The organism is Sphingobacterium sp. ML3W, from assembly GCF_000747525.1.
In the GTDB taxonomy this organism is placed as follows: domain Bacteria; phylum Bacteroidota; class Bacteroidia; order Sphingobacteriales; family Sphingobacteriaceae; genus Sphingobacterium.
Map to the genome: position 1 here is coordinate 1,440,263 of NZ_CP009278.1, position 230,686 is coordinate 1,670,948.

The 230,686-nt window shown below is 36.7% G+C and carries 190 protein-coding genes, 6 tRNA genes and 1 other RNA gene (2 of these 197 cut by a window edge); 117 read left to right on the forward strand and 80 right to left on the reverse strand.

All coding sequences use genetic code 11. The features are described from left to right. Positions 1 to 1,357, forward strand: partial view of a RagB/SusD family nutrient uptake outer membrane protein gene (locus KO02_RS06225; protein ID WP_038696763.1) — the 3' portion only. The gene continues 392 nt to the left of window position 1, outside the view; 1,357 of the gene's 1,749 nt are visible here — the last part of the coding sequence; its start codon lies beyond the left edge, outside the window; it ends in the stop codon at positions 1,355 to 1,357. Between the two features lie 386 nt (positions 1,358 to 1,743). On the opposite strand, the gene KO02_RS06230 is transcribed toward KO02_RS06225, so the two are convergent. From KO02_RS06230 to KO02_RS06240, 3 genes are all read right to left on the reverse strand, one after another. Then, positions 1,744 to 1,828, reverse strand: a tRNA-Leu gene (locus KO02_RS06230). Between the two features lie 14 nt (positions 1,829 to 1,842). Beyond that, positions 1,843 to 1,918: transfer RNA gene (locus tag KO02_RS06235), tRNA-Gly, on the reverse strand. Positions 1,919 to 2,016: 98 nt separating this feature from the next. Next, positions 2,017 to 2,505, reverse strand: a complete 489-nt coding sequence (locus KO02_RS06240; protein WP_038696765.1) for a regulatory protein RecX — start codon at positions 2,503 to 2,505, stop codon at positions 2,017 to 2,019. Between the two features lie 72 nt (positions 2,506 to 2,577). Between KO02_RS06240 and KO02_RS06245 the strand changes: the two genes are divergently transcribed. The 4 genes from KO02_RS06245 (at position 2,578) to KO02_RS06260 (ending at position 6,752) form a co-directional block, all read left to right on the forward strand. Next, the gene (locus tag KO02_RS06245; RefSeq protein WP_038696767.1) at positions 2,578 to 5,019 is read left to right on the forward strand and encodes a bifunctional UDP-N-acetylmuramoyl-tripeptide:D-alanyl-D-alanine ligase/alanine racemase; all 2,442 of its coding nucleotides are present in this window, start codon (positions 2,578 to 2,580) and stop codon (positions 5,017 to 5,019) included. A 47-nt stretch (positions 5,020 to 5,066) separates the two neighbouring features. Next, the gene (locus tag KO02_RS06250) at positions 5,067 to 5,663 is read left to right on the forward strand and encodes a DUF502 domain-containing protein (protein ID WP_038696768.1); all 597 of its coding nucleotides are present in this window, start codon (positions 5,067 to 5,069) and stop codon (positions 5,661 to 5,663) included. Positions 5,664 to 5,760: 97 nt separating this feature from the next. Then, positions 5,761 to 6,123, forward strand: a complete 363-nt coding sequence (locus KO02_RS06255; protein WP_038696770.1) for an iron chaperone — start codon at positions 5,761 to 5,763, stop codon at positions 6,121 to 6,123. 5 nt (positions 6,124 to 6,128) lie between these two features. Next, positions 6,129 to 6,752 carry a hypothetical protein gene (locus KO02_RS06260; RefSeq protein WP_038696772.1) on the forward strand — a complete coding sequence of 208 codons (624 nt, stop codon included), beginning with the start codon at positions 6,129 to 6,131 and terminating at the stop codon, positions 6,750 to 6,752. Here KO02_RS06260 and KO02_RS06265 read toward each other — a convergent pair. From KO02_RS06265 to KO02_RS06295, 7 genes are all read right to left on the reverse strand, one after another. Beyond that, positions 6,749 to 7,525 (reverse strand): Cof-type HAD-IIB family hydrolase, encoded by a 777-nt coding sequence (locus tag KO02_RS06265; protein ID WP_038696774.1) that lies wholly within the window; start codon positions 7,523 to 7,525, stop codon positions 6,749 to 6,751. The genes KO02_RS06260 and KO02_RS06265 overlap by 4 nt on opposite strands. Positions 7,526 to 7,625: 100 nt before the next feature. Further along, a complete protein-coding gene (locus tag KO02_RS06270) occupies positions 7,626 to 8,489 on the reverse strand; it encodes an alpha/beta hydrolase (protein WP_038696776.1) in 864 nt (287 codons plus the stop codon). A gap of 169 nt (positions 8,490 to 8,658) precedes the next feature. Next, positions 8,659 to 12,012 (reverse strand): DEAD/DEAH box helicase, encoded by a 3,354-nt coding sequence (locus KO02_RS06275; protein WP_038696778.1) that lies wholly within the window; start codon positions 12,010 to 12,012, stop codon positions 8,659 to 8,661. A 161-nt stretch (positions 12,013 to 12,173) separates the two neighbouring features. Then, positions 12,174 to 12,773 (reverse strand): hypothetical protein, encoded by a 600-nt coding sequence (locus tag KO02_RS06280; protein WP_038696780.1) that lies wholly within the window; start codon positions 12,771 to 12,773, stop codon positions 12,174 to 12,176. 86 nt (positions 12,774 to 12,859) lie between these two features. After that, entirely contained in the window at positions 12,860 to 13,423 is a 564-nt protein-coding gene (locus tag KO02_RS06285; RefSeq protein ID WP_038696782.1) for a GNAT family N-acetyltransferase, read from the reverse strand. A gap of 1 nt (position 13,424) precedes the next feature. Next, entirely contained in the window at positions 13,425 to 15,503 is a 2,079-nt protein-coding gene (locus tag KO02_RS06290; protein ID WP_038696784.1) for a TonB-dependent receptor, read from the reverse strand. A 62-nt stretch (positions 15,504 to 15,565) separates the two neighbouring features. Then, positions 15,566 to 16,894, reverse strand: coding sequence for a BamA/TamA family outer membrane protein (locus KO02_RS06295; RefSeq protein WP_051959781.1), 1,329 nt, complete (start codon positions 16,892 to 16,894; stop codon positions 15,566 to 15,568). 182 nt (positions 16,895 to 17,076) lie between these two features. Here KO02_RS06295 and KO02_RS06300 point away from each other — a divergent pair, with 182 nt between their 5' ends. Beyond that, a complete protein-coding gene (locus KO02_RS06300; RefSeq protein ID WP_038696786.1) occupies positions 17,077 to 18,948 on the forward strand; it encodes a M1 family metallopeptidase in 1,872 nt (623 codons plus the stop codon). A 129-nt stretch (positions 18,949 to 19,077) separates the two neighbouring features. On the opposite strand, the gene KO02_RS06305 is transcribed toward KO02_RS06300, so the two are convergent. Then, positions 19,078 to 19,533 (reverse strand): hypothetical protein, encoded by a 456-nt coding sequence (locus tag KO02_RS06305; protein WP_038696788.1) that lies wholly within the window; start codon positions 19,531 to 19,533, stop codon positions 19,078 to 19,080. Further along, positions 19,533 to 20,102 carry a hypothetical protein gene (locus KO02_RS06310; protein WP_038696790.1) on the reverse strand — a complete coding sequence of 190 codons (570 nt, stop codon included), beginning with the start codon at positions 20,100 to 20,102 and terminating at the stop codon, positions 19,533 to 19,535. The genes KO02_RS06305 and KO02_RS06310 overlap by 1 nt, the downstream gene beginning before the upstream one ends. 182 nt (positions 20,103 to 20,284) lie before the next feature. Here KO02_RS06310 and KO02_RS06315 point away from each other — a divergent pair, with 182 nt between their 5' ends. Next, positions 20,285 to 21,976: a sodium/sugar symporter gene (locus tag KO02_RS06315; protein ID WP_038696792.1), complete on the forward strand. Its 1,692-nt coding sequence runs from the start codon at positions 20,285 to 20,287 to the stop codon at positions 21,974 to 21,976. A gap of 133 nt (positions 21,977 to 22,109) precedes the next feature. On the opposite strand, the gene KO02_RS06320 is transcribed toward KO02_RS06315, so the two are convergent. Continuing rightward, positions 22,110 to 22,364 carry a helix-turn-helix domain-containing protein gene (locus tag KO02_RS06320; RefSeq protein WP_038696794.1) on the reverse strand — a complete coding sequence of 85 codons (255 nt, stop codon included), beginning with the start codon at positions 22,362 to 22,364 and terminating at the stop codon, positions 22,110 to 22,112. A 798-nt stretch (positions 22,365 to 23,162) separates the two neighbouring features. Between KO02_RS06320 and KO02_RS06325 the strand changes: the two genes are divergently transcribed. Beyond that, complete coding sequence (locus tag KO02_RS06325; protein WP_038696796.1) at positions 23,163 to 23,741, forward strand: hypothetical protein; 579 nt, start codon at positions 23,163 to 23,165, stop codon at positions 23,739 to 23,741. A 147-nt stretch (positions 23,742 to 23,888) separates the two neighbouring features. On the opposite strand, the gene KO02_RS06330 is transcribed toward KO02_RS06325, so the two are convergent. Both KO02_RS06330 and KO02_RS06335 read right to left on the reverse strand, forming a co-directional pair. After that, positions 23,889 to 24,467, reverse strand: a complete 579-nt coding sequence (locus tag KO02_RS06330; protein WP_038696798.1) for a hypothetical protein — start codon at positions 24,465 to 24,467, stop codon at positions 23,889 to 23,891. A 250-nt stretch (positions 24,468 to 24,717) separates the two neighbouring features. Then, positions 24,718 to 25,467 carry a DUF1080 domain-containing protein gene (locus KO02_RS06335; RefSeq protein ID WP_081918313.1) on the reverse strand — a complete coding sequence of 250 codons (750 nt, stop codon included), beginning with the start codon at positions 25,465 to 25,467 and terminating at the stop codon, positions 24,718 to 24,720. 572 nt (positions 25,468 to 26,039) lie between these two features. On the opposite strand from KO02_RS06335, the gene prpB reads away from it, so the two are divergent. Genes prpB through KO02_RS06350 form a run of 3 tightly spaced genes read left to right on the forward strand, consistent with a single transcriptional unit; the run spans position 26,040 to position 29,581 of the window. Beyond that, positions 26,040 to 26,936: a methylisocitrate lyase gene (gene prpB, locus KO02_RS06340; protein WP_038696800.1), complete on the forward strand. Its 897-nt coding sequence runs from the start codon at positions 26,040 to 26,042 to the stop codon at positions 26,934 to 26,936. Beyond that, entirely contained in the window at positions 26,920 to 28,071 is a 1,152-nt protein-coding gene (prpC, locus tag KO02_RS06345) for a 2-methylcitrate synthase (RefSeq protein WP_410528209.1), read from the forward strand. Before prpB ends, prpC begins: the two co-directional genes overlap by 17 nt. Before the next feature lie 58 nt (positions 28,072 to 28,129). Continuing rightward, positions 28,130 to 29,581, forward strand: coding sequence for a bifunctional 2-methylcitrate dehydratase/aconitate hydratase (locus tag KO02_RS06350; protein WP_038696804.1), 1,452 nt, complete (start codon positions 28,130 to 28,132; stop codon positions 29,579 to 29,581). Positions 29,582 to 29,651: 70 nt separating this feature from the next. Here the strand turns inward: KO02_RS06350 and KO02_RS06355 are convergent, their stop codons facing one another. Both KO02_RS06355 and KO02_RS06360 read right to left on the reverse strand, forming a co-directional pair. Further along, positions 29,652 to 31,766 (reverse strand): 3-hydroxyacyl-CoA dehydrogenase NAD-binding domain-containing protein, encoded by a 2,115-nt coding sequence (locus KO02_RS06355; RefSeq protein ID WP_038696806.1) that lies wholly within the window; start codon positions 31,764 to 31,766, stop codon positions 29,652 to 29,654. Between the two features lie 39 nt (positions 31,767 to 31,805). After that, on the reverse strand, positions 31,806 to 32,999 hold the full coding sequence (locus tag KO02_RS06360) for an acyl-CoA dehydrogenase family protein (RefSeq protein ID WP_038696808.1): 1,194 nt from the start codon (positions 32,997 to 32,999) through the stop codon (positions 31,806 to 31,808). A gap of 363 nt (positions 33,000 to 33,362) precedes the next feature. On the opposite strand from KO02_RS06360, the gene KO02_RS06365 reads away from it, so the two are divergent. The 5 genes from KO02_RS06365 (at position 33,363) to KO02_RS06385 (ending at position 37,737) form a co-directional block, all read left to right on the forward strand. After that, on the forward strand, positions 33,363 to 34,544 hold the full coding sequence (locus KO02_RS06365) for a thiolase family protein (protein ID WP_038696813.1): 1,182 nt from the start codon (positions 33,363 to 33,365) through the stop codon (positions 34,542 to 34,544). Positions 34,545 to 34,868: 324 nt separating this feature from the next. Continuing rightward, positions 34,869 to 35,720, forward strand: a complete 852-nt coding sequence (locus KO02_RS06370) for an ATP-binding cassette domain-containing protein (RefSeq protein ID WP_038696815.1) — start codon at positions 34,869 to 34,871, stop codon at positions 35,718 to 35,720. After that, a complete protein-coding gene (locus KO02_RS06375; protein WP_144243267.1) occupies positions 35,704 to 36,522 on the forward strand; it encodes a hypothetical protein in 819 nt (272 codons plus the stop codon). The genes KO02_RS06370 and KO02_RS06375 overlap by 17 nt, the downstream gene beginning before the upstream one ends. A 1-nt stretch (position 36,523) precedes the next feature. Continuing rightward, positions 36,524 to 36,907, forward strand: coding sequence for a GntR family transcriptional regulator (locus KO02_RS06380; RefSeq protein ID WP_038696819.1), 384 nt, complete (start codon positions 36,524 to 36,526; stop codon positions 36,905 to 36,907). Beyond that, entirely contained in the window at positions 36,904 to 37,737 is an 834-nt protein-coding gene (locus KO02_RS06385) for a hypothetical protein (protein WP_038696821.1), read from the forward strand. Before KO02_RS06380 ends, KO02_RS06385 begins: the two co-directional genes overlap by 4 nt. Positions 37,738 to 37,856: 119 nt before the next feature. On the opposite strand, the gene KO02_RS06390 is transcribed toward KO02_RS06385, so the two are convergent. Further along, positions 37,857 to 38,363 (reverse strand): ecotin family protein, encoded by a 507-nt coding sequence (locus tag KO02_RS06390; protein ID WP_038702224.1) that lies wholly within the window; start codon positions 38,361 to 38,363, stop codon positions 37,857 to 37,859. A gap of 208 nt (positions 38,364 to 38,571) precedes the next feature. Further along, the gene (locus KO02_RS06395) at positions 38,572 to 39,306 is read right to left on the reverse strand and encodes an SIMPL domain-containing protein (protein WP_038696823.1); all 735 of its coding nucleotides are present in this window, start codon (positions 39,304 to 39,306) and stop codon (positions 38,572 to 38,574) included. 141 nt (positions 39,307 to 39,447) lie between these two features. On the opposite strand from KO02_RS06395, the gene KO02_RS06400 reads away from it, so the two are divergent. The 3 genes from KO02_RS06400 to KO02_RS06410 all read left to right on the forward strand — a co-directional run bounded on the left by KO02_RS06400 (position 39,448) and on the right by KO02_RS06410 (position 45,204). Beyond that, positions 39,448 to 42,243 (forward strand): prolyl oligopeptidase family serine peptidase, encoded by a 2,796-nt coding sequence (locus KO02_RS06400; RefSeq protein WP_038696825.1) that lies wholly within the window; start codon positions 39,448 to 39,450, stop codon positions 42,241 to 42,243. A gap of 186 nt (positions 42,244 to 42,429) precedes the next feature. Then, positions 42,430 to 44,616: a glutamine synthetase III gene (locus KO02_RS06405; RefSeq protein ID WP_038696827.1), complete on the forward strand. Its 2,187-nt coding sequence runs from the start codon at positions 42,430 to 42,432 to the stop codon at positions 44,614 to 44,616. 159 nt (positions 44,617 to 44,775) lie between these two features. Next, entirely contained in the window at positions 44,776 to 45,204 is a 429-nt protein-coding gene (locus KO02_RS06410) for a c-type cytochrome (protein ID WP_235212358.1), read from the forward strand. Between the two features lie 190 nt (positions 45,205 to 45,394). On the opposite strand, the gene KO02_RS06415 is transcribed toward KO02_RS06410, so the two are convergent. Beyond that, positions 45,395 to 46,348: an aldo/keto reductase gene (locus KO02_RS06415; RefSeq protein WP_038696829.1), complete on the reverse strand. Its 954-nt coding sequence runs from the start codon at positions 46,346 to 46,348 to the stop codon at positions 45,395 to 45,397. A 229-nt stretch (positions 46,349 to 46,577) separates the two neighbouring features. Between KO02_RS06415 and KO02_RS06420 the strand changes: the two genes are divergently transcribed. Together KO02_RS06420 and KO02_RS06425 are read left to right on the forward strand one after the other, a co-directional pair. Beyond that, a tRNA-Leu gene (locus tag KO02_RS06420) sits at positions 46,578 to 46,657 on the forward strand. Positions 46,658 to 46,803: 146 nt separating this feature from the next. Beyond that, positions 46,804 to 48,045 carry a site-specific integrase gene (locus tag KO02_RS06425; RefSeq protein ID WP_038696831.1) on the forward strand — a complete coding sequence of 414 codons (1,242 nt, stop codon included), beginning with the start codon at positions 46,804 to 46,806 and terminating at the stop codon, positions 48,043 to 48,045. 68 nt (positions 48,046 to 48,113) lie between these two features. On the opposite strand, the gene KO02_RS06430 is transcribed toward KO02_RS06425, so the two are convergent. The 3 genes from KO02_RS06430 to KO02_RS06440 form a co-directional block, all read right to left on the reverse strand. Continuing rightward, positions 48,114 to 49,100, reverse strand: coding sequence for a hypothetical protein (locus KO02_RS06430; RefSeq protein WP_038696833.1), 987 nt, complete (start codon positions 49,098 to 49,100; stop codon positions 48,114 to 48,116). 138 nt (positions 49,101 to 49,238) lie between these two features. Beyond that, a complete protein-coding gene (locus KO02_RS06435) occupies positions 49,239 to 49,529 on the reverse strand; it encodes a hypothetical protein (RefSeq protein WP_038696835.1) in 291 nt (96 codons plus the stop codon). Between the two features lie 734 nt (positions 49,530 to 50,263). Next, positions 50,264 to 50,593: a hypothetical protein gene (locus KO02_RS06440; RefSeq protein ID WP_144243268.1), complete on the reverse strand. Its 330-nt coding sequence runs from the start codon at positions 50,591 to 50,593 to the stop codon at positions 50,264 to 50,266. A 177-nt stretch (positions 50,594 to 50,770) separates the two neighbouring features. Between KO02_RS06440 and KO02_RS06445 the strand changes: the two genes are divergently transcribed. The 5 genes from KO02_RS06445 to KO02_RS06465 all read left to right on the forward strand — a co-directional run bounded on the left by KO02_RS06445 (position 50,771) and on the right by KO02_RS06465 (position 58,350). Continuing rightward, entirely contained in the window at positions 50,771 to 51,451 is a 681-nt protein-coding gene (locus tag KO02_RS06445; RefSeq protein ID WP_038696839.1) for a response regulator transcription factor, read from the forward strand. Then, positions 51,448 to 52,782 carry a sensor histidine kinase gene (locus KO02_RS06450; protein ID WP_038696842.1) on the forward strand — a complete coding sequence of 445 codons (1,335 nt, stop codon included), beginning with the start codon at positions 51,448 to 51,450 and terminating at the stop codon, positions 52,780 to 52,782. Before KO02_RS06445 ends, KO02_RS06450 begins: the two co-directional genes overlap by 4 nt. Before the next feature lie 68 nt (positions 52,783 to 52,850). Then, positions 52,851 to 54,104 carry a TolC family protein gene (locus KO02_RS06455; protein WP_038696844.1) on the forward strand — a complete coding sequence of 418 codons (1,254 nt, stop codon included), beginning with the start codon at positions 52,851 to 52,853 and terminating at the stop codon, positions 54,102 to 54,104. 49 nt (positions 54,105 to 54,153) lie between these two features. Then, positions 54,154 to 55,254, forward strand: coding sequence for an efflux RND transporter periplasmic adaptor subunit (locus KO02_RS06460; RefSeq protein WP_158500268.1), 1,101 nt, complete (start codon positions 54,154 to 54,156; stop codon positions 55,252 to 55,254). A gap of 3 nt (positions 55,255 to 55,257) precedes the next feature. Beyond that, the gene (locus KO02_RS06465) at positions 55,258 to 58,350 is read left to right on the forward strand and encodes an efflux RND transporter permease subunit (protein WP_038696846.1); all 3,093 of its coding nucleotides are present in this window, start codon (positions 55,258 to 55,260) and stop codon (positions 58,348 to 58,350) included. A gap of 185 nt (positions 58,351 to 58,535) precedes the next feature. On the opposite strand, the gene KO02_RS24225 is transcribed toward KO02_RS06465, so the two are convergent. Beyond that, on the reverse strand, positions 58,536 to 59,111 hold the full coding sequence (locus KO02_RS24225) for a substrate-binding domain-containing protein (protein ID WP_262506687.1): 576 nt from the start codon (positions 59,109 to 59,111) through the stop codon (positions 58,536 to 58,538). Between the two features lie 17 nt (positions 59,112 to 59,128). Continuing rightward, a complete protein-coding gene (locus tag KO02_RS24230; RefSeq protein ID WP_262506688.1) occupies positions 59,129 to 59,641 on the reverse strand; it encodes a LacI family DNA-binding transcriptional regulator in 513 nt (170 codons plus the stop codon). Between the two features lie 60 nt (positions 59,642 to 59,701). Here KO02_RS24230 and KO02_RS06475 point away from each other — a divergent pair, with 60 nt between their 5' ends. The 3 genes from KO02_RS06475 to KO02_RS06485 all read left to right on the forward strand — a co-directional run bounded on the left by KO02_RS06475 (position 59,702) and on the right by KO02_RS06485 (position 63,578). Further along, entirely contained in the window at positions 59,702 to 61,138 is a 1,437-nt protein-coding gene (locus KO02_RS06475; protein WP_038696847.1) for a mannitol dehydrogenase family protein, read from the forward strand. Between the two features lie 33 nt (positions 61,139 to 61,171). Continuing rightward, on the forward strand, positions 61,172 to 62,491 hold the full coding sequence (locus KO02_RS06480; protein WP_038696848.1) for an MFS transporter: 1,320 nt from the start codon (positions 61,172 to 61,174) through the stop codon (positions 62,489 to 62,491). A gap of 163 nt (positions 62,492 to 62,654) precedes the next feature. Next, positions 62,655 to 63,578 carry a carbohydrate kinase family protein gene (locus KO02_RS06485; protein ID WP_038696849.1) on the forward strand — a complete coding sequence of 308 codons (924 nt, stop codon included), beginning with the start codon at positions 62,655 to 62,657 and terminating at the stop codon, positions 63,576 to 63,578. Between the two features lie 71 nt (positions 63,579 to 63,649). Here KO02_RS06485 and KO02_RS06490 read toward each other — a convergent pair whose 3' ends face one another. After that, positions 63,650 to 64,324: a hypothetical protein gene (locus KO02_RS06490; protein ID WP_144243269.1), complete on the reverse strand. Its 675-nt coding sequence runs from the start codon at positions 64,322 to 64,324 to the stop codon at positions 63,650 to 63,652. Positions 64,325 to 64,638: 314 nt separating this feature from the next. On the opposite strand from KO02_RS06490, the gene KO02_RS06495 reads away from it, so the two are divergent. Beyond that, a complete protein-coding gene (locus KO02_RS06495) occupies positions 64,639 to 65,328 on the forward strand; it encodes a TetR/AcrR family transcriptional regulator (protein WP_051960251.1) in 690 nt (229 codons plus the stop codon). Positions 65,329 to 65,341: 13 nt separating this feature from the next. Here the strand turns inward: KO02_RS06495 and KO02_RS06500 are convergent, their stop codons facing one another. Further along, positions 65,342 to 65,584 carry a hypothetical protein gene (locus KO02_RS06500; protein ID WP_038696851.1) on the reverse strand — a complete coding sequence of 81 codons (243 nt, stop codon included), beginning with the start codon at positions 65,582 to 65,584 and terminating at the stop codon, positions 65,342 to 65,344. 48 nt (positions 65,585 to 65,632) lie between these two features. Beyond that, positions 65,633 to 66,508 carry a helix-turn-helix transcriptional regulator gene (locus tag KO02_RS06505; protein ID WP_038696852.1) on the reverse strand — a complete coding sequence of 292 codons (876 nt, stop codon included), beginning with the start codon at positions 66,506 to 66,508 and terminating at the stop codon, positions 65,633 to 65,635. A 137-nt stretch (positions 66,509 to 66,645) separates the two neighbouring features. Between KO02_RS06505 and KO02_RS06510 the strand changes: the two genes are divergently transcribed. The 5 genes from KO02_RS06510 to KO02_RS06530 all read left to right on the forward strand — a co-directional run bounded on the left by KO02_RS06510 (position 66,646) and on the right by KO02_RS06530 (position 76,855). Continuing rightward, positions 66,646 to 67,461, forward strand: a complete 816-nt coding sequence (locus KO02_RS06510; protein ID WP_038696854.1) for a phytanoyl-CoA dioxygenase family protein — start codon at positions 66,646 to 66,648, stop codon at positions 67,459 to 67,461. A 4-nt stretch (positions 67,462 to 67,465) separates the two neighbouring features. After that, entirely contained in the window at positions 67,466 to 68,314 is an 849-nt protein-coding gene (locus tag KO02_RS06515) for a hypothetical protein (protein ID WP_038696856.1), read from the forward strand. 341 nt (positions 68,315 to 68,655) lie between these two features. Beyond that, on the forward strand, positions 68,656 to 71,802 hold the full coding sequence (locus KO02_RS06520) for a SusC/RagA family TonB-linked outer membrane protein (protein WP_051959783.1): 3,147 nt from the start codon (positions 68,656 to 68,658) through the stop codon (positions 71,800 to 71,802). Positions 71,803 to 71,824: 22 nt separating this feature from the next. Beyond that, positions 71,825 to 73,453 carry a RagB/SusD family nutrient uptake outer membrane protein gene (locus tag KO02_RS06525; protein WP_038702232.1) on the forward strand — a complete coding sequence of 543 codons (1,629 nt, stop codon included), beginning with the start codon at positions 71,825 to 71,827 and terminating at the stop codon, positions 73,451 to 73,453. 114 nt (positions 73,454 to 73,567) lie between these two features. Further along, on the forward strand, positions 73,568 to 76,855 hold the full coding sequence (locus KO02_RS06530; RefSeq protein WP_038696862.1) for a glycosyl hydrolase: 3,288 nt from the start codon (positions 73,568 to 73,570) through the stop codon (positions 76,853 to 76,855). A 253-nt stretch (positions 76,856 to 77,108) separates the two neighbouring features. Here KO02_RS06530 and KO02_RS06535 read toward each other — a convergent pair whose 3' ends face one another. Further along, positions 77,109 to 78,275, reverse strand: a complete 1,167-nt coding sequence (locus KO02_RS06535) for a homing endonuclease associated repeat-containing protein (protein ID WP_038696864.1) — start codon at positions 78,273 to 78,275, stop codon at positions 77,109 to 77,111. Between the two features lie 91 nt (positions 78,276 to 78,366). Between KO02_RS06535 and KO02_RS06540 the strand changes: the two genes are divergently transcribed. Then, positions 78,367 to 79,167, forward strand: a complete 801-nt coding sequence (locus tag KO02_RS06540) for a type ISP restriction/modification enzyme (protein WP_038696866.1) — start codon at positions 78,367 to 78,369, stop codon at positions 79,165 to 79,167. Here KO02_RS06540 and folK read toward each other — a convergent pair. From folK to KO02_RS06565, 5 genes are read right to left on the reverse strand one after another with little or no spacing between them, the layout of a single operon-like run. After that, positions 79,139 to 79,918 (reverse strand): 2-amino-4-hydroxy-6-hydroxymethyldihydropteridine diphosphokinase, encoded by a 780-nt coding sequence (folK, locus tag KO02_RS22700; RefSeq protein ID WP_158500269.1) that lies wholly within the window; start codon positions 79,916 to 79,918, stop codon positions 79,139 to 79,141. The two genes, KO02_RS06540 and folK, sit on opposite strands and share 29 nt — an antisense overlap. A 19-nt stretch (positions 79,919 to 79,937) precedes the next feature. Next, entirely contained in the window at positions 79,938 to 80,681 is a 744-nt protein-coding gene (locus KO02_RS06550) for an SDR family oxidoreductase (protein ID WP_038696868.1), read from the reverse strand. Next, positions 80,668 to 81,336: a flavodoxin reductase gene (locus KO02_RS06555; RefSeq protein WP_038696870.1), complete on the reverse strand. Its 669-nt coding sequence runs from the start codon at positions 81,334 to 81,336 to the stop codon at positions 80,668 to 80,670. The genes KO02_RS06550 and KO02_RS06555 overlap by 14 nt, the downstream gene beginning before the upstream one ends. Positions 81,337 to 81,347: 11 nt before the next feature. Next, positions 81,348 to 81,989: a GTP cyclohydrolase I FolE gene (gene folE / locus KO02_RS06560; protein WP_051959785.1), complete on the reverse strand. Its 642-nt coding sequence runs from the start codon at positions 81,987 to 81,989 to the stop codon at positions 81,348 to 81,350. Positions 81,990 to 81,999: 10 nt separating this feature from the next. Continuing rightward, positions 82,000 to 82,656, reverse strand: a complete 657-nt coding sequence (locus KO02_RS06565) for a sigma-70 family RNA polymerase sigma factor (protein WP_038696875.1) — start codon at positions 82,654 to 82,656, stop codon at positions 82,000 to 82,002. Positions 82,657 to 82,933: 277 nt separating this feature from the next. Here KO02_RS06565 and KO02_RS06570 point away from each other — a divergent pair, with 277 nt between their 5' ends. Next, a complete protein-coding gene (locus KO02_RS06570) occupies positions 82,934 to 83,155 on the forward strand; it encodes an MnmC family methyltransferase (protein ID WP_051959786.1) in 222 nt (73 codons plus the stop codon). 954 nt (positions 83,156 to 84,109) lie between these two features. On the opposite strand, the gene KO02_RS06575 is transcribed toward KO02_RS06570, so the two are convergent. Next, entirely contained in the window at positions 84,110 to 84,682 is a 573-nt protein-coding gene (locus KO02_RS06575; protein ID WP_038696877.1) for a dihydrofolate reductase family protein, read from the reverse strand. Between the two features lie 56 nt (positions 84,683 to 84,738). After that, positions 84,739 to 85,227: a GNAT family N-acetyltransferase gene (locus KO02_RS06580; RefSeq protein WP_038696879.1), complete on the reverse strand. Its 489-nt coding sequence runs from the start codon at positions 85,225 to 85,227 to the stop codon at positions 84,739 to 84,741. A 506-nt stretch (positions 85,228 to 85,733) separates the two neighbouring features. Here KO02_RS06580 and nagB point away from each other — a divergent pair. The 5 genes from nagB to KO02_RS06600 all read left to right on the forward strand — a co-directional run bounded on the left by nagB (position 85,734) and on the right by KO02_RS06600 (position 90,001). Beyond that, a complete protein-coding gene (gene nagB / locus KO02_RS06585) occupies positions 85,734 to 86,516 on the forward strand; it encodes a glucosamine-6-phosphate deaminase (RefSeq protein WP_038696881.1) in 783 nt (260 codons plus the stop codon). Between the two features lie 463 nt (positions 86,517 to 86,979). Next, entirely contained in the window at positions 86,980 to 87,561 is a 582-nt protein-coding gene (locus KO02_RS06590) for a hypothetical protein (protein ID WP_200878606.1), read from the forward strand. Positions 87,562 to 88,272: 711 nt separating this feature from the next. Next, positions 88,273 to 89,109, forward strand: a complete 837-nt coding sequence (locus KO02_RS06595; protein WP_038696885.1) for a Spi family protease inhibitor — start codon at positions 88,273 to 88,275, stop codon at positions 89,107 to 89,109. A 45-nt stretch (positions 89,110 to 89,154) separates the two neighbouring features. Then, the gene (locus tag KO02_RS23180) at positions 89,155 to 89,526 is read left to right on the forward strand and encodes a C10 family peptidase (protein ID WP_235212391.1); all 372 of its coding nucleotides are present in this window, start codon (positions 89,155 to 89,157) and stop codon (positions 89,524 to 89,526) included. A 7-nt stretch (positions 89,527 to 89,533) separates the two neighbouring features. Then, the gene (locus tag KO02_RS06600; protein ID WP_081918315.1) at positions 89,534 to 90,001 is read left to right on the forward strand and encodes a hypothetical protein; all 468 of its coding nucleotides are present in this window, start codon (positions 89,534 to 89,536) and stop codon (positions 89,999 to 90,001) included. A 260-nt stretch (positions 90,002 to 90,261) separates the two neighbouring features. Here the strand turns inward: KO02_RS06600 and KO02_RS06605 are convergent. The 6 genes from KO02_RS06605 to KO02_RS06630 form a co-directional block, all read right to left on the reverse strand. Next, positions 90,262 to 90,334 (reverse strand) — tRNA-Lys (locus KO02_RS06605). 239 nt (positions 90,335 to 90,573) lie between these two features. Continuing rightward, positions 90,574 to 91,875: a TolC family protein gene (locus tag KO02_RS06610; RefSeq protein ID WP_038702238.1), complete on the reverse strand. Its 1,302-nt coding sequence runs from the start codon at positions 91,873 to 91,875 to the stop codon at positions 90,574 to 90,576. 22 nt (positions 91,876 to 91,897) lie between these two features. Continuing rightward, complete coding sequence (locus KO02_RS06615; protein ID WP_038696889.1) at positions 91,898 to 94,984, reverse strand: efflux RND transporter permease subunit; 3,087 nt, start codon at positions 94,982 to 94,984, stop codon at positions 91,898 to 91,900. A gap of 107 nt (positions 94,985 to 95,091) precedes the next feature. Then, complete coding sequence (locus KO02_RS06620) at positions 95,092 to 96,219, reverse strand: efflux RND transporter periplasmic adaptor subunit (protein WP_158500270.1); 1,128 nt, start codon at positions 96,217 to 96,219, stop codon at positions 95,092 to 95,094. 297 nt (positions 96,220 to 96,516) lie between these two features. Then, positions 96,517 to 97,884: a sensor histidine kinase gene (locus KO02_RS06625; RefSeq protein ID WP_038696891.1), complete on the reverse strand. Its 1,368-nt coding sequence runs from the start codon at positions 97,882 to 97,884 to the stop codon at positions 96,517 to 96,519. Next, entirely contained in the window at positions 97,881 to 98,564 is a 684-nt protein-coding gene (locus KO02_RS06630) for a response regulator transcription factor (protein ID WP_038696893.1), read from the reverse strand. Before KO02_RS06630 ends, KO02_RS06625 begins: the two co-directional genes overlap by 4 nt. A 579-nt stretch (positions 98,565 to 99,143) precedes the next feature. Here KO02_RS06630 and KO02_RS06635 point away from each other — a divergent pair. The 5 genes from KO02_RS06635 (at position 99,144) to KO02_RS06655 (ending at position 105,708) form a co-directional block, all read left to right on the forward strand. Continuing rightward, positions 99,144 to 100,184 carry a linear amide C-N hydrolase gene (locus KO02_RS06635; protein ID WP_038696895.1) on the forward strand — a complete coding sequence of 347 codons (1,041 nt, stop codon included), beginning with the start codon at positions 99,144 to 99,146 and terminating at the stop codon, positions 100,182 to 100,184. A 255-nt stretch (positions 100,185 to 100,439) separates the two neighbouring features. Continuing rightward, on the forward strand, positions 100,440 to 101,252 hold the full coding sequence (locus tag KO02_RS06640) for a hypothetical protein (protein WP_038696896.1): 813 nt from the start codon (positions 100,440 to 100,442) through the stop codon (positions 101,250 to 101,252). Between the two features lie 20 nt (positions 101,253 to 101,272). Continuing rightward, positions 101,273 to 102,361, forward strand: a complete 1,089-nt coding sequence (locus KO02_RS06645) for a ThiF family adenylyltransferase (protein WP_038696898.1) — start codon at positions 101,273 to 101,275, stop codon at positions 102,359 to 102,361. Continuing rightward, on the forward strand, positions 102,274 to 104,544 hold the full coding sequence (locus tag KO02_RS06650; protein ID WP_081918316.1) for a 7TM diverse intracellular signaling domain-containing protein: 2,271 nt from the start codon (positions 102,274 to 102,276) through the stop codon (positions 104,542 to 104,544). Before KO02_RS06645 ends, KO02_RS06650 begins: the two co-directional genes overlap by 88 nt. Positions 104,545 to 104,622: 78 nt before the next feature. After that, on the forward strand, positions 104,623 to 105,708 hold the full coding sequence (locus KO02_RS06655) for a sensor histidine kinase (protein ID WP_038696902.1): 1,086 nt from the start codon (positions 104,623 to 104,625) through the stop codon (positions 105,706 to 105,708). A 13-nt stretch (positions 105,709 to 105,721) separates the two neighbouring features. On the opposite strand, the gene KO02_RS06660 is transcribed toward KO02_RS06655, so the two are convergent. The 4 genes from KO02_RS06660 to KO02_RS06675 all read right to left on the reverse strand — a co-directional run bounded on the left by KO02_RS06660 (position 105,722) and on the right by KO02_RS06675 (position 108,877). Continuing rightward, on the reverse strand, positions 105,722 to 106,192 hold the full coding sequence (locus tag KO02_RS06660) for a response regulator (protein WP_200878607.1): 471 nt from the start codon (positions 106,190 to 106,192) through the stop codon (positions 105,722 to 105,724). A 344-nt stretch (positions 106,193 to 106,536) separates the two neighbouring features. Then, positions 106,537 to 106,609, reverse strand: a tRNA-Lys gene (locus tag KO02_RS06665). Positions 106,610 to 106,698: 89 nt separating this feature from the next. Then, the gene (locus KO02_RS06670) at positions 106,699 to 107,388 is read right to left on the reverse strand and encodes an SMUG2 DNA glycosylase family protein (protein WP_038696910.1); all 690 of its coding nucleotides are present in this window, start codon (positions 107,386 to 107,388) and stop codon (positions 106,699 to 106,701) included. 412 nt (positions 107,389 to 107,800) lie between these two features. Further along, positions 107,801 to 108,877, reverse strand: coding sequence for an agmatinase family protein (locus KO02_RS06675; protein ID WP_038696912.1), 1,077 nt, complete (start codon positions 108,875 to 108,877; stop codon positions 107,801 to 107,803). A 149-nt stretch (positions 108,878 to 109,026) separates the two neighbouring features. Between KO02_RS06675 and KO02_RS06680 the strand changes: the two genes are divergently transcribed. After that, on the forward strand, positions 109,027 to 109,461 hold the full coding sequence (locus KO02_RS06680; protein WP_038696914.1) for an immunity 22 family protein: 435 nt from the start codon (positions 109,027 to 109,029) through the stop codon (positions 109,459 to 109,461). 200 nt (positions 109,462 to 109,661) lie between these two features. Here KO02_RS06680 and KO02_RS06685 read toward each other — a convergent pair. After that, positions 109,662 to 109,734: transfer RNA gene (locus KO02_RS06685), tRNA-Lys, on the reverse strand. Between the two features lie 140 nt (positions 109,735 to 109,874). Further along, a complete protein-coding gene (gene prmC / locus KO02_RS06690; RefSeq protein ID WP_038696916.1) occupies positions 109,875 to 110,729 on the reverse strand; it encodes a peptide chain release factor N(5)-glutamine methyltransferase in 855 nt (284 codons plus the stop codon). A 205-nt stretch (positions 110,730 to 110,934) separates the two neighbouring features. Here prmC and ribD point away from each other — a divergent pair, with 205 nt between their 5' ends. Both ribD and KO02_RS06700 read left to right on the forward strand, forming a co-directional pair. Further along, a complete protein-coding gene (gene ribD / locus KO02_RS06695; protein ID WP_038696918.1) occupies positions 110,935 to 111,981 on the forward strand; it encodes a bifunctional diaminohydroxyphosphoribosylaminopyrimidine deaminase/5-amino-6-(5-phosphoribosylamino)uracil reductase RibD in 1,047 nt (348 codons plus the stop codon). 38 nt (positions 111,982 to 112,019) lie between these two features. Beyond that, complete coding sequence (locus tag KO02_RS06700) at positions 112,020 to 113,300, forward strand: DUF2851 family protein (RefSeq protein WP_038696920.1); 1,281 nt, start codon at positions 112,020 to 112,022, stop codon at positions 113,298 to 113,300. A 1-nt stretch (position 113,301) separates the two neighbouring features. On the opposite strand, the gene KO02_RS06705 is transcribed toward KO02_RS06700, so the two are convergent. Then, positions 113,302 to 113,955: an ankyrin repeat domain-containing protein gene (locus tag KO02_RS06705; protein ID WP_038696922.1), complete on the reverse strand. Its 654-nt coding sequence runs from the start codon at positions 113,953 to 113,955 to the stop codon at positions 113,302 to 113,304. Between the two features lie 355 nt (positions 113,956 to 114,310). Here KO02_RS06705 and KO02_RS06710 point away from each other — a divergent pair, with 355 nt between their 5' ends. From KO02_RS06710 to KO02_RS23515, 9 genes are all read left to right on the forward strand, one after another. Then, positions 114,311 to 114,874 (forward strand): UbiX family flavin prenyltransferase, encoded by a 564-nt coding sequence (locus KO02_RS06710; RefSeq protein ID WP_038696924.1) that lies wholly within the window; start codon positions 114,311 to 114,313, stop codon positions 114,872 to 114,874. A 235-nt stretch (positions 114,875 to 115,109) separates the two neighbouring features. Beyond that, positions 115,110 to 116,378 carry a dihydroorotase gene (locus tag KO02_RS06720; protein WP_038696928.1) on the forward strand — a complete coding sequence of 423 codons (1,269 nt, stop codon included), beginning with the start codon at positions 115,110 to 115,112 and terminating at the stop codon, positions 116,376 to 116,378. 2 nt (positions 116,379 to 116,380) lie between these two features. Further along, positions 116,381 to 117,055 carry a hypothetical protein gene (locus KO02_RS06725; protein WP_038696930.1) on the forward strand — a complete coding sequence of 225 codons (675 nt, stop codon included), beginning with the start codon at positions 116,381 to 116,383 and terminating at the stop codon, positions 117,053 to 117,055. Next, positions 117,055 to 117,651: a DUF4199 domain-containing protein gene (locus KO02_RS06730; protein ID WP_038696932.1), complete on the forward strand. Its 597-nt coding sequence runs from the start codon at positions 117,055 to 117,057 to the stop codon at positions 117,649 to 117,651. The genes KO02_RS06725 and KO02_RS06730 overlap by 1 nt, the downstream gene beginning before the upstream one ends. Positions 117,652 to 117,753: 102 nt before the next feature. After that, the gene (locus tag KO02_RS06735; protein WP_038702244.1) at positions 117,754 to 118,704 is read left to right on the forward strand and encodes a glycosyltransferase family 2 protein; all 951 of its coding nucleotides are present in this window, start codon (positions 117,754 to 117,756) and stop codon (positions 118,702 to 118,704) included. Positions 118,705 to 118,713: 9 nt separating this feature from the next. Then, positions 118,714 to 119,841 (forward strand): glycosyltransferase, encoded by a 1,128-nt coding sequence (locus tag KO02_RS06740; protein ID WP_038696934.1) that lies wholly within the window; start codon positions 118,714 to 118,716, stop codon positions 119,839 to 119,841. A 196-nt stretch (positions 119,842 to 120,037) separates the two neighbouring features. Continuing rightward, positions 120,038 to 120,310 carry a hypothetical protein gene (locus KO02_RS06745; protein ID WP_038696936.1) on the forward strand — a complete coding sequence of 91 codons (273 nt, stop codon included), beginning with the start codon at positions 120,038 to 120,040 and terminating at the stop codon, positions 120,308 to 120,310. Then, the gene (locus tag KO02_RS06750; protein WP_038696938.1) at positions 120,307 to 121,071 is read left to right on the forward strand and encodes an MBL fold metallo-hydrolase; all 765 of its coding nucleotides are present in this window, start codon (positions 120,307 to 120,309) and stop codon (positions 121,069 to 121,071) included. Before KO02_RS06745 ends, KO02_RS06750 begins: the two co-directional genes overlap by 4 nt. A gap of 83 nt (positions 121,072 to 121,154) precedes the next feature. Beyond that, a complete protein-coding gene (locus tag KO02_RS23515) occupies positions 121,155 to 121,307 on the forward strand; it encodes a lmo0937 family membrane protein (RefSeq protein ID WP_144243270.1) in 153 nt (50 codons plus the stop codon). Between the two features lie 4 nt (positions 121,308 to 121,311). Here the strand turns inward: KO02_RS23515 and KO02_RS06755 are convergent, their stop codons facing one another. Then, the gene (locus KO02_RS06755; RefSeq protein ID WP_038696940.1) at positions 121,312 to 122,001 is read right to left on the reverse strand and encodes a 2-C-methyl-D-erythritol 4-phosphate cytidylyltransferase; all 690 of its coding nucleotides are present in this window, start codon (positions 121,999 to 122,001) and stop codon (positions 121,312 to 121,314) included. Positions 122,002 to 122,086: 85 nt separating this feature from the next. After that, positions 122,087 to 123,136 carry a tRNA preQ1(34) S-adenosylmethionine ribosyltransferase-isomerase QueA gene (gene queA, locus KO02_RS06760; protein ID WP_038696942.1) on the reverse strand — a complete coding sequence of 350 codons (1,050 nt, stop codon included), beginning with the start codon at positions 123,134 to 123,136 and terminating at the stop codon, positions 122,087 to 122,089. A 191-nt stretch (positions 123,137 to 123,327) separates the two neighbouring features. Between queA and KO02_RS06765 the strand changes: the two genes are divergently transcribed. The 11 genes from KO02_RS06765 (at position 123,328) to KO02_RS06805 (ending at position 136,004) form a co-directional block, all read left to right on the forward strand. Then, positions 123,328 to 124,572 carry an ABC transporter permease gene (locus KO02_RS06765; protein WP_038696944.1) on the forward strand — a complete coding sequence of 415 codons (1,245 nt, stop codon included), beginning with the start codon at positions 123,328 to 123,330 and terminating at the stop codon, positions 124,570 to 124,572. Between the two features lie 231 nt (positions 124,573 to 124,803). Next, positions 124,804 to 126,141, forward strand: a complete 1,338-nt coding sequence (locus KO02_RS06770) for a sigma-54-dependent transcriptional regulator (protein WP_038702246.1) — start codon at positions 124,804 to 124,806, stop codon at positions 126,139 to 126,141. 491 nt (positions 126,142 to 126,632) lie between these two features. Continuing rightward, a complete protein-coding gene (locus tag KO02_RS23735) occupies positions 126,633 to 126,773 on the forward strand; it encodes a hypothetical protein (RefSeq protein WP_158500271.1) in 141 nt (46 codons plus the stop codon). Positions 126,774 to 126,912: 139 nt separating this feature from the next. Next, entirely contained in the window at positions 126,913 to 127,272 is a 360-nt protein-coding gene (locus tag KO02_RS06775) for a hypothetical protein (RefSeq protein WP_038696946.1), read from the forward strand. Positions 127,273 to 127,286: 14 nt separating this feature from the next. Next, positions 127,287 to 127,364: a potassium-transporting ATPase subunit F gene (locus tag KO02_RS24330; protein WP_144243399.1), complete on the forward strand. Its 78-nt coding sequence runs from the start codon at positions 127,287 to 127,289 to the stop codon at positions 127,362 to 127,364. A 38-nt stretch (positions 127,365 to 127,402) separates the two neighbouring features. Beyond that, positions 127,403 to 129,091, forward strand: coding sequence for a potassium-transporting ATPase subunit KdpA (gene kdpA / locus KO02_RS06780; RefSeq protein ID WP_038696948.1), 1,689 nt, complete (start codon positions 127,403 to 127,405; stop codon positions 129,089 to 129,091). A 79-nt stretch (positions 129,092 to 129,170) separates the two neighbouring features. Then, positions 129,171 to 131,180: a potassium-transporting ATPase subunit KdpB gene (gene kdpB / locus KO02_RS06785; RefSeq protein ID WP_038696950.1), complete on the forward strand. Its 2,010-nt coding sequence runs from the start codon at positions 129,171 to 129,173 to the stop codon at positions 131,178 to 131,180. 11 nt (positions 131,181 to 131,191) lie between these two features. Next, the gene (locus KO02_RS06790; RefSeq protein ID WP_038696952.1) at positions 131,192 to 131,758 is read left to right on the forward strand and encodes a K(+)-transporting ATPase subunit C; all 567 of its coding nucleotides are present in this window, start codon (positions 131,192 to 131,194) and stop codon (positions 131,756 to 131,758) included. 207 nt (positions 131,759 to 131,965) lie between these two features. Continuing rightward, complete coding sequence (locus KO02_RS06795) at positions 131,966 to 133,054, forward strand: porin (protein WP_038696955.1); 1,089 nt, start codon at positions 131,966 to 131,968, stop codon at positions 133,052 to 133,054. A gap of 80 nt (positions 133,055 to 133,134) precedes the next feature. After that, positions 133,135 to 134,256, forward strand: coding sequence for a histidine kinase (locus KO02_RS06800; RefSeq protein WP_038702248.1), 1,122 nt, complete (start codon positions 133,135 to 133,137; stop codon positions 134,254 to 134,256). Next, the gene (locus KO02_RS06805) at positions 134,256 to 136,004 is read left to right on the forward strand and encodes an ATP-binding protein (RefSeq protein ID WP_038696957.1); all 1,749 of its coding nucleotides are present in this window, start codon (positions 134,256 to 134,258) and stop codon (positions 136,002 to 136,004) included. Before KO02_RS06800 ends, KO02_RS06805 begins: the two co-directional genes overlap by 1 nt. 110 nt (positions 136,005 to 136,114) lie before the next feature. Here the strand turns inward: KO02_RS06805 and KO02_RS06810 are convergent, their stop codons facing one another. Next, on the reverse strand, positions 136,115 to 137,320 hold the full coding sequence (locus KO02_RS06810; protein ID WP_235212359.1) for a pyridoxal phosphate-dependent aminotransferase: 1,206 nt from the start codon (positions 137,318 to 137,320) through the stop codon (positions 136,115 to 136,117). A 175-nt stretch (positions 137,321 to 137,495) separates the two neighbouring features. On the opposite strand from KO02_RS06810, the gene KO02_RS06815 reads away from it, so the two are divergent. The 5 genes from KO02_RS06815 to KO02_RS22705 all read left to right on the forward strand — a co-directional run bounded on the left by KO02_RS06815 (position 137,496) and on the right by KO02_RS22705 (position 142,889). Beyond that, a complete protein-coding gene (locus KO02_RS06815; protein ID WP_038696959.1) occupies positions 137,496 to 138,470 on the forward strand; it encodes a bile acid:sodium symporter family protein in 975 nt (324 codons plus the stop codon). 56 nt (positions 138,471 to 138,526) lie between these two features. Then, positions 138,527 to 139,504: a cation diffusion facilitator family transporter gene (locus KO02_RS06820; protein WP_038696961.1), complete on the forward strand. Its 978-nt coding sequence runs from the start codon at positions 138,527 to 138,529 to the stop codon at positions 139,502 to 139,504. A gap of 106 nt (positions 139,505 to 139,610) precedes the next feature. After that, a complete protein-coding gene (gene lepA / locus KO02_RS06825; protein ID WP_038696963.1) occupies positions 139,611 to 141,401 on the forward strand; it encodes a translation elongation factor 4 in 1,791 nt (596 codons plus the stop codon). A gap of 29 nt (positions 141,402 to 141,430) precedes the next feature. Continuing rightward, positions 141,431 to 142,318, forward strand: coding sequence for a bifunctional 5,10-methylenetetrahydrofolate dehydrogenase/5,10-methenyltetrahydrofolate cyclohydrolase (locus KO02_RS06830; protein ID WP_038696965.1), 888 nt, complete (start codon positions 141,431 to 141,433; stop codon positions 142,316 to 142,318). A gap of 49 nt (positions 142,319 to 142,367) precedes the next feature. Continuing rightward, positions 142,368 to 142,889: a hypothetical protein gene (locus tag KO02_RS22705; protein ID WP_051959789.1), complete on the forward strand. Its 522-nt coding sequence runs from the start codon at positions 142,368 to 142,370 to the stop codon at positions 142,887 to 142,889. Between the two features lie 72 nt (positions 142,890 to 142,961). Here KO02_RS22705 and hisD read toward each other — a convergent pair whose 3' ends face one another. Together hisD and hisG are read right to left on the reverse strand one after the other, a co-directional pair. Further along, on the reverse strand, positions 142,962 to 144,251 hold the full coding sequence (gene hisD / locus KO02_RS06840) for a histidinol dehydrogenase (protein WP_038702254.1): 1,290 nt from the start codon (positions 144,249 to 144,251) through the stop codon (positions 142,962 to 142,964). 34 nt (positions 144,252 to 144,285) lie between these two features. After that, positions 144,286 to 145,137, reverse strand: coding sequence for an ATP phosphoribosyltransferase (gene hisG / locus KO02_RS06845; protein ID WP_038696967.1), 852 nt, complete (start codon positions 145,135 to 145,137; stop codon positions 144,286 to 144,288). Between the two features lie 458 nt (positions 145,138 to 145,595). Here hisG and KO02_RS06850 point away from each other — a divergent pair, with 458 nt between their 5' ends. From KO02_RS06850 to KO02_RS06860, 3 genes are all read left to right on the forward strand, one after another. Then, a complete protein-coding gene (locus tag KO02_RS06850; RefSeq protein ID WP_038696969.1) occupies positions 145,596 to 146,885 on the forward strand; it encodes a Gfo/Idh/MocA family protein in 1,290 nt (429 codons plus the stop codon). A 4-nt stretch (positions 146,886 to 146,889) separates the two neighbouring features. Continuing rightward, positions 146,890 to 147,975: a Gfo/Idh/MocA family protein gene (locus KO02_RS06855; RefSeq protein WP_038696971.1), complete on the forward strand. Its 1,086-nt coding sequence runs from the start codon at positions 146,890 to 146,892 to the stop codon at positions 147,973 to 147,975. 128 nt (positions 147,976 to 148,103) lie between these two features. Then, positions 148,104 to 149,351 carry a hypothetical protein gene (locus KO02_RS06860; protein ID WP_038696973.1) on the forward strand — a complete coding sequence of 416 codons (1,248 nt, stop codon included), beginning with the start codon at positions 148,104 to 148,106 and terminating at the stop codon, positions 149,349 to 149,351. Positions 149,352 to 149,523: 172 nt separating this feature from the next. Here KO02_RS06860 and KO02_RS06865 read toward each other — a convergent pair whose 3' ends face one another. After that, entirely contained in the window at positions 149,524 to 150,147 is a 624-nt protein-coding gene (locus tag KO02_RS06865; protein WP_038696975.1) for a 7-carboxy-7-deazaguanine synthase QueE, read from the reverse strand. A gap of 434 nt (positions 150,148 to 150,581) precedes the next feature. On the opposite strand from KO02_RS06865, the gene thrS reads away from it, so the two are divergent. The 8 genes from thrS (at position 150,582) to KO02_RS06905 (ending at position 164,308) form a co-directional block, all read left to right on the forward strand. Further along, positions 150,582 to 152,507 carry a threonine--tRNA ligase gene (gene thrS, locus KO02_RS06870; protein WP_038696977.1) on the forward strand — a complete coding sequence of 642 codons (1,926 nt, stop codon included), beginning with the start codon at positions 150,582 to 150,584 and terminating at the stop codon, positions 152,505 to 152,507. 12 nt (positions 152,508 to 152,519) lie between these two features. Further along, positions 152,520 to 153,083, forward strand: coding sequence for a translation initiation factor IF-3 (infC, locus tag KO02_RS06875; protein ID WP_081918319.1), 564 nt, complete (start codon positions 152,520 to 152,522; stop codon positions 153,081 to 153,083). 40 nt (positions 153,084 to 153,123) lie between these two features. Further along, positions 153,124 to 153,324, forward strand: coding sequence for a 50S ribosomal protein L35 (rpmI, locus tag KO02_RS06880; RefSeq protein WP_021191519.1), 201 nt, complete (start codon positions 153,124 to 153,126; stop codon positions 153,322 to 153,324). Positions 153,325 to 153,421: 97 nt separating this feature from the next. Further along, a complete protein-coding gene (rplT, locus tag KO02_RS06885) occupies positions 153,422 to 153,766 on the forward strand; it encodes a 50S ribosomal protein L20 (RefSeq protein ID WP_038696982.1) in 345 nt (114 codons plus the stop codon). A 187-nt stretch (positions 153,767 to 153,953) separates the two neighbouring features. Beyond that, on the forward strand, positions 153,954 to 156,239 hold the full coding sequence (locus KO02_RS06890) for a tetratricopeptide repeat protein (protein ID WP_038696984.1): 2,286 nt from the start codon (positions 153,954 to 153,956) through the stop codon (positions 156,237 to 156,239). 709 nt (positions 156,240 to 156,948) lie between these two features. Continuing rightward, positions 156,949 to 158,124, forward strand: coding sequence for a Na+/H+ antiporter NhaA (gene nhaA / locus KO02_RS06895; RefSeq protein ID WP_038696986.1), 1,176 nt, complete (start codon positions 156,949 to 156,951; stop codon positions 158,122 to 158,124). A gap of 1,155 nt (positions 158,125 to 159,279) precedes the next feature. After that, positions 159,280 to 162,555 (forward strand): SusC/RagA family TonB-linked outer membrane protein, encoded by a 3,276-nt coding sequence (locus KO02_RS06900; RefSeq protein ID WP_038696988.1) that lies wholly within the window; start codon positions 159,280 to 159,282, stop codon positions 162,553 to 162,555. A gap of 22 nt (positions 162,556 to 162,577) precedes the next feature. Further along, positions 162,578 to 164,308 carry a RagB/SusD family nutrient uptake outer membrane protein gene (locus KO02_RS06905; protein WP_038696990.1) on the forward strand — a complete coding sequence of 577 codons (1,731 nt, stop codon included), beginning with the start codon at positions 162,578 to 162,580 and terminating at the stop codon, positions 164,306 to 164,308. Between the two features lie 143 nt (positions 164,309 to 164,451). Here the strand turns inward: KO02_RS06905 and KO02_RS06910 are convergent, their stop codons facing one another. Next, complete coding sequence (locus KO02_RS06910) at positions 164,452 to 165,477, reverse strand: threonine aldolase family protein (RefSeq protein WP_038696997.1); 1,026 nt, start codon at positions 165,475 to 165,477, stop codon at positions 164,452 to 164,454. Between the two features lie 227 nt (positions 165,478 to 165,704). Beyond that, on the reverse strand, positions 165,705 to 166,994 hold the full coding sequence (locus KO02_RS06915; protein ID WP_038697006.1) for a DEAD/DEAH box helicase: 1,290 nt from the start codon (positions 166,992 to 166,994) through the stop codon (positions 165,705 to 165,707). A 519-nt stretch (positions 166,995 to 167,513) separates the two neighbouring features. Between KO02_RS06915 and KO02_RS06920 the strand changes: the two genes are divergently transcribed. The 3 genes from KO02_RS06920 (at position 167,514) to KO02_RS06930 (ending at position 175,939) form a co-directional block, all read left to right on the forward strand. Beyond that, a complete protein-coding gene (locus tag KO02_RS06920) occupies positions 167,514 to 168,092 on the forward strand; it encodes a 2'-5' RNA ligase family protein (protein ID WP_051959791.1) in 579 nt (192 codons plus the stop codon). Positions 168,093 to 168,174: 82 nt separating this feature from the next. Beyond that, positions 168,175 to 170,055 (forward strand): Nramp family divalent metal transporter, encoded by a 1,881-nt coding sequence (locus KO02_RS06925; protein ID WP_038697008.1) that lies wholly within the window; start codon positions 168,175 to 168,177, stop codon positions 170,053 to 170,055. A gap of 82 nt (positions 170,056 to 170,137) precedes the next feature. After that, positions 170,138 to 175,939 carry a DUF4011 domain-containing protein gene (locus tag KO02_RS06930; protein ID WP_051959792.1) on the forward strand — a complete coding sequence of 1,934 codons (5,802 nt, stop codon included), beginning with the start codon at positions 170,138 to 170,140 and terminating at the stop codon, positions 175,937 to 175,939. A 249-nt stretch (positions 175,940 to 176,188) separates the two neighbouring features. Here KO02_RS06930 and rplI read toward each other — a convergent pair whose 3' ends face one another. The 7 genes from rplI to KO02_RS06965 form a co-directional block, all read right to left on the reverse strand. After that, the gene (rplI, locus tag KO02_RS06935) at positions 176,189 to 176,632 is read right to left on the reverse strand and encodes a 50S ribosomal protein L9 (RefSeq protein ID WP_038697010.1); all 444 of its coding nucleotides are present in this window, start codon (positions 176,630 to 176,632) and stop codon (positions 176,189 to 176,191) included. A 15-nt stretch (positions 176,633 to 176,647) separates the two neighbouring features. Then, the gene (rpsR, locus tag KO02_RS06940; protein WP_021191490.1) at positions 176,648 to 176,911 is read right to left on the reverse strand and encodes a 30S ribosomal protein S18; all 264 of its coding nucleotides are present in this window, start codon (positions 176,909 to 176,911) and stop codon (positions 176,648 to 176,650) included. Further along, a complete protein-coding gene (gene rpsF, locus KO02_RS06945) occupies positions 176,911 to 177,279 on the reverse strand; it encodes a 30S ribosomal protein S6 (protein ID WP_038697013.1) in 369 nt (122 codons plus the stop codon). The genes rpsR and rpsF overlap by 1 nt, the downstream gene beginning before the upstream one ends. 97 nt (positions 177,280 to 177,376) lie before the next feature. After that, the gene (dapA, locus tag KO02_RS06950) at positions 177,377 to 178,255 is read right to left on the reverse strand and encodes a 4-hydroxy-tetrahydrodipicolinate synthase (RefSeq protein ID WP_038697015.1); all 879 of its coding nucleotides are present in this window, start codon (positions 178,253 to 178,255) and stop codon (positions 177,377 to 177,379) included. A gap of 29 nt (positions 178,256 to 178,284) precedes the next feature. Further along, on the reverse strand, positions 178,285 to 180,318 hold the full coding sequence (gene ligA, locus KO02_RS06955; protein WP_038697017.1) for an NAD-dependent DNA ligase LigA: 2,034 nt from the start codon (positions 180,316 to 180,318) through the stop codon (positions 178,285 to 178,287). A 119-nt stretch (positions 180,319 to 180,437) separates the two neighbouring features. Continuing rightward, entirely contained in the window at positions 180,438 to 181,469 is a 1,032-nt protein-coding gene (locus KO02_RS06960) for a glycosyltransferase family 2 protein (RefSeq protein WP_038697019.1), read from the reverse strand. Then, positions 181,466 to 182,332 (reverse strand): lysophospholipid acyltransferase family protein, encoded by an 867-nt coding sequence (locus tag KO02_RS06965; RefSeq protein WP_038697021.1) that lies wholly within the window; start codon positions 182,330 to 182,332, stop codon positions 181,466 to 181,468. The genes KO02_RS06960 and KO02_RS06965 overlap by 4 nt, the downstream gene beginning before the upstream one ends. 90 nt (positions 182,333 to 182,422) lie before the next feature. On the opposite strand from KO02_RS06965, the gene KO02_RS06970 reads away from it, so the two are divergent. Together KO02_RS06970 and KO02_RS06975 are read left to right on the forward strand one after the other, a co-directional pair. Then, positions 182,423 to 183,034 carry a WbqC family protein gene (locus KO02_RS06970; RefSeq protein ID WP_038697023.1) on the forward strand — a complete coding sequence of 204 codons (612 nt, stop codon included), beginning with the start codon at positions 182,423 to 182,425 and terminating at the stop codon, positions 183,032 to 183,034. A gap of 68 nt (positions 183,035 to 183,102) precedes the next feature. Then, positions 183,103 to 183,780: an outer membrane beta-barrel protein gene (locus KO02_RS06975; protein ID WP_038697025.1), complete on the forward strand. Its 678-nt coding sequence runs from the start codon at positions 183,103 to 183,105 to the stop codon at positions 183,778 to 183,780. Between the two features lie 27 nt (positions 183,781 to 183,807). Here the strand turns inward: KO02_RS06975 and ppk2 are convergent, their stop codons facing one another. Then, positions 183,808 to 184,617 carry a polyphosphate kinase 2 gene (ppk2, locus tag KO02_RS06980; protein WP_038702260.1) on the reverse strand — a complete coding sequence of 270 codons (810 nt, stop codon included), beginning with the start codon at positions 184,615 to 184,617 and terminating at the stop codon, positions 183,808 to 183,810. A gap of 419 nt (positions 184,618 to 185,036) precedes the next feature. Here ppk2 and KO02_RS06985 point away from each other — a divergent pair, with 419 nt between their 5' ends. The 5 genes from KO02_RS06985 to KO02_RS07005 all read left to right on the forward strand — a co-directional run bounded on the left by KO02_RS06985 (position 185,037) and on the right by KO02_RS07005 (position 190,190). Further along, positions 185,037 to 185,801 carry a DUF3050 domain-containing protein gene (locus KO02_RS06985; RefSeq protein ID WP_038697027.1) on the forward strand — a complete coding sequence of 255 codons (765 nt, stop codon included), beginning with the start codon at positions 185,037 to 185,039 and terminating at the stop codon, positions 185,799 to 185,801. A 95-nt stretch (positions 185,802 to 185,896) separates the two neighbouring features. Further along, positions 185,897 to 186,805, forward strand: a complete 909-nt coding sequence (locus KO02_RS06990) for an endonuclease/exonuclease/phosphatase family protein (RefSeq protein WP_051959793.1) — start codon at positions 185,897 to 185,899, stop codon at positions 186,803 to 186,805. A 167-nt stretch (positions 186,806 to 186,972) separates the two neighbouring features. Beyond that, positions 186,973 to 187,407, forward strand: coding sequence for an FKBP-type peptidyl-prolyl cis-trans isomerase (locus tag KO02_RS06995; protein WP_051959794.1), 435 nt, complete (start codon positions 186,973 to 186,975; stop codon positions 187,405 to 187,407). 161 nt (positions 187,408 to 187,568) lie between these two features. Then, the gene (folB, locus tag KO02_RS07000) at positions 187,569 to 187,952 is read left to right on the forward strand and encodes a dihydroneopterin aldolase (protein WP_038697028.1); all 384 of its coding nucleotides are present in this window, start codon (positions 187,569 to 187,571) and stop codon (positions 187,950 to 187,952) included. Between the two features lie 1,599 nt (positions 187,953 to 189,551). Continuing rightward, positions 189,552 to 190,190: a peptidylprolyl isomerase gene (locus KO02_RS07005; protein ID WP_038697030.1), complete on the forward strand. Its 639-nt coding sequence runs from the start codon at positions 189,552 to 189,554 to the stop codon at positions 190,188 to 190,190. A 179-nt stretch (positions 190,191 to 190,369) separates the two neighbouring features. Here KO02_RS07005 and KO02_RS07010 read toward each other — a convergent pair whose 3' ends face one another. Next, positions 190,370 to 191,098: a metallophosphoesterase family protein gene (locus KO02_RS07010; protein ID WP_038697033.1), complete on the reverse strand. Its 729-nt coding sequence runs from the start codon at positions 191,096 to 191,098 to the stop codon at positions 190,370 to 190,372. A gap of 282 nt (positions 191,099 to 191,380) precedes the next feature. Here KO02_RS07010 and KO02_RS07015 point away from each other — a divergent pair, with 282 nt between their 5' ends. Then, positions 191,381 to 192,241: a pirin family protein gene (locus KO02_RS07015; protein WP_038697036.1), complete on the forward strand. Its 861-nt coding sequence runs from the start codon at positions 191,381 to 191,383 to the stop codon at positions 192,239 to 192,241. Between the two features lie 44 nt (positions 192,242 to 192,285). On the opposite strand, the gene KO02_RS07020 is transcribed toward KO02_RS07015, so the two are convergent. Next, positions 192,286 to 193,137 carry an aminoglycoside 6-adenylyltransferase gene (locus KO02_RS07020; protein WP_038697038.1) on the reverse strand — a complete coding sequence of 284 codons (852 nt, stop codon included), beginning with the start codon at positions 193,135 to 193,137 and terminating at the stop codon, positions 192,286 to 192,288. A 165-nt stretch (positions 193,138 to 193,302) separates the two neighbouring features. On the opposite strand from KO02_RS07020, the gene KO02_RS07025 reads away from it, so the two are divergent. Together KO02_RS07025 and KO02_RS07030 are read left to right on the forward strand one after the other, a co-directional pair. After that, positions 193,303 to 194,163: a DUF808 domain-containing protein gene (locus KO02_RS07025; RefSeq protein ID WP_038697040.1), complete on the forward strand. Its 861-nt coding sequence runs from the start codon at positions 193,303 to 193,305 to the stop codon at positions 194,161 to 194,163. 303 nt (positions 194,164 to 194,466) lie between these two features. After that, the gene (locus KO02_RS07030) at positions 194,467 to 194,700 is read left to right on the forward strand and encodes a hypothetical protein (protein ID WP_038697042.1); all 234 of its coding nucleotides are present in this window, start codon (positions 194,467 to 194,469) and stop codon (positions 194,698 to 194,700) included. Positions 194,701 to 194,959: 259 nt separating this feature from the next. Here KO02_RS07030 and ssrA read toward each other — a convergent pair. Further along, positions 194,960 to 195,327: a transfer-messenger RNA gene (gene ssrA, locus KO02_RS23195) on the reverse strand. A gap of 162 nt (positions 195,328 to 195,489) precedes the next feature. Here ssrA and KO02_RS22710 point away from each other — a divergent pair. Then, the gene (locus KO02_RS22710) at positions 195,490 to 196,776 is read left to right on the forward strand and encodes a hypothetical protein (protein ID WP_051959795.1); all 1,287 of its coding nucleotides are present in this window, start codon (positions 195,490 to 195,492) and stop codon (positions 196,774 to 196,776) included. Positions 196,777 to 196,856: 80 nt separating this feature from the next. Here the strand turns inward: KO02_RS22710 and KO02_RS07040 are convergent, their stop codons facing one another. Then, positions 196,857 to 198,887, reverse strand: coding sequence for a M3 family metallopeptidase (locus KO02_RS07040; protein WP_038697045.1), 2,031 nt, complete (start codon positions 198,885 to 198,887; stop codon positions 196,857 to 196,859). Positions 198,888 to 199,005: 118 nt separating this feature from the next. Next, a complete protein-coding gene (locus KO02_RS07045) occupies positions 199,006 to 199,899 on the reverse strand; it encodes a serine hydrolase (RefSeq protein WP_038697047.1) in 894 nt (297 codons plus the stop codon). A gap of 63 nt (positions 199,900 to 199,962) precedes the next feature. Between KO02_RS07045 and KO02_RS07050 the strand changes: the two genes are divergently transcribed. Then, complete coding sequence (locus tag KO02_RS07050) at positions 199,963 to 200,505, forward strand: DUF1543 domain-containing protein (protein WP_038697049.1); 543 nt, start codon at positions 199,963 to 199,965, stop codon at positions 200,503 to 200,505. Between the two features lie 554 nt (positions 200,506 to 201,059). Then, positions 201,060 to 201,503: a KTSC domain-containing protein gene (locus KO02_RS07055; protein WP_038697051.1), complete on the forward strand. Its 444-nt coding sequence runs from the start codon at positions 201,060 to 201,062 to the stop codon at positions 201,501 to 201,503. A gap of 70 nt (positions 201,504 to 201,573) precedes the next feature. On the opposite strand, the gene KO02_RS07060 is transcribed toward KO02_RS07055, so the two are convergent. The 5 genes from KO02_RS07060 to KO02_RS07080 all read right to left on the reverse strand — a co-directional run bounded on the left by KO02_RS07060 (position 201,574) and on the right by KO02_RS07080 (position 206,411). Continuing rightward, positions 201,574 to 202,938 (reverse strand): pyridoxal-phosphate dependent enzyme, encoded by a 1,365-nt coding sequence (locus tag KO02_RS07060; protein WP_038697053.1) that lies wholly within the window; start codon positions 202,936 to 202,938, stop codon positions 201,574 to 201,576. Between the two features lie 46 nt (positions 202,939 to 202,984). Continuing rightward, a complete protein-coding gene (locus KO02_RS07065) occupies positions 202,985 to 203,803 on the reverse strand; it encodes an AMP nucleosidase (RefSeq protein WP_038697054.1) in 819 nt (272 codons plus the stop codon). A gap of 98 nt (positions 203,804 to 203,901) precedes the next feature. Further along, positions 203,902 to 205,152 (reverse strand): ATP-dependent Clp protease ATP-binding subunit ClpX, encoded by a 1,251-nt coding sequence (gene clpX, locus KO02_RS07070; RefSeq protein ID WP_038697056.1) that lies wholly within the window; start codon positions 205,150 to 205,152, stop codon positions 203,902 to 203,904. A 2-nt stretch (positions 205,153 to 205,154) separates the two neighbouring features. Then, complete coding sequence (gene clpP, locus KO02_RS07075; protein ID WP_038697057.1) at positions 205,155 to 205,856, reverse strand: ATP-dependent Clp endopeptidase proteolytic subunit ClpP; 702 nt, start codon at positions 205,854 to 205,856, stop codon at positions 205,155 to 205,157. A gap of 96 nt (positions 205,857 to 205,952) precedes the next feature. After that, on the reverse strand, positions 205,953 to 206,411 hold the full coding sequence (locus KO02_RS07080; protein WP_038697059.1) for a type I restriction enzyme HsdR N-terminal domain-containing protein: 459 nt from the start codon (positions 206,409 to 206,411) through the stop codon (positions 205,953 to 205,955). A 102-nt stretch (positions 206,412 to 206,513) separates the two neighbouring features. On the opposite strand from KO02_RS07080, the gene holA reads away from it, so the two are divergent. The 6 genes from holA (at position 206,514) to KO02_RS07110 (ending at position 212,984) form a co-directional block, all read left to right on the forward strand. Continuing rightward, a complete protein-coding gene (gene holA, locus KO02_RS07085; RefSeq protein ID WP_038697061.1) occupies positions 206,514 to 207,515 on the forward strand; it encodes a DNA polymerase III subunit delta in 1,002 nt (333 codons plus the stop codon). Positions 207,516 to 207,738: 223 nt separating this feature from the next. Further along, positions 207,739 to 208,356, forward strand: a complete 618-nt coding sequence (locus KO02_RS07090; protein ID WP_038697063.1) for a TetR family transcriptional regulator — start codon at positions 207,739 to 207,741, stop codon at positions 208,354 to 208,356. After that, the gene (locus KO02_RS07095) at positions 208,346 to 209,650 is read left to right on the forward strand and encodes a TolC family protein (protein WP_038697065.1); all 1,305 of its coding nucleotides are present in this window, start codon (positions 208,346 to 208,348) and stop codon (positions 209,648 to 209,650) included. Before KO02_RS07090 ends, KO02_RS07095 begins: the two co-directional genes overlap by 11 nt. 11 nt (positions 209,651 to 209,661) lie before the next feature. After that, positions 209,662 to 210,753 carry an HlyD family secretion protein gene (locus tag KO02_RS07100; protein ID WP_038697068.1) on the forward strand — a complete coding sequence of 364 codons (1,092 nt, stop codon included), beginning with the start codon at positions 209,662 to 209,664 and terminating at the stop codon, positions 210,751 to 210,753. Between the two features lie 4 nt (positions 210,754 to 210,757). Then, positions 210,758 to 212,341: an MDR family MFS transporter gene (locus KO02_RS07105; RefSeq protein ID WP_038697070.1), complete on the forward strand. Its 1,584-nt coding sequence runs from the start codon at positions 210,758 to 210,760 to the stop codon at positions 212,339 to 212,341. Between the two features lie 184 nt (positions 212,342 to 212,525). After that, positions 212,526 to 212,984 (forward strand): membrane protein, encoded by a 459-nt coding sequence (locus KO02_RS07110; RefSeq protein WP_038697072.1) that lies wholly within the window; start codon positions 212,526 to 212,528, stop codon positions 212,982 to 212,984. A 75-nt stretch (positions 212,985 to 213,059) separates the two neighbouring features. Here the strand turns inward: KO02_RS07110 and KO02_RS07115 are convergent, their stop codons facing one another. Further along, entirely contained in the window at positions 213,060 to 215,948 is a 2,889-nt protein-coding gene (locus KO02_RS07115; protein WP_038697074.1) for a TonB-dependent receptor, read from the reverse strand. A gap of 487 nt (positions 215,949 to 216,435) precedes the next feature. Between KO02_RS07115 and KO02_RS07120 the strand changes: the two genes are divergently transcribed. Continuing rightward, positions 216,436 to 218,031 (forward strand): discoidin domain-containing protein, encoded by a 1,596-nt coding sequence (locus KO02_RS07120; protein ID WP_038697076.1) that lies wholly within the window; start codon positions 216,436 to 216,438, stop codon positions 218,029 to 218,031. 74 nt (positions 218,032 to 218,105) lie between these two features. On the opposite strand, the gene KO02_RS07125 is transcribed toward KO02_RS07120, so the two are convergent. Further along, complete coding sequence (locus KO02_RS07125; protein ID WP_038697078.1) at positions 218,106 to 219,731, reverse strand: ABC-F family ATP-binding cassette domain-containing protein; 1,626 nt, start codon at positions 219,729 to 219,731, stop codon at positions 218,106 to 218,108. A 487-nt stretch (positions 219,732 to 220,218) separates the two neighbouring features. Here KO02_RS07125 and KO02_RS07130 point away from each other — a divergent pair, with 487 nt between their 5' ends. The 6 genes from KO02_RS07130 to KO02_RS07155 all read left to right on the forward strand — a co-directional run bounded on the left by KO02_RS07130 (position 220,219) and on the right by KO02_RS07155 (position 226,975). Continuing rightward, the gene (locus KO02_RS07130) at positions 220,219 to 221,394 is read left to right on the forward strand and encodes an IS4 family transposase (protein WP_038694773.1); all 1,176 of its coding nucleotides are present in this window, start codon (positions 220,219 to 220,221) and stop codon (positions 221,392 to 221,394) included. Positions 221,395 to 221,486: 92 nt separating this feature from the next. Then, on the forward strand, positions 221,487 to 221,852 hold the full coding sequence (locus KO02_RS07135; protein ID WP_051959796.1) for a PEGA domain-containing protein: 366 nt from the start codon (positions 221,487 to 221,489) through the stop codon (positions 221,850 to 221,852). Positions 221,853 to 222,330: 478 nt separating this feature from the next. Further along, positions 222,331 to 222,645, forward strand: coding sequence for a zf-TFIIB domain-containing protein (locus KO02_RS07140; protein WP_038697080.1), 315 nt, complete (start codon positions 222,331 to 222,333; stop codon positions 222,643 to 222,645). 393 nt (positions 222,646 to 223,038) lie between these two features. Beyond that, positions 223,039 to 224,337, forward strand: a complete 1,299-nt coding sequence (locus KO02_RS07145; protein ID WP_038697082.1) for a TolC family protein — start codon at positions 223,039 to 223,041, stop codon at positions 224,335 to 224,337. Further along, positions 224,337 to 225,398: an HlyD family secretion protein gene (locus KO02_RS07150; protein ID WP_038697084.1), complete on the forward strand. Its 1,062-nt coding sequence runs from the start codon at positions 224,337 to 224,339 to the stop codon at positions 225,396 to 225,398. Before KO02_RS07145 ends, KO02_RS07150 begins: the two co-directional genes overlap by 1 nt. Continuing rightward, positions 225,398 to 226,975, forward strand: a complete 1,578-nt coding sequence (locus KO02_RS07155) for a beta-carotene 15,15'-monooxygenase (protein ID WP_144243271.1) — start codon at positions 225,398 to 225,400, stop codon at positions 226,973 to 226,975. The genes KO02_RS07150 and KO02_RS07155 overlap by 1 nt, the downstream gene beginning before the upstream one ends. Before the next feature lie 50 nt (positions 226,976 to 227,025). On the opposite strand, the gene KO02_RS07160 is transcribed toward KO02_RS07155, so the two are convergent. Beyond that, positions 227,026 to 227,484 carry a MaoC family dehydratase gene (locus KO02_RS07160; RefSeq protein ID WP_038697088.1) on the reverse strand — a complete coding sequence of 153 codons (459 nt, stop codon included), beginning with the start codon at positions 227,482 to 227,484 and terminating at the stop codon, positions 227,026 to 227,028. A 235-nt stretch (positions 227,485 to 227,719) separates the two neighbouring features. Here KO02_RS07160 and KO02_RS07165 point away from each other — a divergent pair, with 235 nt between their 5' ends. Beyond that, a complete protein-coding gene (locus tag KO02_RS07165) occupies positions 227,720 to 228,238 on the forward strand; it encodes a TlpA family protein disulfide reductase (protein ID WP_051959798.1) in 519 nt (172 codons plus the stop codon). A 49-nt stretch (positions 228,239 to 228,287) separates the two neighbouring features. On the opposite strand, the gene KO02_RS07170 is transcribed toward KO02_RS07165, so the two are convergent. Together KO02_RS07170 and KO02_RS07175 are read right to left on the reverse strand one after the other, a co-directional pair. Further along, positions 228,288 to 229,037 (reverse strand): isocitrate lyase/phosphoenolpyruvate mutase family protein, encoded by a 750-nt coding sequence (locus tag KO02_RS07170; protein WP_038697090.1) that lies wholly within the window; start codon positions 229,035 to 229,037, stop codon positions 228,288 to 228,290. Positions 229,038 to 229,124: 87 nt separating this feature from the next. After that, positions 229,125 to 230,042, reverse strand: a complete 918-nt coding sequence (locus KO02_RS07175) for a DUF4377 domain-containing protein (protein ID WP_038697092.1) — start codon at positions 230,040 to 230,042, stop codon at positions 229,125 to 229,127. A 58-nt stretch (positions 230,043 to 230,100) separates the two neighbouring features. On the opposite strand from KO02_RS07175, the gene KO02_RS07180 reads away from it, so the two are divergent. Next, positions 230,101 to 230,686, forward strand: the 5' portion of a protein-coding gene (locus tag KO02_RS07180; RefSeq protein WP_081918320.1) for a hypothetical protein. Its footprint extends 296 nt past the window's final position; only the first 586 of its 882 coding nucleotides appear in the window; the start codon lies at positions 230,101 to 230,103; its stop codon lies off the right edge, out of view.

The following is a 230,686-nucleotide window of genomic DNA, read 5'->3' on the forward strand; positions in this document are numbered from 1 at the left end:
TTTTTATTATGAGATGGTCAAAGATTTTGGTGATGTGCCTTGGTATTCAAAAACCTTGACAACTACAGATGAAGACCTCTATAAGCCGCGTGATCCGAGAGCAATGGTGATGGATTCAGTATTAGCAGATCTGGATTTCGCAGTTGCAAATATTCGTCCTGCAAAGGACAATAGTGCTTCGATGATAACCAAATGGGTAGCCTTAGGTCTGAAATCTCGTATTTGCCTCTTTGAAGGAACTTTTAGGAAATACCATGAGGATTTAAAGCTAAAGACTACAGCGAACCAATGGTTAACAGCATCAGCTGCAGCTTCAGAGGAAATTATGAAGGGAAGCCAATATGCGTTGTATTCAACGGGGAATCCATCTAGTGACTATAGAACACTGTTTACAAGTGAAAATCCAGTTAGTGCAGAAATCATGTGGGCTAATGTCTTTAATAATTCGATAAAGAGATGGCATGAGATTACCTGGAAGTTTAATTCAGCAACTTATGGAGCGCGGTGGGGTTTAAATAAACAATTTGTAAATACGTATTTAAATATCGATGGAACACGTTTTACGGATAAGGTCAATTATGATCAAATACTATTTGTAGATGAAATGAAAGACCGTGATCCACGGTTAGAACAGACTGTCCGCTCAATAGGATATAAGCGTTCTGATGGTTCTGCTGCCCCACCAAATTTTGGTTATACATTCACGGGTTATCATATCCATAAATTTAGTTTAGATGATAAACGTCTTGATGGAGTTGCAGAAGGGTATAATTCCATTACGATGATGCGTTATGCTGAAATTTTATTGAATTATGCAGAGGCGAAAGCCGAGTTAGGGCCGATGGATCCAGAGATATGGAAACAGACAATTGGTGCTTTACGTACACGTGCAGGTATCAATGCACAAGAACCAGCTGTAGCGGATCAGTATCTGAAAACGGTTTATTTTCCAGAGATATCAGATAAATACTTATTGGAAGTACGTAGAGAACGTGGTATTGAGTTAGTATATGAGGGTTTACGTTATGATGATTTATTGCGTTGGAAAAAGGGTAAATTATTGGAGATGGATTGGAAAGGGATTTATGTTCCAGCACTTGATCTCGAAATGGATTTAGATGGTAATAAAACTCCTGATGTGTGTTTTGTAAAGACTATTCCTGCAAAAACAACGGCAGGAGTCGTTTATTATGTCGTAGATGGTTCTGCAGCAAAATTATCGGAAGGAACCAAAGGTCATATCATTTGGCGATCTGATGAAGAACGGGAATTTAGTGATAAAAAATATTATAAACCAATATCGAATAATGATATCGTGTTAAATGATAATTTAGTACAAAACCCTGGTTGGAAATAAAAAATAGGAATGAAACATAAAGAAAATGGGAAATTAAGTTCTCGTTTTCTTTATGTCTATTTGCTAAAAAAGGAAAGAGTGGTAAGTGAAGAAAATTTCACCAAGCACGGTTGGCTTTTCTAAAGTAATAAGAAGTGATTGATACAGAGTAGAAGCCAAGTTCGAAATTTAGTTGGGTATTCTATATTTGTAATAGAGGGTTTATATAGGATTTATAGAGTTTTACCTCTACGAACCCTCTATGAACCCTTTATAAAACCACTATAATATACCTGTTAAGTTATAAGTTAGTAACACTTAAGTATGATGTTGAATAGCCTATTGTAGATTTTAAAAAAATATAGGATATCAACAAGAAAAGCTCATCTTTTGGATGAGCTTTCTTGTACCTAGGGCGGGAATCGAACCCGCACTTCCTTAACGGAAACAGGATTTTAAGTCCTGCGTGTCTACCAGTTCCACCACCTAGGCAGGTGATATTCATGTGGAGCGAAAGACGAGATTCGAACTCGCGACCCCAACCTTGGCAAGGTTGTGCTCTACCAACTGAGCTACTTTCGCATTACTAACAGTCAACTGTTGTTTTCTGTTTTGGTGATGCAAATATAGAGCTAATAATTATAAAAACAAATTTTAATGCAAGCTTTAGTGTCTTTTTTTTATAAGCCCTTTTCTTTCAGGAGAGAAGAAATGATATCGCTCTCAAAACCTCGTGACAATGCATATTGAAATAGCTTATTTTTTAGGATATAGGGATCTTTGTCTTTCAAAGATAGTTGCTTTTTATCAATCAGGTCGCTCAGTTTACTTTCGTATTCATCCAGATCTATCTTAGAAAAAGCAAGTCTAATCAAGGGATCTGATACCTTTTTGAATTTTAAGGATTGTTTGATCTTGATTCTACCCCAACTCTTCATTCGCAATTTCCCTAAAGTATAAGCAATGGCAAACCTTTCCTCATTGAGGAAATTTTCCGTTATCAATTGCGAGATGATCTGCTCTACATCTTCTTGGTGCAAACCCCAGTCGTACAATTTATCTCTTACTTCCTGTTGCGCTCTTTCCTGATAGGCACAATAACTTTCAGCCTTTAGCAATGCCTGCTTAGGGCTATAGCTTTTCTTTCTCGTTTTCTCTTCGTCAAACATCTTTACAAATTTCAAAAATATATTGAACTTACTGAAAAAATGTTGAGCTTTGATTGAATAAAACTTTATATAATGTATACCATAGCGGATATTTCGGAGATTGTAGCACCTCAAAGATCGATTATTGTAGCCCATGAATCCATCATTCAAAATTTGATTTATGATACGCGTAAGATCATGAATGCAGAAACAGGTTTGTTTTTTGCATTGGTCAACCGTAGGGATGGGCATGATTTCATCATGGATGCTTACAGAAAAGGTGTCCGAAACTTTGTCTTGCAAAATGATCTACAACAGGAGCTTGTATTGACTGATGCCAATATCTTATGGGTGCCAGATACATTTTTGGCCTTACAAGCGATAGCTGCTTTTCAAAGAAAGAAATTCAAATCTCCAGTCTTGGGAATAACGGGGAGCAATGGTAAAACCATTGTCAAAGAATGGTTATTCCAATTATTGTCTCCTGAATACAAGATCTACCGTAGTCCCAAAAGCTACAACTCACAATTAGGGGTTGCATTATCACTTTGGGAGTTAAATGAGCAGTATAACTTTGCCATCATAGAAGCGGGTATCAGTGAAGTAGGCGAAATGGCTAGGTTGGAAAAAATGATTAAACCCACGCATGGTGTATTGACCAATATTGGTGTTGCGCATAGAGAGGGCTTCCAATCCAAAGAGGAAAAAATTGATGAAAAATTAAAACTCTTTACAGATGCGGAAGTATTGGTCTATCCGCAGAAATATTTGGAACATGTCTATATGCCTTCTCAGATTTATAAATTTGCTTGGGGTGATGAGGAGTCCTGCCAATTGGAAGTGTATTCCCTAAAAAAGGAAGACAATCAATCGACCTTGGTCAGTTTATGTTTTTCACGTCAGATCTTTACTGTAAAAATTCCTTTTGTCGATCAAGCTTCCATTGAAAATGCCATTTCTTGCATTGGGGTGATGATTACCTTTGGATATGATGTAAAGGTAATTGCTGAACGTATCGCAACTTTACAACCAATGGAGATGCGTTTGGAGTTGAAGAAAGGGAAACAGAACAGTTCCATTATCGATGATTCTTATAGTAATGATTTAGTGGCGTTGCAAATCGCATTGGATTTTTTAAAGCAACAGAAGCAACACTTGCGTAAGATCCTGATTCTATCGGATATTCCAGGTGTTCAGGTAAAGGATGAAAAGACATTTGGTAAATTGAAACGCTTGATTTCGGAGAGTGGATTGACCGAGTTGATTTTTATAGGACCGGTCTTAGGTCAATTGGTTTCTCAGTTTACATTGCCGATAACAAATTATGCAGACACAAAATCATTTCTTGAAGACCTCAAGCATATCAATTATAGCGATGCTACGATTCTGATTAAAGGTGCTCGGGATTACCACTTCGAGCAGATCAGTAAGCGGTTGGTAGCAAAATCGCACGATACGACCTTAGAAATTAATCTCAATGCGCTCGAGCATAACCTCAATGTATATCGCGGATTATTGCCTCCAGGTGTTAAATTAATGGCTATGGTGAAGGCTTTTTCCTATGGTAGTGGAAGTTTTGAAATCGCTAATTTATTGCAGTTTAATCATGTGGATTACTTAACAGTTGCGTTTACGGATGAGGGGGTGGATCTAAGGAATGGAGGCATTACCTTGCCTATCGTGGTGATGAGCCCAGATGAGAATGCTTTTGACGCGATAGTGCAGCACAGATTGGAACCCGAAATCTATAGTTTTAGAATTTTGAACTCTTTTATTCGTTATCTAAAGCAACATGATTTGAAGGGATTTCCTGTTCATATCAAAGTAGATACCGGAATGCACCGATTGGGATTTATGCCCGAGGAAATAGAGGCATTGCTAGCTGTTTTAAAAAATCAAGAAGTGATTAGGGTGCAGTCCGTATTCTCACATCTTGCTTCTGCAGGAAATGTTGTCGATGATAAGTTTACTGGAAATCAGATTCAGTTGTTGGACGAGTTTACGGCTCAGTTAAAACAGGAATTAGGCTATTCATTTATTCGTCATATAGCCGCAACTTCTGGAATTGCTTTATGGCCTTCGGCTTATTTTGACATGGTCCGCCTGGGAATTGGTCTTTATGGAATAGACTTGGAAAGAGAAGACTTGCCCGTGAAGGAAGTGAGTGTGCTGAAAACGAACGTTACACAGATAAAACAATTGTCGGCTACGGAGACCATAGGGTACAATCGAGCAGGAGTAATACATCGACCTAGTCGTATTGCAACGATTAAGATTGGTTATGCCGATGGTTATGATCGTCGTTTTGGAAATGGGGTAGGGAAGATGTCCATTAATGGACAAATTGTAGCTACAGTAGGCAATATCTGTATGGATATGTGCATGTTGGATGTCACAGATATTGAAGTCAACGAAGAAGATGAAGTTATTGTATATCCTGATATAAAAGAGGCAGCTTTGGCCATTGGGACCATACCGTATGAATTGTTGGTCAATATCTCGCAACGGGTGAAAAGAGTTTATTTTTACGAGTAATTCAACGCATATTTTGCATATTTGTAGGGTCTATAGGAACAAGTAATATGTTGTCAAAATTAGTAAGATCTTTTTTAAATTATCTCATAAAAGGAACCTTGGTGGTCGTTCCTTTAGCTGGTGCTGTTTTTCTAATTGTTTGGATCGTTGCTTCGGTGGATTCGGCATTGAACCTAACCGGTTTATTTCTGGAGGATGAAACTGGACATCCGGTATATATTCCAGGGATCGGTATCTTAACTGTCATATTGATTCTGGTATTGGCAGGAATCGTCTTTACAAACTTTGTAACAGACCCCATTAAAGGGTGGTTAAATCACCAGATCAAACGTATTCCGTTATTGAATACACTGTATTCTTCCATTAAAGATTTTACCGAAGCATTTGTTGGCGATGCCAAAAAATTCAATGTACCTGTATTGGTAAAAGTGAATGAAATAGGGGTGAGTAAAATTGGCTTCTTGACACAGTCCGATTTATCAAAAATTAAGCTGACAGATGAAGTGGTCGTTTATTTCCCATATTCTTACTCATTTGCGGGGCAGGTTGTTGTTGTAAAATCTTCTTTAGTAACAAAATTAGATATGTCCGCTACAGACGCGATGAAACTGGTGGTATCTGGTGGTGTCAGTGGTTTAGAATAAGATACAAACAGAAATTTTTATAAAAACAAAAGGGAATCATTGGTAAAATGGTTCCCTTTTGTTTACATTTAACTTGTATTTTAAATCGTAATCCGTGATGAATGTTGAATTTAAAACAGTGGAAGCGTATATCGCTTCTTTCCCAATAGAAGTGCAGCCTATCTTGTTGCAGGTACGCAAAACCATTTTACAGCACGCCCATGAGGCTACAGAGGGAATTGCCTATGGTATGCCTGCTTACAAATTAAAAGGAAAACCGCTTGTTTACTTCGGTGGATTTCAGAAACATATTGGCTTTTATGCAACTCCAACCGGTCATTCGAAATTTGAAGCCGAACTTGCTTCTTATAAGCAAGGTAAAGGTTCGGTTCAATTTCCACTAAAGCACCCGATACCTTATGAATTGATTGGGAAAATTGTTGATTTTAGGGTTTCAGAGACTTTGGAGAAATTTAAATAGCTATCATGAAAATAGGGATGGATCGATTATGGAATCGTTTATGGAGCAGTAAGGTTCCTGAAAACTTACAGGAACAGTGGAAGGATAAAGCAGCGCTATCTTATATAAACAGCCAGATGGATGTTGAGCTCATGCGTCTTTGTCTGGATAAAGTTAAGGGTGATTCAAAGGATGATACTTTTTTACAAGCTTTTCTAGATTTTCAGCATATTGCTTTGCAACCAACTAAAATAGTTTCTGCTAGTCTAGAGATCGACTTCATGGAAAGGTATGTGTCTTTATTTAGTCAAGTTTCTGCTGTAGATATATCCATAGGATGGACTAAAAAAGTAGAAAATCCGCATTTGTCAGTACCTCGATTTATTTTACTGCCATTGGTTCAAAATGCATTATGGCAAGGGTACCATGAAGCGGAAAGATATCCAATGAAAATCAAGATTTCAGTATTTGAAAAAATCATTTCATTGGATATTACAAATCATGTCAATCATCATATTGTCGATCAAAAAATCAGTGATGCCATGGATAACTATCAGGCACGTTTACAGTATGAATTTGGCGATCAAAATACACTTATTATGAATAGTAATGCACATACATTTCGCTCAAATCTAACGTTGCGGTTTTAGATAACCCCAAAGTGTGCTAAAGCATTGTATATACCATCATTATCGACATCATCTGTTATGTAGTCTGCTATTGCTTTTACTTCAGGGTTAGCATTGCCCATGGCGATACCATATGCGGTATGTTTTAACATCGTGATATCATTTCCACCATCACCAAAAGACATTGTTTCTTTCAAGTCGATATCAAAATGTTTGATAAAGATATCGATTCCTACTTGTTTACTTTGTCCTAAGGGATTGACATCTGCAAATAGGGGTGTCCAACGTGATGCAATAGAGTTCGGCATGATGGTGTCCATAAAAACCTCTTGTTCTTCAGGTTGAATAAAGATATTGGTTTGGAGTACAGATGACATATCAAAGTCTGCATAAGATCTTTGAGGTGGAACCGGTAAGTTTAAAAGTGCATACATAGAAGCGATTTCGGGAGTGACCTGAAATATCGAAATTTCCTCTTCAGACATCAATGAAAAACTAATATCATTTTCTGCAGCATGGTCGATCAAAGATAAAATATCTGCAGCATCAATACCTTTTCTAAAAAGTACATCTCCTTCTTTGGTTATGCAATAGCCTCCGTTAAATGTAATAAATCCGTCAAAGTCCAAGTATTTGATATGATCTAGACTATTGATAGATCTTCCTGTGGAAACAATTACTTTTATTCCTTTTGATTTTAATTCTTGAATGGCTTTTTCAGTTGAGGCTGGAACTTGATGTGTATCGAAACTAAGTAGGGTACCGTCGATATCAAAAAATACTGCTTTAATCATGCTTTAATATAAATGTGTGTATTACAAAGGTAATAATTAGAAAAATGTTTTGTGACCTATTGCTGTCATAATCAAAATAACGGTGCTATAGAGCCAGTTTTTAATCCTGTATCGTTTGAATCTTTTCCAATATAACTTGTACTGCTTCTTCTGATTTTAATATCCTTTCATGACCAACACCATTAAAATCAATGGCATCAGTTAAGGGATGGTTTTCGAAAAATGATTGTAAATAGGGGAAAGGAGCAATCTTGTCTTCCTGATCGTAAAGAACAAGATGATGTTGGTCTTCAGGAAAATGGTACAAACTATTTAAATGGAAGTAGGTCGTTTTCATGTTGAATCTTTTTTCAAAACCCTCAAAAAAATGCTGTTGTACTGTATGTGGAATGTTAACAAAATCCATACTTGCCGCAAAGTTCGCTTTTAGATCTACCAAAGGCGTGAGACTAATGATACGAGCAGGTGATAGCTTGAGGTTGGATAGCGCAGCGATGTTGGCCATAGCTCCAAGGGAATGCCCTATTGCTATGTAAGGTGCTCCATATGCCGTGATAATAGCTTTTACAGCTTCGATATACAAAATTAGATTAGAAAGTTCTCCCGCTGCCTCCCCATTACCAGGTGCATCAAAGGCAATTATCTTGAAATCACCGTTATTTAATAGTTTTTCAATGTAGAAGGCAAAATCTGCAGCCTTGGATCCCCAGCCATGCGTTAGCAGGATAATTTTATCTCCAGATCCCCAAGTGTAAACCGGGAACGACAACAATTCTCCTGTGAAAAACTCGTCTTTCACAGCATGTTGACTTTTAGAAGCTAGTTGTAATAATTGTTCTTGGTTATGTCTCAATGGCATCTTTGGAGAGTAGCAGATATAGGACCAAATCTGATCCATATATGCTGCTGCAGAAAGCTGTTCTGGAGATTTCAACTGTTCAATACTTTGTCTTAATTTTTTCATTGGAATATACGATTATGCATGACCGATTCGTTTTTTATAGGCTTACAAACTGCTTTTGGCAGTTTTAATGGTGTTGAACCTCATGGAGCAGAAGCTATTGTTTTCCATTTGAGATTCCTTTTGAACCCTATTGTTCTTGATCCTATCCGTTTAGATAGGGTCTCGATAGTTAATTGAACAAGGCCAGTAAGCGTTCTTTATTCATGAAATCTGCTATAGGATTATGCGTGTCGGCAAAGATGTTCTCTGCTATAGCTGTTTTATTTGCCTGCAATTTCATGATTTTATCTTCCACAGTATCCGGGCAGATCAAGCGTATCGCTGTAACATCTTTAGATTGCCCGATCCGGAAAGCACGATCGATGGCTTGAGTTTCCACTGCTGGATTCCACCACGGATCGACCAGATAGACTAAGCTTGCCGCGGTTAGATTTAAACCTGTACCTCCTGCTTTTAAGCTAATCAAAATAACCCTTTCTGCGTCGTTTTCTTGAAATTGCGTCACGATATGTTGCCTATCTCTCGATTGTCCTGTCAACTTTAGTGCCGATATTTCGTGTTTGGCCAATGCAACTTCAATGAGATTCAGCATACTGACAAATTGTGAGAAAATAATGATTTTTTGATAAGGGCACTTATCGCGTACCTGCTCCACAAGCATTTCAATTTTACAGGAGTCTTGCTCTACAGTAAGGTCTTCTGTTTTTAATAATTTTGTCGAATTACATATTTGACGCAATTTAGTGAGCCCTTTCAGTACGTGCATGGGACTTTTGCGGATTTCATCACCATCTTTCGCCGAGATAAATTCACGAAACTCTTTCTCGTAAGTATCGTAAATATGTCGTTGTGCAGGTTTCATTTCGCAGTAAAGTACCAGTTCATTTTTAAGCGGTAACTCTTTTGCGACCTCAGCTTTTGTGCGACGTAGGATAAAGGGTTTCACTTTGCGCTGGAGTTCCTCGAGTCTTTTTTTATTGCTAAATCCATCAATAGGGGTCGTATATACATCTTTAAAGTATTTTTTTGAACCTAATAACCCTGGATTGACAAACGATAATTGTGCAAATAAATCGAGGGTACTGTTCTCAATAGGAGTCCCCGTTATCACGATACGATTACGTGATTTTAGTTTAGTGACAGCTTGATACCGTTGCGAGTTTGGGTTTTTTATTTGCTGAGACTCATCTAAGAAGATATAGTTGAAGGACTGTTTTTTTAAATGATTGATATCGGTCAATAAGTTGTGATAGGATATCAATATCAATTCGTACTGCTCAAAATTTAGACAATCCTTTTGACGGTCAGGTCCCTGTAGCTCCAATATTCGGATGGATGGAGCGAATTTTTTCAATTCATTTTTCCAGTTGAAAATCAGCGTTGTCGGAAGTACCAATAAATTACAGTTGTGTTCTACTTTATTTCGTTGATCTAAGATAAAAGCAATGATCTGTATGGTTTTTCCGAGGCCCATATCATCAGCTAAACACCCTCCAAAATTAAATTCGTCTAAAAAATTGAGCCAATTTAGGCCATCCTGCTGATAACTTCGGAGTGTTCCCTTAAAATCTTTGGACAGGACGACAGGTTGTACTTGATCGATCTGTTGGATTTTATTTTTTATTTCGTTCAACCGCTCTTTTGCAGCTTGGGATAGCCATTGTTCTTCAAAGTACCGGTCTAGGGCTGTGTAGTTGGTTTCTGCTATCTGTAGAAGGGTATCATCGATAATTTCGCCTGCTAGAAAAAACTGCTCAAACTTATTTATCCATTCTTCGGGTAGTATACCTACAGTTCCATCATCTAAGGTGATGAATTTTGATTTATTGCGAATGGCCTTTTGTAGGTTTTTAAGAGAACCTTTATTTTTACCAAACTGTATATTCACGTTTACATTGAACCAATTCTGTCCACTGAGTACATGAATCGTTATTTTACCTTTAAAGGAATTGAATTTATTGTTTTTTATTTCATTAAAGCCGATGATGGAAATCTGATGGTTGCGCCAATCTTCAAAAACATTTAAAAACCAGTCTTGTTCAAGGAAATGTTTACGATGTAAATAGAAGTGCTGAAAATCCTCGTCGAGTTGTTCCTTAAAATAAGGATGTTGTTTCACAATTAAACTCACGATTCGAAGTTCTGCTTCAGCATCCCGTTTTACTAAGAATTTCTGTCCATGATGATCAAATCCGAAAATAGATCTCCTACTTCTTACCGGAACTTCCACATCTGCATAGCGCATGGTTGGGATTAGATTGATATAATCTCCCGATTCTTCCAGGTATATAATGGCTTCTGTATCGGTATAGAATTGTTGTTCCTTAATCTGTTTGGAGCTGGCTTTGGGAATGTGATGATAATTTACTTCTACAACTTCTTCCATAGCCATTAGAAAATCCTTTTTAAAATCCTCAAATTTGGATTGATGTACTTTGAGATGATCCGCTGTCGTGGCGAATACTTGGAAAAGTGTTAGAATTTGGGGAATCTCGATAAAATAAAAATGCTGTTGCACCTGTATGAAATGATCGAACACAAGGGGTAAGTTTTGCAGGGTATGCTCTTGACCTGCAATTTCAATATAACTTCGTATGGTGAAAAATGGTGCTTCCTGATCAACATCGATACGAATTGTTTTTGGCAATGGTCTCAGCGTGATCTGGATTAAACTATTCGCTCCAATATTTTGTGATAGCGTTTTATCATGCCTATAAATTTCTAATCCTAGCGGGTTTTTGATCAACATTTTAAATGCTACGACTTGTTGATTATCTTCCGCAATCGTATTTTGTCCTAAAAAATGTAGGGCAGTGAAAAACTGACTTTCGGTAATATCTTTGCTTTTCCAGATCATCTCTTCGCAGGAAATCTCTTGCAAGGGATTTTTTAACGTACCATTTTTTGTTCGATCTGATCGATAGAGTAATACTTGGGGGTGTTTGTAGTATTTATGTTCCTTGAGTACTAATATGTTCGTTTGCTGTTCTACTGCATTGTTCTCTTTAGGGAAAACCATTTCCTGTGGGAGAACTGCGCGCGATAGCTCCAGTAAATTATCGTCCTTTTTATGTATGTGTACTTGGTCATTGACCCATTGGATCTCGAAATAATCTTCCAATTGCTGTTCATCCTCTAGGCCATATTTTACGGCTATTTTAGTCAAATAGGACTGATAGGCAGCTACAGAGAAAAACAAGTGTAATTGTTCGTTTTTGATGAGCTGATTTAAAGCAATTTTTTGATGTACACAAAATGCTTCTGTTTCTGAACAATTACAACATAAGGAAAGTGTCGGATGATCATAGATAACGATAACCGTATAGGTGATTCCTAAAGATTGGATGAAAAATTGGGCTTCATTTTTTTGAATAGCATATACTTGTGTAGGATAGTTGATTTCTACCAAACCGGACATCCACGAAAAATAACGGTAACGGATGGTTTCATCGAAGATGATATCGGTCAATCTGTATTGGTGAAAATCGTCTAAATTTTCTAAAGAAACGGATTTTGTGTGCATGCTAGTCAAACTTAAAAAAAATTGTTTTATTTACAATTTTAATTCCGTCATGATCTTGTTTTTTATAGAGCGGTTGGTGAAATTATATCAGTTGAACCGTTTGATTAAAGGATTGTAAGGGGAAATAGAGCGTATATCCAGTATATGCTCCATTTGTTTTTTTATCCTCTTTCGCGTTCGAGCAAGATCATCATCATGAAACAGAGGATAAGCCTTGTTTCATCTTCGGGATTGATATCAGCTAATTTTTCCAATGTAAATTTGCGACCGAAGAAAGATGGCTTTTTGTGGAGCTGTAATAGCACATTCTCACGTTTGTCATACAAACTATAAGAAGGATTGAATATATACCCGGTGAGTATGTTCAGAATGGGGATTTCACCTAGGAGATTATCACCAACCTTTACCCACGCATTATCTTCTTTGATGAGATAATCTTCTATACCAGCACTATCAAAAGCGTTATAGTTCGCTTTCCATAGTGATTTCATTCCTTTTCGGCCTATTTTTCCGATGGTTTCGTTGGTCCTTGCATCTGTAATGGTATAGTTTGCATTGAAATCTAACCAACGATCAGCCTTTATGCCGTACAGTTGTTCTGAACGACTTTCGTCCGCAAATATCATGATTTCTTCTTTCAGTTTATAGAGCTTCTGACGGACATAAAAAAGCGTGCGGTTTTCACTATCCTTGATGGTGAAATCGTTGTGGAAGGTCGAAATCTTGAATTGAAAGTATAACGGAAAATTGAAATTACTCATATTTTTTTCATGCTTATATTAAAGCATATTAATTTTAAAGTTAGATAAAATTGTTTGGACTGAAAGGTCTGATTTATTTTTTGTCTTTACAATTGATATTGAAATACCAACATGTGTTTCATTTGTAATCCATTCTCTATGAGTGGTACAGGATAATTGTTTAGAAAGAAATTTTTGCGGATATGGTCCATTTCAAATTCATTTCGCATATAGAATTGATGCTGGCGATAGCCCACATCGGCAGTCCCAACCCATATTTTTTGAAAATGATGATCTCTTGCATAGCTTTTTAAATAGGAAAGCATGTCCGACCCAAACCCTTGTGATTGTTCATGGGGAGCAATAGCCATATTTTTAAGTTCGAGCGTATCGGTATCCAACTTCATAATAGCCATAACACCAATTGCTACAATGGATTTTTCATCAAGAGATGATTTGTTTTTATCGGTGATGGAGCTATTATGATCCAAACATCCAACTTGATTTTTGAGTGAATCTAAGGATATGTTGGTTTCTTTTGTTAGCATAAAGATCGAGCAATCATAAATATAGCTATCAATTATCTCTTTAGTTTCGTCCGCGAGCAATAATAGATCATAAGGTATGGGAGCATCATCTGCTAATGGCACTATGTTAACATGTTGTTTCATACTAATAGCTTAATTTTAATCCGCCGAAAAAGTTTCGAGTAGGAGCTGCATTATAGTACCTTCCTCCAAATGCATTGATATCATTACCCAAGCTGTATTTTTCATTCAATAGATTGTCAACACCTAGATAGACTTGCGCCTGTAGTTGAGTTGAAAATTTGAATCCCCAGTGCAGTTTTGCTTGAACCAGATGATAGGCTTCTGAAAATGCTGTATTTGCATCGTTCAAGGGAATTTTGGAGGTATAGTTATGCTGTATATTAAAACCGATGCGATGGGCGAGATCTAAGTTTGCCGCATGGACAATGACCCAGTCAGGCACTGCAGTGAGTTTGTTGTTGTCGTAATTTTCATCCTCCACTTGATAATTTCCAAAACGATAGTGATTATAGGTTACGCTAGAATTGATATATAATCCCTGAATAAAATTTTCCGTATTGGGTGTGATGATGTACCCCATGATGGAACTTTCAAATCCTTTTTGCTTCACCTTTCCAGCATTCTGATAATATTCTATTCCATCTGTATTTAATTGACGAATAATGGCATTATCCATTTGATATTGGTAATAAGAAAAGTCCGTGATGAAGCGTCGATTCATCCATTCCCATCGTAATCCAACCTCATGGTTATAACCAGATTCTGGTTTCAATTCCGTGTTGATTAGGTTGTCCGAAGAGCGTACTTCTGCAATGGTGGGCGTGGAGAATCCCGAAGAGATGGAACCTCGGAGCGCAAGGTTTGGTGCTAACAGATAAGATGTCGCAATCTTGGGCATCCAATTTGTTCCAAAGTTGATCTGTTCCTTTTGCGACGATGCGGTTGGATATAATTGTTTATAGGCAATTTGATTCTGATTTAATCCTATGGCACCTTCTAGGGTCCATCTGTTAGCTAGCGTCATTTTTGTTCTTGCAAAATAGAAATTCTGCCAGTTTTCCAATTTATCCGATGCCTGTTTGTCAGCAGCTATTCCTCCATTATTATCGTAGTTAGCGATATCATACCAACCCTTTTGTCCTTCTGTACCGACTTGTATTTGCCAGTCTATACTATTTTTTGATTCGTAAGAGAAGTAGCTGCGATAACCTAGGTTCTGCTCATCTCTAAATTCATAGTTCGTGATAAAGGGATTTTCTATTTTTGACGAAGAACCAAAGACGGTAGTGGTGTTGCTGATCTTATTGCTGATCTGTATCTGATGTGATATACCACCGTAGAAAGTTTTATTATCTATAGCCGCTTTTTGTTGTTTTGCGGATGGTGTGGTTGCTGTAGCAGGGCGAGCAGCTCTTGGATTTTCTTGATATTGAGCAAGCGTAAGTCCTCCAGGAGTCTGATAGTTCAGGTCGCTATAGAGCGCGAAAAGTTTTAAACTTGCTTTAGGTTTATAATTCCATTCATGCGCCGTTTGGAAAGTCTTTTTATTCAAAGCAGAATTTTCGCGATAACCATCTGATCTTGTAAAACTTTGATCGAAGGAGAAGCGATATTTTGCATTTACCTGATGTTGGGTAGAAAACTGTTGTTGTGCAAAACCAAATGAACCTCCAGCTAGATTGAGGGAGGTTTTAGATTCAATTTCTCGTTGAAAACCATTGGGTTTTATCACTAAAACTCCTCCAGAGTTTGGTCCGAAAATAGAACCATCAGGTCCTTTTAGCACTTCGATTTGAGCGATGGAAGCTGGATCGATGAGGTTCAGGTAAGTGTTTCCTCCCGCATCTGTCATCGGAAATTCATCGATATAGACCTTAACATTTCGAATACCAAAAGGTGAGCGAATTAAACTTCCACGAAGAGCCAAACGGTAGCTTCCTGGTGAGCGTTCTTCCATTCGTAAACCAGGGACTGTATTTAGGCCCGGTAAAAGGCTGGCGCTATGTTGACTGAGTAAGGTGTTTTGTCCTACTACGGAGACAGAACCCGCCGTTGTCAATAAGGCCTGCTTTGTAAGATAGCCCGATACTTGAGCAGTTTCTAATTGATAAGCAGTAAGGGAATCCTTTTTTGCTTCTTGAGCATATAGGGATGATGTAATGAATAATAAACAGTATAATGGTGACTTAATAACAGACATATCGTATAGTGGGTCAAAATATTTTGCCCTAAAATAACGAAAAACTCTAATTATGCCATCTTTTAAAATGTTTCATTGAGTCCTAAGAATAATCCACGTTGATGGTAGCCTCCGATCGCATAGTCTATACATAGGTTGGTGCGTGTCGCCTTGTTGAATAAAATACGAATGCCTGCTCCGCCTGCTGCTCGCCAAGATTCAAACAACTTGCTGTCCATATCATTATTGGTCGATTGGATATTAAAAAATGTTGCCCCGCTAATGAATTTGTTTCGGAATATGGGGAATCGATATTCTGCCTCATTATAAAAGTAAGAAAGGCCTTTGAAAAAACCCATGGTATAGCCACGTCCTGATCTTACAGAAGCATCTTTTGCTGTTCCAGGAAGATCTAAATAGGGAAGTCTTCCGGAGATTCTGTAAGAACCATAATTCCAAAATGCCAGTACATGTTCTGGATTCTCTTCCGATAAACTGAAATACTTTCTAAAATCTGTGGTGAGTTGTATCGCATTTTTACTACTCCCCATCCACTCTTGGTTCATCCGGATGCCGATGTCCGAATAAATCCCTTTATAAGCACGGTTTGGATTATCACGGGTCATGTATTGGACATTGAACAAAAGCCCATTCGAATTGAATTTCTCAGGGTCAAAGCCATAACGCTTGCTATAGACGTAATTGGGGTTGTCATTATTATCTGTCGAAGCTTTGATATTCCGACGAATATCAAAGGCAAACCCGGCTCCTAAAAAGAGATTGTCAGAAACTCTTTTGTACAGTTTTTCATTGATGCTGAAGGATGTATATTTATAGATATACATATTTTTATCGGGGTCGGTTAAGATATCATCTTCGTGTTTTCCCGTAAATGTTTTGGTCATGCCTAATCCGGCATCTGGATTGACCATTTTGACAATGGACCACCCACCCTGTATATTCCATTTATTCTCTTTTGTATAGATATTATGGCTGACATAGAAGACCATAATGCCTTTAGTTGTTACCGATGCTGTCGAAGCGGCGGTGGACATCGTTGTATTTGATTTATCACCAAGCACAATCCCCGCGACACCTTTGATACCGATTTGTGCACCGATAGTGGGGTTTAGGGCGACACCAGGCATCAGCGTAATTCCCGAACGTTTTTTATAGGGGTTTCGTTCCCTTTTGGGATGTAATATGTTGCGAAACAAATCGGAGATATCATACTGATAAATCGCATTTGAATCGATTTTGTGCTGATTAAAGGTTGATTTAGATTCAATTCTTGATGAATCTGATACGATATTGACCTGGGCTTGAGTAGTCGAAATAAAAGTTATAAACAGAAGCGATATACAGGCTAAAGTTAAGGGGTATGCATTTAAATTAGGTAGCGGTTTTTTCATTTATCAAGTTTAAACTGCAAATTTTTAATCGTTTATAGCGTTGTTTGTGTACGCTTGTATACTTACAAATATAGTTAAAAGAAAGACTTAAGATATTTCTTGAGACTAATTTTTAATTAATATCGTTTGATGGTTTGTACCTCGTTTTGTAACTACCTATCTTTATCAAAAAAATAGATAATATGAAATTAAAGGTTCTATTCAGTCTGGTATATGTTCTCACCTTTAGCATGTTGGTACATGCACAGGAACTTTATACACCTCGACATATCAAACAAGCTTACCAAAATGAAACACGTAGTTTAACAGGGGCACCTGGAGCAAAATACTGGCAAAATAAAGGTCGCTATGATATGCAGATCACGGTTGATCCTGTAACAAAAGTCGTATCGGGTAAAGAGCGTATTCTATATGAGAATAATAGCCCTAATAGATTAAATGAACTTGTCATAAGTTTTGTTAACAATGTTCACAAGCCAACGGCAGCAAGGGCTTTGGGGGTAAGTGCAGATTTTATTACGTCTGGACTGAAGTTGAGATCCTTGAAAGTAAACGATAAAATATACGAAATAGATAGTCAGGACTGGACAACGGTAAACCGAGTAAAGCTTAAAGAGGACATCAGCTCGCTGGCTGTCGCTACAGTTGAAATGGATTGGGAATACCCATTGTCTCTAGCGAGTGACCGTGAAGGGCAGATCGATTCTGGAACATATTATTGCGCTTATGCATATCCGCGGATTGCTGTTTATGACGATTATAATGGCTGGGATATGTTAGAGCATAATGGACGTCAAGAGTTTTATCATGACTTTAATGATTATCAAGTTGATATTCGTGTCCCTAAAAATTATGTGGTATGGGGTACTGGGAAATTACTCAATCCAGAAGAAGTTTTGCAAACTGAAGTATTGGGTCGTTTTAACAAATCATTGATTTCGGATGAGGTGATACCAGTGGCTACTTTACACGATATGCAAGAACAGAAAGTCACCAAACAACAGGAATGGAATACCTGGAGCTTTAATGCTGGGCATATTACCGATTTTTGTTTTGCATTGAGTAACCATTACGTCTGGGATGCCTCTAGTGTACAGCTGGCTACGAAGCGCGTAAGTGTTCAAGCCGCCTATTTGAGTGGGACCAAAGATTTTGAACAGTATGTTGGCTGGGAACGCTATTGTATTGATTGGTTTTCTAAAAATTGGCCAGGAGTAGAATATCCATTCCCAACGATGACAGCAGTACAAGGTTTTGCGGATATGGAATACCCGATGATGGTCAATGATAGCAGCGTACCTGATAATTTTATGGATGCAAGGCAAACAGTAGATCATGAGATAGCACATACTTATTTTCCTTTTTATATGGGCACTAATGAAACGCGCTATGCATTTATGGATGAAGGATGGGCAACGGCCTTTGAATTGCTCATTGGTATGGATGAAAATGGTGAGGAAGCCGCAAAGAAGCTATTCAAAGAGTTTAGAGTAGAAGGGTGGATTAAAGAACCCTCGACGGAACAGGACCAACCTTTAATTTCATTGTCTTCGCAATTGAGTGGTAAAGGTTATGGAAACAATGCCTATATCAAGTCAGCATTATCCTATCTGGCCCTAAAAGATTATCTCGGAGATGTGCCATTCAAAAAAGCGCTGCATCATTACATGGATAATTGGCATGGTAAACACCCAATGCCTTGGGATTATTTTTATTCTTTTAATGCCGGTACTGGGCTAAACCTGAATTGGTTTTGGAAGAATTGGTATTTCAGCAATCATTATATCGATTTGAAATTGGCAAAAGTAGAACAGAAAAATAAAACAATTACGCTGGAAATTGAAAATATAGGTGGATTTGCTATTCCTTTTGATGTGATATTGACTTATGTGGATGGTAAAAAAGAAAAAATCCATTTTACACCTCAAATTTGGGAAAAGAATGAAGCTTCAACAGTACTGAAATTAAAAAGTAAAGCTCAGGTAAAAGAAGTGTTTCTCGATAATGATATTTTTATGGATTATACAAGCGATGATAATCGGATGATATTATAAAATTGTATGGAGATACTAATTTCTTGTATTAGGACTATGCCTTCAAGCTGTATGTGCCATGTGATAGGGCATATACAGCTTGAAGGCATTTTTTTTGATTAAGATCTTACAAGATGAAGGATGCAATCCTTATTTTTTACTTTTTTTGATGTTTTTAAACATCATTTTTCGAAGTTGAAAATAACCAAGTGTTAGTTTTTGATTTGAACGGAGGTAGGGGATACTCATAATTACGAGTAGCGAGATACAAGCCGACGTGCCTAAAGCTCCTCCAAACCCATCAAAAAATTGGCTGGTATTGATGTAGATCAGACTATACACTAGACCAGAAAGGGATACGCCTATAAATGTAGACAATTGATGGCTCGAAACCATACCGACAAAAGAGGAACCAATAAAGATTAATGGGATATGATTGGCCAATTGTTCGGGTATGTATGTTGGGAAAAAATGAATAAATCCAGCAACAATACATGTTAGTAAGGAAGAAGATAAAACACCACCTAGTTTCAACTTATTGTTGAAATAATACGTGAGTAAACTTCCAAATACACCCGTGAATATGAGAATAACTGTATGAATCATTATCTAGAGAATAAAAATAAAATCAGGTAGGTGATGGCTACACCTGCAAACGCTAATGTTCCTAATTTTCCCCCTATGCCATTTAAGAGACTTTTAGAAATAATCAATAATACAGCTGTACATATACTGGCAGCAAGAATAAAATAAATATCTCCTGCGACCTTCGGACCCGACATACCGACAAATGAACCACAATAAATAGCTGGAGGTATATGCGATAGATAATTGGACTTCTTATTTAAATAGGGGATTAATGCACCTGCTAATCCAACGATACTTGCAGCGAAAACAGAACCTAATCCAAAATGATTGTGGAGGAAATAGCAACCAACAGCGCCTATAGGCACCCATACAGCGATGTAAATTTTTTCAAATGTTAACTTGTTATGATGAATGGGTGATCTGAAAAATGAATACAGTAATAGAAAGGAAATAATAACAATAAAAAATGATAAACCGATGGTGGAGTTGTTTTCCTTGAATATTGCTAATAAGAACAATAATTGTATTACAAAAAGCAGTAATAGGGAAGTATAGCGAATGACTCTATTTTGGGATGTTTTTGACATTATTTTGCAAAAGTACGAAGTTAATTGACATTGAAACAATCGAATATCAATTTTTTTATACTTTATGAGAATTGGTCTCAAGTCTATTTTGTGTCAAATTTTAGCATATTCTGAAATAAATATTTCTATATTTAGCCTCATATTTGAAAAATTTCAAAACTAAATCTATTAATCTTATCTAAATGAATACTATTTTAAGTACGAAGGATTATATTGTATTTTTTGTATACTTTATAATTGTTGCTTCTTATGGTTTGTGGATATACTACAAAAAGAAGTCTGCTTCCGAGGGAGCGAAGGATTATTTTCTTGCTGAAGGGTCATTGACATGGTGGGCTATTGGAGCCTCGTTGATCGCTTCAAATATCTCGGCAGAACAATTTATCGGGATGAGTGGGTCAGGCTTTAAAATGGGACTTGCAATTGCAGCCTATGAGTGGATGGCTTCCATAACACTAATCGTAGTGGCTGTATTTTTTATGCCTGTTTATCTTAAAAATAAGATATTCACGATGCCCCAATTCTTGAATCAGCGTTATAATGGTACAGTAGCCATGATCATGGCCGTTTTTTGGCTGATGCTTTATATCGTGGTCAATTTGATGTCTATTCTCTATTTAGGAGCAGTTGCCATTAGTGGGATTTCAGGTTTAGATCTGACCTTGTGTATTATGTTATTGGCTGTTTTTGCTATCATTATTACCTTAGGAGGGATGAAGGTAATCGGCTATACCGATGTTATTCAAGTATTCTTCTTGATTTTAGGTGGTTTAGTAGCTACTTATATTGCGCTTAATATCATATCCGATGGTAATGGTGTGCTAGCAGGTTTCACAACTTTACATAACGATGCTCCCGAGCATTTTGATATGATATTTAAGACCGATAATCCTAACTATATGGACCTTCCGGGTATCAGTGTATTGATTGGAGGGATGTGGATCGCAAACTTAAGTTACTGGGGATGTAATCAGTACATCACGCAACGCGCTTTAGGAGCATCTTTGCCTACAGCTAGAAACGGTCTTTTGTTTGCTGCGTTCTTGAAAATGTTAATGCCTGTAATTGTGGTTATTCCTGGTATTGCAGTTTATTATATTGTCAATAAAGATTTGGGCGCTATTGATGCATCGAGCTTATTGACCTCTACAGGAGCTCAGGATCCGAATAAAGCTTATCCAGCATTGTTAACACTGCTTCCTGTAGGATTGAAAGGTTTATCATTTGCGGCATTAACGGCAGCTATTGTGGCTTCTTTAGCGGGTAAGGCAAATAGTATTGCCACTATTTTTACATTAGATATCTATCAAAAAGCATTTAATAAAGATGCTTCAGATACAAGATTGGTAAATGTCGGTAAAATTGCTGTAGTGGTATCCATGCTTATGGGAACTGGATTGGCACTTATTTTGGGTGAGTCGTTGATGGGAGAAGGTAAACAAGGATTCCAATATATTCAAGAATATACCGGATTTGTTTCACCAGGAATTTTTGCGATGTTTATTTTAGGTTTCTTCTGGAAGAAAACGACATCAAATGCCGCGATGTTTGCAACGATCGGTGGATTTATCTTATCCGTTGTCTTCAAAAAACTACCTGATTTGATGGATTTATCTTTTTTATCAAGTACAGGTTTCTCTGTTTTAAACCCATCTTCTGGACTTTATGAAATTCCATTTATTGATCGTATGGGATTCGTCTTTATCATCTGTGTTATTTTCATGGTCATCATTAGTTTAATTGATAATAAGCGTGGTATTGTTCCGAAAGGATTGGAAATCGACGCGAAAATGTTCAAGGTGCATAATGGATTCCTCGTTGGATCACTCATTGTATTTTTAATAGTTATCGCTTTGTATTCAATTTATTGGTAATAGATGAAATGAAGCATTTTAAATAAGAAAAGGCATCCAATTGGATGCCTTTTCTTATTTAAAAATGGGAAGATTACCCATGTTTCCTTGAAACTTACTGATAGCCTCTCTTTGACAAACTGTTGTTATTGGTTCAGCAATTTGAATCACTGTTTTCTTCAATTGGATTTTCAGGGATAAATTCTTTTGGGCTACAGTTAAAAAATGAAGCTAGCTTATTCAGCTGGTCATAAGAATACATGCTGGCAGAATTTTTCATTTCTATTTGACCGATGTAGCCCGCCGATACATTAAAAAGATGCGCAATTTTAGCTTGACTCACGTGGAGATCTTTTCTTTTTTTTCGTACGAGATTGACTATTTCAAATTCTATAAGTGATTTAGGCATAATATTTTAAAAAATAGTTGCTTAGTTAATACTAAGTTTTTATATTTGTTTTAACTTAGCTTTAGCTAAGTGTATTGTGAGCTTTGTTAATGGTTTGGTAATCATAAAATGTATACTGAAATCTATATCGATAATGCGAGCTCTATAAGGCTCACCATCATAGATAGGCATACATGTAGTGTTTATTAGCAATATGATATTACTACTATAATAGTAGTAAGTGCAAATAGGAACTATCTGATTGATCAAAAGTGCTATATTAACGAGTTGCCAATACAATTGAACATCCAGTTATCGCATAATTAAGTTCAAAAACCAATTTCTAAACGATGATATTTATAACCAACAGTAAGCAGCAGTCCCACACTAAAGATCGGATTCATTTATTTTTCCATGCACTATTTATAAAGAACATTCAGTTTTATCGAGAGTAAAATTGGATTGTCTTTTAAAAAAAAACAATACGGGTTTAGACCATCCTTGTGGTATGTTTTCGCCTTCATATTGCACCCTCTTAATAAAATTTTAGGGAGGATGGTAATGACTTGTGATTTTTTCCGACCTGCTTTTCTTTCAAAATCTGCGATGATAGGAAAATTAACTTCTTTATTCTTGATACAATAAATATAGTGATTTTTTCTTAGTAAGCAAATGATGACATTAGGACTTTTTCATTTTGTTCAATGCAATGGAAGGTGGGTCGGTTTTTTTGTAACAACGCTCAACGAATCAGAATACTTGGTTTGTTCAGTCAAATCGTAATATAAACATGACAAGCAATTAATAAAACAAAAATTGATGAAAATAGTATTACAGGACCGCTTTAAAATTCGTCCCATGAAAGAATTTCAATACCATAATCGTGAACAGCCGCTTAAGAGTATTTTAAAAACAAAACCTAAAGAACGATATTATGCGCGATTTACCTTACTAATGGAAGAGTTTGATTCTTATAGTTGTGTCGTGCGCGACGAAAATGCAGATATATTAAGGATCTCGCTAGTGAATATGGCGATTTACGAATTTTATTTGTTCGCCTATGGCTTATCAGCTAACTTTTCTGCTTCTCGTATATATGTTTATAATGGTGATCGTTGTCATTATGTACATAGTATAGAATGTGGAGATGTTGAGTTGTGGAAGGAAACTCATTTGTATTGCTATGAAATAACGTTGCCTGCTGCTACCGAAAGAGAGGAGTATCAACAGCGAATATTAAATGATTTGGAAGAGATGTTTAAATTGGATGTACATTTAGAAAAAGAACAGGTTGTCTCGGATATCTATTTTAATGAACAACTGGGTTGCTTAGAACCAACGAGTTGGCATGAACAGACCGTGATGACCATTAGACCTCGGCCAGGTGTATGTTACTAAACAGTTTTGTATTATTTGCGTTTTATGCTCCAAAAATAGCTCGTTAATAATCAATAGTAGGGAGAAACTGCTATTGGTTTGATTGAACTTAATAAAAAAGGCAGGTGTTTTCGCATCTGCCTTTTTTATTTGTTTGACATGAGGTTCTTATCTTTGACCAGGTAAGTAAATTTGGAACCCAAGTCCTACGCCTAATCCCGATGCTTTGTCTCCCAAATTAACATTTGATTTGGTGTAGTTGTATCCCACGGTTGCTTCAAGTGCGACTGTTCTTGTAATGAAGTGCGCATAACCAAGATTTGCTCCTAAAGCTAATGATGCACCCTTACCGATAGAACTACCTGCTATCCCAATATCACCTTGTCCAAAAAAGCGACCTGATGAAGATGACCCTTCTGGAAAATAGTATCTCACAAATGGGGCGATACCATAGTTCCATTCATTATCATGACCTTTAGCAGCGGTTAAACCTAAGTTCGCTTGAGCACCAATGGCTATACCATCAGCAACAAAATATCCAGCTCTTGGCTGCAGATTGACATTGAACGCTTTGCCCTCGAAACTATAACCTAGATTGGCTAAAGAACCTCCGACCATCCAATTCCCCTGTTTTATTGGAGCACTGCCAACATCTGCGGTGCTCTGTGGTGTAGTTTCTATTCTTTGTGCGTTCGCACTGAAAGCGATTCCACCCATGATTGTAAGTAGTAATGCTAGTTTTTTCATGTGTCTTAAGTTTTCTATATATTTAACGATATGTTGTTTTATTATATAACAGTAAACGAAAGCAATAGTTTTTATTTTCTTTAATTAAAACTTACATATTTTCTAATCAATTGCCTATTTGTAGGTTTATAATCTTGTTTTTTTGGTTGTTAAGAGCCGATTATTTCGAGATTATCAGAATAGCTTAATTATTATTCTTATGCGAATTTTCAACAGTAAACGAGTCGCTTTAATGTTGAAAGTAAACCTATTATTCCAAGTTTTTTACAATTTGAGCTGAGCCCGTAACACCTGGTTCTAATGCTATTAACTTAAAATTTCGGAAGTGGATCTCCGAACCTTCGGACTCCAAACATAGATATCCTTTTTTGATTGTAGATTGACGAATTCCATTGACAAATTTGCCATTTACCGCCAATTTTATTGTTCCATCAACACAAATAACCGTGTACTTATTCCATTCTCCTTTACCTTTAGCACGATTTTCAATAGACTTACTGCGCGTACCACGTGGATTATCGGGTATCGTTTCTACTCCGCCTACACCAAATAATTCACCGTGAACATAGGCTATTGGAGGTTTGATGCCATCTTTCTCATTTTGATTTACCCAATCCAATTCTAACATTTGGACTTCAACGCCTCCTGGAAGACGACCTATGGAATCGGGAATAGCATCAGACCATACGAAGATACCTGAATTACCTCCAGCATTGATATGATTCCATTCTACATGAATGATGAAATTTTCATATTGTTTTTCGGAACGCATAACGCCAATTGGAAGTCCAGTGCAGATCAATGATTCTTCCTTTAATCGCCACGTATCGGATGCAGTATTGACGTTGATCCAATTGATCGGGTTTTTAGTAGGTTTAGCTTCGAGAAGCAGATCATCGAGTTGTACTTCCTCTCCAAAGGATAAAGTCACTTGTTGTGAAAAGCTGCTTTTACATAAAAAGAATATGATGAAAAATAAACCAATTGCTTTAGTATTCATATTGCTTTGAAAAAATGGTTATAACTGGATTTAAATAAACGTTGTAGACTAATGTCTATAAACAAACTTAGATAAATTTGTTTACAATTATTATTGCATCATTATATAAAACAAATTTATTCGTTCGAGTTGTTTTATTTGGGATACAGGTTTACTACGCAATTATTGAATTCCGTTAAGAATCACTTTAATAACGGAAATAGAGAAAACAATTCATCGGATTAAATTTATTTTGTTTGCTGCTTATTTTTTTATAAAATAGCATACATAATTATACTTGTGCAACTGTTGCGACCTAGAAGGTGTTATTTTCCTTTTTACATTTTTTTTTTAATTGGAGTTCTTGTAAATCAAGGTATTGCTGATGATGCATTAGAGCAGTTATATGTGCGCGATTTATACGGAATCACGTTCTGATTTTGTAATTGGGCTATTTTTTTTTCTTATCTTTAGCAGTAAGGTGCACGAGGGCGATTGGAGTAAGTGAGTTGAAAATTACCCTGAAAAATTATCCTTTAGAGGTTTGATACCGCAAAGCTCGGCCATCATGCTAATTTCTAATATCCAATTATATGATAAAAACCGCAGGTCTTCTGTTTAGAGAAGCAATCAAGAATGAAAAACCATTGCAGGTAGTAGGGGCTATCCACGCCAATCATGCATTATTGGCTCAACAGGCAGGTTTTCAAGCCATTTATTTATCTGGGGGAGGTGTTGCAGCAGGTTCTTTGGGAATACCAGATTTAGGTATTACAACGCTTGAGGATGTATTGGTGGATGTACAACGTATCACCAATGTCTGTTCGGTTCCGCTATTGGTTGATATTGATACTGGATTTGGTCCATCAGCTTTTAATGTCGCACGTACGATTAAGTCTTTGATAAAAGCTGGAGCTGCTGCGGTGCATATGGAAGATCAGGTTGGAGCGAAACGTTGTGGTCATCGGCCGGGTAAAGAATTAGTATCAAAAGCAGAGATGGTCGACCGTATAAAAGCTGCTGTAGATGCGCGGACTGATCATACTTTTGTTATCGGTGCACGTACAGATGCCCTTGCTTCTGAAGGTTTGGATGCAGCACTAGAGCGAGCGGTTGCTTACAAAGAAGCTGGCGCAGATTTTATTTTTGCAGAGGCCGTACATAAACTGGAACAATACAAAAGTTTCAGTGAGGCCACTCAATTGCCAATTTTAGCAAATATCACTGAATTTGGTGAAACCCCTTTGTTTACTCGAGAAGAACTGTCTCAAGCTGATGTCTCCATTATCTTGTACCCATTGTCTGCTTTTAGAGCTGCAAATAAAGCGGCTGAAAATGTATATCAACACATTAGAAAAGACGGTACACAATCTGCGGTAGTAGACAGTATGCAGACTCGAGAAGAACTGTATCGTAGCATAGATTATTACGCATATGAAAATAGATTAGATCAATTGTTCAATACCAAGCATGATGACAGAAACCAATGAAACGGGTTTTAAACCCAAGAAAAGCGTAGCGCTATCTGGTGTTACCGCTGGCAATACAGCTTTAAGTACAGTAGGGAAAAGTGGAAATGACTTGCACTATCGAGGGTATGATATCTTGGAGCTTGCAGAGCAAGCTTGTTTTGAGGAAGTAGCCTATTTATTGATTTATGGGAGCTTACCAACCAAAGCGCAACTCACAACCTATCAAGCGCAATTGATCAGTCAACGTGGATTACCGATTGCGATACAAAAGGTCTTAAAACAATTACCGACTACGGCTCATGCCATGGATGTCCTTCGGACCTATGTTTCTGTGTTTGGAAGCATCCAACCAGAAAAGGAAAGTCATCCGAGTGCTGGAGCTCGTGATATTGCTAATCGGCTGATGGCGTCCATGGCGTCGGCTTTATTATACTGGTACCACTTCAGTCAGCATGGTCGTGAAATTAAGGTAGAGACCAATGACGGAACTTTAGGAGCCCATTTTTTGCATCTTTTACATGGTACTGAACCACCACCTTCTTGGGTAAGAGCAATGCAGGTATCACTTAACTTATATGCAGAGCATGAGTTCAACGCTTCTACGTTTGCTGCACGGGTTATTGCAGGTACGGGCTCTGATCTGTATTCTTGCATTGCAGGTGCTATTGGTGCATTGCGTGGACCAAAACATGGCGGAGCTAATGAGGTCGCTTTTGAGATTCAGAGCAGATATGCAGATGCGGATGAGGCGGAAGCTGATATTCGTAAAAGATTGGCGAACAAAGAGGTCATCATCGGTTTTGGACATCCAGTATATACGATTTCAGATCCACGGAATCAGGTGATCAAGCGAATTGCTAAAGAGCTTTCAGAAGAAGCGGGCGATATGACGCTCTATTCCATAGCTGAACGATTGGAGTCGGTCATGTGGGAAGAAAAGAAAATGTTTCCTAATCTGGATTGGTATTCGGCTGTTTCTTATCATCTGATGGGAATTCCTACTGAAATGTTTACCCCTTTATTTGTTTTATCGCGGATTACAGGATGGTCTGCACATGTATTTGAACAGCGACAAGATGGAAAAATTATTCGTCCCAGTGCCCATTATATAGGTCCGGATAACCGACCTTATGTTCCAATTTCCGAGCGGTAATAGGGGACAACAATCAATTAATCACGATAATATATACTTATAGTTTTAGGAAATCAATATGGCATCACTAATTTCGAATGAGAGACCACAAGCAGATCGCGTACTAACGGATATCGCCGATTATGTACTCCATTACAAAGTGGAGAGTACAGTTGCCTGGAAGACGGCATTTTATTGTTTTTTGGATACGCTAGGCTGTGGTTTTGAAGCATTGACCTATCCAGCTTGTACAAAACTCCTGGGTCCAGTTGTTGCGGGTACTATGGTGCCTAACGGTGCTAAAATACCCGGTACTGCTTACCAATTAGATCCCATTCAAGCTGCATTTAATATTGGGACAATCATTAGATGGTTGGACTTTAATGATACTTGGTTGGCCGCGGAGTGGGGGCATCCTTCAGATAATTTGGGCGGAATCTTAGCAACTGCCGATTGGTTGAGTAGAACCCGAAGTGCTAATGGCGAAAAACCATTGAAAGCGAAAGAAGTATTGGAAGCGATGGTCATGGCTCATGAAATACAAGGGATATTGGCATTGGAAAATTCTTTTAATAAAGTAGGTTTGGACCATGTTATCTTAGTGAAAGTTGCTTCAACAGCAGTTGTTGGTAAATTGCTAGGACTTAGCCGGGATGAATTGATCAATGCTATTTCATTAGCTTTCGTAGATGGGCAGGCACTTAGGACATACCGTCATGCACCAAATACAGGAAGCCGAAAATCCTGGGCGGCCGGAGATGCAACCTCACGTGCGGTCCGTTTAGCTTTGATAGCGCAAACAGGTGAGATGGGATACCCATCTGTATTGTCTGCACCTGTATGGGGTTTTTATGATGTGTCCTTTAAAGGACAAACATTCAAATTTCAGCGACCATATGGTTCGTACGTGATGGAAAATGTATTGTTCAAAATTTCATTTCCAGCAGAATTTCACGCACAAACTGCCGTAGAGGCTGCCATGCAGCTCCATGAACAACTTCTTGCAATTGGTAAAACAGCTGAAGATATTGCACATATTTACATTCGTACCCATGACGCTGCTATACGAATCATCGATAAGCGGGGACCTTTGCATAATCCTGCAGATCGTGATCATTGTCTCCAATACATGGTTGCTGTTCCCCTAATATTCGGAAGGTTGACCGCTGAAGATTATGAAGATCAGGTCGCAAAAGATCCGCGTATTGATGTATTGCGCAATAAAATTAAATGTGTTGAGGATCTAAAATTTACCGAAGATTACCATAATCCAGAAAAGAGAGCTATTGCAAATGGGCTGACGGTAACACTTAATGATGGAACTGTATTGGCCGAAGTATTGGTTGAATACCCTATCGGTCATCCTCGTCGTCGGGAAGAGGGAATTCCTAAATTAATTGAAAAATATCGGATAAATCTGGCTCGAATATTTACCGAAAGCCAACAAAAACAAATTCTAAATACGACATTGGATTACGATACATTTGTTGCTATGGATGTCAATAAATTGGTTGATCTGATGACCTTATAGTGTGAATTCGTAATTGAGGGAAAACAAGGCTGCTCTATATTAAACCATAGAACAGCCTTGTTAATTTCCTTTAAGTTACGGATGGCCAATTCGACTCGAATCCATTGTAAAAAGTAAAGTGCTCTTGTGCACGTTGAGATAGTGATGCTGGAATGATCCATTGTTCTCCGAAATTAGCAAAGGACTCGCATTCTTGTACAAATTTTTGAAGTCCAACTTGATCCATGTGTGCAAATACACCACCGGTATGTATCGGGTACCCGATACCTAAAGTAGCTCCTATATCGCCATCGATGGGACGGTCTAACACTCCCTCAGCTAGACAGCGGTAGCTGTCCAATGCCATCACATGTAATAGTCTGTTTTGAATATGTTCTTTATCGGGTATGGTCGATAAAGTTCCTAAACTTCCATCTTGCCAAACCGTTTTACTCCTAGATAAGGTGTCGTAATCATAAAAACCTCGACCCGACTTTCGTCCCTGGCGACCCGCATCTACCAGCTTCTTTATATATCTGTAACAACGTTGTTGACTACTGTGCTGACTGGGCAATTGGTCGTAGACATGTAGCATAAGAGGAAGAGAAATTTCATCAAGTACAGTCAATGGTCCCACAGCAAATCCAATATGTCGTGCCTGTTCATCTATTACTGAAGCAGGAATACCTTCCAATAACATCGTTACTGCTTCCAATAAATAATTAAAGAATATGCGGGAAGTGAAAAATGCGGGACCATCGTGAACAACAATAGGAATTTTACCCAGTTGTCTGGTGACTTGTAGCGCTTTGGATAAGGTTAGTTCGCTGGTTTGCTTCCCTCTGATTATTTCTACCAATGCCATCCTATCTACTGGTGAAAAAAAATGCATACCGATGAAGTTCTCGGGTTTAGCACTTACTTCTGCAAGTTCGCTTATAGGTAGGGAAGTCGTATTGGAAGCGAAAAAACCTTCCTTTGTAAGAAAAGGTAACGTTTCGGTACTGACTATTTCTTTTAGCTTCTTATCTTCAAAAACCGCCTCAATAATGAGGTCTACTGCGCCAATATCGTTCAGTTGATCTGTCGGGTGAATATGGGAAAGGAGTATTTGTCTTTTTTTTTCGTTCATTTTTCCCTGTTCCACCAATTTTGAGCTGACCTTTTCTGCATATGCTTTTCCTTGTTCTGCTTGTTGTATCGTCACATCTTTTAAGATAACATCTACTCCCGAACGCGCTGCTTCAAAAGCAATTCCAGCACCCATCATGCCGGCCCCTAATACCGCTAATCGATTTAGTTGGTATGTGTTTTCATCTTGAACTTGCGATGGGTTACTTGCTTCTTGTATACCATAAAACTGTGTACGTACCATACTCCAAGTTTTTGGGTTATTAAGAATCTCCACATAGTATTCCACCTCCCTTTCCAAGATTTCCATTTTTGAATGTCTCGCACTTTCATAAATTAAATCAAGACATGCGTTGATTCCTGGTGTGAGTCCACCGTATCGCTTTCTAACTGTTTCAGATTCCTTTTTCCACGTGTTTTCATCCCAAGTAACAGCTTGTCTGGATGCTGTATTATTGCGGTTTTTTACGATCCATTCTTTCGCTAGAAAGATGGCGTCGTTTGTATTCGGAGCGAGCTGATGAATAAGACCTAGGGCTTTTGCCTTTTCAGCGGAAATTAGTTTCCCCTGTATGAGTAAGGGAAGGGCGTCTTCTAATTTAAGTGATGTTGCTATTTGTGTCGTTGCTCCAAATCCTGGGAAAATCCCGTATTTGGACTCTGGGAATCCCAATTTCACTTGATTTAACCCAACACGATAATGTGCCCAGAGCATCATAGAAAGTGATATACTGAAACAATCTTCGTCTATAAGGCCTACGATTTGCTTTTGTTGTTGTTGTAATGACTGGAATTGACGGAGTATGGCTGTAAGACGTTGTTTGAATCTCTTTTCCTGCTTTGCTTGATAAAGAAATGTTTTGTATTCAATTGTTTGTTTAGTAAAAGGGCTTTTGAATATTATTCCTATGACCTCGGACTGTGCAATTTGTTCTTTAACTAGCGCCACAAATTCCTCTAAATGGTCAAGACAATCGCTGTTTTCGTTATCGGGCTTAGGGCTAATCAATACAATGCCTCTTTCATCCTGCTCGTGTAGGAAATGAGTTAAATTTGCATTTTTTGCTATATCCATTGTAACTATTTTATAAAAAAGTTGAGCATTAAATATTTATCATATTTCCTTTGAAGGAATAGTGGTGTCGGATTTTGGTTGATAATTGACCTTATCAATGGTCATTTTGGCAATTATTTCCAACATAATTTCTGATGTACCTCCAATTATGGTGCCTACTCGAACATCACGGTATAAACGCGCAATTTTAAAGTCCTCTGTAAAACCATAACCGCCAAAGAGTTGGAAACATTGATGGACCACGCTTATGGCCAGCTCACTTGCTTGTAATTTGGCAATCGAACATTCCTGCACAGCATATTGCCCCCATTGTTGTAGATCACAACAGGAATAGACAAAGGCTTTTGTGGTGGCGATATTAGCGACCATTTGGGCTACGCGATGCCGGATTACTTGAAAATCTTGAATCTTTTGCTTAAAAGCTTCTCGTTTATTGATATACTCCATGGTATATTGTAGCGCCGAATCTGCCGTTGCTATACCTTGTATAGCTGCGGTCAATCGTTCCAACTGCAAGCCGCCCATTAAATAAGCAAAACCAGCCCCTTCTTTACCAATTAAATGAGAAACGGGCACTTTCACCTGATCAAAGCCTAATTCTGCGGTGTCTGAGGCATGCCAACCCATTTTATTGATTTTTGTTGCACTCACGCCTATGGCATGTCGGTCAATCAGAAGAAGACTGATGCCTTTACTACCCTTGGTGGGGTCAGTTTTAACTGCGGTAATAAAGAAATCACCATAATATCCATTTGTAATGAAGGTTTTAGAACCATTGACGATGTAATGATCACCTTCGCGGATCGCTGAAGTTTTGATATGCTGAATATCCGAACCGGCACCAGGTTCAGTGATGGCAACGGCACTGATTAAATCACCAGCAATAACGCCGCTTAAGTAATGCCGTTTCAATTCTTCAGATGCATGTTTCAATAGATACGGAGCAGACATGTACTGAATGACCAAGGCTGTAATGGTAAATCCTCCAGAGAAACAGTGGGAGAGTTCTTCACAAAAGATCATGGAGTAATAAAAGTCCAGATCTAGTCCACCGTAAGTTTCAGGGTAGTTGAGCCCCATAAAGCCCATATCACCCATCTTTTTCCAAATAGAACGATCGATTTGTCCTTCTTCCTCCCAACGGTCGATATTCGGTAGAATTTCTCTACGGATGAATGCTCTTAAACTTTCGCGAAATACGTGATGCTCAACTGTAAGTTGTGTTGCTTGCATATGCTATCATTTATATTGGTTATAATTTCCTATTCGCTTTTGGTGAAAGGATAGGATTGAGACGAAATTAAATTAAAAAGCTGATTTTTTCACCTATTTAAAGGTTAAAATTATGTGAAAGTGTTTTTAAATCAAGTAGTTTGCTGTATTTAGCGTTTAAAACTACTTTTTTTACTTAATCTAAAATAAGTACATAAGCAATTGATTTACTGTTTGCTAATTTTTGTACCTTTAATCTGAATTCATGATAACGCTATTACCTTCATGCTGGATACAGGAGTCTAAAGAGATTTAAATTCTGTATACCGTAACTAATTTTAAGTTGAAAGGGGACTAGTAGCATAAATAACCAAATTATAAACGATGAATAAACAAGTATTTATTGTCGCGGCGCAACGAACCGCCATAGGAAGCTTTGGTGGGGGATTGTCCACATTGAGCGCAACGAAATTGGGCGCTGAAGTTGTTTCTGCTCTTTTGAAAGAAGTTAGTTTTGATGCAGCAGAAGTGGACGAAGTGTTGATGGGGTGTGTTTTGCAGGCAGACCTTGGGCAGGCCCCTGCTCGTCAGGTATGTAAATTTGCAGGTTTACCGGACCATGTAGTGGCAACAACTATTAATAAGGTCTGTGCCAGTGGTATGAAAGCGGTAGCATGGGCAGCTCAGGCTATCTTATTGGGCGATGCTGAGGTCGTCATTGCTGGCGGTATGGAGAGTATGAGCAATGTACCTTATTATGTACCTGCTGCACGCTGGGGGACGAAGTATGGCCATCAGACCTTGGTGGATGGTGTACAAAAAGATGGACTCTCTGATGCCTATTCACAGGAAGCTATGGGAGTTTTTGCGGAGCTCTGTGCTACGAAGTACGGCGTAAGTCGCGAAGAGCAAGATGCATATGCTGTGTCTTCATATACACGAAGTCGTGATGCTTGGGAGCAAGGGAAGTTTGATAAAGAGGTGACTGCTGCAACCATTTCGACCCGTAAAGGTGAACAAATTGTCAAGCAAGATGAAGAATTTGCGCAGGTAAATTTTGATAAGATATACGGTTTAAAACCAGCCTTCCAAGTAGGAGGTACCATTACAGCCGCAAACGCTTCTACATTAAGTGATGGGGCTGCTGCATTATTGTTGATGTCTGGTGAAAAAATGGAAGCATTAGGTCTAAAGCCTTTAGCCGAAATTGTAGCTTATGCAGATGCGGAGCAGGAACCCAAATGGTTCACAACAACACCTAGTATTGCGGTGGAAAAAGTATTGAAGAAAGCTAACCTTTCTATTTCAGATATTGATTTTTTTGAATTTAATGAAGCATTTTCTGTCGTAGCCCTGGCCAATGCACGTATATTGGATATTCCCTTAGAAAAATTAAATGTATATGGTGGAGCCGTCTCTTTAGGACATCCACTTGGGTGTTCAGGGGCTCGTATTCTTGTTACTTTAACCAGTGTGCTGGAACAAGAAGCAGGGCAGTATGGATTAGCAGCGATATGTAATGGCGGGGGAGGTGCCTCAGCGATGATTATAAAAAAATGTAGTTAATAAACCATCCTTTCTTTCGATATCGTGTCAGGTTTTTTTTAATTAGGAAACCGCAAATGACAAACTATAAAACATATAATCGTGTATCTCGAATGGATTTTATGATTGATTAATCGAAGTTTTAGCATAAATATCTACTTGTAAATAAGGATAAAACGGCCGTACTCATATTTTGAGATACGGTCGTTTCTTTTAGGTATGAGCGACCATTCCTATTCCTGAATTTCTTTTGTTTAGGTATAGCTCAAAATAAAAAAATATAAAATAATTTGCTTTCTCAGTTTTCCTTTCTATATTAGTGTATTAATTAAATAATACAGTAGTATGATAACTATTAAAAACCTAAATTTCAGCTACAGTAAGAAGCGACCATTATTTAAAAATATGAACCTTGAATTAAAGGAGGGACATATTTATGGTTTACTGGGGAAAAATGGTGCAGGCAAATCAACCTTACTGAAGAATATGGCCGGCTTGGTCTATCCTGTAAGTGGTACGATTGAAGTATTGCATTTCGATCCTTGCAATCGCGAACCTGCTTTGCTTCAGGAAATAAGTTTTATTCCTGAGGAATTTCATTTACCAGCGGTGAAATCCGCATCTTTTGTCAAATCGAATGCGAGCTTTTATCCAAAGTTTGATCATCAGTATTTCAGCGAATTGATTCATGAGTTTGAGATTCCAATTGAACAGAAGCTGGCGGATATGAGCTACGGACAAAAGAAGAAGTATATCATCTCATTCGGTTTGGCTTCAAATACGAAGATCATGATTATGGATGAGCCCACTAATGGTCTCGATATCCCTTCCAAGGTTCAGTTCCGTAAGATTATGGCTTCCGCTATTTCAGACGAACGTTGTGTGGTTATATCGACACATCAGGTGCGTGATTTAGATAACCTGATCGATGCTGTCATTCTACTGGATGAGCACAGAGTGGTATTAAATGCCGATGTCAATACCATAACGGATCGCATATGCTTTAAAAAAATGCATGCACTTGATGATCAAGTGCTCTATGCTGAACCAGCATTAGGTGGCTTTAATACGATACAGTTGAATACATTGGGCGAAGACTCTAAATTAGATTTAGAAATCTTGTTTAATGCAGTTTTGCAGAAGAAAGAATTGATTACAAACCTTTTAAATGTTACAGAAGATGTCGAACGTATTTAATTTTAATCGCTTATGCGCATTGATTCGCCGACAATGGATCTCTGTGGGACGTATCTACCTGATGTCTTTGGTTATTTTAGCTGGTATTTTTATCGCATTTTATGGATTTAATTGCTATAAATATTTTGTAGAATTAAAAGTTGGTAACAATATAGGGGAAAATCTCTTTAGTTTTCGTACACCCTTATTTTGTATTCTAGGCTTGTTTTTCATTACGGTTATTTCGGGTAGTTATTTTTCTAATCTAGGACAAAAAACAAAGGCTATTTTTGAATTGATGATTCCTGCCTCCCGTTTGGAAAAATTCCTTACCTCTATTTTTTATACTGTCATTGTTAGCTTGTCGGCTTATTTCTTGTTATTCTTCTTAGTTGATCTTGCTTTCGTTTCCCATCTAAGAAGTACGGGATCTTCTATTACCACCATTATGGACGATTCTGGAGGTAAGTTGATGAACGACAATTGGATTTACTTCTTTCAATTGGAGAAATCGGAATTCTTGCCTTATTTTTATTTTCTACCGTTTTTATTAAATGCCCTATTTTTATTGGGTTCAATTGCTTATCAAAATTATCAATACATTAAAACAGCCATTACTATGATTGTATATATAGCCATTTGGGGACTTACATTTGCTTATGTAATGAAATTAAGAACAGATAATACTATTGGCTTGGGTAATAGCACTGGTTATTTTCATGACAAGAACAATGTTTTGGAAATTCTCCTTGTGATTGGAATAGTGTTAACATTGATTTTTTGGGGATTAGCATTCTTGAGATTGAAGGAAAAGGAGGTTTAAAATGGATTTTAGCGCAAATAAAGCCATTTATCTACAGATTGCAGCATATGTATGTGATCATATATTATTGGGAAAATGGAAGGTAGATGATAAGATTCCCTCAGTACGTGAACTAGCAGTACAATTGGAAGTTAATCCAAATACGGTGATGCGAACTTATGACCTACTGCAACAGAAGGAAATTGTCGTCAATAAACGTGGGGTAGGTTTTTTTGTGACCGAAGCCTCTGTGAAAAACGTAAAGGAATATCGGAAAGCCGTCTTCCTTGAAGAGGATCTTTTTCCATTTTTTAGAAATATTTATTTATTAGAAATTAGTTTGGACGAACTAAAACAACGTTATCAAGCTTTTATCGAACAAAATTTTAAAAATAACGAATCATGAAATTGAGTAGTAAAATACTGATAGGCTTGGGAATAACATTCTTTGTTATTCCAATAGTCATGACTTCATATATCGCAGGTGATAATAGGGTCGATTCAAAAGTGTATGAGGAGATTCTTCGCAAAGAGGGAAATGACCCCAAAAGTGAGGATACTTATCTGAAAACGTATCATACCAATAGCTTTCGCAATTTGAAAATTAATGGAAACCAAAAAGGAGCAATCGCTTTGTTTATTGTGAAAAGTGATCAATATGCGGTTAAAGTGGATAAAAATAGTGAGCGTGAAGTACTTGTCGTTGTTGATGGCAACGGTCAGTTGAACATTGAACTGACGGATAATGCGAAATCCTATTATAAACGGATATATATATTTACCCCAGATATTAAACAAATAGAACTATCTGAAGTTCGTGTCAATAATTTTTCAGGTCAGTGCGACCAATTGGAAATATTCGGGAATAAGATTGAAGATTTTACTTTTGATTCAAATGTGCAGATAAATGCTCTTTCCTTACGATTGAAAAATTCGCTTATCAGTGGCGATCGGCAACAATCATTTAATCTTGATCAGTTGACATTGGATCTAGATAGTAGCGATGTGAATATAGCCAAGCAAAATTATGAAGACGTATTCATTCAAGCCAAAGACTCTAAGGTAAATTTTTCAGGGGAAAATCCAGATGCCAAATTGAAGTTTTTGAATTTGAAAACTGTCGGAAATACTTCGATAGGTTTGGGTAATCTTCAAGTGGAAAATATAGAAGGGCAACTGTCTCAAGAAACGAAAACAGATCTCCCTGTTTCACTATTACGTAAGATAATAAAATAATGGACTACTCAGTCTATATGTAATATATTATGCTTGTAAACATAGGTTTACAGTATTCCTAAAAAAAATCGCTCTACAAATTTAATTGAAGAGCGATTTTTAGTTTATATAGCGTCGCGTTATTTAGCCTTTTTTACTGTAACCTGCGCAGCTTGATAAGTTTCTGGTTCGGCTTTATAGATTTTAAATTTTACTTCATAGCCCTCTGGAGCATAAATTACAATAGGCATTCTGCCATTGTAGTCCGATACAATAGATTTAGCTTGTACAAATGTGTTCTTCTTTTCACCTTCACATAGCATTTGGGTCATTCCAACATTTCCATTTGTTTTGAAAACATAATAATTATAGCCCCAACCTTCTAAATTTTTCTCTTCAAATTCCCCAGAAAGGAAATACGTATTACAGGCATCTGTTTCCATATATTTACCTGCAAAGAATTCAATTTTCTTGTTGTTGTCAGCTGCTATTCCAGCATGAGGAACTTCAATGACATATTTTACCATGCCTTTTTCTGGCGCTGGAAATACATTTACATCTTGTTTAAGTAAAGTTTGTGCCATGGCAGATATGGAGAATAATAAAGTAGCAACGATCATTCCTGTTTGTAACATCAACTTTTTCATATATTTTGTTTTTATCATGTATATATGATTAGAGCGATATTCAAGCGATAGGTTTAGTCAACAATCTATTTTTTTGTCCTAAAAAATTGGTTCTGATGTTAGAAATAGTGTTATTGGTTTGGTAAATAAGCTGTTGCATTTTGTTTTTTGTTGAATTATGAAGCTCTAGTTTCTATTTTTTATAGCTTTAATCAATCATTTGTTTAGATTATTTAGGTAAAAAGCTCGCTTTTACAGTAATGTTCGCTGTTTTTTTTCTAGAAGTGGTATTAAAAGCGCCGCCATAAGAATATTCCTCATTATCATTTTGACCAGTAATCTGGAAAACTCCTAAATCAGCTTTGACCAGTGGGCCCAAAGAGGAGCTTGATTCATTAGCAATGTTTTCTGCTCTTTGGTGTGCATTTTTAGAAGCTTGTGAAATGAGCTCCAGCTTTAAATCTTCTAATTTGGAGTAATAGTAATTTGGTGTACTCGAGCTTAATTCTAATCCTTGAGATATCAATGTGGAGATTTCGCGAGATGCATCGTCCACTTTATTGAGGTCTCGAGATTCTACTCCTACACTTTGTGACAGTGTATAACCTGAAAATGTATTGTAGCTACTTCCTTTTTCATCGGTATGGTATTCAAAATCTTTGTTGATATTCACGGCTTCAAATCTAATTTCTTCCGATTTCAAACCTTGTGAAATTAAAAACTTACGAACCAGTTCACGATCTTCAGCTAACTGGTCGGAGGCGCCTTTTAAATCGAAATTCTTACGACTGTAGGTCGCATTCCACTTCACTAAATCAGATTCAAAATCTTTTTTAGCATTTCCATTAACAGTAATCGTTTGCGATGATTTAAATTTATACCGATATGCATTACTAAAAAGACTTGTAGAAATAATAATAACTAAACCAGCAATTAGGGCTATTATGATTGGATTATATTTCATGATTATTTTATAAAAAGGTTATCTAAATGTATAATACAGTCTACAATGTAGCAATCATGATACCAAAAAACAATCCTTTTTTGGATATAAATGGATAATTTGCATTTTTTTTGAATCAGATTGTTGATATATTGATAAATAATGAATAAAAGGATCATTTTTATAGGATTATTTGCATTGCAGGGAACGGTGTTGTTTGCTCAAAAACAACCGCTTAACCACACTGTTTATGATGGTTGGCAAAGTTTAAATGCAAGTGAAATAAGTGCGAGTGGAAAATACATCTCTTATCAGATCTTGCCTCAAGAGGGTGATGGTGTATTTTATTTAAAGGATAATATAAATAAAGCGCTATTGTCACTGCCTAGAGGGTATAATGCAAGCATGACAAATGATGAAACACATGTTGTTTCTTTAATAAAACCAAAATTTGACGATACGCGTCAAGCCAAGATCAAGAAGAAGAAAGCAGATGATATGCCGAAGGATTCTCTTGCCATCTATACCATTGCTACAGGGCATCTTTTGAAGTTTGCGGATGTCAAGTCATATAAAATGGCAGAAGAAGGATCAGCTCATTTTAGTTTTTTGACGGATAGCAAAACTACCCCATCCGATACCACAGCTGGTAAAAGTAAGAAAATAAGCAAAATCAGTACATTACATCTTTTTGACTTCGTAACAGGGGATACGGTTAACTTCCAACATGTGGATCAATATGCCTTCAATAGATTGGGTAGCAAATTGGTGTTTACTAAAAAAGCAGAAGCAAAAGATTCGACTTCGACTATTGCGGGTGTTTATTTGTATGATTTAACAAATAAAGCCCTTAAGAAGATTACGAATGGTCGGGGAACTTATAAGAACTTTACATTTGATGATCAGGGAAATCAGTTGGTTTATTTAGCAGATAAGAGTGCGGAAAAGTCTTTGTTAAAGGATTTTAATCTTTACTATTATACCTCCCAGCTTGATTCTGCACAGCTTGTGGTTCAAAAAAATACGGCAGGCATGCCTGCTAATTGGGCTGTAAGCGGTGACGGAGATTTGAAATTCAGTAAAAATGGTCAAAAGCTATTTTTAGGATTGGCACCAATACCACGTGTTAGGGATACTACCTTGGTGGATTTTGAACATGCAAAAGTAGATGTATGGCATTGGCAAGATGATTATTTGCAACCACAGCAATTGGTGAATTTGAAAAAGGATCTTGCTCAAAGCTATTTAAGTGTTTATTACCCACAACAAGTGAATCGCGTGATCCCTTTGGTTGATGAAAAATTCAATCCGGTGCGAACAACTATTGAAGCCGATCAAGAGTATGTATTGGCGACGACCGACTTTGGTAGAAGAATAGCGACACAATGGGACTATCAAAGTAAACAAGATGTCTATGTGGTATCCACGGTAACAGGGGCTCGTCAAATGGTGGTTGAGAATTTAGCTGGACAAGCGGTGTTATCGCCAGATGGTCAATTTGTTCTTTATTTTAATCAAGAAAATGGCAATTGGTACTCGTATCGTATCGCTTCGAAAAAAGTAACCTTATTGAATGAAGGGTTACCAGTATCCTTTGTCGATGAAGATAACGATATGCCAGCTAAGCCGAGTGGCTATGGTATGGCAGCTTGGGGATCCGATAATAAGGGGGTATATGTATATGACAAGTACGATATTTGGTATTTTGCTTTAGACGGATCTGATAAATATATTGCTACGAACGGTTATGGTCGCGCATCAAGCATAGTGTTACGTTATAAAAATCTGCTTCATGTACACAACAGCTATAGAAAATCAAATACACTGGATAATCGTTTGCAGAATATTTTGACGGCATTTAATGAGGCGACAAAAGAAAATGGGTTTTATGAATTAAGAGGAAAGCGAAAAGATCCTAAGGTAATTATAATGGCTCCTCATGTTTTTAAAAATCTGCAAGCTTCGGGAGATCAGAAAAATGTAATCTATACAAAGGAAGATTATGGCAATAGTCCTGACTTATACCTCAATAATAATACGTTTAAAAAGGAAGAGCAGCTGACTGCATTGAATCCGCAACAGGCAGATTATAATTGGGGCACGGCCGAGTTGATGCAATGGACAACCCCAGGGGGACATCAAGCGGAAGGGATCTTGTATAAACCTGAAGATTTTGATGCTAATAAGAAATATCCGGTTATTGCTTATTTCTATGAGAAATTGACGGAGGGCTTATATAGTTATCAAGCACCAGCACCTACGCCATCTCGGTTGAACATTCCATACTTTGTTAGTAATGGCTATATTGTTTTCGCTCCGGATATATCTTATGTAACTGGTGAGCCGGGTAAATCTGCTGAGGAGTATATCAATTCGGGTATGAAAAAATTAACAGAGTACCCTTGGGTAGATGCAGCTAAGTTGGGAATCCAAGGTCAAAGTTGGGGTGGATATCAAGTGGCGCACTTGATAACAGCAACAGATATGTATGCAGCAGCATGGGCAGGTGCGCCTGTTGTGAATATGACTTCAGCTTATGGAGGTATTCGCTGGCAGACAGGTATGTCACGACAGTTCCAATATGAAAATACGCAAAGTAGAATTGGAAAGACTTTGTGGGAGGGGCAAGAGGCTTATCTTGCAAACTCACCTTTATTCCATTTAGATAAAGTTACCACTCCAGTGGTCATTATGGCCAATGATAATGATGGTGCAGTGCCATGGTATCAAGGTATAGAAATGTTTACGGCATTGCGTCGTCTACAGAAACCTGTTTGGATGTTAAACTATAATGGCGATGCACACAATTTGTTATTAAGACAGAATAGAAAAGATATCCAAATACGGGAACAGCAATTTTTCGACCATTATCTAAAAGGAGCACCTGCTCCCAAATGGTTAAAATCTGGAGTTTTAGCAAAAGAAAAAGGAATAGATTGGGGTTTTTCCATAGATTAGTTATAAAAAAGAGCTTATTTGTTACAAATAAGCTCTTTTTTATGCTGTTGATTCTAATTATTTAAACTTTTTCAATAAAAAATGAAAAAAAATTTCAATTTTTATTGAAAACAATATACTTTTACAAAGTAATTTGATGGAAAGTCAAATAGCGGGGTGTTTAAAACTTAAAATTTCAATCATATAATGTCTAACTTAAGATTTCAATCTGTTGAAGCGGCGATATCTCGCCAAAATGCTTCTCTAAAAGTAGAAACTAAAAAAGCAACCGAAATTTACGGAAAAAACGTTTTTTCAATTGCGAAGATGAAAGATTACCTTCCTAAAAACTCATATAAAGAGTTGGCTCAGGCTATAGAAGAAGGTTCGGCTATCTCTCGTGATCTGGCAGAGCATATTTCGCAGGCAATGAAAAGTTGGGCACTATCAAATGGTGCCTCGCATTATACACATTGGTTTCAACCTTTGACAGGTTCTACTGCTGAGAAACATGATGCATTCTTTGAACCTGATGATAATGGTGATGCAATTGAAAAGTTTACAGCAGATGCATTGGTCCAACAAGAACCGGATGCGTCCAGTTTTCCTAACGGCGGTATACGTAATACATTCGAAGCTCGTGGTTACACTGCTTGGGATACTTCATCCCCTGCTTTCCTTTACGAAACAGGATCAGGCAAGACTTTATGTATTCCTACTGTTTTTGTATCGTATACAGGGGAAGCATTGGATTATAAAGCACCGTTGCTAAAAGCAATCAGTGCTATTGATAAGGCTTCAACAGAAGTAGCACAATATTTTGATAAACAGATTACGAAAGTAAATGTCTCTTTAGGTATTGAACAAGAATATTTTTTAGTTGACATTTCTTTATATAATGCACGTCCCGATTTACAATTGACAGGACGTACGTTATTTGGCCATATGTCTGCAAAAGGACAACAGTTGGACGATCATTATTTCGGAGCTATCCCAGAGCGTGTTTTAGCGTTTATGGTTGATTTGGAAAATGAGGCTTTAAAATTAGGTATTCCATTAAAGACACGTCACAATGAGGTAGCACCTTCTCAATTTGAATGTGCACCTATGTACGAAGAAATGAACTTAGCGATTGATCATAACCAATTGTTGCAAAACCTAATGGACCAAGTTGCATTGCGTCACCACTTTAAGATATTATTACATGAAAAACCTTATAGTGGAGTAAATGGTTCGGGTAAGCACAATAACTGGTCTTTGATTACCAACACAGGTGTAAATTTATTGTCTCCAGGGAAGACTCCAAAAAACAACCTGATGTTCTTGACTTTCTTTGTCAATACCATTAAAGCGGTTCATGAATATGCTGACCTTTTGCGTGCGTCTATTGCGAGTGCAAGTAATGACCATCGCTTAGGCGCTAATGAAGCTCCTCCGGCAATTATTTCGATATTCTTAGGGTCGCAACTGGATGATCTTTTAGAAGAAGTAGAGTCGGCTCGTGTTGCTAAAAAGGTGAAATCTGAAGCTAATTTATGGCATGGAATACCTAAAGTTCCCGAGTTGAGATTGGATAATACAGATCGTAACCGTACCTCTCCATTTGCATTCACAGGTAATAAATTTGAGTTCAGAGCAGTAGGCTCTTCTGCTAACTCTGCATTGCCAATGACCGTGTTAAATGTTATTGTTGCCAATCAATTGAATGAATTTAAGATAGAGGTTGACAAACAAATCAAAAAAGGTATTAAGAAAGACTTAGCAATACTTAATGTAATCCGCAAGTATATCAAAGATTCTAAAGCAATCCGTTTTGAAGGAAATGGCTATAGTGAAGAGTGGGAGAAAGAAGCGGAAGCAAGAGGCTTATCCAATATCAAATCTACACCTAAAGCTTTAGATGTTTATGTGAAAGAAGAAGCATTAGCTTTATTTGAAAAATTAGGAATCTATACCAGACGCGAAAGTGAAGCTCGTCATGAAATATTGTTAGAGAACTTTTACAAAAAACTTCAGATTGAAGCACGTGTTATTGAAGAAATCGTTAATAATCAAATTGCTCCAGCATGTTTGGTCTATCAAAATGAGTTGATCAAAAATGTACAAGGCTTGAAGGATCTTGGTTTAGGAAAAGAAGCTTATAGCTCGCAGTTGAATTTCTTAGAACGTATATCACTACATGTAAATACCGTTCTTGAAAAGGCTGAGGAGATGCGTAAAGAACGTAAAAAAGCAAATCAGATTGAGGATATGCGTGAAAAATCTATTGCTTATGATGAGCTAGTCAAGCCATATTTTGATGATATTCGCTACCATGTTAATAAATTAGAGAAAATTGTAGATGACCAAAAATGGCCATTGCCTAAATTGCGTGAATTATTATTCATGGGTTAGACGACACATGAGCATACATACTAGAAGCTACTCAACTTGAGTAGCTTCTAGTATGTACAGGCTTATTGTAACAATATGTTGTATTGTCATATTAATTTCATATTGTCGTTGTTTCTTATTTCCTCAATCCTTAAATTTAGTACTTAAAAGGAAGAAGAAATGAAGATGTTTGCAATTAAATACAGGAAACTATCTATAGTCACAGCAGTTATTGCGACGGTGATGACTATGAGTGCTTTTATTCCGCATCAGGAGAAGCAAAAAGAGGAAAAATTCACGAATCTGAAAGTATTACCAAAAAATACCACTCCAGATGAGTTAAAGGTAATTATGCGCGAGTTTAATGCCTCTTTGGGAGTGAAGTGTGGGTTCTGCCATGCGCCATCGCAAGAGAATCCTAAAGAATTGGATTTTGCAAGTGATGGCAACAAGCATAAAAATATAGCCAGAGATATGATTAAGATGACGGCTAAGATCAATAAAAAATATTTTCATCGAACAAATAAGGAAGGACAGATTAAGGCAATTTCATGTAAAACTTGCCATAATGGAAATGAACATCCGGAAATGAAAATAGCAGGTTTGTAAGTCACGAGAAGATGGATTAAAAGTCTTTCTTGGTTTTCCAATAAAGGAAAGTAAGCATGAGAGAGACCAGATTTTTTTTTAAAATCTGGTCTCTCTTTAATTAAACTCGGATTGCCAAACTCAAATTGTGTTTTTAATACATCCAACTTAATTGTGGACCAAATTTTTGAGGTACATTATTCCATGCTCATCATAAAGTGCTGGCAACATTTAATTTTTCGATATCTTGTACGGTCAATTGAATATGTGTCGCAGCTGTAAAATCTTCCAACTGCTGTAATTTAGTAACGCTTACAATCGGAGCAGTGATACTAGGACGTGCAATAATCCAAGCAAGCGCTATACTTGATACCGAAGTCTGGTGTTGGTCAGAAACTTCATCCAATGCTTTTAAGATACGTAAACCACGATCGTCTAGCATCTCTTTGACAGAACCTCCACGTACAGATTTCGACAAATCGTCTAAATTGCGGTATTTACCCGTTAAAAATCCACTTGCCAATGAATAATAAGTAATGACTCCTAAATTATTGTCTTGGACTATTTTTTCATACTGCTGTTCATATTTTTGTCTGTGATATAAGTTATATTCGGGTTGAAGAGACTCGTACCTAGGGAGATGAAGTAGTTTGCTTTTTTCCAATGATTCCTCTAAGCGAGTAGGACTTAAATTAGAGGCGCCTATCCATTTTACTTTTCCTTCTTTTATTAATTGTTGATATGCTTCCAATGTTTCTTCTACAGGAATAGATTCATTATCGAAATGTGTTTGATACAAATCAATGGTATCAATCTGTAACCTTTTAAGTGAAAACTCAACTTCTTTAATGATATAGTCTTTTGCGGTGTTGGGGGTAGGGGTATCTTTCTTTGTACCTCCAACTTTTGTTGCAATTAAAACCTGGTCGCGCTTCCCTGATTTTTTTAACCAGTTACCAATAATTTGCTCAGATTCACCACCGCTATTTCCTGGTACCCAGTACGAATACTGATTAGCAGTATCGATTAAACTAAAACCTCGATCTACAAATCCATCTAATATGGCAAAGGATTGTTTCTCATCGATTGTCCAACCAAATACATTTCCTCCAAAAACTATAGGTTCAAATGTTAAGTCCGTATTTCCCAATTTTACTTTACTCATAATACCGTGTTTTAGTTTATATAAAATTAGCGAATAATAAGACAGGTGCTGTTATGAAATATAAATAGTGAAATTGAGATTACATTTTATAGCCGGATAATATTTATATAAAATAATCTCCTTCATTATCAGTTGTTTTATGCTGTGGATGAATTTTTATTTTGCATATGTAAAATAAATATCTACCTTTGCATCACTCCAAACAACGAAATACTTGTTGAAACGGGATGCCCAGTTGGCGGAATTGGTAGACGCGCTAGTCTCAAACACTAGTGGGAAACCGTGCCGGTTCGATTCCGGCACTGGGTACTATAAGGGTATCAAGATGCAAATCTTGATACCCTTTATTTTGGAAAAGTGATTTTAAACGCACTAGACCACACTCCTTGACACGGGTGGATTTACTAACAGCCGATATATTTGTAGACATTTTGTATACATAGATATTTTCGGAAATGATTAACTCTACACCATCCGTACAGATGTTCAAATTTTCTTTAAAACTATTCTACTTTAAAAGTAGAATTCAACAAAATGGCAATGCCGCTCTTTATCTTGAATGTTATATTTCAGGATTCGGATCTGGAGGAGATCGAAAACGTCATCCTCTAAATTTAGATTGGCCCGCAAAAAAAATTAATCTGGAGAAGGGGATACTATTGCCCCGGCACAAGGATGATTTGGATGTGAATGATTATCATATGATAATAAGTGATGTCAAGGCTAAGATCAACGAGATTGCTATTCGCTTTCGACTGCAGAACCGGGTATTGACGAACGATATGATTATTCGTGAGATATTATATTACGATTCTTCTAAGTCATTAGTAGCTTTCATGCAATTGGTCCGGAAAGATCGATTCAAAAATGGGTTAATCGCCCGACAGACTTATAAAAACATTCTCAGTACCATCAATTCTTTGATTGAATTCAGACCCTTAGCGACATTTTCAGAAATTGATAAGACTTGGATGGCCCAGTATAAAAAGTTTTTGCTAGGTAAGGGTGTCGCCATTAATACCGTCTGGACTCGCATGAAAGATGTTAAAGCGCATTTGGATATGGCTATCGAGCAACACAATATTTATGTACCTAAAGACGGCCTAGACTTCCCTAATCCCTACAAAGAAGAAGAATCAGTCTATTTACGAAAGGAAGAAGTAATTAGGTTAATAAACCAACTTGACGATAAAGCACTATGTGCTGCCGATTACCAAGTTTTGAAGGCTTTTCTTTTTTGCTGCTTTACAGGCTTTAGAATATCGGATTTGTATAATTCCGAATATTCGTGGATGGTTTCTGAAAATTTCTTGAAATTTATGATGGTGAAGAATCAGGCTCGTAAGCCCCGGGTTCTTACGATACCCCTGATACCGATCGCTAAAAAGTTTATCTCGAGCAATTCGGGAAAGTTTTTTGAATTGCCGACAACACAAGAATATAACCGGACTTTGAAACAATTAATGAAGTTGGCTAAAATCGATAAGCAGATATCCAGCCATGCTGCCCGTCATACTTTCGGTCACTTATTTATGAAATTTGGAGGAAACTTGCTTACACTGCAGAAGATATTAGGTCACGCAAAAATTGAAACGACTTTAAAATATGCTCATCTGGATGACGATGATAACCTGGATCTGGTACTGAAGATTAATGATGAGTTTGAAGATGTAGGGAAGTTGAAAAATATGGCTTAAAATAAAAGCAGACTGATTTTGGTCTGCTTTTATTTTAAGCCATATATAATAAGTTTACAAATTTGTAATTAATCAAATCCTACATCTAGGATCTCATTTTCAAATATATTGTTTATACTAATTGTAAATCCACTGTTACTTTTAGGCGTTGGCTCTGGGTCAGGTGGTATTGAGGTGATTAAATCGAATATTGGTCCTGTTAGTCTTGTTCTGTAGTTAGATTTGATTAATACGTCAGTAATATCCTTTGAACCAATAAGAACTCTATTTTTATCCAAAAGAGAAAGCTTAATATTAAAATTAGAACCATTTATAACTGATTTTGGGAACAAATTGGTAGTATATATTGTATTAGTTTTTCCCACACTATCTTTTAAGTCATAGGTAGAAGACGCGTACATATAATTCTCCTCTTCTCCTAAGTAAAGTTGATCTATAAAGGGATTAATAAGAGCATACTGAAGGGAAGTTATTCTCAAATACCCAGCCTCAGCTTTAACAGCATCTGACAATTGAACCATTAATTGACCATTTAATCGTTTTAATTCTAAAGGCGCATACGTTGAATCTCCTTCAACAATAAACTCTGAAAATCGCTTTGCAAAAACATCCCTAGTATTCTCTAAAGTTAAAGAATGATCGCCATTTAATGTGTTTTTAATACTTATCAGATAGTCATCTTCATCATAATACATGACAACACCTAGTTTATAATTTCCTTTTGGAAGTTGAAATTTAAAGTTCCAAAAATTTTCAACATTCTCTTCATTAAGGTACGGGATAATAGAACGATTAGAATTTATTATAATATTTTCATTAGAATCGAATATCACAAATCTAATTCTAGTTGGTCTGCCAAAATGCTCATTTTCCGCAAGAGTTGTTTGAGATTTTTTATTAGCACCTTTCAAAGATATCGGTTCAGTAGTCACTTTAAAACTTTTAGCAGTGAAAGCTACATTATATAACTTTTTATCTATCGGATTAGGACCATCCTTTTTACTACATCCCAAAAGAAACATGGCTAATAAAATAAAAAATAAGATCTTTTTCATAATCATATGGTTTGATTTACATAAATTTAACTATTTTTTCTTAATTTCAGCTATTTAATATTTTGAGCCACCACTTCCCGAATTACAGGTAACACTAAAAAAAATAGCTGTCACGGAACTTGGGACATTAACATCTCCTTAGGATTCTAATGACTCAAGTGTTTTCCTCTTTGTAACATCTATTTTTATAGTTCTTGGAGTCGCATAATTAGTGAAATCAACGACCAATATTTTATCTTTTTCCCAGTCATATTCCCCTTTTATTTCCTGTTCATAAACAAATGCCTGCTCAAGATTATATTTGTTTTTAAATAGATTTACACCATCCTGATAAAACAATTCATCCCCTTTGTTTACTCTTGTAACAACGTCTAGTAAATTTTGATACAGTTTTAATGTTTTGCCACGAGCGACTGGAGATGTTGACAATAAACCAGTTTTTTGACCTAATCCCTAACTAATATTTATCCAAATAGATGATACAAGTTGATATCCAGTATCCATCACATAAAATGTATCAAAGTCAGGATATTCAGATTTTGCTCCATACGACCTACCTTCTGGTGATTAGGATTTACATTCCAATTCTCAATTAGAGTATATGCACTTTTAGGGAAGGAAATATGTCTCAGCGCTACCCCAAGTTGCATCTGTAAGGAATAGATTGTTTTGAAATCAACATACTCTCTTACAGGTTGTAACCTTGCTTTTAAGGATAGCTGATTATTTGAAAACTCAGACTCCTGGATCTCATTAAAATCAACTATTCGTACAACCGGGTCAATGTAAAAACAATCAACATTATAAACCTCATTAACAATTCAAATGTTTATTTTTTCCGCATCAATTCTATTTCCTAAACTCAATTTCTTTCCATCTACACATACTTCATAGCTAATGGTCTTGCTTGTCTCTTATTTATAATATGGTGGGACTGAAGCAGGAGGTTCTGGTGCTCCGTAATTACCACCCACAAAGTCATTAGTATTTATTACTTCAATTACTAATCGGTAAGGGCCAATACCGTCACTGGCATTCCATTGTAAAAAGACTTTCAACAATTACAGAGTCAAATAGGTCCTCAATGAACTCTTCTGCATAAACCGTCCTTGAAGAGTCTGGTAAAAATGTTTTGTTATTACCAGACATCTTGTGGATAGTCTTTAGAAACACACCTTATCAAAATCGCTTATTATAATCAATTCATCAATGTTTATATATTTTACCCGCGTTTTTACCGAGGACGGAGTGGGATTTGTTCCACCCTCAGCTTGAAAAGAATAACTTACACCATCAATAATTATAGCTTTTGCAGTTGCTTTTTTATACGGTATATATGCTTTATGTGCTGGTATGTCTCCAGCACTGGGTACGGAAAAGGTATCAAGATGTAAATCTTGATACCCTTTATTTTTTAATAGTGCCTTCAAAAGCTCGAGACTGCATTCCTTGACATGGGTGAGTTTCCTAACTCGACTAGATATTGTAGACATTTTGTAGACCTGATTTAGAAATGAATTATTTAACTTCCTCACCCTGACAAATGTTTAAAATTTCTTCAAACCCTTAAAATATTTTTCAAACGGATACATTAGAATTTCATTAGATATTCCTGAAGCTATTCATTTTACTCCTATATTTTTTTAATTTTGTGATTAAAGCAATTTACGATGCAGATTTTAGTGATAGAGGACGATAAACGGATCAGTGATTTTCTAATTAAAGGATTGGAAGAGAACGGCTATTTGGTTACTTTGTGCCGTTCTGCAGAGGAGGTGCTTGCTAACTATTTGAATATCGCTTGGGATCTATTGATTGTAGACATTATGCTTCCCAGTATGGATGGGCGACAATTGGTTAGTACATTGCGATATAAGAAGTGTCATGCTCCCGTTTTGATGCTCAGTGCATTGAATACCGTGCAAGATAAAGTTGATTCATTGGACCTTGGAGCGGATGACTATTTAACGAAACCCTTTCATTTTGATGAATTGTTGTCACGAATCAAGGCACTCACACGTCGGAGTCAGCAGGGCTTTGAAATTCCAAAAAATCAGTTTATCCAAGTAGGAGCATTAAAGATTGATAAAGATCAATACAAAGTATTTGATTCCGATCAAGAAATTGAATTATCACCACGTGAATTCAAACTGCTGATGTATCTGGTGGAGAACCAAAATAAAGCCGTTAGCAGAATCCAAATCTTAAATGCAGTTTGGGGCATTAATTTTGACAACCAAACGAATGTAGTAGATGTTTATATTTCTTATGTGCGTAATAAAATCGAAAAGCATCAAAAATATATTTTCACGGTAAAAGGGGTAGGGTATCTATTTAAACTAGCGAAATGAATTTAAAGAATCGCCTTTCTGTTTATGCTGCCTTTATTTTTGGGGTTATCATTTTGATTGCATCGACGATTATTTATGTCTCCTTTTATACCAAAATGGAAAGCCAGGAGTTTCGGAATTTGGAAAATAAAACCTTATTATCCGCTTTATTTTATCTGGAGAAAGACGAAGTATCCTTTATCGAGCATGAATCAATTAAAAATCAACTTCAAAAAAACATTTCTAAAAGTAACATATTAGTTGTTGATTCGCTCAACAGACGCTACGATGGATTAATGGAAGACGAGGCACCTATGTCATCCGATTTTTTTGATTTAGTTCGTAAACAAAATATCGCACAGCTCAAGACCGATTCATTTTTTTACAATGGACTTTTCTACCATGATAATGAAGGCGATTTTGTCATCGTAACTCGGGCATCAACCGCTGAGTTTCACGATCAAATGCAACTGTTGCTCCATATTCTATTAGCAGTCTCGTTAATTGGATTGATTTTGATATTGATCTTCTCTCAATTTTTAGGAAATATCGCTTATGATCCTATACTCAAAATGATCAGTGAAATTAAGAAAAGAGATAATCAAAACTTTAATGAACCCATCGTTTTAAATAAATCTTACCAAGAAGTACAAGAATTGGTCGACACGTACAATCATTTTGTTGAAAAGCTAAGCCAAACCTTTTCCATTCAAAAGAATTTCATCGATTATGTGTCTCATGAGTTGCGGACACCTCTTGCTGCAATTTTAGGAACTTTGGAGGTAAGTAAACAGAAACCTCGAACTGTTGCTGAGCATGAGTTGATCAGTTTGCAGTTGAAACGCTACACGGAAGATTTGCGTGATACGATTGATCATATGATGATCCTATCTGGGGCAAAGACTAATTTTGAGACCAAGAAGATCCGTATCGACGAGGTGCTATGGGAAATCATAGAGCAAGTGACTTTGGTGCACCACGCACAAATCAATGTTGATATTCAGGTTGCAGACACCGACCTGTTGAAAGTGGAGGCAAATGATAAACTGTTACAGCTTGCTATTCAGAATATTGTGTTGAATGCGGTTAAATATTCCGATAATCAACCCGTTGAAATCCGTCTGAAGTCGCAAGGAGGTAAATTGCTTGTTGAAATCGTGGATCAAGGTATAGGTATCCTTCCAGCAGAGCTTATTCGTGTCACAGATAATTTTTATAGAGGTGAAAATGCGCAAGAATATAATGGTAAAGGAATTGGTTTATCACTGGCTAATGTGATTTTTACACTGCACCATATTCACATGCATATCCGTTCTGGTTCACAAGGAACAATCGTATCCCTTCAATTCTAATCAAATTCTAATCTACTTCAAAATTCCTGTTAATCTATCAACCATAGCTTTGCTAAAAATAGTAAATAGTGAAGATATATTGGTTTATAGGAGCTTTTCTATTGACAGTTGGTCAATCGCAAGCACAAACGTATTCGAGACAGGCATTGAAAGATATGCTTTTGCAGAACAATGGACAACTTATTGCTCAAAAATATCAGATTGAAGCCGCTGATGCGCTGATCGTACAAGAGAAATTATGGTCTAATCCGACGCTAAGTATCAGTGAAGTCAATCTTTGGAAAAACGGTACCACAGAGACCTTGCCTTATCTTTTTGGTAAATATGGTCAACATCAACAGATTGGTCTAGAATTGGAACAAGTAATTGAAACTGCCGGTAAACGTAAAAAGAGAGTCAATCTCAAATCCTTAGAAAAGAAAGATGCTTTATTGGATTATGAAGAATTACTGCGTGAACTACAATTTGAGCTGGACGAAGCCTATTGGAGCTATGTTGCTGTTTCGAGAAAAGAAGTATTAGTGGATTCCATCGTGAATTTGTACCAAAGTTTGGAAAGTCAATATAAACGTCAGTCCGATCTTAATAACATTCCTAAATCCGATCATCTCCGCATTCAATCAGCCTTGATCAACTTTGAAAAGAATCGGGTGGAATTGTATACAGAAAAAAACACTTGGTTAAATAAAATTAAAGTTTTGACCCAAGATGAAGCCATCACCGAAGCACAGATCGAAACCATAAATATTCCGTTAAATCTAAGTCAAAGCATACCCGTTGATTTAGAAAAACAATTGTTGGACCAAAATATTGGCTATCAAAAACAGGCCAATGAACGGGATAAAGCGCAACAACAGTTATTGATTGAGCAAGCGGAGAAAAAGCCAGATTTGGCTTTTCAACTCAGTTACGACCGGGGAGGAAATATCATGCGTGATTTTGTGGGTATAGGTGTTAGCATGGACCTACCTATTTGGAATCGGAATAAGGGGAATATTAAAGCTGCAGAAAATATGGTGAAGCATGCAGAAATACAACAAAATACAGTTGTCAATCAGTTGAAAACGCAGCTAAATGAATTAAAATACCAAGTGCAACTCTATGAAACAACTTTGTTGAAGTCCCAAAAACTTGATTCGAAAGAACGCAGCGCTATGATTGCCAATTATCAAAAGCATTTACAAAAGAAGCAGATCACTTTATTGGAATTTATAGATTTTATCGAGGCTTATCAAGAAACCGAATGTGGGGTTGTTGAAATGACCTTAGCCTATCAGGTGGCTTATGCTCAGCTTCAGTATTTAACAGGAGGAAAGTTCTAAATATAAATAACCAAACCGAGCTTGTTAGCTCAGCAGTAATATGATGACGATGAAACACAAGATAATATATTTACCGATGGTCGTTTTGATAAGATTACTATCGGGATGCAGTGGTGACACGACTGCGAATACTGATGAAACAGTAGCCGATACGAAATTTTGTCTTAGTGAACAGATGAAAAAAACTACTACGATTAGTACGTTAGAACTTTTGCCAATTACCGAACAATTGTCTTTATCGGGTAAGATTGATTACAATGAAAATGATCTGGTCGCATTCAGAAGCTTACTAGAAGGTACAGTGGAAAGTGTAGGGTTTGAATTGGGGGATTATGTAAAGGCTGGACAGCTATTAGCAACGATCAAATCAACACATGTGCAAGAGCTGTTTCAAGAGCACCGGAACTACCAGAATCAGATTGTGATGGCGACCAAACAATTGCAAACGAAAAAGGAGTTATTGCAGGACGGTATGGTCGCTGGTACGGAAGTGTTGACAAGTGAACATGAATTGGCAAGTTTGAAAATAGAACGGGACCGTGTACAGCAAATTTTAAAGATGTATCGTGCAAAGGGACAAGGGTCTTTTGAAATTGTAGCACCAAAGAATGGCTACATCATTCAAAAGGCAGTCAGTATTGGTCAAAGTATTTCTGCCGATCAAGATCCCCTATTTTCGATATCCAATCTGAAGCAAGTGTGGGTGATGGTCAATATCTACGCCAATAATTTAAAATATATCAAAGAAGGTGATGCTGTAAAAGTCAAGACTATTGCGCAGCCGGATACTTTTTATCCTGGAAAAATTGATAAAATATACCATGTGTTTGATGATAATGAACATGTGTTAAAAGCCAGAGTAATATTGGAAAATCAAAACTTACAATTGATGCCAGGTTTAGCAGCAGATATCATTATCGATAAATCCAATGCTGGGGCAGAAGCCTATGCTATACCTAACGCTGCTATCGTATTCCATAATAATAAAGAATATATCGTTGTTTATAAAGATGATTGCGCCATATCTACCAAGCGAATCACTACGCTAACCTCCAATGAACAATATACGTTCGTCCAAGAAAAATTCGCTGCCGATGAGCAGGTCATCAGTAAGAATGCCTTGTTATTATTTGAACAATTAAATCCATAAGGCATGCAAAAGTTAGTTCAAAATATCGTGACTTTTTCGTTGCGAAATACCACATTTATTCTATTTGCTACACTTGCATTATTGTTTGCTGGCGTTTATGCTTTAAAACATACTGCGATTGAAGCATTTCCAGATGTGACCAGTACCCGCGGCCGTATCATTACCCAGTGGCCGGGTAGAAGTGCTGAGGAAATGGAAAAACTGGTCACCTTACCTATTTCTAAGGTGATGAACAGTATACCTCATAAATCCAATATTCGTTCCATATCCTTATTTGGTCTTTCTGTAGTAACGGTCCAATTTGAAGATGGTGTAGATGATTTTTATGCACAACAATATGTATCCAATAAATTAAATGGCGTCAGTTTACCTGAAGGAGCAAATGCGGAGATTGAGCCACCATCAGGAGCTACAGGTGAGATCTTTCGATATGTAATCAAAAGCGATCTTCCTATAAAAGAAATTACCGCTATTCAGGATTGGGTGATCGAACGCGAACTGTTATCGGTACCTGGAGTTGCCGATGTGGTGAGTTTTGGCGGGGAAGAGAAAACTTATGAAATTAAGATTAATCCAACGGAATTAAAGAATTTTGACCTATCGCCTTTAGATGTCTATGAAGCTGTATCCAAATCAAACGTTAATGTGGGCGGAGATGTCATCGAACAGGGGAGTCAAGCCTATGTCGTCAGAGGAGTTGGTTTGTTAGATAAAATAGAGGATATTGGTAACATTACGATCAAGTTAAATGGTTCAACACCTATCTTGATTAAGAACGTCGCTGATGTCGTCGTATCGCATAAACCCCGTCTGGGACAAGTGGGCTATAATGAACATCATGATATGGTCGAAGGAATTGTCGTGATGTTGCGTGGAGAAAATCCGTCTGCAGTTATCGAGGGTCTAAGGGCCAAAATAACCGAACTTAACGAACGTACACTACCCGATAATGTCAAGATCGAAACGGTCATAGACCGTACCAAATTGGTTGATAATACGGTAAAAACGGTGTCTAAAAACTTGATTGAAGGTATACTTTTGGTTTCACTTATTGTTTTTATTTTCCTTTATAATTGGAAATCCACTTTTATTGTTGCTTCGGTTATCCCCCTCGCTTTCCTCTTTGCCATTATCATGTTAAAGATACAGGGATTACCTGCTAATTTAATATCCATGGGATCCTTGGATTTCGGTTTATTATTGGAAGGAACACTCGTTATAGTCGAGACCGTATTTGTTGCCATGGCGACATTATCACATCAAGTAGGGGCCGAACGATTTGCCAAAATGAGTAAGTTGGGCGTGATTAAAAAAAGTGCTGGTAGTGTAGCTTCCTACATCTTCTTTGCATTGCTAATTTTGATCGTTGCGCTACTGCCTATCTTTTCTTTTCAAAAAGTAGAAGGTAAGATGTTTACTCCTTTGGCATTTACGTTGGGTTACGCTTTATTAGGATCCTTGATCTTAAGTTTGACCTACGTTCCAGCTATGTGTAAATTGTTGTTTACAAAAAATATCGATGAGAAAGAAAATCTGATTACGCGATTTTTTCAAAAAACAATTTTCGGCATGTATGCGACAGCATTCCGTTACAAAAAAACAACCATTGGTCTATTTCTGGGGATTTTAGCTTTGTGTCTTTTCAAATTCATGCACTATGGCTCCGAATTTCTTCCAAAGCTCAATGAGGGAGCGATCTACATACGGGCAACTTTACCCAATAGTGTCAATTTAAAAGAGTCAACTCGATTGACGGAAGAGATGAAAGAATTGATGCAGAAAGATTGTGAGGAGATTGATTTTGTACTCACGCAGACAGGTAGACCAAATGATGGAACTGATCCAACCGGATTTTTCAATATCGAATTCAATGTGCAGCTGAAAGATGCCAGTGAATGGAAAAGGAAAGTTTCTAAAGAAGATATTATCCAAGAGATGCGCACCAAATTGCATCATTATCCCGGTATAACCTTTGGATTCAGTCAGCCTATTCAAGATAATGTCGAAGAGTATGTTGCTGGGGTGAAGAGTTCTCTGGTTATCAAAATTTTTGGTGATGACCTTTACGATTTAGAAAAATATGCCAATAAAGTGGCAGAATCCATTTCAAAAGTTAAGGGCATCGCGGATATCAATGTGTATAAGAACATTGGATTGCCCGAATTGAAAATTCAATTGCACGACTCCAAGATGGCAAAATATGGTATTCAGACACGCGATGTACAAGCTGTTATCGAAATGACTATCGGTGGGCAGGCGGCGACAACCTTTTATGAGGGCGACAGGCAATTTGATGTCATTCTTCGTTTTCAAGAAGCATATCGCGATTCACCTACCAAAATTGGTAATATCTTGATACCCACAAGTAATGGGCAGAATATTCCACTGCAAGAAATAGCGAGTATCGCTTATCAAACGGGGCCAGCATTCATCTATCGTGAAGGCAATAGTCGCTACATAGGTGTTGGATTTAGTATCGAAGGTCGCGATTTGGGTAGTACTATCGTAGAAGCGAAGCAGGTTGTTGCTGCTGAAGTGAGTTTACCAAAGGAAAACCATATGGAGTGGGCCGGAGAGTTTGAAAGTAAAGAGCGTGCTGCAAAACAACTGGCTTTAGTAGTTCCTATTTCCTTGGTACTCATTTTATTATTGCTATATGCCAATTTTGGGAATGTAAAAGACACTGCAATAGCTTCATTGACTTTACCTTTTGCCTTTATTGGTGGGTTTATTTCACTTTGGGCGACCGGAACGATATTTGGAATATCAGCAGGTATTGGTTTTATCATATTATTTGGTGTTGCTACTATCGATGGAATTGTTTTGATAGGCGTCATTAGGGATAACCTGAAACATAAGATGAAGTTAAAAGATTCCATTATTCAGGGGGTTAGAAGCAGGATTCGACCTGTGGTGATGATTGCCTTAATGGGTTCCATGGGCTTGTTGCCAGCAGCTTTATCAACAGGTATGGGGTCTGAAATCCAGAAACCACTTGCCATTATGATTGTAGGTGGACTTTTGATTTGTTTGGTGTTATCATTCACCATTTTACCTGTCGTTTTCTACCTTGCTTATCGGAAAGAGAAAGCGTAAGCGCGCTTGTCATTTCAAAATTAACAATATAAAATGTGATGAGCTTGCATAAAAACCAAGCTTATTGCATTTTATTCAGTACTCATATAGGATATTTTCACCCGTATGATAGGTGTTGAATGCCTAATGGATGGATTTACTATCCAGCATTTAAATCCTAGATAGGGGGTGCTTACTGGGTGTGATTACCCTTGAGTAGAGGCGCGATAGATTAATTCGGCGTCGAGCATAATCGTTCTATTGGGAGCAGCTTTATCCTTTATTTTTTCCAATACCAACTCAGCTGCCGCTTCGCCCATCTGAATCAAGGGTTGCTCCACACTGGTCAATTTTGGATGCACAACAGTCGCCAACTCTGTTCCTGAAAAACTAGCAACGGCCACCTGCATGGGTATTTTGATTCCCATTTCAAGAAGATAGTTCATGGCACCAATGGCTAAGGTATCTGTAAAAGCAAAGATACTATCAAATTCAATGTTCTTGCTCCATAGCTTTTGTGCAGCAGCTCTGCCATGTTCAAAACCAAGCCCTTCTGCTTTTATGATTAGGCCTGGGTCAAAAATACCATGCTTATTTAGTATTCGCTCATAGCCTGTAGCTCTTTCTTTGGCATTTCTAATCGTGGAAGGTCCCATGATATGTGCAATTCTTTTTTTTCCACTGCTGATCAGGTGTTCAACCATTAAAGCTGCTTTAATGTTATCATTGACCGTTACGCTCGAAGCATCAAAGGATTGGTCGGGCATTCTATCAAAAAACACCAGTGGAGTTCCTGAATCTAGGATCCGTTTATAAATATCGAGGTCTCCGATTCGTGACAGGGATTGATGATGATGGCATCTACATTAAATTCTTCCAAGAGTTGGAGATTTTTTCTTTCTATTTCAGGGTTTTCGTCCGATTGCATGATCATTACGCGATATCCAAGCGGATATAAAATATGCTGTATACCACGAAGCACCGTTGAAGAAAAAGGAGTCACCATCTCTGGAACCAACAAGCCGATGTTCTTTGTACGTCCATATTTTAAATTTAATGCGGAAGGGTTGGGCTTATAACCTAATTTTTCTGCAGCATCCAAAACCTTTTTTTTGGTGTCCTCGTGTATATTTTTATCATTCAATAAAGCCCTTGATATCGTAGAGGTCGAGAGCAGTAAATATTTGGACAGGTCTTTGATGGTGATACGCTTCATTGGGCTTGCCGATTTGTTGTTGACAAAAGTAATCAAAAAAAATGGGCCTGGGAACGTGCCCAAACTTTGGTAACGTTCCCAAAGATGTTTTTCCATTGTACCATTGGTCGCTGACGGGCTATTTTTATAAGTTTGGGTAGATAAAGAGCTTTTATTATGATAATTAAAAAGTATAGTTATAACCGTAACATTATCCAAGCGGGTATTTTACATATAGGAGTGGGCAATTTTCATCGCGCACATCAAGCGTTTTATACAGATCAATTACTTCAGGATGACGATCAACAAGGATGGGGTATTTGTGGTGTGTGTTTGCTGCCTTCAGACGAGAAAATCGTTAAAAATCTAAGCGTACAAAACTTAGAATATTCTTTAACCATATGTGGTCGAGATGGTCAAGATGAAGTATACGAGATAGGTGCTTTACAAGAATTGCTTTGGGCAGTAGAAGACCCACAGGCCGTATTGGATAAGATTGCGGATTCCGCCATTAAAATCATTACACTCACCATTACAGAAGGCGGCTACAATTTAGATAAGACGACCAATTCCTTTATGTTGGATAATGAAAAAATTAAACATGACCTTGAAAATCCAAGTGCACCAAATACCGTTTTTGGTTTTATAGCCGAAGGACTTCGTCAACGCAGAGCAAAGGGGAACGGTCCGATTACGATCCTTTCTTGTGATAACCTGCAACATAATGGCCATACTTCTAAAAAATCTTTCATGACATTTATAGCTGCGCAAGATAAAGAACTCGCTGCATGGGTAATTGAAAATGTCACGTTTCCAAATAGTATGGTCGATCGTATTACGCCAAGTACCACAGCTGAAGATGTAGAAAGATTGAATACAAGAAGTGGATTACAGGATAAAGCACCTGTATATTGTGAAGATTTTGTTCAATGGGTTATTGAAGATAATTTTATTGCGGGCCGCCCAGCCTGGGAGCGCGTAGGGGTTACGTTTACAGATGATGTTTCCTCATTTGAAAATATGAAACTAAGTCTTCTGAATGCTTCTCATGTTTTATTATCATATCCTTCTTTTCTTGCTGGTTATCGCAAAGTTGACGACGCGATGCTCGATTCAGATATCGTGCAGTATATCCGAGACTTCATGGATATTGATATCACGCCTTATGTACCCGCTCCAGAAGGAGTAGATCTAGAAGAATACAAGAAAACTTTGATAGCACGTTTTTCGAATCATTCGGTCAGCGATCAAGTCAGTAGATTATGTTTTGATGGAATTTCCAAATTTCCGGTATATATCATGCCCAATTTGGCGAAAATGATTCACGATGGTGGAGACCTCACCCGTGTTGCTTTTCTGATCGCATCCTATAGACATTATTTAAAATATAAGTTGGATGATCAAGGGCAAGCTTTTGAGATTGCGGAGCCCTGGATGACATCAGAAGATGAAAAACAGATTGCCAGCTCGGATATCCTTGACTTTTTAGAGTTGTCTGTATTTAAGTGTATTGACTTAAAGTCGAATAGACAATTCGTTTCTTTATATCAGCAATATGTTGTTGAAATAAAAGAAGAAGGTACGAAGGCCGTGTTAAAAACGATTGTGGGATAAGGCTATTATTTTTAGAATATTAATATTTCATTTATGGATATGAAACATCGTAATAGCGTGATGCCATTTGCTATTGTGACGTTCATTTACTTTATTGTTGGTTTTTTGACAACAGTAAATGAACAGTTGCAGGCGCCTTTAAAATTTACGTTTCTGGCCGAAGCTGGAAATTTAAAAAATACGCTCACGACTTCAATCTCATTTTTTTTCTTTCTGGGCTATTTGGTTAATGGCTCATTGGCAAGTAAATGGGTGAATGCTGTTGGATATAAAAATACGATCGTGCGCGGTTTGATGTTCATGATAGCGGGACTTGTCCTGTATTTATGTTCTTCGTGGTTTGGTTATCGTTACCCGGATCAGGCCTTTCATTTTGAGCAAGCGACTATACCTTATGGCTTCCTTATTTTTGTAGTAGGTTCTTATTTAATGGGGACAGCCGCTGCCATTATACAAGTTGTAGTCAATCCCTATGTGGCATCTTATGAACTGGGCAAGACACAACCTGTACAGCGCTTAAATATCACGACTGCTATTAATTCAATTGGTACAACGACGGCTCCATTTTTTGTCACTGTCGTCATGTTCAGTGGCATATCTATAGCCAATGTCGAGATCAAGCAATTGCTAATGCCATTTATGCTCTTGATCGTGTGTTTGGTATTGGTAACTTTTGTTACCCAACGAATTCATTTGCCCGATATCGCCCATACCAGAGCGGCGGTAGGTGAAAAATTAGAACGGAGTATATGGTCTTTTAGACATTTCGCTTTGGGCGTGGCGGCTATCTTTTTTTATGTAGGAACGGAAGTTGCTATTGGAGCAAATATCAATCTCCATGCATTCGAACTGGAAGACTCCGGTCATCCGGTGACCTTTTTTGGTCGGACAGATATTATTATTGGTGGAGTTGACTTAGGCATCCATGCGTTGTTGTCAACGCTATATTGGGGTGGTTTTTTGGTTGGACGATCTATATCCAGTTTCTTTAGCAATATATCGGCAAGAACACAATTAGTGACGACGACCATATTAGCGACTATATTGGCGGTTTTAGCGATGTTGACACAAAATCTATGGTTTTTGGTCGTCATCGGTCTTTTGCATTCCACGATGTGGAGCTGTATATTTTCACTCTCCATAAAAGGGTTGAATAAGTATACTTCCAAGGCATCGGGATTGTTTATTTCGGCTGTATTTGGAGGTGCTGTATTTACCTTGGTACAAGGTGGATTGGCGGATGTTCTGGGATCGTGGAGATGGACATGGTGCCTTACGGTAGTTTGTGAACTCTTTATGTTAACTTATGCCTTATTTGGATCTCGAATAAGGGAAAAGGATAGGATAGATTAATTTCAACTGCGAGTACTCTGGTATCCTTATTAAACATAATTTCTTATTAAATTTGGATAACCCATTAGGGAACAGCAGCAAGTATAGAGCGTTTCAACTATTTGATTATGAGTCTATACTCATGGATCGTACTTGAAATTCTTTTTTAAGATAGAAGAATAGCATGAAAGATAAGAAAAATAACATTGCCTGTTTTGGCGAAGTATTATGGGATATATTCCCTGGAGGGCAAAGAAGAGCAGGTGGAGCACCTTTTAATGTTGCGTATCACCTTTCCAAAATGGGGGTAGAAGCCCATATGATCAGCAGTGTTGGTCAGGATGAACTGGGCCGCGAGTTGTTGCAGCAGATTCAGGATTGGAACATCTCTACTGCGGGTATTCAGCTCAACGGTACCTATCCAACCAGTACAGTCATTGCAAGTATTGATGAGCATAACGATGCGCATTATGATATTGTTCAAAATGTTGCGTGGGATTATATTGAAGTGAATCCGGTCAATCAGGGAATGGTAGCTGCATCCGACGCTTTGGTATTTGGAACTTTGGCTATACGCAATGAAAAATCCAAGAATACCCTTTTTGAATTGCTAGATGCAAGTGCGTATAATGTTTTTGACATTAACCTCCGTCCGCCTCATTATGATGTTCATATCATTAAAGATTTATTGCACAAAACGCAGCTGGCAAAATTCAATAAAGCAGAATTACGCATGATGATTGATTTTATGGGTAAGGAATACCACACCGAAGAAGATAGCATACGTTATCTGCAAGATACCTTTGGGATGCAGGAGGTTATTGTATCCAAAGGGAGTAAGGGAGCACTTTATGCATATCAAGATGAGTTCTATTTAATGCCGACCATACCTGTTGCAGTAAAAGACACCGTAGGAAGTGGGGATTCATTCCTTGCTGGATTTTTATCAAAAAGATTTGACGGACAGTCATCGGCAAATGAAATGATGCATCAAGCGGTCTCTTTAGGTGCCTTTATCACGGCACGAGAAGGTGCCTGTCCGGAGTATACTTTAGCAGCATTCAGCTCCTTTCGAGATGGAGTGGAGGAGAAGAAAAATTCATGCTAAATAAGACTGAAAAAGTCGAAGACCCATATAAAAGGTCTTCGACTTTTTAGTCTTGTTGCAATTCGGATAAATTAATTTTCATTGCTATTATATTTTTCAGTAAATATTTTAAATGGTATCGCAAAGAGACAATTTATCTTGATCAGTTCTTCGAGACTGGTTTTTTCTACTGATGGATGTGCGTGAAATTTATCATAATAACAGAATTTATAGGGTATATTTTCGTATTCAAAGTTTAAATATGTAGTTTCTCCTGTATAAGGCTCATCTGTTACTGCTGTCTGGTATATGTTGAAGTTTTCTATTTTTTTTCTTTCAAAACACAGATGATCTTTGCATTCACCTTTCTTTGAATACTGTAAATAATGAAGATTATCATTCGTGAGTACTAAATAATAATGCGCGATGTTAAGCATCTTATTTATATGATCTTCTATTCTTTTTTTTACAGTTTCACCAACTTCAGTGCGATCTTCCTGTTCTTTGAAAACATATGCCCCTCGTTTTTCTTTACATGATATAATTGCAATTATATCATGTTCCTCAATTTGTAAAATTATGGGGTTGATATGTTCACTTTCCTGAATAAATTGTTTTTTTATCTCAATTTCTCTGCCTGCTATTTGTAAAGCAAAATTATCTGAAGTATAATTTATCTTTTCTTGGAGCTTTGCATCTATTTTAAATAGTATTCGGTAGCTATATAAGCCGGAAAGTATGACAATTAATAGGGCTATAGCTACCATCCACATGATTTTTTATTGTTAAAGTCTAACTATTTTTAAAGTAACGTTCATTCGTTCAAGTATTTCGGGCACTTTGTTTAACACAGACTTGTGTTAAACCAGTGATTAATACTAAGAATATATTTTAATTCTAGATTCTAATAATCGATCTAAATATAAAATACATCATTGAGTCATCATTAAACTCATTTTAGTCTTATTTCCTGCGTAAAGGAAATATATATATTGTGTTTATACAAGTTTTTGTGGATATTCATGAAATTGTTTATAAGTTTATATCTGGAAAGCATACCGGAATCAATAAAATAACTATAATGGCTACATCAAAAAAAGAAACCTCACCAATGAATGAAACATCGCCAAAGAAAGCACGTAAAGTGAATTCTGGCCCTATTCGGGAAAAGGGAAGGACAATGGACAAAATGGTAGCCGCTGTTGGTCAAGTATTGCAAAAGGAGGGATATTATGGGCTCAATATTGCAAGTATCACAAAAGCTGCAGGTGTGGATAGACGTTTGGTTTCGCTTTATTTTGGCAATGTTGATAATTTGATTGCAATATACCTGAAGAAAAATGATTACTGGGAAAATGCCGGTAAGGATGACATAACTGCCATGTTGGAACAAGATAATGATGTAGGACAGGCTGCTGTTACTAAGCTTCTACAAGGTCAATTTGATACCGTAAATAATAGTGAAATACTTCAAAAATTGATTCACTGGGAGCTGGGTGAAAATAATAAAACGCTTCGCGAACTAGCGGACAGTAGGGAAGAAAGTGGCCAACTTATTTTAGATCGCGTTGAAGCCAATTTTCCTAAAAATGGTATCGATTTAAAAGCTGTTCTAGCTTTACAAATTGGAGGATTATACTATCTATCCTTGCACGCTAATATCAATGGCAGTACTTTTTGTGGAATCGATACCAGTAAGCCTGAGGGGAAAGAACGGATAAGTAAAGCTATGGAATCTTTAATCGCGATGTTATATGAGAAAAAGAAATAGCGCAAAGAATAAACTAAGGTATTTTTATATATTTCGGTTTTTTCAAAATATCCCATAGTTCTTCTTCCGAGTATCGTTTACCTCCTCCATGTACCAGCTTAAGGTTGCATACTAGGCAGGGGTCATTCATGGGATGGTATCTTCTTTCATATACTTCCCTAGTATATCCGGTCAAATCCTTCAGTTTATCGCGCGTTATACCATTTTTATATCCATGCTCTAAGCTTTTGGATTTGTCACGTTCGCAAAATTCCATTAAGGTGCATCTATAGCGCAATTTGGATAGGTGATGAATGCTATTTTATCACAGCTCTTTACGATAAGTTTGTGGTGGAAATTTGAATTTCGCCTTGAATATTCTTGAAAAATAATGAGGAGAATCAAAACCTGTATGGTAGCTTACTTCCTTGACAGATAAGTTGGTGTTCTTAAGCAATTCACTAGCCTTATTCAGACGCAAGTTAAGATGATATTGACTAGGGGAAGTACCTGTATGTTTTTTAAAAGCCTTTCGAAACTTAGAATAACTGTAAGGGAAATGCTTAGCTAGCTCTTCAATATTTACAGGATCACTTAATTGATGCTGCAGATGAAAGATAACTTTTGAAATCCAGACTGCTTCTGAATTGTTATCGATAGCCTGCTTGTCTTTTATAACATTGAGTAATCCCAAAATCTGAAGGTTGATACCAATAATTTGTTGAGGGTAGCCAATCTGAGCTTGAGATACCACACCCAATAAGTGGGAAAATAAGGATAATAAATCTTTATTGAGCCCAGTCTTAATTACTGGTTTTTCGGGGTCAAAAAATTTACTCATAATCTGTGCGGGATAACTTCCATTGAATCCTACCCAATACTCTTCCCAGCCAATATTGTCATTGGGCTTATAACGATGCCACATCCCTGGGGATAAGATAAAACAGGTACCCGCTTCAATAGCTTGATTAGGAGTTTCGGCCGAGTCGAATATACCGCTTCCACTAGTAATGAATACAATGTAGTATGCGTTAAGAATTCGGCCCTTGTTCCAAGAAAAACCATGATCATCGGGATGTTGTTGCAAATCCGGATAGTGCATGTTTTTTGGTGTTCTACTATATCCTACTGTTGTAATGTAAAAGCCCCAATCTTTTTCTTGGTCACTTAAGTTCAGGTACTTGTGGTAGTTGTCTAGCATGGATGTCTATATTTTGGCTATTTCAAAACTATATAAAAAATGTCAGAAAGTGCAAGGATAATGTCAATTCCTTTATTTCTTTCCTTACCTGTAAGGCATACCTTAGTTATTAATTATTAAACTGAATTTAAACCTTTATGAACACAACCTTAAGCAAAAGCCAGTTGGACTTTTATGATGTTAATGGGTATCTTATTATTGAGGATTTTTTGAATAGCGAAGAGCTTGAGGTATGGAGAAATGCAGTAACTCGAGCAATAGCGGATAGAAAAGGACTGAAAATACCTGGAAAGAATATCCGCATTGGAGATGATGATGGTATCAATGAAGATGCGACCTATTTTAACAACGTATTTGATCAATTGCTTAACCTTTGGCAGACGAGCGAGCGGGTCAAGCGAATTATGTTAGATGAGCGAATAGGTAAAATGGCTGCCGAGCTGGCACAGGTAGATGGCATTCGCATATGGCATGATCAGGCATTGATTAAAAAACCATGGGCCAACCCAACTTCTTGGCATTTGGATACTCCTTTTTGGTCATTCTCTGACCGACGTGCACTCTCTATCTGGGTAGCATTAGATGATGTGACACTAGAAAATGGCTGTTTATTTTTCATTCCCGGATCGCATAAACAAACAACATTCAAAAATACGGGAATTGGCAAAAATATGGCCGGAATATTTGAAGACTACCCGCAATTTAAATTAAGTCCAGCTGTACCAGCAATGATGAAAGCCGGCTCTTGCTCCTTTCATAATGGATTGACAATACATGGTGCTCATGCGAATATGACACCCGGATTTAGGAGAGCAATGACCTGTGCTTATATGCCGGATGGCAATACCTATAATGGAATACCGAATATATTGCCAGAAGAATATGAAAAGACATTGAAGATAGGAGATTTGTTGGATAACAATAATCAAAACCCACTGATTTATAAATTCTGATGCGATGGAGATTGATTTTTTTTGTCCTCGTTGGGGATCGGAATCCGTAGGTTGGGGCAAATTTGCCTCTCGGATTAAAAGAGACGGATTTGCAGGAGTAGAGGTATTCCCTTTGGATAATGCTCTAAAAAATAAGGATATGTTGGCTGTATTGAATGATAATAGGCTTTCATACATACTGCTCCACACTGAACTAAACGAAGGACCAAAGTTTGATCGTTATCTTGACGCATTGGAGCGCAACCTATACGCGCTACTAACTTATCAAGATACAACTTCGTCACCTGAATTTATAGTTTCACAAACAGGCAGAGAATATTATACGAGGAGTCAGATGGAAACTTGTTTTGTATTGTGCGACCGTATTATGAAGGAGTCGGGTATCAAGATTATCCATGAAACGCATCGAAATAAATGGTCGTATGCGGCCCATGTAGTCAACGAGTACCTAAAGAATTTCCCTAGCTTGGAGTTGGCGCTAGATATTTCACATTGGGTATGTGTGTCAGAAAGCTTTCTCGAAGATCAAGAAGATGCCGTTGAAAGAGCGATACAGCATACAAGGCACATACATGCTCGCGTGGGGTTTCCACAGGGGCCACAGGTCACAGATCCGAGAACAAGGGAAAACCAAGTTGCGTTACAGCATCATCTAGCTTGGTGGGATCGTTGGATAAAATACCTAAAAGAAGAAGGGGCACAAAGAGCAACAATCACACCCGAATTTGGTCCCAGTCCATATATGTTCTGTTTTCCAAATACATCGAAACCGGTTGCAGATCAATATCAAATAAATTGTTGGATGAGAGAACTCCTTTATAATCGATATTCAATTGCAGACTTGATACCCTAATTGTATGATGAAATTTTCAATACATTTTTTTGATAAAGCCAAGCTACGTAATTTCTAATATGGTCATGTCACCAACATAAGTGAAAAATTAGAATTGTGAAAAGTTCGAGATTCATTGAAGAAGTTTAGCGTCACCCTTTATGCGCGCGGTAATCCGAAAATGATCTTTTTCAAGTTGCATTAACATGATTATTGTCCTAAAAATTGATTTCGCATAAGGTTAAGATCTTGTGTTGCTTTCTTATTAAGTGTTTCGCTTATGCTACATAGAGATAAAACCAAATAGACACTAAAAACAAACCATTATTTAATTAATTACCCACCTAAATTAACAGCAAGTTATGAAAAAAAGAAATCGATTGCTCTTTCTAGCAATTAAGTATTACAGGAAAATAAACGTGCAAAAAGTCACAGCGCTAGGGGCTGTACTGTTTTTGTATCCAGACATTGTGCTCACTGCAAAAGGGGATGCTTTTGGTCAGGAGAAAATAAATGAAATCTCCTATCAGGCTGAGCATAGCGTAACAGGGGTCGTTTATGATGAAGATGGGAAAGCAATTATGGGGGCTAGTATAATCGACCTTGGTACTGGAAACAGTATCAGTACTGACGAAGATGGAAAGTTTTCCATGAAAGTAAAACAGAAAACCATCTTAAAGATTTCCTTCACTGGATTTATCTCACAAGAGATTGAGGTTGAAAAGCAAAAAGAATTCACAATCACACTTCTTAGAGATTTACAAACATTAGATGAAGTTGTCGTAGTAGGATATGGTACTCAAAAGAAAGCAACTTTAACAGGCGCTGTGGTAACGGTTAAAGGTACTGACCTCGTTAAAAGTCCCGCTGCAAACGTTACCCAGTCACTTGCAGGGAGGTTACCTGGGGTAGTCATTAATAGCCGTAGTGGGGAACCAGGGAGAGACGATCCCTCGATTATGATTAGAGGACGAGGCACTACAGGAGCAACAAATCCCTTGGTTATAATTGACGGTGTCGAACGGGGAGGCTTAGGACAAATAAACCCGAATGATATCGAAACGATATCCGTATTGAAAGATGCTTCGGCAGCCATCTATGGTTCCAGAGCAGCAAATGGGGTTATCTTAGTGACGACTAAACGTGGGGTGAACGGTAAGCCGTCTATTAATCTTTCTTTTAATCAGGGTTTTAGTCAACCGACCAGAAATCCGAAAATGGCCGATTCATACACCTTTGCTAAGATATCAAACAACATTGAAAGAGATGAAGGCAGGGAACCCATTTATTCGGACCTTGAACTTCAAAAGTACAAAGACGGCAGTGATCCCAATTACCCGAGTACAGACTGGTATTCGTCGCTTGTGCGCACAGCTGCGCCACAACATCGAGGCAATATATCGGTAGCTGGTGGGAGTGATCGGTCAAAGTATTATTTCTCTTTGGGAGAACTCTCTCAGTCAGGTCAGTATAAGGAAGGTTCAACTAAATTTGGGTCGTATAATTTACGGTCCAATGTAGATGTCGAAGTCACCAACAATCTGACCGTGGGTTTAAATATGTCTGGACGTGTTGACAATCGGCATTACCCATTCAGAAGTAACAATGAGCTCAATAGTCATATTTACCTTTATCAACCGAATTGGCAGGCTTACTGGCCAGGAACGGATTATATGCAACCTTTAAGAGGAAGTGAGAATGCCCATAATTGGGTTACAGATAATGCAGGATTTCATCAGGAAGATACAAGAACTGCTCAAAGTACTCTGTCATTTAAATGGGACGTTCCTTGGGTTAATGGTTTATCTGTCGATGGAAGTGGTAGTTATGATTTTGGAGGTGTTTATACCAAAAGATTTGAGACTCCAAGTTATGTTTATCAAATTGATGGTAAGACAGGAGAATATTCCAAACAGTTGTCGGGGATGAGTCCCTCACTGGCCAGATTAAATCAAACTAACTATGCCGTTACCCAGAGTTATTTCACTTCGAAAATTAATTATGCTAAACAATTAAACTTGCATCATGTGGGAATAATGGTTGGCTATGAACAGACCCAAATTAAGAACTCGACCCTAGAAGCGGGTAGGAGTGATTTCTTGTCCATCAGTTTACCAGAAATAAATATGGGAAGTAGCGATAAGACTAAACAATCCAATGGAGGTTTTTCTGGTCAGGACGCAAGACAAAATGTGTTTTCGAGGGTAAATTACAATTATGCAGAGAAATATCTGGCGGAGATAACGTTAAGAGTCGATGGTTCATCCAAATTTCCGAAAGAAAAGAGATACGGTTTTTTCCCTGGGGTTTCATTAGGATGGAGAATCTCTGAAGAGTCTTTTATGACCGACCTCGATTTTATCGATAACTTGAAAATAAGAGGATCATACGGTAAAATGGGTAACGATGCTATTGCAGCATTTCAGTATATGATGACTTATGGCTTTAATAACAATTATGTCATTGGTAATAATGATGTTTCTGGGTTGGTACAAACTAATGTGCCCAATCCTTTTATTACTTGGGAAACTGCGCGAACATGGAATATTGGTTTTGATGCCGGTTTTTGGAATGGTTTATTGGATATCGAATTCGATTATTTCAAATCTAGGCGGTCTGATATTCTGACCAAACGTAATGCGACGGTACCTGATTATACCGGGTTAAAATTACCTGATGAAAACATTGGAATTGTGGATAATAAGGGTTTTGAGCTTGTGTTATCACATCGGAATACGGTAAATGCCTTAACTTACAGATTATCGGGTAATGTATCCTTTGCTCGTAATAAAGTTGTATTTGCGGATGAGCAACCTGCAGCAGAGCCCTATCAATATGCCACGGGTAGGCCATATGGAGCTGCATTGTTATATAAATCAATTGGTGTATTTAGAGACCAAGCGCAAGTTGATGCTACTCCGAATCTACCAGGTACAAAACCTGGAGACCTCATTTATGAAGATGTCAATAACGATGGTACTATTAATTCGTTAGATCGAATTAGGGTTGATCAAACGAATATCCCTGAGGTAACCTTTGGATTCAATGCAAGTGTCGCATATAAAGGGCTTGAACTTTCTGTGCTTTTTCAAGGGCAAGAAAACGTAAAACAATATTTTGGCGGTTGGTTCCCTGTCATGAGTCATACCTTCGGTAACTTTCTCGATTGGCGCGCAAATGATAGTTGGTCACCGGATCATGTAGATGCTACTATGCCTCGGGGTAGTACAGCGTTATGGACAACTAGTACCAATAGCTCATATGCGTCTACTCACTGGTTGAAAGATGCCGGTTTTCTTCGCTTAAAAAATATCGAACTAGGGTATAATCTCCCGTTGAATATCTGCAAATCGTTGGGCTTAAAAGCACTCCGTGTAAATGTCAGCGGAAGCAATCTATTTATGATTTACGATAATATGAAAAAAATGGGATTCGATCCAGAGACTCAAGATTTCTGGTACTATCCACAGCAACGTGTGTTAAATTTTGGAATGAATTTAACGTTTTAATTTTATGTTTAATCCTATAGAAATGAAAAAAATTATCTATATCTTATTAATTGTTTTTACGGTGAGCTCTTGCGATGTGCTGGAGTTGAAGCCATTGGACAAACTGTCTGAAGGAGATACATGGTCAGACGCGGCATTAGTTCAATTGTATGTGAATGCAAATTATAACGCTATTTTACACGGGTATGAAGATGATGTCTTTGCTGCTGCAAGTGATGAATCCTATGATTTACATAATCACGGCAATATGTTCGTTTTACAAAAAGGTGAGGTGACCGCTGATAATATTTCGATGCTCTCTGGTAGGGTTAATTATTGGCAGCTCGGTTTCAGTCAAATTCGCAATATGAATGTGTTTTTCTCAAAAATACAGGCTGCGCCTATTGATGAGGCTGTTAAGAATATCATGATCGGAGAAATGAAGTTTCTTAGGGCATTTGTTTATGCCAATTTAATTTGGAGGTACGGAGGAGTGCCCATTATTACGAAGGTATATGAATTGAATGAGGACTATTCTTTGTCCCGCGATTCGTATGAGAACGGTGTAGACTTTATCGTTAAAGAATTGGATGAAGCGATTCAGTTACTACCATCAAAGCAAAGTGCTAGTCAGCTTGGTAGAGCGTCGGGTGATGCGAGTAAAGCACTCAAATCCCGTGTTCTATTGTATGCGGCAAGTAAGTTAAACAATGCTTCAAATGATAAATCCAAATGGCAGGCAGCCTCTGACGCTGCTCGGGAATTATTGGGGGCCTATGTACTTTATCCAGATTATCAAAATCTGTTTCTGAAAGATAATGATGAAATCATATGGGCATGTTATTTTACTCAGGCCAACAGTACGGATTATAATTGGAAAAATGGACGTAATGGAGATGAAGGCGGAAACTTTCAAGGACCGACACAAAATTTGGTCAATGCTTACGAAATGAAAGGTACCGGACTACTTCCATATCATATTCAAGTGGATGGAACACGAATCGTTAATCAGCTATCGGGCTATGATCCTATGAAACCATATGAAGGTCGTGATCCACGATTTTACGCAACCATACTTTATGACGGGTCGATGTGGATGGGACGTGAAACGGAGACATTTAAAGGCGGGTTAGATTCCCCAGAAAGTACTGTTCAACCTTGGAATGCCTCGTTGACGGGGTATGCTTTAAAGAAATTTATGAATGAAGACATACCACCCACCGGTAATACAGAGAAGCCAACAAATCCATGGATCTATTTCAGATATGCCGAGATTTTGCTAAATTATGCCGAAGCAGAATTTGAATTAGGAAATGAGGGGGTAGCAAGAGAATACCTTAATAAAGTTAGAGACCGATTAAGCGTTAAGATGCCACCGGTAAAGGATGCTGGAGAAAAGCTGAGGGAAAGAATCCACAACGAACGTTTGGTAGAATTAGCGTTCGAAGAGCATCGTTTTTACGATGTTAGACGGTGGATGATTGCAGAAAAAACCGAAAATTTGGATCTGTTAAAAATGACGATATTAAAGCAAGCAGAGAATAAGAAAAACTATACGATAAGTGTTTTGTCGGGGGAACGTGATTTTAAAAAACAGCATTATCGACTTCCTATACCACGTGCTGAGATTGACAAAAGCTTAAATAAATTGGCACAAAACGAAGGTTATTAAGCATCTACTTATATAAACAGGAGCAGAATTTCTAAAGGTCTGTTCTTGAAAAATCATCCATGTTCTATTAGATGTTGCATAAATTGATTATAAAAAAAGTTTAAATAATAAAAAATGGAATATTTAAAACGACCCATAATACTTTGTATCGGAATCCTTATTTCCTTTGTCAATCCTTTGTTCGCTCAAGTTTTGAAAGCGCCTTTTATTCCGTCATACGAGGATATTAACAAACCTTTTGGGCAGCATGATGAGGGTTCCTTTCTGAAGCCATCAAAAGTGAATCGTCCTGAAACTTGGTTTCATTATATCGGCGGAAATGTATCGAAGGCAGGGATTACGAAAGATCTGGAGGCCATAGCAACTTCTGGGTTTTCAGGAATCCATCTTTTTCATGGCCAGTTCGGAGGCCCTTGGCCAGGTGTAGAACCTCAGATAACAAGCCTTAGTCCAAAATGGGATGATGCAGTACGTCATACCGCCAAGGAATGTGAACGCCTAGGGTTGCGCTTTACAATGAATAATACACCAGGATGGGCAACTGCTGGTGGCCCGTGGATTGAACCCTCTAACGCGATGCGGAACCTGACAGTAAGCCGTACGGATGTAACTGGCGGTAATGCCATTAATCAGCTTCTGTCGCTTCCAGCATTCACTAAAGAGTCTTGGCGCGATTACAAGGAAGTAGCCGTGCTTGCTTTTCCAACACCACTTGACGATACCGGTCTGCCGCTTGTACCCCAATCCATAAAAAGTAATATTGCTACTGAATGGGAATCTTATTTGGCGGGGGATGCCAAGGAATCGATGCAGTTGTTACCAACCTCTGCTGATAAACCCCATTGGGTTGAAGTTACTTTTACCGATCCTGTAATGCTTAGGTCAGTAGAGATGCCCAGTATCAATAGCTTCAATCATGGACAATGTTATGAACCAGGGGTTACTGTTTCAATACAGGCAGTGTTGCCAAATGGGCAATTAAAGGACATCCTACGGGCTGATATGCCTCAATCAAATTGGCAAGACGATAAACCGATTACGTTAGCTTGTTCTGAAGTCGCTGGAGTGAATAAATACCGGATCTCCATTGTCAATAAATACAATATGGCGCTTTCTTCGCTCCGTCTTTTCTCTGCCGCCCGGAAAAATAGTTGGGAGTCGGAGGCGGGTTGGACTTTACGGAGCATTCAGCGTTCTGGTCAATCACCCGCTCAATCTTCAAAAGCATTCATTGCACCTAGGCACATACTGGATATTTCCGATAAGATGGATGAAAATGGAAATCTAAATTGGGTTGCTCCTAGTGGGAATTGGACCATACTTAGAATGGGGCATGTGAATACTGGAGCACGGAATGGTCCAGCTCCTGCTGAAGGTACGGGATGGGAGGCTAATAAGTTCTCTAAATCTGGTCCTGACGCACACTTTGCAGGGTATATAGGGCGACTTGTAGATCAAAAAGGACCGCTTGCAGGTGGATTATTGGATGGGATGCTGCTGGATAGCTGGGAGTGCCATACGCAAACTTGGACGGCCAGTATGGAAGATGAATTTAGTCGCGTTGCAAACTATGAACTTCGTAAGTGGCTTCCAGCAATGTTTGGATATGTCATCGGAGACCACGAAACTACAGCAAGATTTTTGTACGATTGGCGAAGGACTGTGAATGATCTTGTTACTCATAATTTTTATGGTCGTATGACCGATTTAGCACATGAAAAGGGGCTATATGTTACTTATGAAACAGCTGCTGGAGATGTTTTTCCAGCGGATATCCTAGAGTATTTTAAGTTTGCAGACGTACCGATGGCCGAATTCTGGTTGCCGATGTCTGATGGATTTGTTGGCTCATTAAATTTCAAACCAATTAAGCCCACAGCATCTGCCGCAAGGATGTATGGGAAACCTCGCGTGGCCGCAGAATCGTTTACAGATATGAGTTTGACATGGGATGAACACTTGGAAGACCTAAAAGAAGCGGCCAACATCAATAGCATAGAAGGTGTTTCGCATTTTGTATTCCATACGTATACACACAATCCCCAAACTCCTTTTTTAGCGCCAGGATCATCTTTTGGTGCAGGGATCGGTACTCCTTTCGTACGGGGGCAGACATGGTGGAATTATGTTCCAGATTTTCAAGATTATTTAGCGCGATGTAGCTTCATGCTTGAACGCGGAAAACCGGTGTCCGATGTATTATGGTATCTCGGAGATGAAATAAACCATAAGCCTGATCAACATGCACCATTTCCAGCAGGATTTAAATACGATTACTGCAACCCCGATGTGCTGCTGAATCGGCTAAAAGTAGAAAATGGGCTTTTGGTTACACCAGAAGGAATTAGTTATCGTGTATTATGGCTACCGGATGTTCCGTATATGTTACCTGAAACATTAGAGAAAATACAGACATTGGTACGCGATGGCGCTACAGTTGTCGGCAACCCTCCTAGAGGGCTAGCGACACTTAGAGGTGGCGATGCTGCCAAGCGACGTTTTAATGACGTTGTGAAAGGTCTATGGGGAAAAGGGAGCAGCAAAGAGCAGAAGATTGGAAAGGGCTATGTTCTTTCTGGTATGTCGCTCGAGGAAGCATTTTCGGTATTGAAAATAGCTCCTGATGTGATTGGGGGAGATGCATTATGGTCCCATAGGCAGATTGAAGGAGCTGATTGGTACTTTATAAGTGCACCCAAGGGGCGTGGTTTTAAGGGCACACTTGATTTTCGCAGCAGTGGAGATGTGCAACTTTGGGATCCTATGACAGGTCGTTCAATGCCGGTTGAGAGCAACAAGAACGGAGATCGTACAACGGTTAAGATTGATTTAGCTCGTGCCGGTTCGTGTTTCATCGTATTTAGAAAAAAAGATCAAGATCATGTGTCTCCTGAGTTTAAGCAGAAAATGACGGTTGAAACTTTGCCAATTGAAGGGCGATGGATGCTTGCTTTTCCTACGGGATGGGGAGCTCCTGCAGCATTACCATTGACAGACTTAAAACCTTGGAAAGACCTTGATATCGCTCCTGAAGGAAAAGCATTTTCGGGTACAGCGACTTATACGACAACTTTCGATATCAAGAAAATCGATCTTGAAGAGCATTATATTCTTGACCTTGGCAATGTAGATATGGCTGCGGCTGTATCGGTCAATGGCGAAAAACCATACAAATTATGGGCAACTCCTTATTGTATTGATATTACAGATTGGATTAAAGAAGGTGTAAATACACTTTCTATTGAAGTAACCAGTACGTGGTTCAATCGTCTAGTTTATGATGCTGGACAAGCTGAAGATAAGCGAAAAACATGGACGGTAGCAGGACCGGACAAAAATTCACCACTACGGAAGTCTGGATTGTTGGGACCTGTAGTCTTGCAGATTCAAAAGAGGAAATGATGTGCCTTATAATCAGGTAATTGAAGGATTTAAGCAGGAGGCAATTTGCCGCGGATTAAAATCTTATTTATCGATTAAGATTTTAATGAGAGAATGAATGGTAGCTGTAGACTAATTTAATCCTTTCAAAAGGATTAAATTAGTCTACTTCTCCTAAATGAGAAGCATCGCCTTTAATTTCAAATTGACAATATCTTTTTGTGTATATAAATTAGAGCATGGAAAATAAAATGAATTCTAAGTTGAAATTAAACTAAGGTATTTTCATATACTTCGGTTTTTTCAAGATATCCCATAGTTCCTCTTCCGAGTATCGTTTACTTCCTCGGTGTACAAACTTTAGGTTACAGGCTAATCGGAGACCATTCATGGAAAAATATCTTCTTTCATATACTTCTCTTGGATATCCTGTCAACTCCTTCAGTTTATCGCGAGGTATACCATTTTCATATCCATGTTCAAGGCTTTTGGCTTTATAATGTTCGGCAAGTTGTTTTTTTGTGAGTTTACATCTATTTGGCGTTTTGTGTATCGGTTCATGACCGATGGATGTAATAAAATCGTTCAGATTTTGGTCCAGTTTCCAAATTATGGCGCCAGGTGTTGTTTTCATTTTTGCGGCTAACTCTTTTACAGTTGGCTTACCGGATGCTTTTATGAGGCCCATATAATGGTCCTTTACACTAACCTTCGTTAAGGGAACCTTTGTACCGGCCAAGTAGCATAATTTGTTCCACCCAAATTTTTCTTTTAGGTACCATAATGAAGGGTAATTTTCCGGTTTTAGTCTTAAATAATCTTTACCATATAGGATCTTGTGTTTTCTGATGAGCTTTATAACCGCTTCTTTGGCCTCAGGTTCACTCATTGTCGTCATTCTAAAATAGGGACGCAAACCGACATATTCCAATACATCTGGCCATGAATTAACACAAAAATGGGTAAAGTAAGATCTGAAATTATACAATCCATTCTTGGAAATGCAATCGGAGACAGAGGGAATTTTTTGATTTTTGATTCGATATTGTATCAAAGAGTTTTTTAATTTAATTTTAGAAGGTATTCTTCTCGAATTAGGTTCAAAACCACTTTCAGCAATAAATTTATTCCATGACCCAAAGTATTTGGTAATGGTACTCGATTTATTGGAAAATTCTCTCCGCATAGGAATGCGTTTGTGTGTTTTGTAAAATTCATGAACCAGGTTAAACAACTCCTCCGTAATCTCTGATTTTGATTTCGTTACATTAGGTTTGAAGCCAGCTGCGGTTATGAAATTGTTCCATGTTCCAAAATATTTGCGTGCAATAGTATTGACCTGCTCAAACTCGCGTCTAATGGGGGTACGCCCGTGGAGATCATAAAACGCTCTTACCTTAGAAAATGCATTGGCAATAATTTTTTCTTGTGTTTCTTTCAAAACGTTTATTTTTTTGCGTTATTAGAATAGCGTTTATAATTTTTCTTTAAATTAATAAATTATGCGCAATTTACCAATATATTAAGAAAATATGTGTTTCTCTTATATCATTACTGATTTAGAATTAAGTGAGAACTTGTCACCAGCGAGGTCGAGGTATTTTACATGTTCGTTCGCTCTTAAACTTAACCAAACGACTATAGTAGGTGAGTATGGCGGTGAAGTGTTTTTTCAGCTATTTGCTATTGATTTAACTTTACATGTTTTACGAACTGCATCACAGGTACCTTCAAAGGATGAATTGTCCATTATGAATAGGTTTGCCTCTCAGTTAGGGCTTTTCTTAGAAACGACCGAAGATATTGGTCAGGTTTGTTATGCATATCATAATAGTGAGTTAAGAGATGAGTTTAAGCAGGTTTTTTGCCGAGTAGATATTTTAGATTATTGTTATGCGTTTTTGTACATTACGGATAATGCTATCAGTGTTAACGAATCGATGTCATCAAAAGTAATCGAAATTCCCTATCCAACGGATGCGGATGTTTTTTGGAAATTGGTCCATATTGGAAAGGTATTTAGAAACTTAACTGCGATTGATCAATCATATTCAGCTAACATTTCAACGAGTTTCCCCATTGTAGGTGATAATCAGGTGAACTCTTACCTATTTCGAGAAGGAAGTGTGTATATCAATGATGAACAATATTTCGGAAACATTCCTGAGCGCGCCTGGAACTTCAAGTGCTTCGATTATTTTCCAGCTCAGGAATGGTTGAAAAGATACCTAGGTTCTAATTTAGATGAATTGGATATCGTGCAATATCAAATTTTAATTGACGCACTAAGCAATACAGTTCGCCTTAGGAACGAGATAGACCTAAGCTATTAGGTTGCAATTCTTTTATAAATGTTTTTAAAAAAGGTAGTTCTTCCAACTCTTTTTCATCAATGATGATTTCATTGAAACAAACGATATCTAGATCAATAGTACGTGGTGCATTCTTATTATCTGTTCGGACTCTCCCCATCAGAGCTTCAATTTCTTTGAGTTTCCATTTTAACTGTAACATAGACATATTACTGTGTAATAAGACAGCTCCGTTTGTAAAGTCATCTTGATCTTTGAATTTCAGAGGCTTCGTTTTGATAAAATCCGTTCGTTTTGTTACTGTCCCCAGTTTGCACAGTTTTTCTAATGCTTTTTGCATATTGATTTCGGAATCAATGTTTGATCCCATAGCAATTAATGCCAAATTAAATCGGTCTTTACTGGAGACCTTTACCATTACATTATCGGCAAAACGTAGTGCATGCGGTTTTTCAACTGTTATATTAATTTCTTCTATCCGAGGGTCAAACTCAGCAATAACGGTATATACTTGTTCTGCTAAGGTTTCGATCAAGTTGAAAGATTGATTATCAATAATCTTAATTATTGTTTTGTTCACATCTTTATAATTTATTGCATAGTGAACATCATCTTGCAGCGTTGCTATAGCAGCGTTATACTTGAAGGAGAATGATATAACTACATCCTGTAATTTTCTTTTTTCCCAATCTAGATAGCCGATGTAAGCCCGTAAGCGTAAATTGTCAACCTGTATAGTCAGTAATTTTGTTATAGATGATGTGTTTGGCATTTTATTTTTAATTATAGATTTATGATGATAAATGTTCGCCGCCATCTATGAAGAGTAGTTGTCCGGTGATAAAGGACATCTCGACCAGAAAGCGAACCGCTCTTTGAATATCTTCCAGACTTCCAATCTGTTTGAGTGGAATATGTTCCGCGAGCTCTTTTAAATATTGTTCTCCCTTACCCTTGGGAGGAAGAATTAAACCCGGACAGATCCCATTGACGCGTATATGTGGAGCGAGTTCCAAGGCTGATATTTTCGTAAATTCGGCCAATAACTTTTTTGCCAGGATATAATCCAGATGCATCGTATGGTTTTTATTGATTTTGGTATCCAAAAGATTGATAACGATTCCCTTGCCATATATTTGATAAAAAGCTTTAGTAAGGGAATAAGCACCTTCAAAATTGATCTTCATTTGGCGACCAAGCATCAGACTTCCTTTATTTGTATAATTGGAAGGTGAAAAATCTGAGGCGCTATTGATCATTACTTCAATCATGATATTTTTCGACTTTAGGTCATCGAAGACCTTATTAAAGTCATTATCTGCTAAAAAATCGAATTGTACGAGAACTGCCTTTCGTCCTATACCTTCAATCTGCTGTTTTACCTGTTCAATTTTTGCTAGCGAACTTCGATAATGCAATACCAGATGATACCCCATTTCTGCCAATTCCAAAGCTATTGCTTTTCCAATTCTATCAGAAGCGCCTGTCACCAGTGCATAGCGGTCTGTTTTTACACGTTGTTCAGAAACTTTCATGTACTATATATTTTTCGTTCACACCCAAAGTTTCTAAACTCTTCTGTATAGCATCCATCATGTTTGGGGGGCCACATAAATAATAATATTTCAGGTCTGCAGCTTGCTGTTTTCTGATAATGTCTGTTGTGATATAGCCACTTTCATATCCTTTTAGTTGTTCTTTCGAGAGTACATTAATAAAATTATCTTTTAATAAGGTATGAAAATATGTGTTTTGGATTATATCTGCACTTGTCTTATTCGCAAATAGAAGTTTGTTATTTCCTATTGATCCTTCTTTCTCTAAATGACGAAATAGGGCAATAAAAGGTGTAATACCTGCTCCACCCGCAATAAATATTCCTTCTCCTTTGTAAGTTATGGAGCCAAATACACTGTGTACGATGAGTTCATCGCCTGCTACCAAAGTAAGGAGTTTCTCAGTTACAGCATGATGGGAGGGATATGTTTTTATGGTAAACTCCAAAAAATCATCTTCTGGCAATGAGGTGAAAGTGAAAGGTCGAAGTTGATCGGACCAATCGGGCAGATTGATGGCGATATCTGCAGCCTGTCCTGGCTGAAAGGTAATCGAATCTGGTCTATCTGTTTGAATCAGCAGTACATCATGGGTAAGGTGCTTGATTTCTCTAATCTTGAGTATACTTTTCATGTCCGGTATGATTAACGATTAATGTATGTCATAAATTTTTGCTGTATATCTTTATTATTGAAAACCCCCGAATAGTTCTCCGTAATTGTTCGGCTATTGGTATCCTTTATGCCTCGTGATGCTACACAGAGGTGGTCAGCTTCTATCCATACAGCGACATCATCATGGCCTAAGACATGCTTCATACCTTCTGTAATCTGAATAGTCAGACGTTCTTGTACTTGTGGTCTTTTGGCATAATATTGGACCAAACGATTGATTTTTGATAATCCAATTACTTTTCCATGTGGAATATAAGCAACATGAACTTTTCCAATGATGGGAACAAAATGATGTTCGCAATGGGAGTAAAGTGTAATATCCTTTTCAATGAGCATCTGATCGTAGCTATATCGGTTTTCAAAGAGGCTTATTTGAGGCATATTCGCAGCATTCAATCCGCTGAATGCTTCGTTAACATACATTTTAGCTACTCTTAATGGAGTGCCACGCAGGCTATCGTCGGTCAAGTCCAATCCCAGTGTCCACATAATCTCACTAAATAATCTAGCTATTTTTTCAATTTTCTCATTGTCATTAAGTTCAAATGCATCTTCTCGTAACGGGGTGTCTATGTTACGCCCTATTACGGGCATATGCAATAAATCTTCCATATATGTTCTATTATATGTATTGTTCAGTTATTTTTTTCATCACGCGATCGACCATGGCATCACAATAAATCAGGTTGAATTCGTATAGTTCTGTCTCAGAATATATCTTTTTCAGCTCTTTTTGTAACATTCCCTTGGCCCTGTTAAGTCTTACTTTTACATTACTTTCGGTAATTTCCAGCACTTCTGCTGTTTCTGCTACATTGAGCCCGTTTATTTCTCGTAGAGAAAAAACAATACGATACTCGTCCGGAATTTTTTCCAACGATTTTTCTATGACATATCTCAGTTCTCTACTGTACACTTGCCTGTTGGTATCATTGTTTGAATTGTTAAACATGGGACATAAATTTTCATTGATATTATCAGTGGGCAATTCATTTTTATAACTGAATTTCTGTTTCTTATGATAACAGTTGTTAAGCATGATACGCATTAACCAGGTCTTGAAATTTGAACGTTGTTCAAATTGTGATAGACACCTAAAGGCGTCCAAATAACTATCCTGCATTAAATCCTGTGTATCTTCATGATTGTAATTATAAGATCGTCCTACTTTATATAGGCATGGATTAAATCTTCTTACGATCACCTCGTAGAGCGATTTTTCTCCCTGAAGTATGCAGGAAATAATCTCCGTTTCTGTCCGTTGATCCATGTCTTTCATCTATTGATTTATTGTTTTGGATAATATCCCCATTGAGAAGTCGTGATTGCTATAAATCAGTGTCTTACTATTATAGATACGAGGTTAACCAAGTTGTGACGATATACTCTCCAAGATACGAATTTTTGAGTACGAGTAAACCTACAATTATTGCTATTATGTCGACAACTACCAATTAGGTTTTTTCATTTTAAATTATCGTTTATATCCAATTAGAGTTAATGAACATATTAAAGGTTACAAGAGTAACCTGATTTTTGCTTTTAGTGCACAATTAGTGCTTATATGGGACAAACAAGATGCTGCTATTCATCAGCCCGAGATGAGGTCGGATGAAGTTTTGGCGCATGTAGCAAAATTTATTAAACCTGGTGGTGTATTTGTTACTTATGCCATCACAGGTAATCTGAAAAGAAGTATAAAAGCTTTGGGCTTTACTATTGCGCAAGTTCCAGGTGCGCCAGAAAAGAGAGAGATGCTACGAGCGACAAAGATATAATATGTAAAAACCTACATTAAACGATGACTTATAATAGTTAGCATGCTAATTTATTGAACTATTGTGCGGTCAAGTTGCAATGGGGGAGGCTTAGGTAGGAATACTTTTTAGGTTATGCTAGGCACTTCGTGGGATACAGGTCCCCCCTTTTTACACAAAAGAGGAGCTTATTCTGAATAATTAAGCAGTTGTCGAAAAGAAATGATGCTCAGGTTAGCTGAGTCGTAGTCTGTTTATGAAAAGGATGGCCTTTATGTATAGAAGTAATTGCTTTCCCTGTATTGTTATACACTAGTTTCGTTTAATGATATATACTACCAAAGGAGTCTATACTTATTGAGTCAAAATCAATTTCTTTCTTTTCTAAAATGTACTACATGATATGGAAAGGTGTTCCATATTTCTAAATAGCTATTAGGCTTATTGTAGACAAAGTCACCTTATTGTTAAGATGTGGATACCTTTAGGAGAACTATTCATTCGTTGCCAATTAGTGTTCTGATTATTTGAAGAAGTACTTCCTTTTTTAGAAGAAGGAGGACATAAAACTATTGAAAATAGGTCATGTGATGGATGAAGTAACTAGCAAAAGGCATAAAGTGTTCAAGGTAAGCGGCAGATTTTCACCTGAAACAGGCATTTTGGTCTTTAAAAGCTGTTTTTCAATCATGAAGAAAGTGGTGAAGTAGCATTATTTCTATAATCGATTAATAATTGTTGCGTTAACTGTTTTAGTGAAGAGGATGTAAACTAACTATTTCTCTCGATAAGATTACTATTGGTAAAGGAGCTCCATTCTTTGCTAATACAGTAAAAAGACCGGTTAAAAGAATCGGAAGAAGGATTAAATTGTTGCGGTCTGCAAATCTTATTGAATTCTGGGGCCGAGCCCAGAGTTGTGGTTACCCGAAATAGAGAAGTCTATAAAATTATTTACTAAATGACCATTGTCCATTAATTACGTTTTGTTTCATAATGAAGTGCAATTACGCCACAAGAAAACGTTTTCGTTTCTACAAGTTTCAATTTTGTGGTTTCAATCGTACCCTTAAATAACGGGATTCCATGTCCAAGTAAAATTGGATTGACAAATAACCAAAATTCGTCAATCAAACCTTGACTTAATAATGAATGAGAAGCAGTTGGACTTCCAAAAATCAAAATATCTTTCCCTACTTGTTTCTTTATTTTATTTATGTTGTCTGCAAGTTGGTCGCTAATGACTATAGTATTGTCTAGTCCTTTGTCGCTGATGGTTTTTGATAAAACAATTTTTGCAACCTTTTTATACCATGCTGAATGTTCTTTGTCATGTTTGGATGCCTTTGGGTCTTCCCCAGCAGCTGGCCAATAATTTTGCATCATTTCGTAAGTTACCCGTCCATAAAGTGCAGTGTCGGCTTTGTCCGTCATAGTAGCCACAAAGTCAAATAGCTCATCGTCTAAATTTATCCAGTCCATTTCTCCGTTTGGCCCAGCTACAAAACCGTCAAGCGAAGTGTGCATGAAAAAAATTAAATGTCTCATTTTAGATATATTTAAGTGGTTATATAACTTTTTGTTTAAGTAGTTTTTTCTATTGCTCAGCTGCCAAGCTTGTAGATAAATTCTTCTATTTCAGTTTGTCGTGCATTAGCAAAACCTTTGTTACAACCAATTTTGAGAAAGCCACTTTTTTCTAAAACGTTTTGTGAACGAAAATTGTCAAATGCAACTCGTCCAAAAATTGGTCTTGTCGTTTCAATGTCTAAAAAGTTTTTTAAAGCTTTTGTTGCAATTCCCTGTCCCCAAAATTTTCTGTCTATCCAATAGGTAATTTCGGCATCGCCCTCCATGACAAACTTTGCTATACTTCCTACAATAACATTGTCCGCTATAATTGTCTGATTATTTACGGTTGGATCATTCAATAATTTTGTGTATTTGGTCAAATATGCGGCTTTGTCTGTCGGATCTTTTGGTGTGAACGCAGCGAGATGATTTGCTTCTTTGTCAAGTTGAAAGAGAAAAAAAATAGCTAAGTCTGCAACTTCTGTTTGTCTCAATTTTATGTCAAGTTTGTCGTTCGTCATATTTTCTTGCCTTAGTTGAGTTTACCATTGTTTTTTGGGGGTCTTCCTAAAATGCCCTATAATAACACCATTTGCGAAATGGAATTTCGCTAAACATACCCCATGTCCATATAGCGTAATAGGTATCTATAAAATTAGTAATTTTTTGTCAATCAATAAGATAACTATTTTATATTTCTTGAATGGTAAAACAAAAAAACTTGGATTTTAAGTTGGTAGACTATTGGATAGGGAATGGTATAGTTCAGTAGGTATAAAACTCGAACCAGTTAATTTCATTCCAATAAAAACTATCTGAATATATTCTTTGTATCATTGTGTTTTTAACCGAGCCAAACATAAGTATTCTTTAAAAAGAAAGCATGGTCATTCGAGCCCGATTCGAGCACATTATCATTAACCATTATGATGAGTCTGGATTTTTATGCACATGCTCTTTAAATATAACAGATGCTTTCATGAAAAAGGCACGGTTCGTAAACGAAAAAAATAAATAAAGTAGAAATATGAAAACAGTAAATAATACTACGTACAAAGGTACAACAGTAAGCGTGTACGACAACAAGCATGAGGCATCTATTGCGGTAGCTCAACAGATAGCAGATTTAATTAAATCTAAAAATGAAGCTGGAGAAAAGGCAGTATTAGGTTTAGCAACGGGTGCGACACCAATTGAGGTATACAACGAACTGATTCGTATGCATAAAGAAGAAGAATTGAGCTTTCAGAATGTAATCACTTTTAACTTGGATGAGTACTACCCGATGGAGCCTACAGCCAAGCAAAGTTATGTTGCATTTATGAATGAACATCTTTTCGATCATGTAGATGTCGTGAAGGAGCATGTTAATATTCCTGATGGTGAGATAGCTAGCGATGATGTGACTGCCTACTGTGAAGCCTACGAACAAAAGATAACAAGCTACGGCGGATTGGATCTACAGCTTTTGGGTATTGGTAGAACAGGACACGTCGGTTTTAATGAGCCGGGTTCGACAGTCGATTCGCTTACGCGACTGGTGGAACTCAATGAGGTAACCCGTGCAGATGCAGCGGCAAACTTTGATGGTATAGCCAATGTGCCCACTCATGCGATTACGATGGGTGTAGGTACGATAGCTAAAGCAAAGAAAATCATCTTAATGGCATGGGGTGAAGGTAAAGCGGAGATCGTTCAAAAAGCATTAGAGAGCGAGATCACAACAGAAGTACCCGCTACTTATTTACAAGAATTTGATGGAGTTGAAATGGTGTTGGATAAAGGTGCTGCAACTAAATTAAGTCTTTAAAAATAACCGAGTAGAAATACATGATTTAGAGGATTGTGGAAAATAGTGGACACTCTAAGTCATTTCCAGATCTTGCATGGGATGGAACCCATCCCAACGATTCTCTTCGAATCCGCCAGAAACAAAAAAAGCTTCACATTTATGTGAAGCTTTTTTTGTGATTTAGTTTGCACATTTTGTTAAAAACTAACATTGTGTTTTATTTCAACTCTCAAACAGAAAAAGTAGCTGTATTTATTAATATGACTGATTTATTACGTTAAGCACTTTTGGTCTTAAGCTTCACTCGCTCTCCCTGTGGACTAATACCGTAATTGGGTTATTTAACGCAGATATTTTCTTTTGCGCTATTCAAATACTGCACAGAACACTACATTTACTATTCCAAACAATGTCATTGCTGTTTTATGGTTTTAGTTTTCCTATTATTACCGCAAGTTTGATGCAAATTAAATTCAATATTATGAAAAAGCTAATCTTTACAGTTCTCAGTTTCTTTATTGCGCTATTAATAGTAAATGCGCAAGGCATCAACTTCTTTCATACGTACGCTGCTGGAGGAAATCTCCTGATGTGTGTGGATAGTTCGGCGGCAAATGTCAATTACGACAATACATTCCCAAATCAGCCTAATACATCCTTTAATTATTTACCGGAGGTCAATTATGTGAGTGTCCAAATCTATTTCAGACCGACAGACCAGGTACAGCACTATCGTTATAGTATTTTAGCTGATGATGAGCCCATCGTGGTTAATAAGCCAATCGACCTCGCGCAATTAAAAGAGGTGGATATGTCGGGCGAACCATTCAGATCTACAACACTAGGTGTTTTTCCTATTAAAGGGAAAACCATTACAACCTTAGTCTACAGCATCGAAAAGCCGTTAGATATAGATAGAGCTGTTTTTTACGGGAAGCCTATTCCAAAAGCTAAAATTAAGGCTATAGCAAAACGCTTTGCAACTGATGAAGGAGTTGACTACAGTTATATTACTGATCCAGAAGAAAAAACAGGAAAAAAAAGAAAGTCAATCGGTACATAGGGGAATTGATGCAAGGCAAAAGGAAACGGAATAAAGGAAGGGAGGGTGCGACGGCATGTGTTTATGCCGTAGTCTTTTGCGGGCTGAGGGTTGGATGCCCTGTGTACTTTGAATGTCTTTTTCGACTGTTCTTTTGATAAAACTGATATTCCTAATCTTATCTTTCTCTAAAGATTTATGAATTCAAAAGCTATATTATTTTATAGGGAATTGGAAGATGATTTGTGGTTGCGACGGCAAGGTAAGCAGCTTTCAATTTGTTATATTGAGCTGCTAAAAGCTCTTTTACGAATGGAATGTGAAATGGAGTAAATGTGCTTTGCAGCGTGGTGGGGTTCATGATAAAAACTGCGTGAGTGATTGAAGAGAAAAGCCCACAGCCGGGCGAGAACTTGCAACGAAAAGCGCGGTCCAAAATAAGACAAGCCCAGTTAAAAAGAAGCTATACCGTAATTTCAGCATGCACCTAGGAAAAATCATAAAAATTGGATCATGCTTCTTTTATTGAGGAACCTGAAAATTTGTTATGAAATTGTTACACTTCCTAATTTTCTATACCCTAAAATCCATTAATTAAAAAAATTACGAAATCGCAGTTGATTTATTGTTTTTATTAACTTATATAGGTTAAAAAAAGTTATCTATTTCGTTAATTAAAGTTTATGATTATTTTTATTGTATATTTATAATACTAACCATAAGAACTAGATTATGAGAAAAATTTATTTGTATTTAGCTATTTTTATCTTCTTTTCGTGTAACAGGGAGGATATTAATAAGGACAACTTAAATGATGGGAATTATGTTACCTTAAAAGAGAGCAAATCAATTGCTGACTCTTTACAGCAGTTCATATTACATAGGAAAGCAAAAGCCAGCACGGGAGTAAATAAAAGCAGTAATACAGTTCTAGAGAAAGAAATAGTAGGCAGTGATGGAACGATTGTCATGCGCATTTTTAACTATACCGATGGCGGCTTTATTATCTTAGCAGCTGACCGAAGAGCAAACCCTGTGCTCGCATATTCAGACGAAACCTCCTTTTCTTCTGATACTGTACCACTTGCCACAGATGCATGGCTGAACGATACAAAACTTGAAATTGATGCTATCAAAGCAAGAGGAACTCAGGGAACCAATGTTGCGGCTATTCTATTGAAGAAAGCCAAATATACTCAGCTATTATCCGGTAACATGGTCTCTGCTATAAAAACAAAGGCAGCTGGAGGAAATGTCGCAAAACCGCCACCCCCAAAATGTGAGGATAGTGAATATGTAAAGGGTCCACTTCTTACAACAAATTGGGACCAAATCGGTGGCTATAATAATTATATGCCGGCGAAAAGTTGTACTCCTTTTTATTGCAATGGTAAAGCTTTTACTGGTTGTGTAGCCACTGCAATGGCACAGGTCATGAGATATCATCAGTATCCAACTACATTTAATTATAGCATTATGCCCAGTAGTGTTCCAAATTATTCAGATGTTTCTGCAGGGGCAAATGAAATATCTAAACTGATGTGGCTGGCAGCGGATGCAGTTGGTTAAAATTATAACTGTGATGGAACCGGAGCGGCTGCCAACATAAGTGATATTTCCTCTACTTTTAAAAGTCTTGGGTATTCCACTTCCGCAACTTCGGGTGATTTTAATTCTTCGACAGTTTTGAGTGAAATAACAAGTAACAGGCCCGCTATATTATCAGGTTACAGTACCAAGAGCGGATCAATTTTTCCTACATACGGTGGCGGACATGTATGGATAGTAGACGGAGCTCACCAGCTCATAACATGTTCCGAAACTTTACCCGATGGTTCAACAGTTGGAGGAGGGGGATATCTGTGGCTCCACATGAATTGGGGATGGGGTGGTTCGCATAACGGCTGGTTCGGGTATGCCAATGCAGATTCAGGTAATGGAAATTACCAATATAAACGACAAATGGTTTATTCTATTCATAAATAAAATCAATATGAACAAGTTATTGTTAATAATCGTAAGTGTTCTTTCTTTCATTGCATGTAAGAAAGAGGAAACTAAGCAAACAAACCTATATGACAAGGTTCAGCTAAATTTAGTAGATGAGAATGGTATAAATGTCCTTAATTCGAAGTTGACAATAGCTGATCTGGATCTATATTACGTCACAAGTGCAGGTGATAAAATCCTTCAAAATCATAAAAACCTGGATTTTCCAAAGAATATGAATATTATAAATGATAGGCAGGATAAGATGCTGATTGTGTTTGCAAATGTGGACGCTCAAAATAATGAGTTTGCTGAAAGCATATTAAAAGTTAAAGGTTATAATGATATAACAATTAAGGTTAAGGTTCAAAAAACCGGTGGTAGCGTTGGGTACTCAGATCTATTTGTAAATGGAGAAAGTATTTCGATAGACTTGCGGGCTAAGCCACTGAAGGTACAACTTAAAAAATAATTATCTAAAAAATGACGAAGACCACTGATCAGTGGTCTTCGTCATTTCTCACTTATGGCTTATAAAATCGCCCACCCCCTCTAATAGCAGAATTGATATAAATCATCTATATCAAAAAAGTTCGACCGTTTAATAAATACACTGCAAATTTTCATCCCTACACTGGCAATCCGTTAAGATGATTTATGACTAGAAGGGTAACTTCTGTTCGAATACAGCAGATACAAAAAAAGCTTCACATTTATGTGAAGCTTTTTTTGTGATCCAGCTGGGATTCGAACCCAGGACCCATACATTAAAAGTGTATTGCTCTACCAGCTGAGCTACTAAATCGTACTCTTTATTTCTGAAGTTTCCTTCGTTGTTTGGAGTGATGCAAAGGTAGAAAAATACTTGACATATGCCAAACGTATGTCGTAATTATTCCTTAAATCCTTTATTTTGAGGGAGAATATTTTTTTTAAGATGCTATTTTTAGACTGTGATTTTCTGATTTACGTGCTCATTCGACCAAAATTAAAGGCTTCAAATACCTATTTAATCTTAAAATATGCATTTATTGCACCACGATATTAAAAATTGATATCCCAGATTCCAACTGATCGCTCTAATTCTACAAGCGCTACAGCATTATTGAACCGTATTTCATAATAATGTTGTTGCACTTCATTGTAGGTACGTTGTGCCGTTAACACTTCTAATAAACTCGTTTCACCTCGTTTGTAGCTATATAGTTTGCCATCTAAGATAGATTTTGCATCTTGAAGTAAGCCGCTATCAAATTGTTGTAGTTGTTTTTGGGTGGCTTCGTATTGGTAAAATGCTTGGGTAACATCGCGCTGTACCTGCAACTCGACCTGACTATATGCCACTTCCGATTGTTGAGCGGTATAGTAAGCAGCCTTTAGTTCTCCTTTTCGTTTGTTGGAAAATTTTAATGGAACCCGTACTCCAATATTGCTTTGTGTGAAAGAAGGGCTGGGAGCGGTTTCATTTTTAGCTGTTTCATTGTATTCCACACCGGCAACTAAGCCCAAATCAATGATTCTATTGGCCTTTGCCAATTTTATCATCTTTTCGGACACATCCTTATTTTGCAACGCGTATAGCAGATCTGTGCGATTCAGTTGTGCGCTCTCGATCAGTTCTGCCAATTGGAAATTTCTATGGAAGGCTGAAAAATCTCCAACAGTTGCCAACAAGGTGCCCATTTGCGAATTTCCCATCAGTAAGGCTAGATTACTCAGCGATGATTTCCAACTTCCAATAGACGAAGTGGCTTCATTCCATAGGGTTGAGGCTTCGAGTTTACTTTGTTTAGCATCTACTTCTGTAATGGCACCTAATTTCGCTCGCATACTATCCGATTTTGCTAATTGGCTCATCGCTTCGTAGGAATTGAGCTGCAGTTTTACTAGCTGTTCATGTTGGATGCCAAGTAGATATTGAAGGGTTGCATCTGCTTGAAGATTTCGAAAATAGTCAATCAGAATGTGTTTGCTGAGTTCGGATTCACTTTTAGCAAGATCTACGCGCGCCTTCCGTTTTCCTCCAAGCTCTATTGTCCAATCAAGTTCAGTGGTGTATCCGTAACCCATCTTTTTATTGCGCTGGTCGTTATTAAAGATACCGGCACTGAATTCGGGATCTGGGATAACTTTAGCCATCTCTATACCGGCTTCTGAAATAGGAATATTGAATTTTTCTGCAGCAAAAGCCTTATTGTTCTTGGCTACAGCTTCCATATAATCGGAGTAAGCGATTGTTTTTTTTTGAAAAGAAGTATCGACCTGACCTTGTGCTACCGCAGTGAGCACAAGGATGTAGCAGGTGAGTAATAGATTTTTCTTATTTATTTTTTTGACGTTTAACATGTCCTTGTTTTTATGGTGAATACTAATGCTCATTTTTTTCAGCGTTCTTTTTCTCTAAAAGATAATAGAGCGATGGCAAAGCATAGAGTGTGATGATGGTCGCAAAGAATAATCCGTAAACGATTACAGTAGCCAATGGTCTTTGCACATCCGAACCGATGCCTGTAGCTAGGGATGCGGGTAGTAGGCCTAAAATAGCAACTGTAGCCGTCATGATGACCGGTCTAAAGCGATGTTGTGAACCTTCAGAAACAGCTTGTCGTAAGGAATAGCCTTTTTTTCGTAAGGTATTGAATTGTGATATCATCAATACTCCGTTTTGAATGGCAACACCAAAAAGAGCAATGAAACCAACTACCGAAGATACATTGAGGGTCATTCCACGAACATTTAAGGCAAGCATGCCACCAAATATGGCAAGTGGGACAACGCTCATCAGCAATCCTGCTTGGGCAAAACTCCCAAAAGCACCATAAAGGAGTATGAACATAATCGCTAATGCCATAGGTACGATGATGGCCAGATGTTGATATGCTCGATTTTGATTCTCAAATTGACCGCCCCATTTGATTTTAATACTGTCGTGGTCATAGGGGATATCCTGTTCTATTTTAGCTTGTGCTTCTTTTAAAAATGAACTCAAATTATTGCCGCGGAGGTTAAGACGTACTGTTAAATGTCTTTTATTCATCTCGCGAGCGATGGTGCTCTCACCTGTATTGAGTTTTACTTCAGCAATCTGCGATAGTGGAATTTTAGCTCCTGATTCATTGGTGAGCATCAGATTTCCTATTTTTTCCGGTGTATTGCGACTTTCTTCATTATAACGACAGATAATATCACATACTTTTCCTTCTTGAAATATTTGAGAAATCGCTTTTCCGCCGATAGCCGTTTCAATAAGGTCTGAAACATCAGCGATGTTTAGTCCGTATTGCGCTATTTTGTTGCGATCTGCTTTAATCTGTAACTGGGGCAATGGGGGCTCTTGATCAATAGCCAAATCTACTGCGCCTTTTACTTTTCGTAATGTCGAAAGCACTTCTTCTGCTACCCTACGGATTTCCTTGAAATCTTCGCCATATACTTTTACCACCAATTCGCTATGTGCTCCGGCTATTTTATCCATGACACCATCTATCATGGGTTGAGAAAAGGCAACATCATAACCGGGCATCTGTGCATATTCTGCAGCAAGTTCTTCGATGAGATCAGCTTTGGTTCGACCATTTTTCCATTGTTTATAAGGGAGCAATCCGACGCTACACTCAAAATGTGAAGGTGTCCAAGCGTCTGTGCCATCATCATTACGGCCGGCTTGTACCATGATATAGGTCACTTCATCGTACTTTAAGGTGCGAGCCCGTAGCGTATCGCTCATTTCTTTTGATTTTTCTACCGTTATTCCAGGAGGAAGAGACACTTGTAGCCAGATGGAACCTTCGTCCAATGGGGGTAGAAAGTCTTTACCAACTGTAGATGTCAGTAACACAGCACCAGAGAATATAAGTACTAGAGGTAAAAACACACGTTTTGGATGCTGTAATAATTTATCCACATGGCGATGGTAACCAGATGTTATTTTCTCCAACCATTTATTATGATATACTTTTTGAGGCTTTCTATAGACCACGTAAGCAAGTCCTGGAATCAGAAATAAGGCTACTAATAGTGCTCCTAATAAGGCATAACCTACTGTGAACGCCATAGGAGTGAATAATTTTTTCTCCACGCGTTCAAAGGCAAACAAGGGAATGTAGGCAGTGATGATAATAATCGTTGCGAAAAATATCGGTTTAGCCATTTGCTTGACTAGGGATGCCACGCCAAACTCGGTGAGTTCTTCATGTTCATTTTCCTCTCTTTTTTTCAATATCGCTTCCATCATCACAATTGCACCATCGACGATAATCCCAAAATCAATAGCACCCAATGACAGTAAGTTGGCTGGAACATTGGTGAAATGCATGAGGATAAAGGCAGTTAATAAGGCTACTGGTATGGTAATAGCAACCAGTAGCGCACCGCGCCAACTTCCTAAAAATACAATCAGTACGATAATGACTAATCCCATTCCTTCTAAAAGGGTGTGTGAAACGGTTTGTAACGTCGTTTCAACCAGGTGGGTACGGTCCATGAACGGATGGATCTGGACTCCTTCTGGTAGAGTGCTATCATTTAGTTCTTCAACAGCTGCGTTCACGCCTTCTAAAACAACCGATGGATTTTGTCCCTTCAATAAGAGCACGATTCCCTCGATATTGTCTGAATAGTTTACACCACGTTTGTCTGAATAGCCTAAAGCACCTTTTCGTTCTAGATTGCCATATTTGATTTGACCGATATCTTTCATCAAAATTGCTGTACCCTGTTGTGATTTGACTACAATATTACCAATATCATCCAATGTTCTGACAAGTCCAATACCTCTTACAACGTAAGACTGATCTCCTCTATTCATCACGCTTCCACCTGCATTGGTGTTATTGGCTTCGACTTTATTAACGACCTCACTCAGGGAAATTCCATATTGCTGCAATTTTTGTGGCTCGATTTCAATCTGAAATTGTGTGGTAATCCCCCCGAAATTAGTCACATCGACTACGCCCGATACTTGTTTTATACGGGGTATGATGACGAAAGTTTGCAGATCGGTTAGTTCACGTAGGTCATGCGATTTACTTTCGATGATGTACCGGAATATCTCGCCTGTAGGGGAGGTGAGGGGGTCAAGATTTGGTGCTGCCTGATAGGGAAGTTCCAAATCTGCCAGGCGCTCCTGAATCCTTGCTCTTGCGAAATAATCGTCTGTTCCATCTTGAAAGACAATCGTGACCATGGAAAGCCCGAATGTACTTTTACTACGCATGACATGCATACCTGGTAAGCCGTTTATAGCACGCTCTATTGGAATGGTAATCTGTTGTTCTATTTCTTCGGCTGCAAGACCCGGTACTTGTGTCACCACTTGTGAACTGACGTCGCCGATATCGGGGTAAGCTTCTATAGAAAGTTGGGTCCATGAGTAATATCCAAAGAAGGTCATTAGCGTAAAAAGTGCTAAAATAAGCCAGCGTTTGGCGATGGTATTGGTGAATATGTTTTTCATCAGAATAACTTATTTTTAAAGGCGATGAAGCTATCAGGAGCACGACTTAATTTTGTGAGCTCTTGTATCCATGATGGTTTCACTGCTAATATGTTTTGTATTGTTCTTTATTTCGCATTTAGTAAATAGAATGCACCTTCACTGATAATGCTGTCTCCTGCGATTAAACCCGCTACAATCTGTACTTTACCCTCCTCTGTGACACCGGTCTCCACATCACGTTTTACATATTTGTTTTTACCGATTTGCACGAGTACATAACTTTGGTCATTGTATTGCAACAGTGATTTTTCGGGTATAAAGATCGCGTCGGATGGTTTTTCAATAAAATTGACCGTTACATACATCCCAGGCTTGAGCAGGCGATCTGGGTTCTGACACTCGATAAGCACTTGCACGCTGCGTGTATCTTCATTGACGATCTCATCAATGTGGTAAATGCTACCCTTTATCTTCTTGCCTGGGAAGGCTGCAATAGCAATTTCAGCAACATCAAGTTTATTGATGAGATGGAGATGTTGTTCTTTCACCATACCTACGACCCAGACTTTGCTCAATTCGGCGACCTTTGCACGAGGAGTTTCGTCCGATTTGATGTATTGACCCATGACGATATCATTCGTGATGACTTCTCCTGCTATAGGTGATCGAACAATAAGGGGTTGTCCTAAAACGAGCTTCTCCACATTTACATTGAATATCTGGAGTGAGGCTAAAGCATTTTGATATTCTTTCTGAGTAATCTCATAATTTGCCCTTGCTTCTTCGACATCTTTTTCTGAGCCGACTCCATTAATTTTGAGGTCTTGTTGTCGTTTTAAAATTAGTCCTGCATTTTGATAGGCTGTTTTTGCTTGAAAAAATAGCTTTTGCGTGTCTGTAAATTCAGGTGAGGCGAGCTCAAATAAAGGAGTGCCTGGTTTTGTCTTCATCCCTAATTTAAGTTGCACGGCGGTCACTCTTCCTGAAAAAGGAGAAGCAATCTCTGCATATAGATTAGGAATAGCTTTCACTGTTCCTGCTGCTACGAGCTCGAGCTGATGCGATTCTTGTTGTATGGTAATGGTCTTTAACTGTGCGATTACTTGTGCTTTATCGTGCACATAAATGGTATCTCCGCTAACAGTGAAATCTGCTATTTTTTCATGTTCGACTTTTGTTTGGCAACCCAATAGGGATAGCGAAATAAAAAGGATTCTTATAAAAGTGATGTGTTTTTTTTTTGTTGTTTTCATTAGAATTAATTGTCTATTCATTAATCTATTCGTTTTTTAAAGGCCTTCATGCTGCCTTAAAGATTTTATCGATATCGCTTTATTTACTTATTTGGTCCTTCTTTTTAGTAGAGGGCCATTTGTATTTTTTTTACAATGCAAAAGTGCGCAGCTTAGCGTGCGATAGCTGTTAGAGGAGTGATAGAAAAATATTAGAATTTTATTAGAAAGGTATTTGTATTAAAGATGAGATCGATAATAGCGTGCGTTTGAAAGTCTTTCACAACTGGGGTTGGTGAAAAATCGTGTTTTTCCTGATTAGCAGTGCGGTAAAATGATGGTGAACGTGGTTCCCTTGTTTTCTTGTGAAGCTACAGTTATTTCACCTTTATGGAGTGCCACAATTTTTTGTGTGAGGGGCAAACCAATACCGTGTCCATAAGTATATGTTCTATTCTCCCCTCTATAAAATGGGGTGAAAATTTCAAGTAAGTCATGTTCTGAAATACCGATTCCCTTATCAACGAATAATAAAGTTATATTTTTACTATCAAATCGGACCGACACGGTACAGCGATGTGGAGTAGAAAATTTGCACCCGTTTTCAAAAAGATTAGTGAATGCTACTTTTAGTAGGTATTCATTGCCATTGACTGAAATCTGGTCATCATTGTCTATCTCATCTTCAAAATGGATATCGATTTTGAAGTCTGAATTTGTTTTTTGGACTTGTTGTCTGGCATCTAATAAGACTTCATCGACACGAATCGGCTTGAATGCAATTTCTGTAGGATCGTAACTGGCTTTTGCCAAGTCGAGTAGGCTGTTGGATAAACGGACTAATTTTTTCGAGTCGTTTAAAGCGTCCTTAATCGCTGTTTGATATTCACTAGGCGTACGTTCTTTGTTGCTTGATAGTTCAAGCTCTGTAATAATAGCGGCTAGTGGGGTGCGCAATTCATGTGAAATACTCGAGACGAAATTCTTTTGTGCATCGAAGGAACTCTCCAAGCGGTTGAGCATTTCATTGAATGTATTGGCAAGTTCAGAAAGTTCATCTTTATTACCATTGTTTGATAATCGTAAATCTAGGTTTGTAGCGGAAATGTTCTTTGCTTTCGCAATCATGGCACGCACAGGTTCAAATGCTTTTTTAGAAAAAAAGATGCCTGCTACAAGTATGAATAAAATAGAAATAATAAAAACAAGGATACTGTTGTGGAGTAAGTTATTGAGTTTACTATAACCATATTGATCATACGCAGCTGCGGTAACGATATATTTCTTGCCTTCATAGATATACTGTAAGCCTATTACTTGCCAGCCTTCCTGATAAAATTCAATTTCCCCTTTTTGGTATATTTCATCAATCATTGGCTTGGTTTCTTTGACAAAATCTAGGTCAACAGCATCATGATACAGTAGGTCAAAGTGGGTGTTATAAATGGCAACTTCAACTTCATTGAGTATTTTTCGGTTATTATGGTAGATATCTTGCAATATCTTTTTGTCAACATTGGCGTTTAGAAAGAGATTGGCCTTGGTAATGGCTTCTTTCTTGAGTAGGTTGTAAAACTCAATTTGCCGATTTTCCTTAGCAGATAAATAAATCACGGTAGCAAACAGACCTAATATGATTGCCGTTGTTACTGTAAATAGTATAATCAGTCGCGTTCTTATTTTCATGATTCCTTCTTCAGAATAAAGCCCATTCCAGATTTTGTATGAATAAGTTTTTTATCAAAATTGCGGTCTATTTTTTTTCTAAGATAGTTGATGTATACGTCAATAAAGTTGGTACCAGTGTCGAAATGGGTCTCCCAAACTTTATCCGCTATTTCTACGCGAGACAATACCCGATTCGGATTTTGCATCAAATATTCCAATAACTTGAATTCTTTTGGAGTTAAATCGATCTCTTGTTGATTCCGTTTTACGATTTTGCTGTGTAAGTTCATTTCGAGATCCTCATAGCGCAAGACAAAACCTTGGCTGTTTGACTGATGTTGATTTCGCTTTAGTAATGCTCTAATTCGTACTAAAAGCTCACGCATTTCGAAAGGTTTTACTAAATAGTCATCTGCTCCAGCATCGAAGCCTTCTACTTTATCGTCCGTCGTACCAAGTGCAGTAAGCATGATGATCGGTAGGTCAGGTCTTGTTTGTCTAATGTGTTTACAAAGATCTAACCCGTCCATTTTGGGAAGGATGATATCGGTAATAATCAGATCGAAATTATCTTGTGAAGACAGCTTTTTTCCAGAAAGGCCATCGTATGCCAAAGTGGTCGTAAAGCCTTGTTCTTCCAGTCCTCTTTTTATAAGTTCTGCAACACGTTGGTCGTCTTCTACAATTAATATTTTCATCAGAATAAATTGTTTTTTAATTGCGATAAAGCTATCATGAGCACCTAATTCATCACGGCTTGTGAAATCTTGTAGCCCATAATGGTTTCATTAGATAAATTGCTTCGTGAGCTTGTAAGCTCGGATATTTATATCTGTATTTTTTTAACGGGATATATGACCTCACCACACGCTGAGTCCTATATCCATTGTATTTGTTCAGATACAAACTTACAATTTAAGATGCTATTATTGTAATCAGGAAACTTTGCTAATTTATTTTTGTTGTAACCAGCATGATACTTGCTTCATGTTGGCGGTCTTATTTTTAAGGTGAAAAACGTATTGCCAGTAGATATTACTTTAATTTTATTGAAAAATCAGAAAAACTAAATTAATAAATATTGGAAATTAATTTTTAAGGTTTTTTAATTAACTTCGTATTAGGTTACTGCCGTATATTTTTATAGACCAATTAGTATGCAGTTGAGAAGGTGATTAGTAATTGGATATAAAGTGTAATTGTAGACTAATAGATCACTTTTTTTACAAGAAATTAAAGAGTAGGATTATGTTATTATTCATTAAATATCAGTTCATATGAAGTATCTTTTTTCAATTGTTTTTGTTGTGTTTCTTTTTCTACGAAAAGAAACGGCGGCCTGCACGCGAGTGGTGTATAAAGGGCCTAATGGTACCGTAATTACAGCGCGGAGTATGGATTGGAAGGACGAAATTTCAGCTAATCTATGGGTGTTCCCGCGTGGTATGGACCGGAATGGTGAGGTAGGACCTAAGTCCCTGAAATGGACTTCAAAGTATGGAAGTGTCATTTCAAGTGCATGGGATATTGCAACTGTTGACGGCTTGAATGAAAAGGGCTTAGTGGCTAATGTATTATGGTTAGTAGAGTCTAGTTATCCAAAATTCAATCCTGCTGGTGATAAACAGGGAATTACGATCTCGGCTTGGGCACAGTATGTCTTGGATAATTTTGCAAATGTAAGTGAAGCGGTTACGGCATTGCGGGATGAACCATTTGTTGTTGTGAGTGATTATATTCCAGGAACTAAGAAATTTGCAACACTGCATTTGTCGATTTCTGATGCTTCAGGTGATAATGCTATTTTTGAATATGTAAATGGGAAACTGATGATTCATCATGATGTTGCTTATACTGTGATGACAAATTCGCCCGTATTTTCCGAACAACTTGCTTTGAATAGCTACTGGGAAGGAATACCAGGTACGGTCATGTTGCCAGGTACAAATCGTGCCGCAGATCGTTTTGTTAGAGCATCCTATTATATCAATGCGATTCCACAGACTGACGATGTTAGAACTGCTGTGGCTAGTGTATTTAGTGTGATTCGAAATTGCTCGGTACCGTTTGGTATAAGTTCACCTACAGAGCCTAATATTTCCTCTACGCGTTGGCGTTCTGTTGCTGATCAAAAAAATAAAATTTATTATTTTGAAACGGTTCTGACACCGAATACGTTTTGGGTTGATTTGACAAAATTTGATTTGCAGAAGGGAGCCAAAACGATGAAGTTAGATTTAAATCAATTTGCCACGTATAACGGTTTATCCAATAGCAATTTTAAAGTTGCCGATCCTTTTAAGTTTTTAGGAATTTAATTGTACTAAAATAAAAGAACTGTTTTATCTATTGTTAAGACGGTTCTTTTTGTTTTCTTAACGGATGCTTTGATTTGATATTAGATAAAAACTACTAGATTTAGAAAGAAATAGTTTAGTGTAACGGTATTTAGGTGTGGAATGAAAAGAAATTGAGGTAGAACTGCTATGCCTTTGATTATTTGTATCAATACGTTACGCCTTTCAGTTTTATTGATTATTTTTGAACTTTAAAAAAATATTTATAACCATTTCATGTCACTAATACTTAAAGATGGACGTCCTGTAGTCAGGCTAAGAGCGTTTCGTGCTATTGATGACCCCAGAACTTGTGAACGTTTTATACAGGGACATGAGCATGTGTTGGCAGCAATAGGTGTTAAAAAAGTAACGTCATCCAAAAATGATTGGATGTATAATCCAGCTGCCTTTGTATTGATTGTTGAGTCTCTTGATGGAGAAAATGTATATGGCGGTGCACGCATACATGTTGCGGGGGGCTCACAACCGCTTCCTATCGAAGAAGCTACTGGGAAGATGGATCCTAAAATCTTTGACTTGGTTTGGGATTATGCGCAAGAAGGAACAGGCGAAGGTTGTGGTCTATGGAATTCTAGGGAAATTGCTGGCTACGGTATCGGAAGTATCTTTCTGACTAGAGCGGCAATCGCTATTGCTCCTCAAATAGGTATCAAATCATTATTTGCTCTTTGTGCTCCGTATACGATAAATCTGACCAAAAGTGTTGGATATCGACTGGAAAGTAGCGTTGGAAATAATGGTACATTTTATTACCCAAAGTTAGACCTCCTTGCTACGACAATGATTCTTGATGATGTAGATAATTTGAGTTTAGCTGATGAAGGCGACAAAAATGCCATCATGGACTTAAGAAATCACGGTGATGTCGTTAGGATAGAGGAATTGCGTTCAAAAGAAATTGAAATACATTATATGCTGCAATTGGATAATATGGATCAGTGGGATTTGAAAACCATCGTTCATAATGCTAGAAAGCAGACAATATTAGATATTAATATGAAGGAAAAAGATGTGCAGATAATGTAACATCAATTCGAAATAAAAATATGATCAAGAACTTAAATTTAGCCTATAAACCTCTATACTTTAGAAAAACAGTTACACAAGATATGTTATCATTGGATACACTACGGAAGAATGGTGATATCGTATTTGTGTTTGATGAAATCGAAAGGCAGATTAATGAATTAATTCGTTGCAGATTTCCAGCTGGATGGGTTTCACCCGAACAATTTGACGGGTATGTACAAGCGCTACTAAATGGGAAGTCTTTAGATGAGTATGGCGTTTGGGTCTATTATCCGTGGCGAAAAACACTGATTCATGTTCTTGATGAGCAAGAATTTGTTGAGGTCAGGACGAATCGTAATCAATTAAAAATAACAGAAGCTGAACGTGATACTCTTGCTAATAAAAAAGTAGGGATTATTGGTTTATCTGTTGGTCACGCTATCGCATTGACCATGGCCATGGAGCGGACTTGTGGAATATTAAGAATTGCTGATTTTGATGAGTTGGATCTTAGTAATTTGAATAGACTACGTACAGGTATTTTTAATCTATCTGTTCCAAAGGTTATTATTGCTGCAAGGGAGATTGTAGAAATAGATCCTTTTATTCAGGTTGAAATTTTTCCAACGGGTGTAAGCCACGATAATTACGATGATTTTTTAGGAGGAAATGGACAACTAGATTTGCTTGTTGAGGTATGTGATAGTTTTGAAGTTAAAATTGAAAGTAGAATTTGTGCAAGGAAATTTCGAATTCCAGTTGTCATGGACACAAATGATCGGGGTATGTTGGATGTTGAACGATTTGATCTGGAACCGGAGCGTCCAATTTTTCATGGCTTAGTAAATGATTTGACAAGAGAAAAATTGGATATGTTATCGGAAGGAGAAAGGTTAAGGTACCTCATGCAACTTGTGGATGCTGAAAATCTATCTGATCGGATGAAAAGGTCAGTGCCGGAAATTAAAAAATCGATTATTTCCTGGCCTCAACTTGCTTCTGAAGTTGTTTTAGGTAGTGCTATGACTACCTCGGTATGTCGAAGATTATTGCTTGGACAACCTGTGCTGTCGGGTCGTTATTACCTGGATATGGAAGGTTTGGCAAGTCACAGTCGCAATTGATTTCTATGAAGTACATTTTTGGTGCGAATATTAAAAATCTAGTGCTATTTATTTTTTTAATGACCGCGTATCTCGCTTTGCATGCGATGGTGCCGCTTCAGTTTGAAAAAGATAGTTCAGCTGTATATATTGGGAAGCATGTTTCTTTATTCCAAGATGCTACAAAGCAGCTTAACATTACGGATATCATTGATCACACTAATTTGTTCAATGAAAGCAAGGATGATGTGCCTAATTTGGGGATCGGTGATGTAAATAATTGGATAAGGTTTGAGTTGAAAAATCTTACTGACGAAGAGAAGTTAGTGGTAAATCTCTCGCATGCCAATATCGATGAGGTCGTTTTTTATTCTTTAAAGAATGGGGTTATAGATAGTACGCGTATCGAATCGGGAACAGCCTTAAATAAGCGTGATTACCCCCATCAATTTTACCTATTTGAAATTCCTATTAAAAAAGGGGAAGATGTGATATGTTATTTCAAACTCAGAAGTAACACACAATTGTTAGTGCCAATTTCGATTCATACTGAAAAAGGATTACTGGAAATACTCTTAGATACCGATATTTTTTCAGCATTGTTTATTGGGCTGATGATGTCGATGATCTTTTACAATATATTTTTATATTTTTCTACAGGTGAGAAACACTATATAATATATGTTAACTATATTTTTTGGGTTACTATAGCACAATGTGCAGTGCTAGGAATTCTTGAACCGATATTTTCTATTCATAATCGCTGGGTTTTAAATCGATTATTAACTTTTTCTGGAGCGATGTCTGGAATAGGTGCGATATATTTTGTCAAGTCATTTCTCCAAACTGCGAAGGATGCTCCTAAACTCAATAAATTATTGAATATTTTCTTAATTGGGTATTTAATTGCAATCGGATTTTTATGTTTCGGTTACTTAATTCCAGCATATAAATTAGTCAATGTAGTAGCCGGTGGAGGGTCTATAATTGTTTTAATTTTAGCGTTCAAATTGAGTCGTGAAAAATATGAACAAACGAAATATTTTTTGATTGCATGGTGTGTGTTTTTAGTCAGTGTAGTGGTATATGTATTTAAGGACTACAATTTACTCCCCTATAACTTTTTCACCGTAAGAGCTGTTCAAATTGGGTCGGTATTTGAAGCCATTTTACTATCTTTTGCATTAGGAGATAAGATCAATATCTATCGTAAGGAAAAAGATGAATCTCAAGCACGCGAATTGTCCATTTCATTAGAAAATCAATTATTGATTCGTGAGCAAAATGTCATTTTAGAAGACAAAGTTGAAGAAAGAACTCGTGCGTTGACTGCTTCTAATGAGTCTTTACAGGCTACTTTAACTCATCTTAAAGAAACACAGTCACAACTTGTTGAAGCAGAGAAAATGGCCTCTTTAGGGCAATTGACTGCTGGGGTAGCTCATGAAATCAATAATCCGATTAATTTTGTGACTTCAAATGTTGCTCCTTTGAAGCGCGACATTAAAATGATTTGGGAGACTTTGGAGGAGGTCGAACAGGTAGCTCTGGATGATAATTTATCTTCAGATGAGAAGAGATTACGTATCGAAAATTTCAAAAAGGAAATTGATTTGGATTATCTCAAAACTGAAGTCGAATTCTTGCTTAAAGGAATGAGTGATGGTGCCAATAGGACTGCAGAAATTGTTAAGAGCCTACGGATTTTTTCACGTGTTGACGAGGATACCCTCAAATTTGCGGATATTAACGAAGGCTTAGAGTCAACGATGGTTATCCTTAATAGTTTGGTGCAAGATGGAATTGTTGTGCAGAAGAAATATGGTGCCCTCCCGAAGATTGAATGCTATGCAGGTAAATTGAATCAGGTATTTTTGAATATCATCACGAATGCGATTTATGCACTTCATGATAAAGTAAAGACAAGGGATGGAGCGAAATTAACACTGGAGACAGGAGTGTGTGAAAATGCATCGGCTATTTATGTTATAATAAGGGATAATGGCATAGGGATTCCGGACTATATCCGAGATCGCATTTTCGAACCTTTTTTTACAACTAAAGATGTAGGGGAGGGTACGGGTTTGGGCATGTCTATCGCTTACAATACCATAATCAAGCATAATGGCAAAATAGAAATTGAGTCTGTAGAAGGGGAGGGGACTTCATTTATATTGATTATCCCAATACGACAAAATATTTAAGGAACAGTGTGCCTTGAAAGTCATTAATTTTATTAATTTCGTCTCTACGATTGCTATACGGCGGCCTACTGTTATATTATGAAAAGAAACTTAGAAATATTATATATTGACGATGAGATAAATAATTTATTCGGTTTTAAGGCTAACTTTAGATACCGGTATATTGTTCATACAGCCTCATCGACCATCGAAGCAGAAAAAATACTTCTTGATAATCCTGATATACGCATCATTTTTTGTGATCAACGTATGCCTGATGAATTGGGTATTGATTTCTTTGAAAGGACAAAAAGAGACTATCCTCGGCCTATCCGTATTTTGCTTACTGCATATGCTGATATGGAGACTGTTATAGATGCTGTTAATAAGGGACATATTTTTAGGTTTATTCGTAAACCATGGTTGGAAGAAGATATGATATCTTGCATTGAAGAAGCAGATAAATTTTATACAGCCAACTCGATGTTAGCGATCAAGAACGAGGAGCTGGAGAAGGCTTATTATGAGTTGGATAAATTTGCTTACAGTGTGAGTCATGATCTTCGAGATCCCTTGACGGGTGTATTGTCTGCGGTGAAGCTTGCTTTGGAATTTGATCAAGTAGACCAAATTCATGAGTTATTGGCTTTAATGGAGTCGTCTTTAACTCGTTTAGATGATTATATCGATAGCTTACGTGATTATTATCTGCTGAGACGCGGTGAATTGTTGTTGTGTCATATTGAATTTAAAGACCTTTTTGCGAATATAGAGGCTTTTTATAGTATGCACACACGTAATAGTGATGTTGAATTTGCCATTAGTGTCAATCAAAGCGAAATCTTTAATAGTGATAAGGCCGTATTGGAATTAATTTTGCATAATCTATTGTCAAATTCATTCAAATATCAGCGGAAAGATTGCGATAATAAGTTTGTTAAACTTGCTGTAACGGTCGAGAATGGTTCTGCAATTTTAGAGGTTTCTGATAGTGGTATTGGTATATCTTCGGAATATATAAATGATATTTTTAAGCTGTTCTTTAGGGCTAGCGATCAAGCAAAAGGTATGGGATTTGGTCTTTACAATGTACAAAGCGCCTTGTTGAAATTACAGGGTACTGTTGAAGTAAAGTCGCAATTAGGCGTCGGAACAACATTTACAATAGTTGTCCCGAATAAGTAGTTAAGCACAATTTCTAAGAGAGTAATTTTTGTCGAAGTAGAAACTCTAATTGTTCATTTGATACTTCTAGTTTTGAATAGGTCTCCAAGATATTTTTTCTTTCAGAATAGATTTCATATGCGCGACCTATTGTTTCGTCTAATTCGTCTTCATTCCAAGGCTTATTTAGATAGTGAAAAATTTTCCCTTTGTTAACTGCTTCGATTACTGCTTCCATATCTGTATAGCCCGTCAGTAGTATACGCATGGGTTCAGGGTTAATCTTGATGATTTCTTCCAGAAACTCTACACCAGTCATCTTAGGCATTCTCTGGTCAGTAATAATGATGTCTATGGGTTTTTCCTTTACAATATCAATAGCTACTGAGCCACTGATAGCAGTATAAACCTTGTATTTGAAACGAAATGTCGCTTTAAAAGAAATAAGATTGTTCTCTTCATCGTCAACATATAGTATTGTGATCTTATCGTTTTTGTTTTTCATAATGCTTGTTACAATAAATATAAGAAATCTAAAAATAAGAGTTCGTAGCATTGCTATAACATTGTTATAGCAATGCTACGAACTTGTATTTGGGTCTTATCTTATCTTATCATTAGCATGATCTTTTAATCAATCGCTTTATACTTAGAAGTTCGATAATCTAACCTCATTGCATGAATCAGATAAAATAATTCCCATTATAAGTAATGTGTAACTATGTACAGCTAAGTTAAAGAATAAATCTAATCAAGTTTCAAAATTACCTAGATTCATGATGAATATTTATTGAAGTATTCGAATCCATAAGAAACAAAAAAAGCTTCACATTTCTGTGAAGCTTTTTGTGATCCAGCTGGGATTCGAACCCAGGACCCATACATTAAAAGTGTATTGCTCTACCAGCTGAGCTACTGAATCCTTTCTGTTTAGGAAATAAGTTCCTTTTTTGAAAGTGATGCAAAGATAGGGTTTCTCAATGCAAACTCCAAATAAAATTTAAGTTTAATTTAAGTGCTTAATACACTGATGTATTTTTCGATATAAAGGTCTCTATCGCGAGATTTGTATTGCTGAATGTAGCGTGGGTGTTCAAGAACTGTCAGTTTTTCAAATAGTTTCCCTTCTTTATTTATTTTTTCAATGAAGGTTGCGTTTTTTTTTCCCAATACAAATACTTCTTTTGTATCTAAACCAATATTTATGTGCTTTATGAGTGTGTTGACCATAAATGGTTTGACTGCGTCAAATAAGTATTTATCATCATAATAGTTCGCATTGATCCACTTGCCTTCCTTTGTACGCCGGACAATTGCTAATGGAAATGGGGAATTGATGTAAAATTTTTGGTAAAATTCTGCTGCTCCTCCAAATTCTTTAATCATATCATAAAGGAATACGGAGGAAATTTCGTGACTATAGGCCGATTTCATGCTAATTCCACAAACTTGTTCGAGGCGTTTCGTGTCAGTAAAGGGTATGCCTGTGATTCCAGCTCCATGGCGGCTCGGATTAATGCCAATAATAAATTTGCGACTTACATCATCATGATAGAATTTGTTGTAGAACTGCTGCATCACTGTTAATGTTTCTGGATTATCTAAATAGGGATTTAGGATCCTGAAATCATTAGGGATATCACCCGTGTAATGTAGGTTTTTATTGAATTCAATAATCTTTTCGGCTAAAGTGCTGATCATAAATTACCGTGTAAAGTGGTGTTTATATAAGCTAATTATACCAGCATTGCGATCTGAAATTTTAGAAGTAGTGAACATATTGTATATAGCCTAGTTTTTGGAATGATCAAGAAAAAACGATAGCGTCCAATCTATTTTTATTAATCATCATTATGTACATTAATTATGGTCTCAATAATCATGGTATTTGTGAGATACAACAACAGATTGTTGCTATTTGTTTTCTGTTTTACAAGTGATGTTGGTTTTCAATAACTTTTATCTTGCTGTCCATTTAAACAAAACAGCCAATCATGAGATTGGCTTTTTTGTTTAAATGGTACGGTCGGAAGACTGTCGCAATTTATGGATCTGTTGATAGACTTCAATTCTGATTATAAAAACATACGTTTAGGTATGCCGCTTACAATTATTAAAATATTATCTTGGTTCCGGTAGCAAGTTTGTTGTTTTTTGCAAAGACGCCACATAGGTGAAATAAGAGTCTGGCACCTACATTACCGTCCCAATCATCATCACCAGGAGCGACTTCGACCAAATCAATACCGATGATGTTTTTATCGCTATTGGCCAATTTACTTAGTAAGTATGTTGCTTGTTCGTAAGATAGTCCTCCAGGTACTGGAGTACCAGTGTTAGGGCAGTACCAACGCTGTAAGGCATCAATATCAAAACTTACTGCTACGTTAGTTGGTAATTGTGCTAATATCGCATCACATTGGTCTTTCCAGGTTTTGCCCTCAAAGCTGTTTGCTTTTAAATCAGTGTCTGTATATACCTTTACTTTATTTGAAATTTGAACTGCTTCCAATTCTCCTTCACTAAAATCGCGGATGCCTACTTGTACAATTTTTTCAATTTGTGGTAATTGAATGGCATTATACATAATGGAAGCGTGGGAATATGTAAATCCTTCGTAAGCATTACGTAAATCCATATGTGCATCAAAATGTAGGATTCCGAATGCATGATGTTTCTCTGCCAATGCTTGGTAATAACCTAGTGGTGTAGAGTGATCTCCACCTAATAAAATTACCTTTTTACCTTGACTCATCCAGTACAAGGCACGTTCTTTGACTTCGGCATTGAATTGTGCTGATGCCTTATTTATTTCTTCTAAATCGTTTTTTAATGCAGGGATTGTTGCTATGTCATCACCATTCTCTAATGCTTCTATGATAGGTTGCGCTAAACGTTTATATTTTTCGCTATTTTCTATCCAATGCTCCGGTGCTTCGTCCATGTAAATACCTAATTTCCATAATTCTGGAAATTCTTGATGTAATAAGTCTACTTGGAAAGAGGCGTTTAGTATAGTCTCAGGGCCATTACTAGCACCGCTCCCATAACTTACAGTTACTTCCCAAGGTGTTGGTATTACAATAATATCACTTTCCTCAGCCGAAAATGGTAGTCCATATATGCTTGAATCCGGTAAACCAGGTTGTGATGGATCGAAATTTTCAATCTTTGTTTGCTTTGTCGACATGTTATGATTCGCTAATTGAACTGCAAATATAAAAAAAACTTATGTCCAGTAAAGAAGATATGCTAAGCCACTATGTCGTGGATAAATGAAAAAGAAAGGTTCAGGAATTTAGGGTATCTTTACGGCCTACTAAAATTATAAGAAATAAAATGGCAGAGCAACGCATCCATATCTGGACAGGAACGTCAAATAAAACAGATGAACAATTTTATAAATATTTTGACCAAAGCAAGTTTATCAAAGATTACCATAGGTTTAAAACTGATGAAACCTATTCAAGAAATGCACCTGACTTTAACCTCCGCTCTCAATTCAGTAAAGCAATCGACAAACAGTACGATTACGACGTAGACTGGATCACCATTTACTACAGTCGCAAAAGAATGAGCATCCAGGCTGCCATTGAAGAGCTACCTATATGGAATGATCAAACTGAAGTTGAGATCTATCAAGCATGTGTAAGCAAAGGAATTTCAACTGTAAATGCGATACTTTGTTATGCCGATGAGGAGCTTAAGATAGATAAACCACTCGAAAATTACAACGACATGATCTATGTTGGTAGCTTTAATATCTCTAGCTAACAGTTAGCATAAAGTGTATCATAGTATACAAAAAAAGCCCAATCTGCGATTGAGCTTTTTTTGTATATAGTTGAAATATAGTGCTACATACATTTCCCGCATGCATAGCTGAAGTGGAAATGGTCGAGCCCAATACTTCTGTTCGAATCCGAATGTCTTTAAACAAAGAAAGCCCAATCTTGCGATTGAGCTTTCTTAAGTGATCCAGCTGGGATTCGAACCCAGGACCCATACATTAAAAGTGTATTGCTCTACCAGCTGAGCTACTGAATCCTTTCTTTTTTGGAAGTAAATTCCGTTTCTGAAAGTGATGCAAAGGTAGAAAAAATAGTGATATGTGCCAACTATTAGATCTGATATGGTTGAATTATTTTATTACTGTTTGGTAATGAAATGATTAATTTTTCGCTAGCTTATCTTTTTGCGTGTATCATCCTAGGGTTTTGTTGCATATCATGATGTAATGTCACGGTTTTGAATCCTTTTTTACGCAGCATATCTACCGTTTCTGGGCCATAATACTGATTAATTTCAAAATATAAGTCTCCATCCGCAGTTAAATGCTTCAAAGCGAAAGAAGCGATGGTTTCATAAAATAGTAAAGGAGCGGTTTCTTCAACAAAAAGTGCGAGGTGTGGTTCAAATTCTAATACATTGGGATGCATCTCCTCTTTTTCTTTTGGCGTGATGTATGGAGGATTGCTCACAATGATATGATATTGTTGCGTTTGGAAAATGTATTCCCACTCCAAAATATCAGCGTTTACAAAATCAACAGGAGTACCCAATCGTTGTGCGTTGCGCTTTGCTGTTGCGATAGCTTCCTTAGATATGTCCAATGCTGAAATATGTGCTTCTTTTAGGTGTTTTTTTAAAGAAATAGGGATACAACCCGACCCCGTTCCGATATCGATAATGCGGAGAGGCGTTTGGTCTTTGTGATTACGGATAATCATATCGACGAGCTCTTCGGTCTCTGAACGGGGGATTAAGACGAATGGATTAACTTCAAAAATCTCACCATAGAAGTCTGCTTTTTTTAATATATGTTGAATTGGTTTTTGATTCTTCAGATCCTTTAAAATACGAGTTATTCGAATGCTTTGTTCTTCCGATAATACGTGTTCTTTGTTTAAACTATATTGCATTCTAGAAAGCCCTAATACATCTTCTACAACCATATAGAAGATGTTTTTAATTTCTTCTGTATGATAAAATGTGGCTAGTTCCTCTTGGAATAAGCTGTCATAGGTTTTTAAATTTTCCATAGGTCAAACTTAGATAAATTTGTTTTATTTACAATTATAATTGCATCATATATAAAACATTTATTCGTTCGTATCTTTTTTATTTGGTACTTATGGCTGTTATACAATTATCTATTTTCCCTCTACAATCAAGAGTTATTTTATAGCGTAAATTTACAATATATCTTGTATTTTTTGTTACAGCATTGTTTTGATACTTTTGTGTATGAATAAGCAAGAAAGCTACATGCATAGGTGTCTCGAATTGGCAGTTTTAGGTGCTGGTACTACAAGTCCCAATCCAATGGTCGGGGCTGTGATTGTTTTTGAAGATCAAATTATAGGTGAAGGATACACTTCTCCTTACGGTGGGGCACATGCAGAAGTAAACGCTATTCAACAAGTCTTGGATCGTTATCATGAAGATGCTGCTGCTATATTACATGCTGCCGTTTTTTACGTTAGTCTCGAGCCTTGTGCGCACTATGGTAAGACTCCTCCTTGTGCGGATCTAATAGCGAAATATAAACCTAAAAAGGTGTGTATAGCCTGTTTGGATCCTTTTGCTAAAGTGGACGGTAAAGGAATTACGATCTTAAAAGAGGCTGGTATTGCAGTTGAAGTCGGTTTATTAGAGCAAGAAGCTTTATGGCTAAACAGAAGATTTTTCACACGTGTTCAAAAAAATAGACCTTATGTAATCCTCAAATGGGCCGAAAGTGCAGATGGGTTTATTGGGAAAGAGGGTGAGCAGGTATGGATTAGTAATCAAGCGAGTAAGCAATTGGTTCATAAATGGCGGGCTGAAGAAGATGCCATCCTAGTTGGAACCAAAACTGCATTAGTTGATAATCCAAGTTTGACTGTCCGCGAATGGAAGGGGAGGAACCCAAAGCGGATATTGATCGATAAATTACTTGTCGTACCGACTGATGCGGCTATATTAAATGATGAAGCCGAAACCCTGATATTCAATGCTGTTAAATCAGAATGGATGGGGCATAATAAGTATATTGAGTTGGAAAACTTTGATTGGTACCTACCTCAGAATATCCTATATCAATTATATTTAATGGATGTGCAATCTATTATTATTGAGGGTGGAGCTAAGACCCTCAATTTATTTATTGAAGCTGGCCTGTGGGATGAAGCACGTATATTTAAGGGGACAAGTATATTGGGTGAGGGCATCAAAGCGCCTCATATCAGTGGCACACTTAAAAAAACTAAGAAAGTTTCTGATGATCGATTGGAAATTTGGGTCAATTCGTAATTATTTAATTTTTAGAATTATTTGATTATCTTTAGGTTATGGCTATTCCTGAAGACCTATTGCAATTTATATGGAAGTTTCGTCTTTTTCAGACGTACCCATTAGAAACCGTTAATGGAGACCTCATTCATGTCCTTCATGTAGGAGAGCATAATAAAAATGCGGGTCCCGATTTTTTACTTTCAAAAATCCGCATCGGAAGAGAGGAGTGGACGGGTAGCGTAGAGATTCATGTCAAGTCGTCGGATTGGTTTCTGCACGGGCATCAGCACGATGCGAAGTATGCAAATGTAATTCTACATGTTGTATGGGACGATGATAAACAAGTTTTTCATGACGATGGTTCAGTCATTCCAACCTTTAAATTGGCGGATTATGTTTCGGAAAAGCTGCTAGGGCAATATCAACGGTTGATGGAGGGGCAAAGTTGGATTCCCTGTGAAAGTCAGATACAGCATTTAAATACCTTTAAGGTGGAAGGATGGGTTGACCGTATGGCTGTAGAAAGAATGGAAGAGAAATCAAAAGTAATTCTAGGATTGCTTAAAAAATTTGATGGAGACTGGGAGAAAACGTTCTTTATCTGGTTGTTTCGAAGTTTAGGATTTAAAGTAAATGCAGAGGCTTTTCAAGCTCTAGGCGAGCAATTGTCTAGCTTGTTGTTACAAAAGTATAGAAATGACGGACTTAAGTTAGAAGCTATGATTTTTGGTCAAGCAGGACTTTTGAATACAAATTTTGATGAAAGTTATCCCGTGAAATTACAACAGGAATATCAGTATCTTCAAAAAGCCCACGCTTTGAAGGAAACTCATTTTCCATTGCTTTTTTCGCGGATGCGACCGCATAATTTCCCTACAATTCGATTAGCCCAACTAGCCATTTTATTGCAGCATGAGAATATACGTTTACAAGGTATATTGGATTTGGTGAACTTGGACGACTTTAGATGCGTACTCGATAATCTTCACATGAATTCGTATTGGAAAAGTCATTTTAATTTTGGAAAGCAGACGCATATCGTCAGTAATCATCGGTTGAGTATGATGACTCAAAATAGTTTAATTATTAATGCTGTCATTGCATTTACTTTTTCTTATGGAGATTATTTTAAACAGGAGCATTTTAAAGAAAAGGCGATGAACTGGCTGGAGGAGCTACCTACAGAGAAGAATAATATTGTTCAGAAATTTGAATATATAGGAATAAATGCTTCGCATGCAGCCCATTCACAAGGCTTATTACACATCAAGAACAAGTACTGTGACTTAAAAAAATGTTTAAACTGTGGAATTGGCTTAGAGTTATTAAAAAGGTAATTTACAATTCTTTAAGGATGTTTGAAATGTCACTATAACCTTTTGATGCGGCAAGATCCGAAGCCGTTTTGTTGTTTTTGGTCTTTAGTTCAATATGGGATCCATGTTCTAAGAGTAAAACTATGAGTTCAATATTTCCCATTTGTGCGGCCAAATGTAATGCTGTCACACCATTGTTTTGGGTATTATTGACATTAGCGCCCGCTTCTATGAGCAATTTGCTGATATTATTGTTTTTGTTTAGTAAGGCAATATGTAAAGGGAAAAGGTTCTCCTCATTTTGAGTAGGGACGTCTGGGTTTGCTTTGTTTTTGAGCAATAGCCTTACCGTATCTTCTTTATTAAAATGGGTTGCTAGAGCAAGAGCAGAGTATCCATGTGTGGAAATTTCATTGACAACAGTAGGTATCTGTTTGATCATAGCTTCAATATAATTATTCAGACCTGCCGCAACCGCCTCATGTATATTCAATCCTTGATTATGTTTTAGGAGCACACGGATAATTTGCGGTTTGTGAAAGTAACAAGCTAATAATAGTGGTGAAATACCATGACTTGTTTCTTCTAATATTAAAGCAGGATTACTTGTTAAAAGTAAATCTAAATCTCTACTATTTCCAGATTCAATATATTGTTCTAATATGCTTAAACTCATTTTTGTACTATTCGTTTATTTATGGTATCTAAAATAGTGAAAATTTATGATGGAAATCTGTATAAAGAAAAAAAACAAGGAATTTATCTACTGTAGTTGATCTTTTTAGCACTGAGACTATGGTCTTTTACTTGCGTTTTTATCCGCGTTTATTGTGGATAAGATAGAATTTGCAACAGTTTTGTAGATGCATGTTTACAAGTTTAACTGTCGGTTGTTAATTTTTACAAAATTATTATTTCGAATGCTACATTTGTAATGCCCCTCCCAAAGGGCATGTTTTTCATAGGTAGATGTAGGGTCGAATATTTCTTATTCGACCCTTTTTTATAGCTTTGCTTATTAAATTGAAAATATGGCAAGAAAAATTGTAGTGGCGATAACTGGGGCTAGTGGTTCCATATATGCTCAAGTTCTGCTGAATCGACTTGTCGAATTGCAAGGTCAGATCAGTGAGGTAGGGGTTGTGATGTCTGATAATGCCAAAGATGTGTGGCAAGAAGAGTTGCAAAATCAAGATTATAATGATATTCCTTTCCAGTTTTACAATAAAAATGATTTTTTCGCTCCTTTTGCGTCAGGGTCTGCACGTTTTGATACCATGATTGTCTGCCCTTGCTCGATGGGGACATTGGCTCGTATTGCTCATGGAATCTCTTCAGATTTGACAACGCGAGCTGCGGATGTGATATTGAAAGAAAGACGTAAATTAATTTTAGTTACCCGAGAAACACCATTAAGTCACATACATATTCAAAATATGAAGACTGTCAGCGACGCAGGAGGTATTATTTGCCCGGCATCGCCTTCCTTTTATAGTTTACCTAAGACTTTCGATGAGTTGGCCGGTACAGTTGTTGATCGTGTCTTGAGTTTGGCGGGTTTTGATTTCGATCATTACCAATGGGGTCAGGAATAGATGGGTAATACATGAATATTTTTTAAAATTCAATGCAGAATCGATACTATTTTGTAACTTTGTTTTTTGAAATGAAGCAGTCTAAAGCTACACGTATTAAAAATCATCCTTCCTCTAATTTTCAAAGAGAAAAATCACTGTTTTTATTGGATTCTGTTAAAGAGATGATGATTTCATGCTGTAAAACTGCACATATTTACTATTCAAATTCAATAAATTACAATTTCTTAAGCATATGAAAAGCGTTTTAATTACTTCAGTAAAAGTGGTTTTGCCAGGAAATGAATTTGATCAACAGGTGGTTGATGTATTCATTGAAAAGGGGAAGATTTCGAAAATTGCAAAATCCATTGAAGTCGCTGATAAAAATATTGAAATATTCGACGGTACAGGCAATATTCTTTCTGTCGGTTTTTTTGATTTAAATGCCAATTTTGGAGAACCAGGGTTGGAAACAAAAGAAGATATCAGTTCAGGTTCTGCTGCTGCAGCAGCAGGTGGTTTTACAGCAGTAGCGGTTATGCCGAATACAGAACCTGCAATCCAAAGTCGTGCTGAAGTGGCTTTAATCGTGAATATCGCAAAAGGTAATTTAGTTGATGTATTGCCGATAGGTGCTGTAAGCAGAAACCGTGAGGGCAGTGACATGGCTGAATTGTACGATATGAAAAAAACCGGAGCAATTGCTTTTAGTGATGGCAATAGAAGTATTCAGCAAGCCGGTTTAATGAGCCGTGCTTTGTTATATGCGCGTGGGTTTGGTGGTTTGATCATCTCTCATGCCGAAGATGCGTCTATGGCAGGTGGAAATAAAATGAATGAGGGTGTTATGAGTACTTATTTGGGCATGAAAGGTATTCCTAATCTTGCCGAGACTTTGATGATTTCCCGCGATTTATATTTGGCAGAATATGCCGAATCGCCCATTCACTTCACTTCCATCAGTACTGCAGAAGGGGTAGATCTAATTAAAAAAGCGAAAGCGAAAGGAATTCAGGTTACTTGTGATGTTGCAGCCCATCAATTGGTTTTTACAGATGATGATATCTTTAGTTTCGATAGTAATTATAAAGTAAATCCGCCATTGCGTACCAAAGCCGATGCAAAAGCGTTAATAAAGGGATTAAAGGATGGTGTTATTGACGCTGTGGTTTCGCAACATACTCCGCATGAAATTGAATTTAAAAATGTTGAATTTCATATTGCAAAAAATGGAATAATCGGATTACAAACGGTATTGCCTCTTTTAGTAAAAGCTGGGTTGAACGATCAACAAATAGTTGAAAAATTAGCTGTAAATTCACGTCAGGTAGTAGGCTTAACCATTCCTCAAATTAAGGAGGGTGAAGAAGCAAATCTCGTGCTCTTTAATCTGGACGAAGCTTGGGTTTTTGATAATCAGTCAAATAAATCCAAATCAAGAAATAGTCCTTTATTTGGAAAAGAGCTAAAAGGAAAAGTTAAATTAGTGATCAATAATGGTCAAATCATAAAAAATGCTTAATAATGGAAGCGAATATTAAAGCGGCTGTTGCTGCAGGGATCAATACCTACGGTAGAGTAGATAACATCGAAACAAAATCAGAGTTCTTAACAAAAGTTGAATCAGTTTTTGATACAGATGGAAAATATATCGATAAATTGGCTTTGTTGGATCAGGCATTTGACGACTATCCACTATTTGATGAGTTGAGAGAAGTATATGTCGATTTACTATTGATGAATTTCTTCTCTACAGATATTCTAAAATTAGAAGAGGATTATTTAGAATCTGAGGAATGGGAGAAAATCGAAGATGAAACGATTGACCGTGGAACAGAATTGTTAAACATATTTTTATATCTACGTGAATGTAAGGATGATGAAATCGATCCAGATTTAGATGATTACTTGAAAGAGTTCTTGTTGGTTGATGAGGATGAATTCCAGGATGAGCATGAGATCTATGAAGATATCATTGCAAATCAAATTTTAGTAGAGAGTACATATGCAGAAATTGCGAAGACAGCGAAAACAATTGACCCTTCAAGTGAGGTTTATGAGTTGTTTTATGCGATCTTAAGTTTCTTTAGCGAAATTAATCCAAAAGAGGCTCAATTAGCAGATTATGAGGCTCAAAGTGAAAACAAAGCTTTTGACGCAGCACTTTATCAAGTCATCACTAACTTTTACAAAGCGTAATGGAAGTTGGCGTTGACAAAAATAGTAAGATTACAAGTATCGTATATGGTGTTGTCTTGGGGGTTACTTCTTTTGTTTTGGGATTATTTTCTATTTATTCAATAAAACCATTAGAGGGAACATCTTTATTACAATTCATCAATCCTTTTTTTAACTTTATTTTATTTTTTGGTGTTACGGTTTTACTAACCTTTTCGCTAAGAAAAAAAATGGGTGGAATATGGGATTTTACTAAAGCTGTAAAATGTATTTACATCATGCTTGTTATTAACCATTTAGTCGCTTCAGTAAGTACTTTTTCATATTTAAGCTATTTTGAACCAACAATTCAAGAGGAAAATTTTCATATCATGATGAATGCTCGGATTGAAAGTATGGAAAATAGTACAGCCTTTGATAGTGAAGAGGAAAAGCAGCAAACAATTGATATGAGTATAGAACAAATGGAGAAGGATAATGAATCAGTTGCTACGATGACTTTAGGGGCGCGTATGAAAGGTTTTGTTATTACACTACTTCCTTATTTTTTGTTTGCCCTATTGTTAGCAGCATTGACAAAGAATGGTCAAAAAAGTATAGGTAATCCTACAGTTTAAAAGTATAATTTTTAAATAAAATCAATACGTTAAGGTGTTGTCATGAAGACGATACCTTAACTTGTTTATAAAGCAAATATATTGACAATGATCAACGTACATATGGATATTTCAGTTGTTGTTCCTCTTTTTAATGAAGAAGAGTCGTTGCCCGAGTTGACCTCTTGGATAGACCGTGTAATGGCAAAGCATCAGTTTTCTTATGAAATTATTTTAGTTGATGATGGAAGTAAAGATAAGTCTTGGTCTATCATTGAAGATTTAAAGAGAGACAACAATAATATTACAGCTATCAAATTCAGACGTAATTATGGTAAATCAGCAGCCTTAAATGTTGGCTTTGCAGCCGCTCAAGGGGATGTGGTGATTACGATGGATGCCGATTTACAGGATAGTCCTGATGAAATTCCAGAATTGTATGATCGTATCATGAATAAAGGAGCAGACCTTGTTTCGGGATGGAAGCAGAAGCGTTATGATCCGCTAACGAAGACATTACCAACTAAACTTTTCAATGCCGTTACACGTAGCATGTCTGGTATAGATAATTTACATGATTTCAATTGTGGTCTAAAAGCATATCGCAAAGAAGTGGTCAAAAATATTGAAGTATACGGTGAAATGCATCGCTATATTCCAGTGATTGCCAAATGGGCAGGTTTTACGAATATTCAAGAACAGGTGGTACAACATTATCCCCGTAAATATGGAGTGACTAAGTTTGGCGCCGGACGTTTTGTGAAGGGATTTCTAGATTTATTGTCCATATTTTTTGTTGGTAAATTTGCTAAACGACCGATGCATTTTTTCGGTGTTATGGGGGTAATCAGCTTTTTACTGGGTCTTGTAATTACGCTATTTTTGATTTGTCAAAAATTGATGAGTATAGCGGCAGGGACAGCATTTAGAGATATTACCGATCAGCCTATGTTTTTCCTTTCACTAACGGCAATCATAATTGGTACGCAATTGTTTTTGACCGGATTTCTTGCAGAGTTGGTTTCAAGAAATAGTACAGATCGTAATAATTACCAGATTGATAAAGTAATTTAAGCTACTGATATGCGTATTGTAATTTTAGGATCTGCATATCCATTGCGAGGAGGAGGCATTGCTTCATTTAATGAACGGTTAGCAGAACATTATCAGCAATTGGGACACGAAGTCGATATCTATTCTTTCTCATTGCAGTATCCTAATTTTCTATTTCCAGGCAAATCGCAGTTTTCAGACGAACCTGCACCAAAGGATTTACGCATTTTTTCGAAAGTGAATTCGATTAATCCATTTAATTGGATAAAAATAGGACGAGAGCTTAAAAAAGCTAAATATGATCTTTTGATCGTGCGCTTTTGGATGCCTTTCTTTGGTCCTTGTTTAGGTACGATACAGCGAATTGTACGTCAAAATAACCATACGAAGGTCGTCTGCATTGCTGATAATATTATTCCGCATGAACAGCGGATAGGGGATAAAATATTGGCTCAATATTTTTTAAATGCGGTCGATGGCTGTGTTACGATGAGTCAAAGTGTATTGGAAGATTTAAGCAAAATTAATCCACATATACCAGCCATCTATAGCCCTCATCCGCTATATGACAACTACGGACCAGCTATTGGTTTAGAACAAGCAAGAGCACAGCTAAACATTCCGCTATCAGAAAAAGTTGTCCTGTTTTTTGGTTTTATTCGCCAGTATAAAGGATTGGATATACTGTTGGAAGCCTTAGGAAAACCTGAAATAAAAAACTTAAATGTCAAATTACTCTTGGCAGGAGAGTTTTATGGAGATGAAGCATATTATCAAGATTTAATTCAAAAATATCATTTACAAGATCGCATATATCTGCATACTTCTTTTATTCCTAATGATGAAGTTGGAAGGTATTTTTGTGCTGCTGATGCAGTAGTGCTGCCTTATCGAACTGCCACGCAGAGTGGTATTACACAAGTAGCATATCATTATGATGTCCCAATGATTGTTACTCGAGTAGGGGGCTTACCCGAGCTGGTGCATGACGAAGTAGTGGGCCTTGTCGTCGAGCCAACAGCAGAAGAGGTTGCTAAGGGGATCATTGCCTTCTATCAGGATGATAGAAGTAGATTGTTTCGTGAGAATATGAAAGAAGAAAAGAAAAAGTACAGTTGGGATACCTTTGGAGAGGAAATCCTACGCTTGGGACAGTAATTTTAGCTGCAGCGATTTTCGGTCTTTAGCAACCTGTACAGGCGTCGTAAATAATGAATAAAGCGAAAGCCATTCCTGTATGTTATTAAAATACTTAGTAGCGAATGATTTACGTATATGTTAATGCAATTTTATTGTGAATCTAATCAAATTTATCTAAGTTTGAATATAGACAATTGCATAAATTAAGGGAACATTGGTAGCATTAACACAGGGTAGTTTAGATAAGATCGAAGAACTTTTTAAGGATCAAGGATATAGGGTGAGGTATGAGAAAGGAACCTTTAAAACAGGCGCATGTCTTTTGCAAAGCTCACATGTAGTGGTAGTGAATAAGTTTTCTAATCTTGAAATGAAAATTCAATCCTTAATAGGGATTTTAAATGATGTTGATATTGATGAAGCACTCATTAGTGATAAACATCATGCTATTTATACACAAATTGCTAAACTAAAATCAAAACGTTGAAAATCAAATTTTTAGGAACGGGAACTTCACAGGGTGTACCTGTAATAGCTTGTCAATGTGTTGTTTGTAAGTCAAATAGCCATTATGACAAACGCTTACGTTCTTCAATTTTGATTAGCTATCATGATAAAAATATCGTTGTAGATACTGGTCCTGATTTTAGATACCAGATGCTGCGGGAACAGGTGATGCATATGGATGCCGTATTGATGACACATTCGCATAAGGATCATATTGCTGGTTTGGATGATGTGCGCGCATTCAATTTTAAACAACAATCTTCGATTGATATTTATGGTACGAAAGTGCTACATGATGCATTGAGGCGTGAATTTTATTATGCCTTTTCTGGAGTAAAATATCCAGGGATTCCGCGCCTTGAATTAGTTGAAATAGAAGCCTTAAAATCATTTTCCCTGTTTGAGAAGGAAGTTCTTCCACTTGAGGTGATGCATTATCAGATGCCGGTCTTGGGTTTTAGAATAGATGATTTCGCATACATTACTGATGCTAAAACAGTTTCAATAGCTACTCGAGAAAAATTGACCGGATTGAAAGTGTTGGTCATTAATGCACTACAGAAAGAAAGTCATGTTTCCCATATGACGTTGGAAGAGGCAATCCTATTTGCGCAAGAAGTTGGTGCTGAACAAACTTATCTCACCCATATTGGCCATCGCATGGGCTTGCATGATATGGTTTCAAACGAGTTACCTGATGGTATTTCTTTAGCATATGACCAACTCGAAATCAACCTATAAAGGTATTACTTTTTTACATTTCCAAACAACAAGCCCATTCATATGTTATATGAACATGTAATCACATGTTAACATATTATATTATGGGAAATTTATTGTACATCATCGCTGTGATTTTAGTTATTATCTGGGCGATTAGTTTTTTGGGAGGTTTCTATACAGGTGGAATCATACACACTTTACTCGTTATCGCAATTATTGTGATATTATTGCGTGTGATAAGAGGAAATACATAGGTCTTTACATTTTTAAATAGAGTTGGGCAATTTCTATATCTTCGGGATAGGTAATTTTAATGTTTTTATAATCACCGGTCACGATTTCAATGGAGTTGCCTAATTTTTCTACCACGGAAGCATCATCTGTAAATGTTGCTTCTTCGTTTTGTTGATATGCAGTTTCTAATAAGTTCCCTTCAAAGACCTGTGGTGTTTGTACAAGCCAGATTTGGCTTCGGTCAATAGCCTTGTTACAGTTTCCTGTTGTGAAACGAACAGAATCTGTACACGATCTTGCGACGATAACTGCTTTTGATTTCTTAACTTTTTCAAAGGCAAGATCTATCGTTGAGATCGCAATTAAAGGTCTTGCTGCGTCATGGACAGCTATTGCATGGTCATTTAGTTGTAGTTGTCTATTTTTGATAAAGGCGATTCCATTTTTGACGGATTGAAATCGAGTCTTGCCCCCATAAGTAATAGCATGCGGAATGCTGAAGTTGTATTGTTGGCAAAGTGATTTCCAAAATTCCTCCATTTCAGGGTCGATTGCAATAATAATTTGTGGCTGCGTTTTACTTGCATAAAATTTTTCGATCGTATGCATCAATACAGGCTTGTTGTCCAGAAGGAGGTATTGCTTAGGTAAATCTGACTGCATTCGACTTCCTTTTCCTGCGGCCACTATAATTACGAAATTTTGATCACTCATGTTATATTGTCAATATGGGGTGGGTCGGAAACAAAAAACGTGGATAAATACGATATTTATCCACGTTTATATTTTATATATCTGATTAGATAATCAACATGGCATCGCCATAGCTATAAAATCTGTATTTTTCTTTAACAGCTTGTTCGTAAGCATTCATGACATGTTCATAACCTCCAAAAGCAGCAATCATAACCAATAAAGTAGATTCTGGTGTATGGAAATTTGTAATCATAGAGTTTGCAATACTGAAATCGTACGGAGGATAGATGAACTTACTTGTCCAATCATTAGCAGGCTTTAAATGACGATCTGCAGAAACAGCAGATTCGATAGCACGCATTGATGTAGTACCTACAGCACAAACTTTTCTCTTAGCATCAATCGCTTTATTAACAGTTTTGGCAGCTTCTTCAGTAATGATGAACTGCTCCGAATCCATCTTGTGCTTTGTTAAATCTTCTACTTCAACGGTTCTGAAAGTACCCAATCCTACGTGAAGCGTTACTTCAGCAAAATCAACACCCTTCAATTCCAAACGTTTCATCAACTCACGAGAGAAGTGAAGACCTGCTGTTGGAGCTGCTACTGCACCTTCATTTTTAGCATAGATCGTTTGGTAACGAAATTTATCTTCAGGTGTTGCTTTACGAGTGATATATTTTGGAAGTGGTGTCTCACCTAAAATCTCGATATTACGACGGAATTCTTCATCCGTACCATCAAATAAGAAACGGATCGTACGACCACGAGAAGTTGTGTTGTCTACTACTTCAGCAACTAATAAATCATCATCTCCAAAATAAAGTTTATTACCTACACGGATTTTACGAGCTGGATCAACTAGAACATCCCATAAGCGAAGTTCTTTGTTTAATTCACGTAACAAGAAAACTTCGATTGTAGCTCCAGTTTTTTCTTTATTGCCATACAGACGTGCTGGAAAAACTTTTGTATTATTTAAGATCATGACATCTTTGTCATCAAAATAATCTAATACATCTTTAAAAATTTTATGCTCAATTTTACCAGTGTCGCGGTGTAAAACCATTAAGCGTGATTCGTCACGATTTTCAGTTGGTTCAGACGCCAAAAGAGACTCTGGTAAGTTGAATTTAAATTGAGATAACTTCATCTTTAATATTGATATTTTAAATGATTGCCTTTATTGTATTTAAGTTCCAAATAACAGACTTATCGGAACATAAATAAGCATACAAAGGTAGTCAAATTTTTAGTTAAAAGGGAGTTTCTTTCATGATTAAATTGATTAATGAATTGATTTTGACATAAAATCAAAACTAAATTGTAATTTAGAAGCTGAATATGCTAGCTATAGGTCTCATAAAAGAAAGTGCGAAATTCGCACTATCGGCTTTAAAAGATAATCGAACACGGACATTGTTATCGTTATTAGGGGTGACAATTGGTATTTTAACGATTATTGGTGTCTTTTCAGCCGTCGATACATTACGAAATAATATTGAAGACTCTGTCAAAAAGATAGGGTCAAATACACTGTATATCCAAAAATGGCCTTGGGCAGGTGGACCCGACTTCCCCTGGTGGAAATACTTGAATAGACCAGAACCTAAGTATGAAGATTATTTAGCGCTAAAGGAGCGTATTACTACAGCTGATAAAATAGCCTATATGATTGATATCGGTAACTCCACGATTAAATACAAAAATAATAATGCTTCGGGTGTTTCCATTTCTGCAGGAACGCAGGATCAATATAATATCCAAAATCTGAATGTCGAAAAAGGAAGGTATTTTGTTGAGAGTGAAACGCGGGCCGGTTCTTTAGTAACGGTGTTGGGAGCTGTTATTGCGGAAGGTCTTTTTCCGAATACGGATCCTTTGGGTAAGTATGTCAATATGTTGGGGAGAAAAGTTCAAGTAGTAGGCGTCTTGAAGAAGGAGGGAGAAGGAGTCCTGATTAATACCTCACCGGATAACAGTGCCTTCATTCCTTTTGAACTTGCTCGAAATTTGGTAAACTACGATAATTTCTCTCCTAGTATAGCCGTTCGGGTGATGTCTAAATATACGCTGGCTGAAGCCGAAAGTGAAATTAAGGTGTTGATGCGTTCTATCCATCGTATTGCGCCACAACGTGAGGATGATTTTTCTATTAATCAAACAACGATGATTACATCGCAGTTGGATAAAATGTTTGGGATTGTCAATTTAGCGGGATTTTGTATCGGTATATTTTCTGTTTTAGTAGGGGGATTTGGGATTGCCAATATTATGTTTGTAAGCGTAAAAGAGCGAACGCATATTATCGGTATACAAAAAGCTTTGGGCGCAAAAAATTTCTTCATTCTATCACAGTTTTTGATTGAATCCATTGTCCTATGTTTGTTAGGGGGGGCTATTGGATTATCGATTGTCTATCTAATCACCCTGTTAGTGAAACTTACCATTGGAATGGCGATTATAGTGAGTTTGAAGATGGTCGTGTTAACTGTTTTTATTTCAACGATAATTGGATTGATTTCAGGAATAGTACCTGCCTTAATGGCTTCTAGATTAGATCCTGTGGAAGCAATAAGAAGTAAATAATAGGTTTTGCTCTCTTTTTACAATCCTGTAGACTGGTATATGTTGATAGCTAATAACGTTTCTAAAGAATTGATTCCATTGGAACGTGATAATATTACTATTCTATCACGTTTTGAAAAATATGCTATGAACAATCCTGACCATTTCGGTCGCTAGGTGTTTTTATTTCGTTTCACGTGTTCATCCATATCGTATACAATTTATTTAAGTTTGGTAAATAATTTTAAAAAATTGAGCACTATCCTAATCATCGACGACGAAGATAAGATCCGTACATTACTCGCTAGAATAATTACGCTAGAGGGCTATGAGGTATTTCAAGCATCAGACCTAAAGAAAGGTTTGAGACGATTGGAAGAACAAGATATAGACGTTGTAATCTGTGATGTCAAATTGCCTGATGGAAGTGGAGTTGATATTACAAAAGTAATCAAGGACAAATATCCGTATATCGAAATCATTTTATTGACAGCTTATGGGAATATTCCTGATGGGGTACAGGCGATTAAAAATGGTGCGTTTGATTATATTACTAAAGGAGACGATAATAATAAGATTATCCCTCTTTTATACAATGCTAGTGAAAAGGTAGCGCTGGCAAAGCGTGTGCGAGAGCTCGAAAGACAGCTTGGTGATCGTCATTCATTTGATAAAATTGTGGGGAAATCTAAAGCAATCTTGAATGCTATTGATTTGGCAAAGAGAGTTGCTGTAACGGATACAACTGTTTTACTGACGGGTGACACGGGAACTGGAAAAGAAGTTTTTGCACAAGCGATACATCAGGCTAGCAATCGTCAAAAATTCAATTTTGTAGCCATTAATTGTGCTGCATTCAGTAAGGACTTGTTGGAAAGTGAATTGTTTGGACATAAAGCAGGTTCATTTACTGGGGCATTGAAGGATCAAAAAGGACTTTTCGAAGAGGCTAATAAAGGAACGATCTTTCTGGATGAAATTGGCGAAATGGCCATAGAGCTGCAGGCTAAAATCTTAAGAGTATTGGAAACCGGTGAATTTTTGAAAGTCGGTGATACTAAGGTAACACGGGTGGATGTTCGTATTATTGCGGCAACCAATCGTAACTTAGAGGAGGAAATGGTAAACGAGAACTTCCGGAGCGATTTATTTTATCGTCTTTCAGTATTCAGCATCTATTTGCCCGCATTGCGTGAACGTAAACAGGATATCCATTTATTAGCGATTTATTTTACACAAATATTTTCTACACGAGCTAACCGGAGAGAGCTACAGATTTCGCCAGAATATGTAACTGCTTTGGAAAACCATGATTGGAAAGGAAATATTCGAGAACTTAAGAACTGCATAGAACGTAGTGTGATTTTATCAGATACTGATGTATTGTGTGTAGAAACACTTCCTTTTGCCCGTATTTCTGTGGATTCGGGGACTAGAATATTATCTGCCTTCTCCATGGAGAGTGTAGAAAAATTACATATCCAAAAAGTATTGCACCATACCCATGGTAATAAAGCTGAAGCTGCTCGACTCTTGGAAATTGGTATTGCTACTCTTTACCGTAAGATAGAAGAGTACAAATTAGTATAGGAGTGAACTGAACAATAACATGCCTTAATGCTGTATTTTTCCGATTCAGCTTCAGACCAACTTATCCCCATATTCGGACTGTGAGCACGGTGAGACCACTATAAGTCTACGTTGTGTCCACCTTTTATAGTGCTTTCACTATGGTAGCACTATAGTTAGAACCTAATTACATGAACAAGCTGTGTCAGCGTAAGTCCCAATTATGTCGCTCGCAGAGACCAATGTTTACGTATCAGTCTCGCATTTATGTATCTAAAATATACGCGTGATGGGCATCGTTTTAATAAATAACACTGGTGATTACCAATTTATATGTCATCATAAAAGCTAAGAACAATACTTCTATTATGATAAGAGGCCTATCAAAATGATAGGTTTTTTTGTTTACAGTTATTTTTGTTTTTCGTGTAAACATCTGTTTTTCATTATGTTGATGTTATTTTTGTTGGGTTTGGAATAAAATTGGCATCAGCTATTTCAAATGAACACTCATGTTAAATTCGAAATGGAAAAAAATCAGGCAGTACGACAAGTACTGGAAGTGTGGTATTACCCACGGGGTATTGAAACTTGCTTTTGTCGCAATCGTGATTTTTGCACTGGTAAAATTGGTAGACGAACTCAGTATATAAACTTATAGATATGATAGCCATAGTATTGACCCTCGTCGGTGTAATTTGTTTTCTACTATTTTTTAAATCAATTGACTTCTTTGATCAGATTTAATTATTTACCCCTGCTTTTATTAACAAATGAAATACCTTGAATAAGATGAAAACAAAAATGATAAGTACGCTTGAAGAATGGATGCCTGAGTCCCGTAGCTGGATTTCGGATAATGATTTTATTGATCATACAATTTCCGACTATCAAATTTTGGAAAAATTGGCTGATGTATGTTTAAAAAAGATGAATTCTGAAAATGAGCATGAGAATGAAGATGCAGGCGAAATCGCCAAAGTTGTGAATCTGATGTATCAGGGGGGTAATCAATATACACGCAATGCCATTGAAAATGAGTTTTTGACTAAACTAGCTATAGCAGAAAGTCCTGCAAGTTTGAAAAAACATCTAGACATACTCCCAAAAGAACTGAGAAAGGAATATCTAAAAACGATATTGGAAAATTAATATTAAAACAGGTGATGATAGCATTATTCATAATAGCAATTGGCGTGTTTGCATACATCGTGTATGTATTGCTAAAGCCAGAACAGTTTTAACGATAAAACTGAGGTTGAAATATATTTGAAATTTAATTATGAACACAGAAATAATAGCCATAATCGTCCTATTTCTGGGCACGATCGCCTTAGCAATTCCTCTTGGAAGATATATTGCCAAGGTATTTGCTGGAGATAAGACATTTCTCGACCCCATCTTCTATCCGATTGAAGGGTTTTTCTATAAAATAACAGGAATCGATTCAAAGGTTGAAATGAATTGGAAGCAACAGATGGTTGCACTATTGACGATTAATATGCTGTGGTTCCTATTGGGAATGTCGGTGTTGATGACCCAAGGTATGTTACCCTTAAATCCAGACCATAACCCAAGCATGTCTCCAGATTTAGCATTTAATACAGTGATATCTTTTGTCGTTAACTGCAATTTACAACATTATTCTGGTGAGACAGGGGTGAGTTATTTGGGGCAATATTGGTTGATGTTTTTGCAATTTGTAAGTGCGGGTACAGGTATGGCTGCTGTAGTAACTCTTTTTAGGGCTTTTAGGGATAAAACTGCGATAGATTTGGGTAATTTTTATGAATACTTTATAAAATCTTGCACCCGTATATTGCTTCCTTTATCCTTTGTTGTAGCTATTTTACTTGTTTTTCAAGGTACACCAATGACATTTGACGGCAAGGATACGATGGTGAGTTTGCAAGGAGATACGGTCCAAGTGTCAAGGGGCCCTGCAGCAGCATTTGTTGCCATTAAACATATTGGTACCAATGGTGGTGGTTTTTTTGGTGCGAATTCGGCTCATCCTTTTGAAAATCCGACGTACTTCAGTAATATGGTGGAAATGGCCGCCCAGATGATCGTTCCGTTTGCCATGATCTTTGCTTTCGGTTATTTTATCAAAAGAAGAAAATTATCGTGGATGATGTTTGCAGTGATGACTGTGGGGTTTTTGCTGCTGGCTATCCCTAATATTCGTATGGAGATGAATGGTAATCCTGCTATTGAAAAACTGGGAATAGATCAATCATTAGGTGCCATGGAAGGAAAGGAAATTCGTATCGGTGCTGCTACATCTGGTTTTTGGAGTATTGTGACAACAGTGATTTCAACAGGGTCTGTCAATTCAATGCATGATAGTTCTATGCCACTTTCTGGTATGAACGAATTGCTTGCCATGATGATCAATAGCTTCTACGGAGGGGCAGGAGTAGGTATTCTGAACTTTTTTATATTCATTATTCTGGCTGTATTTATCAGTGGTCTGATGGTAGGACGTACACCCGAATTTCTGGGTAAAAAAATCGAAGCTAGGGAAATGAAGATCGCCATGATCATTGCTTTGATCCATCCATTTTTAATTTTAGTTGGTGTTGGTTTAGCAACTGCTTTCCCGGGTCAGGGTGCCGCAACTTTAAATAATCCAGGATTTCACGGATTTAGTGAGATTTTATATGAGTATACTTCTTCATCAGCGAATAATGGAAGTGGTTTTGAAGGTCTAGGCGACAATACCCCTTGGTGGAATATCAGTACGGGCATCGTTTTGATATTCTCGCGATTCTTACCCATTATTGGCCCCGTTGCTATTGCAGGCCTATTGGCTCAGAAGAAATTTATTCCACAAGGGGAGGGAACTTTGCAAACCGATACGGCAACTTTTGGGATTCTGATATTTACCGTTATCGCAATTGTAGCGGCATTATCATTCTTCCCAGCATTGGCTTTAGGGCCCATTGCAGAGTATTTTTCAATGCATTAATCTCATTTGAATGGTAAATAATCTGTGGCTCATATATTTCTGACATGGATGTTTACTTCATTAATAATAATATTTTAATATGAATAAGAATCAATCATTGTTTCAGCATGACCTATTGCTGCAAGCTGGCAAACAGTCGTTCGTGAAATTGAATCCTAAACTCATGTTTCGGAATCCTGTTATGTTTACCGTAGAAATCGGGACTTTCGTGATGCTTGTAGTTTGTATATGGATACTGGCGGGAGAATCATCGCAGGGTAGTTTTGGATATAATTTTATCATATTCTTGCTGCTATTGCTGACATTATTATTCGCCAATTTTGCTGAAGCTATTGCCGAAGCGAGAGGGAAGGCACAAGCCGATAGTTTGCGTAAAACGCGAGAGGAGACACCTGCTAAACTGGCAGATGGAAAAATAGTTTCTTCTTCGCAGTTAGTTAAAGGCGATATTTTTATTTGCGAAGCAGGAGATATTATCCCTTCTGATGGAGAGATTGTTTCTGGATTGGCAACAATAGATGAAAGTGCCATAACCGGTGAATCAGCTCCAGTGATACGAGAGAGTGGTGGCGATAAGAGTAGTGTGACCGGTGGTACAAAGGTATTGTCCGATAGCATACAAGTGAGGGTAACGACCGAGCCTGGAGAAAGTTTTTTAGATAAAATGATTGCTCTGGTTGAAGGTGCAAGCCGTCAAAAAACACCGAATGAAATCGCATTGACAATCTTGTTGGCAGGTTTTACATTGGTATTTATTATTGTGACGGTCACCCTAAAGCCCTTTGCAGATTATGCTAAAGCTCCTATTACAATTGCGGCTTTTATCTCTTTATTTATCTGTTTAATACCGACAACTATTGGCGGTTTGTTATCTGCTATTGGTATAGCTGGAATGGATAGAGCGCTACGAGCAAATGTGATTACTAAAAGTGGGAAAGCTGTGGAGACGGCAGGTGATATTGATGTCTTGTTATTGGATAAGACAGGAACGATTACCATAGGTAATCGTAAAGCAACTCATTTTTATCCGTCCAATAACATAGCTGAACAGCAATTGATAAGAGCAGCTGTTCTGAGTTCGATGAGTGATGAAACCCCAGAAGGGAAGTCAATCATCGAACTGGCTGGAATAAACCCAATTTCGTACCCCATTCATTCGCCAGTTTTTATCAAGTTTACCGCAGAAACTAGAAGCTCAGGGATTGATTTTGATCAGACCCGTATTCGTAAGGGAGCAACAGATGCGATTCGAAATATTGTAACGCAAGCAGGCCATGCCTTCCCATTAGATATAACGGATAACGTTACGAAAATATCTCAAAATGGAGGTACTCCTCTGGTTGTTTGTGAAAATGAAATAGCCTTGGGTGTAATCGAATTGCAAGATGTGATCAAGCCTGGTATCCAAGAAAGATTCGAACGTTTGCGAAAAATGGGAATCAAAACGGTGATGGTAACCGGTGATAACCCGTTGACCGCTAAGTATATTGCTGAAAAGGCGGGGGTAGATGATTTTATTGCTGAAGCTAAGCCTGAAGATAAAATGAACTACATCAAGATGGAGCAGGCAAATGGACGTTTGGTTGCGATGATGGGCGATGGAACAAATGATGCTCCTGCACTGGCACAGGCAGATGTTGGTGTAGCTATGAATAGTGGGACTCAGGCCGCTAAAGAAGCTGGAAATATGGTCGACTTGGATAATGACCCTACGAAATTAATTGAAGTTGTAGAGATCGGTAAACAGCTGTTGATGACAAGGGGCACCTTAACTACTTTCAGTATTGCAAATGATGTAGCTAAATATTTTGCAATCATTCCAGCGTTATTCATAACGACCATTCCGGCATTACAAGGATTGAACATCATGCATTTACATAGTCCTGAAAGCGCTATTTTATCTGCTGTTATATTTAATGCGCTTATCATTCCATTTTTGATTCCTTTGGCGTTAAGGGGTGTGGCTTATAAACCAATTGGTGCTAGCGCTTTGTTACGTCGCAACCTACTGATATTTGGTCTAGGAGGTGTTTTAGTGCCTTTTGTGGGTATTAAACTTATTGACCTCATTGTTTCCTTATTTTTTTAAATATTAACACTATGAAAAAGCATATTTTACCAGCAATTAAGCTGACCATTATTTTGATTGTTTTTTTTGCAGTAATCTACCCCTTTGCTATTTGGGCCATTGCCCAGGCAGCTCCAAATAACGGTAAAGATGAAATCATCACTTTTCAAGGCAAGACCTATTACAAGAATATTGGCCAGTCTTTTACCGATGATCATTATTTCTGGTCGCGTCCTTCTGCTGTAAATTATAATGCAGCAGGTTCTGCGGGTAGTAATAAAGGACCATCCAATCCATCATACCTCGCAGAGGTCGAAGCTAGAATTGATACTTTTTTGGTGCATAATCCTGAAATCACCAAACGCGAAATACCTGTTGATTTGATTACGGCTAGTGGGAGTGGTTTGGATCCACACTTCTCTATACAAGCGGCTCAAGTACAAGTGAAACGTATCGCTAAGATCAGAAATATATCAACAGTAGCTCTTGTTGCTTTGATTGAGGATCATACCGAAAGACCGCTGTTTGGGATATTTGGTCCAGCGAAAATCAATGTGCTAAAATTGAATATTGCATTAGATCAATTAGCCGCGAAATAATGATGATATGGAATACCTATGTAGCACAAGCTACAGACATGGATGAATCTAATTCTTTCATGAGTTTCATCGCACTCGGATTGGATATTCCAAAAGGCCATTAAAAATCAAATTATATAAATATGAAATTGAGAAGTAAATAATTTTGACACAGGAGGCAAATATTATTTATTCAAGCTATCATCAACAAATGAAAAAAATAATAGGATGAAAAGATATATCATCTGTTCCATATTGTTATTAGGAACAATCCAAATTTTGCAAGCACAGGAAAAGGTTGAGGACAAAAAAGCGTTAACCGTGAGTGGTTACGTCGAGGTGTATGGGCAGTACGATTTTTCAAATCCGAAAAATAATGTGAGACCTGGATTTGTGTATAGCCACCATCGGAATAACGAGGTGAATTTAAACCTTGGACTGATTAAAGTGAATTACGATACCGAGAGGGTCAGAGCTAACCTCGCGCTTGGGGCTGGAACTTATATGAATGTAAATTATGCTGCGGAACCTGCAACATTAAAAAATAGCTATGAAGCAAATGTAGGGATTAAAATTTCGAAAAAACATAATCTATGGATTGATGCAGGTATTTTTCCATCGCATATTGGATTTGAAAGTGCTATTAGTAAAGACTGCTATACCTTGACAAGGAGTATGGGCGCCGAAAACTCACCATACTTTGAAACAGGAGCAAAGGTGTCGTATACAACGGAAGATGGTAAGTGGTTGTTAAGTGGGCTAGTTTTAAATGGATGGCAAAGAATTCAGCGAGTTGACGGAAATAGTACTCCTGCCTTTGGACACCAAGTAACTTATAAACCAACAGATAAAGTAACGTTGAATAGCAGTTCGTTTATGGGGAGTGATCAAGCTGACTCTGTCCGTAGAATACGTTATTTTCATCATTTTTATGGACAGTTCCAATTATATGATAAGCTTGTTTTGATAACAGGTTTTGATATAGGGGTAGAACAAAAGCAGAAGGGAAGTTCGAAATACAATACCTGGCTTACCCCTGTTTTGATTGCTTCTTATAAGGTCCATGATGATTTAGCGTTTGCTCTTCGAGGTGAATATTATCAAGATAAGGATGGCGTATTAATCGATACCGGGACACCACATGGCTTTCAAACTTTTGGCTATTCTTTTACGTTAGATTATACGGTTTTGACGAATTTAATCTGGCGAACTGAATTTAAAAAATTACAGAGTAAAGATGCTATTTTTGTTGAACGAAATGCTGCCTTGACGAAAGATAATGTGATAGGAATCACTTCCTTGGCGTTGCGTTTTTAATTTAACCATTATTTTCACGCTAATCTATTGCATGTGTTTCACAATAGAATAGCGTGAATTATCATATGATCTATTCTTGTATGGAAGAAAGGAAAGATGCGGAATATTTCTTGAACCTGATAAAAAAGTCTAGGAAAGGAAAATTTAAACTGTACATCGGTATGAGTGCCGGTGTGGGTAAGACATACCGTATGTTGCAAGAAGCGCATACACTTTTGCATAATGGTATAGCTGTTAAAATAGGCTATGTGGAGACCCATAATAGAAAGGAAACGGAAGCGCTGTTGGATGGACTTCCTGTAATACCGAGACGTAAATTGTTTTATAAGGGTAAAGAGCTTGAAGATTTGGATGTACAGGCAATTATTAATTTGCATCCTGAGATTGTTATTATTGACGAGCTAGCGCATAGTAATATGGAAGGTAGTCTCAATGAAAAGCGCTGGCAGGACGTTGTCGATATATTGGATAGTGGTATTAATGTGATTAGCGCAGTCAACATCCAGCACATTGAAAGTTTACATGATGAGGTTAAAGAAATCACAGGAATCGATGTGCAGGAACGTATACCTGATCGTGTTTTGGGCTTGGCAGATGAAGTAGTTAATATTGATTTGACTGCTGAAGAGCTAATTGATAGGTTGAAGGAGGGGAAAATTTATGATGCAGCCAAGATTGAAATGGCATTAGCCAATTTTTTTAATACTAATCATATCTTGCAGTTGCGCGAGTTGGCATTGAAAGAAGTGGCGTCGCAAGTACAAAGGAAAGTTGAGGCGGAGGTTATTCACAGTAAATACGTAAAAAAAGAACAACTTTTAGCTTGTATTAGTTCAAATGAAAAGACAGCAAAGATTGTGATTCGTAAGACCGCAAGATTAGCAAATTATTATAATAGTAAATGGTTTGTGCTTTATGTACAGACACCAAAAGAAAGTGTTTCTAAAATAGCCTTGGATAAACAACGGCATTTGATTAATAATTTTAAATTAGCAACAGAATTGGGGGCGGAAATCATTAAAATTAATCACAGAAATGTCTCAAAAGCGATTATAGACCAATGTGAAACAAGACAGATAACGACAGTTTGTATTGGGAAGCCACATTTGAGATTGATAAAAATAATCTGGGCAACAAATACTTTTAATACCCTTTTAACAAAGCTTTCGAACGAAAAAATAGACCTTATAATTCTTTCATAATGCGCATTAAAACAAAATTAACTTATGGTATTGGATTACTTTTTCTCATGATCGTACTATTGGTTGTGGTAAGCGGTTGGTACGTCAATCAATTGAAGAGGGACACGAATAATATCCTAAATGCGAACTACAATACCTTACAATATGCTCGGAATATGTTATTAGCATTGGAAGAGTATACTGTTGATACTACAGCGTTACATGAGTTTAAAGAAAATTTAGAGAAACAAAAAGAGAATGTTACGGAGATTGGAGAGATACAAGCAACACAGTTGGTAGAGAAGCATTTTTATCAATTTATTGAAAATAAATTTGATCTGACACTCATTTCAAAAATTAGGAAAGATATCACAGAATTGATGCGGCTCAACATGGAAGCCATAGAACGGAAAAGTGATATAGCGTCTGTCACAGCAGAAAAGGCCATTGCTGTTATTTCGATTACGGGAACATTATGTTTTTTGATTGCTTTTATTCTCATTGTCAATCTACCGTCCAATATTGCCAACCCAATAAAGGAATTAACAGAAAGTATTAAACAGATTGCGAATGAAAATTATAAAAAAAGAATTCATTACGAAGGACGCAATGAATTTGGTGAGCTTGCAAAGTCCTTTAATACAATGGCAGAGAAGCTTGAAGAATATGCCGAAAGCAAATTGGATAAGATATTGAAGGGGAAAAAGCGGATCGATACGTTGATTAATAAGATGCATGACCCCGTAATTGGTATCGATGAAGAGAAGGTGGTTTTATTTGCGAATGAAGAGGCTTTGAAGATTACGGGTTTACTTGGAGAACAATTGATTGGAAAGCAGATACAGGATGTGGCTGTTACGAATGATCTGGTCAGGGATTTTATTAAAGATATCTTTCGCGATAAGCAGCAACGGGATGGGGAGCTTTTAAAAATTTATGCTAATGGTAAGGAAAGTTATTTTGAAAAAGAGATTGTCGACATCAATATTGTGCCAACGGGTGAATCAGAATCACAATTTATAGGCCAGGTCATCATGTTGCGTAATATAACGCAATTTAAAGAGATGGATTTTGCAAAAACGAATTTTATAGCAACAATCTCTCACGAGTTGAAAACACCTATTGCCTCTATAAAAATGGGATTGCAATTGTTGGAAAATAAACAAATCGGTACGCTTAACGAAGATCAGAACAATCTTGTTCAAAGTATTCGTGATGATACGGTTCGGTTATTGAAAATTACGGGTGAATTGTTGGATATGACTCAGGTTGAAAGCGGAACAATTCAATTAAATGTATCACCCACGAATGTCAGCGAACTGGTGGAATATGCGATACGTGCAACAAAGGCTATGGCTGAGCAAAAGAACATTGAATTGCGATTGCAAATGGAAAATAATCTTCCGGATGTACTTGCAGATAATGAAAAAACGGCTTGGGTGCTGACCAATTTATTGTCAAACGCGGTGCGTTATTCTTATGAAAATTCGGCTATTTATATCATCATAGCATCGACTGATGATCAGGTTAGAATCGCTGTAAAAGATGCTGGACAAGGAATAGAAGGACAATATAGGGATAAGATATTTGAACGTTACTTTCGTATACCAGGAACAAAAAAAGAAGGAACAGGTTTGGGGTTGAGTATCAGTAAGGAATTTATTGAGGCGCAAGGAGGAACCATTACGGTCGAAAGTGAATATGGTTCGGGAAGTATATTTTCTTTTACATTGAATGGTGTGGTAACTGTCCATTCGAAAAATGGCTGATCTTTGGATGTTGATCTACAGGGAAATATACGTTAAATATGCAAGCTGATTTTTAAGTTTATAATTGGTGAACTTAAAAATCAGCTTGCTTTAGCAGGGTAGTAAATGGTTTATGCCAATTTACCCAAAGCTTCTTTAATACGTCTTAATGCTTCTACTAGGCTTTCGTCTGAAGCAGCATAAGATAGACGAATATATTTGTCATTTCCGAATGAATCACCACCAACGGTAGCAACATGACCTACGTTTAATAAGTACAATGCTAAGTCTGATGAGTTTTTGATTACATTTCCATTTTCATCTTTTTTTCCAAAGAATGAACTGATCTCAGGGAAGAAATAGAATGCGCCTTCAGGTAAATTTGTCTTAACACCTGGAATTGCAGCTAATAGATCATACACCAACTGACGGCGACGTACAAATGCTTCCTTCATGATATTCACTGATTCTAATCCTTGCTCATAAGCAACGATACCAGCACGTTGTGAAATCGAGCACGTTCCAGAGGTTGTCTGTCCCTGTAATTTATCATTTGCAGCAGCAATCTCTTTATTACAAGCAATATAGCCTAATCTCCATCCTGTCATTGCAAATGCTTTAGAAAAACCATTTACGATAATAACGCGATCTTTAATACTGTCAAATTGGGCAATTGATTCGTGTTTGTCTACAAAATTGATATGCTCATAGATTTCATCGGATAGGATGAACACATGTGGATGTTTTTCAAAAACTTTTGCCAAAGCAGCCAATTCATCTTTACTATACACCGTACCTGTAGGGTTATTGGGTGATGAAAACATGAATAATTTAGTTTTTGGCGTGATGGCAGCTTCGAGTTGCTCAGGCGTAATTTTAAAGTTGTTATCAATTTCAGTATTAATGTAAACAGATTTTCCTTCTGCCAATACAACCATTTCTGAATATGAAACCCAATATGGAGTAGGGATTACGACTTCATCACCTGGATTAACAAGTGTTAAAATAACATTTGATAAAGATTGTTTTGCACCTGTGGAAACTACGATTTGAGAAATATCATAATCAAGATTATTTTCAATCTTCAATTTATTCACAATAGCCTGACGCAATTCTGGGTATCCTGGAACTGGAGAGTAACGCGTCCAATTTTCGTCCAATGCCTTCTTAGCAGCTTCTTTAACGTGGTCTGGAGTATTAAAATCTGGTTCACCAACACTTAAGCTGATAACATTAACGCCTTTTGCGGCTAATTCACGACCAAGCTTAGTCATTTTAAGCGTAGCCGATTCGGATAGATTGTTTATCCGATCTGATAAATATGATTGTGTGCTCATGGTAAGACAAAGATATTATTTAGAATGCAATTAATGCGCTAATTTCTTGAAAAAAGACAAACGATTGTTTGTGTTTTCCTGAAAATATGTAAAGTTAGCTAGATTTCTATTATTTTAAAATAACTTGTAGTTTTGACGGGTCGCTTTTTTGTACACACATCAATACATGCATATTATGAAAGTAAAAATAGACTCCTTTGTTATTGGCTTGTTTGTCGCTATTATTTTAGCATATATCTATCCCAACCTGGCATTAATAGAAGGAAAATTTTCTTTAGATTCAATTACTACGATAGGTATTTCCTTGATATTCTTTTTTTACGGGCTCAAATTAAGTTTAACAGATTTAAAAGCGGGATTGTCAAATTGGAAATTACATGTGCTCGTTCATTTTTCAACTTTTATCCTCTTCCCTCTATTAGTCTTGCTATTTCTACCCTTTGTAAAGACAGAAATTCAGCACCAATTTTGGCTTTCTTTTTTCTTTTTAGCAGCGCTACCTTCGACTGTTTCTTCATCTGTAGTGATGGTGTCGATAGCAAAAGGAAATATGCCAGCAGCTATATTTAATGCAAGTATATCCGGTATTATAGGAGTTATTGTCACCCCTTTATGGATGGGGTTGTTTTTAACAGTGAACTCTGATTTTGATTTCGGTCATATTTACCTAGGACTGTTTCTAGAAATCATACTTCCAGTTATTCTTGGGATAGCATTACAACCCTATTTGGGTAAATGGGCGCGTAGGTTTTCAAAGCCATTAAGTACGTTTGATAAAACGATCATTCTTTTAATAGTCTATAAAAGTTTTGCAGACTCTTTTATAGAAAAGATTTTTGATGCGGTGGACGTCTGGTATTTCATATCGGTTTTTGCAGGAGTAATTCTTCTGTTTTGCTTAGTCTATTTGCTTATCTGGTATATTGCTAAATTGTTGAAATTTCCAATCGAGGATCAAATTACAGCTATTTTTTGTGGCTCTAAAAAATCACTTACACATGGTTCTGTTTTTGCGAAAATTATTTTTAGTCATGTGGGACTGGGTTTCGGACTTGTATTTTTCCCGATTATGATCTACCATGCTTTCCAGATATTTGTGGCTAGCATCATTGCGCAGCGTTATGCCAAAAGGTTGTCGGTTAAAAACTAAAAAGTAAACAATTACGTTATATCACTACCTTTGTCGCGATTGAAAATAATATATATATGTCTAAGCAAAAAAGATTAGTCCTACTTTCCCTTTTAACGGGATTAGGGTTAATGATTATTAAGTTTGTAGCGTATTTCCTAACGGCTTCTAATGCTATTTTTACGGATGCAGCAGAAAGTATTGTTAATGTTATTGCTTCCAGTTTTGCTTTTTATAGTATTTATTTAGCAGCACAACCTAAAGATAGGAACCATCCTTATGGACATGGTAAAGTGGAGTTCTTTTCTGTTTTTTTAGAAGGAGGATTAATCTTTATCGCAGGGGCAATTATTTTGGTAAAAGGTTTCTATAATATCTTTTTTCCTGCTACATTATCCAATTTGGAGGAAGGTATTTGGTTAATTGCCATTACAGCGCTGATTAATTTTATCGTCGGATTTTATATCATGAAAAGGGGACGTGCATTGGGTTCTCTTACCTTGGAAGCTGATGGTAAACACTTACAGATTGATGCGTACAGTACAGTAGGGCTTATTGTCGGATTGATTCTCATGAAATTAACGGGATTGAACTGGATTGATATTGCGATATCATTTGCGCTTGGTAGTTTTATTTTATATAATGGGTATAAGTTGTTGCGCCAATCAATTGGAGGACTTATGGATGAGTCCGATGTGGATCTTGTGAAAGAAGTGGTTAATGTTTTACAGGAAAATAGGCATGCGGATTGGATTGATATTCATAACTTAAGGGTTCAACGTTATGGTAATGAGCTGCATGTAGATTGTCATTTGACTTTGCCAAACTATTATTCCTTGAATAAAGTGCATGATGAAATATCAACGTTAGATAAGATCGTGAATACAAAAATGTCTATTAAAACAGAGTTTTTTATACATGCAGATCCTTGTTTACCAGAGTGTTGTCATTACTGTCAGGTAGAGAATTGTCCTATACGTTCTGAAGAATTTAAAGCACGAATCGATTGGGTCGTCGAAAATGTTACTGCCAACCGGAAACATTTTCTTTCTTAAACTGAAAACTTAAAATTTAAGTGCATAAAAATAGGAGGGGGCTTGCCTTAAATGTCTATCAAAAAAAGTATCTTTGCTTTTTAGAAACGATTTTTAAAAATCCTATATGAAGCAAATACGTAATTTCTGTATCATCGCACACATTGATCATGGTAAAAGTACATTAGCCGATCGATTATTGGAGTACACGAATACCATTACAAAACGTGAAGCGCAGGCACAATTACTTGATAATATGGATTTGGAACGTGAACGTGGTATTACCATCAAAAGTCACGCCATCCAAATGAATTATATACAGGACGGTCAAGAGTATATTTTAAATTTAATTGATACTCCCGGACACGTCGATTTCTCGTATGAAGTGTCACGCTCAATAGCAGCCTGTGAAGGTGCTTTATTGATTGTAGATGCTTCTCAAGGAATTCAAGCACAAACAATCTCCAATCTTTATTTAGCTCTTGAGCATGATTTGGAAATTATCCCAATTTTAAATAAAATGGATCTTCCGGGTGCAATGCCTGAGGAAGTAAAAGATCAAATTATTGATTTAATTGGTGGTCAACGTGAAGATATTATTCCAGCATCAGGTAAAACTGGTTTGGGTATTCCAGATATTTTAAAAGCGATTATAGCGCGTGTACCAGCACCAGTAGGTGATCCGGCTGCACCATTACAAGCTTTGATCTTTGACTCTGTATTTAACTCTTTCCGTGGTATCATGGCCTATTTCAAGGTTGTAAATGGAGAGATTCGCAAAGGTGATAAAGTGAAATTTGTTGCAACAGGGAAAGAATATTCTGCGGATGAAATCGGTACATTGAAGTTAAATCAAGTTGCCAAGGATGTTATTAGAACGGGCGATGTTGGTTATATTATATCAGGTATCAAAGAAGCGCGTGAAGTAAAAGTAGGGGATACCATTACGCATAAAGAAAGACCTTGTACTGGAGCTATTCAAGGATTTGAAGAAGTGAAACCAATGGTTTTTGCAGGTATATATCCTGTTGATACGGAGGACTATGAAGAATTACGGGAGTCCATGCATCGTTTGCAATTGAATGATGCTTCTTTGGTTTTTGAACCAGAGTCATCAGTAGCTTTAGGTTTTGGATTCCGTTGTGGTTTCTTGGGAATGCTCCACATGGAGATTATCCAAGAACGCCTTGAGCGTGAATTTGATATGACGGTTATCACAACGGTTCCCAACGTGTCTTACAAGGCTTATTTAACAAAAGACAATGAAGAGGTTCAAGTGCACAACCCGTCAGATTTACCTGATCCAAGTAAGCTGAATGCTATTCAAGAGCCTTATATCAAAGCAAATATCATTACCAAATCTGATTTCGTAGGGCCAATTATGTCGCTATGTATTCAAAAACGTGGTACTGTTATTAATCAATCATATTTAACTTCCGATCGTGTTGAATTGGTTTTTGAAATGCCAATGGGTGAGATTGTATTTGATTTTTACGATAAATTGAAGACGATATCTAAAGGGTATGCTTCTTTCGATTATACTCAAATCGGTTACCGCCAATCAGATCTAGTACGTTTGGATATTCTCTTGAATGATGAGCCTGTCGATGCATTATCATCTTTGATTCACAGAAGTAATGCATATGATTTTGGTAAGAAAATTTGTGAAAAGTTAAAGGAACTATTACCTCGTCAGCAGTTTGAAATTCGTATCCAAGCATCTATTGGGATGAAGATCATTGCTCGTGAGACGATTTCTGCATTACGTAAGGATGTAACAGCAAAATGTTATGGAGGGGATATTTCTCGTAAGCGTAAGCTATTGGAAAAACAGAAGAAAGGTAAAAAACGTATGCGTCAAGTAGGTAACGTTGAAATTCCACAATCGGCATTCATGGCAGTACTGAAATTAGATTAGAAAACTTATAAAATCCTATTCCTATAAAAATGAATTTATTAGACGGTAAACTCGTATCAGCTAAAATAAAAGAAGACATCAAAATAGATGCAGCTGATTTTACAGCGAAAGCTGGACGTAAACCTCATTTGGTAGCTATCTTAGTTGGAAACGACGGTGGTAGTGAAACCTATGTGGCGAGTAAAATGCGTAATTGTGAATTAGTAGGTTTTGAATCTACCAATATTCGTTACGATGTTGATGTGACTGAAGAAGAATTGATTGCGAAAATTCAAGAAATTAATGCCGACGCAACCATTGATGGTTTAATCGTTCAATTGCCACTTCCAAAGCATATCGATCCCGATAAAATAACAGAGGCTATTGATTACCGTAAAGATGTAGATGGATTTCATCCGATCAATTTGGGTAGAATGCAACGTAATTTGCCTTGCTTTATCCCAGCGACTCCTTACGGTATTATGTTGATGCTTGATTATTATCAAATTGATACAGCAGGTAAGCATGCAGTAGTTGTAGGTAGAAGTAATATCGTTGGTTCGCCAATGAGTATCCTGCTAGCACGTAATTCAAATCCAGGGAATTGTACCGTTACATTAACGCATAGTCGTACGCAAGATTTGAAGACTGAAGTTTTGCGCGCAGATATTATTGTAGCAGCAATAGGGAAGAAAAATTTCGTAACTGCTGATATGGTAAAAGAAGGTGCTGTTGTCATTGATGTGGGAATCAATAGAGAAAATTCTACAGAAACAAAATCTGGATTTAAATTATACGGAGATGTGGATTTTGAGCATGTGGCACCAAAAGCTTCTTGGATAACGCCTGTACCGGGTGGAGTTGGCTTGATGACTATCGTCGGGCTCTTAAAGAATACATTGGAAGCAGCTAAGGGGAGCATTTATCCAAAGGGATAATTGGCATAAATATTGATTGGTTAAGTCTGTTAACCAAAAAATATATAAAATGAAAAAAATTGCATTTTTAGCATTGTTTGCAGGAGCTTCGTTGACTTTTGCAGCTTGTAATAACACTCCAAAAGAAGATAAGAATAGTGACGGTGAAATTACTGTTGGAGAAAAGTTAGATAATTCTTTAGATAGTTTAGATAAACATACAGACATGGCAGCTAATGAAGCGAAAGCTAAATATGAGCAAGCTAAAAAAGATCTGGATGAAGCTATTGCTAAAGGAGACAAGAAAGCGGAAGAAGCTGCTCGTAAAACAGTAGATGAAACAAAAACTGCTTGGGATAAAATTACAGCAGGAACTGAAAAAGTAGCGGATGACGTAGAAGATGGTGTTAAGGATGCTGCACATGCTACTGGAAACGCATTGGATAAAGCTGCAGATGCAACCGCTAAAGCTGGTAAATCTGCTGTTGAAGGAACTAAAGATGCAGCTAAAGCTGTAGGCAATGCGGCTGATAAAGCGGCAAAAGATGTTTCGAACAAAGCGAAAAAAGTAGGTGAAGCTTTGAAAAACTAATTTCATAAGCAAGAACTCATAAAAAAACCCTTTCAGCATATGCTGAAAGGGTTTTTTTATGAGTTTAATCAATTACTTCATTTTCCGAATACTAACAGCGTTCTTATGTGCGTGTAGCCCTTCTAATTCTGCAAGAATCTCTACAGTGGAACCTATATTTAATAAACCGTCTGGACTGATGTGTTGGAAAGTAATCTTTTTAACAAAAGAATCAACCGATACACCAGAATAAGATTTTGCATAGCCAGAAGTCGGAAGCGTATGATTCGTTCCTGAAGCATAATCACCTACGCTCTCTGGTGTTAAATGTCCTAAAAATACAGAACCTGCATTTAAAATAAGACGGATTAAACGTTCCCATTCATCTGTCTCTAAAATCAGATGTTCAGGGGCATAAGCATTACTAAATGCAATTGCTTTTTGTAGATCGGTTACCAATACAGCATAGGAATTTTCGATTGCCTTGTTTGCTAATTCAAAACGCGGTAAAACAGCTAATTGTTTTTCTAGTTCTAGATTTACCTCCGCAATAATACTTGCCGATGTCGCGACCAATACCGCTTGGCTGTCCGCTCCATGCTCTGCTTGTGCTAATAAATCAGCAGCAACAAAAGCAGGTGTTGCCGTCTCGTCAGCAATGACCAATACTTCGGAAGGACCTGCCGGCATGTCGATGCTAACATTTGTCATTCCTTGAACAATACTTTTTGCCTTAGTTACAAATTGATTACCAGGTCCAAATATTTTATATACTTGAGGAATGGTTTCTGTACCGAAAGCCATTGCGGCAATGGCTTGGGCTCCACCGACTAGATAGATGCGCTCTATTTTTAAAAGTTTGAGACAATAGGCTACAAAACCATTAATTTTTCCGCTTTTTTGAGGTGGAGAACAAACAACAATCTCTTTACAGCCGGCAATTCGAGCGGGTACCCCTAGCATCAATAAGGTGCTAGGTAATACGGCAGAACCGCCAGGGATATAAAGACCTACCTTCTCAATCGGACGAATTTCTCGCCAACATTTTACGCCTGCTGTTGTTTCTACGACACGCTCACGTTTTACTTGTGAAGAGTGAAATTTATGAATATTTTGAAAGGCAATTTCTAAAGCTCTTTGTTGATCGCGATTAATGGTAGACGCTAATGCATCAATATCGTCGGAGTCGAGATAAAGCTTTTCTAGCTCAACTTTGTCAAATTGCTGTGCATAGTGAATTAAAGCTTTATCGCCATTTTGACGTACCTCTTGTATAATATCCAAAACAGTATCTTGGATAGCATGGGAAGGGTCTGTATTACGCGTCGTTAATGCCAGCAGTTCTGCTGGTGTTAGCGTAGCATATTCAAAAGTTTTAAGCATCATGAATTTTGTTTTAAGCGCAGAGCGCTTATTATTACATAATAATTTTTTCAATCGGCATGACCACAATTCCTTGTGCACCTGCAGACTTCAACTTGTTGATCTTATCCCAAAAGTCATCTTCTGAAATAACAGTATGTACAGCTACCCATCCTTCTTCTGCTAGAGGAACGACGGTTGGCGATTTTACACCATGTAAAAGTGCTGTAATCGTTGGTAAATTTATCTTTTCGACATTGAGAACGACATATTTCGTTTCTTTGGCTAATAAGACTGATTGAATTCTTTGTAAAAGTTCTGCTAAGATTTCATTATCCTCTATACCCGGGCGACCAATTAATATCGCTTCAGATTTACGGACATCAGCAAACTGTTTGAGTCCATTATTTTTTAGTGTCCCGCCGGTGGAAACAATATCACAGATAGCATCGCTAAGCCCCAATCCAGGTGCAATTTCTACAGAACCTGAAATCATTTGGATATCCGCCTCAATACGATATTCATCCAAAAACTTCTTTAAGATAACGGGGTAAGAGGTTGCGATAGATTTGCCATTTAGATCTTTAAGATCTTTAATATGACTGTCTTTTTGAACGGCTAATTTCAAAGTGCATTTTCCAAAACCAAGACGCTGTAAGTAATTAACCTCAGATTCTGTTTCATCAATAACGTTTTCTCCAACTATTCCTAGATCTGCAATCCCTTGTTCTACGTATCCTGGGATATCATCGTCACGAAGGAAAAGAATTTCAAGAGGAAAATTAGAAACGGTTGTTATTAAAGAACTTTTATAGTTTTCGAAGTCAAGACCACAGTTTTTGAGTAATTGAACAGACTTTTCGTTTAGTCTACCCGATTTTTGGATAGCAATTTTAAGATTTTTCAAAGCTTTATAATGTTAGCTGTAAATTATTAATAAATAGAAATCAAACACAAGGGAAAAAATGCTTCACGTAGAAACACCCTAATTACATATCGCCGCAATGGCGATGATGCATATGAAAGTGATGTCCGTGAGCAAAAATCATGTTTGTATTAATAATGAGCCAAAAATAATACTTTGTTAATAGAAATCAAATTAAAATAGCTTTTATTTGATAAAAATAAAATAGAGATAGCATAAATATGACATATCGTTACTTATTTGACGTTTTATTTACTACAATTTCTAATTAGGATGTTGGTGCTTTGGAAGTACTAAGCCATAAGATAATCTTACACAAGATTATTACACATTGAAAGCATTAATACTTTTTTAGTCTAAAATTTAATATTAATTTTAAATTCTCCTTAATTGTAATGTTAATTGGGGATTTAAACATCCGATAAATAATAAACTATAATATGAATTTTGAAAATCTAAATCGCCGTTCTTTTCTAAAGAAAACAAATACCATGGTTTTAGGAACTGCTCTTGCTGCCTCGAGTTTTGATTTATATGCAAATGGTGCTTCAAAAAAAATTAAAGTGGGGCTTGTGGGCTGTGGAGGTAGGGGAACCGGAGCTGCCTCACAGGCATTGCGTGCAGACCCTAATGTCATTATTACCGCTGTTGCGGATGTTTTTCAGGATCAGGTAGATCTTTGTTTGGATTCTTTAAAGCAGATTTCCAAGGATCAAGTCGCGGTAGATGATAAGCACATATTTTTAGGTTTTCTAGGTTTTCAAGAATTAATGAAGACAGATGTAGACGTTGTCTTACTCTGTTCTCCTCCAAATTTTAGACCAGACCACTTGGAGGAAGCCGTAAAAAGGGGGAAACATATTTTTTGTGAAAAACCTGTTGCCGTAGATATTCCGAACTTGAAGCGTGTGTTTGAAAGCGTTAAGATAGCAAAGGCTAAAAATTTGTGTTTAGTAAGTGGTTTTTGTTTTCGTTATGCAACCCCTAATCGTGAAATTTTTCAACGCGTAAAACAAGGGGATATTGGACAAATACAATCTGTTTCTACTTTTAGATTTGGGGGAGAGTTGTCGCATCGAGAGAGACAAGCCGGATGGTCTGATTTGGAATATCAATTGCGGAATTGGTTTTATTTTCAAAGATATTCTGGGGACCTTATTGTGGAGCAAGCCATTCATAGTGTCGATATGATGTCATGGGCATTGGGTGATGTTGTTCCAAAGAGTGTGGTTGCTACGGGTGGAAGACAGTCTCGAGAAATGGATAAATTTGGTAATGTCTTTGATCATATGTCTATTGAGTTTGATTATGGCGATGGATTAAAAGCTTTTCATTCTTGTCGTCAACAAAATGGTACAACATCTAGAAATACGGTTGATATTATCGGTAAGAATGGAAGAGCAAATTTGAATATTCCTTCCAATTTCGAAATCTACGGGGATAAGGCTTGGAAGTTTGCGGGACGTAATAATAACATGTATCAGACGCAACATGATGAGCTTTTTCAAGCGATTCGAAATAAGCAAGTCATTAATGACGGACCTCATCTTGCGAATAGCACGTTACTTGCCATATGGTCGCGAGCAGCAGCTTATACAGGGCAAGCGATTACGTATGATCAGATTATGCAATCGACTGAGGTTTTGGGACCCAATTCATTAGATTATGCTTGGGAAATGGAAGCGGATAAGCTTCCGGTAGCCCAACCGGGTAAAACTCCATTTGTTTAAAAATATGAAGACTGTAATTAAGATATTAGTAGTGGGTTGTGGTAATATGGGGGCTTCCCATGCTCGTGCTTATCATGACTTAGCAGGATTTGAAATTGTAGGTTTGGTGTCCAGAGGAAATAGTAAATCTATTCTGAACGAATCGCTGCAAACTTCTTATCCCGAATTCAATGATTATGAGCAAGCATTGGCTGCAACTAAGCCAGATGCTGTATGCATCTCTACTTACCCAGATACGCATGAAAGGTATGCGATTCGTGCTTTTGAGAATGGAGCGCATGTTTTTGTGGAAAAACCATTGGCAGATACTGTTATTGGAGCTCAGAATGTAATAAAGGCTGCGCAGCAGTTTAATAAAAAATTGGTGGTGGGGTATATTTTGAGACATCATCCTTCTTGGATAAAATTTATTGAGATCAGCCGCACACTAGGAACTCCATTGGTCATGCGCATGAATTTGAATCAGCAAAGTCATGGTTTTATGTGGGATGTGCATCGTAATTTAATGGATAGTTTGAGTCCTATCGTTGATTGTGGGGTGCATTATATTGATGTTATGTGTCAGATGATCGATGCTAAACCTATTCGGGTATCTGCTATAGGAGCACGTTTAACGGCTGATATACCGGAGACGAATTATAATTATGGTCAACTTCAACTGCATTTTGATGATGGCTCTGTAGGTTGGTATGAAGCAGGTTGGGGACCTATGGTGAGTCAGACGGCATTTTTCGTGAAGGATGTTTTTGGCCCTAAAGGTGCGGTGTCCATTGTGCCGAACGCAGCAATCAAGGAAGGTGTTTCTGATTCGGTAGAAGCTCATACTAAAACAGAATCTCTACGGATTCATTATGCTGATATCGATGCAGCGAACGAGTTTATAAGGACGGATGAATGGATGCACTTAGAAGATGAGCCTACGCATCAAGATTTATGTGAGCGAGAACAGTTATTTTTCGAAAAAGCAATTGTTGAAAATTTGGATTTAACAAAGCAGTGTGAAGATGCCTTGAATAGCCTACGTATTGCTTTCGCTTGTGATCGGGCCGTGAAAACTAAAATGATGATAGATTTGCAGGATTTTTTGTAAAAGTAGCAACCCTAATTTGTTGTGCATCTTTCCTATATCTGAAAAAGAAATTGAATTTAAATCTTTTTATTACAAAAGATAGATCTTTTGGTCTATCTTTTGTTGTTTACCAGCTATATTTGTAAAGTATGAGAAAGTTGGTTCATGTTGTTTTTCTGACTATACTGTTATCCCATTCTGCTATAGCTCAGGATAAAGTATGGCAAATGAAGTTAAGTTTTAAGGGGCAGGTGTCTTTGGAGGAATTAGGGCAATCAGTTCCAGAATTTGCTGTTGATTTTTATGAACCTTTTAGTAAGGGGACGGGGCATTCGGACGTCCAAGTATTTACCTCACCATCGAAAATAAAATCAATTGATCAGGTAGGTCGTGTTTTAATTGCAGACCGTATTCAAAAACAAGAGTATTCCTATACAACAGGAGACGATGTGCTTTCACAGGAGGCCTTATTTCAGGATTATCCATTATTGAAGTCGCCTACTGATCAATCGGATGCATATCTTATTTTGGAAGAGGGGCCTGATCAAGAGATGATCAATGGAATAAATTGTGTGAAAGCAACATTAAAAGTTGTCAATCCGGACGAAGGTGAAGTCGCGATGACGGTCTGGTATGCACCGGAGATTCCTAGCTATTATGTAAGTAGTATGCCATTCTTGATTCACATTCCTGGTGCTGTATTGCGATTGAACGATCAGGTTCATCATTCTTTGGGTTTTGAAGTTTCGGATTTAACAGAAGTCAATGGCTTAAAAGAGTTTGATTTGCCTCAGGATATGAAAATAGTTAAGCTTTCAGCAAATGAGGGCAGTAATTTGGACGATGCGAGTATTTTTCAGGATGCATTTGAATTGAAAGCTCCATTGAAGTGGTTCTCGCAACATAGCACTTCTTTTGGTGATGAACATTTATTTGGGGTTAAAAAAACAGATGGTACTGTTGTTCAGCCTGCAAATTTTTACTCGATTGATGTATTGAATAAGGATAGAGCGATTGTTTCTGATAGTAGCAGTTTGTTTTGGATTATCGACGATGAGGCTAAGAAAATAAACCAAGTGGGTTTTGAGGTACTTTACGGTATCAATGAAGAGAATATGGTCTATGCAATAGAAGATCATTATGGGATTATTAATGCTTCTGGGGTGTCAATCATTGGTGGATTAAGTAATATCAGTAATTTTGTTGGGTCATATTTATTATTTTCAGAGAATAATAAGCAGGGATTGATGGATTTTGACGGAAATATTGTTTTAAAACCCGTATTAGATTTTATAGATACGGATGATCAGGGTAATATTCTCGTTAAAGATTTAAAAGTTAGTCCTGAGATACAGCAATACTCACTTGCTGATTTTCAGGAAAAGTATCTTAAATAGGCTGCATTGAAGATGCTTTATGGTCTGAAATAATAAGCTGGAACTTTATTACGGAGCTTACTGAATCAGTAATTATGGGCTTGTTGAACAATAGTAAAGCTTTTAGTATTGGATTTAATTTTTTTGATAATTACAAAAGGCGACCATGGTCGCCTTTTGTAATTATCATCCCTTAAGGGATATTTAAGTATTTATGAGTCTGAAGTGAGATATTCCATTTGGGATTATCTTTAACGTGGTCGATAATAAGTGGGGTCATTTCTGAATATTTGGACCATTCGGGCTGTAAATATAATTTACAGTTGCTACTCACTAAATTTGCATGCTCCTCCGCCCATTCAAAATCACTTTTATTGAAAACGATGACTTTTAATTCACCTGCAGCTTCTAGGACATCTTTTCGTGGGGCTTTGAATTTTTTTGGTGATAAACAAATCCAATCCCATTCGCCACTTAATGGGTATGCACCCGATGTTTCGATGAAAGTTTGGATTCCAGCATGATGTAAGCCTTTTGTTAAGTAATCCAGATTGTATATTAAAGGTTCTCCTCCAGTGATTACAACTGTTTTAGCAGGATACTTTTTTGCGTTTTCAATAATCTGGTCAGCAGTAGTAAGTGGGTGCAAATCAGCATCCCAGCTCTCTTTGACATCACACCAGTGACAACCCACATCACATCCTCCTAATCGAATAAAATATGCAGCTTTTCCTGTGTGAAATCCCTCTCCCTGAATTGTATAGAACTCTTCCATCAACGGAAGTAAAGTGCCGTCTTCTGGAACTTGATGTGACATATGTAATGAATTTAAGATTGCAAAAATAATAAAAAAGATTGTCATATCGGGATTGTTTTAATTTCATTACTTTTAGATTAGATTGATTTGGAGATGGTAATTTCTTTTTTTTGATGATATTTTCCTTTTTTAAAGCTGGACGTTTTGGATAATAATGTGCCAAACTGTTATATACATGCAAGGGTCACATCACTTTTCACATGTATTATCTGAAACAGGCTTAGGTATGAAAGCTGTTTGATTGGTTTGAGTGAAGAACAATCATGTATAAAGACTAAAATGCAATTGTGGATTATTTTCAGTATATTTGATGCATAATAAATCTACTATTAGATTTTGAATTTTAAGCTTTATGAATAATAAGCAATTTAGTATGTTGTGTGTTTGTAAAGTGTTGTTTAATAAATAATTACTATAAATAATCATATTTGTTGATGATTAAAATTACATTACCTGATGGTTCCGTTCGTGAATATGAAAAAGGGACTTCAGCTGCTCAAGTAGCATTGTCAATTTCGGAGGGTTTAGCTAGAAATGTTTTAGCTGCCGAAGTAAATGGAGAGGTTTGGGATTCATCCCGTCCAATTGAAGAAGATTCTACCGTAAAGTTGTTGACCTGGAATGATACAGAAGGTAAATCTACCTTTTGGCATTCTTCAGCGCATATCTTAGCCGAAGCATTGGAAGAGCTTTATCCAGGTATTCAATTTGGTATCGGTCCAGCTATTGAAACAGGTTTCTACTATGATGTAGATTTCGGAGATCGCGAATTTTCATCGGATGATTTTAAACAAATCGAAGATAAAATGTTGGAATTGGCAAAACGTAAAGAAACTTTCGAACGTAAAGCTGTTTCAAAGGTAGATGCTATTGCTTATTTTACTGAAAAAGGAGATGAGTATAAATTAGATCTAATCAAGGATTTGGAAGATGGCAAGATCACGTTCTATACACAGGGCGAATTTACTGACCTTTGCCGGGGTCCTCATATTCCCAATACGGGCTTTATTAAAGCGATTAAATTAACAAATGTCGCTGGTGCGTATTGGAGAGGTGATGAGTCTCGTAAGCAGTTGACTCGTATCTATGGTGTTACATTCCCTAAGGCTTCGGAATTAACGGAATATATTAAGTTTATCGAAGAAGCTAAGAGACGTGATCACCGTAAATTAGGTAAAGAAATGGAGTTGTTTGCTTTTTCAGAGAAAGTAGGCGCAGGGCTTCCATTATGGTTACCGAAGGGAGCAGCTTTGCGTCAGAAATTACAAGATTTCTTGCAGAGAGCACAATTGAAAGGTGGATATGAGCCTGTCATGACTCCCCATATCGGAAACAAGCAATTGTATGTCACTTCGGGTCATTATGATAAGTATGGTGAAGATTCATTTCAACCGATAAGGACTCCAGTTGAAGGCGAAGAGTTTTTCTTGAAGCCAATGAACTGTCCTCATCATTGTGAAATATATAAAACAAAACCACGTTCTTACAAGGATCTTCCTGTACGTTTTGCAGAGTTTGGTACTGTGTATCGATATGAGCAGTCTGGAGAATTACATGGTTTGACTCGGGTAAGAGGATTTACGCAAGATGATGCGCATTTATTTTGCCGACCTGATCAAGTTAAAGAGGAGTTTAAAAAAGTAATCGACTTGGTGTTATATGTTTTCAAAGCTTTAGGTTTTGAAGAATATACCGCACAAATTTCATTACGGGACCCAGAGAATCGCACCAAATACATTGGTAGTGATGAGAACTGGGCTCTGGCTGAAAGTGCCATTATCGAAGCTGCAGCAGAAAAGGGATTGTCGACAGTTGTTGAATACGGCGAAGCGGCTTTCTATGGACCTAAGCTAGACTTTATGGTTAAAGATGCTTTGGGTCGCAGATGGCAGTTGGGTACTATTCAAGTGGATTACAATTTGCCTGAACGATTTGAATTAGAGTATACAGGTTCTGATAATGCAAAACATAGACCTGTGATGATTCATCGTGCGCCATTTGGTTCAATGGAGCGTTTTATCGCTGTATTAATTGAACATTGTGCAGGAGAATTTCCATTATGGCTTGCTCCAGAACAATTTATCATCTTGCCAGTATCAGAAAAATATGAAGAATATGCGAAAAATCTTTTAGAATCGCTAAATAATTCCGATATTCGCGGACTGATAGACTTGCGCGATGAGAAAGTAGGTCGTAAAATCAGAGATGCAGAGATGAAAAAACTACCTTACATGTTGATTGTAGGGGAGAAAGAGGCTGAGAGTGGCACGGTTTCTGTGCGTAAACATGGTTCAGTAGACTTGGGTTCCATGACTGCTGACGAATTTAGAGAAGTATTAATTAAAGAAATAACCGTTTAAATATTTAAACATTTGGCATTAAAAAGACCAGGTGGTCCTAGACCACCAATGAGAAAGAAAGAACCAGATCACCGCATTAATGAGCTAATCCGTGTGCCTGAGGTACGTTTGGTAGGTGATAATGTGGAAACAGGAGTTTATCCTACACGTAAAGCTTTAGAGCTTGCAGATGAATTGGAACTTGATTTAGTTGAGATTTCGCCAAATGCTGTTCCGCCGGTTTGTAAAATTATCGACTACAGTAAATTTGTTTACGAGCAAAAGAAGAAACAAAAAGAAATCAAAGCTAATGCAAAACAAACTGTTATTAAGGAAATCCGTTTCGGACCTAATACCAGTGAACATGATTTTGATTTCAAATTGAAACATGCAATCAAATTTCTTGAAAGTGGAGAAAAAGTTCGTGCTTACGTACACTTTAAAGGCCGTGCAATTGTACACAAGGAACAAGGCGAAATCTTGTTATTGCGTTTTGCACAAGCTTTAGAAGAAGTGGGTAAAGTAGAATTGCTGCCGAAATTAGAGGGAAAACGTATGTTTTTGACTTTAGCACCTAAAGTGGTTGCTAAGAAATAATAATAGAAATTCTAACAGATTGATATAAAATTTAAGTATTATGCCAAAAGTAAAAACCAATTCCAGTGCTAAAAAACGTTTTAAGCTTACTGGAACAGGTAAAATCGCAAGAAAAAACGCTTTCAAAAGCCACATCTTGACAAAAAAGAGCACAAAACGTAAACGTAACTTAACAACAACAAGTTATGTATCTGATGGCGACATGGGCAACGTTAAACGTATGCTTGCTATCGGAAAATAAGTTTTATTCGATTTAATTAATAATAATTTTTTAACCGGGTACAGGGTAGTAAGTTCATTGTGAAACATGACGCCTTTTACCAAATAATTTTAAAAATATGCCACGTTCGGTTAACGCAGTTGCTTCGAGAAGAAGACGTAAAAAAATCCTAAAATTAGCTAAAGGCTATTATGGGTCACGCAGCAAAGTATATACTATTGCTAAGAATTCAGTAGAAAAAGGTTTACAGTACGCTTACCGCGACCGTAAAACTAAAAAACGCGAGTTTAGAGCTTTATGGATTCAACGTATTAACGCTGGAGCTCGTCAACAAGGTTTATCTTATTCCGTGTTGATTGGTAAATTAAATGCTAAAAACATTGGTTTAAACCGTAAGGTTTTAGCTGATTTAGCTTTAAACAACCCAGATGCTTTCAAAGCAGTTATTGACGCAGTAAAATAGAGTTTTAACCCCGAGTCAATTTGTTAGATATTGGAAAGGAACCCATCAGGGTTCCTTTTTTTTATTTTTAATGTTACAAGCTTCAACTAATTTTATCATTAGTAATGAGCTGTTTTAATGTTTATTTTTTTGAACTGTTTTGAAGTTTGTAATATATTTTTATTTTTATATAAAAGAGTCGTAGTTTATGAAGTTTCAAGATCTAGTTAATTTGTATGAAGAAGGGAGATATGAGGATTGTTTATCTGAATTAGAAGTTTTTCTAGTATTAAATCCACAAGATATTCCCGCATTAATTTTAAAAGCTACCGTACTTAAGGAACTTGATTTTCAAAATTTAGATGAAGACAGTAATGAACTGACATTAGACGATTTTCAAGAGGTTATTAGTATATACAAATCTATTTTACAGCTTGAACCAAATAATGAGGCCGCCCTTTTTGGTCTGTTGGAAACTACTCGTTTTTTCTATAAAGATTTAGATTACGATGAATATGCTTCTTATATAGAACGATTGAGTATCCATGAGGATGAGTTAGAGAATGTATGTCGTTTCCGAGCTGATTTGAATTATTTACATGAGAAATATCAAGAGTCTATTGGTAATATCAATGAATTGCTTTCCATTTATGAAGTATTATATGCCCATGATCGTATTAGTAAATGTGCACTATTAACAGAAAGTGTACTTTTTAAAGCAATGATTCTTCGCGAGAACCTAAATCATCATCAACAGGCACTTGCCGAGTTCAGAAAATATAAACATGATATTTTATCTAATAATGTGCTGTTATACCTGGATATTGGTCAGCTTGCTATGGAGTATCATGATTATGAGATGATTGGTTGGGCGGGTGTCAAGGCCGTATTGTATGGAAATGAAGAGCCTGAAATTGATGCTGAGATCTTCAAATTTTATGAACAGGTCGTATCGCTGTTAAATGGTGGTTTGGAGGATAAACAGTGTATTTACTTTGCTATCATGGTGCAACGTAATTTTCGGGAAGAACTCGGATTAGACTTATCAGATCCTTTAATAGAAGCTAAGCGTTACATCCAACGTTATCCAGATTGGTTTATTCCTTATCATTTTGCAGGAACCTATATACTTGAAGGTGGAAATCATGAAGAAGCGTTACCTTACCTTCAGAAAGCAGTAGAGCTTGGTGGTTTTTCAATAACCATTCATCGCTTCATCCTTACTTACTACGAAGTCCATAAAGAGTTACCTGAAATATTGAATTGGCCAGTAGATGGTCCTATTGACTATTTTAATGCAGGCTGCGAGTTTTCTGAATTTGAGAATTCTATCGGTTCACCAATTCTTGATATGTCCTTGCTAAATTATCGATTGCAGTTTTTTGAGCGATCATATTTAGCTTTTAAAGCATATTTTCACGAAAATCAATTTGAAGCAAATTACTTTATCAATAGTCAGTTGATGTCTATGTGTTGTAATAATTATGCACTGGCATTGAATAGCAAGCGAAAATATGATGAAGTAATCGAAATATGTAAGGAGGGACTTACTTATAGTCGATTTTGGGAACTGTATAATACATTGGCGGATGCGTATTTTGAGAAAGAAGAGTATGAAGATGCATTAATCAACTACCATGAGTTATTAGATGATAGCTTTAAAGAGTTTGATATGCCAAATTATCTTCGAATATCTGCATACGTGACCAAATGTGAGTTTAAGTTGGGGTATATAAAAGAAGCTGAGGAAAGGTTGAGGACTATTGCACAAGAATATGATGAACTCATCCAATCTTCAGAATATGCTGACTATGAGGAAGAAGAGCTGTTTGTTACACGTCAAGCTTATATGGAGATTCAGAACGCACGTTTTGATCTAATCAATCATAGGGGAGATTCAGAAACTTTGAAGGATTGGCAAAAGGAATTGGAAAGTAAACCTGATGATGCATCGAACTGGTACATGTTGATGCAAAATTACTTTCAATTGGAGCAGTATGATCAATGTATAGCTTGCGCAAATAATTATGAAGCTACTAAACCGTTGCAGGAAATGGCTTTAATCGATTATCGTAAGTTGCATTATTTGAGAGGAAAATCATATTTCTTAATTGGGGATTTTCCAGCTGCGCTAAAGGATTTATTAGTCGCTTATGACTCTACGAAGTCTACTTTAAAAGAAGAAGAATCGTATGGCGATTTCCACTTGATACTACTGCATCTTATACATTCTTATTTCCATTTACAAGATTGGGAAAATGTAATTCGTATCAGCCAGGAATCTGATGCTATGTATAGTAGTGAAAATTGGGAAGAAGACGATGATTGGAATGAAATGACCTTTATGTCTGCCGAAGCATCTTTTGCAATTGGTGCTGGCGAAGTTGCTAAAGAGAAGATACAAGCTATCCTAAAGTTATTCCCTAAGGATGAAAAAGCGTTAGAGAAAAAGAAAGCATGGAGCTCTGGTTGGTTTGGTTGGTTGAAAAAGTAATGCTATTGCGATTGGTGAAAGCCTAAATTTTATCATGCCATTTATTGTTGTATAGCAGTAAATATAGTTAAGGTTATGATAATAAAAATATATTACATAGCTATGGCTATGTTATAAGGGACCGATACCATGAATAGTAAGGCTTCGAAAAACAAGATAAGAAAGGCGGTGACTGTTATAGCGGCGCAAATAATATGGTCGTGCAAATTAAATGAACTTACCAGATTTAAAAAATACTTAATAAAGGGACTGATTTTATAAGGTCCTTTTTTATTTTGTTACTATTTCATCAATTCTTATTCGAAAAAAAACACGCTGTAAGCGTGCGACATTTTTTGAATAAGGGCAGGTTAATCTTCACCTGATAATAAATCATCTCCATCAAATGTAAACTCAATTACCTCGGTGTAACTTTCTAAAGCTTGTAGTTCGAAATCTTTAATCATCTTCTTTAATTTTTATTTACCATAAAGGTAAGCTTAGTTGTTAACCTCAGAGTAAATTTGATGTGAAGTTTTTGTTAAGTCTTGAAATATATTTATTTGCTTAACATTGGATTCTTTTTTAGAGGATTTATAAACGAAAAAGGGTCTATAATCCTTAGTATTTTAAAAGAAAAACTTATCTTAGTAGACTTACTTACTTTAGGTTTCATACTATATTTGGAGCTTATATTTTTCCTTATTCATCACTAAATGAAAATGTCTTTATGGCAAACTTAATTAATTTAAAAATTTTCAAACAGTTTTTACAGTCTAGTAATATAGGTGGTATCTTATTGTTTATCTGTGTTATTCTGTCTTTGATTGTTGCAAATACTCCTTTAGCGGAATCTTTTAACAATTTATTGAATACAACATTAGGGTTCGAAACAGAACATATCCAATTAAACTATTCGGTGCTGCTATGGATTAATGACGGTTTGATGGCCATATTTTTTCTTTTGGTAGGTTTAGAGATAAAGCGCGAACTGGTTGAGGGTGAATTGTCGTCACCAAAAAAAGCGCTATTACCAATCTTAGCTGCTTTTGGTGGAGCTATTTTACCTGCACTTATTTATTTGTACATTAATAAAGGATTACCTACCGAGCATGGCTGGGGGATTCCAATGGCTACTGATATTGCATTTGCATTGGCAGTTATTACTTTGTTGGGTAAGCGTGTTCCAGCTAGTTTAAAGATATTTTTGGCAGCTTTAGCAATCGTTGATGACTTGTTGGCTATTTTGGTAATCGCTTTATTCTATAGCGGCGATCTACATTACAACTATTTATTTATTGCATTGGGCATATTTGCTTTCTTATTGCTTTTAAACTATTTAGGGGTTAAAAAAATATGGGCTTATTTGATACCAGGAGTTTTTATATGGTATTTTATACATCACTCAGGTATACATGCAACGATAGCCGGTGTATTGGTGGCATTAGCCTTACCAACAAATACGACAGATGATGAATCACCTTTAGAGAAATTGGAACATATGCTGACTTCTCCTGTTAATTTTATTATTATACCTCTTTTTGCAATAGCCAATACCAATATTACGATTCATAGCGAAATGGTCGGTGGTTTGACTACAGCATTGGGGCTCGGTATTATTGGTGGGTTGATTGTTGGAAAGTCTTTAGGCATATTGGGAGTATCTTTCATTGCTACCAAATTGAAGCTATGTACATTGCCTGAGGGCGCAAATTGGAAGCATATATTTGGCGTGGGACTATTGGGTGGTATTGGATTTACAATGTCCATTTTTGTATCCATATTAGCTTTTACAGATCCACTCTTGGTGGAGGAAGCAAAATTTGCCGTATTGATTGGTTCTTTATTTTCAGGTGCAGCAGGATACCTGTTTCTATCGAGTATAGGCAATAAAAAAAGCGCTTAATACTAAAAAGCAGTCTCTACTTGAAGTGCCCCAGATGTATCTAACATTTTCGGGACACTCCGACATCGAGGCTGCTTTTTATCAATTACCTACCACATTAACTGCAATTTCGAAATCTACTCGATCTTTTATACGTTGAAGTAAGACGGCCATACTATACCACTGATAGTAATCACGTTAATTTGGTATCCTTTATTTTATTCTATATTTTTCTGTTTACTATTAAACGTGCCTTTTACCCCTTAAGGAATAACAGTAATAGCTGGGTTTTAACCAAGCTTGCATAGAAATTAGCATTGACTTTTATTCATTACATGAACTTCTAAAGTTTCAATATCTTTAAAACTTAGTTATTGGGCGGTGGAAATATTGACTCGTAGCTATAATTAAGGAAAAGATTGTGCATATTTCGACGAGAATAATCGAATTTAAATTTCGAAATGGTTGTTGATCAAGTGCTTTCCATTTATTTAAACCAATAAATATACTTTGCACCTCTATACGGCTAGGTTTCATTAAGGTTGTAAAGTAGACTTAGTAGTTTCATAACAGTTTCTTATTTTGATGCGAGCAGCTATAGATCAACGGCGAGCTTCAAGATTGGTATCCAATGAATTTGTACATCTATGTAACCGGCTTCATCTTTTAGGTGTCTGTTGTGCAATATCAGGATATTAAAATGCCTAAAAAATAGCACATACTCATAGCCAAAGAATGACTAAAGAGAATAGGTGCGGTTTGTACTATATGTCTAATTGCATGCCTTTAATAATATGGACTTCTTTTCAGAGCCTATTGTATTGGTACTGCTTTGGAAAGGACTTATAGAGGTTAGTTACAATAGGATTATGCATCTAAAATAATGATGTCGAAAATGCTGAATACATGGATATATTCAGTCGCCATTTTAATGAAGTTATTTCCATCTTTTGTCTTTTTGTTGTTACATACTGTACTAGTTACAATAAGTTGATGATTTTTTTATTGTTGATAATCAACATTTTAATCTTTAATTCAAAAGATATTTCATGAATAATTATGAAGAGTCAATCGATTGCGTAAATTGTAATTAACAACTAAACATACAGTGCTAGGGGAGATCCTGAGATAGGGTATAGCACTGATTAAATTACCAAATTAAACCTTTTTCACATTATGAGAAAACTACTACAGTTTCTTAACGAGGATTTTATTGAGCACAAATTATCGGTAAAACACTCTCTATGGGCATCCACTGCTTTGCTACTGATTAGTCATCAGTCTTTGGGTAGTCCTATGTCAAAATTTACAGAAATCTCGGCTCATGAGGTTCATGTTACTGCAATTCAGACACCTATCCGGGGAAAGATTCAAGATGCACTCACAAAAGAGCCTATTAGTGGCGCAACAATTAAAGTACTAGGAAAGTCTATTGCAACTTCATCCGATTCAGATGGTAATTTTCAAATTGCTGCTGCTTTAAACGATGTTTTGGAAATTACTTATATCGGGTTTTCAAAGCAATCGCAAACAGTAACTTCAACAGCAGGACCTTTGGTTATCGGATTGCATGTTAAAAGTGATGATTTGGAAGAGGTTGTCGTGACGGGATATAGTACACAGCGTAAAAAGGATCTGACAGGTGCTGTTGCAGTCGTGAATGTTGATCAGTTGAAAAGTACACCAGCAGCTAGTGCTGTGGAATCTTTGCAGGGTAGGGCCACAGGTGTCCAAGTTGTCACGGATGGTGCTCCAGGAGCGACACCTGCAATAAAGATTCGAGGATTCAGTACGATCAATAATAATGAGCCATTATATGTTATTGATGGCGTGCCTTATGAAGGAAAGTTAAGCTGGCTCAATCAGAATGATATTGAATCTATGCAGGTATTGAAGGATGCTTCTGCAGCATCTATTTATGGGTCCCGTGCAAATAATGGAGTTATTATTGTGACTACGAAATCAGGAAAGACAGGTCCTCCCAGTATTAACTTTGACTCTTATTATGGTATACAAGTACCAAATAGAGGCCGTTTTCCAAAGATGTTAAGTCCGCAGCAAATATTAGATTTAAATAATGGTTTGAGCGGTAAAAATGATGTTTTACCAGATTATCTGATTGCAGGAAGCGCCGTAGGGAGTTTGATAACAGCTGCGGATTTCGATATGTCTAAATACAATTATGCGGATAATAAAGAAGAGTTTTATCAAATTACGAAAGCAAATAAAGAGGGTACCAATTGGTTCGATGCTTTATCGAGAAATGCACCTACGCAGTCGTATCAATTGAGTGCTACTGGTGGTGGAGAAAATGCAAATTATGCCGTTTCTGGTGGATACCTTGGACAAAAGGGAACAATTATCCATACAGGTTTCGAACGTTTTAATGTGCGTTCTAATACCAGTTTTTCTGCTTTTAATAAAAGGTTGCGTTTTGGAGAAAATATGCAATATAGCATGACGAAGGGACATGGTATAGGTGTGAATACGAATACTGCAGGTGATTATATCGGTGAAGGAAGTGCCTTAGGCTTTGCATATCGAATCAAGAATATTATTCCTGTTTATGATGAAGGAGGTAATTTTGCAGGTTCTAAAGGTGGCTGGGGAAATGGTGAAAGCCCTGTCGCGATTGCTTATCGTGCTAAAGACGATGTGAACAAAAGTAATTTGTTTTTTGGAAATGCATTTGGGGAATATGATTTACTCAAAGGATTGACGTTTAAGACAAGTTTTGGTATTAAATATGAGAATTATTATTCTACTGACTATACTTATCCAAATTTAGAATTTACTGAAGGTAGCTCCAATAATGGTGTCGCGGAAACATCGGGTTATAATACAGAATGGACCTGGACCAATACTTTAAATTATAAAGCGAACTTTAATGATGTTCATAATCTGAATATTTTACTTGGAACAGAAGCTATTGATAACTCGTATCGTCAGGTTCGAGGGATAGGAAATGATTATTTTATTAGTAATAATACAGATTTTTTTTATGTGAGTTCTGGTGCTAAAAAATCTGGAGAAAGTGAAGGTACATTTGGGTCATTATTTTCCATTTTTGGGAAAGCAGACTACTCGTTAATGGATCGCTATATTTTTAGCGCAACAATTAGGCGTGATGGCTCTTCCAATTTCGGCTCCAATAATAAATATGGTACTTTCCCTGGAGTAAGTGCGGCTTGGCGACTATCGGAGGAAGATTTTATGAAAAGTGCAACTTGGCTTAATGATTTAAAGATTAGAGCAGGTTATGGTATTACTGGAAATCAACGCATACCATCTTTTCAATATTTAAAAAGATATCAACTTTCTCAAAATTCGTCCTCTTATCCAATTAATAGTGGATTAGTGAGCGGTATGTGGATCAGTGATTATCAAAATGAAAATGTAAAATGGGAACAAGTGAAGTCCTTAAATCTAGGTCTGGATTTTTCAATCTTAGATGGAAAATTTGATGGATCATTTGATTGGTATAATAAAAAAACTTCGGATATGCTCTTTGCATTGCCACTTCCAGCAAGTGCAGTGGGTAGGGGTGCATCACCCTATTTGAATATAGGTGATATGCAGAATAAAGGAATAGAACTTTCTCTTAATTATCATCAGCAACAAAAAGATCCTGACAAATTTAATTTTGATTTAGGTGTGAATTTTTCTAAAAACAAAAATGAAATCTTGTCTTTGGCTCCTGGAGTTGATGAAGTGATTTATGGCGCATTTAGAAGTATGGAGACCTCTATTATGAAGACAGGTCAACCATTTGGCGCATTTTATGGGTATAAAATAGCAGGAATTTATCAAAACGATAGTGAATTGGCTAATTTACCTTCTTATGATAAGGCGCGTGTTGGCGGTTTTAGATATGAAGACTTAAATGATGATGGAAAAATTGATGCAAATGACAGAACAGTCATTGGAAGTCCTCATCCTGATTTCACATATTCGATTAATTTCAACGCAAATTACAAGAATTTTGATATGATGATGTATTTCTATGGATCGCAGGGAAATCAAAATTATGAAGCGACTCGTTATTATACCGACATGGGAGTGTTTGATGGTCAAAAAAGCGTTCGAGTATTGGATGCATGGTCAGAAAAAAATCCCTCTGGTACAGTTCCTAAACAAGAATTACCAGGTTACAATTATGTCGATATCGAATCTGCATCCTCAACTTATTATATTCAAGATGCTAGCTTTTTTAAGCTGAAAAATTTGCAACTCGGTTATAACTTCAAAACGGAAAAATTATTTGGTGCAGATACTGGAATCAAAAAATTGCGTGCTTATTTAGGCGTAACCAATTTATTTACCATTACTAAATATGAGGGATTAGATCCTGAGATTACTGCAACACCTTCAAAATATCCAGCACTGGGTGTAGACTTTGGCGTGTATCCACAATCTAGACAATATATGTTAGGTGTAAGTTTGGGTTTTTAATTTAATTTTTAATGTGAGCAAAATGAAAAATATAAAGATATTAATTGGTATAGCAGGGGTTGTAGTTGTAGGCTTAAGTAGCTGTGGTAAGGGATTTTTGGAGAAAAATCCGCAAGGTCAACTCATAGAAGAACAGGTAGCTATGAAGAAAGGTGTCGAATCCTCATTGATAGGTGCTTATGGGATTCTTAATGGTAATGTAAACGGTACCTGGGGTAACTATGCATCAGCTCCCAGTCAATGGGTTTTTGGGGAGATGATATCGGATAATGCGCATAAAGGGTCTACTCCAACTGATCAACCCAACATGAATAGTTTAGTTAACTTTGCTGCATTTTCTTCTAATGATAATTTGAGCACCATGTGGCAAGTGTATTATGAAGGTGTTCTAAGAGCTAATAGTACCTTAAAACTACTCGCCCAAGATCAAAGTGGCGATAAAACTATTCCAGCTGAGCGGGCAAAGCAAATTGAAGGAGAAGCGAAGATGTTGCGGGCACATTATTATTTTCTTCTTTGGAGGGTCTTTAAAAATATTCCTGTTATAGATGAAAATGTCTCAATAGAGGATGCAAAAATAATCAAAAATGATCAAGATATTTTACCTTTAATCGAAAGCGACCTTAAAACCGCAGTGGCAAATTTACCAACATCTAAGATTAACAGTGAGGGGGGGCGTATGGATCAATTTGCTGCGAAATCATATTTAGGAAAGCTTTATCTTTATCAAAAAAAATATAAAGAAGCTCTTGATTTATTTAAGGATGTTTTGTCTGGTAGAGATATTACAGCTATGCCATTTCAAGATAACTATGATGTGCTGAAAGAAAATGGCCCTGAAGCGATTATGGTTGCTAAGCATGTCATTAACCCAGATGGTTCTGGAGACAACGCTAATGTGGGGGATATGTTGGGTGGTCTCAATGGAGGACCTATCGGCTGCTGCGGGTTTTACCAACCAAGTATTGATTTAGTGAATGCTTATAAAGTGGATGCAAATGGCCTTCCTATGTTGGATGGTTCTTATCGTAATAACCCGTATACTTCAGATATCACATTGACTGGAACTGCGCTCACAGGCTACAAAGTGAATACTACATTACGATTTGATCCAAGATTAGATTATACAGCAGGTAGAAGGGGTGTTAATTATTTGGATTATGGAGTTTTTCCTGGAGATACCTGGCTTAGGTATGATGATGGATCTAGACCACATGCAGGTCCATTTTCAGGGATGAAGACAATGATTCCTAAAGCGCTCTTTTCTGGGCATACCTCCAATGACGGGACTTATGTAACTGATTTAGATGTAAACATTATCCGATTGGCCGATGTTATCTTGATGGCTGCAGAATGTGAAGTTGAATTGAATAATTTATCGGAAGCATTAAAGTATGTTAATTTTATTCGAGTGAGGGCGTCAAAATTACCAGGTAAAACGACTTCTGATGGTGCTCCTGCGGCGGTATATGATGTAAAACCATACCCTACTTTTTCATCGCAAGATTACGCGCGTAACGCGGTTCGTTTTGAACGTCGTTTAGAATTGGCAATGGAAGGACATCGGTTTTATGATTTAGTAAGATGGGGAAATGCGAAACAAGTAATCGAAAGCTATTCTGCTTTTGAAGGTGGAATTTTGCCAACATTTAAAGGGATTACATTTACACCCAACAAAAATGAAATTTTCCCAATCCCTCAGGTTGAAATCAATGCAAGTATGGGGAACTTAAAACAAAATACAGGTTATTAATTTTTTGAAACAAATAAACAGTAAAGGGTTCTTCAATTTATGAAGAACCCTTTTTTATTCTTAGTTATGATGTTCTTGAAATATGATATTCGATTGAAGGTGTTTAATAAAAACAATATTTCCGCAGCATGTTCTTCAATCTATTAGAGTAGTTTAAGATCTGCGATAAAAGCATCGACATATTGTTCGTCTGTTGCCCATGAAGTTATTAATCTAATTGCCGCATGATCTTCATCTATCTCCTTCCAAACAAAGAATAAATAATTCTCATTGAGTTTTGCAATGACGGTTTTTGGTAATATGGGGAAGATTTGATTTGTTGTAGAATTTGTTAAAAAAGAAAAACCTTTGGATTTCACAGTAGTTGCTATTTTCATAGCCATTTTGTTAGCATGATCTGCCAATTCGAAATATAGGTCTTCCTTAAACAATTCAAGGAACTGTATAGCAAGTAGACGTCCTTTAGCTAACATTGCACCCCTTTGCTTCAGTACATATTCAAAATCTTCTGCCAGATGAGGGTCTCTGAAAATAACAGCTTCTCCTAATAAAGCACCATTTTTAGTCCCACCGATATAGAATACATCTGTTAAAGTTGCAATATCTGTAAGTGTCAAATCATTATCTTGAGCCATTAAAGCATGTCCCAATCGAGCACCATCAAGAAATAGCAATAGTTTATGTGCAAGACAACATGCTGCCAGATCCTCTAATTCTTTTTTGAGATATATCGTACCTATCTCAGTGGAATTAGAAATATAAACGATTCTAGGTTTTACTACATGTGGTTTTAGTGCATATTCTTGCAATGCTTTTTCAATAGCAGCTGGATTTAGTTTGCCATCTGTGGTTTCTACAGTAATGACTTTATGACCGGTAGCCTCGATAGCTCCTGTCTCATTCGCTGCAATATGTCCTGTTTTAGCACTGATGACCGCTTCATGTGGACGCAAAAGAAAGGAAATAACAATAAGATTGGTCTGCGTGCCTCCAGAAAGAAAATGTATGGCAGCAAATGGATTATTAATTTTATTTTTTAAAATTTCTTTTGCTTGTATTCCATACTCATCCTCTCCATATCCAAGTTGTTGTACGAGGTTTGTTTCTATTAGTTTAGTTAGAATATTTGGGTGTGCACCCTCAGAATAATCATTTTTGAAATTATACATCTTTTATTTTAGTGTCAAGCGTAAGGAAGTATATCTTTATTCTCTTATTATCACTTTAGGTTGTTTTATCCAATGTGATTTGAATGCAAATGTAAGAATAAAAAATAAAGGAGGGTTTAGCAAAAAGCCTTTGAGAGCGCATCTTTTTGATGTTCTTTAGGTATACTTAGTTCAGTAGGAAAGTAATGCCACTTTGATTTTTTTATTTTTTGAATACCGTTGTTTATTTAACCTTTTTTATTTTTCATGGTCATTCTAGCTTTCTTGCCAGCACCATAATTATATGTTTTGGTATTACTTTCTTTCTTCTGATGGAAGGCCCCACCTCGAGTTTCATTACTTTCATCTTCAGCAGAACCGGCATCTTTATTTCCTTTTTTCGCACTATATATGGACATGCGTTCTGGTAAATCAAGAACCTCCATTTTTCGGCCTATAATTTGTTCAATTTTTCTAACTTCAGGTAACTCCAAGTCAGTTGCGAAAGTGAAAGCCAATTGCTCTTCAGAACCAGATTTTAAGATTCGTTGGATAAGCATATCATTGTTTTCAGGTATCTCAAAATGAAAGATATAGGGTATACCTGATAAATCTATCTCGTCAGCTCCCTCATTTGCTACGATTAAAATCCGATGGGTATCCTGTTGTTTAAATAAATCGATATCTTCAATGGCTCTATCTTCAATAAATAAAGGATTGAGTATAAGGATTTCATCATTATATTTACGATGTAAGCTTTTACCAAGTTTTTGTGCAGTTAACTTGCTATTTACGAAAATAATAACCTTATCGAAAGTCTCATTATCTAGCATTAAACTATTAAGTAGTGTAATTTTAGTTGTAAAATTTGGTACCTGATAGAGAAATAAATCATGTACTTCAAGTTGCTCTTGTGCTAATTCTTCCACTTCGATTAATGCAGGTAGGACCATGAAATCGTCAATCATCTGATGTAATTTTTCATGCTCTACTGTACTAAAGATGAGATGCTGGCATTTTTTACAACTTTGTGCAAGTTCTTTAACAGGCGTGATCATGCCGTTTTTTATAATCTCCTCCGCATCGTCAATAATAAAAGTATGAATTAAGTTTAGATTTAAGCCTAATTTAAGGTATACCGCTCTTGCTCTGTTCGGGGTCGCCACGACAATCTCAACACCAGCTACAAGTTTTTCAATTTCCTGCTCCATACTGCCCCCATCACGTAGGCCTATAATACTCAGGTCTTTATTTTTGCTAATTAAATAAAATTGATCTAGAATGTTTTGGATTCGTTCTTGATCGGGTGCTAAAATTAAAACTTTTGGCGCATCAGCAACATTGAATTTTAATCCAGAAAGTACACTGAGCACATAAGTCGTCGTTTTACCTGAATCTTCAGGACCAATCGCTATGATATCTTGGCCACCTAATATACGTGATATAGATTTGACTTGTAATTCCTTAGCTGTTAAATATCCCAAGTCCTCCATGGACTTATGTAACCGCTTACCTAGTTTTAATTTATCGAGAGACACTTTTTGTCGTATTTAATGAATAATGCTCAAAGTTACTTAAAATACTTTGTAAAGACGGCGTTGTTGGCCTTTGTGGATTTAACCATAGGGGAGAAATAAACGGTGAAATCGGAGATAGATTGCGGTTAGGAAGCTAAGCAGCTTAATAATTGGGACATTATTTTTGGAAACAGAAATTATTCACCGTAACAGCTAATCGCTAAATATTAATTTTATCATTCAAAAAGATCAAGATATATTTTGATGTTCTCTTCAGCTTTGTCAAGAACGTAAGCCTAGGTTTCGTAATGAGGTGCGCTTAGAGAACCTGCACATCTTTTTGATAAGTCAATTATGATGCCCATGGTTTGGTTTATGGCTCTCATATTCATCATTGTTTGGTAGACGTATTTTTTGGTTTTAAATAAACAGATTGTGGCTTTAGAATAGAAATGGCGTATTGTTTGCCTGTTTCTCTTATTGCTTTATTATGGGTATCTTTAAAAAGATGCAGTAGCATTATTTAAAAAGGAGGGGCAGATGTCCACAGATGTAGAACAATATTCATTCGTATTTCAGCCTTGTGAAAAGGGTATTCAAATTGTAAAATCCATTAAGGAGAACTTGAAAAGTAAAATTGGGTGGTTCCACAGTTGCCACTCATTGGCACATATTACGATATGTGAGTATCATGCCGATTTGGAGACGTTATCCAAAATTAAAAAACAAGTTGCTGAAGTATTGAAATACGAGGGCTCTCAATATGTTTATTTTGACACTTATAACGCGTTCCGCAATGGTGCCTTTTATATTGCACCAGCGCTAAAATCAAAGCAGTTTTTGAAGAAAAAAATGGAAGCTATAACGAAGATAAATATCTCCACACTACTTTCTAAATGTGATGAACCTCACTTGACAGTGGGCCGAGATTTGAACCCTGAGAAACTAGCGGTAGCTGTTGAAAGTTTTAAAGCAATTGATTTAGATTTTTTTTGTTCAAGCATTTTTCTGCGTAAATATAATCCGGCTAGAGAACAGTATGATATCATCGAAGAATTTAAGTTTGGCAATTTTCCAAAACCTCCTTTAGAGGAAGGGCAACTCACCTTTAATTTCTAATAAAAGTTTAGTTTTCTGTATTAGGATTTTTATCTTTATTTCTACAAGAATAGATTGCATCTAAAACACGAGAGATAGCTACATGAGTAAAGATCCTTATCAGCATGAGAAATCGCTTTCTGATGTGCACGAAAGTGTCGAAATCAGTAAAGGAAAGTCAAAGATCAAAAGGGTACTGAGTTTCTTTGGACCGGCTTATTTAATAAGTGTAGGCTATATGGATCCAGGAAATTGGGCTACGGATTTGGCTGGAGGAAGCCAGTTTGGCTACGCGTTGCTTTGGGTACTATTGATGAGTAATATCATGGCTTTGCTCTTACAAAGTCTTTGTACACGTTTGGGGATTGTAAGAAGAAAAGATCTGGCGCAGTGTAATCGGGAGACCTATCCAAAGCGGATGAATTTCGTTCTTTATATTTTAGCCGAAATAGCAATTGCAGCCTGTGATCTTGCAGAAGTACTGGGTATGGCGATTGGGCTAAACCTACTTTTTGGAATAGATATCCTTTGGGGGGTACTCATCAGTTTTGCGGATACATTTCTAATCATGTATTTGCAGAAATTGGGCATACGAAAAATGGAGCTCTTTATCATTGGGCTCATCACCATGATTGGGATGTGTTTTATGGTGGAAATGTTTTTAGTGAAACCTGACTTTGGCGAAGTTGTGAAAGGTTTTATTCCTAGTCTACCTAACAGTGCTGCACTTTATATTTCTATAGGGATTATAGGGGCAACCGTGATGCCGCATAATTTATATTTACATTCTGCTCTTGTTCAAACGAGAAAAATAGAGCGAGATGACTATTCCATTAAAAAAGCCATAAAATATAACTTTTTTGATAGTGCAATTGCTTTAAATATGGCTTTTTTGGTCAATGCCGCTATCCTCATCCTAGCTTCAGCGGCCTTTCATAAAAATGGTATGCACAATGTTGCCGATCTGGAGGATGCCTATCATTTATTGGGAAAAACCTTAGGTACAGATTTAGCACCTAAATTATTTGCAGTGGCATTGATATTGGCAGGTCAAAGTTCTACTGTTACAGGTACATTGGCTGGGCAGATTGTAATGGAAGGTTATTTAAGGCTGCGTATCAGTCCAACTTTAAGAAGAATTATAACACGACTGCTAGCGATTATACCTGCCGTATTGGTGATTCTGATAGCAGGAGAATCGAAGGTAGGATCTTTACTTATTTTTAGTCAGGTTATACTTAGTATGCAACTGGCATTTGCAGTTATTCCCTTAATCCACTTTGTAAGTGATAAGAAAAAGATGGGAAAATTTGTGATTAAACCTTATGTGCAAGTATTGGCTTGGTTGGTTGCGGTCATTATCGCAGTACTGAATATAAAGCTGGTGTTTGAGGAGATATCCAGTTGGATAATCAAATATGATGTTTGGTGGTTAACAGTTCTATTGATAATGGGGGCAATCGGAATGGTGACTTTTTTAATCATGACTCTTATGTACCCGATACTCCATAAGAAGAAATCAATTGAATTGGATGTACATGCTCCATTTGAGGATTTAAAATTTGATGAACCCAAGCTTTTTAATAAAATTGTAATTGCATTGGACTATTCGACCTCAGATACAAAAGCAGTTCAATATGCCCTTTCTATATCTCAGCCAGATTCTCATTTTATATTAGTGCATATTGTTGAGAGTGCGGGGGTAAAATATACAGGTGAAAGTACAGATGATTTAGAATCCAGGCAGGACTTAGATCGCTTGAAAAAATATGAACAATTCTTTTTAGATCGCCATTTTAAGGTTGATTTTGAACTTGGATATAATAATCGTGTTGTTTCCATAACAAGAATATGTGAGCAGTACCAAGCCGATTTATTAATCGTTGGTAGCCATGGACATAGAGGTATAAAAGATTTTATTTTTGGAGAAACTGTAAATAAATTGAGACATGCCGTTAAAATACCTGTGTTTATTGCTCAATAACCTGATATGATAATTATTTAAGATAAAAGATACTTGAACTGTTCGCTATCTTTTTTATCTTAGTCCTTTAGATGTAAGGCGGATGGATATAATTAAACAGGTTCATATAGAGAAAGATGCAGCAAACTTCTTTAATCTTTCTATGTATCAGAATAAAATTACTTTTTTAAGTAATCTCATGATTTCTTCAAACAGTAATCAGATTTTAGAAAGGGTGCGAATCGAAATCAGTGCAAGTAGCGCATGGATGGAATCATACTCTTATCAACTTGCTTATTTACCCATAGGAATTTCAGTTAAAATTCCCACGGATAATATCGTCATTGATCCTGCATATTTTATGCAATTAACGGAGGTCGAGCGAAGTTTTTTTCGCATATTGATCTATCAGGATGATCACCTATTGGGTGAAGAAGTTGCTTCAATTGAGTTGCAACCATTATCCTTTTTTGGTGGTTTTGCTACATTTCCAGAATTATTAGCTTCCTATATCACGCCCAACAACCCTTATGTTTATGCAATTAAAAAGAAAGCGATAGCTTATTTAGAGCAACAACGATTACCTGCTAAATTTGAAGGTTACCAATCTGAGAATCCCGAGCGTATATTGGAAATGATGCGGGCTATTTATAACGCTATACAAGATGAAGAAATCGTCTATAGCGCATTGCCTCCAAGTTTTGAAGAAAAGGGACAGCGATTGAGACTTTTGGATTTGATCGCAAGCGAGCGTTTTGGTAATTGTATTGATATCAGTTTGCTATTAGCATCTTGTTTGGAAGCTATTGATTTAAACCCTATTATAATCGTCACAAAGGAACATGCATTTGTGGGCTGTTGGCTTCAAAAAGAAAATTTTTCAGAAACTATTAATGAAGATAAAACTGCCATTACCAAACGAATTGCTAAAGGAATAAGTGAATTAGTGATTATCGAATCCACAAGTGTGTGTAAGGGTAATATTATTGGTTTTAATCAAGCTATTGACTTGGGCGAATCAAACTTAATTGGAAAGGACGATTTCCTGTTGTCAATCGATATCAAGCGGGCTCGCTTGAGTGGAATAAAACCTCTCCCGTTAAAACTGAGTGAAAGTATGGGTGATTTTTCTGAACATTTGTCTAACAATGATAATGGCAGTAGGACGGATGAAAAGATAGCACTTGGTAAAATATACGAAGAACAGGATTTTATTGATTATAAATTACTCAGTAAGCAGAAAGTTTGGGAACGTAAATTATTAGATCTATCACTGCGCAACAATTTACTCAATTTGCGCATGACCAAAAACATGTTGCAGATTATGGATGTCAATATTCATGATTTAGAAGATTTGTTGGTTGATGGAAAAAGTTTTTCAATCAGTGCAAATGCTGATGCAGAAGTACTAAAGCAGTATAATATTTTTAATGAAGCATTGCATTCCTCGTCTTTGTCATATCAATCTGCAAGTGAAGAATTGACTCATAATCGTTTGGTATCTTATTATCATAGTGAAGATTTAGATACTATTTTGACGCATATATCTCGAAATGCTAAACTTTCAATTGAAGAGAATGGGTATAGTACACTTTACCTGGCCATTGGTTTATTAAAATGGCGAGATAAAAAGACACCGGATCAGTTGCGATCTGCTCCTATTATATTGATGCCTGTGGAATTAAACCGTCGTTCTATTAGCAGTAAATTTACGCTTCGAAGTCGGGAGGAAGAAGCCATGATAAATATCACTTTATTGGAATTTCTGAGACAAGAGCATGGTTTGAATTTAAGTGGTCTTGAAGAGCTACCAAAAGACGGTAAGGGAATCGATGTTGCTCAGGTGATTGCGCATATACGACGGGCAATCATGGAGTTAAAGGGATGGGATATAGCAGACCAGGTGGTATTGGGTAATTTTTCATTTAATAAGCTGATTCTTTGGAACGATATTGCGTATCAGGCGGATCAGATTGCCAAAAGTCCCATTGTTAGGAGTCTTATGGATGGACAGTTACGATTAGATATTGCTGCGGATAATCCTGTTTTAGATTTTGATAATATTCATCCGACTTCATTAGCATTGCCCATTGCTACTGATGTCTCTCAATTAGAAGCGGTTTTTACTTCCAGTATAAATCAAAGTTTTGTTTTACATGGTCCTCCGGGGACAGGGAAATCACAGACGATTACTAATATTATCGCTAACGCGCTATATCAAGGAAAGAAAGTATTATTTGTAGCTGCAAAGAAGGCCGCATTAGATGTCGTATATAAACGATTGACAGCAATAGGTCTCGCAAATTTTTGTTTGGAATTGCATTCCAACAAAGCGAAGAAATCGGATGTGCTTGCTCAGCTTTCTGATACGTTGGAACAGCCTCAATTGAAAGGAAATTTCGACTTTAATGAAGAAGCCAATCGTTTAATAAATGCTAAAAAAGAACTTCAAGTTTATATAGAGTTACTTCATGAACAAAAACCGATTGGTTGGAGTTTATACGACAGTATTTCTGAAATTAGTGTATTATCAAGCTATGGTTTCCCTGAAATAGAGCTGGGAGAAATAGATTTTAATGTGTTGACAAATGAAAAATGGAAATCTTGGAAAGATGTGGTCGAGGAATTGCAGTCGGTCTCAAAAATCATAATCAAACCCAGCGAAAATCCATTCAAAGGAATTTCACTACTTCAATATTCAGCTCCAATTCAGCAACAGGTTGAAACATCGGCTCTTCAAGTACAGGAAAATTTATCACACTATGATAGTTTGAGGAATCTCGTTTTATCGGCACTAGATATTCCGCTTCAAGTATCAACCTGGGACAATCTATATCGGTTTAACGAATTTGCACTTTTATTGTCGAAATTGCCACTGACAGCCTTGTCGCTGTGGCAATTTATATCGAAAAAGAAAGAAGAAGAGAAATTTCAAAAATGGTTATCCGATTTTGAAAACTTTCAGGTTAAGCGACAAAACTTATTGAATATTGCACACAAAAGTGTGTTGACGGCTAATTTAACGCCTTTAGAGTCGTTATGGAGAGTGGCACAACAAACATGGTTTTTACCTAAGTGGTTGAAAAAAAGGAAAGTAAAAAAAGGATTGTCTGCCTTTAGTATCCTAGTTTTTAATGACGATGAAACCATTGATCAATTTTTTGCTGATGTAAATACTTTTCAAGAACTCGAAACTAAAGTTAGATCACGTGAATATGATGAGATACCAACTTTATTGTCCAGTTCATATTTGGCAGAAGAGACTAATGTAGGTATAATTAAAGAGCAACTTGTATTGTTAGCATCGTTAAATCGGATTTTGGTAGAACTTACACCCCTCTCGGTAGGGGAAATTTTAACAAAGTGGATGACTCACTCGAAGCTAAATTCGAACGAGTTGATTCCTGATCAAGAACAAGTATTACACAGGTTTACCAATGCCTGGGATAGATTATCAGTTGCAATTGATCAATTGCAGGTTGATACACATTTGGATATTCGGAAATACCCGATAGCAGGGGACTGGGTGAAGACTATCACTAAAAAGGTTTCTGAGATTGTGGAAAATATTGATACGTTGAAAAATTGGACTAATTATGCTAGGATAAGAGAGCGGGCTATTGAATCAGATATACAATGGTTTATAGCGTTGTACGAGCAGGATCGCATTGAGCATGATAATTTGGTTCATCATTTTGATTATCTTATTCATTTTAATTTAACCAATCAGGTTATTGCTGTACATGAGCCTTTAAATATGTTTAACGTTCTACTATTTGAGGATAAGATCAATAAATATAAACAGATTGCAAACTCATTTACTGAATTGACAAAAAAAGAGCTGCTGTTGCGTTTGAATGAGCGTTTACCTAATGGCACAATAGAAGCACTTCAAGGTTCTGAAATTGCCATTTTGAAACGCGCAATTAAAAACAGAGGACGAGGATTGAGTATTAGGCGGTTGTTTGATCAAATTCCTACGCTGCTACCTCGATTGGCCCCTTGTATGTTGATGAGCCCGATTTCGGTAGCGCAGTATTTTGAAGCTGATCCGAATCAATTTGATTTACTGATATTTGACGAAGCTTCTCAATTACCTACATGTGAAGCAGTGAGCTCTTTAGCAAGGGCACAGCATGCCGTCATAGTTGGAGATCCTAAGCAAATGCCGCCTACTTCATTTTTTATGACCAATAAAGTCGATGAAGATAATATGGAGATTGAAGATTTGGAGAGTATTTTAGATGATTGCCTTTCTTTATCATTCCCTTCCAAATATTTGTTACGTCATTATCGCAGTAAACATGAAAGTTTGATTGCCTTTAGTAATGCCCATTACTACGATAATAAATTATTAACATTTCCATCTGCAGACGACTTAAATAGTAGAGTGACCTATGAACATGTCAAAGGGTATTACGATAAAGGTAAAAGTCGACAGAATAAGTTTGAAGCACAAGCTATTGTCAATGACATAGCAAAACGGCTTCGGAATGATAAAACCAGTAAGCAGAGTATTGGTATCGTTACTTTTAGCCAGGTGCAACAAAGTCTGATTGAAGATAAATTAAATGAATTATACCGACTTGATCCTGAACTTGAACTTTTAGCAACAGAAAGCGAGGAGCCTATTTTCATTAAGAACCTAGAAAATGTACAGGGAGATGAGCGTGATGTAATCTTATTCTCTATTGGCTATGGACCGGATGAGCATGGTCAAGTAAGCATGAATTTTGGACCGTTGAATAGGGAAGGGGGCTGGCGGAGACTTAATGTCGCTGTGACCAGAGCACGTGAGGAAATGAAGGTTTTTGCTACCCTTCGAGCAGATCAGATTAACTTGAATCGAACGGCTTCAGAGGGTGTTGCCGGATTGAAAAGCTTTCTATCTTTTGCTGAGAGAGGACATTTGATAATTGATGCTTCTCAGATAAAGCTGGAGAATAATCATAGAAATTTAAGTCAAAATGTGGCCGATAGATTGAAAGCTGAAGGATTGACAGTGAATAAAAATATTGGTACGTCTGATTACAAAGTTGATCTAGGTGTTGTCCATCCAGAATATCCAAAGCAATATATTTTAGCTGTTTTATTAGATGGTCCTAATTATTTTAATGCTGAAACAACTAATGATAGAGAACTGGTATTACCCCAGATGTTGACAAGCCTTGGTTGGAATATCTTTAGGATTTGGTCATTAGATTGGATTGAGAATGCTGATGAAGTTGTAGCGTCTATCTTGGAGAAAGTAAATGGACTGTTGCATAAAATAGAAAAAGAGCATGAATCAGTAACTTTAGGAGACTATGCGCTTAATGAACATCGCATTGAAGAAATTGATGCTTCTCCGATATTATCGAAGAAGATTCCATATGAATCAACTGTTTTAAAACATGAATATGGCGGCGAAAATGAATTGCTATATGATATAGAGAATAAAATCATTATTCGAAAACAGATGGAAATGATTATTTATAATGAATCACCTATTAGTCGGCTGTTTCTTTATAAAAGGATTATTGACCATTGGGAAGCAAAAGCGAGTATTAAAGTTGAACGTATTTTGAATGAAATTATTGACGAATTACAACCTTATATAACCGAACATCAGCAGCCATTTTATTGGAAGCAGGAGGATTTACCAGGAATTGATTTTTATCGATCAAATAATGGAGTAAGGCGAACTGTGGAAGATATTGCACCAGAAGAAATTATTGTTGCATTACAGGAAGCTATCGAGCAAAATATGAGTGTGGCTGAAGAAGATTTGATTCGTTATTTAGCCCGTCAATTTGATTTTCCAAAAGTAGGGAAGCAAATTGATAGCTCTATGCGATATGCAATTGATTTAGCTGTCGAGAGACAGCTTGTCGCAAAAGAGGAAGGCCGCATTAAGATCTTATAATGCTAAAGAATTTGAGACTAAAAAATGAACGATAGTACTATGCTGTTTCGATTTATTCCTTGGGTTCATGTTTAATTGGGATGGGCAAGTACGCTAAAACTAGGATGATTTAAATCGGCAATGAATAGTTTTTCCAAAAAAGGATGAAGTAAGGAGGTGTTCTAGTTTCGATATGGATAAGTATTTTAGGTACAAAAAAAGGAGATAATCGAAATTATCTCCTTTTATGTATGTTATACCGGATAAGAATTATTCAGCAATTACTTCGAAAGGAACTTGAACTTTCACTTCTTTGTGTAAGTTTAAGTTAGCTAAGTATTCGCCAATTTCTTTAGGCTCAACTTCGAAAGTAATACGACGACGGTCAACATCAAAACCTTTAGCTTTCAAAGCATCAGCAATTTGAATGCTGTTTACTTTACCGAAGATTTTACCTGTTTCACCAGCTTTAGCACCGATTGATAACTTAACAGTTTCCAATTTAGTAGCTAATTCTGTAGCGTCTTTCTTAATTTTATCTTGTTTGAACTGAGCTTGTTTAATGTTTTCAGCTAAAACTTTTTTTGCTGATACAGTCGCTTGCATAGCAAATCCTTGCGGGATTAAATAATTACGACCGTAACCTGGCTTTACATTTACGATATCATTTTGCTCACCTAAGCCTTTGATATCTTGTTTTAAAATAACTTCCATGTTCTCTAGTCCTCCTTATTTTAATGAATCAGCTAAGTAAGGTAACAAGCCGATGTGACGAGCACGTTTAACCGCTTGAGCTACTTTACGTTGGAATTTCAATGATGTACCAGTTAAACGACGAGGTAAGATTTTACCTTGATCATTCACGAATTTCATCAAAAAGTTAGCGTCTTTATAATCGATGTATTTGATACCATTCTTTTTGAAACGGCAATATTTTTTACGATTGTCCTCTACTTTAGGGGCAGTTACGTACTGGATATTTTCGTTAGCCATTAGTTTGATCCCTCCTCAGTTTTAGTTTCCGCTTTTTTGTTGAATGCACCGCTACGTTTTTTCTCGCTGTAAGCTTTAGCATGTTTGTCTAAAGCAATAGTTAAGAAACGCATAACACGCTCATCACGTTTGTATTCAACCTCTAATTTATTGATTAATTCTCCTGGAGCCTTGAATTCAGTTAAGTGATAAAACCCAGTTGATTTTTTCTGGATTGGATACGCTAATTTTTTCAAACCCCAATTGTCTTCAGCGACAATTTCGGCTCCGCCTTCTGTTAAGATGTTTTTGAATTTTGCGATTGTTTCTTTCGCAGCATCTTCAGAAAGCAACGGGGTAAGAACGATTACAGATTCGTACTGTTGCATTTTGTTAAATAATTATGTTTATTAATTTTTTATCCGTACTTACGGAAGTGCAAAGATAATTAATAGATTTTAAATATACAATGACTACTGTTAGTTTTTATTTTAGTTTTTGCATTTCGGCTTGTATAGCAGTTCGTGTTTTAGCTGATACCGGAATTAATGGTAGACGTACGTGGTCTTGACCCAACCCTTGTTCCTGTAGGATATATTTGACACCGCATGGATTGCCATCAACAAAACAAAGATCCGTTATTTCTAATAGCGCATTATGCACCGATCTAGCTTCCACAAAATCTCCGGTAGCACATAATGCAGCTAATTGGGATACTTGTGCAGGGTATGCATTGCCAACTACCGAAATAATACCTACTGCGCCTAAAGCCATCATAGGTAATGTGGCGGGGTCATCACCTGATATCAATAAAAAATCTGCAGGCTTGTCTCTCAAAATTTCACTGAATTGAGCAAAATTACCAGACGCTTCTTTTGTTGCGACTATATTTTTAAAGTCTTTAGCTAAACGTACTGTTGTTTCTGGGGTCATGTTACTTCCTGTACGTCCAGGTACATTATACAGAATAATCGGAAGAGGGGATGCCTCTGCTATCGCTTTGTAATGCTGATAAATTCCTTCTTGTACTGGTTTGTTGTAATAAGGAGATACAGATAGAATAGCGCAGAAACCTGTTGGATCAAAGTCTTTGATCTGCTCAACGATTTCGGCAGTGTTGTTTCCGCCGATACCCGCAACTAATGGAATGCGAGCATTCACTTGTTTGACAGTGAAATCCCAGATACGCTTTCGCTCATCTTTAGATAAAGTTGCCACTTCCCCAGTAGTACCTAAAGAGACTAAATAATTCATACCGGAGTCGATTTGATATTCAATTAGCTTTGCTAAAGAATCAAAATCAACTGTTCCATCTGCGTTGAAAGGTGTAACTAATGCTACACCAGCTCCATGAAGCTCGTTCATTGTGTTGATTGTAAAGATTAATATTTAATTTATATACTAGTTTTATCGTTGATCATCGCTAATAGTTCATGTTCATCGATCATTTTGATGTTTAATTTTTCTGCCTTCGCCAATTTAGAAGGCCCCATCTTATCTCCTGCGACAAGATAACTTAATTTAGCTGAAATGCTGGAAACCATTTTCCCACCATTATTTTCAATAAGTTCTGCCAACTGCTCTCTTGAATGAAGTGCAAAGACACCTGATATTAAAAAGGTTTGACCAGTTAGCGTATTACTGTCCAAAATTACTTCTTTCTCTTCAATTTCAAACTGTAATCCGTAAGATTTTAGTTGTGCTATTTGCTCTTCGTGGGCAGGTATGTGTAAATAGTGATGTATGCTTTCAGCAATGCGGATTCCAATATCTTGAACAGTAGCTATTTCTTCTATAGAAGCCGCCTTGATAGCATCAATATTTTTGAAATGATGTGCCAATTTTTTTGCTATCGTTTCTCCAACATGCCGAATCCCTAATGCAAAAAGCAATTTTTCAAAAGGTTTATCTTTTGATTTTTCAATTCCTTTTAACATATTATCGATGGATTTTTGACCAAAGCGCTCTAAGTTCTGAAGTTGGTCTTGATGATCTTGGAGACCATAGATATCAACGACATTTTTCAGAATTCCTTTTTTATAGAACGTTTCTACTGTTTCATCTCCCATCCCTTCGATATCCATCATTTTACGCCCTATGAAATGTTGCATTTTCCCAACAATCTGGGGTGGACAACCATCTTCATTAGGACAATAATGTACAGCTTCTCCCTCTTGGCGGATTAATTCTGTATGACATTCTGGACAGTGCGTTGGGTAGATGTACGCTTTAGCATCCGGAAGTCTTTTATCCTCATTTGCAGCGATGATCTTCGGGATTATTTCCCCACCTTTTTCAACGAAAACGGTATCCCCCTCATGGAGGTCAAGTCTTGCGATTTCATTGGCATTATGTAAGGAAGCTCTTCTAACAGTTGTTCCTGCTAGAGAAACGGCTTTTAGATTTGCGACTGGTGTAACAGCACCTGTACGGCCCACCTGATAACTGATTGATTCGAGTTGTGTTTCAACTCGCTCCGCTTGGAATTTATAGGAAATTGCCCAACGTGGGTTCTTGGCTGTAAAACCCAGTTCCTCTTGCGCGCCATAATCATTTACTTTAATTACGATACCATCGATCTCATAACTGAGATCATGTCTTTTTTCATTCCAGTAATCAATGAAGGAGAATACATCATCTAAAGTCTGACATTTCTGTGTGTGTTCACAAACGTGAAATCCCCATTCTTTGACAGCTTGTAAGCTTTCCCAATGATTATGAAATAGTTTATTTCTATTGTCACAGTATAAGAAGTACAAGAAACAATCTAAAGGTCTTTTAGCTACCTCTGCAGAATCTTGTAATTTAATTGTTCCTGCTGCAAAATTACGTGGGTTGGCATAAGTTTGTTCCTCATTTTCTTCCCTTTCGGCATTCAAACGTAAAAAGGCCGTCTTATGCATAAAGATTTCTCCCCTGATTTCAAATTCTTCAGGGTAATGACCTTTTTTTAAATGAATTGGAATACTTCTAATTGTTTTGACATTATTGGTAACAACATCTCCCTGTGTGCCATCTCCACGTGTAACTGCTTTTGATAGTTTACCATTTTGGTAGGTGAGGCTGATGGATAAGCCATCAAATTTCAATTCACAGATATATTCAAAATTATCACCTATTAATTTACGAACCCTTAGGTCAAAATCGCGAAGGTCGTCTTGGTTATAGGTATTGCCTAATGATAACATAGGCCAACGATGCCTAACAGTTTCGAATTTCGTGGTTACATCTCCACCCACCCGCTGGGTAGGAGAGTTGGGGTCTGCGAATTCAGGGTATTGTGCTTCTAAGGCCTCCAATTCTTTCATTTTATGATCGAAATCATAATCTGAAATAAGGCTTTGAGCCAACACATAATATTGATAATTATAGTGGTTTAGCTCTTGCGTTAGTGAAGTTATTTTTTGTTCAATATCCATGGATGACATGTTGCGAATTTACAAATAAAAAGTACGTTTAATCAATTTACAAATAGAAATTAATAAAAAATGCAGCTATTGATAAGAGCTGCATTTTTATGCGTTTTTACTTCATGCGAGTAAGGCGTTTAAAAAAAGTTCTCTTGATCTAAGTCTGAAAATTTTTGTTTCTTATCCAGATAGAAATCAGCAATTATTGATTTCTTATATTCACCAGTCTTATTTTCAAGTTGAAGATTATTATTTCTTTTTTTAGCGTTTTTGAAAATATTTAGGAAAAAAGATTGATGTGCCCGGCTCACCGCCCAAGCATCTTTGAATTTTCGATCTAAAAGAAATTTGACTAGAGCTGCAAAATCAAACCAAAAGCGAATAAAAATAATGGTAAAAACCTGACTTATTGCTAGGTTTTTTTGTAGCATATATAGATTATTCCTGAAGTTTAAATAAGTTTTTTGTGGGTTGCTCGCATTCAGAGTGCCTCCTCCTACATGATAGACTGTTGAATCTGGGCAGTATCCAATACGATAGCCCATCCTTTTTAAGCGCCAGCAAAGGTCTATTTCTTCCATATGTGCAAAAAAATCTTCATCAAGTCCCTGTGCTTCTTTCCACGCATGGCTTTTGATGAACAATGCAGCTCCTGATGCCCAGAAAATTTCTTTTTCATCATCATATTGACCAAGGTCATATTCTACCTTATCCATAATACGTCCACAACAGAAAGGGAAGCCATAGCGGTCCAAGTATCCTCCTGCAGCGCCAGCATGTTCAAATTTGGCTTTATTATGGAAAGCAAGTATTTTAGGCTGCGCCGCAACCAATTTTTCGTCTCGCTCTAGCATCTCGATGACGGGTTCTATCCAGTTTGGTGTAACTTCAACATCAGAATTGAGTAGCACATAGTAATCTGCTTCGATTCTTGACAAAATATGGTTATAGCCGCCAGCAAAACCGAAATTCTGCTCGTTTTCTAATAGGGTAATTTTGGGGTATGATGCACTTACAAATGCCAAAGAGTCATCTGTAGACGCATTATCTCCAATTACGAATTCTATATTTGGGTAACTGCTGTTATATACAGAAGGTAAAAATTTTTCTAAGAAAAATCTCCCGTTCCAATTTAAAATAACTACAGCTACTTTAGGGTAATTTTTCATTTTCTACGTTTTCTTTTCCATCTTTTGTGAGACCAAAGCCAATATTGTGGTTCTTCGCGGATGATGTTTTCCGTAAAAGCGTTGTAAATATGGGTGATTTCTTTGTCTGAATAAGCAGATGGATCTTCAATTAATGTGGTAAATTTACAAAAATAATATCCTCTTTTTTCTTTTCTCCCAATATGGCAATAAACAATAGGTCCATTGGTCATTTTTGATATCCGCTCAAGACCTGTATATACGAGTGTCTCTTGGTTTAAGAATTGGAGGAAGTAATCCGAATCTGAATAGGTCGGAGCTTGATCTGCCACAAAAACGCTCACACTCGGTTTACCCCTTAATTTAACTAAATGCCTTACAATTTGCTTCATGGGTACCATAACTGCTCCAAATCTTGTGCGAACTTGATTATAGACTTGGTCTACGGTCTTATTATTTAAGGGCTTATATACGATAAGTGTTGGTGCATCTGTGATGGTGCTTAAGCCATGGATCCCATATTCCCAATTGGCATAGTGGGCAGTAGCTGCAATTACTGTTTTATTTTGATCTAAATGCCTCGTGAGTTCATGCTCGTCCACAAGCGTAAGTCTTCTACTGACCTCATCTTTTGAAATGCGCTTAAATTTTAGACATTCTAAAATAAGATCTGGGAAAAAGCGATAGAATTTCTTCGCTATTGCACGTATTTCTTCTTCGCTTTTTTCAGGAAATGAATTTCTTAGGTTATCAAAAATCACATTTTTACGATATCGAACAATATAATATAGGATATAATAAAATAGGTCGGATACCTTAAATATCAACCAGAATGGCATTAAAGCGATTAGATATAAAAGTGCTGATAATGCTTTTTGTTTCATGTATTCTTTGTAACTATTCTAAATCTTACCTGCAAATATCCCTAATTTAAGTTATTTTTGCAGCAGATAAAATAAAATTCAGCGATTTTTATGTCAACTCATTTATTATTAACAACTTGTTACTTACCTCCAATATCATATTTTCATTGTATTCAACAAAATCCTTTGCCGATTTTGATTGAGAAGTATGATAATTTTCAAAAACAAACTTATCGCTCCAGAACGCGTATTGCTACTGCAAATGGAATACAGGAATTGATTGTACCTATTCAGCATAGCAAAAGTGAGCGTTCACCAATGTCCCATAAACGGATTTCGTACGAATTTGATTGGCAAAGATTACATTGGTTAAGTTTGCAGGCGGCTTATCGAAATTCAGCTTATTTTGAATATTATGAGGATGATTTTGCTCAGTTTTATAATAAAAAATATGATTTATTATTTGATTATAATGTAGCACAATTAGAGCTTTTGTTAAAATCATTGAAATTGAAGCGAGAACTTTCCTTTACTGATGAATATTTTAGAGAAGTACCCAATGTGGTAGACCTTAGAGATCAGATTCACCCAAAGAAACAGAGTCTTTTGTTGAATCCTAAACCATATTATCAAGTTTTTGAAGAAAAGAATGGATTTTATCCAGATTTAAGTATAGTGGACCTGTTATTTAGTCAGGGACCGCAGTCTAAAAATTACTTTTAAAAAGTAATTATAGTCGGAATCAAACTTTTTAGACCTATTATTGTTTTTCGATAATAGGTTTGTTTTTTATGAAGAGAATTTTAGCGACTACTTTTTGTTTGTTTTTGTGTTTTTCTGTTTTTGCTCAAACTGGAGTAGATACCTTACATTTCCGTAAGGTATATTATTTTGGTGGTACTGGAATGGGATTCCCTATGGGGAAAACCAAGGATGTTTTATCTCCTAAGTTTTCAGGAAGCTTAGGATTGGATATCTCGTTGAAAAACCCTAAATACTATCTTTATCCTGCATTATATACGTTGTCATTTGACTATAAGCAAAAAATTCAAGACAATCAATATGCCTTTAAAGTTGAAGATGCGAATGCGAATTTTTACACTTTATCATTAGCCGGTGGTGTTCGTAAACAATTGAGATTGTTGAATGCCTATGCCTATGCAGGCCCAGGGTTTGGCTTTCTAGTAGAGCCTAGAGTGCATGTAGATGCTGTCAATAACATTGCACAAATAGATAATAAGAAGAAATTTTCTTTTTCAGGTAAACTTGGGGTAGGTGCCGATTATCGGTTTAATGGTTTCTTCCTAGGTATGGAAATCGGATACTTGCATTCCTTCAATAAAATACAGGAAACGCCAATCAATATCATGACCATTATGGTTGGCCTCAAGTCCGATATAACACGATTGGGTGATAAGGTAATCAAAGTGATAGGGGTAGATGGCTCGATCAGTGGAAAAGAGAAATAATAATTAACTCTTTCCCACTTCTTACCCTCAATTATAGATTTTCACAATATCCTCGATTTTTCCGATCTTTTGATTCGAGATTTGGTTGATGATAATTTTAAAAACTTCAAGACGAGCTTTCTTTTTGTTATCGGTTTCAATTTCAACCCAAGGTGTTTTTTTTGTACTTGTATTTTTGAACAATTCTTTAATATAGATGCTGTAGGTGTCCCACTTTTCCTGAGCTTGTTTGTCAAGAGGGCCAATTTTCCATTGTTTTAAGACATCGGTTTTTCTTTCTTCCAGTCTTTTTGCTTGTTCTTCTTTAGAAATGGTCAAGAATAACTTGATTAAGATGACGCCATCTTGTATTAATAGTTCTTCCACCTCTTTGACTTGTTTTAAGAACAGTTTGTACTGTTCTTCTGTGCAGAAGCCAAATACGGGTTCAACAACAGCACGATTGTACCAGCTTCTATCAAAAAAAACAAGCTCTCCAGCATTGGGTAATTGTTTAAAATAGCGTTGAAAGTACCATTGGTTAGATTCTTCTTCTGTAGGCTTAGGTAAGCTAACGACACGCAATTTTTTTGGATTCAGGTATTCGACAAGTCTTTCTATAGCGCCTCCCTTACCGGCAGCATCTCTTCCTTCAAAAATAATCAATACTCGCTTGTTTTCTGCGATGACGGTATTTTGGACTGCTGTTAGTTGAATTTGCAGTTCATGTAGCTCTTTTTCGTATTCGTATGTTTCTAAAAATTTCTTTTCCTTGATTACTTTTTTATCGACCAAGTATTGGAAAACCTCTTTATTGTTTAAGATGTTTACAAAATCTTCTAAATTAAAATCCGCCATATGGAATATATTTAATTGGGTTACCATGTTATAACATTCAATATACGGTAGAAGTTTATTTTTTAGACCGATTACTGCGATAAATATTTTGAACCAACAATAATGTCTTCACTAAGGCGTTATACATGTAGTAAATCAGTTGTTCCTTAAATTAAAGAACAGCGGTTTGTTTTATCAAGTATTGATTTGATAAAATTTAAAAAAAAATGAACGGTGCACAATAATATAATCAGTCGGTCGTTTTAATTACAAATACTTTTCATAAAATAGGTTAATATATGGCTAACGATAAGCTTGAGGTTCCCCACTTCAAGCTTTTCTATTTTTAGAAGGTCATATATGTAAATAAGAAGTCAATTTTTTTTAAAAATTGTTCAATTTTCATTCTGAGAAACTACTTTTGCTTCAAATCATAAGATATGGAATACATCAAGAATGTTAATGACTACATTGCTACGGAAAGAGATCAATTGCTTGCCCATCCACTTTATTCTAAAATAAAAACGTTAGGGGATCTTCAGGTTTTTATGCAGGGACATGTTTATGCAGTATGGGATTTTATGTCACTATTGAAAGCATTACAGCAAAAGTTAACATGTACTACTACACCTTGGTACCCTTCTGCGTATCCAGATACGAGATATTTGATTAATGAAATTGTTGTTGCTGAAGAATCAGATGAGTATATTGACGGTAGACGCTTAAGTCATTTCGAGATGTATCTTGATGCGTTGGAAGCTATCGGAGGGAGTACACATGAAGTTAATGAGTTCTTAAATCAAGTTTATAAGGGTTCTCCTATTTTCGAAGTGATAGCTGAAAGCACACTACATTCAAACATAAAAGAGTTTTTGACATTTACCTTTGATATTATTGAAAATGGATCAGCGCATGAAATAGCTGCCGCATTTACATTTGGGAGAGAAGATCTAATCCCAGATATGTTTTCTTCTATTCTCAAGGAGATTCAACTGAATTTTCCTAATGCAAATCTAGAAAAACTGCTTTATTACTTTGAAAGGCATATTGAATTGGATGCAGACGAACATGGACCACTGGCGATGAAAATGATTATGGAATTGTGTGGTGATGATCTTGGGAAATGGAAAGAAGTGGAGGAAGTGTCGAAATTGGCTCTAGAAAAGAGAATTAAATTATGGGATGCAATTGATGCAACGTTATAATCGATTCAATTTAAAGAAGTTTTAATTGTGGGGTTATTGTAATTTAATTTAAGCATGCTATCTTTGTTATAGAACAAGCCTAGTTGTAAATAAATATGTTTTTTCAATATCTTCAGGAATTATGGAAATCTTTAATGCGAAGAAAAGATCATGTTTTCCTACACGAAAAACAATATGAATTGCCCGATTTACTATCGGGCAATTTTTCTGTTATAACGTACAATGTCGCAGGGTTACCACAAGTTATTTCATCAGCAAAGACGAATCGGTCAAAAAGTATAGCACATATTGGTGTATTACTAAATAGTTTCGATATTGCCCACATCCAAGAAGATTTCAATTACAACCACTATTTATACCAATACGGTAACCTACACCCATTTCGTACAATCAGTATGGGGTTAGCCATATTTGGCGATGGGTTGGACTGTTTATCAAAATATCCACTCTCTAATTTTAAACGGATAGAATGGCTTAATAGAACGGGCTCAGATCGGTTGACACCAAAAGGGTTCAGTTGCTGCACCCTTCACTTGGGGCAAGGGGTAGAACTCGATTTTTATAATATACATGCCAATTCTCAAGATAATAAAAGAGCCGCACAGGCTAGGAGAGCCAATTATCATCAATTAGCAGCATATATCAATAAGTTTTCGGTTGGTAAAGCTATTATTGTCGCTGGAGATTTTAATGCTCATTTTTCATATGCTGAAGATAATTTGGTTGATTTTATGAATAAGACGCAATTAAGTGATAGTTGGGTTTCGCTCCAACATAATCATGTGGCACCAACCATTGATCCATTGTTTCTATGTCTAGATATAATGGATATTGATAATAAGTCGGAATCAATCGATAAGGTCATGTTTAGGAGCAATGATAGGCTTGTTCTAACACCAAAGCGATATCAAGTGGAGAAAGCAGATTTTGTTAATGAGCAGGGGCATGCGCTATCCGATCATTGGCCGATTTCAGTCATATTCGATTGGAAGTTGAATCAGTAAGGAAGGTTTGATATTTCTCCTCTTATAAACCCTTGCTAGTAGAGGAGATCCGATAATTATTTAATAATCACGAGTCCCAAATAAAAGACTCAAATGAATATTTGTTTTATATATCACAGACTTAAACTGTGTATAAAACATACTTATCTAAGTTTAAAAGGAAAAAAATGGCTAACGCAACAGGATATTTAAAAAAGCTACGCTTAGAAGCTAAAAAAAATTTAATTGAGGGAGAAGCATTCTTAAAGGAGAATGGCATGCGCGATTGCGTAGTAAGCTTACCTTCGGGGTTACAATATGAAATCATTGTGGATGGAGAGGGAAAGACCCCAAAATTAACAAATAGTGTTAAGTGTTTTTATAAGGGGACCTTAATCAATGGTACAGTTTTCGATTCAACAGAGAAGCGTAAAAAGGCAGCTTCATTTCCTGTTAACGAAGTCATACCAGGATGGACGGAGGCTCTGCAATTAATGAAAGAGGGAAGTAAGTGGCGTTTGTTTATTCCATCGGCACTTGGATATGGAGAATTGAGTGTTTCAAAAGAGATTGGTGGGAATGCTACTTTGATATTTGAAGTGGAGCTTGTATCCATTCACTAGTACGTATATTTTAAAATCAAATAGTCGGTTGTATGTTCCGTTAGAATTTTAGGACACTTGTATTCTCCAATCAAAACTTTTCGATACTGGGAGATATGGATTTTTGAGGTGAATTTACATTTGATGTTCGCATTATTAAGAATAAAAAGTAGGTTTGTAATATGAAAATATTACAAACCGTTTCTTTAGAAGATGTTCGAGTTTTTGCTCCGATTGGATTTTACGAAGAAGAGCAACTTTTGGGAAATGAATTTTTAGTACAAGCTTCAGTGAGCTTTGATGCAGGTGATGATGATTACGAAAATTTGGATAAGACTGTCAATTATGAAATCTTATATCAAATTATTCAAAAAGTTATGACGCCTAAACGTAAGTTGTTAGAGTCAGCTGCTCATGAGATTTTAAAAGCGATCCATCTGTATTTTTCGTTTGCGCAATCTATCGATGTTTCCATAAAAAAATTAAATCCTCCTTTTGGAGGTGATTTTGCTCATTCAAAGGTTTCCGTTCGGTACTCACAACCCAATTCAGGCTTGGTCATTTAACCTCCAATCAGAGGAATTCTACCAGACTATCATTTCGAAGTCTTGCTTTTAGTTCTGACTATGCAAGGCTTTTTTTATGATTTTTTCCTCTGTTGTTATTGCTGTTCCCAAGATGCAAATGACAACAGAAATATGACATCATCTCTTACTGTATTTGTTTAACAATTTTACAAATACATTTATGATATCAAATTTGTTTGGATTGTTCATTTCTATTATAACGAGTAGGGGACACCATAAAATTGGATTTCCAGTTGTGGGGACCTTATTATAAAATCTCTTCTAAATATGTATTATAAGTTTATATGGTTACTGTAAATATTTGCTTTATAATTGTTTATGTCTTATTTTCTGTTTTATCCAAACTTTTATCTAGCCCTATTACTAGAATGTATGCTTCATCTGTTGATTTTCCCTTGTTAGATGGTAGGGTTGTTGAGATTTTGATGAGGTGGCCTGTTGTTCCGATTAACTAGATTATTCTTAAACGGTTTTAGTTTTCTGTATAGGTGAAGGAATTCGTGGTTCAACCTTTTGTTTTAAGAAGAGAATTAGTTGATTTAACGATCTTTTTGCACGAAGTCTAGTGATGTACTTGCTTTTTCAAAATCATAGCTTACAGAGGGCTGATGCGTATTCTAGATGATTTACCTTTCTAGAGCCTGATTTGGTTTACTTGATTTGACTCATATGTTTTTTATGGAATTGGATTCTAATTCCAACGAAATAGCTGTATATAATACTTGTAATATATAAACTAAATATTCATTTAATTAACATTTAATTATTGATTAATAGAATTTTATATAATATTTATTTATCCTTAATCTATTGTGATAAGAGTTTTATCGTATGGCACAACTTGTTATTATCTGTTTTATTTGAAATAGTTAGCTAGCTCTAGAAGATGTAACGATAAGAGACAGAGTAATTTCTAGCGCTTTGCTATCCTCTTTTTTAATAGTTGTTTGGCTCTGTGCATAGGTTATAAATCGATTTGCATTCCTGATCTTAGGTGTAAAACATCCCTATTGGGGATAATTTGTTAAAATTCTATACTATTATTTTTAGTTTCCAAATTTTTGGTGATTGTTACTTATAATGAGGAGGTTAAGGAATGCTGTCGTGAATGTGAGATTCAATTTTTTCATTATGAATTTTGTAAATATTATGTTCAATAAGTTGTATGTCAGTATTTAGTATGTGGTTGTATTACCTGTTTGTTTATATTAATTTGGAATAAAAAACACCTTGCCATCGGAGTGAATGTCGTATTGCAAATTGAAAACTATAGAGGATTTCATCCATTTTTAACACCGAACGTTTTCGATTTCAAGTGTTTATTCAACAGGTGAAATGGTTTAGTTTTGATTAACCCCTTAGTTTACCCGATACTAAATCATGTGCACTGGTATGAAGAGACTCCAAATTTTCGGTCTATGTAAGGTTCATTATCACAATATATAAAAGGAAAATGCCATGGAGATTTTATTGAAATAGACGCATAATCTAGAAGGTCTCTTGTAGGTTAGCGACAATAATATTGTTGTCGCTTTATTTTTAAATAAAATTGAATTACCTTCATTTTAAATTTATAAAATGAAAAAACTCACGATTTCCTTGCTGTTTTTATTATTTGTTGTGGCCGCTAAAGGTCAAACACATCGCTTATTATTCCATACAACGTATGGAGATTTTAAGGTTGTTCTGTATGATTTTACGCCGAAACATCGCGATTTAATATTGAAGGCGATTGACAATCAAGTTTATAAAGATGCGCTATTCAATCGTATTATTTCCAATTTTGTGGTGCAAGGAGGAGAACATGATATTGATATAGAACAACGCGAAGCACAGGATCTATCAAATAGAAAACTTCGTTTAGCGCCAGAATTTGATGATCGGGCATACCATAAGATAGGGGCTTTGGGAGCTGGGAGGGATAGCAATACTGAAAAAGCATCCTTCTTGAATCAAATCTATTTTGTAGTCGGCAAACCTGTCTCCGCGCATGATTTGAATCAATTGGAAGAAAAAAAAGGAATTAAATATTCGAACGAACAAAGAAGTGACTACTTGAAAAGCGGTGGGCAACCGCGGTTGGATCATGATTTTACGGTATTTGGCGAGATATATGATGGATTGGAAGTAATCTTAAAAATTAGTAAAGTAAAAACTGATGCCAAAGACTATCCCTTGCAAGAAGTACGATTCGAATTGTCTGAGATTAAGGATTAAAGTGTACAGTTGAATTCTTTTTATGCGCTGTGATATCGATTATTGTAGCTTAATTAAGATTTAGTTACTGTTTAATGAGCAATTACGGTAGTTATCGTGGTGGTGAGAACTGGATTAATAGCGGTTCATATTGTGTAAATAATAAAGTGCATTACATCTTATTTTATTATTTACAGGATTTATTGAGACAATAAGAAGTTTGCATAAAAATTAGGTATTGCACTTGTTTTTATTTCTTTAGTTACCATCCTTACATTATAGGGAGTTCGAATGATTTCAGCTACAACACGGTCTTCGTACAACTGCAATAAAAGGTATGAAGCGTCTTTACATTTCTCCTTAGGTCGTCCAACTGAGCCTGCGTTAATAACCCATTTTTTATCAAGACACTTGATAAAAGAAGTATGCGTATGCCCCATCACCAATATGTCGGCCTGTGTCTCGCTTAGTATCTGTTCAAACGTACTGTCCGGTTCTGTTTCATACAGATACTCTTCATTGCTTGCTAAACTACCATGAACTAACTGAATACGCCAACGTTTATGTTTTACTTTGAAATCCAATTGCATCAGATAAGGGCATTGACTTAAAAACAATTTATTTTCCTCTTTAATGATTTCTTTAGTATGGCTAATAGCACGGATACGACATTCTGTTTCTTCGTTATTGTGTTTTTGAAGTGGTATTATAGGGTGGTCAAAAGCGATGCGTTCATCGTGATTACCCATTAAGCAAGGGATTTTTTCTTGTATCACCCGTTCGATCACCTCATTGCTCCAAGGAGCAAAGTCTACCAAATCCCCTAAACAATATCTGTGCTCGATATTCCTTGCTGCGATATCAGCCAATACTGTTGTTAGAGCAGGTAAGTTTCCGTGTATATCACTAAAAATGGCAATCTGTATCATATATAGTTTGTGGGTAAAATTAATAAATTCACCAAAGTAATTTATGGTACTTTTTGCAGATTTAGTCGTCTTTTAATTCAATTTTAATCACATTATATATCCTTAACATATTAATTTCCCTTGTGATTTTCTATTATTGAGGAATAGGTGTAAGAGGAACTACATCTCACTTCTGTTGAACAACAATTTTGAAGATACTGGTAGAAAGCTATTTTCTTATCCTAGATCAATTAATATTGGCAGTTCTAGTGTTAACTTTGTGGTATACTAAAGGAAAAGAATATGAAAAATGTAGAAATTATTGCAAAACCGCAAGCAGCTCACTTTGTTGGAGATGGATTTCGAGTACATAATTTGATACCAAGTATTGCTTCTGCTACTAGGATGAGTCCCTTTATTCTTTTGGATTATAACTCGACTTACAATTTTCCGCCGAGTGAAATTCCGAAAGGAGTAGGAGTACACCCACACCGTGGATTTGAAACCGTTACAATTGCCTATAAAGGAAGAGTTGAGCATGGAGATAGCTCTGGTGGAGGTGGTGTCATTGGGGAAGGTGATGTGCAATGGATGACCGCAGCATCAGGTATCCTGCATAAAGAGTTTCATGAAACGGCATGGAGTAAAATAGGGGGAGATTTCCAGATGGTTCAATTGTGGGTAAATTTGCCTGCAAAAGAAAAGATGAGTATTCCAAAATATCAGGCGATAGCCAATCATGAGCAAACAAAAGTTAAACTTGATAAAGGTGTTGTGGAAGTAATAGCCGGTGAATACAAGGGGAATAAAGGACCTGCATCTACTTTTACACCCATGCATGTTATGAACGCTAAACTAGATGCGGGTGGAAATGCAATGTTTTCATTTCCTAAACATTATAATACTGCAATGATTGTTATCGAAGGTAATGTGATGATCAATGGTAAAGAGAAGGCACCTTCAGATCATTTTGTGCTATTCAAAAATGATGGTGAAGATTTTGAAATTCAAGCGATAGATCAAGCAATAGTACTAGTTATGAGTGGAGAGCCTATATTGGAACCTATTGTGAGCCATGGACCATTTGTGATGAATACTAGGGAGGAAATCAGTCAAGCATTTGAAGATTTTAATAATGGTAGATTCGGTTATTTAGCTGATTAGTAGAATAGGCGATTCTCTTGTGAATCGCCTATTTTATGAGGTTATTAATCATTTCTAATTTTTAAAATATAACGATAAACGCTATGAGCTTCGTCTATATTAACACGGTATTGAAAATGTGCTGCAAGGTTTATTTCTAAGTCTCGGAAAATGGTCATCATATGTATCAATGCAAGCCAATTGTTCTCAATAGATGCATCTGCATAGGTTTGTAATATGGATTGATATAATTCCTTAGCGAGGTGTTTTTTTGCAAGTTTTCCAGATTTACCAAAAGAAACTTGAAATTTTTTCTCTACACCAATGTGCCAAGCGATTAGATTCATAAACATGGGACGGACTACAGATTCCATCATATCTTTAGCATATAGTACCTCTTTTCGGGCCAGTCCTTTCGCCACGTATGTGCAAACCCACCAAAACTCATTGCAGGTCTCCTGAAATATTCTTTCATTGGGTTTAACAATGTGATAATCGCTATCATTTGAAGTGATGATGTTTTTGAAGAGATGATCTTTGTCTACCCAAATCATTGTTAAACTATCGTTCTTAAAGTCAGAATGGAATTTACTTTTAGGAAACAGGGTTAAATCAACACGGTTTTCATCTTCAAAAATCATTAAATACGTGAATGTTACTTTTTCTTCTTTTGGGTCTGACCCTAATAGCATTTCATCTGGAAGTTGCTGAATGATAGTTTTTCCTAAAAAAGAAGTCCATTCTCTGTCGGCTATAAACGACTCTATATCATTTACAATAAAGAGTAAGTCAAAGTCTTGATATCTGTCGGGGAGAATATTGGGATTTGCACGAGAACCATTGAGTAGAACCGCTCGAACACGTGCATCATTTTTAGCAAAATCGATAATGGTATTTTTAAGTTCTTTGTTATCCATGATGAAAATGAGTTATAAATGTCTCGTAATTTGCTTAAATAAAACAATATTGAGTAGATGGAAGAAGAAATTTTGAGAACATTTTTAGTATGAAATAAAAATTAAGAAATATAAAATGAATTTCAAAATCATTTTATATTTTGTCCTACTAAATATAAGATACATATGGCTTCAGGTATATTTGCAATATTGGATGATATTGCCGCTCTAATGGATGATGTGGCGGTTACGAGTAAAATTGCTGCAAGCAAGACTGCTGGAATTCTTGGCGATGATTTAGCTGTAAATGCGGAGAAAGCTACTGGTTTTCTTTCCTCACGTGAAATTCCGGTCTTGTGGGCAATCACGAAAGGTTCGTTTATCAATAAAATCATCATTGTACCAATTGCTTTGTTGTTGAATGTCTTTTTTCCTGTCGCCATTAAATTTATTTTAATCATAGGTGGAATCTATCTGGCGTATGAAGGGGTCGAAAAGATTATTGAGTATTTGTTCCATCGGCAGAAGACAGGTCATGAGGTGGTCGTTGAAAATGAAGAAAATAACAGCGAATTAGAGAAAACTAAAGTAAAATCAGCTATTACAACAGATTTCATATTATCTGTTGAGATTGTGATCATTGCATTGGGAACGGTATTAAATGAAAGCCTAACGATTCAAATTTTAACAGTATCTGTCGTTGCTATGTTCGCTACTATTGGTGTATATGGGATTGTTGCATTAATTGTTCGCATGGACGATGCGGGGTATAAGTTAATCAAGCGATCGAATGATAAAGGTGTCGTTTCTAAATTTGGGCATTTATTGGTTAAATCCTTACCTGTTGTCATCAAAGTTTTAGCAGTGGTAGGAACTGTTGCTCTGATTTTAGTGTCGGGTGGTATTTTTGAACATAATATTGATTATTTGCATCACTTTTTACCAAATATACCATCTATTTTGAAACAAATTGGTTATGGTATAGTGGCTGGATTATCTGCAGTTCTGGTCATGACAGCAGTTAAGAAGGCATTTGCTAGTAATTAATATTACGTGAGTATGGTGTGAAAAAGGCATCCATTTGGATGCCTTGTTTGTAAGCTTTTAAGCTGCATTTAAGGAAACAGTTTTTTGATTTTATCTATTTCAAAAGTGTTCTGAGAGTTGAATGATATGGAATTCATATAATGAAGCAATGATTTATTCATTTGTGTTATATATTAAAAGATTGTAATTCATGGATTATTAAAATATTAATTTTGATCTACAATACTTTTAAGCTGTTGTTTTGCCAAATCAAACTGGTATATTTAGATAAAAGCAATTCAGCTTTCCCACTATTCAAATAATATGAGACAGTTAGCGGTTAAAATATTACAGTTGGTAAAAGAACACAAAGATCTTCTACCCTTGATGACAAATGAATATTTTCAAGATGAATTGGCCATTTTAGAAAGGAGTGGTTTTATTAGGGGTTATAAGCCAGCAATTGGGCAAAGTCCCTATGAATGCTATGATATTACAAGAAAGGGTATCGAACGTCTTATTGAATTAGAAGCATCAAATTATAAAAGAGTAGGCTGATTACCTGCTCTTTTTATTTATGGATCTTTAAGGTAATGCTTGCGCCTAATTGGAATAAGGTGTTGCATTATGTTTCTTACGTAACTAATTGTTAGTTATGTGTTTGAGCTGTTTAGCGAGACCAAATTTTGGACAGAAGTTTGGTCTCGATTTGGTCTCGCTGGAAATAAGAAATATGGAATAGTCAGGAGGGCTTATAAACGACAAAACCCTATAAATACTGCTATTTATAGGGTTTTGATACTACTTGTTGTGTTAATCGTGGAGCCGGAGAGATTCGAACTCTCGTCCAGTCATGGTACTGTATACGCTTTCTACATGCTTAGCTACTCTTTGAGTGTCGAGCGAGGGAAGGTGAGTTGCTTACCTATACCGTACGCCGTATTTGCTGAGTCTTACAGATGATTAGCAAAATCACACCTGCCAGTTCTATTGTTCGATGCCCCGAATGTTAAACCAAAGAACAGGATCTAACGGGACAAATAGCTATGTTAAGTCTAACTTAAGCAGCTAAGGCGTAGTTTTCTTCGCCAGTTGTAATTCTGAAAGTTCCGATTAAAGTGCTCTACTAACAACGCACTGCATGCTTACATAACCGTCTCCATCCTGTCAATTCCGGTCGACCCCAATTATGTAGAACACAAAAATACAAATATTATTTCAATAAAGAGCTAATGCAGGCAGTACGAATGTAATTTATTTACTAACTTACATATATTGATATACAAACAATTGTTAATCAGAATTGTTATCAGAATGAAATATTCATTGAATCAAAATTAAATCTACATGGCTAAAGAATTAAAATCTAAAAAAACGAAAAAGACCAATAATAAAGTGTCTAAACCAGTAGCAAAGAAAAAATCTGCTGATGAAGTCAGTAATATATATGCAACTACTGAAAAATCTAAAAAGCCGCGCAAATTAAAGAAGTCATCTAAAAAGGAGGTTTCAAATGATGATTCTAAATTAATTAAGGCTTATAAAAAACTGAATAAGAAAGTGCGAGAAGCACTTTTAGATATACAGGAAAAATTACCTTTTTTTCATGTAGAGGAGAATGGTCAAACTACCGGTTCAAAGAAAAAAGAAGGTTCATCGAAACCAGTGAAAGAGCAAAAGGCTTCGGATACGAAAAGTAAGAAGAATGCTGTGGATAAGAAAAGTGCCTCAAATAAAGGTATCTCCCTTAAAAATAAAAAAGAGGATAAACCAGAGCCATCTAAAACTGAAGCGAAAAAATCTAAAGTTGATAAAAAAAAGAAATCAAACAATGATGAAAGCCCTAAGTCTGTAGCTAAGAGCAAAGCTAAAGCTTCAGGAGAGGTCAAGAATAAAAAAAGTGAAGGAAAGCAGGATAAAAATTCAATGAAGTCAGTTGCTACTAAAGATATAACAGCTAAAGAGGATGAAACAAAAGCCCCGGTAGCGACAAAGGTCCCTGAGGTCAAAAAACCTGTAGCGCCTGTTAGTGCTTCTGCAACAAAGCCTGCAACTGCTAAATCTGCGCCTGCTAAAAAGGTTGAAGTAAAAGCTCCTGTAGCTTCAAAGACAGCTGAGGTCAAAAAAGCTGCAGCTCCTGCTAGTGCTTCAGCAGCAAAGCCGGCAGCTACTAAATCTGCTCCTGCTAAAAAGGTTGAAGTAAAAGCTCCTGTAGCTTCAAAGACAGTTGAGGTCAAAAAACCTGCTGTGCCTGCAAGTGCTTCAGCAGCAAAGCCGGCAGTGCCAGCGAGTGATACTGCATCAAAACCAGTTGCTGCTAAATCTACTGCTAAAAAGGATGAAGCAAAAGCTCCAGTAGCTTCAAAGGCAGCTGAGGTTAAAAAGCCTGCAACGCCTTCAACTGCTTCTAAAGCAAAGCCGTCAGCTGCTAAATCTGCTTCTGTTAAAAAAGATGAAGCAAAATCTCCTGAAGCTATAAAGAAGGCTGAGGTTAAAAAGCCTGCGAATGCTTCTGCACCAAAACCAGCAGCTCAATCTGCGCCAAAGACGTTGGAATCAACGAAAACAGATGATGTAAAAGCTCCTGTTGAAAATACGTCTCCAACGGAGGATGCTTCTGACGTAAAAAAATAGGCATATGCTATCCTTAAAAATAATAAAAAAGGTTGTTTCATATTATGAAACAACCTTTTTTATAAAACTAAATATTAAGTTTATTTAAGTAAGCCAGCTCGCTTGAGTAAAGCATCTACTGTAGGTTCTTGGCCTCTAAATTCTTTATATAAACTCATCGGATGTTTAGTGCCCCCTTTAGATAATACAGTATCTTTAAACTTTGTTGCAATTTCCTTGTTAAAGATGCCATTTTGTTTAAAGTAGTCAAATGCATCAGCATCCAACACCTCCGCCCATTTGTAACTATAATAACCGGATGAATAACCACCATTGAAAATATGCGAGAATGAAGTACTCATTGCATTATCCACAACATCTGGATAGAGTTGTGTAGATGCGAATTGTTCATTTTCAAATTGTTTAAGGTTATTGATTGTTGTTGGATCTTGACCATGCCAGCCCATATCTAACTTACCAAAGCTCAACTGACGGAGAGTTGCCATACCCTCTAAGAAAGATGCACTTTCACGTATTTTTTCAACGAGCTCCATAGGAATAGCTTCTCCTGTTTCATAATGTTTAGCGAAAAGAGCAAGGGCCTCCTGTTCATAACACCAGTTCTCCATGATTTGGCTTGGCAATTCGACAAAATCCCAAAACACAGAAGTTCCAGAAAGTGTAGGGTAAACCGTATCTGCAAGCATACCATGTAAAGCATGACCAAATTCATGAAATAAAGTGGTCACTTCATTAAAGGTTAAGAGTGATGGTTTAGTCTCTGTTGCTGGTGTGAAGTTACAAACGATCGAAACATGAGGGCGTTCATTAATACCATCTTTCTTATATTGTGGTTTGAAAGAGGTCATCCAGGCACCATTACGTTTACCTTTTCTTGGGAAAAAGTCAACATAGAAAACAGCGATGAAATTACCTTTATCGTCTTTTACTTCAAAAGTCTGTACATCTTTATGATATTTGTCAATAGTTTGTACTTCATTGAAGTGTAAACCAAATAATTTTCCAGCTATTTCAAATGCACCTTCTAGTACGTTCTCTAATTTGAAATAGGGTTTTAACTGCTCGTCATCAAGTTGAAATTTCTTTTGTTTCAATTTTTCAGCATAATAAGCTCCATCCCATTTTTCCAAAACGGCGATGCCATCGGTTTCATTGGCGAAAGAGGTCAGTTCCTGAAATTCATCTATTGCGGCAGGTTTTGCCTTGATTAATAGATCATCTAAGAATTCATTTACTTTAACAGGTTTTTGTGCCATACGCTCTTCTAAAACAAAGTGGGCATGGGTTTCATAACCTAAAAGTTGAGCGCGCTGGAAACGTAGTTTTGTTATTTTTAAAACAATCTCTTCATTATTGTTCTCATTTGCCTGGTATCCTTTTTTACCTGCAGCTATGCTTATTGTTTTACGTAGTTCACGATTATCGGCGTAGGTTACAAAGGGTACATAACTCGGGTAGTCCAAGGTAAAGATCCAACCTGCTTTTTCTTGGGATTTTGCTAATCCTGCTGCCGCTTCTTTGACACCATCCGGCAATCCAGCCAGTTCAGTTTCGTCAGTGATATGAAGTTCATAAGCATTCGTATCTGCTAATACGTGCTCTCCGTATTTTAATTTTAGAAGTGAAAGTTCCGTATCAATAGCACGGAGTTGATTTTTTTCATCATCCGCTAGAAGCGCTCCATTACGAACAAAATCTTTATAATTTTTCTCTAATAAGGTAGATTCCTCCACTGTTAGCTCTAACTTATCTTTTTGATCATAGATTTGCTTAATTCTTTTGAATAAGTCAAAATTAAGGGTGATATCATTGCCCAATGCTGAAAGTTTAGGAGCAACATCTTGTGCAATTTGCTCCAACTCGTCGTTTGTTTCCGCTGAATGCAGATTAAAAAAAACATTAGATAGACGATCTAATGGCATGCCCGAAAAAGCGAGTGCTGCAATCGTATTTTCGAAAGTCGCTTGCTCAGTTGCATGGGCAATATCATCAACTTCAGCCCTAGTGCTAGCGATAGCTTGATCAAATGCTGGTATATAGTCTTCGTTTTTTATTTTAGAAAATGGCGCGGTATTATGAACCGTCTCAAAATGTTTTGTTAAGATACTCATAAAGTAAATTTAGTAGATTATTTTGAACCTATGTAGAAAAATGAAAATTACGACAGCAAGATGATATTCAAATTTCACTTCATTTTACCAGTCTATTCGTATTAATGGCAGGGATTGATTACGGAGTATAGGGTCTTTTAGGTTCAAAATAATTCCATAACAAATGAGAGATTTTTCTAGTGAGATCTTCAGCTTCATTATTTTTGGTCCAACTTTGATCCTTAATGTTATTTGTTAAAACACAAAAGACGTAATCACCACTAGGAGCATTGACGAGCACGACCTCCCCTCGAGCTTCATCAACAGAACCGGTTTTAGATGCTGTTTTGATATTTGCGGGTATCTGTGAAAGAGAGCGGTCATTGTAGAAAATATTCCCTAAATGACGATACATGTTTTCTGATGCTTTAGGGCTTACTACTTTACCTTTGTATAGGAGCTCAACCAAGGTTGCCATTTCTTTTGGAGTTGTTTGTCCCCAACCATATTTTTCCCAGATTTCATTACGCCCTTCGGTACGTGAATTGACTTTCGTGTTTGGAAGCCCTAATTGGTCCATCAATAAATTTATCGTGATACCTCCACCAGCAAGTTGTTGATTCCAAATAGAGGCAACATTATCGCTATAGGTTATCATTAAAGCAACCATAGTAGCCAAATCTGTCTCCGTACTATCCTTGAAAAATTGCATCACTCCTGAACCGCCATATTGCTGAGATGAGCGGTATATGAATTTTTGGTCTAAATTTAATTCACCTCGTTCTATTTTATTGAAAATTCCAACTAAGATTGGAACTTTTACGATGCTAGCTGTTGGGAAAACAGTGTCTGCTTGAATAAGAACTTCTTCCTGTGTCTTAAGGTTCTTGACATAGATACCAATATCTCCGGCAAAGTTTTGCGTCAATTCCCTTAATTTTCGGTCTAATTTTGTATCAATTTTCTGAGCAATTAGGCCAGTAGGAATGAGCAATGAAGTTGATATAAGGAGTAATAAAAGATTTGTTCTCATTAGATTTAAATTGTATCTTATAAATGTAATCATAATTAAACTAAAATTAATAAGACGAACGATATGAATCTTTTTATGTTATTATTGGGATGTAAACCACTAGGAAGGCATATTGAACAACATGATATTTATTTTGGAATTGCTAATGAGTTGCGGGATTTAGTTCCCTCGATTGTAGATTATTGGCAACAGGCGGACGGAAAGATACACATTGATGCCTGGCGCAAGGTTACAAAAGTTGGAGAATACCAAATTACTGTTTCTGCAAGCGTCGTTGATAATAGCCAATTAAAACTTTATTTTGTCAATTTAGGGGGATATAAACCTAATGAGTTAGAAGAATATCATTATAAGGAGCTCGTTGTTGCTTCTGATATAGAACAGGCAAAATGCTTGGCGGAGAAAACTGTTTTCTTCAAAAATCATTTATCTCCACATATTGATGATAAGTATGGCATTGATGTCGATGATATCTATGAAATTGAAGATATATTGCCGGAATCATTTAAGCGAAATTTTTATATTAAAATCGATAATCTTGTTGACAATGAAATAGAAGAGGATGTAGTCACCAACGGATACTATCCACTGGATGAATTGATATAATAAAGGGATAGGTTGCTTGATTGAAAAGTTTTGTACTTTTCCATTTAATTTAAGCAGATGAGGTGCGTAATAGATCCCGTAATGTGGGTTACAGGTTTAGATGGTACATGGATTGCAAGATTTTATGAAATCACCATTCGGTATGGATTCCAAATTGAAATTTTTTTAATTATAAAATGGAAAATCTAAAATTATCGTTGCAAAGAGAATGTCCAACTAAGACGTGCGAAATAATTGGAATTGACAGCGATTTGTTTTATGTTGATATTGAAAAATAGAGATTTGTAATAGGTCAAAATCAACTATATGTAGCTAACAAAGATACAAATGACTTACTTTAGAGACATTATTGTTTTAACCATCTTGCGACCGTATTAATGCATTTCAATGTAATTAATTAACATTTATCAAACTTTATAGCATTTATCTCAGCAATCAGAAAATGAATTTTTGAAAAAATTAACATGCAAATGTTCATTCTAAAATATAATTGACGTAATTTTGCAAATCCTAAAATCAATATGGATTGGTTGGACTAGGGAAAAATAAATATTATGAAAAGAATAACTGAATCCAAAAAGGTTTTTGGTATTACGAAGAATGAAGATTTAGCGACGTTAAAAAAGATATATCGTGACTTAATCAAAGCTTGGCATCCTGATAAGTTTCAAGATGAAGTGAAAAAAGAGGAAGCGGAGTTGAAGAGTACAGAAATTATTGAAGCATATCACTTCTTAGTTAGTATAGCTCCTGAGACACATGAAGCTAATGTAGAAGAGTATAACAACACGATCAATAACTTCTTTATCGAGGATTTTGAATTTAAAGGTCAGACGTTAAGAGTTACATTTCAGGATAAAAGCACATATGAGTATTTTGGTGTTCCAAAAACTGTGTACACTAAGTTTATTAATGCTGACTCTCGTCCAAGATTTGGTAGAAGACAAATTTTCAATTCTTATACATTCCGCAAAAGCGCGAATGGAATGGAAGCATAGTCTTATTACTTATCCTAAAAAAGGCCTTATTATCAATAGTAAGGCCTTTTTTATACATGAATATTTTGGATTAAGCTTCAGAAATTGCATTGATAATATCGTATTGTGTTATGATATTAATTTTACCAAAATCATCTTCTACCAATACTGCCTGCGTTTCTTTGTTAATTAAAGCTGATATCTTGTCTATGGATGTATTTAAATCAACAAAGGGAAAAGGCTTTGTCATTACTTCTTGCACAGATGATGACCTGAGTGAAGAATTTTCCAATAAGGCACTGAGAATGTCAGATTCAGTTATTTTACCAACTACCATCCCTTGTTGCGTTACAGGTATTTGTGAAATATTTAGGGTTTTCATGAAATTGAATGCTTCAAATACAGTTTGATTGACATCTGCGGTAACAATCGCTTGTTCGCCCCTTTTTTTCAATATGCTCTTCGCATTTAGTTTCTCATCTTCTAAGAACCCTCTTTCTCTCAGCCAATCCTCATTATACATCTTACCCATGTACCGTGAACCGTGATCATGGAAGATTACAACCACCACATCATCATCATTTAAAGAGTCCTTTAATTGAATAAGACCAGCCAAAGCTGCACCAGCTGAGTTACCTGCAAAAATTCCTTCTTTGCGCGCCAATTCTCGAGTCATTAAAGCCGCATCTTTATCGGTTACTTTTTCAAAGAAATCAATCAAACTAAAATCGACATTTTGGGGAAGAAAATCTTCACCTACACCCTCTGTGATATAAGGGTATATCTCATCTTTATCAAAAACACCCGTTTCCTTATATTTTTTAAAAACAGAACCATAAGTATCTATGCCCCATACTTTGATATTGGGGTTTTGCTCTCTTAAATATCGAGCTGTGCCTGATATGGTACCACCGGTCCCCACTCCAACGACAAGATGGGTAATCTTTCCTTCCGTTTGTTCCCATATTTCAGGACCCGTTTGCTCATAATGTGCTTGGGCATTTGATGGGTTATCGTATTGATTCGCTTTCCAGCTGTTTGGTACTTCACGTTCTAAGCGACTTGAAACAGAATAGTAGGAGCGAGGGTCTTCGGGATCTACATTTGTTGGACACACAATTACCTCTGCTCCAAAAGCCCGCAGTGCATCAACTTTTTCTTTAGATTGCTTATCTGTTGTTGTAAATATACATTTATAGCCTTTGACCACTGCTGCCATTGCCAATCCCATTCCGGTATTTCCAGAAGTTCCTTCAATGATTGTTCCCCCTGGTTTCAATAAACCTGCCTGCTCCGCATCTTCGATCATTTTAAGTGCCATCCTATCTTTAATCGAGTTTCCAGGATTGCTGGTCTCTATTTTAGCGAGGATAGTTCCTTTTAGATCTTTGGTTATTTTGTTTAGTTTAACAAGAGGGGTGTTTCCAATTGTTTCTAAAATGTTATTATACCACATAAGGTTACCGTTAGTTTCTTTAAAAATAACAAAAAATGTCTATTTCTTAGAATTTCAAGTGCTTTACTGTCAGCCCATTATTTTTAAGTTGTTTAAGTGCATCTATGCCGATACTGATATGGGCATCTACATATTTAGCGGTTACACTGACATCGCTATTTGCTGTTTTAACACCTTCAGGAATCATAGGTTGATCAGAAACAAGTAATAATGCCCCTGTAGGAATTTTATTCGCAAATCCAACACTAAATATGGTTGCGGTTTCCATATCTACTGCCATAGCACGTATGGATTTTAGATATTTTTTAAAATCTTTATCGTGTTCCCAAACACGTCTGTTTGTCGTGTAAACCGTACCTGTCCAGTAATCTCTTGAATGATCACGTATGGTTGTAGAAATTGCTTTTTGTAATGCAAAAGATGGAAGGGAGGGTACTTCTGCAGGAAAATAATCATTTGAAGTTCCCTCACCACGGATGGCAGCAATGGGTAATATAAGTTCTCCAACACCAATTTTCTTTTTCAATCCACCGGTTTTTCCTAAAAAAAGCACAGCCTTTGGTGTAATGGCTGATAATAGATCCATTACCGTGGCTGCCATTGGACTACCCATACCAAAATTGATAATGGTGATACCACCCGCAGTTACACTTTGCATAGGTTTATCCTCTCCATAGATGGGGGCATCATCATGCATTTCAGAAAAAATAGTGATATATTTTGAAAAGTTCGTAAGTAGGATATATTCGCCAAACTCTTCCAAGGGCCTTCCTGTATATCGGGGCAACCAGTTGTGAACAATTTCTTCCTTGGATTTCAAACCAGGTGTGATAGGACTATCTACATTTTTTTTACTTTTTGCCATAATTCTTCAATTTAATAATTAAACATGTTTGAAGGAAGAATGATTGATAGAACCCATGCGTTTAAAAAAAATCCCTCGCGGTAAGCGAGGGATTTTAATTAAGCGACTTGCAATTTTTTGATATCCGACTTTTCAAATTTTTTCAATGCATATTCCAATGTGATATGCAATTCTTTTTGATTGGTCTTTTCCTTCGATGTTGGAATTTCAAACATTGCGTCGAGCATAATAGCCTCGCATATACTTCTTAAACCACGAGCTCCAAGTTTAAATTCATCTGCTTTATCAACAATAAAATTGTAAACCTCTGCATCAAATTTCAACTCAATTCCTTCGTATTCAAATAATTTTCTGTACTGTTTGATTAACGCATTTTTAGGTACTGTTAAGATACTCAATAGTGTCTCTTTGTCCAATGGATTTAAATACGTTAATACAGGTAATCTTCCTATTAATTCTGGAATTAATCCAAAACTTTTTAAATCCTGAGGGGTGATGTATTTATAAAGATTTTTTAAATCGATTTCTGTTTCATCCTCATTCATGCGATAACCTACTGTTTGTGTGCGCAGACGATTCGCAATTTTCTTTTGAATACCATCAAATGCGCCACCGCAGATAAATAAAATGTTGCTCGTATTTACGGCAATCATTTTTTGATCAGGGTGTTTACGACCACCTTGAGGCGGTACATTAACTACTGTTCCTTCCAAGATTTTAAGCAATGCTTGCTGCACACCCTCTCCCGACACATCTCTAGTAATCGAAGGGTTATCACTCTTACGAGCGACCTTATCAATCTCATCAATATAGATGATACCACGTTCAGCTGCAGCTACATCATAATCGGCAGCTTGTAATAAGCGTGTTAAAATACTCTCAACATCTTCTCCGACATAACCCGCTTCTGTCAATACAGTCGCATCTACGATACTAAAAGGAACATTTAAAATTTTGGCAACCGTTTTTGCCAATAATGTTTTACCAGTACCTGTTTCACCAACGACAATCAAATTTGATTTTTCAATCTCAATCTCATCCTCATCAACTTTTTGATTCAAACGTTTGTAGTGATTATAAACCGCAACAGAGATTACTTTTTTAGCATCGTCCTGTCCGATAACGTACTGATCCAAGTGTTCTTTAATTTCTAAAGGACGAATGAGTTTTAACGCAGTTTGTAATGTTTTACTTTTACGTTGTTTCAATTCTTCCGCTAGAATTTCGCCAGCTTGATTGATACAACGGTCACAGATGTGAGCGCCATCTCCAGCGATAAGCATTTGGGCGTCACTTTTACTCATTCCACAGAAGGAACAGTGAACGCCACTATTATTATTTTTAGCCATTATTATTTAATAATCTCCTTTTTAGGAAGTAAAATCTCATCTATCATTCCAAAGTCCTTAGCCTCTGAAGCCTTCATCCAATAATCACGGTCAGAAGATTTTTCTACCCATTCGTAAGTTTGTCCCGAGTGATCAGCGATGATGGTATAAAGCTCTTCTTTCAATTTCATCATCTCGCGTAGATTGATTTCCATATCCGAAGCAACACCTTGAGCACCGCCTGAAGGTTGGTGGATCATCACACGAGAGTGTCTTAATGCAGCACGTTTACCTTTAGCGCCCGCAACTAATAAAACAGCACCCATAGAAGCAGCAATACCTGTACAGATTGTGGCTACATCTGGTGCAATATATTGCATGGTATCATAAATACCTAAACCTGCATATACACTACCACCTGGTGAATTGATGTAGATTTGAATATCTCGTTGTGCATCTGTAGATTGTAAAAACAATAATTGTGCCTGAATGATGTTGGCTACCTGATCGTTGATACCATCACCTAAGAAAATAATACGATCCATCATTAAACGTGAAAATACATCCATCTGAGCAACATTTAGTTGACGCTCTTCTACGATGTAAGGAGTCAAGTTAGTAGGTGTATTTACTTGCGCACGTGCTATAAAACTATCAACATGTTGACTTCCAATTCGATGATGCTTAACTGCATATTTTCTGAATTCGTTTTTATCTATATTCATATTCTTTGTGATTCAAATTTATAAGACTAATATAAAACTATATTTTAAATAATAAATACTATATGCCATTTGTTTTACACATGAGTTACAATTCTACTAGAGTTGATCATAGTTTGGGAGTTCTTCAATAAATATAAATGATTTATTATCAAAATCTATCTTACAATAGTAATGCTCCAATCCATTACTCACGAGTAGTAGTGGTATTTTGTGGATGGAATTGTAGTTTGCTATCTGTTCAAAAGTAGCTTGCGTAATCTTTATGTGTGGTGCTTTAAATTCTGCTAATACTATTTTCTCTCCGCGATTATTATAAATCAATAAATCACTTCTTTTTTGTAAGTCGTTTAATTTCAACCCACCTTCAATTTTCATTAATGATTTTGGGTATTTTTTTTTAATATGGAGATAATGTACCCAATGCTGACGTACCCATTCCTCAGGTGTTAAAACAAGTTTCTTTTTTCGCAAATCATCAAAAATGAAAATAGTTTCATTTTCTTTTGTCAATTTCGCTGGATAAGGCGGTAAATTTAACGGAATCGGGTTAAACATCTTACAAAGATACTAATTTTGGTTTACTCGTAATAATCCCTAAGCAGGAATCTATAATACAAATTTTACTGTTCATCAATTTAGTTGTAATTTAGTGCCATCATGAATATCAGTCCCATTTTAGCAGACATAAAGAAACGAAAATTTCAACCCGTATATTTATTGCACGGTGAAGAGAGTTATTTTATAGATGTCATTAGTAATGCCTTGGAGCATACGGTCCTTAATGATGCACAAAAAGGGTTTGATCAAACCATATTATATGGGAAGGATACTGATTTCTCAACGATTGTAAGTGCTGCTAGGCGCTACCCCATGATGAGCGATCATCAATTGATCATCATCAAAGAAGCTCAGGATCTAAAATGGAAGGACGACGATTTGCTCCTTAAATACGTGGATCAATGTACAGCGACTACTGTATTGGTGTTTGATTATAAGTATAGTAAATTTGATAAGCGCAAAAAACTGTACAAGGCGATTGAAAAAAAAGGCCTTGTTGTTGAATCAAATAAACTTTACGATGATAAGGTAGCCGCTTGGGTTATCTCATATATTAAAGAGCAAGGCTGGAGCATACATCCACAGGCAGCGGCGTTGCTGTCCGAATATTTAGGGACAGAGCTTTCTAAAATCGTGAATGAGCTGAATAAGTTGATGCTCAATGTGCCGAAAGAAAAAGAAATCGTGGTAGCGGATATTGAACAAAATATAGGTATTTCGAAAGATTTTAATGTTTTTGAGCTCAACACCGCATTAGCTAAGCGCAATGCTTTTAAAGCGTATCAGATTATTGATTATTTTGCCGCAAACCCTAAAAGTAATCCTTTAGTACTTGTATTAGGTAATATGGCAGGATACTTTACAAAGATATTAAAATACCATTATATCGTTGACAAAAATACTGCAGCTAAAGAATTGGGAGTACATCCTTTCTTTTTGAAAGAGTATGAACTTGCAGCCCGTAATTACAACAGAAGGAAAACTTTTTCTATTATTGAAAATCTAAAAGATGCTGATCTAAAATCAAAGGGAGTCCAGGTTGGAAGCAATACAAATACCAAAGATATTTTGACAGAGTTGCTCTTTAATATCCTTAATTAGGCTAGTAATTCCATTAAATAAAATATTATTTTAATCTAAAAAAGCCTTTCTCATTTATTTGAGAGAGGCTTTTTTTGTAATAAGATCTATTTTAAATTGATATAACCAGTTGTTTTATAGTGTTTTGTGTGTTTTTGTTTTCTTTTTGTAATTTTTAAATTAAACACTTGTTTAATTTAAACACTTGTTTAAATTTGCACACGGTTTTTTTAAATCATCAAGAATGGAATTTAGTGAGAAACAATTAGAAATATTGCATGTTGCAGAGAATCTTTTTTCAAAAAATGGTTTTGATGGGACATCTGTTCGTGACATTGCACAAGAGGCACAGGTCAATGTCGCAATGATCAATTATTATTTTGGGTCTAAGGATAAATTATTGGATGATTTGTTCACCTATCGAGTTGAAAAATTTAAAATGGATGAAAGTATTTTGAACCTCACTTCACCCGTCATGGAAATTCTCGACGAAATGGTCAGTTCGTATATCAAGTATATGAATTCGAGCCTGGCTATTTATCAGATTATTGCTATCGAAGCAGGTGTAAAAAGAAGATTAATGCTATCTGATTCATATAAAAATCTAAAGGAACATAATCTACAAGTTATTTCGAGTATTATTCATCGCGGAATAGAAACTGGAGAATTTTTATCAGGCAATGATCCAATATTAATCCATGCTACGATGATGGGGACCTTCATGAATTTTCAGATGAATAAAACATTTTTAAAATCGCAATTAAATATAACTACAGACGAGGCCTATAGCAAATATATGGAATCTACCCTAGTCATACATTTACAAAGAACGATTAAAGCTTTATTAACATATGCATATTAAAATAGGAAAGTTGGCGCTCTTGCTTTTCTGTCTTCAGGGCTCGGCATTTGCACAGCAAAATGGCCCTCTTACCTTGCAAGAGGTTATCCATCTTGCACAGACACAAAGTTTAGAAGCAAAAGCTACAGAGACAAAAATTAGAGGAAGAAAACTGGAGTTAGAAGCTTCCAAGAATAGTTTGCTCCCTGATGCTAAACTAAGTGGCCAATATTTGGCTATGACCTCACCAGATGTAAAACTGCAAATACCACTGTCTTCTTCTTCAGATCCGATGGATATCAAGGCTAATCAGCTGTTGTTAGGACAGGCTTCCATCAGTATGCCTATCTATACCGGAGGAAAGATTAAAAATAGTATTGCTGCTGCGGGTAATGCTGTAAAGGCTGAAGAATATACAGCATTGGCACTTAAAGATCAATTAGCACAGCGTGGTATCAATTTGTTTATCAGCTTATACAAAGCACAGCAAACAGCGCTTTTAATGGAGGAAAATATAAAAAGAGCCGAGCAACGAGTGATTGATTTCAGAGCCATGGAAGCGAATGGTATTATTCCAAGAAACGACCTTTTAAAATCAGAGCTGCAATTGTCCAATTATAAAGTTGCCTTACAGGAAGCTGAGAAAAATAAAGCGGTGTTAAATTATGAACTGGTTAATTTTCTAAAATTAGATGAGGGTACACATATATCAGCTATACAATTGGAGGATCCTGAAGTTGCTGTAAAATCTTCTGATGCCCAGATTGCACTGAATAATAGAAATGAGTTGAAAGCTCTGCAAGCACAACACGATATTGCTGAAAATAAAGTCAATATCGAAAAGGCTAACGCATTGCCTAAAATTGCTGTATCTGGAGGTTATGCCGCATTAGATGTACATAATTTGTTAACGGTGAAAAATGCCATGAATGTAGGAGTAGGCGTGTCCTATGATATTGGCTCGCTTTATAAAAATAAGAAAAATGTCAATATCGCGCGTAATCAAGTTAGTCAAATTGATGAAAATGTTGTCATTATGAACGATAAAATAAAGGTTCAAGTGCAACAAGCAAATGAAAACTTTCAGCTGTCGGTTTCGCAGAACCAGCTCTATTCTGAAGCTGTTAGTCAAGCAAATGAAAATTATCGAATCGTCAAGGATAAGTATGATAACGGCGTGGCAGATACAGATGATTTATTAGAAGCCGACGTACAGCAATTACAGTCAAAAATTAACTTAGCAATTTCCAAAGCGAATACGGTAGAGAAATATTACGACCTGCTTTTGGTAAATGGACAAATAGCAACAAAATAATTATAATAGCAATGGAAAATCAAGAAGAAAAGAAACCATCGAGTAAAAAGTTCGCCTTCATTCTAATAGCCCTTATTTTAGTTGGGGGTGGTTATGGAGGTTATAAATATATACACGGTCAATCACATGAGACTACAGATGATGCGCAGGTTGATAAAAATATGAACCCCATCATTCCAAAAGTAGGAGGATATATTTCCCAAGTATATGTGAAAGATAATGATCTTGTCAAAAAGGGGGATACCCTTTTTACCATTGACACTCAAGATTATTTAATTTCTGTGAAAGAGGCGGAAGCGGCACTCTTGGGAGCAGAAAGTTCTTTCGAGGTTTCAAAAGCTGATGTTAACGCAACCTCAGCGAATGTTGCTGTTTCCGATGCAACTGTTCGCTCTAACGTCGGAAGTATAGATGCCGCAAAGATTAGAGCCGAACAAGCTCAGAATGATTTTACCCGTTATTCGAACCTATATCATAATCATTCGATCACCAAACAACAATATGAGCAAGCGCTGACAGCAAAGTTAGAAGCAGAGAAGCAAGTGGAGATCTTACAGCAACAACGTAATGCCTCCAACTCGCAACGCGAGGCTGTGGTGAGTAAAACTAATGTAGCAAGTAAGCAGACGTTAGTTGCACAAGCGAATATAGAGCGTGCAAAAGCGGCGCTTGATGCAGCGAAGTTGAACCTTTCGTATACGGTTGTGACTGCCTCTGCAGATGGTCAGATTTCTAATGTAAAAATTAGACCAGGTCAAATGGTTAATCCTGGAGCAGCCTTGTTTTACATAGTCGACAATCATGAAACTTGGGTAGTTGCCAATTTCAAAGAGACACAAATGAATGATATCCGTATTGGACAAAAAGTAGAGGTGATTGTAGATGCATACCCAAGTATTAAGTTTGAAGGTGAAGTGAATTCTTTCTCACCAGCGACAGGGTCTAGATTTTCTTTGTTACCTCCGGACAATGCAACGGGTAACTTTGTGAAAACCGTGCAGCGTCTGCCTGTGAAGATATTATTAACGAATGCTAATACGGCCGATCATATTGCATTATTACGTTCAGGGATGAACGCAGATGTTGATGTCCATTTAAAATAGAACTATGACAGCTACACTTGATCAAGATAGTCTTATTGAATATGGGTATCGACGTGTCATCATTACCATTATAGCCGTACTTTGTGCTTTATTGGAGATTGTGGATACCACGATTGTTAATGTTGCTCTCAATGATATGAAAGGAACATTGGGTGCTACGTTGACTGATATCGCTTGGGTGATCACTGCATATGCAATCGCAAATGTTATCGTAATCCCCATGACAAGTTGGCTATCGCAGCAATTTGGTCGCAAAAATTACTTTGCTGCCTCCATTATTATTTTTACCGTATCTTCTTTTTTCTGTGGTAATTCGACGAATTTATGGGAACTCGTATTTTTTAGATTTATACAAGGAATGGGAGGCGGGGCACTTTTGGTTACCGCCCAAACCATTATCACTGAAAGCTATCCACCTGCTAAAAGAAGTATGGCACAAGCTATCTATGGGATGGGGGTTATTGTGGGTCCTACTTTAGGGCCACCTTTAGGTGGTTATATCGTCGATCATTTCTCTTGGCCTTATATTTTCTATATCAATGTGCCTTTAGGTATTATTGCGGTTCTCTTGACACTTTCATTTGTTAGAAGTCCAAAATATGGTGAAAAACAAGCTGCAAAAGATGTGGATTGGTGGGGTATGGTATTTCTCATTATGTTCATTGGTTCATTACAATATGTATTGGAACATGGACAACAAGATGATTGGTTTTCTAATAGTACCATTGTTGTGTTATCCGTGGCCTCCGTCTTAGGATTGTTATTTTTTGTGTGGCGAGAGTTGACATATGATCGGCCAATTGTGAATCTTCGCGTTCTAAAAGACAAAAATCTGCAAGTAGGGGTCGTAATGAGTTTTATATTAGGATTTGGTTTATTCGGTTCAACATTTGTAATCCCGATATACACGCAATCCATTCTAGGTTGGACTGCTACAGATGCAGGGTTACTATTGATTCCAAGTTCACTGATGACGGGCGCGATGATGCCTTTTATAGGGAAGATGATTCAAAATGGAGTTCCTCAAAAGTATATGGTAGCGTTAGGTCTATGTATATTCTTTGGTTTTTCATTTGTCATGTACAGCCGATTGACCAATGATACAGGTGCGGAGCATATGTTCTGGCCATTGATATTCAGAGGGGTCGGTTTGGGTCTGTTATTTGTTCCTGTCATGACTTTATCCCTTTCTACTTTGTCGGGTAAAAGCATAGGTGAAGGCGCAGCTTTTACAGGTATGATGCGTCAGCTTGGAGGTTCATTTGGAATTGCATTGATTACCACTTTTATTTCCCGATTCACGCAGGCGCACCGTGTCAATTTGCTCTCGCATCTGGATACCACGAGTTTCGAAGTGCAGCAGCGAGTTAACCAGCTTCAAGCCAGCTTTATTGCTAAAGGATTTGCTCCTAATGAAGCATTAGCAAAGGCCTATCAGCTATTGGAAGGTTCTGTGACAAAGCAAGCAACTGTATTGTCGTATATGGATGTGTTCCTATATATTGGGTTATTATTTATCGCTTGTGTCCCTTTTGTTCTAATGATTAAACAAGGGAAGAATAAAGTGGATACGTCGAGTTTACATTAAATGATATGTATGGCTCTAAAAAAACAGTAATAGATTTTATCTGTTACTGTTTTTTTATGCGGTCGTGACAAATATTTTTATGCTAACAATTGTGCTATTTGTTTGTTTATAATTTGATATTCCTTGTGAACGGTACACAAGTTTAACATAGGGATGGGGCTCTAAACAAACTAATGATAGATTTATGAAATTATTACTTATTCTTTTTACGGCATTTTTCATTTCTTTAGTAGGTACAAAATTAGTATATGGTTTTTGGGACTTCTCGTTCGCCGGAAATCTAGGGATGTCTGTCTTTATCATTTTTACAGGATTGTCGCACTTTAAGTTTCAAAAGGGGATGACCATGATGATGCCCGATTTTATGCCTGCAAAGTTGTTTTTTGTTTACTTAACGGGAGTTTTGGAAATTGCTGCGGGTATTGGGCTAATGATACCATCATTACGTACTATTACAGCCGTATTGTTGATTATTTTCTTTATCGTTGTTTTTATAGCAAATGTAAATTCCTCAAAAAAGATGATCAATATGTTTAAGGCAGATTATACTGGCCCGGGCATGAATTATCTTTACGCGCAAAGACTTCCTATGCAGCTTATTTTGATTGCGTGGGTCTGGTATTTTGGGCTATACATAAAATAATAATGTGCTAAAAAATCCTCCATCATCGAGCGATGAGGAGGATTAAACCAATTATAATAGAGGGAGGAGGGAATATTATTTTGTTAGGATATTATCGAAAGTAATGGACATATAATATAAAGCACCAAGTGTTGGACCACCAGCATATTGAATGTAGTGGTTGTTGAATACATTACTACCACCAAGTTTTATAACTGCCTTCGTCAGTTTGTAACTCATCTGAGCATCGATATTATGATAAGCAGATACACGTGCATTTACGAGTGGGCTTTCCCAATCAAAAGCATCTTGCCATTTCCAAACGACATTAAAACCAAAATTTGGTACGATTTCTCTATTTCCAAACGATAGATTCGATGCCCATTTAGGTGTGTTAAAGCCCGTAACAAAAAGATCTGACTCCTTGTTTTTTGTTATGTCACTGAAATTGATATTGCCAGACAGGGTATAGTTGCCACTGAAGTTGTACGTTACACCCAAAGAACTTCCGTAGTTATTGTAACTGTTTTTCGCGTTGGTATAAACCCGATAACGTGTTTGTTGCGATCTATTGTTGGCCAACATATCAAGTACCGAAGCGTCGGTCGTTATTTTGTCTGTGGCAGGAACAGCAACCTCTACCTGCCCCAAGAATCCTTTGTAAACATTGCTGTAAAGATCCCAATCAATCGCTAATTTATTTTGCAAAAGAACTGCTTTATAACCAATCTCAAAAGACTTGATGCTTTCCGGTTCTGTTGCTCTTAGATTTGTCACGGTCAATAGTCCACGGTTCTTAAGTGCTGCATCATTGGATGTCAATCCATTTGCTACATCTTTATTTACTGCAGCATTGAAGGTATTGACAGATTGTAAAGTATATGAATTATCTAAATACCCAAGGCCCTCATTGATATAAGGTAGGCCCCCTACACGACGCACATTTCCATTATTGACGAATGATAGGGCTTCAAAAAGAGCGGGAAATCGATAGCCATTCTGAAATGATGCTCTCAAGTTATGTTTCTCTTTTAAAGTATACACAGCCGCGATTCTAGGATTAATTTTAGCGGAAAATTCTGGATTATAGTCCACACGTAAGGAACCGAAAATCTTTAACTTCTCTTCTAATAAGGATTTTGTAATCTGACCAAAACCACCAATTTTTTTATAATAGACATTATCTCCAAAAGAGCCATTGGGTAAAGGTTGACTGCGTTCGGCAACAGGTCTTTTAAAGTCAACAAAATTATTTCCGTCAGGAACAACTTCGTATACGGTTGCATCGCCGCCCACAAGAAGGTTGAAAATATTGATATGCCGGCTTAGATCCCACTGGGCATTGGCATGATATGTTCTGCTCATCTGTTTCAATTGCGCTCCTCCAGTTGCGGTACCTGTAGCTATACCTGCATTCAGGTGATCCCAATTATTGATCTTCGTGATCGTGTTTTTCAAAGATGTAAAATCATTTGTACCCGGCTCCACGCGGCCATTATCGGCTAATCTTCTTGCATTTTGCAAGGCTTCTGTTAATGAAGTCCCTTCATTTAATTGTGTCTGCAATGTGTTTTTGAAAAGATCTCTCCAGGCATTGTTCGATAGATGGGTTAGGTCTAAATTGTCTGCCAAAGGTTTTATATTGTAGGAGTCACCCGTGTTTTCTGTCGAAATATAAGTCTTTATGGAGTAGTCATTTCCTTTCAATTCTAATTTGTGATTTTGAACTTTCACATTGTCCAATTGAATTTTATTACCACGTTGGAATACACCATCCATTTGACCAAACCGATAACTATAAGACAATTCAGCATTTTCCGTGAAGCGGTAATGCAATGCGGCATCGAATTTTAAGTTTTCGACTGTTGGCTTCGATAGATCCTGTTCTTTATATCCCGTTCGCCTAACGATAAGAGATTGGTTAGATTTGCCATCAAAATTTAATCCACTTAAAGTGACAGCATTATTATTTTCGTCACCGTAAATATTCCAACCATCATAAGCAGGATTGTTATTGCCTGAAAGTTCAGGATAGTTAGGATTTGCTGTGTTTAAATTGTTTGGATTTTGATCTTGAAATGAATTGGACAGCCAATCGGTACCTCTTAAATAGCTGATATTGACCTTAAATGCAAATTTATTATTAAAGGATTTAGCAAAACGAACGGCATTTTCGGTTAGGTTGCTCAATTCTCTTCCTGTACCGCCAGTATGATTAAGGCCATTTTTTGTGTACACGCTCAGCCCCTCATAGAGGAAAGGATTTTTGGTCAACAGGTTAGCCATACCATTTATTGCATTCATTCCATAGAGTGCAGAGGAGGCCCCAGGAGTTATTTCTATGCTAGCGATGTCTAGTTCCGTCGGACCAATTGCATTACCAAGTGGAACACCTAATGTAGCTGCTTGCATATCAACACCATCTGCGAGTTGTACAAATCTAAAATTGTTGGGAATGTTGAATCCCCTTGTATTGGGGATTTTGAAGGTGATACTCGAAGTCGTCATTTGAACACCTTTTACATTTTCCAGCGCATCATAAAAGCTAGGTGCAGGAGACTCCCGGATAGCTCTAATATCTAATTTTTCTATAGATACGGGTGATTTTAGAATGCTTTCTTGCGTTCTTGAAGCTGTGACGACCACTTCTTTACCTAGTATCGTTTGTGTCAGTAATGCGAGATTCAAATCGGACTCAGGACCCGTAATATCATAGGTTTTAGTTTCAAAACCGACCCCGGATACTTTTATAGTAAAGGGATATTTCGCTTTTGTGTTGAGTTTAAAATCACCTTTATTATTCGTCGAGGTTCCATTAACGGTCCCTTCGATAGTGATTGTAATCCCTGGTAAAGGTTCCTTTGTAATCTGGTCAATGACATGCCCTGTAAGTTCAATTATATTTGTGCCCTGAGCAAATGATGGAAGGGTCGTGGTCATTCCAAGAATCACTATAATAGTAAAATTTAGTACTGCTCTTTTCATATTTAATATTTAATCTATCGATTTGGTAGACAAATATATTTTTTAGTTTTCATATTATAGTATTATTTTTTAATAATCTGTTGTTCGGTTGTTTTAAGTAGTTGTTAATGAGTTAGTTTTATTTTTGTTCATTTCAAAGTTTATTGACGTGATTGCTGCTTTTTTAAGAGTATTGGTTATCATTTATAATTATTTTTCTATAAAAATAGCCAAATTCAAAAACAGAATGAAGAGCAGGAATCAGCTGATAGAAAGATATACCGAAAGTGGTGGTCGATATTGTTCTTAATTTGCATAGTAGAATTTTCTTGCAAGAGAAAACTAAAAATAATAAAGGTGATTGTCACTATCCTCTCGTTACATAGTATATTAATTATATATAAAAGTCAATCGATTGCGCTAGATAAAACATTACATAATTTGAATTATTTTTTTTAAAATGATTTCTCTTTTATAAATTAGGTTAACACCAATGTAAACATTAAATATGAAGAACAAATCTTTTTACGCATTATGTAGTGCTATACTACTGACAGTTTTTTCCTGTAAAGACATTTCACAGGATTTAATTAATTATGAAGGCGCTCTACCTGGTGATGGGAAAAATCAGGTGCTAAATCTTACCAATGAATGGCGGAATAATCCCTACAAATTAAATGTCGTTTATTTTGTTCCGGAAGATTTGGATTCAATACCAAATTTTAGATCACGTTTGAGTAAAATACTGTTGGACGCACAAGCCATGTTTGCCGATAACATGGATCGCGAAGGGTTTGGAAGAAAATCTTTTGGCTTGGATTTAATCAATGATACACTCATTAATATCATCTACATTCCGGGTAATTTCGGCAAAGCAACTTATCCATATGATGGAGGACATGGTGCTGTAAAAGCTGAAGTTGATGCTTATTATTCCTTAAATCCTTCCGCTAAAAAAAGTGAACATAATTTGATCGTTATCCCAACTTACGATAGCGATCCGTCCAATCCTGGAGGCCCTCCTTTTTATGGAACAGGCACGACCTGCTATGCACTTGATTATGTCAATTTAGATGCGAAAAACTTAGGGATAGGTGGAGATATAGGGTGGAAGGCAACGGTATGGATAGGAGGGATGATACATGAGTTAGGGCATGGTTTAAATGCAAGTCATAATCGTATGAATAAGACTTTAGCCCCCTCTTTAGGAACTGCTTTGATGGGAAGTGGTAATTCTACCTACGGTATTTCAACAACCTCATTGACACAAGCGACTACGGCAACATTTAATAATAGTCAAGTGTTTAGCACGGTAACACGTTCGGATTGGTACCAAAATGCATCAGTAGATATTACGTCATTATCATCGTCATTTTCTAATAATAGCATCATCATTTCTGGTAAGTTTACGACAACCAAGCCTGTGAAAGATGTTGTTATCTGGCATGATAGAACCCCTTATGGCGGCAATCAAGATTACGATGCTGTACAATGGGCGACTAAGGTAATCGGGCAAGATAGTTTTAGATTTGAATGTCCATTGTCAGATTTTTACGATTTGACAGACGAGTACCAATTAAGAATTGGTTTTCTACATGAAAATGGAAGTCGCTCCACCTATGGCTATCTCTATAACTTCGTTAATGGTATTCCTAATCTTTCTCAAGTTGTGGTGCACGATTTATTGCCAACAACTGGATGGTCGATAATAGCAAGCGATAGTCAAGAAAACGGAAGTCCTGCCAGTAATGTGTTGGACAAGGATCGAAATACGATTTGGCATACACCATGGTCTTCTGCTCAAACACCACAACCGCACTATTTCTCTGTTGACATGGGAGCGACACGCTCTGTTAAAGGTCTTGCTTTCCGAAATCGTGATAATTTGAATGGTGCTATGAAAGATGTTCATATTTATTCGAGCACAAATGGGACTGCATGGAGTTTAGTGAAAACAGCACAGTTGATACAAGTCTCAGGAAGTTGGATAAATGTCGATCTTACTTCAGTATTGAATACCCGATACTTGAAAATAGAGTCGACAAGTTCATGGGGAAATTTCTTCTATTCTCATTTAGCTGATTTTGGTGTTTACTCAAATTAAGGGAGTTAAATAGCTTAATAAAGAGAGGCCTTGATATTAATATCAAGGCCTCTCTTTATTTATTAAAATAGTGCTTATTTGTACATTTCAGCACGTTGTGCTTGTACAACTTCACTATTGATATACTCGTCATAAGACATCAATTTATCAATGATTCCTTTCGGAGTCAATTCAATAATACGGTTTGCTACTGTCTCAGTCAATTCGTGGTCACGAGAAGTAAACAACATGGAACCTTTAAAATCTACCATCCCATTATTTAATGCTGTGATGGATTCCAAATCCAAGTGGTTCGTTGGCTCATCAAAGATTAAGAAATTTGCTCCTTGTAGCATCATTCTTGAGAACATACAACGCATTTTCTCACCACCGGATAGTACGGAGCATTTTTTCAACACTTCCTCTCCGGAAAATAACATTTTACCTAAGAATCCACGGATAAATTGCTCATCAGCATCCGGGTTGGTCGTATAATCTCTTAACCAATCTACAAGATTCTCTGTCTTACCATCGAAAAACGATGAGTTATCCATTGGCATGTCGGCAGGAGTGATAGTAATACCCCATTTGATATCGCCTGTATAATCTTGGTCGCGGCCTGCAATGATATCATAGAATGCTGATGTAATCAATGAGTTGGCACCTAAAACAGCAATTTTATCACCCTTATTGATCATGAAGGTAATGTCCTTGAAGAAAACTTCACCATTTACTGTTTTACTCAATCCTTCAACATGTAACGTTTGATCTCCCGGATCTCTGTTCATGGTGTTGAACATGATTGCAGGGTATTTACGGTTAGAAGGTTTGATTTCATCGATATTGATTTTATCCAAAGCTTTCTTACGAGAAGTTGCTTGTTTTGATTTCGATGCATTGGCAGAGAATCGACGGATAAACTCTTGAAGTTCTTTTACTTTATCTTCAGTTTTTTTGTTCTGATCTGTACGTTGTTTCAATGCTAATTGTGACGATTCGTACCAGAAAGAGTAACTACCTGTATAGATGGTCATTTTACCGAAATCAATATCTACCGTATGCGTACATACAGCATCTAAGAAGTGACGGTCATGGGATACCACCAATACGATGGCTTCATAAGAAGCTAAGAAATCTTCCAACCAAGCAATCGTATTGATGTCAAGGTCGTTGGTAGGCTCATCGAGAATTAAAATATCTGGTTTACCAAATAAAGCTTGTGCCAATAGTACACGTACTTTTTGGTTACCATCGATTTCTGATACTAATTTATAATGGAACTCTTCTTTAATACCTAAACTACTTAAAAGAGTAGCAGCGTTAGATTCAGCATTCCAGCCATCCATTTCTGCAAATAAACTTTCAAGTTCTCCTGCGCGCTCACCATCTGCATCAGAGAAATCCTCTTTCATATAGATAGCATCTTTCTCTTTCATGATCTTGTAAAGTTCATGATTACCCATCATTACGGTTTCCAATACTGTAAATTCGTCGAAAGCATAGTGATCTTGACTTAAGACCGACATTCTATCTCCAGGAGTAAAAGCAACAGAACCAGTAGATGGATCGACTTCACCAGAAACAATTTTTAAAAAAGTTGATTTTCCAGCTCCGTTGGCACCAATAATACCGTAACAGTTACCAGGTGTGAATTTTAGATTGACATCTTCGAATAGTACACGTTTACCATAACGAAGGGAAAGATTTGACACATTAATCATCCTGCAAAGATACGCTTTATTTCTATTATTTTTACTTGCATTTTTAAGTGTATTGTAAAGTAATCTGTATATTTTTCATCCAATTTAATTTCAAATATGCTACTTTCACTAGCTACACTTAAACACTATATGAGCTTGTTAAGTATCTTTCTTAAGAGATATCCATAAAATTTTAAAGCAATATGTCTAGAGCTCTTTGAATGAAGTAATTTTTATTTCTAAAAACTTGGGATAATAAGAATTGATTTTTTTTGTGATTCACTTTGAAATTTTTAGTCTCGAAACACATATATAACTGTTTAAAAAACAGTTATATATTCGTTGTATAAATATTAAGTAATTTTAATAATATTTCTTTTCATTTTATATCTTTGGACTTTATTTTAATAGATATATTATCAGTAGCGTCCTAAACGTTGAAAAAAGTGGCGGTGTTTTGCTATAGCAAAGTTGCTATATTTAAATCGTCAAATTTTAACACACCGCCATGGTAAATTTAAACGTTTTTAGTCAGATTTTATCACTTATCGACCGCGAATTATTCAAGGTTTTGGTTGCTAAGCACAAGAGTGACAAACATTGTAAAGGGATCAACAGCTGGACGCATCTTGCTAGCATGTTGTTTTGCCATTTTTCTTCTGCAGATTCAGTTCGTGATATCAGTAATGGCTTACGTAGTACGACTGGTAATTTGAACCATTTAGGTGTTGGTAGAGCACCCAGCAAGTCCAATATTTCCTATATCAACAAGCACCGCACCCATGAACTCTTTAAAGATCTGTACTTTTCGCTATTAGATAAGCTATGGCAAAAGGATACCCATTTGCGCAAAGATCTAACGCAATTAAAGCGCAAGGTTTATCTGATGGATGCCAGTATCATCCCTTTATGTTTATCTGTATTTGACTGGGCTAAATTTAGAAGCACCAAAGGTGCTGTAAAACTGCACACTGTGCTGGATTATGATGGATGTCTTCCTGTTTTCATGCAGATTACAGACGGGAAAGTTCATGAAAGCCAGCGTGCGGGTAGCTATAGTTTTTCCAAAGGAAGCGTTGTAGTGGTGGATAGAGGTTATGTGGATTACAACTGGCTCGGGGATTTGGACAGCAGAGGTTGTTATTTTGTTACCAGGAGTAAAACTAACATGAAGTACAACGTTATCAAGTCATACCAGAGTGAAGCACTCCTTGAAAAGGGAATCATTAAAGATGAGATCATTGAGCTTTCTGGTCCATCAGCAGATAGATACAACTCTAAACCATTACGCTTGATTCACTTTTGGGACAGCAGCACAGACAACCAGTACCACTTTCTGACAAATAATATCCAATGGAAGGCATCACTAGTAGCTAACATTTATAAACAGCGATGGCAGATCGAGATTTTCTTCAAGCATCTGAAGCAACGCTTAAAAATATCATCTTTTGTGGGTACTTCTGAAAATGCGGTCATGATCCAAATATGGACTTCGTTGATTGGAATATTACTGCTCAAATACCTTCAGAAGAAGGCTAAATACGATTGGAATCTGTCTAACTTGGTCGGGTTTATCAGGATGAATATATTCGTGAAAATAAATATATGGCAATGGATAGATGATCCTTTTATCAGGCCACCAGTTAAGGGTAAAAATGGACAGCTACAGATATTCTCAGACTAAAAAATAGGGTCAAAATTGAAATTATCTAAAAATAGATACTGTTTCAAGGGAAACACGCGCCTAAAATTTATTTAGGACGGAAGTGATATATTATGAAAAGAATTCTACTATTATCGTTATCAGTTATTACATTAACTTCATGTTCGACAATTTTTACAGGTACAAAACAGACCGTAACCATTAAAACTTACCCAGAAGGCGCTAAAGTTGAGGTTGATGGTCTTGATCGAGGAATAACACCTGTGGCAGTAAGATTAAAAAAAGGTTTCAGTGGTCAGACAGTTACCTTAAAGAAGGAAGGCTATGAATTTAAGATGTTCCAACCTGAAACTACTTTTAATCCTGTTTCTGTTTTAAACTTTATAGGATTAATTGGATGGGGTGTCGACGCGGCTACTGGAGCGATGATGAAATATGATCCTAAAGTGTATGAAATAACTCTAGATCCTAAAAAATAAGGATTTTCCATAATCTCATGACCAACATATACACTCTGTCGTATGTTTTTTTATAATCCTATACGACAGGGGTTTTTATTTTAACTTTCTTTGTGACCTAAAAACTATAGTTGTTTTTTTTTTGTGTAACTAATTTACTGTGAATGAGTAAAGAAATCTGCTCCTTCTTCATAAATGAATAGCTCTCTTTTTATTTTTTTTATCAAAATATTTTAAAGACCAATAATCTGGATTGTTAATGGCTCTGGTATTATCTGTTTTTTTGTTTTCAAATTCCTTTCTAGATGTTGATGTTTTTTGAAAGCTTTTACATTATATTATCAGGAAATGGTACTGATTTTATGAAAAAAAATAATTCCCTTACATTCTGATGATAATTCTTGTTAAATAATGTGAAATATATATGACCGCTGCTAGATCACAGTACGAAATTCAGTAAATTGCTGTTTAATTGATTGAAAATTAGAAATAGGAAGATATGAAATGCCCAAATTGTAACGAAACTTTATTGATGACCGAGCGTCATCAAGTAGAAATTGATTATTGCCCTATTTGTAGGGGCGTATGGTTGGATAAAGGAGAACTTGATAAGCTGATGTCTTATGCAGCTGATCAAAATAAAGGATCTTCAAATACTTTTGAAGATCGTTCCGTACGTCCTGAACATATAAACAGAGAGAGAGCCGAAGATCGGGATCAATATCGTGGTGATCATCGCAATGAACATAACAGACATCAACAATATCCTAAAAAGAAGAAATCATTCCTTTCTGATTTCTTTGATTTTGATTAGATTTTAAATTGTTTTTGTGATTCCTACGAAAGCAAATGTCAGCACAATTATATCGATCTCTTTAAGACCGGTGTAGAACAAATAAGTAAAAGGTCTGCAGAAAGCATTAAAGGTTTTCTGCAGACTTTTTGCATTATATAGGTTCTCCTTTAATACAGATATTTAAATTCCGTACAGCTAGTTTTGATTGTTTCTATTATAGAATTAAATTTTCCCTAATGAATACTCTAGAAGTTCACGCGTGTCTTTATTGAATCATATTGGTGTCTATTTATTTGATTTTGTCTATTATGCGTAATATATTGGCAATTGTGAAGAAATTATTTATCGAAATAGTCTCTAAATTTGCAACGCAAAATTTTTATAGAAACGAAAGTGAAACTTATTACCAGAATGGTAAAGCGGATTTTAACAATTGGGTTGTTATTATTTGCTATTTCAGATGCAAAGGCATCTGATACTTTAAGAACTTCTTTGGATGATATCATCAGTAAAGCAATACTGAATGCCAAGCAAATAGAGCAATCTCATTTGCAAATTGAAGAACGGAATTTAGCTGTGAAACAGCAGCGAATGGAATTACTCCCAGAAATTTCATTACGAGGGTCTGCAAGTTACGCAACCAACATGCCTATCTATGATCAAGGCATTTTTAATAGACCTAGCCAGCATGATGTTATCCATTATTTATACGATACAGGAGTTGACTTTTATTTAAATCTTTATAATGGGCATAAAGATTTAATGAAAATCGAATCCCGAAAATTGGAGCAGGTGCTCGCTTCGATCGAATGGTCCAATGATAAAGCGCGTATCAAATTAGATGTTTGTAACCTGTTCTTAGAGTTGGAAAGATCTTATATGGATCAAGCACTTATTGAATCTGATATTCTGGATCAAAAGTCGCAACTAAAGGAAATTAAGAACCTGTATAATTCTGGTGTGGTACTGCATAGTGATGTGTTGCGTATGGAACTGGAACTTTCCAAGCGTGAGATGCTGTCCGTTCAGATTGTTCACGATATTCAAACTTTGAACCAGAAATTGAAATTTATTATTGCCGATGACGTCGATATTATTCCAATTCCTCATGATTTTACGGGGACGGTCGAAAGTTATGATGATGCTTGGACATTTGCTAAACATCACGCTTTTAGCCTCCAAAAGTCGGAACAGGAAGTCAGGCTAAAACAACTTGCAATCAAACAATATCAAGCTAATTACCTACCTGAATTGTCTCTGGTCGGGAATTTTACATTTGCTAACCCCCAGATATTTCTGTATCCCTACAACGATAGTTGGTATAATCTAGGTATTGTTGGTGTTAAATTGAAGATCCCGATTTCATCAGTTTATCGCAATAAGCATGTTGTGCGGGAGGCAAAGATTTCTTTAGAGCGAGAGGAAGTGAAACATCATTTGGAAGAGGAACAGATGCAAAATCAGCTCCTACAAGCACATTTGGATTATAAACTAGCCTGTGTACAGCGGGATGTCTGTTTGAAAAATGTAGGTCTTGCTAAAGAAAATGCGCGTATTATCAAAAATAGGTACTTTAAGTCATCTGCTTTGGTAACTGATTTACTGGATGCGGATATGGAGCATCTCAAAACCCTATTTGAGCTAGAATCTGCAAAAATAGCGATACAAAAACACTATTATTTTATTGAATTTTTAAAAGGTACTATTTAATGAAACCTAAATCTCGTTGGTCATTGACCGATGCTAAGTTGACAACAGTTACGAATTGGATTGCTGTATTTGTTTTGTGTGTGCTATTATTTTGGGGAGGACGTACCTTATGGATTAGAATCAATTACGCCTATACCAATGATGCTCAGGTAACGCAATATATTAACCCCATTATTTCCAGAGTGGGGGGCTATGTGGTTTCGGTACATTATCAAGATCATCAAATTGTGAAACGTGGCGATACTTTATTGATTATTGATAATCGTGAATATAAATATGAGGCAGATCAAGCGAACGCTTCGGTCTACAAGGAACATGCAGAAATGAATGTACTGAGTAGTCAAAAACAAATTTTGATCGAAGAACACGAATCGTTGAAAAAATCAATTGCTGCCAACGAAGCCCGCGTCGTAAAACAGCAGTTAGAGTTTAATCGCTATCAGTTTCTATATGAAGAAAAATCTGCTACGGCACAACAACTGGAAGAGGTAAAAGCTACTTTGGATGTCTATAAAAGTGAAGTAGCGGCTTTGCAACATAAATTGGAAGCTTCAAAAGAGCGCGTGCACGATGTCGATGTACAGAAGACAGTGGTTAGCGCGGAGAAAAATAGATTATCAGCAGCTGCTGGACGAAAACATCTAGATGTCGGATATACAGTCGTTCGTGCTCCATATGACGGGATGATTGGTAAACGAAGTATTGAAGAAGGACAAATGGTCAATGCAGGTGAAGTATTAGGTTTTATAGTGAATGCTGAAACACCAACCTGGGTAACTGCAAATTTTAAAGAAACGCAGTTACGCTATTTGCATCTTCATGATCAAGTAGAAGTGATTGCTGATGCCTATCCAGATCAGGTATTTAAGGGTAAAATTATTTCAATATCTCCAGCAACTGGATCGTCTTTCTCTTTGCTGCCACCGGATAATGCTACTGGGAATTTTGTGAAAATCGTGCAGCGGATTCCGGTTCGAATAGAATTGGATAAAAAACAAGAAGAACAAGTGTTGCGTTCGGGGATGAATGTTAATGTATCCGTTGCAAAAAATAGAAAATAGTGAAAGGAATATTTAGAGAATGGGTTCCGGAATGGCTTATTAAGTTAATTTTATTCAGTTGCTTAATGCCGAGTATGGTTTTATTCTTCTTACCAGGGGCGAATATACAGGTTACTGCAGGTTACTACGGTTCTCAACCCAGTGATATACAATTTTTGATTATTCTGTTTTATGCTGGATTCGTTGGGTTTTACATCTTAGAAAGACGTTTTTTTCTCTTTTTCCCTGTTAAGCAGTATTATGTCATATTCAATCTGTTGCAGGTTTTGAATTGTTATTTGATGTACAGCATCACCGATATTACTTGGGTCTATGGGCTACGATTTATACAAGGTATGCTGTTTGCAAGTGCAGTCAATCTATCCATATCGATGATATTTTCACGCTTAAATAGCGAGCGTGCTAAGGAAGTCAGTTATTCCATCTTTTTTGGAATGTTACTCTGCAGTTCACCTTTTAACAGTTTTGTAACTGCCGAATTTATCGATTCATTTAATTTTGATGAACTATACCTCTATGCCGCTTTGGCTTTTGTACCAGGTCTATTGCTGGTATTGATTTCAATGAAATCTACGCGTCATGTCAAACCCTATCCTTTATTTTCATTGGATTGGCCAAGCTGTGTTTTTTTTAGTGGCCTCATCATTGCCTTTGGTTACATGATGGTTTATGGTCAAGAGGTGTATTGGTTCTGGGATTCACATATGCAGGTTGCACTATTTCTAGGCATTGCATTATTGTTTTGTTTTGTCACTCGCCAATTGGCTTTAAAACGTGTCTATGTCGATATTTCTATTTTCATGAATCGTCGATTTCTTTTGGGCTTACTGATTCTTTATATGATGTACATCGAACGATTTTCCCTTTCAGTTTCCAATCAATATTTTCTACAGGTACTCAAAGTAGATCCAATCCACCTGTCTTATATGCAGTGGTTTAATATTTTGGGAATTATTATAGGTGTTTTATTTGCCATGTACTGGATCGTTGCGCATAAATCAGTCAAATGGATTTGGATACTAGGTTATTGCTTTTTACTTACATTTCATCAGATTATGTTTTTTTCATTTGAAAGTGAAGGAAATGATTATTACTTCTGGATTCCGTTGTGTATACATGGGATAGGGGTAGGATTAATCATGGTGCCGACTATATTATTTACGATAGCAAGCGTAAAGCCACATCTTGCGGTTTCGGCGGCAGCTATCTGCTTGGCGGTGCGGTATTTTGGGTATACCAGTAGTATTGGCTTGCAAAATTTCTTTAAATTATTTGAAAGTAATCAGCATCAACAGGTATTTCAGGATCAGTTGCAACGGAGCAATGTTATTTTGCAGACTTATTTTGACAAAGAAGCTGCCAAACTACTGGAAAATGGCCTTCAATTTCATGAGCAGGCTACTGCTATAAAACTAGTAGCGGAGCGAGTCAAGAATCAATCTTTCGTTCGTTTTGCTATGGATTATTACGAATTGATGTCCATCATCAGTATCTGCATATTAATTCTGATTTTTTTATCACCCTCACTTAAAAGCATGTATAAAAAACTTAAACAGAATATGGTGTCACCAGCATAATAAAAGGCATCCATACACCACATGCTCAGGTATGGATGCCTTAACAATAACTAGATAAAATGATAAAGGAATATCACATCACCTACATAAGCAGGTTTAGCATTATCCTTGATCAATAGCGTTGCCTCTATGATGACCTTAATTACACCTCTTAAATTGGTGACAGTTTTTACTTTAGCCTGTAATTGAACTTCACTATCAACTAATACTGCCTGTCCAAATTTGAGGTTTTCAATACCATAATTGATTTCCATTTTCACATTTCTCACTTCGGAAATCTGTTTCCACAAGTAAGGGATCATTGAAAGCGTTAAATATCCATGGGCAATAGTTGATTTGAAAGGTCCTTCCGATTCCGCTTTTTCCTTATCAACGTGTATCCATTGATGATCTAGTGTGGCATCAGCAAAACTATTGATCTGTTTTTGATCTATTTTATGCCATTCGGATAGTCCCAAGAGCTTTCCCTCATAAGACTTATAATCTTCGTAATTGTTTATTATAACCATATTTTTTGATATGTTAGTTGTAAGTTGATTATTCTTGATATTCAAAACAATTTTGTTAAATGAATATAGCGAATATATATTAAAATAAGCTCATCCTTTTAAGGAAAGCCATAACTACATAATTTATATATAGATACTGTTTTTGAATGTATAAAGAATGTGAATAGATTTTTTTATATTGAAAACAAAAAGGCGAGAAAAACTTATTTTTGATAGTTGATTAATTTATGATGTTATGCTTGGTTTTGGACATATAGGTAGGAAAATTTTGGTATATGGTTTATGTTGTACCTCACTTGTATTTTCATCGCATGTTATACAGCAAACAACAGCAACAAACGTTGTATATGAGGTGACATTCCAGAACAATACGGGCAGTGAAATCAACTTAAGCGATTTAAAAGGAAAAGTCGTACTGATCAATTATTGGGCAAAATGGTGTGTCCCCTGTCTAGCTGAGATGCCTGCACTCAATCAATTGTATGTAGATATGAAAGCTAATGAAAATATCGTTTTCATGGCAGTTGATATGGATCGGGACCTAGGTAAGTCGGCTCGATTTATGAAAAAAAGAAAATATAGTCTTCCTCTTTATCAGCTCAACTCAGAGCTGCCCGCAGACTTAACCACGCGATCCATACCCACAACGATTATATTGGATAAAAAAGGCTTGTTGGTGAATAAACATGTTGGTACCATGAATTTTAAATCCACCAAATTTAAAGAAGCCCTGCAGCAGCTCAGTGAGGAATAGCATTGCAACGGAAAAAGCCATTTCATAATCAATAAAATGGCTTTTATGCTTATTTCGGAAGTTTTGGGTGAATTAAAAAATCATGAAATAATTTCGTGTTTTCAGCCACTAAATACTCGTAAATTTTTGCACCATGGCTAAGCCTTTTTACTCCAATTTCCGATAATACAGCAGCTTTAGGAAGCTTGTCCGTTAAAAATAAATTGAGAGGCAAGCGGGTTGAGTTTACTATTTTTTCAATATCAACTTTAGTTTCTGCCAAGGGTACAAAGAATCCATCGGCACCTGCTTGGTCATAGATCTGCGCTCTTTTTAGGGTTTCCTCCAGCGCATTTTCATGCTTAGTCGTGTAAGTATCTGTTCTCGCATTGATAAATATATTTTTTGTCAATGCTTTAATGGCTGCTATTTTATCTGAAAGAAGCGTTGCTTTGCCAAGTGTACGTGTAGACTTAACAACTTTTCCATCTTCTAAGTTGATGCCAGCCACTCCTAATTCAACGAGTTGCTTGACATACTTGGCGACTTGATCAGGATCATCGGAGTAACCAGATTCAAAATCGACAGAAACGGGTATTTTAACAGATTTCACGATTCTTTCAACTATAAATAGTAATTCATCCACAGGCATCTGTTCCCCGTCGGCATAGCCAAGTGAATTGGCTATAGCATGACTGGAGCTTCCGAGGGCTTTAAAACCAGTAGATTCCGCTATTTTAGCGCTTTGTGCATCCCAAACATTTCCTAATAAAAGTAAATCATTTTGATGGTGTAGTTTTGAAAATTTTGTATAAGACATATGGTATTCTCCGTTCTTTAAGATATAAAACAGGTCAAAGGGTACAATTGTTTTAGAACAGGAAAATAGTCGGAAATATACAGGTACTTATTTCTCTGTAAGTCCAAAAATTGCAACATGTTCATTTTTGATATACAGGTTGAATGTCTGTTCTGCAATATCGTAGTGTAATTCTTTATTTTCAAGAATCTTATATAAGTCTGCTTCAATATTTTCACCCATACATGCACGCATCGTAGTTCCTAAGTTTGGGAAGGCAATGGTGTTGCTGTTGATCATAAAAGGACCAAAAAAATTATTACAGCTGGAGTTTCCAGATATTTGTCCTTTATCCGCATCAAATAATAGAAAGGCATTATACTTGGCAACTTCCTTGCCATTCAAACTAATTAATTTCCACTTGTGTCTCGATAAAAATGCAGCTGCAGTTGGCAAAGATTGTTCATTTTTAGCCGCTGTTTTCGCTACTATTTTTACAAGTTCATATTGGTATGCCGACGCATCTTGAGGTGGATTTTCTACCCGTGTTCGATTGACGATGATGGTATAAGTGTAACCCTCTTCATATTCAAATCCCTCGATATGACTATAGAAATATTCCCAATCATCTTTTGGGCTATATTTTACCTGTAAACATTTCATCTGACCTACACCTTGGCAATCGACACGTTTATCATTGATTTCCATCGTTAGGTTTTCGCCTGCTGATTGCGATTTATGTAATGTCTTTAAGAGTGTATAGCGATAACTGGGTTTGTTGGGTACAGGGTCTGCTAATTTTGTTCTTCTTAGACGTAGTTCATAATTGTAATTTGGATCATACTCAAAGGAGTCGATACGCGCATAAAAGGGTTCCCAATCCTTACTATTATAATATTTTACTTGTAGTGCCTTTTCTTGAGGTATGCCACTTTTTAATTTTATTGTAACATCATTTGTCTGTGCCAATGATGTTAAACTGATTGTTGTGAGAGACAAAAATAATAGGGCTGAAAATTTGATCATATGCTTTATTTGTAAATAGAAAACGTTGTGTCATTAAAAAATATTGTATTTTTAATGCATGAACCTTTTAAACAAAGTTATTGTTTTTTCTTTCTTATTCGTACAGTTTCATAATGGGTACAGCCAAAGTAGTAAACAGACCTTCAAGTCGCAGTTCGCATTGGCTGAAATTATCGATAAACAATTAAGTGAAATATCTGGAATTACTTATGCCACACAATCTTCTTACTTTTGGGTTCATAATGACAGCGGTGATGGGGCTCGGATTTATTTAATTGACAAAGAATGCAAATTACTTTGTGACTATGAACTGGAAGCTATTGATGTAAAGGATTGTGAAGATATGGCTCGCGTAATAATCAGCGGGAAACCCTATTTAATTTTGGCGGATATTGGAGACAATCGGGCTATTCGTACTCATATTACGTTGTATATATTCCCGGAGCCTATATATAAATCCGGGGATAACGCCATGCTGATAGCAAAGAAAGAAATTCGAACCGTAACCCTGCGGTATAGCGATGGACCGCGGGACGCCGAGGCATTATTTATAGACCCGAAAGATCGACAACTTTATGTAATTTCGAAAAGAGATTTTCAATCGACGGTTTATAAGGCAGTTATATTTAACGATTTGAAAAAGA

Coding starts and splice junctions, on each gene's coding strand:
- KO02_RS06240 (WP_038696765.1), bottom strand. CDS start 2,505: ATGTTTGACGAAGAGAAAACGAGAAAGAAAAGCTATAGCCCTAAGCAG.
- KO02_RS06245 (WP_038696767.1), top strand. CDS start 2,578: ATGTATACCATAGCGGATATTTCGGAGATTGTAGCACCTCAAAGATCG.
- KO02_RS06250 (WP_038696768.1), top strand. CDS start 5,067: ATGTTGTCAAAATTAGTAAGATCTTTTTTAAATTATCTCATAAAAGGA.
- KO02_RS06255 (WP_038696770.1), top strand. CDS start 5,761: ATGAATGTTGAATTTAAAACAGTGGAAGCGTATATCGCTTCTTTCCCA.
- KO02_RS06260 (WP_038696772.1), top strand. CDS start 6,129: ATGAAAATAGGGATGGATCGATTATGGAATCGTTTATGGAGCAGTAAG.
- KO02_RS06265 (WP_038696774.1), bottom strand. CDS start 7,525: ATGATTAAAGCAGTATTTTTTGATATCGACGGTACCCTACTTAGTTTC.
- KO02_RS06270 (WP_038696776.1), bottom strand. CDS start 8,489: ATGAAAAAATTAAGACAAAGTATTGAACAGTTGAAATCTCCAGAACAG.
- KO02_RS06275 (WP_038696778.1), bottom strand. CDS start 12,012: ATGCACACAAAATCCGTTTCTTTAGAAAATTTAGACGATTTTCACCAA.
- KO02_RS06280 (WP_038696780.1), bottom strand. CDS start 12,773: ATGAGTAATTTCAATTTTCCGTTATACTTTCAATTCAAGATTTCGACC.
- KO02_RS06285 (WP_038696782.1), bottom strand. CDS start 13,423: ATGAAACAACATGTTAACATAGTGCCATTAGCAGATGATGCTCCCATA.
- KO02_RS06290 (WP_038696784.1), bottom strand. CDS start 15,503: ATGTCTGTTATTAAGTCACCATTATACTGTTTATTATTCATTACATCA.
- KO02_RS06295 (WP_051959781.1), bottom strand. CDS start 16,894: ATGAAAAAACCGCTACCTAATTTAAATGCATACCCCTTAACTTTAGCC.
- KO02_RS06300 (WP_038696786.1), top strand. CDS start 17,077: ATGAAATTAAAGGTTCTATTCAGTCTGGTATATGTTCTCACCTTTAGC.
- KO02_RS06305 (WP_038696788.1), bottom strand. CDS start 19,533: ATGATTCATACAGTTATTCTCATATTCACGGGTGTATTTGGAAGTTTA.
- KO02_RS06310 (WP_038696790.1), bottom strand. CDS start 20,102: ATGTCAAAAACATCCCAAAATAGAGTCATTCGCTATACTTCCCTATTA.
- KO02_RS06315 (WP_038696792.1), top strand. CDS start 20,285: ATGAATACTATTTTAAGTACGAAGGATTATATTGTATTTTTTGTATAC.
- KO02_RS06320 (WP_038696794.1), bottom strand. CDS start 22,364: ATGCCTAAATCACTTATAGAATTTGAAATAGTCAATCTCGTACGAAAA.
- KO02_RS06325 (WP_038696796.1), top strand. CDS start 23,163: ATGAAAATAGTATTACAGGACCGCTTTAAAATTCGTCCCATGAAAGAA.
- KO02_RS06330 (WP_038696798.1), bottom strand. CDS start 24,467: ATGAAAAAACTAGCATTACTACTTACAATCATGGGTGGAATCGCTTTC.
- KO02_RS06335 (WP_081918313.1), bottom strand. CDS start 25,467: ATGAATACTAAAGCAATTGGTTTATTTTTCATCATATTCTTTTTATGT.
- prpB (WP_038696800.1), top strand. CDS start 26,040: ATGATAAAAACCGCAGGTCTTCTGTTTAGAGAAGCAATCAAGAATGAA.
- prpC (WP_410528209.1), top strand. CDS start 26,920: ATGACAGAAACCAATGAAACGGGTTTTAAACCCAAGAAAAGCGTAGCG.
- KO02_RS06350 (WP_038696804.1), top strand. CDS start 28,130: ATGGCATCACTAATTTCGAATGAGAGACCACAAGCAGATCGCGTACTA.
- KO02_RS06355 (WP_038696806.1), bottom strand. CDS start 31,766: ATGGATATAGCAAAAAATGCAAATTTAACTCATTTCCTACACGAGCAG.
- KO02_RS06360 (WP_038696808.1), bottom strand. CDS start 32,999: ATGCAAGCAACACAACTTACAGTTGAGCATCACGTATTTCGCGAAAGT.
- KO02_RS06365 (WP_038696813.1), top strand. CDS start 33,363: ATGAATAAACAAGTATTTATTGTCGCGGCGCAACGAACCGCCATAGGA.
- KO02_RS06370 (WP_038696815.1), top strand. CDS start 34,869: ATGATAACTATTAAAAACCTAAATTTCAGCTACAGTAAGAAGCGACCA.
- KO02_RS06375 (WP_144243267.1), top strand. CDS start 35,704: ATGTCGAACGTATTTAATTTTAATCGCTTATGCGCATTGATTCGCCGA.
- KO02_RS06380 (WP_038696819.1), top strand. CDS start 36,524: ATGGATTTTAGCGCAAATAAAGCCATTTATCTACAGATTGCAGCATAT.
- KO02_RS06385 (WP_038696821.1), top strand. CDS start 36,904: ATGAAATTGAGTAGTAAAATACTGATAGGCTTGGGAATAACATTCTTT.
- KO02_RS06390 (WP_038702224.1), bottom strand. CDS start 38,363: ATGAAAAAGTTGATGTTACAAACAGGAATGATCGTTGCTACTTTATTA.
- KO02_RS06395 (WP_038696823.1), bottom strand. CDS start 39,306: ATGAAATATAATCCAATCATAATAGCCCTAATTGCTGGTTTAGTTATT.
- KO02_RS06400 (WP_038696825.1), top strand. CDS start 39,448: ATGAATAAAAGGATCATTTTTATAGGATTATTTGCATTGCAGGGAACG.
- KO02_RS06405 (WP_038696827.1), top strand. CDS start 42,430: ATGTCTAACTTAAGATTTCAATCTGTTGAAGCGGCGATATCTCGCCAA.
- KO02_RS06410 (WP_235212358.1), top strand. CDS start 44,776: ATGAAGATGTTTGCAATTAAATACAGGAAACTATCTATAGTCACAGCA.
- KO02_RS06415 (WP_038696829.1), bottom strand. CDS start 46,348: ATGAGTAAAGTAAAATTGGGAAATACGGACTTAACATTTGAACCTATA.
- KO02_RS06425 (WP_038696831.1), top strand. CDS start 46,804: ATGATTAACTCTACACCATCCGTACAGATGTTCAAATTTTCTTTAAAA.
- KO02_RS06430 (WP_038696833.1), bottom strand. CDS start 49,100: ATGAAAAAGATCTTATTTTTTATTTTATTAGCCATGTTTCTTTTGGGA.
- KO02_RS06440 (WP_144243268.1), bottom strand. CDS start 50,593: ATGTCTACAATATCTAGTCGAGTTAGGAAACTCACCCATGTCAAGGAA.
- KO02_RS06445 (WP_038696839.1), top strand. CDS start 50,771: ATGCAGATTTTAGTGATAGAGGACGATAAACGGATCAGTGATTTTCTA.
- KO02_RS06450 (WP_038696842.1), top strand. CDS start 51,448: ATGAATTTAAAGAATCGCCTTTCTGTTTATGCTGCCTTTATTTTTGGG.
- KO02_RS06460 (WP_158500268.1), top strand. CDS start 54,154: ATGAAACACAAGATAATATATTTACCGATGGTCGTTTTGATAAGATTA.
- KO02_RS06465 (WP_038696846.1), top strand. CDS start 55,258: ATGCAAAAGTTAGTTCAAAATATCGTGACTTTTTCGTTGCGAAATACC.
- KO02_RS24230 (WP_262506688.1), bottom strand. CDS start 59,641: ATGGAAAAACATCTTTGGGAACGTTACCAAAGTTTGGGCACGTTCCCA.
- KO02_RS06475 (WP_038696847.1), top strand. CDS start 59,702: ATGATAATTAAAAAGTATAGTTATAACCGTAACATTATCCAAGCGGGT.
- KO02_RS06480 (WP_038696848.1), top strand. CDS start 61,172: ATGGATATGAAACATCGTAATAGCGTGATGCCATTTGCTATTGTGACG.
- KO02_RS06485 (WP_038696849.1), top strand. CDS start 62,655: ATGAAAGATAAGAAAAATAACATTGCCTGTTTTGGCGAAGTATTATGG.
- KO02_RS06490 (WP_144243269.1), bottom strand. CDS start 64,324: ATGGTAGCTATAGCCCTATTAATTGTCATACTTTCCGGCTTATATAGC.
- KO02_RS06495 (WP_051960251.1), top strand. CDS start 64,639: ATGGCTACATCAAAAAAAGAAACCTCACCAATGAATGAAACATCGCCA.
- KO02_RS06500 (WP_038696851.1), bottom strand. CDS start 65,584: ATGGAATTTTGCGAACGTGACAAATCCAAAAGCTTAGAGCATGGATAT.
- KO02_RS06505 (WP_038696852.1), bottom strand. CDS start 66,508: ATGCTAGACAACTACCACAAGTACCTGAACTTAAGTGACCAAGAAAAA.
- KO02_RS06510 (WP_038696854.1), top strand. CDS start 66,646: ATGAACACAACCTTAAGCAAAAGCCAGTTGGACTTTTATGATGTTAAT.
- KO02_RS06515 (WP_038696856.1), top strand. CDS start 67,466: ATGGAGATTGATTTTTTTTGTCCTCGTTGGGGATCGGAATCCGTAGGT.
- KO02_RS06520 (WP_051959783.1), top strand. CDS start 68,656: ATGAAAAAAAGAAATCGATTGCTCTTTCTAGCAATTAAGTATTACAGG.
- KO02_RS06525 (WP_038702232.1), top strand. CDS start 71,825: ATGAAAAAAATTATCTATATCTTATTAATTGTTTTTACGGTGAGCTCT.
- KO02_RS06530 (WP_038696862.1), top strand. CDS start 73,568: ATGGAATATTTAAAACGACCCATAATACTTTGTATCGGAATCCTTATT.
- KO02_RS06540 (WP_038696866.1), top strand. CDS start 78,367: ATGTGTTTCTCTTATATCATTACTGATTTAGAATTAAGTGAGAACTTG.
- folK (WP_158500269.1), bottom strand. CDS start 79,918: ATGCCAAACACATCATCTATAACAAAATTACTGACTATACAGGTTGAC.
- KO02_RS06550 (WP_038696868.1), bottom strand. CDS start 80,681: ATGAAAGTTTCTGAACAACGTGTAAAAACAGACCGCTATGCACTGGTG.
- KO02_RS06555 (WP_038696870.1), bottom strand. CDS start 81,336: ATGAAAAGTATACTCAAGATTAGAGAAATCAAGCACCTTACCCATGAT.
- folE (WP_051959785.1), bottom strand. CDS start 81,989: ATGGAAGATTTATTGCATATGCCCGTAATAGGGCGTAACATAGACACC.
- KO02_RS06565 (WP_038696875.1), bottom strand. CDS start 82,656: ATGAAAGACATGGATCAACGGACAGAAACGGAGATTATTTCCTGCATA.
- KO02_RS06575 (WP_038696877.1), bottom strand. CDS start 84,682: ATGAGACATTTAATTTTTTTCATGCACACTTCGCTTGACGGTTTTGTA.
- KO02_RS06580 (WP_038696879.1), bottom strand. CDS start 85,227: ATGACGAACGACAAACTTGACATAAAATTGAGACAAACAGAAGTTGCA.
- nagB (WP_038696881.1), top strand. CDS start 85,734: ATGAAAACAGTAAATAATACTACGTACAAAGGTACAACAGTAAGCGTG.
- KO02_RS06590 (WP_200878606.1), top strand. CDS start 86,980: ATGAAAAAGCTAATCTTTACAGTTCTCAGTTTCTTTATTGCGCTATTA.
- KO02_RS06595 (WP_038696885.1), top strand. CDS start 88,273: ATGAGAAAAATTTATTTGTATTTAGCTATTTTTATCTTCTTTTCGTGT.
- KO02_RS06600 (WP_081918315.1), top strand. CDS start 89,534: ATGAACAAGTTATTGTTAATAATCGTAAGTGTTCTTTCTTTCATTGCA.
- KO02_RS06610 (WP_038702238.1), bottom strand. CDS start 91,875: ATGTTAAACGTCAAAAAAATAAATAAGAAAAATCTATTACTCACCTGC.
- KO02_RS06615 (WP_038696889.1), bottom strand. CDS start 94,984: ATGAAAAACATATTCACCAATACCATCGCCAAACGCTGGCTTATTTTA.
- KO02_RS06620 (WP_158500270.1), bottom strand. CDS start 96,219: ATGAAAACAACAAAAAAAAAACACATCACTTTTATAAGAATCCTTTTT.
- KO02_RS06625 (WP_038696891.1), bottom strand. CDS start 97,884: ATGAAAATAAGAACGCGACTGATTATACTATTTACAGTAACAACGGCA.
- KO02_RS06630 (WP_038696893.1), bottom strand. CDS start 98,564: ATGAAAATATTAATTGTAGAAGACGACCAACGTGTTGCAGAACTTATA.
- KO02_RS06635 (WP_038696895.1), top strand. CDS start 99,144: ATGAAGTATCTTTTTTCAATTGTTTTTGTTGTGTTTCTTTTTCTACGA.
- KO02_RS06640 (WP_038696896.1), top strand. CDS start 100,440: ATGTCACTAATACTTAAAGATGGACGTCCTGTAGTCAGGCTAAGAGCG.
- KO02_RS06645 (WP_038696898.1), top strand. CDS start 101,273: ATGATCAAGAACTTAAATTTAGCCTATAAACCTCTATACTTTAGAAAA.
- KO02_RS06650 (WP_081918316.1), top strand. CDS start 102,274: ATGTCGAAGATTATTGCTTGGACAACCTGTGCTGTCGGGTCGTTATTA.
- KO02_RS06655 (WP_038696902.1), top strand. CDS start 104,623: ATGAAAAGAAACTTAGAAATATTATATATTGACGATGAGATAAATAAT.
- KO02_RS06660 (WP_200878607.1), bottom strand. CDS start 106,192: ATGAAAAACAAAAACGATAAGATCACAATACTATATGTTGACGATGAA.
- KO02_RS06670 (WP_038696910.1), bottom strand. CDS start 107,388: ATGATCAGCACTTTAGCCGAAAAGATTATTGAATTCAATAAAAACCTA.
- KO02_RS06675 (WP_038696912.1), bottom strand. CDS start 108,877: ATGTCGACAAAGCAAACAAAGATTGAAAATTTCGATCCATCACAACCT.
- KO02_RS06680 (WP_038696914.1), top strand. CDS start 109,027: ATGGCAGAGCAACGCATCCATATCTGGACAGGAACGTCAAATAAAACA.
- prmC (WP_038696916.1), bottom strand. CDS start 110,729: ATGGAAAATTTAAAAACCTATGACAGCTTATTCCAAGAGGAACTAGCC.
- ribD (WP_038696918.1), top strand. CDS start 110,935: ATGAATAAGCAAGAAAGCTACATGCATAGGTGTCTCGAATTGGCAGTT.
- KO02_RS06700 (WP_038696920.1), top strand. CDS start 112,020: ATGGCTATTCCTGAAGACCTATTGCAATTTATATGGAAGTTTCGTCTT.
- KO02_RS06705 (WP_038696922.1), bottom strand. CDS start 113,955: ATGAGTTTAAGCATATTAGAACAATATATTGAATCTGGAAATAGTAGA.
- KO02_RS06710 (WP_038696924.1), top strand. CDS start 114,311: ATGGCAAGAAAAATTGTAGTGGCGATAACTGGGGCTAGTGGTTCCATA.
- KO02_RS06720 (WP_038696928.1), top strand. CDS start 115,110: ATGAAAAGCGTTTTAATTACTTCAGTAAAAGTGGTTTTGCCAGGAAAT.
- KO02_RS06725 (WP_038696930.1), top strand. CDS start 116,381: ATGGAAGCGAATATTAAAGCGGCTGTTGCTGCAGGGATCAATACCTAC.
- KO02_RS06730 (WP_038696932.1), top strand. CDS start 117,055: ATGGAAGTTGGCGTTGACAAAAATAGTAAGATTACAAGTATCGTATAT.
- KO02_RS06735 (WP_038702244.1), top strand. CDS start 117,754: ATGGATATTTCAGTTGTTGTTCCTCTTTTTAATGAAGAAGAGTCGTTG.
- KO02_RS06740 (WP_038696934.1), top strand. CDS start 118,714: ATGCGTATTGTAATTTTAGGATCTGCATATCCATTGCGAGGAGGAGGC.
- KO02_RS23515 (WP_144243270.1), top strand. CDS start 121,155: ATGGGAAATTTATTGTACATCATCGCTGTGATTTTAGTTATTATCTGG.
- KO02_RS06755 (WP_038696940.1), bottom strand. CDS start 122,001: ATGAGTGATCAAAATTTCGTAATTATAGTGGCCGCAGGAAAAGGAAGT.
- queA (WP_038696942.1), bottom strand. CDS start 123,136: ATGAAGTTATCTCAATTTAAATTCAACTTACCAGAGTCTCTTTTGGCG.
- KO02_RS06765 (WP_038696944.1), top strand. CDS start 123,328: ATGCTAGCTATAGGTCTCATAAAAGAAAGTGCGAAATTCGCACTATCG.
- KO02_RS23735 (WP_158500271.1), top strand. CDS start 126,633: ATGTTAAATTCGAAATGGAAAAAAATCAGGCAGTACGACAAGTACTGG.
- KO02_RS06775 (WP_038696946.1), top strand. CDS start 126,913: ATGAAAACAAAAATGATAAGTACGCTTGAAGAATGGATGCCTGAGTCC.
- KO02_RS24330 (WP_144243399.1), top strand. CDS start 127,287: ATGATAGCATTATTCATAATAGCAATTGGCGTGTTTGCATACATCGTG.
- kdpA (WP_038696948.1), top strand. CDS start 127,403: ATGAACACAGAAATAATAGCCATAATCGTCCTATTTCTGGGCACGATC.
- kdpB (WP_038696950.1), top strand. CDS start 129,171: ATGAATAAGAATCAATCATTGTTTCAGCATGACCTATTGCTGCAAGCT.
- KO02_RS06790 (WP_038696952.1), top strand. CDS start 131,192: ATGAAAAAGCATATTTTACCAGCAATTAAGCTGACCATTATTTTGATT.
- KO02_RS06795 (WP_038696955.1), top strand. CDS start 131,966: ATGAAAAGATATATCATCTGTTCCATATTGTTATTAGGAACAATCCAA.
- KO02_RS06800 (WP_038702248.1), top strand. CDS start 133,135: ATGGAAGAAAGGAAAGATGCGGAATATTTCTTGAACCTGATAAAAAAG.
- KO02_RS06805 (WP_038696957.1), top strand. CDS start 134,256: ATGCGCATTAAAACAAAATTAACTTATGGTATTGGATTACTTTTTCTC.
- KO02_RS06810 (WP_235212359.1), bottom strand. CDS start 137,320: ATGAGCACACAATCATATTTATCAGATCGGATAAACAATCTATCCGAA.
- KO02_RS06815 (WP_038696959.1), top strand. CDS start 137,496: ATGAAAGTAAAAATAGACTCCTTTGTTATTGGCTTGTTTGTCGCTATT.
- KO02_RS06820 (WP_038696961.1), top strand. CDS start 138,527: ATGTCTAAGCAAAAAAGATTAGTCCTACTTTCCCTTTTAACGGGATTA.
- lepA (WP_038696963.1), top strand. CDS start 139,611: ATGAAGCAAATACGTAATTTCTGTATCATCGCACACATTGATCATGGT.
- KO02_RS06830 (WP_038696965.1), top strand. CDS start 141,431: ATGAATTTATTAGACGGTAAACTCGTATCAGCTAAAATAAAAGAAGAC.
- KO02_RS22705 (WP_051959789.1), top strand. CDS start 142,368: ATGAAAAAAATTGCATTTTTAGCATTGTTTGCAGGAGCTTCGTTGACT.
- hisD (WP_038702254.1), bottom strand. CDS start 144,251: ATGCTTAAAACTTTTGAATATGCTACGCTAACACCAGCAGAACTGCTG.
- KO02_RS06850 (WP_038696969.1), top strand. CDS start 145,596: ATGAATTTTGAAAATCTAAATCGCCGTTCTTTTCTAAAGAAAACAAAT.
- KO02_RS06855 (WP_038696971.1), top strand. CDS start 146,890: ATGAAGACTGTAATTAAGATATTAGTAGTGGGTTGTGGTAATATGGGG.
- KO02_RS06860 (WP_038696973.1), top strand. CDS start 148,104: ATGAGAAAGTTGGTTCATGTTGTTTTTCTGACTATACTGTTATCCCAT.
- KO02_RS06865 (WP_038696975.1), bottom strand. CDS start 150,147: ATGTCACATCAAGTTCCAGAAGACGGCACTTTACTTCCGTTGATGGAA.
- thrS (WP_038696977.1), top strand. CDS start 150,582: ATGATTAAAATTACATTACCTGATGGTTCCGTTCGTGAATATGAAAAA.
- rpmI (WP_021191519.1), top strand. CDS start 153,124: ATGCCAAAAGTAAAAACCAATTCCAGTGCTAAAAAACGTTTTAAGCTT.
- rplT (WP_038696982.1), top strand. CDS start 153,422: ATGCCACGTTCGGTTAACGCAGTTGCTTCGAGAAGAAGACGTAAAAAA.
- KO02_RS06890 (WP_038696984.1), top strand. CDS start 153,954: ATGAAGTTTCAAGATCTAGTTAATTTGTATGAAGAAGGGAGATATGAG.
- nhaA (WP_038696986.1), top strand. CDS start 156,949: ATGGCAAACTTAATTAATTTAAAAATTTTCAAACAGTTTTTACAGTCT.
- KO02_RS06900 (WP_038696988.1), top strand. CDS start 159,280: ATGAGAAAACTACTACAGTTTCTTAACGAGGATTTTATTGAGCACAAA.
- KO02_RS06905 (WP_038696990.1), top strand. CDS start 162,578: ATGAAAAATATAAAGATATTAATTGGTATAGCAGGGGTTGTAGTTGTA.
- KO02_RS06910 (WP_038696997.1), bottom strand. CDS start 165,477: ATGTATAATTTCAAAAATGATTATTCTGAGGGTGCACACCCAAATATT.
- KO02_RS06920 (WP_051959791.1), top strand. CDS start 167,514: ATGTCCACAGATGTAGAACAATATTCATTCGTATTTCAGCCTTGTGAA.
- KO02_RS06925 (WP_038697008.1), top strand. CDS start 168,175: ATGAGTAAAGATCCTTATCAGCATGAGAAATCGCTTTCTGATGTGCAC.
- KO02_RS06930 (WP_051959792.1), top strand. CDS start 170,138: ATGGATATAATTAAACAGGTTCATATAGAGAAAGATGCAGCAAACTTC.
- rplI (WP_038697010.1), bottom strand. CDS start 176,632: ATGGAAGTTATTTTAAAACAAGATATCAAAGGCTTAGGTGAGCAAAAT.
- rpsR (WP_021191490.1), bottom strand. CDS start 176,911: ATGGCTAACGAAAATATCCAGTACGTAACTGCCCCTAAAGTAGAGGAC.
- rpsF (WP_038697013.1), bottom strand. CDS start 177,279: ATGCAACAGTACGAATCTGTAATCGTTCTTACCCCGTTGCTTTCTGAA.
- dapA (WP_038697015.1), bottom strand. CDS start 178,255: ATGAACGAGCTTCATGGAGCTGGTGTAGCATTAGTTACACCTTTCAAC.
- ligA (WP_038697017.1), bottom strand. CDS start 180,318: ATGTCATCCATGGATATTGAACAAAAAATAACTTCACTAACGCAAGAG.
- KO02_RS06960 (WP_038697019.1), bottom strand. CDS start 181,469: ATGAAAAATTACCCTAAAGTAGCTGTAGTTATTTTAAATTGGAACGGG.
- KO02_RS06965 (WP_038697021.1), bottom strand. CDS start 182,332: ATGAAACAAAAAGCATTATCAGCACTTTTATATCTAATCGCTTTAATG.
- KO02_RS06970 (WP_038697023.1), top strand. CDS start 182,423: ATGTCAACTCATTTATTATTAACAACTTGTTACTTACCTCCAATATCA.
- KO02_RS06975 (WP_038697025.1), top strand. CDS start 183,103: ATGAAGAGAATTTTAGCGACTACTTTTTGTTTGTTTTTGTGTTTTTCT.
- ppk2 (WP_038702260.1), bottom strand. CDS start 184,617: ATGGCGGATTTTAATTTAGAAGATTTTGTAAACATCTTAAACAATAAA.
- KO02_RS06985 (WP_038697027.1), top strand. CDS start 185,037: ATGGAATACATCAAGAATGTTAATGACTACATTGCTACGGAAAGAGAT.
- KO02_RS06990 (WP_051959793.1), top strand. CDS start 185,897: ATGTTTTTTCAATATCTTCAGGAATTATGGAAATCTTTAATGCGAAGA.
- KO02_RS06995 (WP_051959794.1), top strand. CDS start 186,973: ATGGCTAACGCAACAGGATATTTAAAAAAGCTACGCTTAGAAGCTAAA.
- folB (WP_038697028.1), top strand. CDS start 187,569: ATGAAAATATTACAAACCGTTTCTTTAGAAGATGTTCGAGTTTTTGCT.
- KO02_RS07005 (WP_038697030.1), top strand. CDS start 189,552: ATGAAAAAACTCACGATTTCCTTGCTGTTTTTATTATTTGTTGTGGCC.
- KO02_RS07010 (WP_038697033.1), bottom strand. CDS start 191,098: ATGATACAGATTGCCATTTTTAGTGATATACACGGAAACTTACCTGCT.
- KO02_RS07015 (WP_038697036.1), top strand. CDS start 191,381: ATGAAAAATGTAGAAATTATTGCAAAACCGCAAGCAGCTCACTTTGTT.
- KO02_RS07020 (WP_038697038.1), bottom strand. CDS start 193,137: ATGGATAACAAAGAACTTAAAAATACCATTATCGATTTTGCTAAAAAT.
- KO02_RS07025 (WP_038697040.1), top strand. CDS start 193,303: ATGGCTTCAGGTATATTTGCAATATTGGATGATATTGCCGCTCTAATG.
- KO02_RS07030 (WP_038697042.1), top strand. CDS start 194,467: ATGAGACAGTTAGCGGTTAAAATATTACAGTTGGTAAAAGAACACAAA.
- KO02_RS22710 (WP_051959795.1), top strand. CDS start 195,490: ATGGCTAAAGAATTAAAATCTAAAAAAACGAAAAAGACCAATAATAAA.
- KO02_RS07040 (WP_038697045.1), bottom strand. CDS start 198,887: ATGAGTATCTTAACAAAACATTTTGAGACGGTTCATAATACCGCGCCA.
- KO02_RS07045 (WP_038697047.1), bottom strand. CDS start 199,899: ATGAGAACAAATCTTTTATTACTCCTTATATCAACTTCATTGCTCATT.
- KO02_RS07050 (WP_038697049.1), top strand. CDS start 199,963: ATGAATCTTTTTATGTTATTATTGGGATGTAAACCACTAGGAAGGCAT.
- KO02_RS07055 (WP_038697051.1), top strand. CDS start 201,060: ATGAAAAGAATAACTGAATCCAAAAAGGTTTTTGGTATTACGAAGAAT.
- KO02_RS07060 (WP_038697053.1), bottom strand. CDS start 202,938: ATGTGGTATAATAACATTTTAGAAACAATTGGAAACACCCCTCTTGTT.
- KO02_RS07065 (WP_038697054.1), bottom strand. CDS start 203,803: ATGGCAAAAAGTAAAAAAAATGTAGATAGTCCTATCACACCTGGTTTG.
- clpX (WP_038697056.1), bottom strand. CDS start 205,152: ATGGCTAAAAATAATAATAGTGGCGTTCACTGTTCCTTCTGTGGAATG.
- clpP (WP_038697057.1), bottom strand. CDS start 205,856: ATGAATATAGATAAAAACGAATTCAGAAAATATGCAGTTAAGCATCAT.
- KO02_RS07080 (WP_038697059.1), bottom strand. CDS start 206,411: ATGTTTAACCCGATTCCGTTAAATTTACCGCCTTATCCAGCGAAATTG.
- holA (WP_038697061.1), top strand. CDS start 206,514: ATGAATATCAGTCCCATTTTAGCAGACATAAAGAAACGAAAATTTCAA.
- KO02_RS07090 (WP_038697063.1), top strand. CDS start 207,739: ATGGAATTTAGTGAGAAACAATTAGAAATATTGCATGTTGCAGAGAAT.
- KO02_RS07095 (WP_038697065.1), top strand. CDS start 208,346: ATGCATATTAAAATAGGAAAGTTGGCGCTCTTGCTTTTCTGTCTTCAG.
- KO02_RS07100 (WP_038697068.1), top strand. CDS start 209,662: ATGGAAAATCAAGAAGAAAAGAAACCATCGAGTAAAAAGTTCGCCTTC.
- KO02_RS07105 (WP_038697070.1), top strand. CDS start 210,758: ATGACAGCTACACTTGATCAAGATAGTCTTATTGAATATGGGTATCGA.
- KO02_RS07110 (WP_038697072.1), top strand. CDS start 212,526: ATGAAATTATTACTTATTCTTTTTACGGCATTTTTCATTTCTTTAGTA.
- KO02_RS07115 (WP_038697074.1), bottom strand. CDS start 215,948: ATGAAAAGAGCAGTACTAAATTTTACTATTATAGTGATTCTTGGAATG.
- KO02_RS07120 (WP_038697076.1), top strand. CDS start 216,436: ATGAAGAACAAATCTTTTTACGCATTATGTAGTGCTATACTACTGACA.
- KO02_RS07125 (WP_038697078.1), bottom strand. CDS start 219,731: ATGATTAATGTGTCAAATCTTTCCCTTCGTTATGGTAAACGTGTACTA.
- KO02_RS07130 (WP_038694773.1), top strand. CDS start 220,219: ATGGTAAATTTAAACGTTTTTAGTCAGATTTTATCACTTATCGACCGC.
- KO02_RS07135 (WP_051959796.1), top strand. CDS start 221,487: ATGAAAAGAATTCTACTATTATCGTTATCAGTTATTACATTAACTTCA.
- KO02_RS07140 (WP_038697080.1), top strand. CDS start 222,331: ATGAAATGCCCAAATTGTAACGAAACTTTATTGATGACCGAGCGTCAT.
- KO02_RS07145 (WP_038697082.1), top strand. CDS start 223,039: ATGGTAAAGCGGATTTTAACAATTGGGTTGTTATTATTTGCTATTTCA.
- KO02_RS07150 (WP_038697084.1), top strand. CDS start 224,337: ATGAAACCTAAATCTCGTTGGTCATTGACCGATGCTAAGTTGACAACA.
- KO02_RS07160 (WP_038697088.1), bottom strand. CDS start 227,484: ATGGTTATAATAAACAATTACGAAGATTATAAGTCTTATGAGGGAAAG.
- KO02_RS07165 (WP_051959798.1), top strand. CDS start 227,720: ATGCTTGGTTTTGGACATATAGGTAGGAAAATTTTGGTATATGGTTTA.
- KO02_RS07170 (WP_038697090.1), bottom strand. CDS start 229,037: ATGTCTTATACAAAATTTTCAAAACTACACCATCAAAATGATTTACTT.
- KO02_RS07175 (WP_038697092.1), bottom strand. CDS start 230,042: ATGATCAAATTTTCAGCCCTATTATTTTTGTCTCTCACAACAATCAGT.